We start from the raw sequence: 230686 nt of genomic DNA on the forward strand, positions 1-230686 counted from the left end.
GCCGCCGTGGCGGACGCCCGGCTCAGCGGGGTGGGTGGCCGGCGGTGTGGCGGGCATGGGCCGCCAGGGCCGGGACGACGAGTTGGACGGTCCCGCCGGCCAGCGGTTCCGGCAGCCGGTCGGCGGGGAACCAGCCCAGCGCCTCGGACTCGTCGCTGACCTGGGTGACCGCGCCCGGCGGGGCGAAGACCGCGAACCGGACGTCATGGTGCAGCGAGCCGCCCTGGCAGGCCACCGGATGGATGTCCACGTCGATCGGAACGGGGTCGATGACCAGCCCCTCGATGCCGGACTCCTCGGTGGCCTCGCGTAGCGCCGCCCCGGCCAGCGTGTCGTCACCCGGTTCGCAGTGCCCGCCGAGCTGCACCCAGCGGTGCAGCTTGCCGTGCAGGCAGAGCAGTACCCGCGTACCGGCGGCGTCGAGGATCAGGGCGCTCGCGGTGAGGTGGCCCGGCAGGTGCTGGCGGGTCAACGCGACCGGGCCGTCGGCGAGCAGGGCGAGGGTGCGGTCCCGGGCCTCGGCGGCGGCCGGTCCGGTGGGGGTCCAGCCGGTCAGCACCGCCACCGCGTCGGCGTACAGCGCCAGGTTCCCGTCGCCCGGCCCCGGCCCGATCCCGTTGACCGGCCCGACTCTATCGACCGGTTCGGCCCCGCCCACCGGCCCGGCCTCATCCACCGGCCCGGCGGTGCTGGTCGGGACGGCCGGGGCGGTCGGCTCGGGAGTGCCGGCGGGCTCGGCGTTGAGGAACCGGCTACTGGGGCGGGTGGCGGACGAGGCGTCGGACATCCCGCCACTCTACGAGCGTGCGCTCCGTACCCTGGCGCGGTGAGCCTGAGACTTCTGGAGTTCGTGGTGGCCGGCAACGAGGCCAGTGACCTGTTGCCGGTCCGGTCCCGGTCGCTGCTGCGGGCGCACGACGCCGTCCGTGGTTTCTGGACCGTGCTCGACGAGGGGCCGGTGGAGCAGTGCCTGGCGCTGCTGCTGGAGCGTGCCGACGGCGAGTGGGTGGCCCACCACGTGGCGGCGGACGCCGGGGTCGAGAACGGCCGGACCGAGGACGGCGAGGCGCTGGCCGGACACGACGGCTGGGTGTACGTCTTCGGATCGCACTTCGGGTCCAAGGCCGGTCCGCTGCGCCCCCGCCGCGCGTTCGTGGCCCGGTTCCGTGAGGACGACGCGGCCACCGGGACACTGCCGGTGCAGGTGGTCCGCAACCGGTTCCGGGTGCACCGGGCGATCAACGACGCGCTGGCGAAGGCGGCGTTCACCCCGTTGCCGCCGGGCGAGCGGGTGCGCCAGCGGTTCATCGGCGAGACGGTGTCCCGGGGTACGGCGCGGGCCAAGTCCTGGGTACGCCGGCTGGCCGAGGACGACCTGCCGTTGAACGTGGAGGCGGCGGCGTTCACCCCGCGGGGGACGGTGCTGCTCGGGCTCCGCTTCCCGGTGACCGTGGACGGGGAACCGGTCCTGGTGGAGCTGGCCGGGGTGCCGGAGATGTTCACCCGGGGCGCGGGGTGGCCCCGGGCCGACCGGGCGTACGCGTTGACCGGGGTGACGCCGCCCGGCGCGCTGGTGGGGTTCCGCGCGGTCACCCCGACCGCCGACGGCGGGTACGCGGCGGTGGTCGGGTCGATCGACGCGCTCGGCAAGGGATCGGTGCTGCTGGACGACCATCCGGCCGGCGGGGAGGTGACCTCGCGGCATGTCCGGTTCCGGTGGGAGCCGACCGACGACGGGCGGATCGCGGGCGAGTTGGTGGCCGACCTGACGCCGTTCCGGCACGTCGAGGGGGTGGCCGAGGTGGACGGACGCCGTTTCTACGTCACCGACGAGGACCATCGGGTGGCGCTCTGGATCGGCTGAGCCGAGCCGCTCTCGCGTGGACGGGTGGTGGACCCGGGTGACACCTCTGCGGAACCAGGGCCGCAGACCCTCGTGGTGCCTCCCGGGTGCCACGTCCCGCGGACCCCAGGTCACCCGGGCGGCGGCGGGGGCGACCCCAGGTGTCGTCCGGGCACTACGAGCATGTCAATCGGTGGAACTTGCGTCGAGGTCTTTCAGCTCAGACTTAAAAGTGGAGATAAGTGCCGCCCGGTACAGTTCATCAGGTCGACGGGAGTCCCCCAGTCCCGTCCCGGGAGCGCCCCATGCTGACCATCCACTTCTCGCAGCAGGACCTCCTCCGGACCCGGGTCGCGCCCGCCGCCGACCCGGTCTGGGAGCTGGTCCTGAGCCTGCACCTGCTCCAGGGCCGGACCCGCGATCCGCTGATGGCCGGCTGGCGACGGGGTGTCGCCGCCGGGCTGCGCCGGGACACCGCCGCCGACCAGTTCCGGCTGCTGTTCGCGCTGAACCCGCCACGCGGCTACTTCCCCGACTTCCTCACCCCCTACGAGAGCCTGGACGGCTTCGAGGCCGGGCTGGACGCCGTCCGGTCCACCCCGACCGAGCTGCTACGTCGGGACCTGGCCCTGCTGTCCGGCACGAACCCGCTGCCGTCGTCGGCCGCCGCGTTGGCCCGGGGCGAACCGGAGGTGCTCCGGCACCTGACGGAGGCGATGGCGCAGTACCGGTCGGTGGCGATCGACCCGTACTGGGGGCGGATCCGGGCCGCGGTGGAGGCCGACCGCGCGGTACGGGCCCGCGCCCTGCTCGACGGCGGCACCGAGGGGCTGCTGGCGAGCCTACGGCCGGGAATGCGCTGGGACTCCGGCGTACTCCGGGTGGTGGACTATCCCAACCGCCGGGAGTTGCACCTGGACGGTCGGGGGCTCCTGCTGGTGCCGTCGTTCTTCTGTGCGCGTACCCCGGTCGCCCTGCTCGACCCGGCGCTGCCGCCGGTGCTGGTCTACCCGGCGGACCGGCTCGGCGGGCTGGACCCGCCCCCCGGTGCGGGTGGTCGGCCGGCGGGCGACGGCGGCCGGGAGGCGCTGGCCGCGTTGCTCGGCCGGACCCGGGCGGCGGTTCTCGAGGTCAGCGACGACGGGGCGACCACCGGGGAGGTGGCGCGTCGCCTGCACATCTCGCCCGCCGCGGCCAGCCAGCACACCGCCGTGCTGCGTAACGCCGGGCTGCTGGTCAGCCGGCGGGACCGGAACACGGTGCTGCACACCCTGACCCCGCTCGGCCGGGCCATGCTCGACGCCTGACGCGCCGCGGGGCCTGACGCGCGCTCGCCGGCCTGACGCGCGCCTACCGGTCGTTCCGCCTGCCGGTCGTTCCGCCGGTCGGCGATGTCGCCGGCCGCCCCGACGGTGTGGGGAGCGGCCGGTCAGAGGGCCAGGCAGGCGCTGGCGATGCTGCCCGTCGGCGGCGGCAGCAGCGCGGATCCGATCCCCTCGGCGGCCAGCGCGATCCGCAGCCGGTGCAGGTCGGCGCCGAAGCGCACCAGGTCGGGCTGGTCGACGGGGGTGGGTGCCGCGCCGAGCACCAGGCCGGTCGCCCCGGCCGGCCAGCCGACGACGGTCGCCGCCAGACCGGCACGTACCTCGTCGTCGGTGATCTGGATGAAGCTGGTGCCGGGGGCGACCACGCCGGCCACCGCGGCGATGGCCCGGTCGACCGCCGCCGGGTCGGCCGTCGCCCCGCCGGGTGCGTCGGCCAGGATCGCGGCGGCGCGCAGCCCGGCCGCGGTCGCCTCGGCGGTGCCGAGGGAGAACAGGTCCAACGCGCTCTCCCGGACCAGGGCCGCCGCCCCGTCGCCGTCGGCGGCCGGGCGGAGCCGCGGGCCGTCGCCGGAGGGCGACCGGTCGTCCTCCCCACCGGCCGGCGCGGACGCCGGCAGGTAGCCACGGACCACCGCCACCGGCACCTGGTCGCACTTGCCCTTGATCAGCTCACCCGCGCCGGCCAACTCGTCGACCACCGCCATCTGGGTCAGGTGCAGCTCGTTGCCGTACGGGTCGACCTCGCCCCGGTGGTCCCGGATCGCGGCCATCCCGGCGACCCCGAGCGCCACGTCGGTCAGCCCGTTGCGCCACGGCCGACCCATCGTGTCGCTGATGATCACCGCGACGTCGATCCGGTAGCGGTCCCGCAGCGCGGCGCGCAGGGTCCGGGCCGACGCGTCCGGGTCCACCGGGAGCAGCACCAGTCGGGTCTTGTCGACGTTGGACGCGTCGATCCCGGCGGAGGCCATCACGAAGCCGTGGTGGGTCTGCACGATCCGGGTCTGCCCCCGGGTCGCCACCACCCGGGCGGTCTCGGCGGCCAGCACCTCGTCCCGGGCGGCGAGCCGTTCCGGCCCGTCGGCCGGCACGTCCACCAGCCGTCCCTCCGCCTTCGACACGATCTTGCTGGTCACCACCAGCACGTCGCCGTCACGCAGCCACGGCGCGGCCGTCCCGATCAGCACCGCCAGGTCGTCACCCTCGGTCACGTCGCCGATGCCCCGCACCGGCAGGATCTCCAGTCTCACACCAGCTCCATCGCGGCCCGCACCATCGCCGTCGTCGCCGCCTCGTCGGTCATCCGTAGCGGGACCGCCCGGACCGTCACCCCGGGCACCGCCACGCCGTCGTCCTCCGGCGCGACCAGCCAACCGTCGAGCAGGCCACCCTCGCTGCGCCCGCCGTAGAGCCGGCCCACCCCGGCCGCGCTGCACTCGACACCGAGGACCTCCAGGCACCGGTCGGCCATCCCGCGTACCGGTGCGCCGCCGATGATCGGCGACACCCCGACGACCCGGGCGGGGCCGGTGGCCACCGCGTCGCGCAGGCCGGGCACCGCCAGCACCGGGGCGATGCTCACCACCGGGTTGCTCGGCGCGACCAGCACCACGTCGGCGGCGGCCAGCGCCTCGGTCACCCCGGGGGCCGGTTTGGCGGTGTCCGCGCCGACGAAGACGAACCGGTCGGTGGGCACACCCGCCCGGTACCGGACCCACCACTCCTGGAAGTGGATGGCCCGCCGGTCGCCGTCCAGGTCGACCACCGCGTGCGTCTCCAGCCGGTCGTCGGTTGCCGGCAGCAGTCGTACGCCGGGCTGCCAGCGGGCGGCCAGCGCCTCGGTGACCTGCGACAGCGGATAGCCGGCAGTGATCATGGTGGTGCGCACCAGGTGGGTGGCGACGTCCTTGTCCCCGAGGTTGAACCAGCTCGGCTCGGCCCCGTACGCGGCCAGCTCCTGCCGGATCGTCCAGCTCTCGCCGACCCGTCCCCACCCGCGTTCCGGGTCGGCGCCCCCGCCCAGGGTGTACAGGACGCTGTCCAGATCGGGGCAGACCTTCAGGCCGTGCAGGTAGAGGTCGTCGCCGACGTTGACCACGGCGGTCACCTCGGCACCCACCTCGCGGGCGTACGCCCGGACACCGAGCAGGAATCGGGCACCCCCGATCCCGCCGGTCAGAACCACGATGCGCATGTCCCCCATCCTCCCGTACGGGAGGCGTACCGCCGGTGGGTGGCCCGAGAGACTAGGCTCACGTCGGCATCTGTCCGTTTCGCCCCGAGGGAGAGTTCGTGACCAGCCCCGCCGAGCCCGCGTCGCACGACGCGTCGCAGGCCCGCCAGATCACCGCACCCCTGCGCGAACTCGCCGCGCTCGTCCTGCTCGGCGCGAACGCCGTGCTGCTCTTCGTCGCCTTCGTCCGACTGCTCGTGCCGACGTCGGACTACAGCACCTTCTCGGGGCGGGCGGGGAGCGAGTTCTTCGCCTTCGTCGGCACCGAGTCGACGGTGCTGCCGCTGCTGGCCGTGCTGCTGGTCACCCACCTCGCGCCGGTGTCCGGCCGGGCGAAGCAGTTCACCCAGCTCGCCCTCGGCGAGTACGCCTTCGCCGCGCTGTTCGGCGTGTTGACCTTCCTGATCTGGCTGGTCGGCCGGCTGGCCGAGGCGGAGGTGCTGGACGCCCTGCTCGGCATGCTGACCCGGGCGGCCTGGCTGGCGATCTTCGGGCTGGCCGCGTACGTGGTGTTCCGGATCTGGCGCACCCTCTACCACGTGCCGAAGCCGCAGCTCCAGCCCGGCGTCTACGGTCAGCCGCAGCCCGGCTGGCCGCAGCAGGGCGGTTACCCGGGTGCCTACCCCGCCCCGGGCCAGCCCGGCACCGGGCAGTACGGCCAGTCCGGCTTCGCTCCGCCCCCGCAGTCCGCGCCCCCGTTCGGTGCTCCGCAGTCCGCGCCGCCGTTCGGTGCTCCGCAGTCCGCGCCGCCGTTCGGTGCTCCGCAGTCCGGGTCGACGGGCGGTGTCCCGTCGCAGCCGGCCCCGCCGTTCGGTGCTCCGCAGTCCGCGCCGCCGGCAGGTGGGCCGCCCGTCGCCCCGCCGTTCGGGCAGCCCCCGTCGGCCGACCCGACCCAGGCGATCCCGCGCCAGTCGGGGGAGCCGACCACCGGTACGGGTGACGCGGACGCCGACCGCACCCAGCCCTTCCGGCGCGACGACCCGAACACCCCGCACTGAGCCCACCCCCGGCCGGGCCGGTCGACGCCGCGACGTCGACCGGCCCGGCCGGGGCGTTGGTGCCGGACCCCGGCCCGGCCGGGGGTGCTGCCGGACCGGGGATGATGTCACACCCGGGTCGCGTACCTGCCGGACCGTTCAGATCAGCGCCTAGGCTGGGCAGATGGTTGACCGCACCGACCCCGGCCCGACCCCGGCGACCGTGCGCCGGGCGCTGCACCGGGCCGCCACCGGGCGTGCCCTCGACGTCGACGAGGCCGCCGCGCTGCTGGCCGCCCGGGGCGGCGAGCTGGACGAGCTGCTCCGCATCGCCGGGGAGGTCCGGGACGCCGGGTTGCGCGACGCCGGCCGACCGGGCGTGGTGACGTACTCGAAGAAGGTCTTCATCCCGTTGACCCGGCTCTGCCGGGACCGGTGCCACTACTGCACCTTCGCCACCGTGCCGCACCGGCTGCCGGCGGCCTTCCTGGAGACCGACGAGGTACTGGCGATCGCCCGGCAGGGCGCGGCGCTGGGCTGCAAGGAAGCCCTGTTCACCCTCGGTGACCGGCCGGAGGAACGCTGGCCGGCGGCCCGGTCCTGGCTCGACGAGCGGGGCTACGACTCCACAGTGGACTACCTGCGGGCCTGCGCGGTGGCGGTGCTGGAGGAGACCGGCCTGCTGCCGCACCTCAACCCGGGGGTGCTCTCCTGGTCGGAGCTGCAACGACTCAAGCCGGTCGCGCCGAGCATGGGGATGATGCTGGAGACCACCGCCACCCGGCTCTGGTCGGAGCCGGGCGGTCCGCACTTCGGCTCCCCGGACAAGGAGCCGGCGGTCCGGCTGCGGGTCCTCGACGACGCCGGCCGGGTCGGGGTGCCGTTCACCACCGGCATCCTGATCGGCATCGGTGAGACGCCGGCCGAACGGGTCGACGCGATTTTCGCGATCCGCCGGTCGCACCGGGAGTACGGCCACCTCCAGGAGGTGATCGTGCAGAACTTCCGCGCCAAGCCGGACACCGCGATGGGCGGCCTGCCCGACGCGGAGCTGCACGACCTGGCGGCCACCGTGGCGGTGGCCCGGCTGCTGCTCGGCCCGAAGGCCCGGATCCAGGCCCCGCCCAACCTGATCGAGGACGAGTACGACCTGCTGCTGCGGGCCGGCATCGACGACTGGGGCGGGGTGTCCCCGCTCACCCCGGACCACGTCAACCCGGAGCGGCCGTGGCCGCAGCTCGACGAGCTGGCCCGGCAGACCGAGAAGTCCGGCTTCATCCTGCGCGAACGGCTGACGGTCTATCCGGAGTACGTCCGGGCGGGCGATCCGTGGCTCGATCCCCGGTTGCTGCCGCACGTCACGGCGCTCGCCGACCCGACGACCGGACTGGCCGTCGAGGCGGCCCGGCCGGTGGGCCGCCCCTGGCAGGAGCCGGAGGAGGTGTTCGGCGGCGGTCGGGTCGACCTGCACGCCACCATCGACTCCACCGGCCGCACCGACGACCGGCGGGGCGACTTCGACAGCGTCTACGGCGACTGGGCGGAGGTCGCCGGCAAGGTGAGCCCCGCCGCGTCGGGCGGGCCGGTGCCGGCCGGCGACGGCGACCTGCGGGCGGGACTGCGGCTGGCGGCCGACGATCCGGCGGCGCTGCTGGAGCCCCGGCACGCCGATGCGGCGTTGGCGCTGTTCGGCGCGGACGGCCCCGCCCTGGACGAGCTGTGCCGGCTCGCCGACGACGTGCGGCGGGACATCGTCGGCGACGACGTGACCTACGTGGTCAACCGCAACATCAACTTCAGCAACGTCTGCTACGTGGGCTGCCGGTTCTGTGCGTTCGCCCAGCGGGAGCGGGACGCCGACGCGTTCCGGCTGTCGGTGGAGCAGGTGGCCGACCGGGCGGCGGAGGCGTGGGCGGCCGGGGCCGGCGAGGTCTGCCTCCAGGGTGGCATCGACCCGAAGCTGCCGGTGACCGGCTACGCCGACATCGTCCGGGCGATCAAGGCGCGGGTGCCCGGGATGCACGTGCACGCGTTCTCCCCGATGGAGATCGTCACCGCCGCCGCCAAGGCCGGCGTGCCGGTGCGGGACTGGCTGTCGATGCTGCGCGAAGCCGGCCTGGACACCATTCCCGGCACCGCCGCCGAGATCCTCGACGACGACGTGCGCTGGGTGCTCACCAAGGGCAAACTACCGGCCGCCGCCTGGGTCGAGGTGGTCTCCACGGCCCACGAGCTGGGCATCCGGTCCAGCTCCACGATGATGTACGGCCACGTCGACCACCCCGGGCAGTGGCTGGCGCACTTCCGGGTGCTGGCCGGGGTGCAGGACCGCACGGGTGGGTTCACCGAGTTCGTGGCGCTGCCGTTCGTGCACACCAACGCGCCGATCTACCTGGCCGGCATCGCCCGGCCCGGCCCGACCTGGCGGGAGAACCGGGTGGTGCACGCGATGGCCCGGCTGCTGCTGCACGGACGGATCGACAACATCCAGTGCTCCTGGGTGAAGCTCGGCGACGAGGGCACCGTGGCGATGCTCCGGGGCGGCTGCAACGACCTGGGCGGCACCCTGATGGAGGAGACCATCTCCCGGATGGCGGGGTCGGGCAACGGATCGGCGCGTACCGAGGAGCAGTTGCGGGCGATCGCCGCCGCCGCCGGACGGCCGGCGCGCAAGCGGACGACCGCGTACGGTCATCCGTCACGGTGAGATCGAACCTTTCGCGCGTGCGGGCCGTACCAGTGTTCGCCGGTGGCGGTTGAGGCGAGGGCCGCCGCCGGCGACCTCGCGCTCCACACCGCGGGCGCTCACGCGCCGCCGGAGGAAAGGTTCCCCATGACGAGCGAAGTGCGGAAGCGTTCCTGGCCGCGACTGACCCGCCGCCAGACACTGACCGCGGCGGCGAGCGCCACGCTGGGCGCGGCTGCCCTGACGGTGACCGGTGTGTCGGTGGCGCAGAACTCCCCGTCGACCACGAGCGCGGAGGGTCCGATCGTGGTCCACCTGCGCGACGCCAACTCCGGGACGTTGGACGTCTTCGTCGGCACGTCCCGGATCGAGGTGCGTGACCGAGGGCTGGCGGACCGGCTGCGCCGTGCCGCCGGTCGGAGCTGACCTGCCCGCTGCTACCGGGTGGTGCTGAGCCACCCGTCACCGCTGGGCGGCGCTGAGCCACCCGTCACCGCTGGGCGGCGCTGAGCCACCCGTCACCACCGGGCGGTGCTGAGCCGTCCGCGTCGCTTCCCCTACACCGCCAGGCGCAGGCTCCCGCGCCCGGTTCGTCATGCCCTGATTCCTCATGATTCCGCAAAGGCTGGTCCGCCATGTCGTCCCACCGCGAAGCGCCGGAAATAAGCAAGGACCCGGTCGCCGACAGCTCCGACCTCTACGCCTTCGTCAGCCCCGACCGGCCCGACTCGGTGACGCTGATCGCCAACTACGTGCCGTTGCAGCTCCCGGCGAGCGGCCCGAACTTCTTCGAGTTCGGCGACGACGTGCGGTACGAGATCCATATCGACAACGACGGTGACGGCCACCCCGACGTGACCTACCGGTTCGAATTCCGTACCGAGATCACGAACCAGAACAGTTTTCTCTACAACACCGGGCCGATCGAGTCGCTGGACAGCAAGAACTGGAACCGGCGGCAGTTCTACCGGCTGACCCGGATCACCGACGGCAAGGAGCACGTGCTCGCGCACAAGCTGCCCTGCCCGCCGTGCAACGTCGGGCCGCTGTCGATCCCCAAGTACAACGACCTGGTCCGGCAGGCGACGTTCAAGCTGTCGACGGGGGAGAAGGTGTTCGCCGGGCAGCGCGCGGACGGCTTCTTCGTCGACCTGGGCGCGATCTTCGACCTGGGTACGCTGCGGCCGTTCCAGCAGTTGCACGTGGCCGGCAAGAAGCTGTTCAAGACCGAGGGCGAGCCGGTCAACTCGGTGGACCGGATGAACGTGCACACCATCGCGGTGCAGGTGCCGCTGAGCAAGGTGCGCCGCAAGGCCAACCGGTACGGCGCGGGCGACCGGGCCTCGACCATCGGGGTGTGGACGACCGCCTCCCGCCAGCAGGTGCGGGTGCTCGGCGACAAGGTCGCCGCGGACTCCGCCGTCGGCCCGTGGACCCAGGTGTCCCGGTTGGGCAACCCGCTGTTCAACGAGGTCATCGTGCCGATGTCCAAGAAGGACCTGTGGAACACCCTGCCGCCGACTGAGGACAAGCGGTTCGCCCGGTTCGTCGAGCAGCCGGAGTTGGCGGCGCTGCTCCCGGTGCTCTACCCGGGTGTCTTCCCCAACCTGGACGCGCTGAACAAGTCCAAGAAGCCCCGGGCCGACCTGCTCGCCATCCTGCTCACCGGGATTCCGTCCGGGCTGATCGACGGCTTCACCAACCTCACCGGCGAGGTGCAGGCCGACATGCTGCGGCTGAACACCGCGATCAAGCCGAGCAGCCGGCCCAACCAGTTCGGTCTGCTCGGGGGCGACCTGGCCGGCTTCCCCAACGGTCGCCGGGTGGTCGACGACGTGGTGAGCATCGCGCTGCGGGCGGTGGCCGGGGTGACCGTGCCGCTGGTCGACAAGAAGTTCAAGCCGGACGCGGCGGCCGGCGCGGTGACCCCCGGGTTGAGCGCGGCCGACGTGACCGCGCCGTTCCTGCGGGACTTCCCCTTCCTCGGCACGCCGTACGACGGGTTCAACAACCCGGTCGCGGCGGACTCCTGACCGGACGGAGAGCGGCGTGAACGGACACCACCACCATCACCATCAGTACGGGCCGACGGAGAGCGGTACGGTGATGCTCGACATCGGCGGCGAGACCGGTGCCCTGATCATCTACACCGGACGTGACCTGCACGGCCGGGAGATCGAGATCAGCCGGGTCGACCAGGACGGCGTGGTGCGCACGCACTCGGCGGTGCGGGAGCGGATCGTCCGCGACGGGGTGTTCCACAGTGCCGTCTACCCGGATCTGCCGGCGGGCCTGTATACCGTCTGGTGGGACGAGGAGACGTCCGCCGGGACGATCTCCGTCACCGGTGGGGCGATTGCCGAATTCGTCTGGCCGAGCAGCCCACCACGGTCGAGCTGAGCCTCTCGACAGTTCCCCGACCCGAGCGCCCCGTCCACATTGTGGACGGGGCGCTGTCGGCATTTCCGGCTCGACGGGCGGTCCGCAGCCAACCGCGTTACCCTGTCCCCCACCATGCTCATGATCTTGGCGGGTCGGCTGCCCGGGATGCCCGTCGACGCGCTCCGGCGGGCGTCGGGGCGGCGACGCCACAGCAGAAATCTGGGGCAACTCGCCGGAGGGGGCGTTACTCGCCCGGGGGCTGAATCGATAGGGCAGGTTGCGAGGGCCGGATGGTCCGGGTGACCGTCCGGTGGCGTGTCGGGAGGGCGACTCCATTATCAAGTCCGGCTTGACGGCGCACGCATTACACGCGTGTAATTTCGATGGGGTTGTTCGCGCGGAACGCAACAAATAGGGACCGGACGGACAAGCACGCCTTTCGCGTGGGGGGTTGCAGCGGCGGTGACGTCGGTGCGCGACAAGGAGGCATCTGATGGACGGCCAGCTTGAGGTGGCCGACCTGCTCGGAAACGCGCCGGAGTGGCAGGAGCGGGCACTGTGCTCGCAGACCGACCCGGAAGCGTTCTTCCCCGAGAAGGGCGGCTCGACCCGCGAGGCGAAACGGATCTGTTCGCGGTGCGAGGTCAAGACGGAATGCCTCGAATACGCTCTCGGGCACGACGAGCGGTTCGGGATCTGGGGCGGGCTCTCCGAGCGGGAGCGGCGCAAGCTCAAGCGGCGGGCCGCCTGAGCTGAGGGGCCGAGCCGGGGCGGTGGGGGCCGCCCGGCTCACGCCCGACGGGTCGCGGAGGCGACCGACGTCAGGGCGGTGCGGTGGTCCGGTCGCGGGGGCGGTCGGCCGCAGCGGGCGGTGCCGGGTCGGGCGGGGCGGAGCCGACGGCCAGCGGTCGGGCGAGGGTCAGGCCAGTTCGTCCGGGTCGACCCCGAGCAGGTTCGCCACCTGCTCGATGATCACGTCATGGACCAGGTCGGCCAGATCCTCCCGGTCCATCGCGCGGAACTCCAACGGCCGACGGTAGAGCACGATCCGGGGTGGCACCTCCTGTCGACCCGGCCGGCCGGGCAGCAGCCGGGCCAGCGGCACCTCGCCGTCCTCCAGTACGTCGGAGTCGTAGACGTTCAGGTCCGGCGGGACGTCCTCGACGGCGAACTCGACCCCGGCCAGTTCCGTGGCGAACCGGCGCTCCAACGTCTCCACCGTGTCCAGCACGAGGTCGTCGAAGACCTCCGCCTTGGTCCGGGCCAGTGGCACCGTCGCCGGCACCAGCCGTCCGCGCAGGCCACGCCCGTGCCGGTCACGGTGGTTGCGCCGGCCGGGGCCGGGCCGGCGGTGTTCCGGACTCGTCATGAGGCAAAGGGTAGCCCTCGGCCCCGCCCGGCCCACCGCGGCGCGCGTCGACCGGCCCGGCCGGGGCACCAGGTGCGAATTGTGATCACCGTGATGGGCGTGTCGCAAAGCGAACCGGTGCGCCGGACCCGGTAATGGGGATACCCTGCCGCACGTGAGGTCACCACGGCGCTGCTCCCGTAACGGCTGCCCCCGGCAAGCGGTCGCCACATTGACCTATGTCTACAACGAGTCGACCGCTGTCGTGGGGCCGTTGGCGGCCTTCGCCGAGCCGCACACGTACGACCTGTGTGAGCAGCACGCCCGGAGCCTGACCGCGCCCCGGGGCTGGGACGTCGTCCGGCACGAGGGCGAGTTCGAGCCCCCGCCGCCCACCACCGACGACCTGGTGGCCCTGGCCGAGGCCGTCCGCGAGGCGGCCCGCCCGGTCGCCCCCCGCCCACCCCAGGACGACCACACCCCCCAGAACCAGAACCAGAACCAGAATCCCCCCACCGGCCGCCGGGGCCACCTCCGGGTGATCCCCCCCAACCACTGACCCCGCCGGACCCTGCGGGCCGACCCCTCCGCCCGGCCCTGCCCGGTCCACCCCCGGTGCCCGCGCCTCCGCACCCGCCCCGTCGGTCGGTCAGTGGCCCAGGAGGTGGGAGAACGCGGTGGCGCGGCGGGCGGGGCGGCCGGTGCGGTGTTCGGCTCCGTCCGCCGAGGACATCACCCGTAGGCCGGCGTTGATCGCCAACCAGCGCAAAGGTTCCGGCTCCCAGCGGGGAGAGCGGTGGCCGACCCAGGGGAGGGCGGTCAGCTCCGACTCCACACCCCGGATCAGGTCGGCCAGCGTACGGCCGGCGAGGTTGCTCGTCCCCACCCCGTCGCCGACGTAGCCGCCGGCCCAGCCCAGCCCGGACGACCGGTCCAGTCCGACCGAGGCGGACCAGTCCCGGGCCACCCCGAGCGGGCCGCCCCAGGCCCGCGCCACCGGCACGTCCGGCCCGAGCACCGGGAAGAGTTCCCCCAGCGTGCGGCGGAGGGCGGCGAAGACCCGTGGCTCCCGGTCGTGGTCGGGGGAGACCCGGGATCCGAAGTGGTACGGGGCACCGCGCCCGCCGAAGGCCAGTCTGCCGTCCGCCGTGCGCTGGCCGTACACGATGAGGTGCCGGTAGTCGGAGAAGGTCTCCCGGTCGGCCAGCCCGATCCGCTGCCAGGTCGCCTCGGACAGCGGCTCGGTGGCGACCATCAGCGAGTAGACCGGGACGACGGTCCGGCGGTGGCCGGGCAGCATCGGCGTGTACGCCTCGGTGGCCCGGACCACCACCGCCGCCCGTACCGTCCCGTGCGGGGTGACCGCCGCGCCGGGCCGGATCGCGGTGACCGGGGAGCGCTCGTACAGCGTCGCCCCGTGCCGTCGCACCGCGCGGGCCAGGCCACGGACCAGCTTCGCCGGGTGCACGGCGGCGCAGTGCGGGGTGTACGTGCCACCGCGTACCCCCTCGGCGGCGCACCGGGCGGCGGCCCCGGCGGCGTCGAGCAGGACCAGGTCGTCGGGGCCGAGGCCGTGGTCGCGGGCCTCGTCGACGGCGGCGCGGGCCCGCCCGAGCTGGACGTCGGTACGGGCCAGCAGCACCGTCCCGCCGTGCCGCCAGTCGCAGTCGATCCCCTCGGCGGCGGCCACCCGCCCCACCTCGGTCACCGTGTGCTGCATGGCCCGCTGCATCGCCAGCGCCTGCGGTCGGCCGTGCCGGCGGGCCAACGCCGGCAGCGAGGTGGGCAGTAGCGCCGAGCACCAGCCACCGTTGCGCCCGGACGCGCCGTACCCGGCGATCTCCGCCTCCAGCACGACGATCCGCAGCGTCGGATCGGCCACCGCGAGGTAGTACGCCGTCCACAGTCCGGTGTAGCCGGCACCGACGATCACCACGTCGGCGTCGGTGTCACCGGGCAGGGCCGGGAGCGGGGTCAACGGCTCGTCCATCGTGGACAGCCAGTGGGACAGCTCCTGGTAACGCATGGGGGCTCCGGGCGGTGCGGGTCTACAGGCGGGACCACGCCTCGGTGAGTACGGCGCGCAGGATCTGCTCCATCTCGTCGAACTGTTCCTGCCCGGCGATCAGCGGCGGGGCGAGCTGCACCACCGGGTCGCCCCGGTCGTCGGCCCGGCAGTAGAGCCCGGCGGCGAAGAGCGCCGACGACAGGAAACCGCGCAGCAGCCGTTCCGACTCGGCCTCGTCGAAGGTCGCCCGGGTGGTCTTGTCCTTGACCAGCTCGATGCCGTAGAAGTAGCCGTCGCCCCGGACGTCGCCGACGATCGGCAGGTCGGTGAGCTTCTCCAGGGTGGACCGGAAGGCGTCCTGATGGGCCCGGACGTGGCCGATCAGATCCTCCCGGGCGAACACCTCCAGGTTGGCCAGGGCCACCGCGCAGGAGACCGGGTGACCGCCGAAGGTCACCCCGTGGGCGAACATGCCGGTCTCGGTGAGGAACGGCTCCATCAGCCGGTCACTGGCGATCATCGCGCCGAGCGGGGCGTAGCCGGAGGTGATGCCCTTGGCGGTGGTGATGATGTCGGGCTGGTAGCCGTACCGGACGGCGCCGAAGTACTCGCCGAGCCGGCCCCACGAGCAGATCACCTCGTCGGAGACGAGCAGCACGTCGTACGCGTCGCAGATCTCGCGTACCCGCTGGAAGTAGCCGGGCGGGGGCGGGAAGCAGCCGCCGGAGTTCTGCAACGGCTCCAGGAACACCGCGGCGACCGTGTCCGGTCCCTCCCGCTCGATGGCCCGGCGGATCTCGTCGGCGGCCCAGCGGCCGAACGCCTCGGGGTCGTCGCCGTGCTCGGGAGCCCGGTAGAAGTTGGTGTTCGGCACCTTGATCCCGCCGGGCACCAACGGCTCGAAGTCGCTCTTGATGCCGGGCAGGCCGGTGATCGACAGGGCACCCATCGAGGTGCCGTGATAGGCGAGGTACCGGCTGATCACCTTGTGCTTGTTGGGCCTGCCGGTGCGCTTGAAGTAGGCACGGGCCAGCTTCCACGCCGTCTCGACGGCCTCTGAGCCGCCGGTGGTGAAGAAGACCCGGTTCAGGTCGCCGGGCGTCAGCGAGGCGATCCGCTCGGCCAGCTCGACGGCCTTGGGGTGGGCGTACGACCAGAGCGGGAAGTACGCCAGCTCGCCGGCCTGCTTCGCGGCGGCCTCGGCCAGCTCGGTGCGCCCGTGCCCGGCGTTGACGACGAACAACCCGGCGAGCCCGTCCAGGTAGCGGCGCCCCTGCGCGTCCCAGACGTAGGTGCCCTCACCGCGCACGATGGTGGGCACCTCGCTGGTGGCGTAGCTGGCCATCCGGGTGAAGTGCATCCAGAGGTGGTCGGTGGCGTCGGCCATGTCAGCCCCATCGGTCTCGGGCCGGTCAGGGGTGACACACCGGCCGCTCTGCCCACGGTTATCCCACAGTTCGACCGCGAAATGCAAGCCTCATTCCGGTTAGGCGCGACGGAATCAGCGTGACGTCCGGCAGAACGCAACGGAATCCGTATGCCTGGCGAGCTGCCCGGCTCGCCTCCCCGGCCCGATTGCGGGAGGGCGTGTGGGCGGCGGCCTGACGTCGAACGGCCGGAGGGTGCCGGGCGGGGCGTCCGGGGCACTTCCGGGGCACTTCGCGGACCTTCCGGGGCACCTTGCGGACCCTTGGCGCAGGTCCCGCCCCGACACGCCGAGGACGGGCGGACGCCGACACGCACTGTCGTTATGGTGCGCCGGAGCGTGTCGGTCGGGTGGAAGGGGCTGCCGGTGAACGAGGTGCTTCGGGTGGCGATGGCGGAGCGTGGGGAAACTGCGGAATCGCTGGCGCATCGGGTGGGGGTGGATCCGAAGACGGCCGGGCGGTGGCTCAGCTCGGGGAGGGTGCCGCATCCGCGTACCCGGGTGGCGGTCGCCGGAATTCTTGGCCGGGAGCCGGCCGAACTCTGGCCCGAGCCCTACCGCCGCCGCGACCTGCCCTGGTTCCGCCCGTGGGCGGAACTGGAACAGGAGGCCACCTCGATCCGCTCGTATCAGTCACTGCTCGTGCCGGGCCTGCTCCAGACCGAGGGGTACGCCCGAGCGGTGTTGGGGACCGGTGGCCTGCTCCCGTCTGACGAGGTTGCGCAACTGGTGGGCGGACGGTTGGAACGACAGGTCCTGCTCGACCGCGACCCTCCAGCCCAGTTGGTTTTCGTGATCGACGAGGCGGTGCTCCATCGACTGGTTGGTGATCGCATGACCATGGCCGGACAGGTGGCCCACTTGGCGGCCGTCGCCGACCGGGAACATGTGCAGGTGCGGGTAATTCCGCTCGGTGGACCCTGGCACACCGGTCTGGCCGGGCCGTTCATGCTGGCACGGCTGCCCGACGGCAGCGAGTTGGCCTATCTGGACAATCAACTCCGTGGTGAGCTGGTGACCGAGAGCACAGACGTTGCTAGCCTGGGCAGGAGATGGGAGAGCGTGGCCGGCGAGGCGCTGCCTGCTCGTCGATCGCACGAGCTGATCCGGGAAGCGGTGGAGAGATGGACGTGATCGAGCCCCGCTGGCGTACCGCCAGCCGCAGCAGCAACAACGGTGGTGACTGTGTCGAGGTGGCGGACAACCTGCCCGGCCGGGTGCTGGTGCGGGACAGCAAGGACCGGGCCGGCGGCACGCTGAGCTTCACTCCCGACGTGTGGCGCACCTTCATCGTCGCCACCTCCCGCTGAGTCCCGGGGTGTGGATCGGGCCTGAGCCCCGCGTGGTGGACCACGGCGGGTGGGCTCAGGCCGTACCCCAGGTGTAGGTCTGCTTGCGGAGCTTGAGATAGACGAACGCCTCGGTGGCGAGCACCCCGGGCACCGACCGTAGCCGTTGCAGGATCTCCAGCAGGTGGGCGTCGTTGCGGCAGACCACCTCGGCGAGCAGGTCGAACGAGCCGGCGGTGATCACCACGTAGTCGATCTCCTCGAATCCTGCCAGCCGGTCGGCGACGGCCTCCAGGTCGCCGTCGGTGCGCAGGCCGATCATGGCCTGGCGGGGGAAGCCGAGCTGGAGCGGGTCGGTCACCGCGACGATCTGCATCACCCCGGCGTCGAGCAGTCGCTGCACCCGCTGGCGGACGGCCGCCTCGGAGAGCCCGACCGCCTTGCCGATGGTCGCGTACGGCCGGCGGCCGTCCTCCTGTAGCTGCTCGATGATCTGTTTCGCCACGTCGTCCAACAGCGCGTGACTGGCACCGTCGCGCACCGCGACGCGCCGGCCGCCGGCACCGTTCTCCTGCTGTCGGATCGTCATCGACCGCTCCCCATGTCGGTTCCCCCAGCCGAGCCTAGTGCTATGGCGCAGTCTGGCGTAATTCGTCGTCAAAGGTTATTGCGGCAACGGAATCCCTTGTGGGGCTGGTCACCTCATGCCAGGATCGGTCGTCTCAGGCACCCGACCCCTCCCGCCGGCGCCGCACCCCCGTCCCCGCCGCCGACGGACGACCCCCTAGGAGTCGTCACATGCGTACTCCCCTCCGGCCCCTCACCCGGCGTGGACTGCTCACCGGCACCCTCGGATCGGCCGCCCTGCTCGCCGCGGGCGGCAGCCTCGCCGGCTGCGGCACCAAGGCCGCGACCCAGACCGAGGACGGCTGCAAGAGCGACGACCTGTCGGCCACGGAGAAGACCCTCGCCTTCTCCAACTGGCCGCAGTACATGGACGTGGACGACAAGGACGCCGCGAAGCGCCCCAGCCTCGACGCGTTCGTCGCCGCCAGCGGCATCAAGGTCACCTATACCGAGGACATCAACGACAACAACGAGTTCTTCGGCAAGGTACAGAACCAACTGGCCGGCTGTCAGAGCACCGGACGGGACATCATCGTCCTGACCGACTGGATGGCCGCCCGGATGATCCGGCTCGGCTGGATCCAGAAGCTCGACCCGGCCAAGCTGCCGAACGTGGCGGCCAACCTGCTGCCGTCACTGCGCGGGCGTTCCTTCGACCCGGAGGACCGGACCGCCGTGCCGTGGCAGTCCGGCCTCGCCGGGCTGGCCTACAACGGCAGCGTGACCGGGGAGATCCGGACCGTCGACGAGCTGCTCACCCGTGCCGACCTCAAGGGCAAGGTGACCGCCCTGTCGGAGATGCGGGACACCATGGGGCTGCTGCTCTCCTCGAACGGGCACGACCCGGCGAAGTTCACCCCCGCCCAGTTCGACGACGCGCTCACCAAGCTGCGCAAGGCCGTCGAGTCCAAGCAGATCCGCCGGTTCACCGGCAACGACTACGCCCCCGACCTGGCCAAGGGGGACATCGCCGCGTGCATCGGCTGGTCCGGCGATGTGATCCAGCTGGCCGGCGACAACCCCAAGGTCAGGTTCGTCGCCCCGGACTCCGGGGTGATGCTGTTCAGCGACAACATGCTGGTGCCGAACAAGGCCAGCCACCGGGCCAACGCCGAAGCGCTGATCGACTACTACTACCAGCCGGCGGTGGCCGCCAAGCTGGCCGCCTACGTCAACTACATCTGCCCGGTCAAGGGCGCCCAGGCCGAGATGGAGAAGATCGACCCGGAGCTGGCCGCCAACCCGTTGATCTTCCCGGACGACGCCCTGCTGGCGAAGTCGAAGGTCTTCATGGCCCTGGACGAGAAACAGGAGAAGGAATACGAGTCGAAGTTCCAGCAGGTCATCGGGGCGTGACCGGGATGGCGAACGAGGCACCGGGCGGTGACCTGCGGCTGGCCCACCTGACCAAGCGGTTCGGCGTCTTCACCGCCGTCGACGATCTCAGCCTGACCGTCCCGCAGGGCTCCTTCTTCGCCCTGCTCGGGGCGTCCGGCTGCGGCAAGACCACCACCCTTCGGATGATCGCCGGGCTGGAGGAGCCCACCGCCGGCCAGGTGCTCCTGGGCGACCGGGACATCGCCCGGCTGCGGCCGTACCAGCGACCGGTCAACACGGTCTTCCAGAGCTACGCGCTCTTTCCGCACCTGGACATCGCCGAGAACGTGGCCTTCGGGCTGCGGCGGCGCGGGATCCGCAGGGTCGGCGACCAGGTCCGCCGGATGCTGTCGCTGGTCCAGCTCGACGGCTACGAACGGCGTCGCCCGGCCCAGCTCTCCGGCGGCCAGCAGCAGCGGGTCGCGCTGGCCCGCGCCCTGATCAACCACCCGCAGGTGCTGCTGCTCGACGAGCCGCTCGGCGCGCTCGACCTGAAGCTGCGCCGGCAGATGCAGATCGAGCTGAAACGCATCCAGACCGAGGTCGGCATCACCTTCGTGCACGTCACCCACGACCAGGAGGAGGCCATGACGATGGCCGACACGGTCGCGGTGATGAACGCCGGCCGGATCGAGCAGCTCGGCGCACCGGCCGAACTCTACGAGTACCCGGCCACCGCGTTCGTGGCGAACTTCCTCGGCCAGTCCAACCTGCTCGCCGCCGACGCCGCCGGACCGGCCGGGTCCGAGGTGCCGGTCACCGCGCACGGCGTGCGCTTCTCGGTGCCCGTCGACCGTGCCCGCACCGACCGGGGTCCGGTCTACCTGGGGGTACGTCCCGAGAAGCTGCACCTGGTCGACACCGCCGACCAGGTGCCCACCGGCCACCAGCACGTCGAGGGGGTGGTCACCGACGCGGCGTACGTGGGGGTGAGCACCCAGTACCTGGTGCGTACCGGATGGGGCAGTGAACTGTCCGCGTTCACGGCGAACAGCGGGCTGGTCGGGCAGCGGCCGGTCGGCGCGTCCGTGGTGGCGCACTGGGATCCCCGGCACGCCTTCCTGCTGCCCCGCGAGCCGGGCCAGGACGACCGGACCACCCCGCTGCTCGACGCGCCGGTCGGGGCACCGTCGTGACCGCACTGGCGCAGTTGGGCGGTGGAACCCCGGTGACCGGAGGATCCCCGTCGACCCCGCCACCGGTCCGGGCCGGTCGGCACCGGCTGCTGCCGTACCTGCTGCTGGTGCCGGGGGCGGTCTGGCTGCTGGTGTTCTTCGCCGTGCCCCTGGTGCAGCTCGCCGCCGCCAGCCTCTACGACCCGGCCGGCTCGCTCTCCACCGGCTACACGTTGACCTGGGCGTTCGACAACTATCCGGAGGCGGTGCGGGCGTACTGGCCGCAGTTCGCCCGGTCGTTCGGCTACGCCGGGGCGGCGTTGCTGCTGGCGCTGCTGCTGGGCTACCCGCTGGCGTACGCGATCGCGCAGAAGGCCGGCCGGTGGAAGAACCTGCTGCTGGTCTGCGTGGTCGCCCCGATGTTCACCAGCTTCCTGGTGCGCACCCTGGCCTGGAAGACCATCCTGTCGGACAACGGCGCGCTGGTCGGGCTGCTGCGGGACGTGCACCTGCTCGGCCCGGACGGGCGGCTGCTCGCCACCCCGGTCGCGGTGGTGCTCGGGTTGACGTACAACTTCCTGCCGTTCCTGGTCCTGCCGTTGTACGCGAGCCTGGAGCGGCTCGACTACCGGCTGCTGGAGGCGGCCGGCGACCTGTACGCCAGCCCGCTGCACACCTTCCGGAAGGTCACCCTGCCGCTGTCCATGCCCGGCCTGACCGCCGGCACCCTGCTCTTCTTCATCCCGGCGACCGGCGACTACATCAACGCCGAACTGCTCGGCACCCCCAACGAGTACATGATCGGCAACGTCATCGACTCGGCGTTCCTGGTCCGGTTGGACTACCCGCAGGGTGCCGCCCTGTCGTTCCTGCTGATGGCCGCGATCCTCGCGGTCGTCTTCGTCTACCTACGCAGATCCGGCACGGAGGAGGTGCTGTGAGCGCGAGGAGCGCAGCGCAGCGGAGCCCCGCAGTCGCGAGCGGGAGGGCGGTCCGGTGAGCGCGAGGAGTGCAGCGCAGCGGAGCCCCGCAGTCGCGAGCGGGAGGGCGGTCCGGTGAGCGCGAGGAGTGCAGCGCAGCGGAGCCCCGCAGTCGCGAGCGGGAGGGCGGTCCGGTGAGCGCGAGGAGTGCAGCGCAGCGGAGCCCCGCAGTCGCGAGCGGAGGCAGGCTCCGATGAGGGTGTCGCGGTGGTTGGCCGACCGGTGGGTGATGATCGTCGCCCTGCTGGTGCTCGGCTACCTGTTCCTGCCGATCGCCGTGGTGGCCGGGCTGTCCCTCAACCGCCCGTCCAGCCGGCTGTCCTACGACTTCCACGAGTTCACCCTGGACAACTGGCGACAGCCCTGCGCCACCCCCGAGATGTGCGACGCGGTGGTCCGCAGCGTGCAGATCGGGTTCATCGCCACCGTCGGGGCCACCCTGATCGGCACTCTGATGGCGTTCGCCCTGGTCCGGCACCGGTTCCGGGGGCGCAGCGGGGTCAACCTGCTGATCTTCCTGCCGATGGCGACGCCGGAACTGGTGATGGGCACCTCGCTGCTCGCCCTGTTCGTCTCGGCCGGGGTGCCGCAGGGCTTCTGGACCATCGTCATCGCGCACGTGATGTTCTGCGTGTCGTTCGTGGTGGTGACGGTCAAGGCCCGGCTCGCCGGGATGGACCGGCGGCTGGAGGAGGCCGCGATGGACCTCTACGCCAGCGAGTGGCAGACGTTCCGCCGGATCACCCTGCCGCTGGTGCTGCCCGGCATCGTGGCCGCCGCGCTGCTGGCCTTCTCGCTGAGCTTCGACGACTTCATCGTGACGAACTTCAACGCCGGCACCACCGTCACCTTCCCGATGTACGTCTGGGGTGCCGCCCAGCGGGGCATCCCCCCACAGGTCAACGTGATCGGCACGGCGATGTTCGGGATCGCCCTGCTGCTCGTCGGGCTGAGCATGCTGCGCGGTCGACGGGCACGACGGGCCGCGCTCCCGGTCGCCGACGTGACCGGTCGACGGGCGACAGGCCCGTCGTGATCCTCCCGCATACCGGCCGGGCGCTCGTCGAGGCGACGCCCGGCCGGTTTGCGCACCACCACCCCGATCCTCCCCGTCCGGCCGCCGACATCCACCTCACCCGCTGGTCGCCGGCCCGCGCCGACGCGTACGCGCACGACGACCGGCGTCAGCACTGGTTCCGTACGCTCGATCGTCTTGGTTTGGGGTTCGATTCCTGATGCGTATCCTGCTCGTCGGTGCCGGTGGGGTCGGCTCCGCCGCCGTCGCCATCGCCGCCCGTCGGTCCTTCTTCGCCACCGTCGTCGTCGCCGACTACGACCTGACCCGGGCCGAGCGGGCCGTCGCCGGACACGGCGACCGGTTCGTCGCGGCCCGACTCGACGCCTCCTCGGCGGACGCGGTCGCCGCGCTCTGCCGGGAGCACCGGATCACCCACGTGCTCAACGCGGTCGACCCGCGCTTCGTCATGCCGATCTTCGACGGGGCGTTGGCCGCCGGGGTCGACTACCTCGACATGGCCATGTCGCTGTCCCACCCGCACCCGGCTCGGCCCTACACCCAGACCGGGGTGAAGCTCGGCGACGAGCAGTTCGCCGCCGCCTCCGCCTGGGCGGACGCCGGCCGGTTGGCGCTGTGCGGCATCGGTATCGAGCCGGGCCTGTCCGACGTGTTCGCCCGGTACGCCGCCGACGAGCTGTTCAGCGAGATCGACGAGATCGGCATCCGGGACGGCGCGAACCTCACCGTCGACGGGTACGACTTCGCCCCGTCGTTCTCCATCTGGACCACCATCGAGGAGTGCCTGAACCCGCCGGTCATCTGGGAGCGGGACCGGGGCTGGTACACCACCGAACCGTTCAGCGAACCGGAGGTGTTCGACTTCCCGGCGGGTATCGGCCCGGTGGAGTGCGTCAACGTCGAACACGAGGAGGTCCTGCTGATCCCGCGCTGGGTCAAGGCCAGGCGGGTCACCTTCAAGTACGGCCTCGGCGACGAGTTCATCGAGGTGCTGAGGGCGCTGCACAAGGTCGGTCTCGACTCGACCACCCCGGTGTCGGTGCGCGGCGTGCAGGTCTCACCCCGCGACGTGGTGGCGGCCAGCCTGCCCGACCCGGCCACCCTCGGCGACCGGATGCGCGGCAAGACCTGCGCCGGCACGTACGTCACCGGTACCGGACCCGACGGGCGGCCCCGCCGGGTCTACCTCTACCACGTGGTCGACAACGAGTGGTCGATGCGGGAGTACGGCCACCAGGCGGTGGTCTGGCAGACCGCGGTCAACCCGGTGGTGGCGCTGGAACTCCTCGCCACCGGCGGCTGGTCCGGCGTCGGCGTACTCGGCCCGGAGGCGCTGCCCCCGCGCCCCTTCCTCGACCTGCTCACCGACTACGGCTCCCCCTGGCGACTAGAAGAACGCTAACCCCCCACCCCACCCCCCACCCGCCCCGCCCCGCCCGCCCCCGCCCGCCCCGCCCCCGCCCGCCCTGCCCCCGCCCGCCCTGCTCGTCGATCATGGAGTTGTGGTGGGTGATTGGCGGGATTTCATGACTTTTGCGGGCCACCACAACTCCATGATCGAGAAGGGGAGTGGGGTGGGGGTGTGGATGAGGGTGGGGGTTGTCCACAGGGGGTGGCGGGGAGGTGGGGCGGTGGGCAGGGTGGGTGACTGTGGCGGAGCGGCTGTTTCGATACTCGGAGTTGTTGTCGGCTGGATGGAGTCGGGAGGGGATTCGGCGGGCGGTCGGGGAGGGGGGACTGCGCCGGTGGTCGCGGGGTGTCTACGGGCCGGGGAAGGTGGGTGGGCTGAGGGGTTTGGGTGGACCGGGGGAGCTAGGTGGGCCGGGGGGTTTCGGTGGGCCAGAGAGTGTCCGGTCAGCGGGGAGTGTCGGTTGGTCTGGGGGTTTTGGTGGGCCGGGGGGTGCCGGTGGGCCTGGGACTGCCGGTGGGCCCGGGTATGCCGGTCGACCTGGGACTGCCGGTGGGCCGGGGTATGCCGGCGGGCCTGGGAGTGCCGGCGGGCCTGGGAGTGCCGGTGGGCCTGGGGGCGCCGGTGGGCCGGGGAGTGGCTGGTCGGCGGGGAGTTCCTGGTCGGCGGGGGACAGTCGGCGTCCGAGGGGTGCGGGTGGGGTGGCGGGTGAGGAGGGTGCCCGATGGCAGGCGCTCCTGCACCGGCTTCCGGAGGGGACGGTCGTCGGCTTCCATTCGGGTGCTCGTCTGCACGGGTTCGGCACCGTACCCAGCGAGGATCTCCATGTGATCGTGCCCGGCGGTGGCCGCGTGCCGCAGATCCGGGGTGTCGTGGTGCATCAGGCGGTGCTTGCCGTACCTGATCCGGTCCTGCTGGCCGGCCTGCCGTGCGCACCGGCGGACCGGTGCGCGGTGGACCTGGCCCGGACGGTCGCCCGGTTGGACGCGCTGCCACTTCTCGACCTGTGCCTGCGGGTGGGTGCCTGTCGTCCCGGGGAGTTGACCGCCGAGCTTTCCCGACACGCGCGGTTGCGGGGTGTCGACCAGGCGCGGCAACTGGTGCGGCTCGCCGACCCCAGGTCGGAGTGCCGGCAGGAGAGCCAGCTCCGGCTCGTCCTGATCGACGGTGGGTTGCCGACACCGGAACCACAGATCTGGGTGTCGGATGACGAGGGCTTCCGGCGCTACCGGCTGGACCTCGGATACCGACGATCACGGGTCGGTATCGAATACGATGGATTGTCCCACTTTGACCGCGCCCGTATGAACCACGACCGTGCCCGGATGAACTGGCTGGCGGCTCGCGGCTGGCGCATGCGCCACTTCACCGCCCGGGACCTCTACCGCCGCCCCTCCCTCATCACCACCCAAATATCCGACCTTCTCCGCACCTGACACCGCCCCTGGCTGATCGATCATGGAGTTGTGGCGGGCGGGAATCAGCATCAAAGGGGCAGAAAGGCCACCATAACTCCTTGATCGACGGGGTGGAGTGGGGGTTGGGTTGAACGGGGGGCGGGTCGGGGCCGTATCAGGCGGTGCAGGCAACATCAGGCGGGGCAGTCAACGGCGACGACGGGAGACGTGGTGAAGGTGCAGCGCAAGCACGTACTGGCGGCGGGGGTGGCGGCGGTCGCCACGGCGGTCGTGGCGGTGGGGACCGGCTTCGGGTTCGCCGACACCACGTCCGCCCGGCCGAGCCTCTGCTCCGGGCCGGTCACCTTCTCCGCCGAGGGTGGGAAGCCCGCCGCGACGAGTGACCGGTTCCCGGTGGGGACACGGTTGCGGGTGACGAACCTGGACAACGGGAAGGTGACCACGGTGTCGGTGAGCGGGCCGTCGGGCAGTTGTGTGCTGCTCAACGCCGCCGCGATGGAGCTGGTCCGGGAGCCCGGCAAGAACGTGATCCGCCGCAACGTGGTCGAGCGGGTCGGCGTCGACGCGCCGGCGGCCCCCGCCCCCGGCGAGACCCGCCCCGGCGCGGCCCAGCCGCCGGTCACCCTGCGGCCGGTACCGTCGTCGACCGGCGCGGTCGTCCAGCCCGGCGGCGTGTGCAGCGGCTCGGTCACCTTCTCCGCCGAGGGTGGGAAGCCCGCCGCGACGAGTGACCGGTTCCCGGTGGGGACACGGTTGCGGGTGACGAACCTGGACAACGGGAAGGTGACCACGGTGTCGGTGAGCGGGCCGTCGGGCAGTTGCGTGTTGCTCAACGCCGCCGCGATGGAACTGCTGCGCGAGCCCGGCAAGAACGTGATCCGGCGCAACCTGGTCGAGCTGGTGCGCTGAGCGCGTCCCGGTCACCCCGGGGTGTGGACGTCAACCGAAGGCGGCCTCCAGGATGTCCATGCCCCGGGCCAACTCGTCGTCGGAGATGACCAGCGGCGGCAGGAACCGCAACACGTTGCCGTAGGTGCCGCAGGTGAGGGTGAGCAGGCCGGCGGCGTGACAGGCCGCCGAGACGGCGCTGGCGGCGGCCGGGTCCGGGACCAGGCTGCCCGGCCGGACCAGCTCTACGGCCAGCATCGCGCCCCGGCCGCGTACCTCGGCGATCCGGGGATCGCGGGCGGCGACGGCCCGCAACCGGTCGGCGAGGACCGCGCCGATCCGGCGGGCGGCGGCGGCCAGGTCCAGCTCCCGCATCGTGGCGATGCTGGCCAGGGCCGCCGCGCAGGCGATCGGGTTACCCCCGTAGGTGCCGCCGAGGCCGCCGACGTGCACCGCGTCCATCAGCTCCGCCCGGCCGGTCACCGCCGCCAGCGGCAACCCCCCGGCGATCCCCTTGGCCAGGGTGACCAGATCCGGGACCACACCCTCGTGGTCGCAGGCGAACCAGTCACCGGTACGGCAGAAGCCGGTCTGGATCTCGTCGGCGACGAACACCACCCCGGCCGCCGTCGCCCACTCCCGCAGCGCCGGCAGGAAACCCGTCGCCGGTACGACGAAACCGCCCTCGCCCTGGATCGGCTCGATCAGCAGCGCGGCCACGTTCTCCGCCCCGACCTGCTTCTCCACCAGGTCGATCGCCCGCGCCGCCGCCTGCGCCCCGGTCAGCCCGCCGTCGCGCAGCGGGTACGACACCGGCACCCGGTGGATCTCCCCGGCGAACGGCCCGAACCGGTGCTTGTACGGCATGTTCTTCGCGGTCAACGCCATGGTCAGGTTGGTCCGGCCGTGGTACGCGTGCTCGAAGACCACCAGCGCCTGCCGGCCGGTGGCGTGCCGGGCGATCTTCACCGCGTTCTCCACCGCCTCGGCACCCGAGTTGAACAGCGCCGACCGCTTCGCGAAGGTGCCCGGGGTCAGTGCGTTGAGCTGCTCGCAGACCGCCACGTACGACTCGTAGGGCGCAACCATGAAACAGGTGTGGGTGAACCGTTCGACCTGCGCCCGCACCGCCTCGACGACGCGCGGGGCGGCGTTGCCGACGCTGGTGACCGCGATGCCGGCCGCGAAGTCGATCCACTCCCGCCCCTCGACGTCGACGATGGTGCCGCCGCTGGCGGTGTCCACGTACGAGTCGATGACGCTGCCGACGCCACGGGCCACCGCAGCACCCCGCCGCCGGTGCAGCTCCGCGCTGGAGGCCGTCGGGCCGTCCGCTGTTCGCGGCTGCGGGGCTCGCAGGTTCGGCTCGTTCCTCGCGCTCGCTGGGTCGTCCGCTGTTCGCGGCTGCGGGGCTCGCAGGTTCGGCTCGTTCCTCGCGCTCGCTGGGTCGTCCGCTGTTCGCGGCTGCGGGGCTCGCAGGTTCGGCTCGCTCCTCGCGCTCACGGGTCAACCCCCGAAGTGGTGCATGACGTGCTTGACCCGGGTGTAGTCCTCCAGGCTGTAGACCGACAGGTCCTTGCCGTGCCCGGAGTGCTTGAAACCGCCGTGCGGCATCTCCGACACGAACGGGATGTGGGTGTTCACCCAGACACAGCCGAAGTCGAGCCGGCGGGTCATCCGCATCGCCCGGTCGTGGTCGCGTGTCCAGACCGAGGCGGACAGGCCGTAGTCGACGCCGTTGGCCCAGCGCACCGCCTCGTCCTCGTCGGTGAACCGCTGCACCGAGATGACCGGGCCGAACACCTCCTGCTGGACGATCTCGTCGGCCTGGCGTACCCCGGAGACCACGGTGGGGGAGTAGAAGTAGCCGCGCTCACCCACCCGCGCGCCACCGGTGTGCAGTTCGGCATGGTCGGGTAGCCGGTCGACGAAGCCGCCCACCCGGTCGAGCTGGTCGGCGTTGTTCAGCGGGCCGTAGAGCACGTCGGGGTCGTCGGGGCCGCCGGTGCGGGTGGTGCGGGCCTGCTCGGTGAGGGCCGCCACGAAATCGTCGTGCAGGCCGGGGCCGACCAGCACCCGGGTCGCGGCCGTGCAGTCCTGGCCGGCGTTGAAGTAGCCGCCCGTCGCGATCGCCTCGGCGGCCGCCGAGACGTCCGCGTCGTCGAAGACCACCACCGGGGCCTTGCCACCAAGCTCCAGGTGGGTGCGCTTGAGGTCCGGCGCGGCGGCGGCGGCGACCTCCATGCCGGCCCGGGTCGAGCCGGTGATCGACACCAGCTGCGGGGTCGGATGCGCCACCAGGGCGCGACCGGTGTCCCGGTCGCCACAGACCACGTTGAACACCCCCGGCGGGAAGAACTCGGCGGCGATCTCGGCCAGCAGCAGCGTCGACACCGGCGTGGTGTCCGACGGCTTCAACACCACCGTGTTGCCGGCCGCCAACGCCGGGGCGATCTTCCAGACCGCCATCATCAGCGGATAGTTCCACGGGGTGACCTGCGCGCACACGCCGATCGGCTCCCGCCGCACGTACGAGGTGTGCCCCGCCAGGTACTCCCCGGCAGAGCGGCCCTCCAGCATCCGGGCCGCCCCGGCGAAGAACCGCAACTGGTCCACCGCCGGCGGCAGCTCCTCCTCGGCGGTGAGCTGGCGCGGCTTGCCGGTGTTGCGTACCTCCGCGTCGACCAGCTCGTCGGCCCGGGCCTCCACCGCGTCGGCGAGCTTCAACATCGCCCGCTGCCGCTCCGCCGGGGTGGTGTCCCGCCAGGTCTCGAAGGCGGTGGCGGCGGCCCGCATCGCCGCGTCCACGTCCGCCGCGCCGGAGACGGGCGTCCGGGCGAACACCTCGCCGGTACAGGGGTCGATCAGATCGGCGTGACCGCCGTCCACCGGGTCGACGGAGGTCCCGTCGACGAAGTTGCGCAGCTGCTGGTCGCTCATGATGAGGTCGCTCCAGGGATGGCGGGGAGTCGGATCAGCGGAGGTAATCGCAGTCTGACTGCCATCTTGGCTACTGAATTCGCGGCAGACAAGGGCTTGAGCCACTGTTTCCGTGCGGCTGCGGGGCCTCCCGTGCCGTCGGTGCGCGGCCGGGAGCGTCCCGACGTCTCACCAGGTGCCGTCGTCGCGGACCCGGGGCGGCGCAAGGCCGAGGAGCAGGGTGGTCAGCGCGGCGTCGATGTCGTCCCCGAGGAACCATTCCCCGGCCTGGTCCAGCGCGAACACCCGGCCGCGCTCGTCGACGGCCAGGATGCCGTCCGGATGCTCCGCGCCGATCGGGAACAGGGGTACGCCGAGCACGGCACCGAAGTCCGCCAGGGTGTCGACGGTGTACGCGGCGTGTACCGGATCGACGGAGAACCGCGAGATCCACACCTGCCGCCCCGGACCACGCCGACTGCTCTCCAGCGAGGGAAAGCGGCTCAGGGCATCCAGCGCCGCTGGGAAATCAGAGTGCCCGTGCCGCATCTCCCGGGCTTCGAGGATCGCTGTTCTCGCCAGAGCCTCGTCGCCGACATCGGGTTCCCAGCCCCCTTCCACCAGCGCATGAGCAACCTCCGCGACGAACCGGTCAGGCACGGGGGCCGCTGCCGGCTCCGGTCGCCACTGCCGGGTGAACGCCAGTTCCGACCAGCCGAGGACCGCGAAGTGCACCAGGAACTCGAGGCAGGAGTCGCACGGGCGTTCCGCCGGGCCGCCCTGCGGGTCGCCGGGCTCGCGGACCAGGAAGACGTCCACTCCGGTCGCCAGGAGCAGCGACTGCGCCTCACGCATGGTCAGCGGGGGCTGGCCGGCGGTGGCACGGCGGTGGTCGTACTCGTGCAGGACGTCGGAGACGACGACCATCTCGGCGTGCCGGTCGCCTCCGCGTACCAGGTGCCCCGGGGGTAGCTGGTCCAGGTAGGCCTGGACCAGTGGGTGATGCCGCAGCGCCACCTCGCCCTTGACGCCGTGACCGAGGTAGGTGCGGCCCTCGACGGTCAGGTGCGCCACGGTGGCGGGCGTCGGCAGCCGACGGATCTCGCGCCGCAGCAGGCTGGCCGGGTCGACGGTCCGTGGGGCGGGCGGTCCGGCGGGACGGCTGCGGCGGTACATCTGCTGTACCACGGCGGCCGGCACCCGTGGCCAGGTGGTGACCTCGCCGGTCTCCTTGTCGACGACGGTGGTCGGCAGGTCGCCGGGATTCGTGTCCACCGCACGGTCGATGGTCGACCGGATCACGTATCCCAGGTCAAACTCGTCGAGCGTGGCCCGGCACTCGTGGCCGAGTCGCCGCGAGTCACGGCGTGCCCACACCTCGGCGAGCTGCTCGGCCTGTCGGCGATCGATCACGGTCCGAAACTACCGGACCCCACAGGATCGTGGCAGCCGGTATGGTTCGGCTGACTGACGGTGACCGGGGAGGGTGGCCTTGGCCGAGAGGGTGGACCGGGACGCGAACCATGCGCTCCGGGCGCGGTTCGACGAGGTTTACGGCCAGTACCGACGGTTGCGGTCCGGCATGGACGATCTTCGGTCCGCCCTGACCGAGTTGCGGGTCACCGAGCGTTCGGACGACGGCCAGGTCACCGCGACGGTGGGGGCGCGAGGTGAGCTGATCTCGGTGGAGCTGGCCGGCGAGGTCTATCACGACCGTGATCACCACGCGCTGGGCCGGAAGATCACCACGACGATACGCCGGGCCTGCGCCCGAGCGGCCACGGCCACCCAGGAACTGGTCTCCGCCCACCTGCCGGCCGGCTCGCCATCGGTGGAGTTCCTGCGTACGGGCGACGTCGACACCCTGTTCGGGCGAGCCGACACGGTGCTCCGGCGGGAGGACGAACGGCATGGGTGAGGGGCGACTCTGGCTCGACCCGGGCCGGGCCCGGCGGGGCGGCACCGACCTGCGCCTGGCCGGCGAGTCGGTGTCGGCCCGGCGGGCCGGCCTCGGCGGGGAGATCGCGGCGGCCAGCGCACCCCGACCGTGGGGCCGGGACGACATCGGCGCCGCCTTCGAGAAGAGCTACCGGTCCCACGAGGAGACCCTGCTGCGCGCCTGGGCCGGGCTCGGCCGGTCGCTGGAGGGGCTCGGCACCGACGTGGTGACCTCGGTCGACGCCAACGTGCGCACCGACGCGGCGACCGGCCGGCGCATCGACGGGGTGGCCGACCCGGGCCGTCGGCGCTGACCTGCGGGACATGCCGTGACCGTGCTGCCGAGTCCGATCCCGCACCCCCTCGATTTCAGCCCCTGGGAGCTGCCGGGCTGGATCTACGAGGCGCTCGACTGGGTGGTCGGTGTGGAGTGGCCGGAGGGGAACGAACGCGCCGTCTGGGACCTCGCCGACCAGTGGTACGCCGTGGCGGGCGCGCTGACCGGCCCGCGTGCCGACGCGATCGCCGCCGCCACCGAGGTACGCAGCGGATACGGCGGAACGGGGGCGGTCCCGGACGCGTTCGAGGTGGCCTGGCGACGGCTGGCCGAGGGCGACGACGCTCCACTGTCGGTGCTGCTCGCGGTCAGTACCGACCTGGGCCGCCTGGTCGAGGAGTGCGGCTGCGACATCGAGGCCGCCAAGATCGAGGTGTGGATCGAACTCGGCATCCTGGTCGTGGAGTTGCTCGCGCTGGCCGTCGCCGCCGCGCTCACCGCCGGGGTCGCGTCGCCGGCTGCCGGCGCGGCGGTCACCGCCAGTCGGCTGGTGATCCAGCAGATCTTCCGTCGGTTGACGGCGCAACTGGCCAAGAAGGCGCTCCGGCAGGGCCTCAGGGAAGCGGGTGAGCGGGCCGCCAGGGAGGTGGTCAAGGGTGGGATGCGCGGGCTCGGCAAGCGGGCGGTCCAGGGGGGTCTGTACGAGGCGGGGGAGGAGGCCGGCGTCAGCCTGGCGACGCAGGCGTACCAGAACTCGACCGGTCGCCGGCACGGCCTCGACCTGGCCGACCTGGGTGCGTCGGCGGTCGGTGGGTTGGCCGGTGGTGCGGTCGCACCGCTGGCCGGCCTGGGACGGCACGCCACCGGCCGGGGCGCCCGGGTCGGTGAGCACTTCGGCCGCGAGATGACCGGCGAGGTGCTCGCGGAGGGTGCGGCGGGACTGGCCACCGGCCAGGGTGTGCTGTCGCTGGAGGAGGCGAGCCGGGCTGCCGTCTCCGGGGTCGGCGGCGCGGCGACCGGCCAGGCGGACGCCGCGTTGCGTGCCCGGCTCGACGGTCGGCTGCACGCGTTGGCCGACGCGACCCCGGTGTCCACGGCCCTTCCCGGCCCACCGCCGTCGGTGCCGGCCGGCGGTGACCGGGCAGACCCGTCCGCTGATGCTCCGGTGCGGTCGTCCGTCGAGGCCGCCGCACCGACGTTGGCCAGGACCATCGATCCGACCCCGGTGGCCGACGTCTCGGGCACCGCTGTGGACGCACCGTCGCCCCGTCCGCAGGTGCCGGCCGAGCACGGTGTCGTCGGCCAGGAGGCCCGGCCGACGGGGGTGAAGCCGGAGACACCGGCGGCTCCGCCGGCCATCGACCAGCCCGCCGACGCTGCTCCGGCGTCGGTCGCCGCCGCTTCGACACCGAGCCCCACCCTGTCGTCGGTCGTGACCGACACGGCGACGTCCCCGCCGACGGCAGGCCGATCCGTCGAGACGGCGAACTCGGCGGTCGCCACTCCACCCGGTGCCGACGCCGCACAGGTCAACCCGGCCGCCAGTGCGACGACAGTGGGCGGACCATCGGTGGGAACCGCGTCGTCGCCCACAGCGGACGCCTCGTCGGGACGCACCGCCTCGGCCGTTCCCACGGCCGGAGTCCCGTTCGGGTCACCACCCGGTGTCGCGGTGGGGTCGGCACCGACGGCGGGTCCGCCGGCACAGGGCGGCGCACCACATGGAGCACCGCACGTCCCGCTCGTCGCCGGGAGCAGGCTTCCGGCCGCCGGGGCCGGGCCACCGGGCACCGAAGGCCACGGCGGGAGGCGGGGTGACTGGCGCTTTCCGCTGCTGGAGGCGCTGGCATCGGGGCCTGTGCGCCCACCCGCCACCGAGCCGGTCTCGCCGACGCCCCGGGCGGACGACGAGCCACCCCGCCCGAGGACACCGCAGTGGTACGCCGCCAGGTGGGCGGCCGAACGGGAGGCACTGGACCGGCGCCGCTACCAGGGCTACTTCGAGGCACAGCGACACTGGTTCGAGGACCGGCGACGAAGGGACGAGGCCGGCCGCTCGAAGAAGGTAGCCCGCAGGCGCGAGACGGTCGCCAGACGTGCTGCCCGCGAGGCGTTCGAACTTCAGCGTGAGGGCCGGTCGGCCCTGGCCACCTGGTTCCAGGGAATTGCCCGTCAGGCACAGCGTGACGCGAACGGCCACCAGGATCTCGCGGAAGCGATTCTTGCGGGCCGGGTGGCCCCGGACACGGTGTTCGTGGCGGACCCGGCCGACTTCTCCCGCATCAACGACGACGTGGCCGAGTTGGCGGTCGGTGGCGTCGAGACGGGCGACCGGTCGGCGCTGACCGGCGACGACGGTCCGCCGCCCATCGACCGTTCCCGCCGGTACGGGCAGGTCGGCGGGTTGCGGCCACCGCTGGCCCTGCACCAGACCGACCTCGAACGGCAGGTGCCTCGGCAGCCCGACGGCAGCGTGGTGCGGACCGCCGACCCCCGGCGGGGCGGGTGGTTCGCGCTGGCCAACGACGGCGGTCCGCAGGCCGACCCGACCCGGGGCATCAACTGCCTGGACTGCACCCTGTCCCTGTTCGAGACGTGGGTGCACGGTCGGCCGAGGGTCGCCGCGCCCCGGACCTTCGACGGCTACCTACAGGGTGACGTCCGGCGGCCGGTCAACGGTGAGGTCGACGGTCCCGGCCGGGTCGAGGAGGTCACCGGTGGACGGTTCCAGAAGCTCTTCGCCGTCGACGAGGGCGTCCCGCCGGGGCCGGCGGCGCTGCGCCGGTCCGTCGAGCGGGGCTACCGCAACCTGCATGACCAGCTCGTCCTGGGAGGCCACGGCAGCTACGCCTTCCTGATCACCGAGTGGGAGTACGGCGGTTCGCACGCCTGGGTGGCACTCAACCAGAACGGTGCGGTGCTCTACCTGGACCCGCAGGCGGGAACGGTTCACGAGCGCCCCCTCTACACCCACGCCGGGCGGCGACACCCCGACAACGTCGTCGGCATCGACGCGCTGATCCTCGGCGGGGACGCCCGGCCGATGCCGTTGGGCGGGCTGGCGCGGGGGCGGTTCAGTGTCCGTCCCGACCTGCCCGAGCATCCGCCGGCACCCGACGACGAGCAGGGGTACGGCGACCCGTACCTCAACCGTCTCCACCTGCTCGACGGACCCGGATCCGGCGAGTGGACGGGACCGGCGGGCGGGAATCCCGACCGGCGGCTTACACCGGCCGGCAGACCACCCGACGAGGAACCGCGGGGGGCATCGGATCAGTTGCCGCCGGAGCGCCCCGCCGGCCGGGTGCGGGAGTCGCTGGCGAGCGGCGTGGACCTCGACGGCGTTCTCCGTGCCGGACTGACGCCTGCGGAGATCGCCGCGTACGCCGATGCCTCGACGATCCGCCGGCTCGTCCCGCGGTTGGACGCGTCCGACGCGGCGGACGTGGCGAGCCTGCTCGGCGACCCGAGGGTCGTGCGGATGCTCGACGAAACCTGGCGTGATCCGCCCGACGGGCAACCGACCCTCGCCGACGCGTTGGTAAGACAGTTGGTGCAGCGTCCGGATCTGGCCCGCATGATCCTGGCAACGCCCGAACTGGCCAACTCCCTGACGGCGCGACCCCTGACTCTGCACCATCTCGCGGCCCACCCAGCAGCCCTCGACGCACTCGGATCGCTGCTCGACGAGGTGTCCGCACAGGGCGAGGACACGGTGCCGACTCCGCAACCACCGGTTCCCCTGCCGACACCGCTTTCTCCGGAACAGTTGCTGGTCAGCGCGAGGGTCGTGACCACCGGCGAGGATGTGAGACAGCCCGGGTTCGACCGTCGCCGCGCGGCAGACCCCGGCTACCGTGCGGCCTATCTCGATGCGTTGTACGCCGCTGCTGCCGTAGCGCAACGGGAGTTGAACAGAATCGCCGTCGACCTGGCACACGATGCGGGCAGAGCCGTCGGCTCAGCGGGCTGGCGGCGGAGCCCGAAGGACCGCCAGCGGGCCGAGGACAAGGTACGCAAGTACCGGGGTGACGTGTCGCGGCTGCGGGACCTTGCCGGTGCCAAGGTGGAGTTCGAGTCGCTGGACGATCTCTATCGGGGGCTCGACCGCCTACGCCGCTATCCCGGAATCCGGATTGTGCGCTGCGATGACAGGTTCGTCACCCCGCAGGAGAGCGGGTACCGGGACGTGCAGCTCGTTCTTGAGATGTCGAACGGCCACCTCGCTGAGTTTCGGCTGCACCTGGCGGCACTGGACGAGCTGGCTGTCTGGGAGCATGCCCTCTACGAGGTTCGTCGTGACCTGGACAGCCTTGCCCGGCAGGAAGGTCGAGCCCCTACCAGGGCGGAATGGGCACTCATGACCAGCATCCTGCGTCAGCAGCAGCGGTTGTTCTGGCGCGCGTTGATGTCGACGTTCGGGGAGAGGTGATGGTGGCACCGGGTACGGGCGCGACTCTGCCCAGCTATTACTCCTACTACGACTCTCCGGTGAAGGTCGTTTCAGCGGAGGACGGGACTCCACAGGTATGGCGCGTCGACATGGAGACGGGCGGTTGGCAGCGGGACGACAGCATCCTCGACGAACTCGTCTTCGCCGCCGCCGGTGAGGTCTCGAAGCGGTCTGCGGAGGAGTTCGTGCAGGATGTGGAGAGATACCGGTCTGACTACCTTGCCGGCGAGGGGCCGGTGTTCGCCCTGTACGAGACCGCAGCGGCGATTCTCGATACCGCACGGGGTGAGCGGCGTGAGCCCACCGCCCGGGAGCAGGCGATCGTGCGGGGTCTCAGACGGAAGACGTTCGTCATGTTCGAAGAGTCTCTCCGCTCCACCGGGGACCCGGCAGCCGATCCGGACGTGGGTACGTGAGTCGGGCGGCACTGCTGCTCTAGTGGCGAAACGGGTGCTTTGCGGTGCTCACATAGGGTGAAGCCATGGCTGACCCTGCTGCCGGTAGACGTCGTACCACCGCCTGGGTGTCGGGCCTGCTCGTGGGGATCGTCATCGGGTGGATCCTGTTCGAGGACGCCGTCGGCGTGGCGTTCGGGATCTCCATCGGCGTCGCCTTCGCGATCGCCTTCGGCGCCTTCGACACGAAGGCCGACCAGAAGGCCGCCGACGAGGAGGAGGACAAGGAGGCCGCCGGCAAGGAGGAGGACGGGAAGGCCGCCGGCAAGGAGGGCGACGGGCGTGACGGTGGATCGGGCTGAGCCGGCCGGGCAGCCGGAGCAGCACCGCGGCACCGGGCCGCAGGTGTCGACGGTCGCCGAGGCGATGGCCGTACAGGACCGGTTGCGGCCGTGCGTGGACCTGGTCGGGCCGGGTCCACGTCGGCCCGCCACGGTGGCCGGCCTCGATGTGGCGTACGCCGAGGACGGTGACCGGCTGGCCGCGGCCGTGACCGTCCTGGACGCCGCGACCCTGGAAGTGGTGGACCGGGCGGTCAGCGTCGGTCGGCCCGCCTTCGGGTACGTGCCGGGGCTGTTCGCCTTCCGGGAACTGCCGGCGCTGCTGGCCGCCCTGGACCGGCTGACCATCCGTCCCGAGCTGCTGGTCTGTGACGGGCACGGACTGGCCCATCCGCGCCGGTTCGGGCTGGCCTGCCACCTGGGCGTGGTGACCGGGCTCCCGGCGATCGGGGTGGGCAAGACCCCGCTGGTCGGCACGTGGAGCGGCCCCGGCCCGCGCCGGGGCGACAGCGCCCCGCTGGTGGACGCCGGTGAGGTGGTGGGGCGGGTGCTGCGTACCCGGGACGGGGTGAAACCGGTGTTCGTCAGTGTCGGGCATCGGATGGGACTGGACAACGCGGTCGACCAGGTGCTGACGCTGACTCCGCGCTTCCGGCTGCCGGAGACCACCCGTACCGCCGACGGGCTCTGCCGTGCCACGCTCGCGGCCGCCGCCGGCACCGGGTAACGCGGCCCACATGCGGGGTGCTCTGTCGCCGGGTGTCCGACTGAGCCGGTAGTAACCTGACCCGCGGCCCCCGCCGGGGCGGGAGGGTGAGGTGGGAGATGTCCGGGCGTCGGCAGGCGGCGCGGGTGATGACCGTCGGTGCGCTGCTCGGCGGGCTGGTGGCGGTCGGCGCGCTACCCGCGTACGCGGACTCGGACCGGGTGCGGGTGCGGGCCTCGGGCGGCTTCTCCGCCGGTGGTCCACCGGGCGGGGTCTCGATCGAGGTACGTAAGCGTACCGAGGGGTGCGTGCTGCTGCGCACCTCGCTGGGATTGAGCCTCGACGGGATTACCGCAGAGCAGGTGCGGGTAGAGGTGAGCGTCGGGGGGCGCTGGTCCGCCGTGCCGGTTTCCGGTGGCGGTGGCGTGGTGCGGGCTTCCCGTACCCCGTCGGCGGATCCGACGTTGTGCAAGGGGAAGAGCAGCATCGTCCGCTACCGGGTGGCGTTCCTCGCCGGAGCGCCGGCGGGTCGGCTGGGCGTCGTCGGTGAGGCGACGACCGCGGTCGGCCGGCTGATCGGCCGGGGCGCCGACACGTCCCGGGTCGGCGGGCGGGCCGCCGGCACCCCCACCCCGAGTCCGACCCCGACCAGGACACCCACGCCCACCCCCGACGCGACCACCCCCGCCTCCACGACGGAGCCGGTGGCCACCCAGGCCGTGCTCGCCGCCCCGCCGTCCGCCGGCCGGGCCGCCGCAGAGACCTCCGGAGGATCCATGATCATGCTCGCCGGCATCGCCCTGGTGGTCCTGGGTGCCGCGCTCATCGCCCTGCTGATCTTCCGGTCCCGCGCCGACCGGGCCGGTGCCGAGCCGGGCCGGGCCGCCGACCCGGGCGACTTCCCGGCCGTGCCGCAGCCCCGCAACCCGGTGCCGACCACCTACCGCTCCGGGGGCGCGGTGCCGGGTCCGCCCCCGCCGCCCAGCGGCCAGGTGTACGGGGGACAGCAGCCCGCCGGCCAGGTGTACGGCGGGCAGCAGTCCCCGTCTCCCGCCGGTCAGGTGTACGGCGGGCAGTCGTCGCCGTCCGTGCCCACCCGTACCGGCGGCCTGTACGGTGCGCCCGGCACCTACCCGGCGGTGACGCCCACCCCGCGCCCGGCCGGCGGCGTGTACGGTGCCCGCCCGGCCGCCGCCCCGGACCGCCCGGCCGCCGTCCCGCCCGTGCAGGGCCGGTCGGCCTCCGTTCCGCCCGCGGTTGCCCCGCCGGCCGCCGTTGCGCCGGTCCAGGAGCGACCGGCCGCTGTCCCGCCCGCGGTTGCCCCGCCGGTCGCGGACCGGCCGGCCGCCGTCCCGCCGGTCGCGGACCGGCCGGCCGCCGTCCCGCCGGTCGCGGACCGGCCGGCCGCCGTCCCGCCGGTCGCGGACCGGCCGGCCGCCGCCCCGCCGGTCGCGGACCGGCCGGCCGCCGCCCCGCCGGTCGCGGACCGGCCGGCGTCCGCTCCGCCTGCCGCCGTTGCGCCGGCCCCGGAGCGGTCGGCCTCCGTTCCACCGGCCGCCGAAGCGCCGGCTCCGGAGCGGCCCGTGTCCGTCCCGCCCGCTCCGGACCGGCCCGCCCCGACAACGATCATGCCCCAGCTCCCTGGCTAGCACGGGGCGGAGGCCAGCGCTCCGATACGCTCAGGGTCGTTGACGACCCCTGTCGAGGAGCTGAAACCGGTGTCTGACCTGTCCCAGATCGTGAAGGCGTACGACGTCCGTGGGACGGTGCCCGACCAGTGGGACGAACGGGTCGCGGAGGCGCTGGGCGCCGCCCTCACCCGGGTGCTCAACGAGTCCGGTGAACCCGGCGACGCCGTGCTGATCGCGCACGACATGCGGGCCACCGGTCCGGGGCTGGCGGCCGCCTTCGCCGCCGGTGTCCGGGCCGAGGGGCGGGCCGTGATCGAGCTGGGGCTGGCCTCCACCGACATGCTCTACTACGCCTCGGGGGCGCTGGGCCTGCCCGGGGCGATGTTCACCGCCAGTCACAACCCGGCGCAGTACAACGGCATCAAGATGTGCCGCTCCGGTGCCCGCCCGATCGGCCAGGACAGCGGGCTGGCCGACATCCGGGTCCGGGCGCAGGCGCTGCTGGACGGCGACGCCCGGCCGTCGGCCGGGTCGCCGGCCCCGGTCGACCGGCGCAACCTGCTGCCCGACTACGCGGCCCACCTGCGCAAGCTGGTCGACCTGTCGGCCATCCGTCCGCTCAAGGTGGTGGTCGACGCGGGCAACGGGATGGGCGGCTACACGGTGCCGAGTGTGCTCGGCGACGCGGTGCTGCCGGCGCTGCCGCTGGAGATCGTCCCGCTCTACTTCGAGTTGGACGGTACCTTCCCCAACCACGAGGCCAACCCGCTCGACCCGAAGAACCTGGTCGACCTCCAGCGGGCGGTGGTGGCGCACTCCGCGGACCTCGGCCTGGCCTTCGACGGGGACGCCGACCGCTGTTTCGTGATCGACGAGCGGGGCGAGCCGGTCTCCCCGTCGGCGATCACCGCCCTGGTCGCGGCCCGCGAGCTGGCCAAGCACCCGGGTTCCACGGTGATCCACAATTTGATCACCTCCCGGGCGGTGCCGGAGATCATCCGGGAGCACGGCGGTGAGCCGGTGGTGGCCCGGGTCGGCCACTCCTTCATCAAGGCCGAGATGGCCCGGACCAACGCGATCTTCGGTGGTGAGCACTCCGCGCACTACTACTTCCGGGACTTCTGGTTCGCCGACACCGGCATGCTCGCCGCCATGCACACCCTGGCCGCGCTGGGCGAGCAGTCCCAGCCGCTGTCCCTGCTCGCCAGCGTCTACGAGCGGTACGTCGCCTCTGGCGAGATCAACTCCACGGTGACCGACCAGGCCGCCCGGGTCGCCGAGGTGCGCGCCGCGTACCCGCAGGCGGAGGCGGACGAGCTGGACGGCCTCACCCTGCGCTTCCCCGACGGTGCCTGGTTCAACCTGCGCGCATCCAACACCGAACCGCTGCTGCGACTCAACGTGGAGGGACCGACCGAGGAGCGGATGACCTCGCTGCGCGACGAGGTGCTGGAGCGGGTTCGCCGATAAGATCCCCTCCGCCGGTCGGCACCGCCGACCGGCACAGACCACACACGTGGAAGGAGCCGCGCCGTGGCCCTGGACCCGCAGTTGCTCGAGATCCTCGCCTGCCCGGACACACACCACGCACCGCTGGACTACGACGCTCAGGCCCAGACCCTCACCTGCACGCAGTGCGGTCGCCTCTTCGAGGTGCGCGACGACGTGCCGGTGCTGCTGCTGGACGAGGCACGCGGTGGGCCGGAGGCGCAGCGGTGATGGACGGAACGGCCGGCGTCAGCGGCCGGCGGGTGGCCGACGAATCGATCCTGGACGACCCGGACGCGGTCGCCACCCAGGACCCGGGGGGCATGCTGCGCTTCACCGCCTCGGCCGGGGCGCAGGTGCGGGAGTCCGCCGCGCTGGCCGCCGAGGCCAACCTGGCGCTGCTGGAGGACGAGGGCCGCCCCCGGGCGGTCGTCATCGCCGGCATCGGCACCGCCGGGCGTACCGGGGACGTGCTCGCCACGGTCGCCGGGCCGCGCTGCCCGGTGCCGGTGATCCCGCACCGCAGCGCCGGGGTGCCCGGCTGGGTCGGCGCGGCCGACGTGGTGATCGCGGTCAGCGCGTCCGGCCGCAGCCCGGAGGCGCTGGGCGCCGCCGAGGCCGCGCACCGCCGGGGGGCCCGGCTGGTCGCGGTCGGCGCACCCGACTCGCAGTTGCAGTCGGTGGCCGAGCGGGCGCGGGCGCCGTTCATCCCGGTGCCCCGCCGTGCCCCGGCCCGTGCCAGTCTCTGGGCGCTCACCGTGCCGGTGCTGCTCGCCGCCCGTACGCTCGGCCTGGTGAAGGTGAACGAGGCGGACCTGGCCGAGACGGCGGCCCGGCTGGACGCCGACGCCGACCGGTGCCGGTCGACGGCCGAGTCCTTCGTCAACCCGGCGAAGTCGCTGGCGCTCGGCCTGGCCGGGTCGATCCCGATCGTCTGGGGTTCCTCCCCGCTGGCGACCGTGGCGGCCCGCCGGTTCGGCGACACGCTGTCGGCCAACGCCCGCTATCCGGTGGTCACCGGGGCGCTGGGGGAGGCCGGTCGGGGTCGGGTCGGCCTGCTCGACGGTGTCTTCGGCGGCCTGGTGGAGTCGACCCGGGACATCTTCGCCGACCCGGACGAGGTCGAGCCCGACCCGACCCGGTTGCGGCTGGTGCTGCTGCGGGACGGCGGCCTCAACGCCGAGGACGACACCGACGAGCCGCTCGCCGTCGAGGAACGTCGTGCCGACGCGGTGCAGACCCTCGCCGAGCGGCGCGGCGTGCGCTGTGACGTGGTCACTGCCGAGGGCGGGTCCGCGTTGGAACGGCTCGCCTCCCTGGTCGCGGTGCCCGACTTCGCGTCGATCTACCTGGCCCTGGCCCATGGGCTGGACCCGATGGCCGTGCCGGCCGTCACCGAGATGAAGGAGCTGTCGAACCAGTGAACGGACGCAGGAACGGTGCCGTCGGGCCCAGGAGCGGGGCGACGGCGTGAGCGCGAACGGTGGGACCAAGGCGATCATCGCCGCCCTGCTGGCGAACATCGGCATCGCGATCACGAAGTTCATCGCGTTCCTGCTGACCAGTTCGTCGTCCATGCTGGCGGAGTCGATCCACTCGGTGGCCGACTCGGGCAACCAGGCGCTGCTGCTGCTCGGCGGCAAGCGGGCCAAGCGGGCGGCCACCCCGCAACACCCCTTCGGGTACGGCCGGGAGCGCTACATCTACGCGTTCATCGTGTCGATCGTGCTGTTCAGCCTCGGTGGCCTCTTCGCGCTCTACGAGGCGTGGCACAAGGCGGCCGACCCGCACCCGATCACCGCGTGGCAGTGGGTGCCGGTGACGGTGCTGGTGGCCGCCATCGTGATGGAGGGCTTCTCCTTCCGGACCGCCATCAAGGAGTCGAACCACACCCGGGGCAGCCAGTCATGGGTGAACTTCATCCGTCGGGCCAAGGCGCCGGAGCTGCCGGTGGTGCTGCTGGAGGACTTCGGCGCGCTGGTCGGTCTGGTGCTCGCGTTGTTCGGCGTGGGGTTGACGCTGATCACCGGCAACGGCATGTGGGACGCCGCCGGCACCGCCATGATCGGCGTACTGCTGGTGATCATCGCGATCGTGCTGGCGATCGAGACGAAGAGTCTCCTGCTCGGTGAGGGCGCCGACCCCGGTGACCTGGCGACCATCGAGCGGGCGATCACCGATGGCCCGGAGGTCGAGCGGATCATCCACATGAAGACGCTCTACCTCGGCCCGGAGGAGCTGATGGTGGCCGCGAAGATCGGCGTTCCGGGGTGGGAGAGCGCCGAGGACCTGGCCCGGGGGATCAACACCGTCGAGGCGCGGATCCGGGCCGCCGTGCCGATCGCCCGGGTGATCTACCTGGAGCCGGACATCTACAGCGTCGCCGCCGAGCGGGCCGGCACCGGCACCGCCGCGCCGACGGCCGCCGCGCCGACCGCTGTCGTACCGTCGCCGAGCGAGTCGGGTGAGGTGGCCGGGCGGGCCGGAGGCTGAGCGTGGAGCTGCTGTACGGGTCGATCCGCGACTACGCCTGGGGATCCCGTTCGGCGATCGCCGAGTTGCAGGGACGCCCGGTGCCCAGTTCCGGCCCGGAGGCGGAGCTGTGGTTGGGCGCCCACCCGGACAGCCCGGCCACGGTCGACCGGGGCGGCGAGCGGGTGAGCCTGACCGACCTGCTGGTCGCCGAGCCGGGGCACTGGCTCGGCGACCGGCGGGCCGCCCGGTTCGGAACCCGACTGCCGTTCCTGGTGAAGGTGCTCGCCGCGGAGGCCCCGCTGAGCCTCCAGGCCCACCCGGACGCCGAGCAGGCCCGCGCCGGGTACGCCGCCGAGCAGGCCCGCGCCGGGTACGCCGCCGAGCAGGCCCGGGCGGGGTGTGCCGCCGGGCCGGACCGGGCCGGGCCGGCTCCGGCGGAGGGGCGGTGCAACTATGTCGACCCGTACCACAAGCCGGAACTGCTGGTCGCGTTGACGCCGTTCGACGCGCTCTGCGGGTTCCGGGATCCGCGGGAGTCGGCGACGGCGCTGGCCGGGTTCGGCGTGCCGGCGCTGTCGCCGGTGGTGGCGGCGCTGCGGTGCGGGCCGGCGGGGCTGCGTGAGGCCGTACGGGCGCTGCTGAACTGGCCGGAGGCGGACCGCGCCGGACTGGTCGAGTCGGTGCGCGGGGCGGACGTGGCCGGGCCGGACGCGGACCTGGCCCGCGACCTGGCCGCCCGCTATCCGGCCGATCCGGGGGTGTTGGTGGCATTGCTGCTGAACCACGTCCGGTTGACGCCGGGGGAGGCGATCTGGATGCCGGCCGGCAACCTGCACGCCTACCTCTGTGGCATGGGCGTGGAGATCATGGCGGCCAGCGACAACGTGCTGCGCGGCGGACTGACCCCGAAGCACGTGGACGTCAACGAGTTGGTGCGGGTGCTGCGCTTCGAGGTGCTGGACGATCCGGTGGTGGCCGCCCGTCCGGTGTCGCCCGGGGTGGTGTGCTGGCCGGTGCCGGTGGACGATTTCGCGCTGCACCGGGTGACCGTGGAGGCGGCCGGGCCGGAGGTGCGGTTGCCGCTGCCCGGGCCCCGGGTGGTGCTCTGCCACCACGGCAAGGTCGCGGTGGACGACGGGACCGGCGCGGTGACGCTCGGTCCGGGGCAGGCCGCCGTGGGTCCGGCCGGCGCGGAGACCCTGGTCGTCACCGGCACGGGTGTCGCGTTCGTCGCCACCTGCGGCGGCTAGGCGACACGCGGCAGGTCCGACTTTCCGGAATTGGCTTGACGATGAGGTTGCACAGTGTAACTTCATGTGTGCGCAGCGTTGTCACGACGAAGGTCCGGCAACGCGCGGGGGAACCAAACCGGGGGGATGCACGGGGCGGCCGGCGGCTGGGCGGGAGACCGTCCAGCGCCGACCGCCCCGTGCGCTGCTCAGGGACGGCCGGCTGCGCGCCGGGGGGATGCGGGCGTAAGGTTGACCGTCGCGCAGCCATCGTTCGACAGGAGCCTTCATGACCAGCACCCTCCCGGCGTCACACGACGACGCCCGGCCGAGCACCCTCGCCGAGGGCGACTACAAGGTGGCGGATCTGTCGCTCGCCGAGTTCGGGCGCAAGGAGATCCGCCTCGCCGAGCACGAGATGCCCGGCCTGATGGCGATCCGCCGTGAATTCGCCGACACCCAGCCGCTCGCCGGCGCCCGGATCACCGGTTCGCTGCACATGACCATCCAGACGGCCGTCCTGATCGAGACGCTGGTCGCCCTCGGCGCGCAGGTCCGGTGGGCGTCCTGCAACATCTTCTCCACCCAGGACCACGCCGCGGCGGCGATCGTGGTCGGCCCCGAGGGCACCCCCGAGGCGCCGAGCGGCGTCCCGGTCTACGCCTGGAAGGGCGAGAGCCTGGAAGAGTACTGGTGGTGCACCGAGCAGGTGCTCGCCTGGCCGGACGGTCAGGGGCCGAACATGATCCTCGACGACGGCGGTGACGCCACCCTGCTGGTCCACAAGGGCGTCGAGTTCGAGAAGGCCGGGGTCGTCCCGCCCGTCGAGTCCGCCGACTCCGAGGAGTACGCGGTCATCCTCCAGGTGCTGCACCGCAGCCTCGCCGAGGACGGCCAGCGCTGGACCCGGATCGCGTCCGGCATCAAGGGGGTCACCGAGGAGACCACCACCGGTGTGCACCGGCTCTACGAGATGCACCGGGCCGGCACCCTGCTCTTCCCGGCCATCAACGTCAACGACTCGGTGACCAAGAGCAAGTTCGACAACAAGTACGGCTGCCGGCACTCGCTGATCGACGGCATCAACCGGGCCACCGACGTGCTGATCGGCGGCAAGATGGCCGTCGTGCTCGGCTACGGCGACGTGGGCAAGGGCTGCGCCGAGTCGCTGCGCGGCCAGGGCGCCCGGGTCGTGGTGACCGAGGTCGACCCGATCTGCGCGCTCCAGGCGGCGATGGACGGCTACCAGGTCGCCACCCTGGAGGACGTGGTCGAGCAGGCCGACATCTTCATCACCGCGACCGGCTGCTTCGACGTCATCACCAACGAGCACATGGCCCGGATGAAGCACCAGGCCATCGTCGGCAACATCGGCCACTTCGACAACGAGATCGACATGGCCGGCCTGATGAAGCGCTCGGACGTCACCCGGGAGAACATCAAGCCGCAGGTCGACGTGTGGCGCTTCGACGACGGCCACGCCATCATCGTGCTGTCCGAGGGCCGTCTGCTGAACCTGGGCAACGCCACCGGGCACCCGAGCTTCGTGATGTCGAACTCGTTCGCCAACCAGACGATCGCCCAGATCGAGCTGTTCACCAAGACCGACGAGTACCCGACCGGCGTCTACGTGCTTCCCAAGCACCTGGACGAGAAGGTCGCCCGGCTGCACCTGGGCGCGCTCGGTGCCCGGCTGACCGAGCTGACCAAGGAGCAGGCCGCGTACCTCGGCGTCTCTCCGGCCGGTCCGTTCAAGCCGGAGCACTACCGCTACTGAGCACCGCACCTGACGATGGAGGGGGTCGGCCGCGACATGGCCGGCTCCCTCCCCCGTGTCGGGGTCAGGGTGCGTCGGGTCGGCGGCGGGCCGGGCGGACCCAGGTCCACACGCACCAGGCGAGCCAGGCCAGCGAGACGACCACGGCCAGCGGACGCAGCCGGAGCGCGTTGAGCACGATCACCAGCGCGAGTACGCCCAGCCACGGGCCGAAGCCCCTCACCGGTGCCGTCCCGGCCGGCGGGGGTGGGGCGCGTGGGGGTCGGAAGCCCCTGGTGGTGGGGTATGCGCGGGATGCAGGGTGGGGGTGCGGGGCGTGTCGGGCACGGGCCGTCCTGTCCTGGGGGTACCTCGGATCCTGCCATGCCGGACGGCCGGCGGGCACCCCCTGACCAGCAGGTCCGCCCGACCCTTCCGACCAGGGTGAACCCGGTCATGAACGACTTGACGGGACCATGGATCAGGAGGAAGGTATGGCTGCCCTAAGTTACCTGAGGCTTGCCTGACCACTACACGGAGCACCGATGTTCGCCACGTACCTGATCGGCCTGCGGGAGGGGCTGGAGGCCACGCTCGTCGTCAGCATCCTGGTCGCCTTCCTGGTCAAGTCGCAGCGTCGGGACCGGTTGCCCCAGGTGTGGGCCGGGGTCGGGCTGGCGGTGGCGCTCTCGGTCCTCTTCGGCTGGCTCATCGAGTACACCTCGACCGAGCTGCTCGCCCGCTCCGAGGACCGCGAGTTGTTCGAGGCCGTCACCTCGGTCGCCGCCGTGGTCTTCGTGACCTGGATGATCTTCTGGATGCGTCGGGCGGCCCGGACGATCGCCGGTGAGCTGCGCGGCAGACTGAGCGAGGCGCTCGCCGTCGGCTCCCTCGCGGTGGCCGGGATGGCCTTCCTCGCGGTGGTCCGCGAGGGTCTGGAGACCGCACTGATCTTCTACTCGGCGGCGCGGAGCGCGACCGGCGGCACCGGATCCGGGCCGCTGCTGGCCCTGGTCGGCGGCATCGCCACCGCCGTCGGGATCGGCTTCCTGCTCTACCGCAGCGCACTGCGGATCAACCTGTCGACGTTCTTCACCTGGACGGGCGCGCTGTTGATCCTGGTCGCCGCCGGCATCCTCAAGTACGGCGTGCACGACTTCCAGGAGGCCGGGGTGCTGCCCGGCCTGAACGACCTGGCCTTCGACATCACCGGTGTGCTCGATCCCAACACCTGGTACGCCACGCTGCTCGCCGGCATGTTCAACATCACCGCCGCCCCGAGCGTGCTGGAGACGGTCGCCTGGGTCGCCTACGCCCTACCGGTGCTGGTGCTGTTCCTGCGTCGTGGGGCGGCCCCCGCCGCGAAGCCCGTCCCCGCCGTGAAGGTCGCGCCGACCGGCGAACCGGCCGCCCCCGCCGCGAAGTCCGCCCCCGCCGCGAAGCCCGTGCCGACCGGCGAACCGGCCGTCCCCGGACGGGTCGCCGCCGCGGCCACCGACGATGCCGGGTCGACCGGCCCGACCGGCGACGGTTCCGATCCGGCCTCCACCGCCGACGGTCGCCCCACCACCCGGCCGGCCGTGTCGCGGCGTTCCTGAACCCGCCCTTTCCAAGGAGACAAGCAACGATGCGTACCACCCGTTTCCTGGCGCTCGCCGCCGTCGGCGCGCTCGCCGTCACCGGTGTCACCGCCTGCGGCGGCAAGGACGAGCGGCAGGACGCCGGGGCCGCCCACACGGTCAAGGTCAAGGCCACCGACAGCGTGTGCGAGGTCGACGTCACCGAGCTGGACGCCGGTCAGGCGACCTTCACGGTGACCAACACCGGCAGCAAGGTCAACGAGTTCTACGTCTACGCCGCCGGTGACCGGGTGATGGGCGAGGTGGAGAACATCGCCCCGGGGCTCAGCCGGGAGCTGCGGGTGGAACTGCCGGCGGGGACGTACGAGACGGCCTGCAAGCCCGGGATGAGCGGCCGGGGCATCCGGGGCGCGCTGAAGGTCAGCGGCACCGCCGCGACCGTCGCCCCGGACGCCGCGCTGACCGAGGCCACCGCCAGCTACCAGCGGTACGTGACCAGCCAGACCGCCGCCCTGCTGACGAAGACCGAGGAGTTCGTCACCGCCGTCAAGGCCGGCGACGTGCCGAAGGCCAAGGCCCTGTACCCGGTGGCGCGCACCTACTGGGAGCGGATCGAGCCGGTCGCGGAGAGCTTCGGTGACCTCGACCCCAAGATCGACGGTCGGGAGGAGGTCATCGAGGAGGGCATGGAGTTCACCGGCTTCCACCGGATCGAGAAGGACCTCTGGACCACCGGGGACATCAGTAAGGACGGCCCGATCGCCGACCGGCTGCTGGTCGACGTCAAGGAGATCGTGAGCCGGGCCAACGCCGAGAAGCTCACCCCGCTCCAGCTCGCCAACGGGGCCAAGGCCCTGCTCGACGAGGTGGCCAGCGGCAAGATCACCGGCGAGGAGGAACGGTACTCGCACACGGACCTCTGGGACTTCAACGCCAACCTGGAGGGCTCGAAGGCGGCCGTCGCCGCGCTGCGGCCCGCGCTGGAGCAGCGCGCCCCGGACCTGGTCGCCCAGCTCGACAAGGAGTTCGCCGCAGTGGAGGCGGCGCTCGGCAAGCACCGCGACGGCGACGGCTGGAAGCTGCACACCCAGCTCAGCAAGGCCGACCTCAAGGAGCTGTCGGACAGCATCAACGCTCTCGCCGAGCCGGTCAGCAAGGTCGCCGCCGCCGTCGCCCGGTGACGACGGGTCAGCACGGCCGTCACCGTACGGCGGCCGGTCCCTCCCAGGAGAGTCGATGAGCGAGCAGAGCAGCACCACCGGAAGAGGCCGCCGCCGGCTGTCCCGGCGGCGGGCGATCACCCTCGTCGGGGTCGGCGCCGCCGGGGTGGCCGGGGTGGCCGCCGGAGCGGGCGCGCTGACCCGCGACGGCGACCGGGCCGCCGCGAACGACGGGGCCGCCGGGGCGGTGCCGTTCTACGGCGAGCACCAGGCCGGGATCACCACCCCCGCCCAGGACCGGCTGCACTTCGTCGCCTTCGACGTGATCACCAAGGACCGGGACCGGCTGGTCGCGATGCTCCAGGAGTGGACCGCCGCCGCCGCCCGGATGACGAGCGGGAAGGACGCCGGGGTGATCGGTGCGGTCGGCGGCATGCCGGAGGCCCCGCCGGACGACACCGGCGAGGCGCTCGGCCTGCCCCCGTCGCAGCTCACCCTGACCGTCGGCTTCGGTGCCACGCTGTTCCGCGACGCGCAGGGCCGTGACCGGTTCGGGCTCGCCGGCCGCCGGCCCGCCGCCCTGGCCGACCTGCCGCACTTCGCCGGGGACGCGTTGCGCCCGGACATCTCCGGCGGTGACCTGTGCGTGCAGGCCTGCGCCAACGATCCGCAGGTGGCGGTGCACGCCATCCGGAACCTGGCCCGGATCGGCATGGGCGTGGTCAGCGTCCGCTGGTCCCAGCTCGGCTTCGGGCGTACCTCGTCGACGTCACGGGACCAGGCCACCCCGCGTAACCTCTTCGGCTTCAAGGACGGCACCGCCAACCTCAAGGCCGAGGACGCCGGGCTGCTGCGCGAGCAGCTCTGGGTCCAGCCCGACGACGGCACGGACTGGATGACCGGGGGTTCCTACCTGGTCACCCGCAAGATTCGGATGCAGATCGAGACCTGGGACCGCAGTTCGCTGGTCGAGCAGGAACAGATCGTCGGGCGGACCAAGGGCGGCGGCGCTCCACTGGGCCGCCGGGACGAGTTCGACGAGCCGGACTTCGCCGCGAAGGGCGACGACGGACAGCCGGTGATCGCCGAGGACTCGCACGTGCGGCTCGCCCACCCCAGCCAGAACGACGGCGCCCGGCTGCTGCGCCGGGGCTACAACTACGTCGACGGCTCGGACGGGCTGGGCCGGCTGGACGCCGGGCTGTTCTTCATGGCCTACCAGCGGGATCCGCGCCGGCAGTTCGTGCCGATCCAGACCCGGCTCGCCCGCAACGACGCGATGAACGAGTACCTGCGGCACGTCTCCAGTGGCCTGTTCGCCTGCCCGGCCGGGGTCCGCGACGCCGCCGACTGGTGGGGCCGCACCCTGTTCAGCTGAACGGCGACCCGGTAGCGCCCGGCCCTGCCCCGGTGGCCCGGCGGTCCGGCTCCCGTGGGGCCGGTGCGGAACCATCCGACGACGCCGGCCGGAGCACCGGCCCGGCCGGGGCCGGCAGGCCGGTCGCGATCGGTGGCGGGCCGACGGTGGCCGGTGGCGGGCCGACGGAAGCCGATGGCGGACTGGCAGTGGTCGGTGGCGGGCCGACGGTGGTCGGGTCGGGCCAGAGCATGGCGGTGACCGCCCGGTGGCGGCGCAGCCGCAACGCGCCCCGCCGGTTCCGTTCCGCCAGCACCGCGGCCAGCAGCAACGGCTCCGGTACGCCGGGCGGCGGCGCCGGGGAGGTCACCGCCCCCACCTCGCGCCACAACTGCCGGGCCAGCCGGCTCCGGTACGGCTCGACGAGCTGCGCACCCCGGGTCAGGTACTGCCGGACCGCCAGTGCCAGCGCGTCGTCGAGCCGGGTCAGGTCCAGGGTGACCGCCCAGCCGGCCAGCGGCGGGATGATCTGCGGAGCGGGTCGCCAGCTCTGTGCGGACCGGGTGTGCACCACCATGGTCCCGGCCACCAGGTCGCCCAGCCGTCGGCCACGCGGATCGGTCAGCATCACCGCCGCCCCGGCTGCCCAGCTCAGCAGGGGCAGTACCAACCCCGGCCACTCCACGGCCACCCCGACCAGCGCCCGGGTCAGCGACTGGCCCACCCCCACCGGCCCGCCGTCGGCGTCGACCACCCGCAGGCCGACCGCGAGCTTGCCCGGCGTCCGGCCGTGGTTGAGGCGTTCCCAGAGCACCGGGTAGCCCACCAGCACCAGCACCAGGCCGAGCGTCTCCAGCGCGCCGGTGAACGCCCGGTCCACCACCGGGTCGGGAAGCAGGATCAGCACCAGCGGGATCAGCGTCAGGGCCAGCAACGCCGCGCAGAGCAGTTGCCCGACGATGTCGATCAGCAGCGCCAGCACCCGGGATCCGAGCCGCGCGGCCCGGACGTCCAGCTCGACGGCCTCGCCGCTGACCAGCCCGGCGTCCGCCGTACGGCCCGCCGGGCCGCCGGCCGCCGCGCGGCCCGCCCACCGGTCGACCGGGCCGGGGCCGGCTGCTGCGGCGTCCGCCCCGTGACGGGTCGCGCCGACGCCGGCCGGCACCGCTGGTTGCGCGCTCACCCGGACAGTGAACACTATGGGCGCGGGACGGGGGAGGACCAGTGGATCTCGACGCGTACGTCGCCGAGCACGGCCACGAGTGGCGGCGGCTGGAGTTGTACTGCGAACGTCGCCGGCTCGACGTCGACGAGATCGACGACATGCTGGTGCTCTACCAGCGCACCGCCACCCACCTGTCCACGCTGCGCAGCCGGGCACCGGATCCGGCCCTGGTCAGCCGGCTGTCCCGGCTGGTCCTGCGGGCCCGTGCCCGGATCACCGGCCGTCGCCGGCTGTCCTGGGCGGCCGTCGGGCGGTTCGTCACCGTCGGGTTCCCCGGCGCGGTCTACCGGGCCTGGCCGTGGTGGTGCGCGGTGTCCACCGGGTTCAGCCTGCTCAGCGGCTTCCTCATCTGGTACGTCGCGGCCAATCCGGGCACCGCTGCCGCGTTCATCGGCCCGGACGCCGCCGCCGACCTGGTCGACTCCGGCTTCGCCGGCTACTACACCGAGTTCTCCGCGCCGACGTTCGCCTTCCACCTGTGGACGCACAACGCCTGGATCGCCGCCCAGTGCCTGGCCTCGGGGGTGCTCGTGGTGCCGGTGTGCTACCTGCTGTGGCAGAACGCGTTGAACGTCGGCGTGGTCGGCGGGGTGATGGTCTCCTACGGCCGGGCCGACGTCTTCTTCGGGCTGATCACCCCGCACGGGCTGTTGGAGCTGACCGGGGTCTTCGTCGCGGCCGGGGTGGGGCTGCGGACCGCCTGGGCCTGGATCTCGCCGCCGGAGCACCTGGGCCGGGGGCGGGCGGTGGCCGAGGCGGGCCGGTCGGCGATCCTGGTCGCCGTGGGCCTGGTCGGGCTCTTCGCGGTCTCCGCGCTGCTGGAGGCGTTCGTCACCCCGTCGCCGGTGCCGGTGGCGCTGCGGGTCGGCGTCGGCGCGTCGGTGTGGCTGGGCTTCCTGGCGTACGTGGTGCTGCTCGGTCGCCGGGCCCTCGCCGCCGACCGTCCACCGGCCGAGCGGACCGACCCGTGGCTGGCCGAACTCTGGCCCTCGACCGATCCCGCCCGCGCCTGGCACCCCACCCACCGCCCGCGCTGACCCGCCCACCGTCAGAGCTGGCCGAGGGCCTTGAGCCGGAGGTAGGTGTCGGCCAGGGCGGGGGCGAGCCGGGCCGCCGGGGCGTCCACCACGGTCACCCCGTACCGGGCGAGGGCGGTGCGGACCCGGTCCCGCTCGGCGAGCGCCCGCCAGCCGGCCGCGGCCGCGTAGACGTCCTCGCGGCGTACCGGCGGTGTGGTGGTCAGCGCGGTGAGCACCGGGTCGTGCACGGCCGCCACCACCACCCGGTGCCGGGCCGCCAGCCGGGGCAGCACCGGCAGCAGACCCTCGGCGAGCGCGCCCGCCTCCAGGGCGGTGCAGAGCACCACCAGGCTGCGCCGCCGGTGCCGGCGCAGGATCTCCGCGACGATCAGGTCGAAGTCGGTCTCGACCAGCGCCGGGTGCAGCGGCGCGAGCGCGTGCACCAGCCGGTGGAGCAGGGCGGTCTGGCCGCTGCCGGTGACCGTGGCCCGGATCTCGGTGTCGGCGGCGAGCAGGTCGACCCGGTCCCCGGCCCGGGAGGCGAGCGCGGCCAGCAGCAACGCCGCGTCGATGGCGGTGTCCAGCCGGGGTTCGTCGCCGACCCGGACCGCCGAGGTGCGGCCGGTGTCCAGCACGCAGACCAGTCGCCGGTCGCGCTCCGGCCGCCAGGTGCGCACCAGCACGTCCGACCGGCGGGCACTGGCCCGCCAGTCGATCGACCGGACGTCGTCGCCGACCACGTACTCGCGCAGGGTGTCGAACTCGGTGCCCTGGCCGCGTCCCCGGGTGACCTGGGTGCCGTCGATGACCCGCAGCCGGGACAGCTTCTCCGGCAGGTGCCGCCGGGAGTCGAACCGGGGCAGCACCCGCAGCGTCCAACCGGGGGCGGCGGGACGCCCGGCCCGCTGCCGGAACGCCAACCCGAGCGGCCCGAGCGAGCGCACCGCCACGGTCACCGCCGGCCGGTCGCCGCGCCGGGTGGGGGTGAGCCGGTTGGGCAGCACCAGCACCCCGCCGGGCTCGACCAGGCACACCCGGCCCGGCGGTACGTCCGGACGTGCCCCGGCGGACGGCACCCACCCGTCGCGTACCCGGACGCGCAGCGTACGCCCGGAGGTGTTGGCCAGGCGCAGGGTGACGGTCGCGCGGTGGCCGAGCCGGACGGCGCGGTCGCCCTCGCGGTCGACGGTGATCCCGTGCAGCGGGGCGGCGAGCGCCCAGTCCCCGGCGGCCAGCAGCAGCACCGCGGCGGTCATCACGGCCACCCCGAGCAGCGGATCCGGCCAGAACGGCAGGGTCGGCACCCCGGCCAGCAGCAGAACGGCCGCCCGCCAGGTCATCGCGGGGTCGGCACGGTGGCCAGCACCGTGTCCAGCACCGCGTCGACCCCGACCCCCTCCAGCTCCACCTCGGGGCGCAGCCGCAGCCGGTGCCGCAGCGTCGGGCGGGCGGTGGCCTTCACGTCGTCGGGGGTGACGTGGTCCCGACCGGCCAGCCAGGCCCACGCCTTGGCGGTGCCCAGCAGCCCGGTCGCGCCCCGGGGCGAGGCGCCGAGTTCCAGCGCCGGGGTGACCCGGGTGGCCCGGCACAGGTCCACGATGTAGCCGAGCACCGGCTCGGCCACGTGCACCCGGCCGACCGCCTCCCGGGCGGCGGCCAGGTCGGCGGCGGTGGCCACCGGGCGTACGCCGGCCGCGCCGAGGTCACGCGGGTCGAACCCGGCGTGGTGGGCACGCAGCACACCCAGCTCCTCGTCCCGGTTGGGCAGCGGCACGGTCAGCTTGAGCAGGAACCGGTCGAGCTGGGCCTCGGGCAGCGGGTAGGTGCCCTCGTACTCGACGGGGTTCTGGGTGGCGGCCACGATGAACGGGTCCGGCAGCGGCCGGCGGGCACCCTCCACCGACACCTGACGTTCCTCCATCACCTCCAGCAGCGCCGACTGGGTCTTCGGCGGCGTCCGGTTGATCTCGTCGGCGAGCAGCAGGTTGGTGAAGACCGGCCCCTCCCGGAAGGTGAACGCGGCGGTACGCGGGTCGAAGATCAGCGACCCGGTGACGTCGCCGGGCATCAGGTCGGGGGTGAACTGGACCCGCTTGGAGTCCAGGTCGAGGGCGGCGGCGACGGTGCGGATCAGCAGCGTCTTGGCCACCCCGGGCACCCCTTCCAGCAGCACGTGGCCCCGGCAGAGCAGCGCGATCACCAGGCCGGTGACCACGGCGTCCTGGCCGACGACCGCCTTGGCCACCTCGGCGCGCAGCCGGTGCAGGGCCGCCCGGGCGTCGTCCGGGCCGGCCGTGGGCTCGACGGTGCTGGCGGGTCGGGTCACCTGGGGTCTCCTTCGGTCGGACGGCCGGACGCTGCCGCCACGGTACGGGTCAGCCCGTCCAGCGACCGGGCCAGCGCCACCAGTTCGGCGTCGGTGTGCGGGGCTGCGCCGTAGAGCAGTTCGTGGATCTGCCCCGGGTCGCCGCCGACCCGCTCGGCGACCCGGGCGGCCAGCTCCGCGTGCCCGGTGGTGGCGGGCAGGTCGAGCCGGCCGCGCACCCGGTCCAGCGTGGCGGCACGCAGGGTGGCGGCGGTCGGACCCCGGGCGCGGGCCCGCTGGTAGAGCCGGGCCCGGCCGAGGACGGTCTCGGCGGAGCGGACCTCGACCGGCAGCGGCTCGCCGACCGGTGGCCCGAGCCGGCGGGCCCGCCAGAGCACGACCAGCAGGGCGACCAGGGCGAGCTGGAGCAGCAGCGCCCAGAACCAGGGCGGGAAGGCGTCCCGGAGCGGGTGGTCGTCCGGTGGGGGTGGGCCGCCCTGGTCGGGGGCGTCGCCCGGTCCGTCGTGCTCGTCGGCGGAGGTGCCGGGGCCGCCGGGCTGCCCCTGGCCCTCGCCGGTGCCGCCGCCGTCGTACCCGGTGCCGCCGCCGGGGGTGGGTGACCAGGCGGGTTCGCCGTCGCCGCCGGGGCGGCCGAAGGTGGGGGCCGGTGCCGGGCCGTCGAGGTCCAGCCAGATCACCCGGTCGTGCACGCCGAGCAGGCCGGTGCCGAGCGCCTCGTTGCCCCGTTCGGCGATCCGGTCGTTGCGGAACGGGTCACTGGCGCCGATCACCACCGTCTCGGCCCGGCCGGGCAGCCGGACCAGGCCGCCCGCGTAGCAGCGGTCGAGGGCGACCGGTACGTCGGGTGCGGCGGCGTACCGCTGGAGCTGGGCGGCGGCGACGCCGGCCCGGGTCGCCTCGGGCAGCGGGCAGGGCCGGCCGTCGGTTTCCGGGCCGACCGCCCGGGTGGCCCACCGGCGGTCGGTCGGTACCACCGGCAGGCCGGCCGATTCGAGCATCCGGCGGGCCGGGTCGACGAGGACCAGTCGACGTCCGGCGGGCAGCTCACCCAGCGCGACGAGGGTGTCCGGGTGCAGCAGTTCCGGTGCCGGGACGAAGAGGGTGGCCGGGGCGGCGTCGAGGGCGAGCAGCGCGGGCAGCAGGGCGGTCTCCCGGCGGACGGTGACGCCCCGGGCGCGCAGCGCGTCGGCGAGGCGGCTGCCACCGTCGTCGTCGGTGGCGACCGGGGAGAGGAAACCGGGGTCGGTGGGGTCGGGCTGGTCCAGCGCGTGGACGCCGATCGTGCCGGCGAGGAGCGCGGCGGCGAGCGCCAGCGGCACGATCACCCGGTGCCGGCGTCGCCGCCGCCGCGGTGCGACCGGTGCCGGCGGACCGGTCGTCGGCCGGGTCACGGGGTCCTCCCGTCCGGTGGTGGGGTGGCGAGCGCCCGGTCCAGGTCGTCGGTGAGTTCCCGCATCCGGCGGTCGTGGTCGGCGGCGGCCGGACGCTGGGCGTACCACAGCTCGGTGAAGATCGTCCCGGCGGCGCGCAACGGCGGGGCGACCGGGGGACGGGCCTGGACCGCCGCCTCGGTGAGTTCGGTGACGGTCATCCCGGGTCGGGGTGCGACCGCGCCGGCGGCGACCAGCCGGCGGACCATGTCGCGCAGCCGCTCCCGGACGGCTTCGGCGTACCGGCCCTCGGCGGCCAGCCGGTCGGCCAGGGAGGGTCCGGGGCCGCCGGCGACGGCGTCGTCGCCCGCCCGGGGGCGGGGCAGCACGGTGCCGGTGGTGCCGCCGGCAGACCGGTCCGTCCGGCGGCGTCGCCGCCAGCGGGGCAGCCGCCACCGGGGCAGTCGGAACCGGGGCAGCCGGAGCCGGAGCCGGGGCAGCCGGCGGGGCACCCAGGCCGGGTGGTGGTACCAGGCGAGCGCGGTCAGCCCGGCGAGCAGCACCAGCAGCAGCGCGGCCAGCGGCAGCGGCAGGACGTCGCCGAGCGCGGCGACGGTCTCCGTCCACCACCGGCTCACCGGTCGGCCGCCGGCGGGACGGCCGCGACGACCCCGGCGGGGGTACGGGCGAGCTGGATGTCCAGTCCCTCGGTGCGCATCCGGACGTCCAGGTGGATCACGGCGTCCAGGCAGGCCAGGGCGGGGTAGGCCACGCTGTTCACCGCCGCCCAGGCGGCCATCGCGGCGACCACGCGGACGGCCGGGTCGGTCAGGTCGAGCAGGTGCAGCGACTCGACGCCGAAGAAGAGGCCGAGGGCCAGGCCGACCCGCAGCACCCACCAGCCGAGGTAGCCGAGCACCCGAACGGCGGCGGCCCGGCCGCGCAGGGCGACCCGGGCGGCCCGCGCGATCACGGACGTCCCGGGCACCCGGTCCAGCACCACCGCCGCGGCGACCGGGCCGAGTAGCCCGTAGCCGATCAGCCAGGCCGGGCCGAGCAGGGCCGCGACCAGGGTCAGCAGGCCGACCACCGGGGCGAGCAACAGGGTGACCCCCCAGCGCGCACCGGCCGGGCGGAGCAGCTCCCCGGTGCCGGCCCGGCGGCCGAGCAGCGCTGCGCCGGCCGCCCGCGCGGCCGGGTTGCCGAGCAGCAGGATGATCACCGCTTCGCCGGCGGCGCCCACCGCGAGCAGCAGCCACCAGTACGGGAACGGCCCGCTCCCGGTCCACCACACCGGGGGTACGGCGTCGGCGAGCCGGCGTAGCGGGTACAACAGCACCTGCTCACCGGCGGCGAGCAGGACACCCAGCGGGATCAGCACCCGGCCCCGGGTGCGCAGCAGCAGCACGGCGGAGTCGAGCAGCTCGCCGACGGTGAGCGGACGCCGGGGGAGCACGGCGGTCGGACCGGGGTCGGGCACGCGTACTCCTGCGAATGGTGGCTGGCGGGCGGCGACCTGCCCGGGGATCATGGTGACACGGCCCGACCGGCCGGGTGGACCCGCCGTGTGGCCGCCGCGATGCGGCCATCGGGGGAGATATCGCGCGGGGGACGTGCGGGGACACCTGTTCCGGCAGTACCGTGCCATCCAGACGCCGATCCCACCAACTGAACGGGGATGGAAACATAAACCCCATGAGAGCCCGGGTACTGGTGGTCGACGACGACCCCGCGCTCGCCGAGATGCTCGGCATCGTCCTGCGCAGTGAGGGGTTCCTGCCCTCCTTCGTCGCCGACGGGGAGCGGGCGTTGGCCGCGTTCCGGGACAGTCGCCCCGACATCGTGCTACTTGACCTGATGTTGCCCGGAATGAGCGGTATAGACGTCGCGCGGGCGATCCGTGGCGAGTCGGGTGTGCCGATCGTCATGCTGACCGCCAAGAGCGACACCGTCGACGTGGTGCTCGGCCTGGAGTCCGGCGCCGACGACTACGTGGTCAAGCCGTTCAAGCCCAAGGAGCTGGTGGCCCGGATGCGGGCCCGGCTGCGCCGGGGCGAGGACGTCGCACCGGAGATGCTGACCATCGGCCCGCCCGGCAACCAGATCACCATCGACGTTCCGGCGCACACCGTCAGCCGGGACGGCGAGGAGGTGAAGCTGACGCCGCTGGAGTTCGACCTGCTGGTCGCGCTCGCCCGCAAGCCGCGTCAGGTCTTCACCCGGGAGGTCCTGCTGGAACAGGTCTGGGGTTACCGGCACGCGGCGGACACCCGGCTGGTCAACGTGCACGTGCAACGGCTGCGGGCCAAGATCGAGCCGGATCCGGAGCGGCCGGAAATCATCCTGACCGTCCGGGGCGTGGGCTACAAGGCGGGTACCGGATAGCCTGGTCTACACCGTGACCAGCGCACCGAGCCCCACCCCCGAGCACCCCGCCGGCTGGCGTCCCGCCGCGCGGGCGCTGCGTGGCGCGCTGGTGGGGCACGCCTCGCGGGTGACCGCCGGCCTGCGCCAGACCTGGCGGCGGTCGTTGCAGGTCCGGGTGGTGACCATCACGCTGGTGGTGTCCAGCCTGCTGGTCGGCGGTTTCGCCTACCTGATCGCCGACAAGATCACCAGCATCCTGCTGGAGAACGCCGAGACCGACGTGCTGCTGCGGCTGCGCAACGGCAGCGACTACTCGGCAAAGCAGTTCAACCTCTACAGCCAGCCGCAGGAGACGCAGCTCCAGGACACCATCGAGGGTACGGTCAACTACCTGGCCGGGGGTGACCCGCAGCAGACCAGCGGGGTGGTGGTGGCGATCACCGCCGACAACTACGCCGGCGTCATCGAGACCCGCACCTCCCCGGCGACGGATGTCCGGCCGCTGGTGAGCCGGGAGCTGCGGGCCGCCGTCGCCGACGGCAAGGTGGCCCACCAGATCCGCACCGGCCGGCTCACCGGCGAGCGGACCAAGTACCTGGTCTACGGCTCCCCGGTGCCGACCCGCTTCGGCCAGCTGGAGCTGTACTACCTCGTCCCGCTCAACCGGCAGGACGCCACCGCCGCCGACGCGCGGTCCACCGTGATCGCCACCGGGGTGGCCCTGGTGCTGCTGCTCGGCCTGCTCGCCGCCCTGGTCACCCGGCTGGTGGTGACCCCGGTCCGGGTGGCCGCGCGGACCGCCCAGCGGCTGTCCGCCGGCCTGCTCGACCAACGGATGGCCGTCAACGGCGAGGACGACCTCGCCCTGCTCGCCACCTCGTTCAACCAGATGGCGACCAACCTGCAACGGCAGATCCTGCGGTTGGAGGAGATGTCCCGCCTCCAGCGCCGGTTCACCTCCGACGTCTCGCACGAGCTGCGTACCCCGCTGACCACCGTCCGGATGGCCGCCGACCTGATCTTCGCCGAGCGCGACGAGTTCGACCCGGCGGTGGCCCGCAGCGCCGAACTGCTGCACGCGGAGCTGGACCGGTTCGAGGAACTGCTCACCGACCTGCTGGAGATCAGCCGTTTCGACGCCGGCTTCGCCATGCTCGACTCCGAGCCGACCGACCTGGTGCCGGTGGTGCACCGGGTCGCCGACCGCCTCGCCGGGCTGGCCGAGCGGGTCGGGGTCACCATCGAGCTGGCCGTGCCGACCACCCCGGTGATCGCCGAGGTGGACCCGCGTCGGGTCGAGCGGGTGCTGCGCAACCTGGTCGGCAACGCCGTGGAGCACGGTGAGGCGAAACCGGTGGTGATCACCCTGGGGGTCGACGAGACCGCCGTGGCGGTCACCGTGCGCGACCACGGTGTCGGGCTCAAGCCGGGCGAGGAGAAGCTGGTCTTCAACCGGTTCTGGCGGGCCGACCCGTCCCGGGCACGGCAGACCGGCGGGACGGGCCTGGGCCTGTCGATCAGCCTGGAGGACGCCCGGTTGCACGGTGGCTGGCTGGAGGCCTGGGGTGCCCCGGGGCAGGGTGCCCAGTTCCGCCTCACCCTGCCGGTCCGTTCCGGTGACCGGCTCACCAGCTCACCGCTGCGGCTGGTCCCGGCCGACGCCACCCTGCCCTTCGGCGGCCCCCGCGACGGCGAGCTGCTGGCCATCGGCCCCGGCGACGGAGGCGTCCTGGCCATCGGCCCGGGGCCGGCCGCCGACCGGGCGGAGGTCCGGTCGTGAACCGGCGTCGGGCGCTGCTGGGGCTGCTCTGCGCCGCGCTGCTGGCGTTCGTCGCCGCCGGCTGCGGCATCCCCGACCAGACCGACCTCCAGGTCGACGGCTCGGGGCCGGCGGTGTCGGCCGGCGCGTCCAGCTCGGGTAGCGGCGAACCGCCGACCCGCGCCGCCAGTGGCAACGACCGGGAGAGCTTCGTCGAGAACTTCCTCTCCGCCGCGGCCGGCGAACCGGAGCGGGCGTACGCGCGGGTCAAGCAGTTCATCGCCCGCGAGGACCGCGACCGGCTGGCCGAGAAGCAGGGCAGCGAGGTCGCGATCAACGTGGTCCGGCTGACCGAGAAGCCGGTGATCACCCAGAACGCCAGCGGGCTGCTGACCGTCCGGGTGCCGGTGCAGCAGGTGGGGGTGCTGCGGGCCAACGGGGTGCTCGGTCCGCCGGTGGCGACCGACACCGAGTACCGGTTCTCGTTGCGCGGCTCCGCCGAGCCGGGCCGGGAGGACGCGGAGGACGCCGGGTACTACGTCACCGATCCACCCCCCGTGCTGCTGCTGAACACGGTGGCGTTGCAGCAGTACTACCAGACCCGCACGGTCTACTTCTGGAACTCCGACGCCACCCGGCTGGTCGCCGACCAGCGTTACCTGCCGGTCGCCGTGCCGGCCGAGCGGCTGGTCAGCGAGGTGGTCAAGTGGCTGGTCGCCGGCCCGTCGGACTGGCTCCGGCAGGGGGTCAGCGGCCTGCCGGACCGGACCGCCCTGATCAACAACGCGGTCAAGACCGACGGCCGCTGGGAGGTCAACCTCGACCTGCCCGGGGACGACCGCCGCAAGCTGGAGAGGCTCGGCATCCAGCTCGCCTGGTCGCTGTCCGCCCTGAACGGGCCACTCCAGCTCACCACCCGCAACCAGTCCCGGGTGACCATCGACGACCTGGCCGCCCACCGCCTCGCCAACCCGGTCTATCCGCTCACCCAGGCGCCGCAGCGGTTCACCGTCTACGACGGGGCGATCCGTCCGCTCGCCTCCGAGGGCGAGGGCGTCGGCACCGTCCCGCTCCGCGCGGAGGACAACCACGACATCGTCTCGGCCGCCCTGCGGCGGGCCAACGACAAGATCCTCGCCGCCCTGGTGACCACCGCCCCCGGCGGTCGGCAGCGGCTGGTGGCCGGCTCGGGTGCCGCCCCGGTGCAGACGATGACCACGGGGACGCAGACGTTCGCGGCGATCGGGCGGCCGGTCTGGCTGCGCCCGCTCGCGGCGGCCCAGCCGTACGGGCTGGTGGTGGCCGACGGGAAGCTCTACCGGTTCGACGACCGGGCCCGGATGGTGCCGGTGCCGGTGGGCGCGGCGGGACGGGTGAGCGCGGTGGCCGCCGCGCTGGACGGCCACCGGATCGCCCTGATCGTCGGGGGCCGGCCCTATCTCAGCGCGGCGAGCCTGGACGGCGGGGTGGTCTCGCTCGGCCCGGTGCGGCCGGTCGCCACCACCCTGACCGACCTGTCGGCGGTGGACTGGGAGCAGGAGAACAAGCTGGCCCTGGCCGGCTCGACGGACCGCTCCGGGGTGTACGAGCTGTGGGTCGACGGTGCGCAGCAGTCCGCCCTGGTCACCGACGTCGGTGCCGGGGTGACCCACCTGGCGGTGTACCCGGTCAACCCGACGTACGTGCTGCCCTCGGTCATGATGATGTACGAGGCCAACGGGGTCGCCTACCGCTACCGGTCGTCGTCGGTCGAGACGATCCGGGCGGAACAGGTGCTGGACGTGCCGCCCCCGCCCACCGGTGCCCGGGCGAGCAGCCCGACCGCGCCGTTCTTCCTGTTCTGAGCCGGCCGTGCGGGACGTCGGCGGACTCTGGGCGGACCTGACCGATCTGGTCTTCCCGACCGGGTGCGCGGGCTGCGGGCAGCGGGACGCGACCCTGCGGCAGGGCTGCTGCCCGGACTGCGTACGCCAGCTCGCCGCCCTGCGTCCGGTGCCGGCCCGTCCCGTCCCCGCGCCGCCCGACCTGCCGCCCTGTCACGCCCTCGGCCCGTACGCGGGTCCGTTGCGGGAGGCGCTGCTGGCGTACAAGGAGCGGGGTCGGCACGGGCTGGCCCGGCCGTTGGGCGGGTTGCTGGCGGAGGTGGTGGCGGCGTCGGTGGGAACGGCCCGGCCGGTGCTGCTGGTGCCGGTGCCGGACCGCGCGGCGGCGGCCCGGGCACGCTACGGCGACCACCTGTGCCGGCTGGCCCGGCACGCGGCGGCCCGGTTGCGGCGGGCCGGCTGGGACGTACGGACGGCGGTCCCGGTGCGGGCGTCGCCGCGGCCGGATTCGGTGGCGCTGGACCGGGCCGGCCGGGCCGAGGCGGCGGCGTCGGCGTTCCGGCTGCGGGCCGGGTGGGCCGGTCGGGGCGCGGACGGCCGGACGGTGGTGGTGCTGGACGACATCCTGACCACCGGGTCCACCCTGGCCGCGCTGAGTCGGACTTTGCGAGCGGCGGGAATGACGCCATACGGCGCGGCGGTGTTGGGTGCAACGCAAAAGTGGCGGCACCGGTGACGCTTCGTGTTTCCGTTTCACCCCATGGTGTTGGTTGCTGTTAATTCTCTGAGGGTTTCCCGCAACCGGGGGTGACTGCCGGCCGAACAGGAGTTAGCGTTTTCGTGTCGGGGGTAGGAAGCGTTCCCCAGCCGCTCCCGACGGTGGAAGGAGGCGTAGCCGTACCTGACCGGTCGACGCTCCCAGGGGTCCTCCCGAGGTCGCTCGACCGGATTCGAAGATCAGCCGACCATCCGGAAAAGGGAGGTCACGTGGACATCGTGGTCAAGGGTCGAAACGTCGAAGTGCCGGACCATTACCGGGTACACGTAGCGGAGAAACTCGCGAAAATCGAGCGCTACGATCACAAGCTCATCCGGGTCGATGTGGAGTTGTTCCACGAACGGAATCCCCGGCAGTCCGACACCTGCCAGCGAGTGGAGATCACCTGTGTCTCCCGCGGGCCGGTGATCAGGGCTGAGGCCTGCACGAACGACTTCTACAGCGCGCTGGACGCGGCCATCGCCAAGCTGGACACCCGACTGCGCCGGGCGGCCGACCGCCGCCGCGTACACCGGGGCCGGCACGCGCCGATCTCCGTCGCCGCCGCCACCGCCGGCCTGCCGGTCGCCGGCCTGGACGACGTGGCGGTTCCCGCCGGTGGCACGGCCACCGCGACCGCCGTCGAGGAGCGCCCGGAGGAGCACGACGACCAGCCCTGGCACATCGCCCGGGCCAAGGTGCACCCGGCCGATCCGATGACCGTCGACGACGCCCTGTTCCAGATGGAACTCGTCGGCCACGACTTCTACCTGTTCCACGACAAGGAGTCCGGCCGCCCCAGCGTCGTCTACCGCCGCCACGCCTACGACTACGGCATCATCTCCCTCGACACCTGACCCACCCGACCCCCCTTCCCCCTCCCCGGCCCCATGACGGCGATCAGGAGGCCCACGTCGGGTACGCAGATCGAGCTGACGTGGACCTCCTGGTCAGCCGGGAAAAGGGAGGGGACGGGGGTCGGTGGGGAGGCGGGACCACAGGACGGTGTCGGGGCGGCCGGTGGCGTCGTGGGCGGGCAACCGGGCGCGCATCAGGCCCTCCCGGTGGAAACCGGCCCGCTCCATGACCCGCTGCGAGCCGACGTTCCAGGTCGCCGTGCCGGCCCAGAGCCGGGCCAGCCCGACCGGGCCGAACGCCCAGCCGGTCAGCAGCCGGACCGCACGGGTGGCCAGCCCCCGGCCGCGCGCCTCGGGCAGCAGGCTGTAGCCGATCATGGCCTGGCCGGTGGCCGGCTCGTCGTAGATCAGGGCGCAGCCGCCGGCCAGGGTGCCGGTCGCCGCATCGAGCAACGCGAAGTCCGCGGCCCGGCCGGTCAACCACTCGCTCTCGGCGACCGCGCAGCGCCGGGCGACGTCGGCCCGGGTCGGCGCGACCGGCCGGACCCGGGTCGCCACCACCTCCGGGCGGCTGTGCAGCCGGTACAGCGCCTCGGCGTCCGGCGGGGCGAGCCGGCGCAGTGTCACCACGTCGTCGGTGAGCCGGTCGGCGGGCAGGTCCGGTAACGGGCGCGGGGTCGGGCCGGGTGGGTCACCGGCGAGGCGTACCCAGGCGAGGAGGTCGTGCCGGCTGCCGTCACGGTCCCGGCCGGCGGCCCGGCGTACCCCCTCCGGTTGGAAACCGGCGGCCAGCGCGACCCGCTGGCTGGCCGGGTTCTCGGCGTGGATGAGCAGCTCCAGCCGGTTGAGGCCGGCCCGGAACGCGGTGCGCGCCAGCGCCCGGGTGGCGGCGGTGGCGATGCCGCGCCGCCGGGAGCCGGGCGACACCCAGTAGCCCAGCTCGGCCTGCCCCCGGGCCGGCACCACCTGGCTGAGCCCGCCCCCGCCGACCAGCCGGTCGGTGGCGGCGTCGACGATCGCGTACGCGGCCCCGCCGGCCCGCCACACCGCCGGGGCGCCCTCGGTGATCCACCGCCGTGCGTCGGTCAGCGTGTAGGGCCGTGGCATCGTCGGGTTGAACCGGAGGTTCACCGGGTCGTCGCAGCCGGCGGCGAGGTCGTCGGCGTCCTCGGGGCGGTACGGCCGCAGCCGGAACCGCCCGGCCTCGATGGTCTGCGGCGTCACGTCAGGTCCTCGGCGAGCAGCGCGCCGAGCCAGGCGTCCACCCGTTGCCCCCGCTGGGCCACCCCGTCCCGGACGGTGCCCTCGACGGTGAAGCCGGCCTTCTCGGCGACCCGGCGGGAGGCGGTGTTGCCGACATGGGCCTTCCACTCGATCCGGGCCAGGCCCAGCCCGGTGACGCCCCAGGCGGCGAGCGCGCCGAGGGCGGCCGGCATCCAGCCCCGCCCCCGGGCGTGCGGCGCGGTCATGAAACCGACCTCGGCCAGCAGCGGGTCGACGGGGTTCAACCGCAGGTCGACGGTGCCGGCGAAGGTGTCGTCCGGGTCGGCCAGCACGAAGCACGCGCTGCTGCCCCGCGCCCAGGTCAGCCCGCCGTAGGTCAGGTAGCTCTCCGCGTCGGTGTGCTGGTACGGGTGCGGCACGCTGGTCCACCGGACGGTGTCGGCGTCCCGGCAGGTGGCGACGACCCCGTCCAGGTCCCGGGCCTCCATCGGGCGCAGCCGCAGCTCGGTGTCCCTGGCGGTGGCGAACAGCACGGGCTGCGGTCGGCCGAACACGGCGGCCCGCCGGGCGTCCAGGGTGCCCGGCCCGGCTGGTCCGGTCGCGCCGACGGCGGGCACCTCCCCGGGCAGCAGCGACCCGATCCAGCCCTCGGCCCGGCCGCCCTCGCCGGGCCGGGCCAGCCGCAGCTCGCCGGAGACCTGGACGCCGGCCCGCAACGCGACCAGCCGGGAGGCGTGGTTGCCGACCTCGGCCTGCCAGACCAGCCGGCGCAGCGCCAGGGTGGCGAAGGCCCAGCGGGCGACCGCCCGGACGGCGCGGACGGTGACCCCGCGTCCCCTGGCCCAGGGGGCGGTCCAGTAGCCGATCTCGCCGGATTCGAGGATCCGGTCGATCGACACCAGGCCGCAGGAACCGAGGAGTTCGCCGGTGGCCGCGTCGCAGACCGCGAACGGTGCGCCGGTGCCGTCGGCCCAGGCGCGGGGCGCGATCCCGGTGACGAAACCGTGGGCGTGTTCAGGCCGGTACGGACGCGGTACGGTGGTCCAGCGCTGGATGTCCGGGTCCTGGCAAGCCCGGTGTACGTCGTCCGCGTCCGAGGCGAGCCACGGGCGCAGCAACAGGCCGTCCTCGGTGATCTCCACAGGCTCCATCCGAGTCATCGTGCCGGATCGTTCGCGGTGGGCGTAACCGGATAACCGCCGGGTGGCGGGCCGAGCCGAGCAATATGTCGGTTTAGTCGGTCCGGACCGCCGCCACCAGTGACCATCGCGCCGACGGAGCGCCTACGATGGTTCGAGACTGTCTAGGGGAGCGTTGATCCGTGTCGATTCTGGAAAGGGTCCTCCGCGCGGGCGAGGGCCGTATGGTGCGCCGGCTGAAGGCCATCGCCGCCGCCGTCAACTCGATCGAGGACGACTACGTCAACCTCACCGACGACGAGCTGCGGTCACTGACCGACCAGTACCGGGAGCGGCTCGCCGACGGTGAGACCCTCGACGACCTGCTGCCCGAGGCGTTCGCCACGGTGCGCGAGGCGGCTGCCCGGGTGCTCGGCCAGCGGCCGTACGACGTCCAGGTGATGGGTGGCGCGGCACTGCACTTCGGCAACATCGCCGAGATGAAGACCGGTGAGGGCAAGACGCTGACCTCGGTCATGGCGGTCTACCTCAACGCGCTCTCCGGCAAGGGCGTGCACGTGGTCACGGTCAACGACTACCTGGCCCAGCGCGACGCCGCCTGGATGGGGCAGGTGCACGAGTTCCTCGGCCTGACCGTCGGCGTGGTGCTGCCCAACCGGCCGGCCGCCGAGCACAAGGCCGCGTACGAGTGCGACATCACCTACGGCACCAACAACGAGTTCGGCTTCGACTACCTGCGCGACAACATGGCCTGGTCGCACGAGGAGCTGGTCCAGCGCGGGCACAACTTCGCCGTGGTCGACGAGGTCGACTCGATCCTGATCGACGAGGCCCGGACCCCGCTGATCATCTCCGGCCCGGCCGAGCACTCCGCCCGCTGGTACGGCGAGTTCGCGGGCGTGGTGGCCCGGCTCCAGGCCGGCAAGGACGGCGAGGGCGACTACGAGGTCGACTACGCCAAGCGCACCATCGCGGTCACCGAACGTGGCGTGGCCAAGGTGGAGGACCGGCTCGGCATCGACAACCTCTACGAGTCGGTGAACACCCCGCTGGTCGGCTACCTCAACAACGCGATCAAGGCCAAGGAACTCTACAAGCGCGACAAGGACTACATCGTCAGCGACGGCGAGGTGCTGATCGTCGACGAGTTCACCGGGCGCATCCTGCACGGCCGCCGCTACAACGAGGGCATGCACCAGGCGATCGAGGCCAAGGAGGGGGTGGAGATCAAGCAGGAGAACCAGACCCTGGCCACCATCACCCTCCAGAACTACTTCCGCCTCTACGAGAAGCTCTCCGGCATGACCGGTACCGCCCAGACCGAGGCGGGCGAGTTCAACAAGGTCTACAAGGTCGGCGTGGTGACCATCCCCACGCACCGGCCGATGGTCCGGATGGACAAGGCCGACGTCATCTACAAGACCGAGAAGGCCAAGTTCAACGCCGTCATCGAGGACATCGCCGAACGGCACCAGGCCGGTCAGCCGGTGCTGGTCGGCACGGTCTCGGTGGAGAACTCCGAGATCCTCTCCACGCTGCTGCGGCGTCGGGGCATCCCGCACTCGGTGCTGAACGCGAAGTTCCACGCCCGCGAGGCCGAGATCGTCGCCCAGGCCGGGCGGAAGGGTGCGGTCACCGTCGCCACCAACATGGCCGGCCGGGGCACCGACATCCTGCTCGGCGGCAACGCCGAGTTCCTCGCCGCCAGCGAGCTGCGCCAGCGCGGACTCGACCCGGTCGAGCAGGCGGACGAGTACGCCAAGGCGATGGAGGAGGTCCTGCCCACCTGGAAGCAGGCGTGCGAGACCGAGGCCGAGGAGGTCGCCGCGGCCGGCGGGCTCTACGTGCTCGGCACCGAGCGGCACGAGTCCCGCCGGATCGACAACCAGCTGCGCGGCCGGGCCGGCCGGCAGGGTGACCCGGGCGAGTCCCGCTTCTACCTGTCGCTCCAGGACGAGCTGATGAAGCGGTTCCGGGCCGGCGCGGTCGAGGCGGTGATGGAGCGGTTCAACATCCCGGAGGACGTGCCCATCGAGTCGAAGATGGTCACCCGGCAGATCAAGAACGCCCAGGCCCAGATCGAGGGCCAGAACGCCGAGATCCGCAAGAACGTCCTGAAGTACGACGAGGTGCTCAACAAGCAGCGCCAGGTGATCTACGCCGAGCGGCTGCGCGTGCTCAACGGTGAGGACCTCTCCGACCAGGTCCGCAACATGATCGACGACACCGTGGCCGCGTACGTGGTGGGGGCCACCACCGACGGCTACGCCGAGGACTGGGACCTCGACCAGCTCTGGACGAACCTCAAGCAGCTCTACCCGGTCGGCGTCACCATCGACGAGCTGGAGGAGGAGGTCGGTTCCCGGTCCGGTCTGGACCAGGACTTCCTGCTCGCCCGGCTCAAGGAGGACGCGAACGCCGCGTACGACCGGCGCGAGGAGAGCCTCGGCGAGGAGGCCACCCGCCAGCTCGAGCGGATGGTGCTGCTCCAGGTCATCGACCGCAAGTGGCGCGAGCACCTCTACGAGATGGACTACCTCCAGGAGGGCATCAGCCTGCGGGCGTACGCCCAGCGCGACCCGGTCATCGAGTACCAGCGCGAGGGCTTCGACATGTTCGCCTCCATGATGGAGGGCATCAAGGAGGAGACGGTCGGCTTCCTCTACAACCTGGAGGTGCAGGTTCAGGAGCCGGAGCCGGAGGCCGAGGAGGTCCAGCTGCTGGAGAAGCCGGTCGAGATCCGGGCCAAGGGCCTCAACCGCGCACCGCAGCAGCAGGGCCTGCAATACTCCGCCCCCACCATCGACGGTGAGGCGGGCGCGGGCGGCGTGGCGGTCGAGCGGCCCGAACCGGAACCGTCCGCACCGGCACTCGGTATCGGGGGCGGGCAGCAGCAGCCCCCGTCCCAGGCCCGGCCCGCCGCCGGTCCGCCGCGTCGCCCGGCTGCCGCGGGGGCGAGCGGCCAGGCCGCCGCAGCCGGCACCGCCCGCCGTAACACCGGCCCGGTCGACCGGGTCGAGGGTGGCCCGTCCCGTAACGCGCCCTGTCCGTGCGGCTCCGGGCGCAAGTACAAGCGCTGCCACGGGGCGCCCAACGGCGGCGCCTGATCCGACCAGCAGGACGCCCGCCCGCTCACCGAGTGGGCGGGCGTCCTGCTGTCCTGCCCGGCCCCGGCGCGGGTGGAGTGGGGTCAGATGACCTGGAGGGTGGTGCAGAGCCAGCTGCCGCGCCGGTGTTCCAGGCGCAGCGCCATGGCCCAGGTGCGACCACCGGCGGTGACCACCGCCGCCACCTCGACCGCAGCCGCGCGTGGCTCGCACACCCGCAGTCGACGCAGGTGGACGGCGGGCCGGGTGGAACGCCGACGCGTCGGCGGGGTACGTGACGCGGCGCGGGCGAGCTGTTCGGTCACCTCGACCGTGCGCCCCGGCTCGACCAGTGCCCGGATCTGGCCGGGCGGCCGGTAGCCGTTGAGGATCTCCAGGCAGGTGCCGACGAACCGGTGCGCCGCGCGGGCCGCCTCGGGAGTGGCGGTGGCGAGTGGGGGCGGGGGCGGGGCGACCGGGTGCCCGGGGCGGGGCCGGGGATCGGGCCGCCGACCGGTCGGGCGGCCGGGAGGTGACTGTCCCGTGCCGAACAGGTCGAGGGCGAGCTGGCCGGCTGGCCGGGGCCAGAGATCCGGCACCTCGTCGACGTAGGGCGGATCGGCGACCGGGGCCGGGCGCAGCCGGATCGGCGGTCGGGTCGGCCCCGGACGGCGGGAGTCGGCCATCGTTGCCCCCTCAATCCCTACGTTTGCCTTCGTTTGCTTCCGACACCGTTGATTCTCGGGCACGGCAACGCCCAGGGTCAATGGCTCAGCGGTATGGACCGGTCACTCCTGGTCGCGGTCGGTGAGCGGGTTGCCGCGTACCCACTCGGCGGTTTCGGCGTACTTGAGCTGGATGTACTCCTCCAGCCGGGCACGCTCCACCCGCCACTGACCCCGTCCACCGATCTTGATGGCGGGCAGCTCACCACTGCGGACCATGTGGTAGACCTGCGAGTCCGACACGTTCAGCTCGGCGGCAACGTCGGAGAGCAGGAGGAACCTCGGCTCCACGGAAACCCCTCGGCTTGGCGTCGTTCGGCTCAGTTTGCCACCGACAGCCTTCCCGGCCCAGCACCCGTCCGTCCCGACCGGCCGCGCCGCCCCTCCCGCCCCGGACCTGCGTCGACCGTCCCGCCCCGGAGCCGGGCTGTCCCGTTCCGGAACCCGAGCTGTCCGCCCCGCCCGGACTCGAGCTGTCCGCTCCGTTCCGGAGCCTGGGCTGCCTGTCCCGTTCCGGACCCGGGCTGTCCGTCCCGCTGGAGAGCCGGGCCGTCCGGCGGAGCGGTGTGCGGTGCACGACGGTCACGGCGTACGGCATGATCGGATCGGGCGGCCACCGGCCGTTCCGGTGGCGGCGGGACCGCGGGCGTGCGGTGGCCGCAGCCATGGACGGGCGTCGGCGGCGGGACCGCGGACGGGCAGGGGAGACGACGGTGGGCGACGAGCTGGTCCGGGTGTACGTGCCGGCGACCGTGCCGATGCTGGTCCTGCTGCGGGAGCAGGGTCTGCCGGCGAGCGGTGGGCACGCGGTCACCCCCATGCTGCGGGAGTGGTACGCCGAGGGCGACGAGGAGGAACTGGAGTACGTCGCCTTCACCCGGGCCGCCCAGGACGCCCTGCAACTGTTGCGGGAGGACGCCGACGCGCCCCGCCGCCGGGTGGTGGTCTCGGTGGACCTGCCCGCTCGCCTCGTCGGTCGGGGTGACGGCGAGCTGGGTTCGAGCGTGGTGGAACTCGACGGGCCGGTGCCGGCGTCGGCGGTGGCCGCGTTGCACGTGGACGGGGCCGAGGCGGTCGAGGACGTGGCCGCCGCCGTCGACGTGGTGGCCGAGGCGCTCGCCGGTGATCCGGACGCCCAGTTCACCGTCGACGGCACCGAGGACCACGAGCTGGAGTGGTACGACCCGTCCGAGTGGGAGCTGCTGCTGCGTACCGCCTCCTGACCGGGCGGCGTCGGGTCGTGCCGGATGGTCTCCGGCGGCGTCAGTCCGTCAGTCCGGGTCGGCGTCGGGCTCGTCGTCATGGCGGGCCGGGCCGAGGGTGCGGCCGAAGAGGATGACCGCCGTCAGCGCGCCGACGAAGAGCACCCAGATGCCGTTGTCGACCCGGGAGGTGCCCATGCTGGTCTGGGCCACCGCGTCCGCCTCGCTCAGCGCCCCGGCCAGGTCCAGCAGGGTCCGGCCGCCGATCCGGATGATCACCTCGGTGAGCAGCAGGAGCAGGCCGGGGCCGGCTCCGGCGACCAGGTAGGCGGGCCACCTCGGGGCCGGTGCGTCGGGAGCCCGGCGGCGGGTCCAGGTGAGGTAGCCGAAGGCGAGCAGCCCGGCGAGCAGCCCGGCGAGCAGTGACTCGGTACGGGAGACCCACTTCGCGGCGTTCACCAGCGACGCCTGGGAGTCGTCCGCCCCGAACAGGTCGAACAGCGGGTCGCGGGCCTGGCTGAAGGCCACCACGAAGAGCAGGGTGCCGAGCGCGGCGGTCACCACCGCGCCGACCGGTCCGGGGGTACGCGCTCCGGCGAGCGCCCCGCCGAGGATGGCCGCCGCCGCGCTGGTGCCGGCGATGGTGTTGGTGGTGGCGTTGTCGGCGTACGTCAGGTTGATGGCCAGGGCGGTGCCCAGCCCGAGCAGCATCCCGGCACCGAGCGCCGCCGCGAAGCGCAGGGCGGCGCGGTCGCCGAGCCGGCGGGCGGTCAGCTCGCTCGCGGCCAGCGCGACGGCCGCCCCGGCAACCAGCGCCGCGGAGATCACCCCGGGCAGGGCGAAGGCGGAGAGGGTGATCGCGGTGAGGCCGACCGCTGCCGAGTGGATCACCTCCCGGGTGGACCACAGCATCGCCGCCAGCCAGCCGACCGCCAGGACCGCCAGGACCGGCGTGCCCGGGGCGTAGCCCGTCCGCCCGGTCGTCGGGTCGGAGGGCGGCTCGACGGAGGCGGCCGTCGCACTGCCGGGCTGGTTGCTCATCGTCTCCCTCTCGCCGCCGCGCCGTCCCGGCGCCGGGACGGACCGCTCGCTCGGACCAGCGTACGCGGGGCGGACGGACCCGGCCGGGCTGGGCGCGGGGGCTCCCGGTCGCCCGGAGCGGCCTGCTTTTCTTCGGCGTATCGGGGGGAGTCTGGCGGGAATCGTCGCCGGATGGGCGATTGAACCTCGTGATCCACGGCGCGACGCGGGCGTGGCGTGAGCCCGCGCAGGCCGGCGTGGAAGAATCGTCGGAGGTCCCGTCGCCGCGTCCAGGTGCCTCGCGCGGTGTCCGGCGTCCGGCCGCCCGGTCGACGCCCGCGGGGCCGATTTCGCCGCCGCTGTCGAGATCGCCCAGGAGCCTGTGACATGGACGCCGTGTTCTCCGTACCCGAGCCGCACAACGAGCCGGTACGCACCTACGAGCCGGGCAGTGCCGACCGGGAGCGGCTCCAGCGGCGGCTGACCGAGCTGGCCGCCGAGCGGATCGACCTGCCGATGACCATCGCCGGCAGTCAGCGGATGGCCGGTGGCGCACCGGTCGACGTGGTGCAGCCGCACCGGCACGCGCACGTGCTCGGGGTCACCGGGCACGCCACGCACGACGACGCCCGTGCCGCGGTGCGGGCCGCCAAGGACGCGGCACCGGGGTGGCGGGCGCTGCCGTTCGAGGAGCGGGCCGCGGTCTTCCTGCGCGCCGCCGAGCTGCTCGCCGGCCCCTGGCGGGACACCCTCAACGCGGCCACCATGCTCGGCCAGTCCAAGACCGCCGTGCAGGCGGAGATCGATGCGGCCTGCGAGTTCATCGACTTCCTCCGGTTCAACGTGCACTTCGCCCGGGGACTGCTGGCGGCCCAGCCCAACTCGTCGCCGGGGGTGTGGAACCGGTTCGACCACCGCCCGCTGGAGGGCTTCGTCTACGCGGTGACCCCGTTCAACTTCACCGCCATCGCCGGCAACCTGCCCTCCGCGCCGGCCCTGCTGGGCAACACCGTGGTCTGGAAGCCGGGTCCGACCCAGCAGTTCGCGGCGCACTTCACCATGCGGCTGTTCGAGGCGGCCGGGCTGCCCCCCGGCGTGATCAACATGGTCACCGGGCGGGGCGAGGAGGTCTCCGACGTGGTGCTCGCCGACGCGGACCTGGCCGGCATCCACTTCACCGGCTCGACCAGGGTCTTCCAGCAGCTGTGGCGCACGGTCGGGGAGAACATCGCCTCCTACCGGGGTTACCCCCGGCTGGTCGGCGAGACCGGCGGCAAGGACTTCGTCGTCGCGCACCCCAGCGCCGACGTGGACGCCCTGCACACCGCGTTGATCCGGGGCGCGTACGAGTACCAGGGCCAGAAGTGCTCGGCCGCCTCGCGGGCGTACGTCCCCCGGTCGCTGTGGGCGGGCGGGCTGCGGGACCGGCTGGCCGCCACCGCCGACGCGCTGACCTACGGCGACGTGACCGACTTCGGCAACTTCGGCGGAGCGGTGATCGACGCCAGGGCGTACGCCCGGCACACCGCCGCGCTGGAGCTGATCGGCGGGGACGACAGTTGCCGGGTGCTGGCCGGGGGCACCGCCGACGACACGGTCGGCTGGTTCGTCCGGCCGACGCTGTTCGAGTGCGCCGACCCGGCCCACGAGACGTTCACCACCGAGTACTTCGGTCCGATCCTCGGCGTGCACGTCTTCGACGACGCCCGGTTCGACGACGTGGTCGCCCAGGCCGAGTCGATCGCCCCGTACGCGCTGACCGGGTCGGTCTTCGCCACCGACCGCCGGGTGATCGACGCGGTGGCCGACCGGATGCGGTACGCGGCCGGCAACTTCTACGTCAACGACAAGCCGACCGGGGCGGTGGTCGGGCAGCAGCCGTTCGGCGGCGCGCGGGCCAGCGGCACCAACGACAAGGCCGGCTCGTGGCACAACCTGGTCCGCTGGATGTCGCCCCGGACGATCAAGGAGACGTTCGTGCCGCCGACCGACCACACGTACCCGCACATGGGCTGAACCGGCGACGGTCGGCGGGGGCGGGCGGCCCGTCACCGCCGACCGGGCCGCCTCCCGGCGGGACGGCCGGGGTTACCCGGGGGTATTCTCGGCTGCCCGGCCGGTGCGGCCCAGGTCACCCTCGGTGGGACCGTCCGGGGGCGGTCGACGGGTGGTCCTGGGAGCACTGTCGTCGGCCGACAGTGCACATTGGAAATCCTCCCGGGTGGCAAATCCGGAAATCCTGGACGCCGGGACCGCAAAGTGGCAGCTTAGAGGGCATGGCGGATTCCGGAGTCAACCCCACTGCGGCGGCCCTGCTGGGGTTGTTGCATGAGGGCCCGATGACAGGCGGCCAACTGATGGCCGCCGCTGAGCGCCGACTGGCGCCGTACTGGTCGATGACACGCAGTCAGGTCTACCGTGAGTTGCCGGTGCTGGCGGAGCGTGGTTTCGTGCGGTTGGGCAAGCCCGGACCGCGGATGAGTCAACCCTACGCGATAACCGCGGCGGGGAAGCGGACCTTCTCCCGATGGCTGGCGGAGAACCCCGGTCGGGACACCATCCGAAACCCGATCGCGCTGCGCATCGCCTTCGGCAACCTGCACTCGGCCAGTCAGCTCAAGAACCTCTACACCTCGGCCAACGAATACCACACCGAAGCCCTCGCGTACGTCCGGGAGCAGGTCAAGACCGCCAAGAAGGAGGGCGACGAGTACGACGCCAGCGCGCTGGAGTTCGCCGTCGCCTACCACAAGGCCGCCCTGTCCTGGCTCAAGACGGCCCCGGTCGGCTGATCATCCGCCCTGGTAGGTGGTGTGCGGTGAGCGGACCGCCGCGCGCACAGTACGCTTGTCTGTCGTGACCGCTGCCGATTACGCCGAACAACTCAAGGAACTCGACGCGACCCTGCGCAACATCGAGTCGGTGCTCAACCTCGACCGCCTGCGGGAGGAGAAGGCCCGGCTGGAGGAGCAGGCGTCCGCGCCGGACCTCTGGGACGACCAGGCCCGGGCGCAGCAGGTGACCTCGCAGTTGTCGTACGTCAACGGCGAGATCAGCAAGCTGGGCAGCCTGCGGTCCCGGCTGGACGACGCCCGGGTGCTGCTGGAACTGGCCGAGGACGAGGCCGACTCCGGGGTGCTGGACGAGGTCGAGGCGGAGATCTCCGGGCTGACCCGGGCCATCCAGGAGATGGAGGTCCGCACCCTGCTCTCCGGCGAGTACGACTCCCGGGAGGCGCTGGTCGCCATCCGGGCGGGCGCCGGTGGGGTGGACGCGGCCGACTTCGCCGAGATGCTGCTACGGATGTACCTGCGCTGGGCCGAGCGGCACGGCTACCCGACGGAGGTCTACGAGACGTCGTACGCCGAGGAGGCCGGCCTCAAGTCGGCCACCTTCACCGTCAAGGTGCCGTACGCCTACGGCACGCTCAGCGTCGAGTCGGGCACCCACCGGCTGGTCCGGATCAGCCCGTTCGACAACCAGGGGCGGCGGCAGACCAGCTTCGCCGGGGTCGAGGTGCTGCCGGTCACCGAGCAGACCGACCACATCGACATCCCGGAGAACGAGGTGCGGGTGGACGTCTACCGCTCCTCCGGCCCGGGTGGGCAGAGCGTCAACACCACCGACTCGGCGGTGCGGCTCACCCACATCCCCACCGGCATCGTGGTGACCTGCCAGAACGAGAAGTCCCAGCTCCAGAACAAGGCCTCCGCGATGCGGGTGCTCCAGTCCCGGTTGCTGGAGCGCAAGCGGCAGGAGGAGGAGGCGAAGCTGGCCGGGCTGAAGACCGGCAGCACCAGCTCCTGGGGCGACCAGATGCGCTCGTACGTGCTGCACCCTTATCAGATGGTGAAGGATCTGCGAACCGAGCAGGAGACCGGCAATCCGTCCTCGGTCTTCGACGGCGAGTTGGACAGCTTCATCGAAGCCGGTATCCGGTGGCGCAAGCAGCAGCAGCTCGCCAACGACGCTGCGTGACCGGTCGTGGACGGGGCGCGTCATCGATCTCGGGCTGACCGGGTGAATCGATGACGCGCCTCGCATCGGCGGGGCGTGCCACTTGGCTCTGCGGTTACACCGCGTAGACTCACCACCCGTGATTCAGCTTGAGCAAGTGACGAAGACGTACCCGAAGGCGTCCCGGCCTTCGCTCGACAACGTGTCCGTCTCGATCGAGAAGGGCGAGTTCGTCTTCTTCATCGGGCCATCCGGCTCCGGTAAGTCCACGATCATCAAGATGCTGCTGCACGAGGTCGCCCCCAACAAGGGCCGCGTCGTCGTCAACGGCAAGGACGTCACCTCGATGCGGTCCTGGAAGCGACCCCACTTCCGGCGTTCCATCGGCTGTGTCTTCCAGGACTTCCGGCTGCTGCCGAACCGCACCGCCTACGAGAACGTGGCGTTCGCCCTGGAGGTGATCGGCAAGACCAAGGCGGTGGCCCGCCGGGTCGTGCCCGAGGTGCTGGAGTTGGTCGGTCTCGGTGGCAAGGAGCACCGGTACCCGCACGAGCTCTCCGGTGGTGAGCAGCAGCGGGTCGCGGTCGCGCGGGCGTTCGTGAACCGCCCGCTGATCCTGCTGGCGGACGAGCCGACCGGAAACCTGGACCCGGACACCTCGATCGAGATCATGCGCCTGCTGGACCGGATCAACCGCACCGGCACGACCGTCGTGATGGTCACGCACGACTCCAACATCGTGAACCAGATGCGCCGCCGGGTCGTCGAGATCGAGAGCGGCCGTATCGTGCGCGACCAGGCGCGCGGCGTCTACGGGTGAGCCGACGCTCCACCCCTGCCGTACGACCTGACGACGAACACCTCACGCCGGAGAGCCGGAGGAACACCCGATGCGGATGAAGTACGTCCTGTCCGAAGTGCTGGTCGGACTGTGGCGCAACGTGACCATGACCATCGCGATGATCATCACGATGGCGGTCTCGCTGACCATGCTCGGCGCCAGTGGCCTGATGTACAAGCAGGTCGGCGACATGAAGGACCTCTACTACAAGAACGTCGAAGTCTCGATCTTCCTGAAGACCGACGTCACCGAGCAGCAGCGCACCGACCTCGACGCCAAGTTGAAGAGCGACCCCCTGGTCAAGGAGGTCCTCTACGTCAACAAGGACGAGGCGTACAAGACCTTCAAGGAGATGTACCAGGACGCGCCCGACCTGGTGAACGCCGTGAAGCCGGACCTGCTGCCCGAGTCGTTCCGGCTGAAGCTGGTCAACCCGGAGCAGTACAAGAACATCTACGACCAGTACCAGGGCACCGAGGGGGTCGACGTGATCGTCGACCAGAGCCGGCTGCTGGACAAGATCTTCAACGTGCTCACCGCGATCCAGAACATCGCGCTGGCCGCCGCCGTGGTGATGGCGATCGCCGCGCTGCTGCTGGTGGCGAACACCATCCAGGTGGCCGCGTACAGCAAGCGGCGTGAGGTCGCGGTCATGAAGCTGGTCGGCGCGTCGAACTGGTTCATCCAGGCGCCGTTCGTGCTGGAGGCGGTGGTCGCCGGCCTGATCGGTTCGTTGCTGGGCCTGATCGCGCTGATCGGCGCCAAGCAGTTGCTGTTCAGCGGTTCGTTGAAGGCGCTGGAGGGGCTGCTCTCGCCGATCCAGTGGTCGGACATCTTCCTGATGTTCCCGCTGATGGCCGGGGTCGGTGGTCTGATCAGCGCCGCCACCGCCTGGGTCACGCTCCGCTTCTACCTGCGGGTCTAGTCACCCCGGGGCTCTCCGTGAGGACCCTCCCCGGCCGGGAAGAAACGGCGGGGGAGGGTCCTTGTCGTTCGGGTAGCATGATCCCCGCTCACCGGCCGGACGGTCGGTGCGCGTACCAGGAGGGAGGTGCGCCGGATGCCACGGGAAAAGGGCCGCAAGGTGGTCGCCTCCAACCGGAAGGCCCGCCACGACTACGCCATCCTCGACACCTACGAGGCGGGCATGGCGTTGACCGGCACCGAGGTCAAGTCGCTGCGCGCCGGGCGGGCCTCGCTGGTCGACGCCTTCGCCCAGGAGCGCGACGGTGAGCTGTACCTGCACGGCATGCACATCCCGGAGTACACCCAGGGCACGTGGACCAACCACGAGCCCCGGCGTACCCGCAAGCTGCTGCTGAAGCGGTTGGAGATCGACAAGCTGGTCGGCAAGACCCGCGAGGGCGGCCTCACCATGGTCCCGTTGCAGGTCTACTTCTCCGACGGCTGGGCCAAGGTGGAGATCGCCCTGGCCAAGGGCAAGAAGTCGTACGACAAGCGGCAGGACCTCGCCAAGCGGGACGCCGACCGGGAGATCGCCCGGGTGTCCGGTCGACGGGGCAAGGGGATGGACGACTGATAAGTGCCCTTATGTCCGGTCTGGCGCGTCGAGCCGGGCCTCGGGATGAAACCCGTTGCGGCAGGCGTTAGTCTAGTCGGAGCCACCACATCGGTGGCCCGTCGAGGGGGTGACTGGTTTCGACTTCGTACGCAGCGACAGGGGAAGCGAGCCGAGGAAGCCGACGTCGTCTCGAGAATCGGTCGTCGGAAACCAATAAGCGCCAAGCAAAATCGCGCTGACTTCGCTCTCGCCGCCTGAGGCGAGTAGTGAGTCTGTCGGCCTGGGAACGCCTTCGTCCCAGTCAGCCGGCATCAGCTAGGAGGCTGGCCAACCGGACCCGGTCGCGGGGTCCGTGCGGCGAGATCAATCAGCGACTGGGCCCGTCACACCAACTTGCTCGCGTGAGCGGTGGGGCCGAGTAGAGGCATAGCGAGCTGCGCTCGGAGAAGCCCTGACAAACCGGCGAAGGACCCGGGTTCGATTCCCGGCACCTCCACCAGACGATGCGCCCCGGTCCCCCGGACCGGGGCGCATCCGTGTCCCCACCCCTTCCTCCCGGAGGCGGTCCCCCTCCGGGCACTCGCCCTCGTCTCTCCGACCAAGAGAATCCGGTCAGATCGATCCCGGCGGTCGACCTGAACCTCTTGATCGACGAGGCGGGACCACGGCGGGCGAGAGGAGGGAGGGAACCGGTGGGGGTGGGTGGTCGTCTCAGGGGTATGCGGCGACTTGGGCTGGTGGGGCTGGGGCTCCTGGTGGGGGTGGCGGGGTGCGCGCCGGCGGGCTCCGTGCCGGGTGGATCGGGGGTGGACGGGGCCGTGGCGGGTGCGTCTGCGTCGGCCGGGGGAGCGAGCGGTGGTGACCCGGGGCGGCAGCGGGAGGCGTTCGACCGGCGGGCCACCGAGGTCGCCGGGGCGTGGCGGCCCGGCCCCGACTGGTCGACCGGGTACCTGCCGTTGCAGGACGCCACCGTGCTCACCGGGGATCCGGGCTTCGACGCCGACACCGAGGTGGCCTTCCGCTCCGGTTGGTACCGCGATCAGGTCGAACTCCCGACCGCCGTCCCCGCGGATGCCACGATCCGCTTTCCGGACGGTGCCCTGAGCGTCCCGCTGATCAGTGCGGCCGAGGCGTACCGGCAACTGGACCAGGGGGATCCGCCGCCGTGCGAGGGTCGGCCCCGGGTGCCCCGGGCTCCCTCCCCGACCGCCGCCGGCAGGCCGGATGATCCGGTCGCTACCGGCAGGCCGGATGACCCGGTCGCCACCCGGGCCGCCACCGCCTGTATCCCGCTCACGGTCACCGGGGTGACCCTGGGCACCGCCGAGGTGCGTACCAGCCGGGGGGTCGCGGCGGTGCCGGCCTGGTTGTTCACCGTCGCGGAGCTGACCACTGCGGTGGCCCGGCTCGCGGTGGCCCCCCGGGCGGTCACCGCCGTGCCCGAGCCGGTGGCCCCGCCCCGGCCCCTCCCGGGCGGCGTGGCCGGCGTCGACCGGCTCCGACGGGTCGACGGCGACCGCCTGACGTACGACGTCGCCCTGGGCGCCTGCGACAGCGGACCCGCCGCCGTGGTCCGGGAGGACGACGACGTGGTGGTGGTCGGCGGCGCGACGGTCCCGGGCACCGGGGAGTGCATCGATCTCGCGGTGCTCAAACCGGTCACGGTGACGCTGGCGGCACCGCTCGGTGCGCGCCCCGTGCTCGACGTCGCCACCGGCCGGGTACTCGTTCTCGGCCCCCGCTGAGGCTTTCGTCCCCCCGTGCGGCACCGGCGGTCATGACGGGCGCGGCCCTGTCGGCTCGCGGCGTCCGCCGTCGGCCGGGGCATCCGTCCCGCACGTCACCCACCCGCCGCGGCGGACCACCGGGGCGTCGACCACCGGGGCGTCGACCACCGGCACGACAGCGGGCCCGGTGAGCTGCGCGGCCGGCGGCGCGATCGGGTACGGCAGGAACGCCGGGCGACCACTCAGGGCAGCGGGAACGGGGTGCTGATGCCGTCCAGCGCGTGCCCGCACGGGCAGTCGCGGTCGGTCGGCAGGGCGGCCACCGCGTCCAACAGGATGCCGCGCAGCCGGTCGGTGTTCTCCCCGAAGACCCGGAAGACCTCCTCCTGGGTGACCGAGTCGCCCGCCTCCACCCCGGCGTCCAGGTCGGTGACCAGGGCGATGGAGGTGTAGCAGAGGGCGAGCTCGCGGGCGAGCACGGCCTCCGGGTGGCCGGTCATGTTGACCACCGCGCCGCCCATCGAGGCGTACCAGCGGGACTCCGCGCGGGTGGAGAAGCGGGGCCCCTCGACCACCACCACCGTGCCGCCGTCCACCGCCGGCACGTCCCGCCCGGCTGCCGCGTCGAGCAGCGCACGCCGTCCCACCGGGCAGTACGGGTCACCGAACGCCACGTGCACCGCGCCCTGGTCGTAGTAGGTCTGCACCCGGCCGCTGGTGCGGTCGACCAGCTGGTCGGGCACCACGAACGTGCCGGGGCCGAGGTCGGGGCGGAGCCCGCCGACGGCGCAGGGGGCGAGCACCTGGCGTACCCCCAGTGCCCGCAGCGCCCACAGGTTCGCCCGGTAGGGGATCCGGTGCGGTGGGTGGCGGTGGTCACGCCCGTGCCGGGGCAGGAAGGCCACCGGCCGACCGCCCACCGTGGCGATGGTGAGCACGTCCGAGGGGGCGCCGTACGGGGTCTCCACCTGGTGTTCGGTAGCGTCGTCGAGCAGCGCGTACAGCCCCGAACCGCCGATCACCGCGATGTCCGCCGTCGGAACCATCGACCCTCCCTCGACCACCCTCGATCACCTGTCGGTCAGACCTTAGCCACCGCACCGGGTGCAGGCTATGGTGCCAGGCATGGCGGTGACAGCACGGATGGTCGCTGGTGCCCGGTTGTCGGACCCGGTGCGCGGCTGACGATGTCCGAGACGCAGGGGGAGGGGCCGGCGATCAGCGGTCGTGCCGTGGAGTCGATGACCGGGCGGCTGCTGGTCGCGACACCGGCTCTCAAGGATCCGAACTTCGACCGCACGGTGGTGCTGCTGGTCGCCCACGAGGCCGGTGGGGCGCTCGGGGTGGTGCTCAACCGGGCCACCGAGGTCCCGGTCGCGGACGTCCTCGGTGAGTGGAGCGACCTGGCCCGGCACCCGGCGGTGCTCTTCGAGGGTGGTCCCGTGCAGCCGGAGTCGGCGATCTGCCTGGCCCGGATGCGGCACCCGATGCGGCGGCTGAAGGGCTTCCAGCCGATCTCCGGTGCGGTCGGCACCGTCGACCTGTCGGTCGATCCGGAACGGATGCGGGACAGCATCGGCGGCATCCGGGTCTTCGCCGGCTACTCCGGCTGGGGCTCCGGGCAGTTGGAGCAGGAGATCGAGGACGGCTCCTGGTTCGTGCTCGACGCGCTGCCCGGGGACGCCTTCGTCGACCGTCCGGACGACCTCTGGCCGATGGTGCTGCGCCGGCAGGGCGGCATGATGGCGGCGGTCGCGCACTTCCCTCCGGACGTGGCGCTGAACTGATCCACCGGGTGTCCCCGGGGGCGTCCGGGGGTACCCCCCGCGAGATGACCATGCGGCACGGCGTGTGTATAGTTCTCCCCGTGCCCGGGACACCGGGACGACCGCAAGGGGCCGTGGCGCAGCTGGTAGCGCACCACACTGGCAGTGTGGGGGTCAGGGGTTCGAGTCCCCTCGGCTCCACCTTGTGTTACTGCAGGTCAAGCGGCATTTCTCATGGAGAGGTGCCGCTTTTCTTGATCGTTTGGTCGCAGCCGCGGTCACGGCGGGTGCCGGTCACGAACACCTCGTAGCCCCGCCTCGGTGAGGTCCGCCGTCTCCTGGCACACCGGTTCGTCACCACCTACCCTTCGAGGGGACCTCAGTCGAGTTCGTCGAGGCGGGCGAGTGCGTCGGTCAGCCCGTGCTGATGAGCGTGTCGCCGCAACTCCTTGAGAGTCGGGGCCGGTACCTCGAGTCGTTCGGCCAACGAGGCCGTATGCGCGACGAGGTCGGCCCGGTCCCCGATCATGCCGTGGGACTTCGTCATCGACAGCACCCGCTCCATTGCGGCCCTACGCCGCAGCCCGGTGTCGTTGCTCCACAGTTGCAGGAAACAGCCCTTGCTCAGCCTGTACGAGCCGACCTGTGCCCTCGACAACCTGGGCGGGTCACCGAAGCTGTCCGTGGCGAGGGTGGCCCGCCAGGTCCCGTTCGGCAACTGTCGCAGGGTTCCCTTCAACTTGCTGTCTGCGAGCCACCGGGTCCAGATGGTCTGTGGATCCTCGGTACGCTCGGCGGCCACCAGGTGACCGATCATCGGTAGCTGGTTGCAGACCTGCTCGAGGAAGGTGTCCCGCTCGCCGGCCACCCCGCTGTATGCCAGCAGGCGCTGGTCGGCGCATGCGATCAGGTACGCCGGCAGGTAGGCGTCCTGCGCACCGAGCACCTGCAGGTCCCGCATCCGCTTGGGTAGGTTGAACTCGTGTCGGTCCGGTCGCTGGGCGAGCTGGGCGATGATATCCGGTTGGAACACCATCGGCGCGAAGAGCGGCTTGAATCTCAGCCGGTCACCGCCCTGCTCGGGCGGCACCCTGGGGGTGGTCAGCACGGTCAGTGAACCGTCGTAGTGGCGCCGGGGCAGTGGGCTGCTGGTGAACCGCTCCACCAGCAGCTTCTGTCGGCTCTCCTTGGTGACGTAGCGGATCCCGGCGCGAACGGAGTCCAGGCCGAGGGGGGTGAGCGTGACGACCTCATCGGCGACCACCACATGCCCGATCAGGAACAGGAACGCCAGGCACCGGTCCACCAGCGAACGGGGTAACCCGTAGAAGCGGCACAGCTCGGTGATCCTGGTGAACCCGCCCTCCATGAGGCCGCGGACCAGGAACCGGTCCAGCATCTCGTAGTCCTGCTCCTCCTGGATCTGTGCGGTCGTCTCCACCTGCCACAGGGGCCACAACACCGAGAAGATGCGGGACGGCCGTACCCCGGGAACGGCGGTAGCGTGCTCGACGGCCCGGACCGCCGGGTAGATGATCGAGGCCTCGCCGGACCGGTGTTGCCGGGACGCCTGACCAACCCGCTCAACCATTGAGCTTCTCCTCGATCTCGCGGGACGGACGGCGTTCCCCGAACGCGCCCAGGTGAACCACCAGGGAGTTCGCCAGGGCGGCGAAGCCGGGATCCCGGGCGTTGGTCAGGGTCGTCGTGTCGCCGACCAGGACGATCTGTCGGCGAGCCCGGGTGATGGCCACGTTCAGCCGCCGCAGTTCCTTCAAGAAGCCGATGTTCCCGTGCTGGTTGCTCCGGGTGAAGCCGTAGACGATCAGGTCGCGTTCGCCACCCTGGAAGGAGTCGACGGTACCGACGTTCTCCGCCACCGCGTTCGCACCCAACTCCTTGGTCAGCAGCTCGGCGAGCAGCTTCACCTGAGCCCGAAACGGCACGATGACCGCCCAACTGCCGTAGTGGTCAGCGTGCCGGGTCAGCAGGCGTACGATCAGCCGGGCCTCCAGCTCGTTGAGGTATCCGCCCTGTTCAAAGGCGTCGACGGCGGGCGGGGTCCGCTCCGCCCGTTCGCGCGCCGGCCGATCCGATGTGTCGATCATCGCCATCGGCGAGTGGAACAGCGGGTCCCGCCTCCCAGCGCGATGCTCGGTGCGCAGCACCCCGCCGTAGAACGAGGTCGAGACGAACCGCGCCAGCACCTCCGGCATCCGCCGCTGCACCGTCAGCATCACTCGGTTGGCGTCGCCGACACCCTGGTAGAGCCGCTCGAACGCGCTGCGCCGGAGGAGATCGCGGATCTGCCCGGCATTCGATGGCGCCGTGCCGCTCGGCAGGCTGTCGGCCCAGCTCGCCACCTCGTGATCAAGGAACGGCGGCAATTGGTGGTGGTCCCCGACCAGGACCGCCCGGCGGGCCCGGACCAGTGGAACCAACAGGTCCGGAGTGGAGATCTGGCCGGCCTCGTCGACGATCGCCAGGTCGAAGTCCAGCCCGGCGAGGAGGGCTGTGGTGGCGGTGCCGATGCAGGTGGCGGCCACCACGTCGGCGTACCGTAGCAGCTCTCGGTGCAGGTCCTGCTCTGCCTCGGTGACCTCGGCCCGCCACTGGTCGAGCAGCCGAGCCCGGGACCGGGCCAGGGCCAGGGCTGCGGTGAGCTTCTGATGCAGTGCCATCCACCCGGGCAGGTCGACCGGCGTACCGGTGGAGACCGGGACAACCGGGCGCAGTGTCGCCCGTACCATCTCGGCCGCCCGCGTCACCTCGGTCAGGAACTTGTCCCGCGCCTCGGCTGCGGCGTCCCGCGCCGCCGCCCGACTGCCGACCTCGGGGTCGGCGGCGGCGATCGCGTCGGCCTGGGCTCGGATCTCCGCGTACGCCTGCTCGGCCCGGCCGGCCTCCCGGACAGCCACGGCGAGCTGCTCCCGTACCGTGCTCAGGCGCCGCTCACGCCACCCCTGTTGCCAGCGGAAGAGGAAGGCCAGCGGCCCACCGGCCGCCCGTCGACGAACCTCGGCCAGCCGCTGCCGGGCACCATGCTCCCGCTCGCCCAGTTGCTCCAGCTCGGCCCGGGTCGTCCGATGCTCCTGTTCGGCGGTGGCCAGCTGAGTGGCGAGCGGGCGGACCGCCCGATCCATCGCGGCCGTCAGCTCGGCCGAGAGTGCCTGCACCTCGGTGTCGGCCAGCTGAGCCTCACCGAGCTGTGTGGTGAGGAAGCTCATCCACCGGCCGGCGGCGTCGTCGGCCGCAGTGAACGGAGTCAGCCGGGACATGCTCCCTTCGGTGGTCGCCAGGATCTCCCTGCGCAGCGTCTCGACCTGGACCTCGACCATCAGGCCCCGGGCGTGCGCGGTCATCGCGTCCTCGTTGCCGACCCGGACCGCCCGAACATACGCCGGTAGGCGTTCGAGCACGTTGTCGACCGCCCGGTTGGTGTGCGAGGTGACCAGGACCCGCTGGTGCCGGGCCGCACTGACGGCGACCATCTCGGTGATGGTGGTGGTCTTGCCGGTACCGGGCGGGCCGAGCACCAGTAGCAGATCCGGAACGGTCAGCGCACTCTGGAACGCCCGCAGCTGGTCGCCGTCGAGCGTGGCCCGCGGCTGGGCGGTGACATCCGGCCGGTACGGGGCCAGCTGGCGGTCGACCAGATGGGTGAGCAGGTGCGGGTTCGTCGCCTCCCGATCCCGCAGGGTCTGCACCGCTGCCAACCGCGCCCGGTGCACCCGGTCGCCGGGCAGCACCCCGAGGGCACCCTGTTGGGGCAGCCGGGCGAAGTCGACGACACCGTCGAAGCGGACCGTCACCTCCCGGTCCCGGTCCCGGACCCGCAGCACCCGGCCGCGCAGGTCCGGCTGATCGGTAACGTAGACCAGCGCACCCTGGGCAAGCGCGCAGGGGCGCAGAAGGTGAAAGACGTAGACGCCACGGGCGGAGCGGCGCTCCTCGCGCGCGCTGTCCACCCGCCGGTACGGCAGTGCCAGATCCTCCTGCTGCTTGGCGATCTCGATGTCCCGGACCGCCTCAATGACCTCGGTGAGCAGATCGAGGAATCCACCATGGTGAGCTGGCAGGGCCGGCACCGCGGACCCGGTGACGCCGAGCCGCTCCCAGGTATGGCAGAGCTCCGCCCAGGGCACCCGGTACGGGGAGCCGACGTCACGGACGTGCGGAAACGTGTGCCACCCGGGTGCGCAGCGGAGCAGCAACGCTCCCTTGAGCAACTGCTCCTGATCCTTGAAGGACAGCGGGGACACGTCCGCGAGCTTGAGCGCGGCGCGTTCCCTGCCGCTCAGGTAGAACCCGACCTTCCAGCGCTGGCTGTAGACCACCAACCGGTCGCGTTCGACCTCCATCCGTGCCGGTAGGGCACCGGCCGTCGCGAGCCGGCCCAGTTGGTCGACGAGGACGGCCGGGTCGTAGATGCCAGCCCTGGCGAGCTGCTCGGCAGCTTTGTCGGAGGGTATGACGGCCACCGGGTGGCGCAGGACGAACGGAAGAGCACTCACCGGGCACCATCCGTGGAGAGCTGCCGATGGCCGGATCGCAGGGCGGTCACCAACGCGCGGAGGTCGGACGGCCGGTTGTCCGCATCCGGGTCGAGGCAGTCGGCTAGCAGGTTGTCCAGTTCCTCGGGTAGCTCGGGCAGCGTCAGTCGGATCGGCGGCGAGCCGTAGGTCGACGGTGGATGCCCGGTCAGCGTCCAGTAGAGCAGCGCCGCCAGCTGGTAGAGGTCGGCCGGCCTGCCGACCGTGGTTGATCGGTGCTGCTCCGGTGCCTGGTGCCCGGGCGGCCCCTCCCCGGGCCGAGCCGTCATCCCGGCCAGGCCCGCGTCGACCAGTACCGCGCGCCGGGGCTTGTTCGCCAGCACCACCCCGTCCGGGCTCAGCGCCCGATGACTCTGCCCGGCGTCGTGCAACGCGGTAAGGGCGGTGGCGATCTCGACAGCTGCGCCGAGCGTCACGGCGGCGTTGAAGCGACCGATCGGTGCGCCGGCAGCGGCCGGACCGAGTCGCTGCCGCCAGGTCGGCCCGGCCGGCAGCACGCTGACCAGCGTCGTGCCGCCGGTCTCGTCGACTGTTTCCAGCAGCCTCGGCAGGCCCGCCCGGCCACCGATCCGGTGCCACAGGCGCCCCTGCCCGCGCAGCTCGTCGCGGAGCTGCTCGCCCGCTGCCGCCCTCCGAAGCAGCTGTACCTGCCGAAGCCGGATCCGATGCAGATCGGTCAGCCGGTCGGCGGTCGCCTCCCGCCAGACCCACGACTGGTCCGGGGCGATCTGGTTGACGGTCGGCTCGTGCAGCAGGTAGTCGACTCCGCCCAGCCGCCGCTGGTCGCCGCCCCGCCACGGCGTCCGTACGTCCGTCCTGACTGGTGACTCCGGTACGACGAGTTCGGGCCGCGCCGACGAGAGCCAGTCGGATTCGTCGGTGGGTGCTTCGCGGTAGGGGTGGTAAAACGCTCGTCGGATGTGTGCGGCTGCCGGCTTGTACAGCTCGTTGCGCAGCGCGGTCTCGTCCCACAGCGTCAGCCGAACCCCGGTGGCCCGTTCCTGCTCGCCTCGCCAGGCATCCCACCATCGGGTGAGTGCCGGGTCGAGGCTGGACGGCACACAGAGCACCCACTCCTCGACCTCGTAGCCCTTCTCGTCCGCGTTCCTCCAGGCCGAGTTGAAGGACTTCTCGATCTGCTCCCGGTGTCTGCCTTTCACGCCACCGATGAAGTATTTGGCTTGCCAGATAGTGACCCGCCCATGGAGCTCGCCGACCAGCGCGTCGATGCCCCAGTCGCCGGGGTTCGCGTACACCAGCCTGGCGTCACCGCGTACGGCGGTCACCAGGAGGGCGATCATCTGCTCGAAATCCTCGCGTGCGCCAGTCTCGCCGCCACGCGACTGGTGGGCGTAGAAGTGGATGGGTGGCTCACCCGACGCAGCACGCGTCACCGCCGATCACATCCCGGGGTCGTGTCAGATGCCGACCGAAGGGAGCATTCCAAAGACGGTCACCCATTGCAACGCGTGACTCACGTTGCGGGGAGGTTGATGATCCGCGCCGCCTGACAGCTCGTGGGCGATCGCCCGGCCGCACCTACGGCACCTGGCCGAGGGCTTGGTCGAGCCCTTCGGTCACCTCCACGTCGTGGTCGACTTCCACCAGTTCGAGCGCTACGACACCGGTACCGGCGTGCCCTCGGCGACGAGTATGGCCGTTCGTGTCCCGAGGTGGCGGGAGGGGTCGGGCTAGCCGATTCCGGCGAAGAGGCCGCCCCGGCGGGAGTCACCGGGGCGGCCCGGTGTCTCGCCGGCGGGCCGGTCGGGGCCGCCGACCGCCAGTTCCTCGCGGGCGGCCCGGTCGAGCGCGCCGACCGCCCACTCCTCCAGGCTGTGGCCGAGCTTCTCGGCCACCGCGCTGTACGACCGGATCTGCTCCGGCGACAACCGCACCTTGATGTGGGTGCTGTCGCCGGCCCGGTCCCGGTCGTCCAGGTGCGCCTCGTCGGGGCCCGGCGGGGTCGCCTCGGCGGATCGTTCCGCGATGCTGGCCCGGACCTCCTTGCGCAACCGGTTCCTCGACCACGAGAGCTTCTCGGCCTTGCGTAGCCAGAAATCCTGTTCGTGCTCGCTCAGCCGGGCGACCTCCGCGTGGTGGGCGAAGCTGAGCGCGTCGCGCCGCCGGGACAGCGGGAAGCGCCGGGCCACCCAGACGTAGTTGCGCAGGGTCTGGTAGTCGAGTGAGGTCTGCTCGATGGCGTCGCTGTAGCGCCCGCTGTACGCGGTTTCTCCGTAGAGCAGCCAGTCGCCCAGGCACCAGGCCGACCAGGTGCTGACCGCCGCCAGCCGCCGGCCGATGCCGAGCCACTTCTCGTACGGCAGGTGTTCGGGGAATTCGATCCCGGTGCGTGGTGTCGCGAGGATGTCGAACTGCACGTCGATCGACGCGGTCTTCGGTGGCCCGTTCCGGGTGTCCTGCGCCTGGGCGGAGGTGTGCACCGCCACGTCACCGCCTTCCCTCGTCGGGACCGTCGGCGTCATCCGCAGCCGTCCGGTAGGTCGTCGGTCGGACGGAGGGTCTGGTCGACCGCACGTCGGGTGGGGATTCCGGCGGGAGTCCGGCCCGGTGGCCGGTGCCCGTGTCCGGTGCAGCGTCGGAAGTCCATCCGGTATCACCGACCTCTACCGTTACCGTCGCTCGTGCCTGGCATCGGGTGGGCGCAGGGGGTCGGGGCACGTCGGCGTACCCCACTCTCCCGAACAAGATCGTCCATAGGCGAGAGATCCATTCTCGCCGGAAACCACCGGGGAAAGTCAAGAGCAACAAGCCGGGCGATGTGCCGCTGGCCTGCGGGAAAAGATCACCATGGGGGTGGACGCCCGGCGGTGTTCTGGCTGCTTTGCCGGATGCGACACCATTGATTCCGATCTTGGTTTGGCATGGATCAGCATGATTGCCTGAGCTGCCGGTGATCGATAGAGTCCCCCTCGTGGACCGGTGATACGAGAGGGATGCGCCACCGCTTCGATGATCGATATTGGTCAACTCGTCGAGGGGAGAGCAGTGGACACGTCCCGGTTCGTCACCGACGTCGCGATCATCGGCGGGTGCGGGCGCGTCGGTCTGCCGCTGGGGCTGGCCTTCGCGGCACGCGGCCTCTCGGTCGTCCTGTGCGATGTCAACGGCGTCGCGGTCGACCTGGTGAACTCGGGTCGGATGCCCTTCGCCGAGCCCGGCGCCGACGAGCTGCTGGCCTCCGTGCTCGCCTCCGGCGCGCTGCGGGCCACCGTCGACCCGTCCTGCGTGAGCGGGTCGGAGCACCTCGTCGTGGTGGTCGGCACGCCGGTGGACGAGCACCTCAGCCCCGACGTGACCGCCGTGTCGACGGCCCTGGAACGCTATGCCCCGTTCCTGCGCCCCGGCCACTTCGTCGCCCTGCGCTCGACCGTCTACCCGGGGGTCACCGCGATGGCCGAGCGGCTGATCGCGGGCCTGGGCCTGTCGGACGTGGACGTGGCCTTCTGCCCGGAACGCATCGCCGAGGGTCGGGCGCTGGTGGAACTCTTCGACCTCCCGCAGATCGTCGGCGGACGGACACCGCGGGCGTTCGAGCGGGCCGCGGCGCTGTTCCGCGTGCTGACCCCGGAGATCGTGCCGCTCACCCCGGAGGAGGCGGAGCTGGCCAAGCTGTTCACCAACAGCTGGCGCTACATCAAGTTCGCGGCGGCGAACCAGTTCTGGATGATCGCGAACGACTCGGGTCTCGACTTCGAGCGGGTCCGGCAGGCGATCCGGTACGACTACCCGCGGGCGGCCGACCTGCCCGGCCCGGGGTTCGCGGCCGGACCCTGCCTGTTCAAGGACACCATGCAGCTCGCGGCGTTCAACGGCAACAACTTCCCGCTCGGGCACTCCGCGATGCTGGTCAACGAGGGGCTGCCCAACTACGTGGTGGCCCGGCTGGAGGAGCGGTTCGACCTGGCCACCATGCGGGTCGGCATCCTGGGCATGGCCTTCAAGGGCGGCAGCGACGACCCCCGGGAGTCCCTGGCCTACCGGCTCCGCAAGATCCTGCTCCTCAAGGCGGCGGCGGTGCTGTGTGCCGACCCCTTCGTCGACGACCAACGGCTGGTGCCGCACGAGCGGGTGCTCGCCGACGCGGAACTGCTCGTCATCGCCGCCCCGCACGAGCAGTACCGCGACCTTCCCGCCACCACCCCGGTGATCGACATCTGGGGCCTGACCGGCCGGGGCGTACTGATCTGACCGCCGACGACGGCGCAGGGGACGCCGGTTTCCGGACCGGCTCGTAAACATCGATGGACGGAGGCGCGGCGGATGCCGAAGGTGCTGGTCAGCGGATCGGCCGGATTCATCGGTGGCTACCTGGTCGAGGAGTTGCTGAGCCGGGGACACGAGGTCGTCGGCATCGACAACTACTCGAAGTACGGCCGGGTCTCCCGCGGGTACGACCGCCACCCGTCGTACCGTTTCGTCGAGGGCGACGCCCGCGACACGGACCTGCTGTCGGAGCTGCTCACCGACTGTGACCACTTCATCGCCGGGGCGGCGATGATCGGGGGGATCTCCTACTTCCACCGGTACGCCTACGACCTGCTCGCCACCAACGAACGGATCATGGCGTCGTCCTGCGACGCCGCCATCCGGGCGCACCGGGAGGGCCGGTTGCGGAAGGTGACCTACCTGTCGTCGTCCATGGTGTTCGAGTCCACCGACCGGTGGCCGTCGCAGGAGGGTGACGAACGCCGCGTCCCCCCGCCGGTGTCGTCGTACGGCTTCCAGAAGCTGGCGGTCGAGTACTACGCCCGCGCGGCGCACCAACAGTACGGGCTGCCGTACACCATCGTGCGGCCGTTCAACTGCGTGGGCATCGGGGAGACCCGTGCCCTCGGGCACCACGACGTCCACTCGGGCAACGTCAAGCTCGCGATGTCCCACGTGGTGCCGGACCTGGTGCAGAAGGTCCTCAAGGGCCAGGATCCGTTGCACGTCCTCGGCGACGGCCGGCAGGTCAGGCACTACACCTACGGTGCCGATCTCGCCCGCGGCATCGTGGTCGCGATGGAACACCCGGCCGCGCTGAACGAGGACTTCAACCTCTCCACCGCCGAGTCCACCACGGTCGCCGAGCTGGCCGAGGCCATCTGGCGCAAGGTCAAGGGGCCGTCGGTGCCCCTCCGGCTGGTCCACGACACGCCCTTCGCGCACGACGTCCAGCTGCGGGTGCCGGACGTCGGCAAGGCGGCGAAGCTCCTCGGTTTCACCGCGACCACCAGTCTCGACGAGATGCTCGACGTGGTGATCCCGTGGATCGCCACGGCGGTCCGGGACGGCCGGATCTGACCGACCGGTCCCGCCAGCGGGACACACAACGATGGTGAGGACGGACGAGATGCGTGAATCCACAGGGGTCGGCCGATGAGGCTCGCCTTCTTCGACGACTACGGAGAGGTGCCGGGTCACCACCCGGACCACATCGTCGGCCTGGGCCGGGCGGCGCGGGCGCCCATCTACTGCCCGGACGGCTTCCTGGAGGGTCGACGGGAGCTGACCGAGCTGATCCACCACCCGGTGACCGGCGACGTGGACCGCACCCCGGGGCCGGCCCGGACCAACCTCGAGACGGCCTGCGCGGACGCGGTCCGGCGGGGAGCCGACGTCCTGGTCAACCTGTTCCTCGACGAGAACTGGGACGCCTTCCCGATCGCGCGGCACGGCATCCGGATGGCCCACACGCTGCACCGTCCGGGCGCGATCGAGGGCACCATGGGGGGCATCAACGCGGTCAAGCAGGGCGACGCGGTCGGCGTCCTGCGGCGGCTCGCGCCCACGGATCCGATCGTCGTGCACACCTCGGCCGGTCTCCGCCAGGCGTCCCGGTGGATACCGGCCGACCGGATCGTCCACCTGGGCTGGCCGGCGGCGACCGGGGAGGCGATCCGGCGTCGCTTCGCCGCCGCGGGGGCGGCGACCACCGACGACGAGCCGTACGTCCTGCTGATCGGACGGGGGAACCGGTACAAGGGCATCCGGGTGCTGCTCGAAGCGGTCGGCCCGGGCGACCACCGGCTGCGGATCGGCGGGAAGCTGGAGGTGCCCGGGGACGCGGACTGGCTGGCCGAGGAGTTCCCCCGGGCGCGGGTGTCGTGGGAACCCGGGTGGGTCGACGACCATCGGCTGGACCAGCTCATCGCCGGGGCGGCCGTCGTGGTGTTCCCCTACCTGTCCGGCTTCGAGGCGCACGGCGGCGTCTCGGGCGCGCTGGTCCACGCGCTGACCTTCGCCAAGCCGATCGTCGTGACCGAGGAGCTGCGCACGCAGCTGCCGGAGCTGGCCGCCAGCCTGGTGGTGCCGACCGGCGACGCCACCGCGTTGAAGGCCGCCCTGGACCGGGTGATGGCCGATCCGCGGCGCTTCGCTCAGCCGGCGGAACTCGAGAAGTACCTCGTCGACAACCACAGTTACGAACGGCACGTCGAACAAATGATAAACCGGTTCGCGGACCATTAGCCGGCGGAAGTGCGGACCCTTGCACCGGCAGTGGCCGAAGGGTAGTAAGGAGCAAGGCGGCGGGCGCCGCCGGTGAGGCTGGAATACATTGTCAGCTCGAAACGGATCCTGGCGAGAGAGTCTGCGATGCCAGATTGAGAACCTCCAGCACACGGCCGACAATCTCGACGAGTCCGAGGTCGACCGGGCCGTGGAAATGGTGCGGCGCTGCACCGGCCTGCTGATTTTCAGCGGCGTCGGGCAAAACCTGGTGCTGGCCGACAAGGTGGCCTCGACGTTCAGTTCGCTGTCCCTGCGGGCGGTCAGCGCCGACCCGATCGCGGCACTGCACGGTGGCATGGGCCTGTTTCGGCCGGAGGATCTGCTGATCCTCATCTCCAAGAGCGGTGAGACGCCGGAACTCCTGCGTTTCCTGGACGCGTGCCGGCAGGTCGGCCACTCCAACACGCTCGCCATCCACTCGGCGCCCGGCTCCACGCTGGCGTCCAGCTGCCGCGGTGCGGTCCACGTCCCGATGGTGAGCGAGGCGGACCACCTCGACCTGGCGCCGACCGCCTCCTCGGTCTGCTTCCTCGGCCTGCTCCAGTCGCTCGCCGCCGAGCTCGCCAGTGCGGCGGGCCTGTCGGAATCGGCCTTCCGCAGGACCCACCCGGGCGGCACCATCGGCCTCGGACCGGTGCGGGTCAGATGAGGCTGGACGAGATCCCCTCGGTGATCGTGCAGGCCGGTGGACGCGGCTCCCGGCTGGGCCGGCTCACGGCCAACAAGCCCAAGTGCCTGCTTTCGGTCGACGGCGAGCCGCTGCTGTACCGGCTCTTCCGCCAGCTGCCCCGGGCCCGGTTCGTCATCGTCGCGGACCACCACGCCGACGTGCTGGCGGCGTACCTGGCGACGGTTCCCCCGAAGGTCGACCACGTCGTCGTCCGGGCGACGGGCGAGGGCACCCTGGGCGGGCTGTCGACAGCGGTGTCCACCGTGGACGCGGACTCGGCCTTCCTGATCCTCTGGTGCGACCTGTTCTTCGCGGAGTTCCCCACCGCCGAACTGGGCGACCGGGTGCTGGTCGGCCTGAGCGACCGGTTCCGCTGCCGCTGGAGCGTCGACGACCGGGGCCGGCTGGTGGAGGTGCCGTCGGACCGCCGTGGGGTGGCCGGCCTGTTCGCGGTCCCGTCGGGGAGACACCTGCCCGACCTGCCGGAGCGGGGCGAGTTCGTCCGGCACCTACGGACGTCGTCGACCCCCGTCGACACCGTGGTGGTGCCCGGGATGCGGGAGTTCGGCACCCTGGAGGCGGTGCACGCGTACGCGCAGGAGCACGGCGGGCAGACGGCCCGCTTCTTCAACGAGGTGGAGATCAGGGACGAGGTGGTGGTCAAGGCGGCCCGGTTGCGGCAGTACGACCATCTCGTCGAGGCCGAGGCGCACTGGTACGAGACGGTCACCGGACTGGGGTTCCCGCACGTCCCGCGGCTGCGCGGCCGGTCGCCGCTGACCATCGAGCGCATCGACGGCGTCCACCCGTTCGACCTGGACCTGGCACCGGACGACCAGGCGCGGGTGGTCGACGACATCATGGACTGCTTCGCGCGGTTGCACGACCTCAGCCCGGCGTCACCCGATCCGGAGTCGGACCGGATGGTCTACCACGAGAAGACGGTCAGCCGGCTGTCCTCGGTCCGCCGCCTGCTGCCCAACGTCGACCGGCCCTCGCTGGTCATCAACGGGCGTACCTGCCGCAACCCGCTGCACCCCCGCCACGCGGACTGGTTCGCCGCCACGATGGACCGGTTGCCCGCGGTCGACCACGCGCTCATCCACGGCGATCCGACGTTCTCCAACACCCTCGTCGACCGGGCCGGCGGCATCTGGCTGATCGATCCACGGGGGACGTTCGGCCGGGCCACCTGCTACGGCGACCCCCGGTACGACTGGTCGAAGCTGCTGTACTCGGTCGAGGGGAACTACGACCAGTTCAACCGCCGCAACTTCGCGCTGACCGTCGCCGGTGAGGTCGTCACGCTGCGGATCGCCTCGAACGGGTGGGAACGGCAGGGTCCGCTGGTCCGGGAACGTACCGCCCGGTTCGGCTCCGACGTCGACGTCATCCACGCCCTCATCTGGCTGTCCCTGACCGGGTACGCGCTGGACGACGTGGATTCCGCCATGGGCGCCTTCTACCAGGGCGTCTATCTGCTGGAGAAGGCCGCGTGACAGTGCCCAGGCTGACGCTCAGCGAGCTTCCCAAGGTGTGGATCGTCGACCTCGACGGCGTGGTGTTCCGGCACAACGCCTACCTCGGCGGCGAGGACGAGGTCCTCGACGGCGCGGTCGGCTTCTGGGCGCAGATCGCCCCGGACGACGTCGTGGTGGTGATGACCGGTCGTCCGGAGAGCGAACGGGTGAGGACCCTGGACCTGCTGGCCCGTCTCGGCCTGCGGGTGGACCGGGCGATGTTCGGGCTGCCGCTGGGGGAGCGGGTGGTCGTCAACGACGCCAAGCCCTCGGGCCTGCCGACCGCGCACGCGGTGAACCTGCCGCGTGACCGGGGTCTGGGCGGGCTGCGGGTCGACATCGACCCGGCCCTCTGACGGCGGGTCGTCCCAGGGGAGGAGCATTCCATTGATCGGTCCAAATCCCGTAGGTAGGTTCGGAGACGTGGGGGACGACATCGCGCGCGCACCGGCCGATCCTGTCGCCGTGGCCATGGTCGGCAACGGCTTCATGGGCCGGGCGCACACGCTCGGTCTGGTGGTCGCGGGTCTGCTGGTGCCGGACCTGCCGCCGGTGGAGCTGCGGTCGATCTCGGGCCGTGACCCCGACCGGACCCGCCGGTCCGCCGCGCAGTACCGCTACCGGGAGGCGTTCACGGACTGGCGGGCGCAGCTCGACGGTCCGGGGCTGTCGGCCGTGGACGTGGTCCTGCCCACGGAGCTGCACCACGCCGCGACCATGGCCGCCATCGGGGCCGGTCACGCCGTGCTGTGCGAGAAGCCGCTGGCCGCGACGGCGGCCGACGCCTACGAGATGTGGCAGGCGGCGGAAGCGGCCGGGGTGGTGCACCAGTGCGGCTTCAACTTCCGCTTCGCGCCGGCCGTCCGGCTCGCGCACGATCTCGTCGCCGCCGGTGAGATCGGCCAGGTCGTCGCCTTCGACGGCTCCTTCCTGGAATCCATCGGCCTGCCGGAGCACGACGCCGACGACGTCGCGGTGTGGCCGCCCCCGCCGCAGGACGGCGCGCTGCTCGGTCTCGGACCGCACATCCTGGACCTGGCGCTGTGGTTCGCCGGTGAACCGACGACCGTGCAGGCGCAGCGGGGCAAGCTCAACCCGTCCCCGGCGGTGCTGGACGACTTCTTCAGCGGGACGTTGCAGTTCCGCTCCGGTGCGCACGGCACGGTGCGGGGCTCCCGGGTGGCCGGTGGGGTCACGAGCGAGTGCCGCTTCACCGTCACCGGCACCAAGGGCGCGCTGCGCTGGGAGTCACCGCGGCTGAACGAGCTGTGGAGCATCACCCCGGGGCACCGCGCGACGGTCATCGAGGTGACCCGGCCCACCGACCCCTTCATGGCGATGTGGTGGCCGGAGCCGGGCCATCCGGTCAGCTGGACCGAGACCTTCACCCATCAGGCCGCGCACTTCCTGCGCGCGGTGGCGGGCGGCACCTCGGTCCGGGAATCGGCCGCGGACTTCGCCGACGGGTACCGCTGCGCGCTGCTCGTCGAGGCCCTGTCGACCGCCGCCGACTCCGGTCGGCCGACGGCTTTCGCCCGGCCGGAGGGCTGACCACCGGGCAGCGGCACTGACGACGGTAGCGCCCATCCCAGTCGGATACCGGTGTGCGACTGGCCGTAGCCCAGAGGGAGGACAGCCGAAGTGCCGATTGCGACCGATGGCGACTGGATCACCGCCACGTCCGTGGCGGAGGGGCGGACCTGGCGGGTCCGGTTCGTCGACGACCTGCTCCGGGCCACCCCGGACGCCCTGCCCGACCTGTTCCGGCTCAGCGACCCGGTGTACGCCACGGCGAACGCGCCCGGCCGGCGCGCAGTGATCATCGACCGCACCGTCCGGAGCCTCTTCGGCAGCCGGTTCGCCGGCCTGTTCGAGCGGTTCGGCATCGACCCGGTCTGGATCGAGGCCGACGGCGGCGAGGGGTCCAAGAACCTCGCGCAGTACAACGAACTGGCCGCCCGGCTGCTCGCCCTGGACCTGGACCGGCGTGGTGAGCCGTTGATCCTCATCGGCGGCGGCACGATCACCGACATCGGCGGCTTGCTGGCGGCGACGCTCTACCGCGGCATGCCGGCGGTCCGGATCCCGACGACCCTGCTCGGCCTCTGCGACGCGGGCATCGCGGCCAAGGTGGGGGTCAACCACGCCGGGGTCAAGAACGCGCTGGGCACCTTCGCCCCGGCCCCGTTGGCGCTGCACTGCCTCGAACTCTGCGCCACCGAGAGCGAGCGGCACACGGCGGCGGGCCTGGCCGAGATCGCCAAGGTCGCGCTCACCGAGGACGTCGCGCTGTGGAACATGCTCATCTCCCACGGCCGGGAGCTGCGGGAACGACGCATGCAGCATCCGGTCGGCCGGGAGGTGCTCTGGCGGGCCATCCTGCCGATGCTCACCGAACTGGCCGACAACCTCCGCGAGGCCCGGTTGTGGCGGACGATGAACTTCGGGCACTCCGTCTCGCCGACCTTCGAGATGGCCCCGGGTGCCACCCTGTCGCACGGGGAGTGGGTCGCGATCGACATGGCGCTCTCGGTGGTCCTCTCCACGCAGCGGGGCAGCCTCGCACCCGACCTGTGCCGGGAGATCCTGTCGGTGCTGGGGCGCACGCTGGGGCTCCCGCTCTGGCACGACCTGCTGGCCGATCCGGGGCTGCTGCGGTCCGCCCTGCGGTCGACGACGGCGTTGCGCGGCGGGCGGCTGCGGCTGCCGGTGCTGCTCGACGTCGCGAAGGTCGAGTTCGTCGACGACGTCGACCTCGGCGACCTGGAACGCGCGGCCACGGAGCTGCGGTCGCGGTCCGCCGAACTCGGCTGTTGCGCCACCCGCGACGAGGAGGTGATCGGGTGAGGTACCGCACGATCGGCCGGGATCCGGCCACCCGACGGACGGTGAGCGTGCTCGGCCTGGGCGCGATCAAGTTCGGCAGCGCCGTCGACGAGCCGACCTCGTTCGCCATCCTGGACCGGTACGTGGCCGCCGGCGGAACCTTCGTCGACACGGCGAACAACTACGCGTTCTGGCTGACCGGCACCCGTGGCGGCGAGAGCGAGAGCGTGCTGGGCCGGTGGCGTCGGTCCCGGGGCATCGGCGACGAGATCACGATCGCCACCAAGGTCGGTGACCGGCCGGTGGCCGACGGGCTGAGCCTGGACGAGGTCGCCAAGCCGAGCAACGTCGAGGGTCTCGCGCCGGCGGTGATCCGCCAGGCCGCGCTGGACAGCATGGAGCGTCTCGGCACCGACCGGCTCGATCTGCTGTACGCGCACCAGGAGGACATGGCCGTCCCCCAGCGGGACGTGGTGGACGCCTTCGCGGGTCTGGTCGCGGACGGGCTGGTGGGCCTGCTCGGCGTGAGCAACCAGTGGGCGTGGCGGGTGGAGCGGGCCCGCGCGCTCGCCGCCGCGGCCGGTGTCCCCGGTTACGAGGTGCTCCAGTACCAGCACAGCTACCTGCGCAGGCGGTCGGACACGCCGGGGTTCCGGACGGTGGACGGCCGGCCCGGCAACGCCGGTGGGGACCTGCTGAGCTACGTCCGCGCGCACCCGGAGCTGACCCTGGTCGCCTACTCTGCGGTGCTCGGTGGCGCATACGCCCGGGGAGGACGGCCCACCGATCCCGACCTGGACCACGCGGGCACGCCGACACGACTGGCCGCCCTGCACCGGGTCGCCGAGGAGGTCGGGGCGACCGCGCACCAGGTGGCGCTCGCCTGGCTGATCGGCGGGGAGGTGCCGGTCATCCCGCTGGTCGGAGCGTCGTCGGTGGCCCAGCTCGACGAGAGCCTCGCCGCGGTCGACCTGGAACTGAGCCCCCGGCAGCGCGCGACGCTGGACGCTGCCCACTGACCGACGTACCGCACGCAGACGAGGTGGACTGATGCGCTACCGACAACTCGGTGGTTCCGGGGTCGAGGTCTCGGAGATCTCGCTGGGACTGGTGTACGCCCTCGGTGTGGACACCGAACTCATCCGTCGCTGCACCGAGGCGGCGTTCGACGTCGGCATCACCTTCTTCAACACCGCCAACGCGTACGGTCGGGGCGCGGCCGAAGCGGTCTGGGGGGACATCCTCACCCGGCACCCGCGGGACTCGTACGTCCTGGCGACGAAGGTCTGGGGCCAGATGTCCGACGACGAGTCGGACCGGGGCCTGTCGGCGGCCCAGATCGCCAAGCAGATCGACGCCTCCCTGCGCCGGCTGCGGGTCGACCACGTGGACCTGTACCAGGCGCACCGGTTCGACGTCACCGTTCCGCTCGAGGAGACCGTGGCGGCGTTGCAGGACGTGGTCCGGCAGGGGAAGGCGCGGTACCTCGGCTTCAGTGAGTGGACCACGGAGCAGGTCGAGGCGGCCGTCGAGATCGGCGGGCCGGACCTGTTCGTGTCGTCGCAACCGCAGTACTCGATGCTGTGGCGGGCACCGGAGGCCGAACTCTTCCCGCTGGGCGCCCGCCACGGCTTCTCGCACGTGGTGTGGTCGCCGCTCGCCGAGGGCGTCCTGACCGGCAAGTACCGTCCCGGGCAGCCGCCGCCGCAGGGCTCCCGGGCGGCGGGCGGGCTGCGGAGCGGTTCGATGGATCCGCTGCTGTCCGAGCGCACGCTCGCCGCCGTCGAGCGGCTGCGGCCGGTCGCCGACGCGGCCGGGCTGACCATGTCCCAGCTGGCCCTGGCCTGGGTCCTGCGCCGCGCCGAGGTGGCCTCGGCGATCACCGGCGCGAGCCGGCCCGAGCAGGTGCACGCCAACGCCGCCGCCTCGTCCGTCGTCCTCGGCGCGGACGTCCTCGCCGCGATCGACGAGGCCCTGGGGGACGTGCCGGTCACCGGGCCGGTGCTCGCGCCGCTGGCCGAGGCCGGTGTGCGGCGGCGCGGCCGGTAGCCGGCTCAGCCGCCGTCGGCCGGGCGGGCGAGGTACACCAGACCGCGCTCCTGGAGGTCGGCGACGACGCGTACGGCCTCGTCGGTCGTCCACCCCGGCTGTGCGGCGGCGATGTCGGCGATGCTCCGTCGGGTGTCCATCAGGGACAGCACCGCGTACTCCTCGGCGGAGAGCGCGGTGAGGTGGCCGGTCTTCTTCTGGCACTGGTAGCGGGGTCCGGTCGCCGCGCCCCCGTCGTTGCCGATGGTCGCCCGGATGGTCAGCGACGTGGCCAGCCTGGGGACCAGCCGTTCCGGGTGCTCCGCGGTGCGGGCGACGTACTTGGTGATCCGGTGGCCGTCGAGGTAGAGCACGTCGAGGTTGCAGCCGAGGAAGCACTCCAGGGCGTCGTCGGGCGTCTCCACCACGGGCTCGCCCCGGATGTTGAACGACGTGTTCAGCACCAACGGCAGGCCGGTCAGCGCGTGGAACCGTTCGATCAGCCGGCGGTAGCTGCCGGTGTGGTCCGGGTCGACGGTCTGGATGCGGCAGGTGCCGTCCACGTGGCAGACGCTGGCGATCACGTCGGCCTGCGACGGCCGGACCTGGACGACGGTCATCATGAAGGGATCGTCGTCGGGGGCCTCGAAGTACTCGCCGACGTGCTCGGACAGCACCGACGCGGCATAGGGGCGGAAGGGCTCCCGGAACTTGACCAGCGCGTTCAGTCGATCCCGCATCTCGGGCGGGCGTGGGTCGCAGAGGATGCTGCGGTGCCCGAGCGCCCGCGGGCCGAACTCGCTGCCACCCTCGAACCAGCCGACGAACCTGCCGTCGGCGATGTCCCGGGCGGCCTGCCCGGTGAGGTCGGTCACCGGCCGGGCGTCGACGAGGACGTCGCGGCTGGTGATCGCGCTCTGCATCTGCGCGGTCGTGTAGGAGTGCCCGTGGTAGTTGTCGTACGCCTTCCACCGCACCCGGCGTCCGGTGCGGCGGTGGTGACCGTAGAGGGCGGCCCCGATCGCCACCCCCGAGTCACCCGACGCCGGTGTCACGAAGAGGTGGTTGAACGGGGTCTCCCGCAGGATCATGCCGTTGGTCACGCTGTTCAGCCCGACGCCGCCGCTCACGCACAGCTCGTCGGTCCCGGTGAGCTCGTGCAGTTCGCGGCACAGGTACAGCACCGCGCGTTCGAGTTCGGCCTGCACCTTGGCGGCCATGTTCCGGCAGATGTCGTCGAGGTGCGCCGGTTCGGCCGAGCGGGGCGGCACCTTGGTGATCCACTCCGTGTCGATGACGAGCCCGTCCGGTGTGTACCCGATGATCGGGTCGGGGAAGCGGGACGCGTCGCCGTAGGGCGCCAGGCCCATCGTCTTCCCCGCGTGCATCATGTGCCCGAAGATGTACTCGGAGGCCACCGAGTACATGTGCCCGAGGCTCGGGAAGCGCAGGAACGGGTCGCTGGAGGCCCACAGTCCCCAGCGCTTGCGTACCAGCGTCAGCTCCTCGTCGTCCCGGACCACGTACATCGACTCGGACTCCTCCATCTCCGAGAACGGCGGCGGTGGACCCAGCAGCGGGCTCTGCCGGCGCTGGTACTCCCCGTAGTGGTAGCCCGCGCCGTCCAGGATCAGCACCGCCGGCCGGTGCAGGGGGGAGGCCATCCAGGCGTAGTAGGCGTGCAGCAGGTGGTGCGACGGGTTGACCACCAGGTCGCCGGTGAAGCCGGCCTGCCGGACGAGGAGGCCGGTGTCGTCCTTGACGTACTCGTTGATGACGACCGTGTCGACCGCGGTCAGGTCGGCCAGGCCGGCGGAGCGCAGGCAGTAGTCGACGGCGCGGTGCGGATAGCCCTCGTAGTGCTTGGTGCGGGCCAGGCGCTCCTCGGGGACGGCCACCGCGATCTCACCGTCGACGAGCAGGCAGGCGGCGGCGTCGTGCGCCGAGTTGATACCGAGAACGATCGTCCTGGACACGGGATACTCCCTCGCACTCGTGCTGACCCGGCGTCGGGGACCGGACGGCTTGACTGGGACGGTCACCGCGGATCCGGGCGGTGACCCACCGACGAGTCCGGCTCAGCTGCCGAACTCCGCACCGAAGCGCTCCCCCTTCCTGCGCACGACCTCCAGCGCGGAGGGGTCGGTGGCGAACGCCGCGATCACCCTGGCCAGCGCGGGTGACGGATCGGCGGTGAGGAAGCCGATGCCGGACGGGGTGGCGTGGAGCATGCGGCCCTGCCAGCCGGACTCCTCGACGATGGTGTCGAAGCCCGCCTGCAGCCCGGTGTACTGGACGTCGTGGAACAGGACCATCGCGTCCGGTGTCAGGAGCGGACGCAGCGCGCGGTACTCGGCGACGATCTGCTCGCTGGTGTGGTGGCCGTCCACGAAGGCGAGGTCCACCTGCCCGCCGAGGTGCTTCTCGACGGTGGCGGGAATGTCGACCGGTGACGTCCCCCGGACCGGGGACACCCGGTCGAGGCCGAGCCGACCGGCGATCCGGGCGGTCAACTCGAGCCCCTCCAGGGAGAACCGGTCGGCGGCCGAGTCCAGCCCGACCACCCGGGCCTGCGGCTGTGCCAGCGCGAGCGCGAGTGTGCTCCAGCCGAACGAGTTCCCGATCACCAGGATCGACTCGGCCGGTCGGACCGCGGCGAGGCACTCGAGCAGGTAGATCTCCGGCAGGGAGATCCCCAGTCCGTCCGCCACCTCGACGCCGTCGCGGATCAGCCAGGTGAACGGGACGCTGTGCAGATTGTGGAACGCGGTCGGGTTGAGGCCGGTCGAAACTGCGTAGCCCTCCGCTGCATAGGCGGCGACCAAATTGTCGAAGACTGGCATGTGCTGAGCTTAATCAATGTTTGACGACAAGCCCAGAGTCGGCGGGGCCGCCCTGGCGGGTGACGTCAGCGGCGCTGCTCACGCCGTCGGCTCAGTATGCTGACGAGGGGATTCGAGCCATTGTCCGACAGCGGCGAGCTCGGCCGACAGATCGGCGTCGGTGTCCAGTGAGTTCTCGCTTTCGCAGACGTTCACCCCGCCCATCGCCCGCAGCGAGTAACACTCCCGGACAGCCCGGCGCGAATAGGGATACCGGGTTCGCGGATACAGGACGTACTGGGGCAGCTCCGGGGTGCAGAAGGTGATGACGTCGGCGAGTCCGCTCCGGGCGCAGACCGCGCGCTCGCAGCTGCTCGCCAGGGCCACGACCTGGGCCAGCGGCAGGTGACCCACGGCGACGACCGATCCCGATCCGCCGCCGGTCGGCGGCGCCGCGCCGCCGTTCCAGAAGACCTGCCAACCGGCTCCGGCGAGACGCGCCGCGAGTTCGGTGAAGAAGCGCTCGCCGGTAGCGCCGAACTTCAGGGTGAAGGCTCCGGGCGCGATGAAGGCGGTCCGCCCCACGGCCCGCTGCCGGATCGGCCGGACGGCTTCCGCCGCCCCGGCCGGGACGGTGAGCCGGGGGAGCCGGCGCAGTGCCGGCGGGGTGCCGCTCAGCCGGTACTGGATGTCGAGCGAGTGGTAGCGGGACCAGAGGGCGTCGCACCAGGCACCGGGCTGGCACAGCACGACCGCGTCCATGGTCGGGGTCAACGCCTTCGCCGCGGCCAGTTGGTCCTGGTAGGTGAGGGCCCAGGGTGGCTTGTCGGTGTAGCCGTCGAGCAGGGCCACCGCGTCGTAGTCCGGGTTGAAGGCGACCGCCGAGGCGTACTTGCGGTCGGTGAGCAGCGTGATCTCCGACGGTCCGCCCCGCAGACGGATGGCCCTGGTGATCGCGGAGTTGATGGCGATGTCGCCGAGCGAGTCCGGGACGACGAGCGTGATCTTCTGCACCGCCTCCCGGCGGAAGGTGTGCACCGACCTCATCGACCCGGTCCGGTACCGGAGGTACTGGACCGACCGCTTGGCCGGGCCGGGGGTGTGGGGCAGGCGCACCGGCGCTCCCTACCTGGTGCCCGCGCGTCCTACGCCAACCCCAGCCAGGACCGGTCGGCGTTGGGGTAGCGACCGGTGTAGGCCTGCTTGATCTCGTCGGTCCAGTAGCGGTGGTCGGGGGCCGGGAAGCCGAGCATGTCCAACTGCCGCCGGCTCGCGTTCTCGACGAAGGAGATCCATTCCGCGTCCTCGGTGAGGATGCCCCGACCCGGTCCGGCGACCCAGTCCGCCTCCGCCCGGCGGAAGAACGACAGGAGCATGTACCGCGACGCGCCGTCCCGCTTGAGGTCGGTGGCACGGTGGAAGGTGTCGATGTCGAAGGCGATGACGGTGCCCCGGGGCCCCACGCCGGGGACCTCGGCCTCGTAGAACTCGGGGTGGGCGTCCCGGGGGGCCAGGTGGGGGTGCATCGGCACGCCCTCGGCGAGCCGGTTGTCCACGAACATGGGCGGGCCGTTCCCCTCGTCCACGTCCGACAGCAGGATGAAGTACTGGACGTGCGCGAACTCCGGATCCTGCGACGCGATGACGGGGGTGTGCCCCCGGTAGTCGCGGTGGTGGTCCTGGTCGTAGGACGCCCCGGCGTACTTCACCCAGGCGTGGCCGTTGTACATGCGGATGTCAGGGCTGCCGAGCAGGATCTCGGACAGCTCGATCAGCTTGGGGTGCACCGCGAACAGGCTGAGCTCGGTGCTGGGGTACGGCCAGTCGACCAGGCCGGCGCGGTAGTTCCGGCGGTGCGACTCCTGGAACTCCGCCGAACCCTTCACGAAGGCGTCCGGCTCCGGAAGCGTGTCGTGCAGCGTGCTCAGAACGGGGGCCAACTCCTCCTCGGTGAAGAATCCCGGAAGAATCGAATAGCCGAGCTTCGGATATTCGGCAATTGCTTTTGCAATGAGAGTAGAGTGATACTCACTGCTCATGGCGGCCCCCTGTGGTTATTTCGCGTCGGGTGCGGTGAGCCTACATTCTTACCAATGATGAGTCAAGCTTCCGGTGCGTTCACCGAAAGTCGCGGGTGAATATGTCGGGTGCAATCGCCGGGTGTCTCGCCGGCGGGACGGCCCGCGCGTCGTGCCGTCCGCGGGGCGGCCCGTGGCGGCCGTCCGGCCCGGGTGCGACGTCCGGCCGTCGCGATGTTGACCAGTGCTGGACGTGACCCTACTGTCGCCTCAGTAGCACCCGACGGTCCATCGCCGTGCCGCGAGGACGAGCTAAGGGGCGGCATGCAGGTTTCCTGTTCCACCATCGGGTTCGGCGCGCTCCCAGTCGAGGACGCTCTCGGCCGGATCGCCGCAATCGGGTTCACCGAGGTCGAGGTCGGCGTTCTCGGCGATTTCTGCCCGCATCTGGACCCATTGGCGTCCATCGTTGAAACGGTCGACCGGAGCGCGGCGCTGTTCGACCGCTACGGGCTGCGCCCGGTGGCGTTGAATTCGGCGCCCCGCATCTATTGCGACGACCCGGCCGACCCGGACCAACTGCTCCGGGTCGCCGCCCGCCTGCTGGAGCTGGCCGCCGGTCTGCGCTGCGACCTCATCCTGGACGTCGGCGAGCGGGAGGAGACCGACGCCGGACTGCGCCGGGCCGCCGCTGTCGCGGGCGAGGCGTTCCGCCGGGGCCGCGACCGGTACGGCGTCACCGTCAGCGTCGAGGCGCCGCACCGCGGGATGAACGCGCAGACCGTCCCGGAGGCCCTCCGGCTGCTGGAGCTCGCCGGCGAGGACGCCCTCGGCATCACCTACGACACCAGCCACGCCACCTGCGGTGGGGTGCCGGCGGCGGAGGGACTGCGGTTGATCGGTGACCGGATCGTCCGGGTCCAGGCCCGTGACCACCGGGGCGGCGACGTCCACCACACGCCGGGCGACGGCGAGTACGACTGGCCGGCGCTGGCCCGCTTCCTCACCGCGAACCCCCGACCGGTCTGCCTCGAGCTGGAGTTCGACGGTCGGCTCACCGCCGACGAGGTCGCTGCCGAGAGCGGTCGCGGCCGGGAGTTCCTGCACCGGCTGGTGCGGTCGTCGTGATGCGTGTCGGCGTCGTCGGCTGCGGCCGGCATGCGACCTCGGTGCTGCTCCCGGCCCTGGTCCAGCTCGGCTTGGACGTGGCCGCCGTCTGCGCCCGGCGGTTGTCCTCCGCGCAGGCAGCGGCGGCGAGGTTCGGCGCGCGTGCCGCCTACGCCGACCCGGCGGAGATGCTCCGGCGCGAAGGGGTGGAGGCCGTGGTCGCCTGCCTCCCACCGCAGGTGTACGGCGAGGTGGTCCGGGCGTGTGTCGACGCGCGGGTTCCCGTCTTCGCCGAGAAGCCGGGGGCCGGCGGATCGGCCGAGGCGGGCCGGCTGGCGGCGCTCAGCGCCGAGGCCGGTGTCCCGGTGATGGTCGGCTACATGAAGCGGTTCGCGCCGGCCTACCGGCAGGCCCGGACGGCCATCGCGGATCCGTCGTTCGGGGCACCCTCGCTGGCCACCTTCACGTTCGTGATGGGTGACATGGGGGTCGGTATCGACGGCTACCTGGTCGACAACCCGGTGCACCACCTCGACCTGGCCCGGTTCCTGCTCGGGGAACTCCACGACCTGCACGTGACCCGGGGACGCAGCGACGGCGGTCGGCACGCGCTGTCCGTCGCCGCCCGTGCCGAGTCCGGCGCGGTGGTCAGCCTGCAACTCGGCACCACCGGGAGCTGGCAGCATCACAACGAGTCGGTGGAGGTGTTCGGGTCGGGCAGCTCGGTCCTGGTCGACAACGTGGACACCTGCGTGCTGCGGCCCCCGGAGGGCCCCGAGCGGCGGTGGCGGCCGAACTACTCCATCCCCGACCAGGTGAACACGACGGTCGACACGATGGGGTTCGGCCCGGCGCTGCGGCACTTCCAGGACGTCGTCCGGGGCACGGCGAGCTGCGAGTCCGACCTGCGCAGCGCGGCCCGGACCCTGGCCCTGGTCGACGTGATCAGCGAACGGCTCGGTCTCGACCGGCCGGTCGGCTAGCAACCACCAGCGGGGAGGCGCTCGGATGAACACACGGGTGAGGCTCGGCCTGGTCGGCTGCGGCAGCCACGCGTGGATGGCGATCCTGCCGGCCCTCCGGTTCGCCCCCATCGACCTCGTCGCCGTCTGCGACACCGACCCGGCCCGCGCCGACCGGGTGGCGCGGGCCTACGGCGCGTCCGCCCGCTACACCCGCCACCAGGACCTGCTCGCCGCCGAGGAGGTCGACGTGGTGGCGGTCGTCGGCCCGCCGGGCCTGCACCACTCGGTGGGGTTGGACGTGCTCGCCGCGGGGCGTCACCTGTTCGTCGAGAAACCCCCGGCGATGAGCCACCGGGCGGCGTGCGAACTCGCCGCGGCGGCCGGTGACCGTCAGGTCATGGTCGGCTTCCAGAAGCGGTACGCCCGCGCGTACGCACTCGCCCGGCAGGCCGCCCTGGGCGCGGACTTCGGGCGGCCGTCGATGCTCCGCCTCAACTACTCCCACGTCCGGACGGCGCCCCTGCTCGACCACCTCGCCTTCATGAGCATCCACGCGCTCGACCTGGCCCGCTTCTTCATGGGCGACGTGGTCGCGGGCGCGGTCCACCTGTCGGTGCGCGACGGGCAGCACGTGATCGCGTTGACGCTGGAGCACTCGTCGGGTGCGGCCTCCATGCTGGCGCTCTCCGCCCTGGAGCCGCGCCTGCAGGAAACCCTCGAACTGGCCGGCGACTCGACCCTGCTCCGGGTCCGGGACCTCACCGAACTCACGGTCGAGCGCGCGGCCCCGGAATGGGCGGACGCCGACGGCACCACCCCGGCCATGATGGGGTCGTGGCGACCGGACTTCACCATCCCCACCGACCACAACAACAGCCTGGTCCTCCAGGGCTACGCCGGTGAGATGATCGAGCTGGCGGACGCCGTGCTCACCGGCCGTCCGGTCGGCGGCAACATCGACGACGCCGTCCAGGCGATGCGCCTGGTCGAGGCGTTGCGCCACGCGCCGCCCGGCTTCTCCCGGCTCGACCTCGGCTGACCGGACCCCGGCGGCCGTGCCGGGACGGCGGCGGGCCGCCGTACCACCGGCGGCGGGTCGGCGGGCACCCGCGCGGTCGGCGGCGGGTCGGTCACCTGCGGGCGTCGAGCGAGGCGAAGATGTCGAGCCACTCGGACGGGTGCACGAAGGCGACCACCCGGTCCCGCTCCACCCCGGCGGCGGCGAACGCCCTGGCGACCCGGGCGGCCGGGAACCGGCGGGCCAGCGAGGCGTACAGGCTGCCGCCGACGCCGGTGAAACCGAGTTCGACCATGCTGTCGTAGGCGCGCAACCTGCCGTGCGGCACCAACGGATCCCGTCGCTGGGTGAGCTGGAGGACCCCCGCGTCGACCTTCGGCACCGGGCGGAACTCGGTGCGGGGGATGCGGCCGCACAGCTCCCACGAGAACAGCGGCCAGGTGCGCACCGTCAGCAGGCTCCAGCGGCCGAAGTCACCGGTCCGCTTCCGTGCGTACTCGAGCTGGGTGATGAAGGTGGCGTTGTCGAGCGCCAGCGCGTCCAGGCACCAGTCGACCACCGGGGCGGTGATCGAGAACGGCACGTTGCCGATGACCTGGAACGGCTCGTCCGGCGGCCGGACGGAGAGGAAGTCGCGGCCGACGACGGTGACGTTGTCGTAGGCGGCGAGCGACCGCTCCAGCCGGGGCAGGAAGACCGGGTCGATCTCGAAGACGTCCAGCTCGCGGCAGCGCGGCGCGGCGGCGCGGCTGATGACGCCCTCGCCGCCCCCGACCTCCAGCACCAGACCGCGTGGATGCAGGTCCGCGAGGTCGACGAACCAGTCGGCGGTCGCCGTCGTACGCAGGAAGTTCTGGGACAGCTCGCGCCGTCTGCGGTCCCGGTCCCGGCGCGGCGGTACCCGGTCGTCCCTCACGTCGTCGATCTCCCCTCGGGTGGCTTCCGGAAGATCACACGATCTCGGGCAAGCAGCGCGCCGACCCGGTCCTGAGGTGGCCGAACGCCGCCCATTTTAGCGCGGCGGCACTCCCGGCCCCGGGGGAACCCCGACGACGGTGTGCCGCGCGTCGTCGAAAGAGGGAGCGATGCCCAGGGATTCGACCAGCGTCGATCGGACCTTGACCGGTAGCAGCTGTTGTGCCACGGTGGGTTGACAAGGCCGACAGCGCCGATCTGCCAGCGGGAACACCCACGCTGTCCGGCCCGGTCCGGTGTATTCCACGGCCTTCGGTCGTCACACCCGGTGCGGTGACACCGGCCGTTTCCCGGTACGGCTCCACCCACATACCACCCGGAGCACCGAGTCACAGTTCCAGACTGAGGAGACGTGGCCACATGGGACAGCCGTCATCGACCGGAAAAGCCAATGTCGTGCTGGTCTCGGCACCGTTCGGTCCACTCCTGCTGCCGTCACTCGGCCTCAGCCTGCTGAAATCCGCCCTCGTCCGGGACAACGACGACGTGAACGTCGACATCCTGTACCTGACGATCGAATTCGCCAAGCGGATCACCCCGCAGTTGTACAACCGCATCACCGACGGCGACTCGACCTGCAATCTCCTCGGTGAATGGGTGTTCGCCGACGCGCTGTTCCCCGGCCACGCCACCGCCCGGGACTACGTCGACAACGTCCTGAGCTTCGGCGAGACCTGGACGGTGCCCTCGGACAACGGCGGCCGGGTGCTGAACGAGGACCTGATCAGCGAGCTGGTGGCCGCCCGGGATCTGGCGGCGGACTTCGTCCGCGAGAGCGCCGCCCGCATCGTGTCGATGACGCCGGACGTCGTGTGCTTCACCACCGTGTTCGACCAGAACATCGCCGCCCTGGCCGTGGCCCGTGTGGTCCGGGAACTCAGTCCGCACACCCCGATCATCTTCGGCGGCGCGAACTGCGAGGGGGTGATGGGCCACCAGCTCGTCACCGAGTTCCCGTGGGTGGACGCCGCCGTGTCGGGCGAGGGTGAGGTCGTCTTTCCGCAGATCATCCGTCGGATTGTCGACGGCGAGCCGTTCGGGGACCTGCCCGGGGTGCGGCAGCGCAAGGCCTCCAACGGGCTGGCGCTCGCCGCCCAGTTCTCGGTCGCGCCCGGTGTCAAGATGATGGACGACCTGCCGGAGCCGAACTTCGACGACTACTTCGTGCAGTTCGCGGCCGCCGGGTTCGACGGGTCCGTGAAGCCCAGCCTGTTGTTCGAGACGTCCCGGGGATGCTGGTGGGGGCAGAAGCACCACTGCACGTTCTGTGGTCTCAACGGTGCGACGATGCGGTTCCGGAGCAAGTCGAGCAGCCGCGCGCTGCGGGAACTCGACACGCTCACCGACCGGCATCCCGGCCTCGCCGTCACGGTGGTCGACAACATTTTGGACTACGCCTACTTCCAGGACATGATTCCCGAGCTGGCCCGCAAGGCCAAGGGCCTCGACCTCTTCTACGAGGTCAAGGCAAACCTGCGTCGACCGCAGCTGGAGGCGCTCTACGAGGCCGGTATCCGGACGCTGCAACCCGGCATCGAGAGCCTCGCCGACGACGTGCTCACCCTGATGCGCAAGGGCGTCCGGGGTCTGCAGAACGTGCAGCTCCTCAAGTGGTGCAAGGAGCTGGGCATCACGGTCTTCTGGAACATCCTCTGGGGTATCCCCGACGAGTCGCCGGACGACTACACCACGATGGCCGAGATGATGCGCAAACTGAGTCATCTGCCGCCGCCCACCTCCGTGCGACCGGTGCTGCTCAACAGGTTCAGTCCGTTGTTCGAGCAGGCGGCGAGCTTCAAACTGGCGAACATCCGGCCGGTGCCCGCGTACCGGTACATCTACGCGCTCGACGACCGGGCCGTGTCCAACCTCGCCTACTTCTTCAACTGCGACTATCTCGACCGGCCGGGCAGCAGCAACTACGCCGCCGAGGTGATCGAGGTGGGCCAGAGCTGGACCGACGCCTACGAGGCCGGCAGCGACCTCTTCTACAGTCTGGTCGACGACCGGACGGTCGTCTGGGACCTGCGCCCGGAGGCGGTGCGGCCGCTGACCGTCCTCGACCGGCCGCTGGCCACCGCGGTGTTCCTGGCCTGTGACTCGTACCGCAGCCTGAGTTCGGTGCACAAGGCGGTGGTGGAGGAGCACCCCGGGGTCGGCGAGTCGGACGTCGAGGACGTCCTGACGCACCTGATCGACCGGCGGCTGGTGGTCACCGACGGCAAGGCGTACCTCGCGCTGCCCCTGCGGCTCGGGCCGTACACGCCCACCGAGCAGACCATGCGGCGGTTCCGGGAGGTGCTGCGCGGCCTGGCCGACGAGCAGGACGGCCGCTTCGTGCTCGGCCCCGACGTCGTCGACCGGGCGACCCTGCCGGGCGGACGCCTGCCCGCGATGACCGGGGTACGCGCACGGGAGGAGATCCATGCCTGATCCGCTGCTGTCGCCGACGGACTTCCGGTTCACCGCCGAGGGGGAACTCGTGGTCGGCGTGACGAACTGGCCGGCCACGCCGCCGGACGACCACCCCGACCAAGCCGCCGGAGCGGCCGGTCCGGCGACACGGACGTCGGCGGCCACGACGGGCGACGACGGGTAGCGCCGCCTCAGTCGAACCCGGCGACCAGGTCGGCCACCCGCCTCCGGTCGACCTTGCCGGTCGGGGTGACCGGAATCCGGTCGACCACCCGGACCCACTTCGGGGTCTTGAAGGCCGCGAGCCGCTCGCGGCAGAACGCGAGCACGGCGCGCTCGTCCAGCGTGACGCCGGGCCAGCAGGTGACGACGGCCACCGGACGCAGCCCCAGCCGGTCGTCGGCCACCCCGGTCACCGCGGCGTCCACGATGCCGGGACAACCGACGAGCACCGCCTCGACCTCGGCCGGATAGACGTTCTCGCCGGCCACGTTGATCATGTCGATCCGTCGTGGTTCGAGGTAGAGGTAGCCGTCCTCGTCCAGGGAACCGCGGTCGCCGACGCTGCGGAAACCGTCGGGAGACGTCGCCAGCCGGGCGTCGCCGCCGAGGTAGACGGTCGCGGGCGGCGCACCCAGACTGCGCAGGAACACCGTGCCGACGGTCCGCCGGGGCACCGGTCGCATGGCCTCGTCCAGGATCCGGATCCGGGTGTAGAAGCCCCGGCCCACCGTGCCCGGCCGGGCCAGCCACTCGGTGCCGGACGCGACGGTCAGGCCGAGCCCCTCGGTCGCCCCGTAGATCTCGAAGACGTGCTCCGCCCCGACCCAGTCGATCCACCGTCGTTTGACCGACGGCGGGCAGGACGCCGACATGTGCAGCACCGCGCGGAGGCTGCCCAGGTCGGCCGGATGCTCGTGCAGCCAGGCCGCCATGTGCTGGAGCTGGAACGGGGTGGCCTGCATCCACCGCACCCGTTGCTCCTCGATCAGGCGGACGGCGATCGACGACGCGTACCGGGACGGCACGACGAGCCGGTTGCCGTCGACGAGACCCCGCACGAAGAACGTCAGTGGGGCGGCGTGGTGCAGCCGCCCGGTGACCAGTTGGGTCTGGTCGGCCCGCCACGCCAACCTGCTGGTGACCTGGAGGTGCCGGTGGACGGGCGGCCGGCGCAGCGTGGTGTCCACCACCAGCTTGGGGCGTCCGGTGCTGCCGCCACTGGTGAGGACCAGCGCGTGCGGGGGCAGGGCGGCACGCCGCGCCGCTCCGGCCGGCGCCGGCAGGTACCCGGGCGGACGGCGTTCGTCGACCGTGCCGTCGCCGGCCGCCGGCACGACGAGGCCGACACCCGCGGCGCGGAGTCCCCGGCGCACCGCCGCGTGCTCCCGCCGGGGTGCGGAGGGGTCGACCAGCACGACCGGGAGCGCCGTCCGCAGGGCGGCGACCAGCCAGAGCAACGCGGCGACCGTCCGCCCGGCCGGCACCTCCACGGCACACGGTCCGCCGGCCCGGGTGGTGACGACCTCGTCGAGGCGCTGCGCGAGCCGGGCGGTGCGCCGGTCCAGATCCCGCCAGACGAGGGTGTTGCCGGTGGAACCCGGGTCGATCACCAACGCCTCGGCGGACGGCACGGTCAGGGCGGCGGCCCGCAGCGCGCGGTCGACGACGGACCCCCGGTCCGACGCCCCACCCACGGAGCCGGTCATGAGCGTCGCCGTCCCCACCCTGTCGCCACGGTCGTGCCTGCCGACCTGATCCCCCGACCCTATGCACCGGCCGGTCGACCGCCAAGACACGACGCCCGCCGGCCATCGACATCCGTCTCGCTGGCGGGACGCGCCGCCGCGTCTTCCCCGGACCCGGCGGAGCGCGCCGCTGCGGTAGTGTCCCGCGTGGACAGTGCGCCGGCCGGGACACCGCCGCCGGGCGCCGCCGATCCGATCACCGCACGACGATCCACACCGCACTTCTGGAGGACGGGTGCCGACAGCCGACCAGGTGGCGCGCGGCGAGGAGAAGACACGCCCGCCGTGGCGGGGATGGGGTCGGCGGGCCCGGCGACGCGTCGAGGCCGGCCGGCAGCTGGTGTACCTCAGCCGGTACGCCGGACGTCCGCTGGTCGCCGCGCTGCTGTCGGTGCACGTTGTCGCGGGACTGATGCCGATGACGTTCGGTGTCGGCGTCGGGTTGGCCCTGAGCAGTCTGGCCGGCGACCCCGACCGGTCGGCCGCCACCGGCTGGCTGGCCGTCGCCCTGGTCGCCTTCGTCGTCCAGCAACTGCTGGCACCGCTGCAACGTGCCCTGTCGCAGGTGGTCTCGCGCCGGATCGACAGCTACTGCATCGCCCGGTACACCGAGGACGCCGCGATCCGCGCGTCGCTGCCGACCCTGGAACGCGCCGACGTGGCCGACCTGCTGAGCCACGCGGAGGAGGAGTTCGACACCTGGATACTGACGCCCGGTGGAGCGACCGAGGGCGCGCTGGCGCTCGTCGCGCGGTACACCCAGCTGGTCAGCGCCGTCACCGTCGCGGCCGTCACCGCCGGTTGGCCGGTGGCGGTGGCCGCGGCGACGGTGGCCCTGGTCGTCCGCCGTGGCCACTCGAAGGCCTTCCACCGCTGGGGGCGGCTGATCGTCAGCTTCGAGCCGGTCCGGCGACGGTTGACGTACCTGCGCGAACTCGCGACCACCACGCGGGCGGCGAAGGAGATCCGTACCCTCGGGCTGCTCGACTGGCTGGACCAGCGCTACGCGGACGCGTCGCGCGACTACCTGGATCCGCTCTGGTCCTGGCGTCGCCGGGTCTACGGGGTGCCGTTCCTGGTGTACGCGGGCCTGGGGCTGATCGCGACGCTGGCGGCGTTCCTGCTGCTGGCCGGTTCCGTCGGCGCGGCCGGCGACGCCCCGGTGGCCGAGGTGGCCATCGGCGTGCAGGCGGTCGCCATCTGCGTCCGCTTCGGTCAGATGTTCCCCGAGTCGGACATGAAAATGGTGCACGGCCGCGCCGCCTGGGAGGCGATCCTCGCCTTCGAGCGGCTCTGCCGGGAGCACACCGCCGCCGACGACGCCGGGCGGACCCGGGTGGTCACCACGCCCCAGCGGCTGATCGCCCTGGAAGGGGTGACCTTCGGCTACCGACCGGACCGGCCGGTGCTGCGCGGGCTGGACCTCCGGCTGCCGGTCGGCACCTCGACCGCGCTGGTCGGGGTGAACGGCGCGGGTAAGACCACGCTGGTCAAGCTGCTGGCCGGTCTGTACCAGCCGGGCGGCGGCTCGGTCACCGTCGACGGGGTGGACCTGCGCCGGGTGGACCCCGAGGCGTGGCAACGGACGTTCGCGGTGGTGTTCCAGGACTACGTGCGCTACGAGGCCACCCTCCGGGAGAACGTGGCGATGGGCGCGGTGGAGCACCGTGACGACGACGAGGGCGTCACCGCCGAGCTGCGCCGGGTCGGGCTCGGCCACCTCCTCGACGAGCTGCCGCTCGGCCTGGAGACGCCGCTGACCCGGGCGCTGCCCGGCGGGCGGGACCTGTCCGGCGGGCAGTGGCAGCGGGTGGCGCTCGCCCGGGCGCTGTTCGCCGTGCGGCACGGGGCGAGCGTGCTCGTCCTCGACGAGCCGACCGCCCAGCTCGACGCGCGCGGCGAGGCGGAGTTCTACGACACCTTCCTCGACCTCACCCGGGGGGTGACCAGCCTGGTCATCTCGCACCGCTTCTCGTCGGTGCGGCAGGCCGACCGGATCGTGGTGCTCGCCGACGGGCGCATCGAGGAGGCCGGCAGCCACGACGAGCTGGTCGCCAGCGGTGGCCGGTACGCGGGGATGTTCGCCGTGCAGGCCAGTCGTTTCGTCGACGGTCCCGCGACGTCGACGCCGTCGGGAGGACCGGCATGACCACGTGGTTCGGGCTCCGGTGGCTGCTGCGCCTGGCGTGGCGGCTCGACCGACGGCGTTTCGTCATCGGGATGGGGCTGCTCCTGCCCGGCGCGCTGGCCACCCCGGCCGTCGCCCTCGCGCTCAAGAAGCTCGTCGACGCGGTCGTCGTCGACGCCCCCGGCGAGGCGGCGGCCTGGGGCGCGGTGGCCGCCGTGGTGCTGCTCTGCGAGCTGATGCTGGGACACTTCGCCCACCTCTACTACTTCGAGCTGGCCGAGATCACCGACCAGCGGTTGCACCGGGAGCTGCTGCGGGCCGCCAACGGGTCCAGCTGGCTGGAACTGGGCGACGACCCGTCCTTCGGCGACCGGGTCGACCTGGTGCGTCAGGATGTGCAACGGATGCGGGCCGGCATCATCGGTGGCCTGCCGATGGCGGCCCTGGCGGCCCAGCTGGCCGTCACGGCCGTGGTGCTCGGCGTCCTGTCGCCGCTGCTGTTGCTGCTGCCCGTCGTGGCCGTGCTGCCGGTGGTGTTCGGCCGGCGCGCGGAGCACCTGCTGGAGTCGGCGCGGGAGCGGACGGCACCGGTGACCCGGACCATCCGGCACTACCGGCGGCTCATGGTCGATCCGCGTTCCCAGCAGGAGATCCGGCTGATGGGCAACGCGCGGTACCTGCTCGGCAAGCAGGCCGAGCTGCTCGCCACCTACCAGCGGACGATGAACGCGGCGCAGTGGCGCAGCGCCGCGTTGCGGCTGGCCGGGCAGCTCGCGTTCGCCCTCGGGTATGTCGGCTCGGTGCTGTACGTCTACCAGCTCGCCCGGCGGGGTGAGGCCACCGTCGGTGACGTCATCCTGGTGGTCACGCTGGCCACCCAGATCGCCACCCAGATGGCGGCCGGGCTGGACCTGTTCGGTGACGTCTACGCCTCGGCCAGCGGGGTGCGTCGCCTGCTCCAGCTCCGGGACGAGTCGCGGCAGCGGTCGGGCGGCTCCGGCGCGACGCCGCTCGCCGTCGAACGGATGGCCGACGGCATCAGGTTCGACAACGTCAGCTTCGCCTACGCGGGCAGCGACCGGAACGCCCTGCGCGACGTCGACCTGCACCTGCCGGCGGGCACCTGTGTCGCGCTGGTGGGCGAGAACGGCGCCGGCAAGAGCACCCTCATCAAGGTGCTGACCGGCCTGTATCCACCGACCCGGGGGCGGGTGCTGGTCGACGGGGTGGACCTGGCGGGGACCGAGGTGACGTCCTGGCGGCGACGGACCGCCACCCTGTTCCAGGACTTCGCCCGGATCGACCTCACCCTGCAACACAGCGTGGGCATCGGGCACCTGCCGGACGTGGACTCCCGCGAGGCGGTCACGGCGGCGATGCACCGGGCGCGGGCGACGGCCCTGCTGGAGCGGATCGGCGACACCGGGGCGCTGATCGGCAGCGGCTACGGCGACGGTACCGAGCTGTCCGGCGGGCAGTGGCAGCGGGTCGGGTTCGCGCGGGCGGTGATGCGTACCGAGCCGATGCTGTTGTCGCTGGACGAGCCGGGGCACTCCCTCGACGCTCTCGCCGAGCAGCAGGTGTGTGACGCCTACCAGGCCACCGCGCGGGAGGTCGCCGCCCGCGTCGGCGGGGTCACCCTGTTCGTGACGCACCGCATGTCGACGGTCCGTCTCGCCGATCTCATCGTCGTCCTCGACGGCGGTCGGGTGGTCGAGCGGGGCACGCACGACGAACTCGTGGCCGCCGGTGGCCGGTACGCCGAGCTGTTCCACCTGCAGTCGCGGGCGTACACGGAATGAGCGGACCGCTGGCGACGGGGTGAGGACGTCGGCAAGAGTGAGCGGGACAACCGGCCCCGGGTCCGCCGACCGTGGCGGGTGCCCGGGGCCGGTCGCCCCGGCTAGGACCCGGTGGTCTGACCGACCGCGCCGGACAGCCGCAGCAGCCGCTCGGCGTCCGGGTCGTCGGGCGCGGCCTGCGCGAAGCGTTCCGCGTGCCACCGCGCCTCGTGCGCGCGGTCGTTGCGGATCAGCACCTCGGCGAACTCCCGGTGGAAGTCGGGGCCGCGGTCGATCGCCCGCGGGTACCGGTCGCCGTACCGCTTCCAGACGTCGTAGGCGGCGAGCAGGATCGGATCCTGCTCGCCGGTGAGCTGCGCCGCGGCCTCGCCACCCGGCTGGCACACCGCCCGGTACTCGGCCAGCGTCCGCGCGTTGCCGACGCTGCGGTGCCCGGCGGCCAGGAAGCGCCACATCAGCTCGGTGTCGTCGCCGACCCGGAACGTCTCGTCGAAGCGCAGCTCGCGCAGCACCCGGGCGCGGAAGACGCTGAAGCTGGGCAGGATGTACGACAGCTCGCACATCGCGTCGATGGTGTGCGGGAAGACCCAGTCCGTCTGGTCGAACAGGGGGACGGACTCCCCACCCGGGGTGTGGCACATGCCGTTGTCGAGGACCATGTCGGCCTCGGGGTGGCGCTCCAACACGTCGACCTGGCTGGCCAGATAATCGCGGTGCCAGATGTCGTCACTGTCGAGCAGCGCGATGTACGGCCCGGACGAGGCGTCGAGGCCGGTGTTGCGGGCGACGGGTGGACCGCCGTTCACCCGGCTGATGACCCGTAGCCGGCTGTCCTGCCCGAACCGTCGGGTCAGCTCGTCGGCGGTGCCGTCGGTCGAGCCGTCGTCGACGACGATCACCTCGATGTCCCGGAGGCTCTGACCGAGGACCGACTCGACGGCCTGCGGTACCACCGAGCGTCGGTTGTACGTGGTGATGACAACTGAGGCGCGCACGCGCAACCCCGCCCCCTCCGTGTCGGTGTCCTGTCCGGACGGTCGCGGAGGACGCCCAGCGCGTCCGCGCCGGTGACGCTCCGACGGGTGGACCATCCGCAATTTCATGATCAGCTTGCTGCGATCCGACCGTATCACACGGCATCGACCCCCGCGGATTACCGGATCGTGGGAAGGTCGGTGCGGCAGGGCGGGCCGGCGGGTCAGGCGGTTCCCGGCGTCCGACGCCCGTGGACGGGCCGCCCCGGGCCGGGACGCGACCCCGTCGGGGCGGGTGAGGAGGCGGCGTTGACCGAGATCCGCGACCTGCTGCTCGGTGGAACCGACGGCGACCCGGCCCTCGTCTCCGCGCACCGGACGATCACCTTCGGGGAACTGCGCGGACAGCTGGACAGGACCGCCGAGGCGTTGCGCACTCTCAACGGGAGTGGGGAAAAGGAGGTCATCTTCTGTTTCCTACAGAACTCGATCGAGTTGTCTCTTGTTTATCTGGGTGCCATTTCCGCCGGGCAGGCGGTGGCGTTGTTCCCGCCCGACACGCCGGTGCACCGGAAGCGACTTCTCGTCGCCACCTACCGACCCGGGCTCGTGTTCCAGCGACCCGGCGATACCGATTCGTACCTGCGGGAATGTGGATACCGGGCCGCCCCGCCGACGGCGACGGGCGGGCCGGGCGCGGCCTGGGTCGCCCCGGAACCGGCCGGTGGGGTCGGGGCCGAGCTGGCGCTGCTGCTGTCCACCTCCGGCTCCACCGGGTCGCCGAAGCTGGTGCGGATCGGCGCGGACGCCGTGCTGGCGAACGCCGCCGGCATCGGCCGGGCACTGGACCTGTCCGCCGCGCAGCGCGCCGTGACCAGCGTGCCGCTGTGCTACAGCTACGGGCTCTCGATCCTGACCAGCCATCTCGCGGCCGGGTCGGCGGTCGTGGTGACCGACCTGAGCCCGCTGGGCGTGGGCTTCTGGAAACTCGTGCACCGCACCGCCGTGACCACCGTCGGCGGCACCCCGCTGGTCCACGAGGCGCTGCTGGGTGGGCGGGGCGGCCGGCTGCCGCCGTCGGTGCGGGTGCTCACCCAGGCGGGCGGACGACTGCCGCACCGGCTGCTCCGCGCCGCCGTGGACTGGGCCGACCGTACCGGTGGGGCGTTCCACTGCATGTACGGCCAGACCGAGGCGACCTCCCGGATCACCTGCCTGGCCGCGCACCGCCTCGCCGACAAGACGGGCTCGGTCGGCACCCCGCTGCCCGGCGGTCGGGTGACGGTGCGGCCGACGCGCCCGGGACAGGCCGAGGGGCCGATCCGCTACACCGGACCCAACGTGATGCTGGGCTACGCCACCTGCCGCGCCGACCTGGCGCGCGGGCGGGAGGTCGACACGCTGGACACCGGTGATCTCGGCCGGCTCGACGACGAGGGTTTCCTCTACGTGACGGGCCGGTCGTCGCGGTTCGCCAAGGTGCTCGACCGCCGGGTGAGCCTCGACGACGTCGAGGAGTGGTGCGGGCCGGTGGGTCAGGTCGCCGCGGTCGCCACGGCGGGCGGGACACCGATCGTCGTCTTCACCACCCGGGAGCCGGACACCCTCGAACCGGTCCGGCGGGAGATCGCCGGTACCCTCGCCGTTCCGGCGGCCATGGTGGTGGTCAGACGGGTGGCCACGATGCCGCGCACCGCCGCCGGAAAGCTCGACTATTCCGCGCTCGACCAGATGGTGGACGCCGGGTCCGGCTGACCATTGTCGGGATAACGACTGCGCGGTCGCGACCGTTCAGCACCGCCGACGACACCCGCCAATCCGATGGCATCCTGACTGACGACTTAGGGCTAGACTACCGACCCACTGTCCAAGACCATCGTCTGCCGTCCAGGATGGAGAGACACCGGTGACTGCCAACAAGAGACTCCGTACTGCAGCGCTCGCGGTCACGCTGACGCTCGGCGTCTCACTCGCCGGCTGCGGCGACGGGGCCGAATCCTCCGGTGTCACCGAGATCCGCTACTCGGCCCGGTTGACGGGCGTCGGTGACGACGCCGACGCGGCGATCGTGGAGGCCTTCAACAAGAAGTTCGAGGGCCGGTACCGCGTCACCCGGACGGCGATCGACGACGAGACGTACAAGACGAAGCAGATCACCCAGCTGACCGGGGGCGACGCGCCGGACGTCTTCTACGCGTGGGCGGGCGGCCGGGCGAAGGACGTCATCGACGCCGGCTTCGCCGCTGAGCTCGACGGCTACTACGAGCAGTACGGATGGACCAAGCGGCTGAACACGCTCGGCCAGGCCCAGGCGACGTTCAACGGCAAGAAGTACTTCGCCCCGACGATGATGTCCTCCAGCGCCATCTGGTACCAGCCGGACATCTTCTCCAAGAAGGGCGTCACCGTCCCCACGACCATGCCCGAGCTGGAGGCCGCGGCGGCCAAGCTCAAGGCCGGCGGGGTGGCCCCCTTCCTCCTCTCCAACAAGGAGAAGTGGGAGGCGCAGTTCTACTGGACGCAGCTCGTCGTGGCGGAGAACGGGCCGGCGGTCTACAACGACCTGGTCGCCGGCAAGGGCAAGTGGACCGACGCGCCGTTCGTCGCGGCCTGGCAGAAGCTCGCCGACTGGAACGCGGCCGGCTACTACTACGGATCGCCGAACTCGATCGGCTACGCCGACTCGACCATCCCGTGGGTGAAGGGTGAGGGGGCGATGAACGTGCAGGGCAACTGGTACCCGAGCACCATCGCCGGGTCGGACAAGGCGGCGGCCGAGAAGATGGACTACTTTGTCTTCCCCGCCGCGGCGGGCAAGCAGAGCACGCTGGAGATCTACGCCGAGAACACCCTGATGATCAACGCGAAGTCGGACCAGCGTCGCCGGGACGCGGCCGCGGCCTTCGTCGACTACTACGTGGCCGCCGAGGCGCAGACGACGCTGGGCAAGGCCGGCCGGCTGTTCCCGGCCAACGTCGAGGTCGACCTGACGACGCTCGACCTGTCCAAGGTCATGCTCAAGCTCGCGGACGCCATGAAGTCGCAGACGAGCGACACCTTCCTGCACGTGGACCTCGCGTTCACCGCCGAGGTCGCGAACGAGTTCCTGGACGCCACCCAGGGCGTCGTCAACAAGACCGTGACGCCCGCCGAGGCGGCCAAGCGCGTGCAGGCCGTGGCCGACCGGCAGTAGTCGGGGCGGGACACCGGTCAACCTGGAGGCAGTGTGAACGGTCCGTGGCGCCCCGCGCCGGTGCGGCGACCCCCGGCGCGCGGGCGTCCGGCCCGTCCGGTGCGGACGTCCCGGGAAGGCCTGCTCTACCTGGTCGTTCCCGTGATCGCGTACGTCGCCGTCATCATCCTGCCGATCGTCATGACCGCCAGGTTGAGCCTCTACAAGTCCAACGGCTTCACCCCGCCGCGGTGGGTGGGCCTGGACAACTACACCCGGATGGCGCAGGACCCCGCCTTCCGGACGGCGCTGGTGAACACCCTCGTCTGGACCGCGGTGACGATGACCGTCCCGGTGGCGGTCGGCCTCGTATACGCCGCCGTGCTGAACTCGCGGCGGCTGCGCGGCACGGGTCTGCTGCGGGCGCTGGTCTTCCTGCCGAGCACGATGAGCCTGGTGACCCTGGGCATCATGTTCTCCCTGGTCTACAACTCGTCGTTCGGTGCCCTGAACGGGGTGCTCGACGCCGTCGGCCTCGGCTTCCTGGCCCAGGACTGGCTCGGCGATCCGGACCTGGTGCTGTACTCGCTCGTGGCGGTCTTCGCCTGGCAGTTCTCGGGCCTCAGCATGGCGCTGTTCAACGCCAGCATCAGACAGATCCCGGCGGAGCTCTACGAAGCCGCGCGGGTCGACGGGGCGAACGGGCTCCAGCGGTTCCGCTACGTCACGCTGCCCCGGGTCCGGCCGGTCATGGTGGTCGTCGTCGCGTTGACCGTGATCCAGTCACTCCGGTCGTTCGACCTCGTCTACGTGATGACCAAGGGCGGGCCGGACAACGCGAGCGCCCTGCTGGGCTACTACATGTACGTCCAGACGTTCGTGAACCGCAACCAGGGCTACGGTGCCGCGATCGCCGTGGTCATCCTGCTGCTCAGTCTCACCTTCGCGATCGTGTACGTGCGCCGGGTGGCGACGCGGGAGGCGTTCGATGAGTGACCCGTCCGAGGTCGTCGACGGCACCCGCCCCGCCGGGACCGTGCCGGTCGCCAAGCTGCCGGTCGGCAGGCGGCCCCTCGGCAAGCTGCCGGGCGGTGCGCGGGCCGCGCGACGGCGGCCCCGGCGACGCTACTCGGTCACCGCGTCGGTGGCCGCGGCCGTCGCGGTGGTGCTGTGGCTCTACCCCTTCTGGCTGTCGTTGCAGACGTCGCTCAAGTCGGACGCGGACATCCGCCAGAGCCCGTTCTCGCCGGCCGTGCCGCCCACCCTCGACGCGTACGTCCGGGCGTGGACGACCCTCGACATGCCGACCCTGCTGGGCAACAGCCTGGTGCTGGCGGTGGGCGGCGCGCTCATCAACGTCGTGGTCACCTTCCCGATCGCGTTCTTCATCGCCCGCCGCCTGATCCCGTTCGCCGACGTGCTCTTCGTCTTCCTCCTGGTCGGGCTGATGGTCCCGCAGCAGATGGTCGTCCTGCCGCTGTACCGGATCGCCGAGTCGCTCGGGCTCACCGGCTCGCTGACGGGCCTCGTCCTGATTCACGGGGTGTACGGGATCCCGTTCAGCCTGCTCATCTTCCGGGGCTTCTTCGCCGGCATCCCCCGGTCCCTCGACGACAGCGCCCGGTTGGACGGGTGCAGCGACTCGGGCGTGCTCCTGCGCATCCTCGCGCCGCTCAGCGGCCCGGCGCTGGCCACCGTCTTCGTGCTCCAGTTCATCAACATCTGGAACGAGTTCCTCTTCGCCGTCGTGCTGCTCAACAACTCCGCCACCTGGCCGGTCACGGTGGGCGTGCTGCCGGTGCAGCTGAGTCAGTACTTCGTGTCCTGGAACCTGCCGGCGGCGGCCCTGCTCATCGCCCAGCTCCCGACGCTCGTCCTGTACGTCGTGGCGCAGCGCTGGGTCGTGCGCGGCATGACCGCCGGGGCGATGAGCGGCTGACCGTCGCCGACGGATCGTCGCACCGGCCGGTCGGGCATCGACAATCTTCCCTCCCCTGTGGCGCTCCGGTATGGTCGGTGACCTGGCCGGGGCGCGGAGGAACCGTCCACGCCCCGCGGAAGGACACCGCCCGACCGTCCCGCCGAGAGCCGGCACGTCGAGATGGGGTCGCTATGCCCGCTGTGCGCAAGGACGTCGAGGCGACGCTGATCGACCGGCCCGACGTCGACGGCGCGTCCGTCATCGACTACGACGCGCCCGGCCCGGTGCTGGTCCTGGTGCGTCCCGACGGCTTCTGCAGCGGCCCCGAGCTGCGGGACGCCTGCGCCGAGGTGCTCGAAGCGGAGGCGTCACGGATCACCGTCGTCCTGGTCACGGAGCTGCCGGACCTGGCGGACGGCTTCCCCGACCCCGAGGCGCTGCTGGCGGAGTCGGTCTACGTCTACCGCTACGAACCCGCCGCGACCGGGACCGAGGAACGGGTCGTCGCGCTGTGGAACCGGATCCTGGACCGGCACCGGACGGGGGTGACCGACGACTTCCTCGACCTCGGTGGGGACTCGGTGAGCGCGGTGCGGGTCGTCGCCGGGATCAGGCAGGAGTTCGGCGTCGACGTCGACCTGATGCGGTTCTTCAACAATCCGTCGGTGCGGCACGTCGCGGCGCTGGTCGATGCCGGGCGGGACCGGGGAACGACCGGATGAGCCCGCGGGCGGGAGCCGCCGCCGACCTTCCCGACATCGAGACCCACCGCGCGTCACCGGCCGCGATGCTCGACGCCTTCGTGGCCGAGGGCCACTGTAGGAGCGGGCAGCTGGTCGTCCGGGTCGACGGCCGGCAGGTGCTCAGCCACGCGACCGGTGAGGCCCGGCCGGGCGTGCCGATGTCCGTCGGGACCAAGGTCAGGCTGGACTGCGCGATGAAGCCGGTGGTGGCCATGGGGATCCTGGCGCTGGCGGCCCGCGGGTTGCTCTCCGTCGACGAGCCGGTGAGCAGGTACGTCCCCGAGTTCGGCTGCGGCGGCAAGGAGACGATCACGGCGCACCACCTGCTCACCCACACGGCCGGACACTTCATGCCCAGGAACGCGTTCCCCTACATCTCGTCGCCGGCCGTGCTCAAGCAGCGGCTCTTCGCCGGCCGGATCGGCGACTGGACGCCCGGCACCGTCATCCGGTACGACAGCTGGGGGGGCTGGTGGACGTTGACCGAGATGATCGAGCGGGTGACGACCCTGCCCTGGGCCGACTTCCTCGCCGAGCACGTCCTGCGACCGGCGGGCGCCGGCGCGCTGGAACTGGTCCCCGTCCCCGGACCCGACCCGTCCCGGCTCGAACTGGCCTACTGGTCCCTCCGGTTCGGTGAACCGGTCTGCGAGCTGACCCGGCTGAACACCCCGCAGGCGCTCGCCTGGCCCAACCCGGCCTACGGTGGGTACGCGCCGATGGAGGCGCTGGCCGAGCTGTACACGGTGCTCAGCGAGCCGGATCGGTGCCGGGACCTCCTCGGCTTCGACCCGTCGCCGATGACCACCCCGCAGCAGCCGGCCGGACTGACCGAGGAACCCGCCGACCGGTTCGTCACCGGGTCCGAGGCGGACGAGGACACCGACCGGTCGTTCCGGGTGGAGAACGGCATGGGGTACGGCATGTTCCTCCGGCTGGACCGGTGCAACTTCTCCCGCGAGGTCTCGCCGGCCAGCTTCGGGCACCACAGCAACGCGGGGACGTGGGGCATGTGCGACCCCCGGGCCGGTCTGGTGATCGCGCTACGGATGAACGGCGTGCCCCGGGAGCTGATCGGCGACGGGAGCGCCTACCGCCGCACCCACGGCCATCCGGTCGTCGCCGCCGTGTACCGGGCGTTCCGCTGACCCCCGTGCCGGGGTCCGGCGGAGCCCCGCGCTGAGCGAGGCGGAGGAGCCGGCAGATGGCGGACGTCCGGGTGGGCCGGGTGCGGTTCGGGCACCTCCGTACCGCGCTGGGCGTCGGTGACCGCGCGCCGCGACTGTCCTGGCGCACCGAGTCCGCGCCGGACGGCTGGCGGCAGGCCGGCTACGAGGTCGAGGTGGACGCCGTCGGTCACCGGGTCGCCTCGCCGGACTCGGTGGGCGTGCCGTGGCCGGCGCCGGAGCTGCGCTCCCGGGACCGCCGTACGGTGCGGGTCCGGGTGACCGGCATGGACGGGGCGGTCTCCCGCTGGAGCGCACCGGCGACGGTGGAGGCGGGGCTGCTGGAGCCGTCGGACTGGACGGCGCGGCTGGTCGTCCCGCCGGACGGTCCGGCCCCCCTCGTGCGCCGGGGCTTCACCCTCGACGCGCCGGTCGCCTCGGCCCGGCTCTACGTCACCGCGCACGGCCTGTACCGGGCCGAGATCAACGGACGGCCGGTCGGTGCGGACGCCTTCGCGCCCGGCTGGACGAGCTACCACCACCGGCTGCGCTACCAGACCTACGAGGTGACCGACCTGCTGCGGCAGGGCGACAACGTGCTGGGGGCGCAGCTGGCGGACGGCTGGTTCCGGGGCCGGCTGACCTTCGCCACCCGTCGGCGGAACGTCTACGGCGACCGGTTGGCCCTGCTGGCGCAGTTGGAGGTCGTCCTGGTCGACGGCCGCACGGTGACCGTCGGCACCGACGCCCGCTGGCGGGCGGCCAACGGGCCGGTGACCTCCGCCGACCTCTACAACGGCGAGCACCACGACGCCCGGCTCGAACAGCCCGGCTGGTCCGCCCCCGGTTTCGACGACCGCGCCTGGCGGCCCTGCGCGGTGCGGGACGTCGATCCGGGCGTCCTGGTGGCACCCGACGGCCCGCCGGTCCGCCTGATCGAGCGGGTGCCGGTCCGCGCGGTGCTGACCTCGCCGTCCGGCCGGACGCTGCTGGACTTCGGGCAGAACCTGGTGGGCACCCTGGAGATCCGCCCGACGGGGCCGGCCGGCACGACGGTCACCCTGCGCCACGCCGAGGTGCTCGAACACGGCGAACTCGGCGTCCGGCCGCTGCGGACCGCCGCCGCCACCGACCGGTACACGCTGCGCGGCGACCCGGCGGGGGAACGGTGGCGACCCCACTTCACCTTCCACGGCTTCCGGTACGCGGAGGTGACCGGCTGGCCGGGCGAGCTGCGGGCCGAGGACGTGACCGCCCTCGTCCACCACTCCGATCTGGAGCGCACCGGGTGGTTCGCCTGCTCCGACCCGCTGCTGAACCGGCTGCACGGCAACGTCGTCTGGTCGATGCGCGGCAACTTCCTGGACGTCCCGACCGACTGCCCGCAGCGCGACGAGCGGCTGGGCTGGACCGGTGACATCCAGGTCTTCGCGCCGACCGCCAGCTACCTGTACGACTGCGCCGGGTTCCTGACCTCCTGGCTGAAGGACCTGGCCGCCGACCAGACGCCGGACGGCATCGTGCCGCTGTTCGTGCCCCGGGTCGACCTGGGCGGGCCGTTCGCCGAGCCGGTCGGGCACGCCGGGTGGGGCGACGCGGCGGTGCTGGTGCCGTGGGCCGTGTACCGGCACTTCGGCGACACCGGGATCCTGCGCCGCCAGTACCGGAGCATGTGCGCCTGGGTGGACGGGGTGACCGCCGCGCTCGGCGGGCGGCCGCTGTTCGACGAGCCGGAGCTGACGTACGGCGACTGGCTGGATCCCACCGCTCCGCCGGACCACCCGGCGGCGGCCGTCACCGACCCGGTCCTGGTCGGCACCGCCTACCGCGTGCACACCGCGCGGGTGCTGTCGCGGACCGCCCGGATCCTCGGCGAGGAGGCCGACGCGGTCAGGTTCGCCGAGCTGGCCGAGCGCTGCCGTCGGGCGTTCTGCGACGAGTACGTCAGCCCGAACGGTCGGGTCGTCGGCGACTCGCCGACCGGCTACGCGCTGGCCCTGGAGTTCGCGCTGCTCGACGACGACCGGCAGCGTGCGCGGGCGGCGCAACGGCTGGTCGAGGTGGTGCGCAGCCGGGGCCACCGGATCGCGACCGGCTTCCTCGGCACCCCGCTGATCTGCGACGCGCTGTGCACAGCCGGCGCGCTCGACGACGCCTACCAGCTCCTCACCCAGCGGGAGTGCCCCTCCTGGCTCTACCCGGTCACCATGGACGCCACCACCGTCTGGGAACGGTGGGACAGCATGCTGCCCGACGGGAGCATCAACCCGGGCGGGATGACGTCGTTCAACCACTACGCCCTCGGCGCGGTCGCGGACTGGATGCACCGGGTGCTCGGCGGCCTGGCGCCCGGTGCGCCGGGGTACCGGGTCCTCACCGTCGCCCCCCGCCCCGGTGGCGGCGTGGCCTGGGCCAGGACGGCGCACCTGACCCCGTACGGCCGGGCCGAGGTGTCCTGGCGGCGGGCGGACGGCATGCTCACCGTCGACGTGACCGTGCCCGTCGGGGTCACCGCCGTGGTGGTGCTGCCCGGCGGCGACCCCGTCGACGTCGGACCCGGCCGGCACCGGTTCAGCGCGGCCCACCGCGCGCCGGCCGACGACCCGGTCTGGCACCCGCCCCCCATCCCCACCGACTTCGACTGACGCGGGTGGTCGTCCCGCCGGCGGGACGACCACCCGGAGGTGGTGGAAGTGCCCTGGGCGGACGATAATGATCTCGGGTTTCGCATCGACTTATATCGACGTGCTGGTCGGTCGGCCGTGCGGTGGGGAAGCACTTCCGTGCCGGGTACGGATCGAAGGGGGGATGGGGAGCCGGGTCCGTCCGGACGCCGCGTCCCCGGACTATCAATGCCGAGTTACGAGCCAGTGGACCTCTCCGCGGTGTGCAACGCCGGTGTGGACGTGCTCGGCGATCCGCCGGGCCGGGCGCCGATCGGGCGGGTGGACCTGCGCGGCCTGCCGTTCCTGATCGGGTCGGAACCGCCGTCCGCGGCCCGCTGCTACCTGATGCCCACCGCCCCGGTGTCGGTCCCGATCGGCCGACCGGCGCCCCGGGTGATCATCGCGCACCGGTTGCTCGAACGGGACGCCCCGGTGGCCCACCCGGTCGGGCAGACCGTCGCCGAGTACGCGTTCCACCTGGCCGGCGGCCGGGTCGTCCGGGTGCCGGTCCGGGAGCGGTTCGAGATCGAGATCGTGCACCCGCCACTGTGGAGCCGACAGCCGTTCCTCGGCGTCACCGACACCGCCGACTACGAGCAGCCCCGCTTCGCGGGCGACGACTGGGGCGAGGCCGGCTTCCGGCTGACCGAGCACAGCCAGGAGGCGCCCATCGGGTACTACCTGTGGTGCTGGGAGAACCCCCACCCGCAGGTGCCGGTCGAACGGATCGAGTTCGTCCCGACGTCCGCCCGCCTCATTGTCGCCGGCATCACGACCAGCGACGTCGACGAGTACCCCTTCGTCCGTACCCCGGCCCGCCCGGTGCGGCTGACGCCGAAGGACGGGCGGGCCGGCCCCCTCGGGGTCGACGTCGACCGGGGGGTGGCCACCAGCCCGCAGCCGCTGCCCGGTGTCGAGGACGACCGGGTCGGCTGGGGCACCGCCGGGGGGACGTCCCGGTACGCCCTGGTCGCCGCCCTGCCGTCGGCCACCGTCACGGTCCGGCAGGGCGACGAGGAACTCGCGCGGCTGCGCTGGGCCGACGTCGAGCGGGGCCCGGTGGACACCGGCCGGGTGTCCGTGGAGGTGGTGGAGAGCGGCCGGAACTGGGTGCACGTCACCGTCGTCGACGACGCGACCGGCGCACCGGTGCCGTGCCGGGTCCACTTCAGCTCGCCCGCCGGGGTGCCCTACCAGCCGCACGGCCACCACCAGCACGTCGCGCAGAACCTGCGGAGCTGGCACTACGACGTGGGCGGCGACGTCCGGCTGGGGGAGCGCACCTACGCGTACATCGACGGCACCTGCCAGGGGTGGCTGCCGCGCGGCGACGTGATCATCGACGTCGCCCGCGGATTCGAGTACGAGCCGCTGCGGCAGACCGTGCGGATCGAGCCGGGTCAGCAGAACCTGGAGCTGCGGATCAGCCGGATCGCCGACCTGGCCGCGGAGGGATGGTGGTCGGGCGACTCGCACGTGCACTTCCTGTCGACCGCCGGCGCCCAGCTCGAACAGCTCGGTGAGGACCTGCGGGTGGTCAACCTGCTGCAGTCGCAGTGGGGCTCGCTGTTCACCAACATCGAGGACTTCTCCGGCCGGCCCGCCGTGATCGACGGTGGTGGCTACCTGACGTACGTCGGGCAGGAGAACCGGCAGCACACGCTCGGGCACGTGGTGCTCTGGGGCCTGACCAGGCCGGTCATGCCGTGGTGCAGCGACGGCCCCGGTGAGGCCGAACTCGGCGGCGCGCTGGACGCGACACTGAGCGACTGGGCCGACCGGACCCACGCCCAGGGCGGCACGGTCGTCGCGGCGCACTTCCCGAACCCCAACGGCGAACCGGCCGTGCTGGTGGCGACCGGGCGGGCGGACGCCGTCGAGATGGCGGCCTACTCGGACGGCGCGACCGAGGAGTACTACCACTATCTCAACAGCGGTTACCGGCTGCCGCTGGTCGGCGGCACCGACAAGATGTCCAGCGCCGTGCCGGTCGGCCTCTACCGGACGTACGCGCGGGTGGACGGCGAGTTCAGCTATGCGGCCTGGTGCCGGGCGGTACGGGCCGGGCGCACCTTCCTCTCCGGAGGGCCGCTGCTGACGCTCACCGTCGACGGTGACGGACCCGGCGACACCGTCCGCCTCGCCGGACCCGGGACGGTCCGGGTACACGCCACCGTGCGCAGCATCTTCCCGCTACGTTCCCTCGAGGTCGTGCTCAACGGCGAGGTCGTCGCCCGCGCCGAGAGCGACGGCGGCCGACAGGCCGAGATCACCACGGACCTGCCGATCGGCGCGCACTCGTGGATCGCCTGCCGGGCCTTCGGCACCGACTACCACCTCGACGAATGGGCCCGCCGGGTCTTCGCGCACACGTCCCCGGTCTACGTCGCCTGCGGCGGCGACTGGGCGATGGCCGATCCCGAGGGGATCCGGCGGATCCGGACGCTCATCGAGGGCGCCCGCGACTACGTCCGGCACACCGCGGCCCGCCGGCCCGACCACTCCACCACGCACCACCACGGCGAGGTCGACCACCTCGCCTGGCTGGAACGTCCGTTCATGGAGGCCCTGCGGGCACTGGACGAGCGCGGGAGCTGACAGACCTCACCGCCACGGTGACGAAGGAGACGAGATGGACATCGGGACCGCCCTGGGGGACCTCGGGGTAACTGACGACACCCTGTCCGAGGACGAGCGGGCACGGCTCGACACCGACGGGTTCCTGGTGCTGCCGGGCATCCTCGCCGCGCAGCAGTTGGAGACGATTCGCCGTCGTCTCGCCGAACTCTCCGCCGAGGAGGGCGACCGGGCCGGTACCGAGGTGCACCGGGAGGCCGGCACCGACCGGCTGGCCGATCTGGTCAACAAGGACCCGGTCTTCGACGTCTGCTTCACCCACCCCCGGGTCCTCGCCGGAATCGCCCATGTGCTGACCGACTTCACGCTCTCCTCCCTGAACAGCCGGGCCGCCCTGCCGGGCGGCGGCCACCAGGGACTGCACGCCGACTGGGGCAGGCCGTTCCGGCCCGGCGACTACCAGGTCTGCAACTCCGTCTGGATGATCGACGACTTCACCGGGGAGAACGGGGCCACCCGTGTCGTCCCCGGCAGCCACCGTCTCGGCCTGCGCCCGGCCCACGTCATGGACAACACCGAGGACCCGCACCCCGACGAGATCACCCTGCTCGGGGCGGCCGGCACCGTGGTCGTCGTCAACAGCCACCTGTGGCACGGCGGCACCACGAACCGGACCGACCGGCCGCGTCGCGCCCTGCACTCCTTCTTCTGCCGGCGCGGGCTCAAACAGCAGGTGGACCAGGCCGGCTACCTGCGGCCGGCGACCCGCGACCGGCTCACCCCCGCCGCCCGCCACATCCTCGGCGTCCCGTGACCGGGGAAAGCCGCTGACGAGAGGGCACTGGGGGTGTTCCTATGCCTCTCGTCAGGCACGGGGTATGGGTTGGTCAGTTGTCGGGTGAGGTCGTCGAGGCCGGCGGCCGGTTTCCGAGCATCGTCAGGGCGACGCGACGGCTCCGGCGGATCGACGTTCTGGGCGTCAAGGGTCGGCGCGCTCTACCCCCGGTGGCTCAGATGGATGCCGGGAAGTTGGCCTTGGCCGCGCGGCCCACCAGAGCGGTGAGGGCGGCATCCATCCCGGCACCGACGAGGCCCCCCGCGATCGGGATGCCCTTGGCCAGGGTGATGGCCGAACGCTGTGTCCCGTACTTGGCGAGAAGCATGAAGCCGACCTGCGCGTTGATCTTCCGAATGACGGCGATCGGGATCGCCTTGATCATGTGGGCGGTCAACTTCGCCCCGACCTTGACTCCCGCGGCCTGGAGCGAGCCCGCCAGCGTTCCGCCTGCCGTGGTGAGAACGATGAAGGTCTGGAAGTGCGGGTCCGAGATGTCGTAGCCCCGCAGGTACGCGATCGACCCGACGAGTCGTGCGTTGATCACCAGTGACCCGGCGATGTTCGCGGGAAGGGTGACGGGCATGGCCACGAAACCGCCCAGACCGGTGACGAACCCGTTGGTGGACGCCGCAGCCACCGACTCCTTGACCAGTCGATCGATCACCCGCTCGATCGCTTCCTTGCTCGCGTGGTCACGCAGGGGCACGCCGTCGGAGTCGATGATCGGAGCCCCTGCGGCCGACATGGCCTTGCTGAGGCGGGCCTCCGCGTAGGGGATGGACCCGGTGATCGGGCCGACGCCATCCTCGATGACCTTCACGGTCAGGTTCTGGAAGTGGCGGGCTATCGCGTTGGAAGGGGCGTCGCTGTGCTCGTCCGCGTCCATCGTTACTCCGTTCCTGGCCGTGCGGATCAGCCGACCGCTGACCAGGCGCGAGGCCGGACCGGTGCAGACGGACGGGGCGGTGCTGGTCGCCCCGCTGCGCCGCATGACGGCGACGACCCAGCGCCGGTTGCGTACCGCGTCGAGCGGCCCGGCATCGCAGGGCGTCGCTCGCGGGACGTACGTATGATCCACAAAGGGGATGCCAGATCGTCGGTTCGATCGGCTAGCCGACAGACCCGGTTCGGTGGTGCACGTACTGAGGGGAGGGATCCCGGCGGACCCCTCCCCTCAGCGTCGGGCCGTCACGACCTGATCAGGGTCACCTGCACCGTCTCGCCCGGGCTCTGCCCGGCCGTGTTGGCGAACCCGACGGTGAACGTCACGTCCAGTCGACCCGTCCTGACCAGGGTCTGCCGGTACGCGGGGGCGACCGTCACGGTCACCGTGACGGTGTTCGCCTTCGCCACCTGCCGGGTGACCCCCACCACCTTCTCCCCGGTGAGGGTGAGGGTGCCGGCGGTGTTCACCGTCGCGGTGAGCGTGGCCGTACCCGAGGTGGGGCTGGTCTCGACCGAGTCGATCCGTACGGTCGGAGCCGGGGTCGCCGGGTCGACCGTGCCGACGACCGGCTTGGACAGCGTCGACTGCCCGGACGAGTCGACCACCATCGCCTGGAACCTGACCTGCCTACCGGCGTCCTTCGCCGTCGGCGTCCAGTCGAACAGGTAGGGGGCGGTGGTGCTGGTGCCGACCAGGGTGCCGTTGACGAACAGGCTCGCCGAGGCGATGGCGAAGTCGTCGGTGCCCCGGACCAGCGGGTGCACCGTCGACCCGACCCGGAACACCGCGCCACGTCCCGGGTCGCCCAGCTCGGCCGAGGGGGCGGCGTCGGCGACCCGACCCACTGTGGTCGGCACCGCCGGTGGCGGGGTCGGGCGGCGCTTGGTGACGTTGACCGTGGCGTTGCCGGCGCCGTCGACGCCGGAGATGGCCTCGACGCCGGTGTCCGGGACCGCCGGGCCGCCCGGCACCGGTTGCCCGGTGCCCAGGTAACTGCCGGTCAACGCGAACGGTGCACCCTCGCGTACCGCGCTGTTGTCGGCGTTGGCGTTGTAGACGGCGAACCCGTTGCCGGTGAGCACGTTGCGGGTGCCGGTGAGCGCGCCGGCCGTCTCGGTGCCGGCGTCGGTCAGCAGGATGCCGTACGACCGGGACGGGGCGGGCCGGTAGTAGTTCCCGGTGACCCGGCTGGTGTTCACGAAACCGGTCGTCCCGCTGGTGTAGGCGATGCCGGTCTGCGGGAACCGGCTGTTCGGCTCGCCGGTGACCACGGTGTCGGTCACGTACCCGCGTTGGCGGACGCCGGAGCGGACGGTGGTGTCCGGGGTGCCGTCGCGGCCCCGCGCGCCGTCGAAGAGGATGCCGCCGGACTGGTAGCCCCGGACCACGCTGCCGGTCACGGTCACCTCGCTCTCGACGGTGCCGGTGCCCGCCCCCCGGATGATGCCGGTCTTGACGATGCCCCAGCCGTGCGGGTGGGCGGCGAGTTCCCCGTCGGTGGTCGCCGTCCGCAGCGGGCCGACGACGCTGTCCGCCACCCGGCCGGCCGCGCCGAAGAACGCGATGCCCGCCTCGGCCCAGACGTCACCGGAGGTGACCGTCACGCCGGAGAGGTCGAGGAACATCTCGTTGGTGTCGGTCGAGCCGAGCGACTGCCGGGACACGGTGATCACGTTGCCGCCGCCGTCGCGTAGGTACGGCTGGTCGCCGGCCAGGTCGCCCAGCGACGGGTCCGGCATGATGGTCACCTTGTCCGCACCGGCCCCCTTGATCTTCAGGGGCTTGGTGACGGTCAGGCCGTTGCGCGCCCCGGTCTGCACCGGGTTGGACGCATGGTTCACCGGCGTCGACGACTCCTGGTAGACACCCGCGCACACCACGATGGTGTCCCACGGCGAGGCGAAGTCGACGGCACGCTGGATCGAGGTGAAGTCGGCCGTCGGGCACTGCTTCCGGTCGTCGTCGACCGTCCAGGTGGTGTTGCCCTGCGGGTTCGCCACCGGGTCGACCAGCGCGACATTGCCCGGGGAGTTGTCGTACGAGGCGAGGTAGGTCGCCGGGTCGGGGCCGCCGAGGGCGGACGGGCCGTGACCCGCGCCGTCGGCCCGGTCGCCGTCGGACAACAGGGACGCCCCCGCGTCGGATTCCTGGAAGCGTACGTCGGCCAGCTCGATCGAACCGGACTTCGGCAGGTCGCCCACCCCGAACCGGAGTTCCAGCTTCGCCAGCGCGCCGATGTCGACGCCCTGCGCCGCGAACTCGGCCAGCGGAACCCGGATCTGGTCGAGGACGATGTGGGTGTTCGGGGTGTTCGTGCCGGTCGACATGTGCAGGGCGTTGCCCCAGCGGGGATCCCCGGCGTCGACGGTCCCCTCACGGCCGGTGGCGTCCCGCAGCGCGATGACGAACCGCTGGGTCGTCGAGGCCGGGTCGTACGACGTGGGCTTCTCGTTGGGCCACACCGGGTTGGTCGGGGTGCCCTCGACGGTGGTGTCCCGGGTGTTGTCGCCCCGGTTGTCGGCACCCGGGTTGCGGGTGTCGAAGAAGTTCACGGCGGCGCTGAGCGCCAACGCCTTCAGGTGCCGTACGTCACCGGACGCGGCCGGGATCGCGGCGGTCAGCGACGCGGCCGAGCCCGGCTCCCAGGCGAGGGTGAGCTGGCGACCGTAGGAGTGGTTGACCGGGCTGTTCTCCCGGGTGCCGTTCTGCCCGCCGAGCGCGCCGGCCGCCGGCAGCGGGCAGGGCTTGGCGGCGGTCGGCAGCCCGGTCTTCCCGAGCTGTGCCGGGGCGAAGTCCTGCGGCTCGGGGTTGCACCAGTCGTACCCGCCGGGGGTGCTCGCCGGTTTCGGGGTGACCCCGGCCGCCTGCGCGTACGGGTCGGCGAAGCCGCTGCCGGTCAGCGTGCCGCCGAGGGCGTTACGGGTGAGCGGGTTGTTCATCTCGGGCCGGATCACGTCCACCCGCTCCTGCGGGGCGGCGAAGTAGCTGGTGTTGACCCGCTCGTCGCACCCGATCGCGGTGCCGGACGGGCTGGTCGGGCAGGCCGACGCGGGGACCTGCAACCCGCCGGGGGTGTTCGCCAGCTCGCCGGTCAGGTAGGGCTGGAACGCGCCCTCGCCGCCGACGTAGCGGCGGAAGAAGGCGGCCATCGTCGCCAGCCCCAGCTTCTCCTGGTCGCCCATCCGGGCCGGGTCGCCGGAGAACTTGGTGTTCACGGCCGGGTTCAGCGGGTCGGAGTTGTCGATGGCGTAGTTGCGGGCCGGGTCGGTGGAGCTGGCCGCGCCGCTGAGCCGCAGGTTGTGCGGGTGGATGTTGTTGGTCGCGAACGGCGCGGAGTTGCCGCACGCCGCGTCGTTGTTGCCCTGGCCGTCCGCGCCGCCGTCGGCGTACCAGACGGTGTTGTACCAGTTGTGGATCGCGCCGAGGTGCTCGACCTGGATGCGGGGGAACGGGTCGCCCGGGTTGACGTACTGGCTGCGCTCGAAGAGCCGCGCGCCCTGGAGGTTGGAGACGTCGCCGTCGCACATCGGCAGGATGGACAGATACGGCATCCCGTACGGGGCCTTGCGCTCGTAGTCCACCGGGGCGAGCGAGATCACCCCGCGCAACGGGTACCGCGGGCCGTCGGTACGGATGCGGTTGTAGTCGATGAAGCTGGACACCGCGTCACCGCCGCGCGAGTGGCCCATCAGGCCGATGCGGGTGAGGTCGAGACGGCCGGCGAGGGTGGTGCCGACGGTGGTGTGCGGGTCGACCGGCAGCCCGCCGGGGCGGTTCGCCGCGCTGAGCGCGTCGAGGGTGGCGGCGATCAGCATCCGCCGGCTGTGCATGCCTTTGCCCTTGTTGCCGTCCTGCCGCATCATCAGCTGGTCCTGGGACACCGAGAAGGTGGTGTAACCCCAGGTGGCGAGGTTCTCCGCGAGGTAGGCGTAGCCGTTCTCGTTGTGCTTGAACTGGGCGCAGGTGAGCTGTGCGGTGTCCTGACCGGAGTCGCACGAGCCGTGGTTGCCGTGCACCAGCACGAGCACCGGCGACGGCGTGCTGCGCCGGGTGAAGTCCGGGGTGTGGAGCTGGCCCCGGATCTCGATCTGCTCCGGGGCCTGCGCGGTCCCGGCCGTCGGGTCGGCGCCGGAGGAGTTGGGCTCCTGGATGGCGGCGAGGCCGAACTTGGCCTCCTGGACGGCCCGGTGGCCGAAGGGTCCGCGGGCTGTCGGGTCGGGCAGGTCGGTCGCGGTCGCCGGGGGCGGCGCGACCGCGGTGGGCGGGGCCGCGGTGGCCGGCCCCGCCAGGGCCACCATGGCCGTCACCGCGACGATCACCGGGAGGAGCACACGCGTGCTCCTCGATGTTCGTACCGTCAAAGGAGTCTCCTCGGAGCGAGTTGAGCGTTCAACGGTCGCGAACGCTAACCAGCCCCGGTTTCTCCGAGGTTTCCGTTGACAGCCGTTTTCGGGCTGATCGAATACTGTCCTACCAGGGGAAATGCGCCCTGGACGGTAACCCGGCGGGTAATCGGACGGGTGCTGGAACCGTGAACGGCCGCCGGCCGGTCCGCAGCGCCGCGTCCACACCCGACGACGGTGGTCGACCCCGAGCTGCCGGGACCGCGCGACGAAGACCACCACCCCGTCGGCACCGCCGTGACGAGGACATCGAGCATCCGGACCGCTTGGTCGTACGGTGCCCGTCCGCGAGGTCCGGTCCTCCTGGGGACGGATGTCCTGCCCGGTCGGCCACGCCGGCTTCGTGTCGTGCGCCGACGGCGGCGGAACGGGGCGACGCCCAGCGTGGCCGGGTGAACCCGCCGGAGCCCGCGCAGGGTGTCCAGACCGCGCAACGACTGGCTCTTCGAAGTCACGTGTCGGTGGAAGCCAACGCTGCGTCCGGGCGCTGAAATCCGACACTCGGTGGACTTCCTGTCAGGATGACAATAAGTCTATGGTCGATCCATGCCTGACGATTACTGGGTTCCGCCGACCGTGCTCCTTGCGGTTGACCTCGTCATCCTCACCCTGCGGGACTCCTGCCTTCAGGTGCTCTTGATCGAGCGCGGGGTTGAGCCCTACCAGGGTGCCTTGGCCCTGCCTGGCGGCTTCCTCGGCCACGAGAAGGAAGACCTCGTGACGGCTGCCCATCGAGAGCTGGCCGAGGAGGCGGGCTTGGGACCGGATCAGTTGCACCTCGAACAACTCGGCATCTACGGTGCGCCGGATCGTGACCCCCGAGGACGGGTGGTCTCCGCGGCTTACCTGGCCATCGCCCCTCGACTACCCGAGCCGGTCGCCGGTACCGACGCATCGCGGGCATGCTGGACGTCGGTGGAGCAGGCGTTGTCCGGTGACGCGCAGCTCGCCTTCGATCATGAGCAGATCCTGACCGACGGGGTCGACCGGGCGCGGGAGAAATTGGAGCGCTCGGCGCTCGCCACCGCCTTTTGCGGTCCGACCTTCACGATCTCGGAACTTCAGGACGTCTACGAGGCGGTCTGGGGCGTGCCCCTCGATGCACGGAACTTCTACCGGAAAGTGCAGAGCGTGGCCGGCTTCATCGTCCCCGCCGGGTCGAGTCGCAAGACCGATGGTGGGCGTCCCGCTCGGCTGTTTCGTCCCGGGCACCGCACGACTCTTCACCCTCCGATGATCCGACCCCTCAGCCAGGCAGACAGGGAGACAGCGTGAGCACGAACAGCGGTCTCGTCGTGATCCTCACGGCTCTGGACCTCGAATACGCAGCGGTCCGCGGCCACCTGACCGACCTGCGGGTACGGCGGCACCCCGCCGGCACCCGCTTCGAGGTCGGCCGGATCGGCCACAGCGACTGCCGGGTCGCCCTGGGGCTGGTCGGTAAGGGCAATCATCCGGCCGCGGTGCTCGCCGAGCGGGCGATGGCCGAGTTCGCACCGGCCGCTGTGCTGTTCGTGGGAGTCGCCGGTGGTCTTTGGCCCAACATCCGACTCGGCGACGTCGTGGTCGCCAGCAAGATCTACGCCTACCACGGCGGCACCAGCGAGGACGACGGTTTGAAGGCCCGACCGAAGGCTTGGGAGATCCCTCACGAGGCCGACCAGATCGCCCACCACGTCGACCGGTCCGCCACGTGGCGTGGTGGTCTTCCCGGAGACGCGGCGCCCAGAGTCCACTTCGGCCCGATTGCCGCGGGGGAGGTGGTGCAGGACTCGGGAATCTCGGAACAGGCCCGCTGGATCCGCCAGCACTACAACGACGCGGTAGCGATCGAGATGGAAGCGGCCGGTGTAGCCCAGGCGGGCCATCTCAACCGTGCCCTGCCCGTGGTGGTCGTGCGCGGCATCAGCGACCACGCCGACGGCAGCAAGGCGGCCACGGACGGACAGGACTGGCAACCGAAGGCCGCACGTCACGCTGCCGCGTTCGCCACCGCGCTGGCGCGAGAACTGATCATCGATGGGCCGCCCGGCCGAGGCGGCGCGGACCGGAACGGGAGCCCCACGATGCGAATGACCAACCGCAACAGCGCCACCGGGTCCGCCCACGTCGGGGTGCAGGCCGGGCAGATCTACGGCAACGTCACCGTCGGCGCTGGCGGCGGTCAGCCGATCGACCTGGCAGCGAACATCGCGGACCTGCGAAACCACCTCAAGCAGGCCCGCCTCGACGGACAACTGGACGAAGAAACCTATGCCGCCGCGGAGGCGGAACTGGAAGCGGCAACGGCATGCGTCTCGGCGGGCGCGGCCGAGAAGAAGAGCGGCCTGATGGTCGCGCTCAAGCGGTTGCGGGGCCTGGTGGCCGACGTGTCCGAGCTGGCCGCGCGGCTCGCGGTGATCATTGCCGTGGTGCGGGACCTGTGATGACAACCCCAACCGCGACCAACGTCGCCCAGGGAGACGCCCACGTCGACGTTCAGGCGGGCGTGGTCCACGGTGACATCAACTTCTACCGACTGCCGCCGAACCCGAGCCCGGAGGAGCAGTTCGCCTTCGCGCTGAAGTATCTCGACGCACGAGTTCGCGATCAGGCGCGCGAGCTCATCGAGAAGGCCGTCGCCGCCGGGTACGTGACCACGGAGGTCCAGTTCTACCGGTTGATCGCCCTGTTGAGCGGACGCACCCTGCGTCAACTCGCCCCCGAGGAACTGGATCGCCTCAACGCCATCTGCGCCGGCCTGCCCCGTCTCGACGACCGTGACGAGTGGACTTCGGGATTGAGGGTGATCACCCGCCTGCTGGCTCCCGTGGGCACCGCCGAGACGGATCTCGTGGTCAAGGAGATCGACGCGCTGAACCGGCGTCAACGCGACGGGATCTACGGCCACCTCGAGGCGCTACTCGAAGGCGCGATGCAGGAGGAGATATGGCGGAAGTCCGTCGCCCTGGCGGACTCGCAGCGCACAGCGGACGACCGATTCAACCGAATCTGGAAGTTCTTCCACCCCAAACCCGCGCAACCCCGAACCCTGCCGGTGCAGCCTGCTGCTGTTACGTTGCGCGACTGGCTGCGCGCCGGAGCTGGCGCGGCCGTGTTCACGCTCGCCATGGCGCAGATGATCGTGCTGGTGACGGCCCGCGGCCCGCTCGATTCGTTTCTTGGTCTGCTCACGGCCCTGGTCGGACTGGTCGCGTTCTGCGTCGGCGGAGCGGACCGGCACTACCGGAGGAAACGGCTGCGCATCAAGGAGGCCCAGATCCGTCCACCCCGGCAGCGCCGACGAGATGCGCCGCCGGGAGGATTCGCCCGCAAGGTGGACCGACTCTTCGACCGCTACTTCCGCCTGTACGTGCCCGAAGGAACCGACCGGAACTACTGGCGCGACCAGACGGCGGGGATCCGGCGGCACCTCCGCGACGAGGTGGTCGAGCTCTACCGGGAACAGCGCATCGAGGCCGAACGGGTCGCCTGGCTCGTCCGGCACCTGGTGGCAGATGTCCAGGGGCAATGGAAACGAGACACGCTGACGGCATACCGCCAGCAGCTCCGTGATCCTGCCAGGACCACAGCCCTCCAGTTTGGGGGACTGGCCCTCCTTGCCGCAGGGAGTCTCTGGGCCGTTCCTGCCGTCGTGACCAGCGCCCCCCTGTCCGGCACATGCTGGTTCCTGCTCGCGGTGGCGTCCGCGGTGCCGGCGGTGCGCTCGTCGTTCCGGATTGCCGGCGAACGACGCAGGGTCGCCGACGACCAGGCGGAACGCAACGACAAGGAGACGGACCGCTGGGCGGCGTACCACCGGTGGTGCCGCAAGCTGGCCGACAAGCCGTCAGACACGGAGATGGCCACCTGGTTGGAAAGCGACCGCAAAGTCCTGGTCGACCAGGCCATGCGGCAGTACCGACTCCGTCCCAGCCAGGTGATCGCCCACGCCTTCATCGAGGCGCCGGCACCCTCATGCAAGAAGGCGCGCTACCCGCAAGGACCGTGGCGGTACTCGCGGTACCGCCTGCTGCTGTTTCTCCTCACCGACGACGGCGTTCGGCAGGTCAACATCGATCTCGACTTCGAAGCCTCCGCGAGCCGGACCACCCAACGGCTCAACTACCGTTTCGATGCCGTCGCCGCCGTACGGATCGACGGCATCGCCACCCGACAGCAGACCTTTGAGCTGACTCTGTTCAACGGAGAACCCATCTCAATCCGCGTGAGCGATCCCGACAACGGGACGCTCCAGCAGGACGAGAGCCCGACCAAGATTGCCGAGTTGTCGCTGGACGCTGCCGGGCTCAGTCACACCCTGCACGTCCTCGAAGGCGTCGCCGCCGAAGGCAAGGAATGGGTCAGACACCGACGCGACCGTGCCGACGAAAGGCTCGCCAACCTCGCGAGCGCCATCCCCGGGCTGGTCGATTAGGTCGCGGTATCGGATGTCCGGGCCGCACGTCGGGCGGGCTCGGTGGCGGCCCGCCGTGCCGCTGCCCGGTCCACCCGACGCAGCTGCCCGGCCGGTGTCGTCACCGGGCCGGGTAGCGGGCGGGGGTGGTCAGCGCGGGGTGCGGTTGGTCTTCGGCAGGTCGAACTGGTCGGCGGCCTTGCAGTCCTTCTGCCCGCCGATGGCGCGTGGACCCAGCCGGTCCAGCTCGGCGCGGGCCCGGGTACGGCCCAGGTTCCAGGCGTACCACGGATCCGGCTCGGCGAGGTCGTCGTCGATCCAGCTCAACGTGCAGCGGCGGACCCGGTCCGGCAGGTTGGCCAGCGCCGGGGTGGCGTCGGCGGAGAGCGCCCGCAGGTACCAGGCGTCGATCTTGCCGGTCTGCTCGTACCGGGCGACGTTGCGGCGGGCCGCGTAGTCCTCCGGGTTGAGCACGGCCAGGCTGAGCAGCATCACCACGGCCAGTCCGACGGTCGCGCCGGGGATCCAGCGCCCCCGCCACCGCACGCCCGCCGCCAGGATCATCAGGAAGACCGCGCCGAGCAGCAGCTCGAAGGCCATCACGAAGATCCGCTCCCCGGTGAAGCTGTAGACCTTCTGGTACGTGTACATCCGGGACAGCGCCGACACCACGATCACCACGCTGAGCACGCTGAGCAGCCCGAGCAGGACCCGCAGCAGGATCCGTTCGACCCGGGTCTCCCGCCGGGCCCACCGGCTCACCCCACCCAGCACCGCCACGGTCAGCAGGGTCACCACGGTCAGTTGCCAGAACCCGCTGCGGGCGTACTCGGCGTAGCTCAGGCCGGCGGTGCGCAGGACGTGCCGCTGACCGCCGAAGAGCACGGTGAACTGCACCGCGACGAAGCCGACGAAGAGCAGGGTCAGGGCCGCGATGGCCGGGAACCACTCCAGCGTCCCCCACCGGCGACGGCCCTCCCGGTCGACGGTCGACAGGTCCGGCGGGGCGGCCAGGGTGTAGGTGGCGGCGACCGCGATCAGCCCGCCCACGACCGCCAGGAAGATCCAGCGGACCACCGTACCGGCGTTGATCTCGGGCAGGACCGCACCGAGGACCTGGTCGAAGGCGGCATCGGCAGAGGAGAGGAGCAGCCCGAAGACGAGCAGCACCAGCACCGTGGCGACCACCGAGCCGACGACCCGACGCAGCACCTGGCCGGTGCCGGTCGCGGTGACGTGCCGGCGTACCCAGGGCAGCCCGCGTAGCGCCGCGAACGGGGCCGCGACCAGGCTGAACAGGATCGAACGGACCTGCCGGCCGCCCACGATGGCCAGTGTCGCGCAGCCCAGCGCCCCGAACACGCAGAAGGTCACCAGCCACCAGGCGTTGCGGAAGGCCAGCACGGCCAGCAGCGCCAGCGCGGCCACCGCCCAGCCGCCCCGGATCAGGCGGTCGGTGCGGGTCAGCGCCCCGGTGCTCTTCCGGACGGCGGCGACCACCCCGGCGGTGAGGATCAGCCAGCCGAGGAACCAGCCGATGCCGGTGCGGGTCAACGGGACGAAGAACGCCACCCCCAGCGCGCCGGCGAGCACCGCCGCCGGCACCGCCCATCCACTGCCCGGCCGGGGACCGGGCCACCGGATGCTGAGGAACGACGGCGGTGGCGGCTGCGGGATCCAGGGCGTCGGTGACCCACCCCGGTGCGGGACCGGCTGTCCACCGGCCGCTGCGGCGGCCTCGGTACGCGGTGCCGGAACGGTCGCCGCCCGGCCGGGGCCGGAGGCGGCCACCGTCGGACCGGCCGTCGTCGCCGGTGGGTCGGCGGGCACCGGCCCGCCCGGCGTGGCGACTCCGCCGGGCTGCTGGTCACCGGACACGGCACCCGTGCCTGTGGCGCTGCGGGCGGTCGGCACGGCCGGGGCCGAAGCCGCGCCAGCAGTGGCGGGGCCGAGGCCGGGCTGCGTGGTGGCGGCGGGCTGCGCGGGCACGGCGGTGGGTTCCGGGCCGTCACCGTCGCCCGCCGGGGTGCCGGTGGTCGCCGGCACCAGGGGCAGGAAGAGGGCGTAGCCGAGGGTGCCGTCCGGTACCTGGACCGGGATGGCCCACCCGGGCGCACCCTCCTGACCGGGCCACCTGATCGCCGGTGGCATCCCCTCCAGCGCGGGCAGCGCCAACAGATACGGCGATCCGGGCGGCGTCGGGCTGCCGCCGGGGGAGTCTGACGTCGGTTCCGGCTCGGACACACCTGCTCCTTGATGCGGGAAGTGCGGTCACTGTAAAGCCAACCGGGTCCGGGCTGCCGCCCCCCGCTCCCGGCACGCCGGGCCGGACCGTCGAACCTTTGCCCGCCCGCATCCGTACCAGTGGCGGGAGGTCGACCAGATGACCGTACGCCGAACGCTCGCCGCCCTCGCGGTCGTGGCGGTGACCGTGCTGCTCGACGCGGCTCCCGCCGCCGCGCACGGCGCACCCACCAGCCCCCTGAGCCGTTCGGCGGCCTGCGGCCCGCAGGGGCCGCACGTCTCGACGCCGGCCTGCCGGGCGGCGGTGTCGGCGGGTGCGGCGCTGCGGGAGTGGGACAACATCCGGGTGTACGGTGTCGCGGGCCGGGACCGGGAGCGCATCCCGGACGGCGAGCTGTGCAGCGGTGGGCTCTCCGCCTACCGGGGGTTGGACCTGGCCCGGGCGGACTGGCCGGCGACCGAGCTGACCGCCGGCGCGAAGTACGTCTTCCGCTACCGGGGCACCATCCCACACAAGGGCACCTTCCGGCTCTACACCACCCGTCCGGGGTACGACCCGCAGACCCGGCTCCGCTGGGCCGACCTCGACACCATCCCGTTCCTGTCGGTGACCGACCCGCCACTGCGGGACGGGTCGTACCAGATCCCGGGGCGGCTGCCCGCGGGGCTGACCGGCCGGCACCTGATCTACACGGTGTGGCAGAACTCCGACACCCCGGACACCTACTACTCCTGCTCGGACGTGCTGTTCCGGCCAGCGGCCGGGGTGCTGGCGGCCAGCCCGACCGACACCACGCCTACCGACGCCACGTCGACCGGCGTGGACCCGGCCCCGGCCACCTCCACCGGGGTCGCTCCGATCGTCGACGGGGACGCCGGCACCGGGGAGGCCGGCGTGCCGGTGGCGTCGGTGACCCGGGTCGGCGGCGGCAACCTGCGACTGGTGGTGGGCGCGGCGGTGGTGGTGACCGTGCTGCTGGGGGCGCTGGTGGCGACCCGGCTGCGCCGCCCGGCCCCCGTCCCGCCCGGCCGCCCCTGCGGCGTCCGCAACCACCGCGCGGGCCGCCGCCGCATCTGGTGAGGCCCGACCGGCCCGGACCGCCGCGCCTCAGGCCCGGGGCGGGGTGCCGCCGTTTCCGGCCCGGCCCGGACCGCTGCCGTGTCCGGCTCGGGGCGGGACCGCCCGTGTGTCCGGGCCGGGCCGCTGCCGTGTCCGCCCCGGAGCGACCGGACAGTCAGCCGAGGAGACGGTCGATCTCGGCCAGCTCGTCGGGGGTGGGGGCGGGCTGACGTGCGGCGGCGACGTTGCCCTCCAACTGGGCCACGCTGCTCGCCCCGATGATCAGACTGGTCATCCTCGGATCCCGCAGCGCCCAGGCGAGGGCGAGCTGGGCGAGCGTCTGCCCACGCCGCTCGGCCAGCCCGGCGAGACCCCGGATGGTGGCCAGCTTCTCGTCGGTGACGTCGGTCTCGTCGAGGAAGACGCTGGTGCGTGCCCGGGAGTCGGCGGGGATGCCGCCGAGGTACCGGTCGGTGAGCAGCCCCTGGGCCAGCGGGCTGTACGCGATGCAGCCCGCGCCGACCTCGGCCAGCGTGTCGAGCAGCCCGTCGTCCTCGGTCCACCGGTTGAACATCGAGTACGACGGCTGGTTGATCAGCAGCGGGGTGCCCAGGTCACGCAGGATCGCGGCGGCCCGTCGAGTCTGCTCCGAGTCGTAGTTGGAGACGCCGACGTAGAGCGCCCGACCGGACCGGACGATGGCGTCCAGCGCGCCCATCGTCTCCTCCAGCGGGGTGTCCGGGTCGAAGCGGTGCGAGTAGAAGACGTCCACGTAGTCCAGGCCCATCCGTCGCAGCGACTGGTCCAGCGACGAGATCAGGTTCTTGCGGGAGCCCCACTCACCGTACGGGCCGGGCCACATCAGGTAGCCCGCCTTGCTGGACACCACCAGCTCGTCGCGGTACGGCTTCAGGTCGGTGGCGAGCAGACGGCCGAACGCCTCCTCCGCCGCGCCGGGTGGCGGGCCGTAGTTGTTGGCCAGGTCGAAGTGGGTGACACCGAGGTCGAACGCACGTCGGACGATGTCCCGCTGCCGCTCGAACGGGCGGTCCGGCCCGAAGTTGTGCCACAGCCCGAGGGAGATCACCGGCAGGAGCAGGCCACTGCGCCCGCTGCGGCGGTAGGTCATCTGGTCGTAGCGGTCGTCCGCGGCGAGGTAGGTCACGCCGTCGACCCTAGCCCCGTCCGCCGACCGGACGGCGGCGGCGGACGCGGGACCGCGCTAGCGTGGGACGGTGACTGCGCCCAACCAGGCTCTCCCGGTCCCGCCCGCCGACCTGCCGGGCACCGTCGGCGCGCTGCGCGCCGCCGGACACCGGTACCAGACCGTCAAGCAGGAACTCCGCCACAACCTCCTGGCCCGGATGCGCTCCGGCGAGGACCGTTTCCCCGGCATCGTCGGCTACGACGACAGCGTGCTGCCCGAGGTCGAGCGGGCGCTGCTCGCCGGCCACGACATGGTGCTGCTCGGCGAGCGCGGCCAGGGGAAGACCCGACTGATCCGTTCGCTGGTGGCGCTGCTCGACGAGTGGACCCCGGTGCTCCCCGGCTCGGTGCTCAACGAGCACCCGTTGCACCCGCTCACCCCGGCCTCCCGCGCGCTGGTCGCCGAGGCCGGCGACGACCTGCCGATCGGCTGGTTGCACCGCTCGATGCGGTACGGCGAGAAGCTCGCCACCCCGGACACCAGCGTGGGTGACCTGATCGGCGACGTCGACCCGATCCGGCTCGCCCAGGGCCGCACCCTCGGCGACCCGGAGACCATCCACTTCGGGTTGGTGCCCCGGACCAACCGGGGGATCTTCGCCGTCAACGAGCTGCCCGACCTGGCCGAACGGATCCAGGTGGCGCTGCTCAACGTGCTGGAGGAGCGGGACATCCAGGTCCGTGGCTACCAGCTCCGGCTGCCGCTGGACCTGTTCCTGGTGGCCAGCGCCAACCCGGAGGACTACACCAACCGGGGTCGGATCATCACCCCGCTCAAGGACCGGTTCGGTGCGGAGGTGCGGACCCACTATCCGGTCGACCTGGACCTGGAACTGGCCCTGATCCGGCAGGAGGCCGACCTGGTCGCCGAGGTGCCGGAGCACGTGCTGGAGGTGCTGGCCCGGTTCGCCCGCGCGGTGCGCGAGTCGCCGTCGGTGGACCCGCGCTCCGGCGTCTCCGCCCGGTTCGCCATCGCCGCCGCCGAGACGGTCGCCGCCGCCGCGCTGCGCCGGGCCGGCCTGCTCGCCGGTCCCGCCGGCTCCCGGGCCGGGTCGCCCGCCGGCTCCGCGCCGGCCGTCGGCGACGGCACGGTACGCCCGGAGTCCCCGGTGGCCCGGGTCGGCGACGCGGTGTCGGTGACCTCGACGTTGCGGGGCAAGGTCGAGTTCGAGAGCGGCGAGGAGGGGCGGGAGACCGAGATCCTGGGCCACCTGCTGCGGACCGCGACCGCCGAGACGTTCCGGTCCCGGCTGGCCGGGCTGGACCTCTCCGGCTTCACCGCCCTGGTCGCCGAGGGGGCGGTGATCGAGACCGGGGAACTGGTCCCCTCGGCGGACCTGCTGCGCCAGGTCGGCACGGTGCCGGGGCTGGCCAAGGCGCTGGACCGGTTGGGGCTGGGCGACGCGCCCACCCCGGAGCAGGCCGCCGCCGGTGTCGAGTTCGTGCTGGAAGGGCTGCACCTGACCCGCCGGCTCGGCAAGGACGTCACCGAGTCGGGTCGTACCGTCTACGGCGGTCGGAGCTGAGGATGGCCGGCAACCGGTTCCGGTACGGCCAGTGGCAGGGCGGCCCCGACCCGCTCGCCCCGCCGTACGACGTGCGGGCCGCGGTGGACTCCGTGGGCGCGGAGGTGCTGGCCGGCGGCAGCCTCCGGGAGGCGCTGCGCGACCTGCTGCGCCGTGGCCCGCAGGGCCGGGGCGGCCTGGACGACCTGGCCGCCCGCGCCCGTCGGCTGCGCCGGGAGGCGCTGCGCCGGGGTGACCTGGACGGTGCGGTGACCCGGTCCCGGGCGCTGCTCGACCAGGCCCTCGCGGCGGAGAGGGACGCGTTGCGCGGGCGCACCGACGACGACGCCCGGTTCGCCGAGACGGTGCTGGACAACCTGCCCCGGTCCACCGCCCGCGCGGTGCAGGAGCTGGCCGGGTACCAATGGGCCAGCGACGAGGCCCGGCAGGCGTACCAGCGGATCCTGGACGGGCTGCGCGGGGAGGTGCTGGAGCAGCGGTTCGCCGGGCTGCGCGACGCCGCGCGGGCGGCCGGGGATCCGGCCGTGCAGGCGCAGCTCGCCGAGATGATGCGCGACCTCAACGACCTGCTGGCCCGGCACGCCCGCGCGGAGGACACCACCGACGCGTTCGCCGAGTTCATGCGCCGGCACGGCGAGTTCTTCCCGGAGCAGCCGCGCGACGTCGACGAACTGGTCGACGTGCTGGCCCGCCGGGCGGCGGCGGGGGAGCGGCTGATGCGGTCGCTGTCGGACCGGCAGCGCGAGGAGCTGGCCGGGCTGATGCGGCAGTCGCTCGGCGACCGGCTCGCCGGTGAGCTGTCCGCGCTCGACGCCCAACTGCGCGCGTTGCGCCCCGACCTGGACTGGCAGCGGGGCGAGCGGGTCCGGGGCGACCGGCCGCTCGGCTACGGCGAGGCGGCCGGGGCGCTGGACGAGATCGCCGAGCTGGACGACCTGCTCGACTCCCTCGACCAGGAACATCCCGGGGCCACCCTGGACGACGTGGACGTCGACGCGGTCGCCCGGACGCTGGGCCGCGACGCCGCCGACGACGTACGCCGGTTGCGGGAGCTGGAGCGGGAGCTGCGCCGGCAGGGCTGGGTGGGCCGGGACGCCGAGGGGCTGACGCTCAGCCCGAAGGCGCTGCGCCGGCTGGCGGGCACCGCGCTGCGCCGGGTCTTCGCCGACCTCACCGCCGGCCCACGCGGCCAGCACGACCTGCGTACGGCCGGGGCGGCCGGCGAGGTCAGCGGAGCCTCCCGGCAGTGGGAGTACGGCGACGAGCAGCCGTTGGACGTGGTGCGCACGCTCACCCGGGCGGTGCGCCGGGCCGGCCCCACCGTGCCGTTGCAACTCGCCGTCGAGGACTTCGAGGTGGTGGAGACCGAACGGCGGGCGTCGGCGGCGGTGGCGCTCTGCGTGGACCTGTCGTACTCGATGGTGTCGCAGGGGCGGTGGGGGCCGATGAAGCAGACGGCGCTGGCCCTGTCGCACCTGATGGCGACCCGGTTCCCGCAGGACGCTTTGCAGATCGTCGGCTTCGGCCTGGAGGCGGCGCCGTTGACCCAGCAGCAGCTGGTGGCGGTCGAGCCGGACATGCGGCAGGGCACCAACCTCCAGCACGCGCTGCGGCTGGCCGGTCGGCACCTGCGCCGCCATCCGGGGGCGGAGCCGGTGGTGCTGGTGGTCACCGACGGCGAGCCGACCGCGCACCTCGATCCGGACGACGGTGAGGCGTACTTCCACTGGCCGTCGCTGCCGGAGACGGTCGAGGCGACCATCCACGAGGTGGACCGGCTGGCCCGGGCCGGGGTCACCCTCAACCTCTTCCTGCTCGGTGAGGACCCGGGCCTGCGCCGGTTCATGGACGCGGTGGCCCGCCGTTCCCGGGGCCGCCTGTTCACCCCCGACCTCGGTGACCTGGGTGAGTACGTGGTCTCCGACTACCTGCGGTCCCGGGGCGCCGCCGGACGCTGACCCCGGTCGCGCCGGTCGCCGGGCCCGGGCCGCCCGTCCGGGTGACCCGGCCCGCACAACCCCCCGCCCGACGGGGTGCCGCGGGGTTGACTGGGTGGGTGGAGAGCGCGGGGCTGCGAGCGGCGTACCGGAGCGTGCTCGCCGAGGCGGAGGCGGGCGGCTTCGGCCCGGCGGGGCCGGGCGGGTGGGACGCGGCGCGGATCGTGGCGCACCTGGTCGCCAACGACGGGCTGATGAGCGAGGTGTCCGAGGCGGTGCTGGCCGGTGCGCCGTTCGCCTTCTACGACCTGGCCGGCGTCCACCGGCCGGAGCTGGACGCCCTGGTCGCCGAGTGCGGCGGGCTGCCCGGCCTGACCACCGTGCTGCGGGCCACCAGCCGGCGGCTCTGCGCGCTGGTGGACCGGCTCGGCCCGGCCGCCGACACCCCGGTCGAGACGCACCTGCGGGAGGGTTTCGAACTGGTCGTCGACGAACCGCTGCCCTGGTCGCGCACGCTCGACCTGCACGCCCGGGTGCACCTGCCCCGGCACCTGGCGCAGCTACGGATGCTCCGCGACCAGCCGCAACCCGCCTGAGCCCGGCGTCGGCCCGGGGACCGGGGCGGGCGGTGAGCCGTCGGGCCCGGTGCCGGGGCGGCGGAAGGTCCGGCGGTAGGCCGACGGGGAGACCCCGATCCGGGTGTGCAGCCGTTGGCGCAGCGCGGCGGTGGTGCCGAAGCCGGCCCGCCGGGCCACCTGTTCGACGCTCAGGTCGGTGGTCTCCAGGAGCAGCCGGGCGTGGTCGGTGCGCTGCTGGAGTAGCCACTGCGCCGGGCTCAGCCCGGTCTCCGAGCGGAAGTGCCGGGTGAAGGTGCGGACGCTCATCCGGGCGTGGGCGGCCAGTTCCCGCAGGGTGACCGGCTCGTGCAGCCGTTGCCGGGCCCACTCCCGGGTGGCCGAGGTGCCGCTGGCGGGGGTGCGGGGCACCGGCCGTTCGATGTACTGGGCCTGGCCGCCGTCGCGCCACGGCGGCACCACGCAGCGCCGGGCCGCCCGGTTGGCCACCGCGCTGCCGTGGTCGCGGCGGACGACGTGCAGACAGAGGTCGATCCCGGCGGCCACGCCGGCCGAGGTGAGCACCCGGCCGGTGTCGATGAAGAGCACGTCCGGGTCGAGGTCGACGGTCGGGTGGAGCCGGTGGAAGTGGTCCGCGTACGCCCAGTGGGTGGTCGCCGGCAGCCCGTCGAGCAGTCCGGCGGCGGCCAGCGCGAACGCGCCGGTGCAGATCGACATGATCCGCGCGCCCCGCCGGTGGGCGGCCCGCAGCGCCACGGTCACCGCCGGGTCGATCGTGCCGTCGGTCATCGGCGCGCTGCCGTGCAGGCCGGGCAGCACCACCGTGTCGACGGTGGCCAGCAGGTCGAGCCCGTGGTCGGGGAGGACCCGGAAACCGGCGGAGCTGCGCACCGGGTGGCCGCCGGGGGTGCAGGTGTCGACGGTGTAGAGCGGTCGCCGGTCGGCGTCGCGGGCCGCCCCGAAGACCTGTGCCGGGGTGCCCAGGTCGAGGCCGACCACCCCGTCGAGGGCGAGCACGCCGATCCGGTGCGGCACGGGGGTCATGGCCCGATTATTGCGCACGATGGCTTTCCGGCCACTCACCACCGGGTCGGGCCGCCGCCGAGACTCGGTACGTGACCCGACCCCGTCGTCTCCATCCGGCCTGGACCGTGGCCGCCGTCGCCTTCGTCGCGCTGGTCGGCGCGGCCGGCTTCCGCGCCACCCCGTCGGTGCTGCTGCACCCGCTGCACGCCGAGTTCCGCTGGCCGCTGGCCACCATCTCCGCCGCCGTCTCGGTCAACCTGCTGCTCTACGGGCTGACCGCGCCGTTCGCCGCCGCGTTGATGGACCGGTTCGGCATCCGGCGGGTGGTGGCCGGCGCGTTGGCGCTGGTGGCCCTGGGCAGCGGGCTGACCGTCTTCATGACCGCGAGCTGGCAGCTGATCCTCTGCTGGGGCGTGCTGGTCGGGCTGGGCACCGGTTCGATGGCGTTGGCCTTCGTCGCCACCGTCACCGGGCGCTGGTTCGTCCGCCGCCGGGGGCTGGTCACCGGGGTGCTCACCGCCGGTGGGACCGCCGGCCAACTGGTCTTCCTGCCGCTGCTCGCGGTGCTGGTCCGCGACCACGGCTGGCGTACGGCGGCACTGGTGGTGGCCGGGGCCGCGCTGGCGGTCGTACCCCTGGTGGTGTGGTGGTTGCGGGAACACCCGGCGGACCTCGGCCTGCCCGCCTACGGCGCGACCGAGGTGACGGCCCGGCCGCCGTCGGCCGGCGGGGCCGCCGCGCGGGCGGTGGCCGCGTTCACCGCCGCCGCCCGGACCCGCCCGTTCTGGCTGCTCGCGGGCGGCTTCGCGATCTGCGGGGCGACCACCAACGGCCTGGTCGGCACCCACTTCGTGCCGGCCGCGCACGACCACGGGGTGCCGCAGACCACGGCGGCGGGTCTGCTCGCCCTGGTCGGGCTCTTCGACATCGTCGGGGTCATCGCCTCGGGCTGGCTCACCGACCGGGTGGACAGCCGGCTGCTGCTCGCCGCCTACTACGCGCTGCGCGGGCTGTCGCTGCTGGTGCTACCCGGCCTGTTCACCGGCGGCACCGGGCCGAGCATGCTGGTCTTCGTCGTCTTCTACGGGCTGGACTGGGTGGCGACCGTGCCGCCGACGGTGGCGCTGTGCCGGGAGTACTTCGGCGACTCGGCGGCGGTGGTCTTCGGCTGGGTCTTCGCCGCACATCAGTTCGGGGCGGCTGTCGCGGCGACCGGCGCCGGTCTGGTCCGCGACCGGCTCGGCGACTACGCGCCGGCCTGGTACGTGGCCGGGGCGCTCTCGATCGGGGCCGGGGTGCTGTCGCTGCTGCTGCGACGCGGACGCCGGTCGGTGCCACCCCCGACGCTGCCGGTGCCGGTGCCCGCCGGGACCACCGGTGCCTGGAGCTACCGGGGCTGACCGGCGGAAGGGGAACCGCATGCCGACCCACCCGCGCCGGCCCGCCAGCCGAGGGTCCACCGCTGGCCGGCCGGTCAGCCGAGGGTCCACCGCTGGCCGGCCGGTCAGCCGAGGGTCCACCGCCGCGCCGGCCGGTCAGCCCACGGTCCACTGCTGGCCGACGGCGGCGGTGCAGGTGGCCTGCACCAGGTCGTCGCCGGGCGCGGTGCCGCCGTCGCGGACCTGTGCGCAGCGGCCGGACCCGACGCCGACCAGCAGGACCGGCCCGGTGCCGACCGGGGTCAGCCGCCACTGCTGGTTGACCTGCCCGTGGCAGCCGAACTGCAGGAGCCGCGCGCCGTCGTCCCGGCTGCCGCCCTCGACGTCGAGGCACTGCCCGTGGGCGGCGTTGGTGAGCGTCACCAGGTCCGGGGCGACCGGGTTGGCGACCCACCGCTGTTCCGGCCCGCCGGTGCAGGCGGCCAGCTCGGCGGTGGCCGTCTCGCCGCCGCCGTCGGTGCCGAGGCAGAGACCGGAGGTGACCGCGCGCAGCACGATCGGCCCGGAGACCGGGGCCGGGGTGGTGGGCGACGGGGTCGGGGTGGGCGACGGGGTCGGGGTGGGCGACGGTGGGCTGGTCGCCGGTGCCGCCTCGGCCGTCGTGCCGGGGGTGGGCGCGGCGGCGGGTACCACCGGTTGCCCACCCTCGCCGCCGCCCAGCACGCCGGTGGCGAAGAAGACCCCCACCAGGACGCCCGCCAGCCCGGTGACCAGCGCGAACCGCATCAGCGGATCACGGGGCGGGCCGGGCCGGGCAGCCGGTCGGCCGCCGTACACGGTGCCGGACGGGTCGCGGTGGGGATCGGGGACGGCCATGGCGGAATGGTGACCCACCGGCGGGGTCGACGGCCAGTCGGCCCACCGTACGGTGACCCGGTCGACGACCGGACACCCCGGGAGACGGTCGGTGCGGGGTGTCCCCCCGGAACACCGCTTCGCGCGTAAGGTGATCTCATGCGCGCACAGCGTGATCATGAGCTGGCGGTGGACGCGTTGCGGCGGTCGTACGCCGCCGTTCCTCCCGGGTACCCCGTACGGTTGGCCAAACGCACCTCCAACCTGTTCCGGCCCCGGTCGGCCACCGGCGCCCCCGGGCTCGACGTGAGCGGGTTGGGCGGCGTCCTGTCGGTCGACCCGGTCGCCCGGACCGCCGACGTCCAGGGCATGTGCACCTACGAGGACCTGGTCGACGCGACCCTCCCGCACGGGCTGATGCCCCTGGTGGTACCGCAGTTGCGGACGATCACCCTGGGTGGCGCGGTCACCGGGCTGGGCATCGAGTCGACGTCGTTCCGCAACGGGCTCCCGCACGAGTCGGTGCTCGACATGGACGTCCTCACCGGTGCCGGGGAGGTGGTCACCGCCCGCCCGGACGGGCCGCACGCCGACCTGTTCGCCGCGTTCCCCAACTCGCTGGGCAGCCTGGGGTACGCCACCCGGCTGCGCATCGAACTCCAGCCGGTGGGCCGGGCGGTGGCCCTGCGCAACGTCCGGTTCACCCGGCTGACGGAGCTGACCGACGCGATCGCCGACGTGGTCGCCAAGGGCGAGTGGGAGGGACGCCCGGTCGACGCGATGGACGGCGTGGTGTTCAGCCCCGGCGAGTCCTACCTGGTCCTCGGCTCCTTCACCGACGAACCGGAGCGGCCCAGCGACTACACCGGCCAGGACATCTACTACCGCTCGTTGCGCCGCCGGGTGCGGGACACCCTCAGCGGCCGCGACTACCTGTGGCGGTGGGACACCGACTGGTTCTGGTGCTCGGCGGCGTTCGGGGTCCAGCACCCGGTGGTGCGTCGGCTCTGGCCGGCCCGCTGGCGGCGCAGCGACGTCTACCACCGGCTGGTCCGGCTGGAGCACCGGCACCAGGTGGCGGCCCGGGTGGACCGGTGGCGGGGCCGACCGGCCCGGGAACGGGTCGTCCAGGACGTCGAGATCCCGCTGGATGCCACGGCCGAGTTCCTGCGCTGGTTCGACCGCGAGGTGGGGATGACCCCGGTGTGGCTCTGCCCGTTGCGGCTGCGGGAGCCCGCCGGCCCCGGCTCGGCCCGCGCCTGGCCGCTCTACCCGCTGCACCCCGGCCGGACGTACGTCAACGTCGGGTTCTGGGGCAGCGTGCCGATCGCGGCGGGTGCCGCCGACGGCGACGTGAACCGCTCGATCGAGCGGGCGGTGTCGGAGCTGGGCGGGCACAAGTCGCTCTACTCCGACGCGTACTACGACCGGGCGGCCTTCGACCGGCTCTACGGCGGGGAGACCTGGCGTGCCGTCAAGGACCGCTACGACCCGGACCACCGGCTCACCGGACTCTACGAGAAGGCGGTTGCACGAAGATGAGCCTGACCGACCGAGAACAGGGGGCGGCGGGCGCCCCGGCCAGCCCACCGGCGGGAGGTCGGCCCGGTCCGACCGTCGCCGACGTCGTCCGCGCGGTCACCACGGGGGACCTGCCGGTCCGCGTCACCGGCTACGACGGCAGCGCGATCGGCCCGGCCGACGCCGGGATCACCCTCGACGTCCGTTCCGAGCGGGGACTGTCCTACCTGCTCACCGCCCCGGGTGACCTGGGCATGGTACGCGCGTACGTCAGCGGTGACCTGGGACTGGGCGGGGTGCACCCCGGCGACCCGTACGAGGCCCTGAGCGTCCTGTCCGACCTGCGGTTGCGGATTCCGTCGGTGGCCGAGGGGCTGGCCCTGGCGCGCGGGCTCGGCTGGGAGCGGCTGCGGCCCCCGCCCACCCCGCCGCAGGAGGCGCTGCCCCGCTGGCGGCGGGTGATGGGCGGGCTGCGGCACTCCCGGGGCCGGGACAGCACGGCCATCTCGCACCACTACGACGTGTCGAACGCCTTCTACGAGAAGGTTCTCGGCGACTCGATGACGTACACCTGCGCGGTGTACCGCAGCCCGACCGACACCCTGGAGCAGGCCCAGGCGGCCAAGTACGACCTGGTCGCCGGCAAGCTGGCGCTCCGGCCGGGGATGCGCCTGCTCGACGTCGGCTGCGGCTGGGGCGGGATGGTCCGGCACGCGGCCCGCGAGTACGGCGTACGGGCGATCGGGGTGACCCTGTCCCGGGCGCAGGCGCAGTGGGCGCAGGCGGCCATCGAACGCGAGGGCCTGGCCGGGTTGGCCGAGGTGCGCCACCTCGACTACCGCGACGCCCCGCGGGAGCAGTTCGACGCGGTCTCCTCGATCGGGTTGACCGAGCACATCGGGGTTCGCAACTACCCGGCGTACTTCCGGGCGCTGCGGGACCGGCTACGGCCCGGTGGCCGGCTGCTCAACCACTGCATCACCCGGGCCGACAACCGCGCGCCGCACCGCTCGGGCGCGTTCATCGACCGGTACGTCTTCCCCGACGGCGAGCTGGCCGGGCCGGGCCGCCTGATCGGCGAGGTGCACGACGCCGGGTTCGAGGTGCACCACGAGGAGAACCTGCGGCAGCACTACGCGCTGACGCTGGCCGCCTGGTGCCGCAACCTCGTGGCGAACTGGGACTTCTGCGTCGACGAGGTGGGCCTGGGCACGGCCCGGGTCTGGGGCCTCTACATGGCCGGGTCGCGGTTGGCCTTCGAGCGCAACGGCATCCAGCTGCACCAGGTGCTGGCCACCCGCAACGGGCCGGCGGGCGGCAACGACTACCCGCTGCGCCCGGACTGGACGCCCTGACCGGGCCGGCGGCGTCGCCCGCCGGGGTGGTGCCCGCCGGTCCGGGCACCACCCCGGCGGGGAAATCCCCGCCCGGTGGTTCCCGGCGCACCGGGCTGGGTACTGCCCGACGATGCTCCTCATCTTCGGACTCCGTACCCGGGTCACCCGGGCGGGGGTGGTGACCGCCGTCTGCCGGCACTGCGGCAACCAGGCCGCGCAGGTGATCAGCCGCCGGGTCACGAAGTTCAGCCTCTTCTTCGTCCCGCTGATCCCCATCCGGACCCGGTACGCGCAGCAGTGCTCGTTCTGCGGCACCGAGTACGCCGTCAGCGCCGACGAGGCCCGCCGCCTCCCGGTCGGCTGACCGTGGCCCGCTTCCTGTGCTGGCTGATCGGCGGACCGCCGCCCGGGCCGGCGCCGACCGGCACCCGCCCGCCCTGCACCCCCGGCCGTCGCCGGTCGCGCCGTCGTCGCCGTCGGCTCGCCGGTGCCCACTCGCCCCGTTCGCCCTGGAACCGGTCCGCCGGCCGCTGAACCCGGTGCGCTCCCGGTCTGCCGGCGGCTGAACCCGGTGCGCTCCCGGTCCGCCGGCGGCTGAACCCGGTGCGCTCCCGGTCTGCCGGCACGACGCGGGCGTCGTCGGGCCGGGCCGGGTCGGCAGGGGCGGCTATCGTGGCCTGTCGTGACGAGCACCGCGCAACGCCTGGCCGCGATCCGGGGCGACGCGCCCCCGAAACGACACAACGCCCGGACCCTCGCCGCGCTCACCGGTAACCCCGGCTGCGCCCGGCGGGCGGTGCTGGACGGTGCCGGGGTGGACAAGACGGCGCTCGCCGGGCGGGTCGGCTTCCCGGCCCGGTTCGGCCAGTCCCGGTTCGCCATCACCCGGGGCAACGCGTTCGAGGCCCAGGTGAAGGCGGACGGTGGAGCGGAGCTGTTGCGGCTGGTCGCGCAGCGGTTGGGCGTACCGGTGCCGCCGCGGGCGAGCTGGACGGACCTGGGCGGGGCGGACGACCTGCCGGACCGGCGGGAACGGTCCCGTGCCGCATTGACCGCCACCGGGCCGGACGCCGCACTGTTCGACCACCCGCTGCTCGGGCTGGACGTCGCGGGTCAGCGGGTGCACCTGGAACCGGACCTGGTGGCCGCCCGGCTCGGTGGCCGGTTCCACGTCGTGGAGATCAAGTCGTTCCCGGTGATCGACGGGCAGGCCGACCCGGCGAAGGTGTCCGCCGCCGCCATCCAGTCGGCCGTCTACGTGCTGGCCCTACGCGACCTGCTGGCCGCCGGGGGACGGGATCCGGAGTCGGTGTCGCACGAGGTGGTGCTGGTCTGCCCGCAGGACTTCGCCAACCGGCCGGTGGCCAGCCTGATCGACGTCCGCAAGCAACTGCTGGTGCTGCGCCGCCAACTGGACCGGATGGCCCGGCTGGACGACCTGCTCGCCGCCGTGCCGGCCGACTTCACCGCCGACCCGGCGGCCGACCCGGCGACGCTGACCGCCGCGCTGCGGACCGTGCCGGCCCGCTACGCGCCGGACTGCCTGGCCGGTTGCGAGCTGGCGTACTTCTGCCGGGACGAGGCGCGCGGGCAGACCGGCGCGTTGGGTCGGCCGGTGCGCGAGGCGCTCGGTGGTATCGCCGAGGTGTCCGAGGTGCTGGCCCTGGCGGCCGGCGAGGCGACCGCCGGGGCGGAGCGGGAGGAGGCCGCCGCGCTGTTGCGGGCCGCCGCCCGGCTGCGCGCCGCCGCCCTCGCCGGCGACCCCGCATGAGTACGCTGCGGGCGCTGGCGAAGGCCCAGGCCGTCGCCGCCGGGGTGGCCCAGCCGGTCGCCACCGTCCGGCACCTGCACCTGGCGGAACGTCCGCTGGTGCTGGTGCCGCTGGCGATGGCCGGTGAGGCGCACGCCCCGCTGGCCGCGCTGGTGGGCACCGCCCCCGACGACGCCCGGCTGCTGATCGTGCCGCAGCCCCGTAACCGGGACCAGCGGTTCCGCTTCGTCACCGAGCTGGCCGCGCTCGTGCTGCCCTGGCTGGACGGCTTCCGAGGGGTCGCGGAGGCGGTGGCCGTGGACCGGGGCCGCGACGTCCGGTACCGGTACTCCGACGCCCCGCAGCTCTGGGTGCCGAATCCGGCCGGGATCACCTTCCTGCGGCTGCTGGGCCGGTCGACCCGGTTCCGCCGCCCGGACGGCGACCATCCGGTGCACCCGGTCGTGCCGCTGCTCGGCCGGTGGCTGACCTTCTTCGCCGAACGGGCCGAGCAGCCCGGCTCGTCGGCGTTGCTGGCGATGACCGACGCGCTTACCCTGCACTGGGCGACCGGGCAGAGCGCGGTGGAGGACCTGCACCTGCCGGCGCTGCTCGGCTGGATCGACCCGCCGGCCGGCTGGACCGGTGCCCGGGCCGCCGCGCTCGCCGAGGACCCGGGGGTGTGCCCGCCCGCCGGCCCGGCCACCGACCCGGAGTTCGACAACGTGCTGCTCGCCCCGGCGATGGCCGCCTGGGCGGCGGCCGACGACGACCCGGTCGCGCGCGACGAGGCGTACGCGGAGCTGGTGCGGCTGCTGCGCGGGCAGCTCGCGCCCACCTGGGAGCTGATGTGGCGTGGCCTGGGACTGCTCGGCGGGCTGCCGCCCGGGGCGCGGGTGGCCGGTCGCTGGGCCGGCGACCGGGACGCCTTCACCGGCTACGCCGAGCACCTCGACGCCGACGGCGGCCCGCAGCCCCGGCACGACGGGGCGGTCGCGGCGGCGGTCCGGCTGCACCGGCTGGAACGCGCGGCGAGCGTCTATCTGGTGCAGCGCGCCTATGACGACCCGCTGGTGATGGCCGAGCACCGGCTGACCGGGGAGGCGTTCGTCGCCGACGTGACGCTGGCCGACCCGGGGCGGGTGGACGACAGCGGGAAGCGGCCGGTGCTGCGGCCGAGGATCCAGGTGGTGACCACCGACCCGGTCCGGATGCCGGTCGGGGCGACCCTGTGGTCGACGACGCGGCCGGGCCAGAAGGCCAGGGTGGTGTTCGTGACCCCGGCGGCGGACGGCCGGACCGAGGTGGTGCTGGAACTGTCGGGCGGGATGGGCCGGGGACTGACCGCGCCGCCGGGCAGCGTGCCGCAGGTGGGGGAGCGGCTCTGCCTGACCACCCTGTCGGAGGCGTTCCTGCCGGCCGGGACGTTCCCCCCGGCCGAGGAGACACCGTGGACGCACGGGGGGCCGCCGAGCTACGACGTGGCCGACGCCCGCGGATCCGACCTGTCCCCAGTGGTCGGATAGCCGACCCGGTGGGTGTGGCGGCGATCCGTCCGGCTGGCTAGGCTTCGATGGTTCGCCGTCCGTGGGCCGTCCGCACGGTCGAGGTGCGCGTTGGAGAGAGAGCCGGAGCGATCACCGTGCTGCCCCAGGACGCCGTCTCCGGCGTACCGATCCGACCACTGACCCTCCCCCGGGTGGGGGCGGTCGTCGCCGCGGTGGCCGTCGTCCTGGAACTGGTCTGGCTGCTCGCCGCGTTACCCGGTGCGGCGCTGGTCAGTGACGTCACCGCCACCGCCGTGGCGGGTTGGGCGAGCTACGCCTGCGCCCGGACGATGCGGCGGCACCCTGCCCCGCTGCGCCGGTTCTGGGCGCTCCTCGCGCTCACCATGGCGCTGGCCGCCGGTGGCCGGCTGCTCTGGACGGTGGACCGGCTGCGCGCCGGGGAGCTGCCGCACACCCCGCTGATCGGGGCGGTCTTCACCGCCGGCATCGTCACCGGCACGGCCGCCCTGCTGGCCGCGCTGACCGCCCCGCGCAGCATGGTCGGCCGGGCCCGCACCGTGCTCGACGGGGTGATCGTCGGGCTGGCCCTGATCCCGATCGGCTGGGTGGTGGTGTTCCGCGACATCGCCGCCGCCGACCTCGACGATCCGCTGCGCACCTTCGGCCTGCTCTACCCGATGATCGACCTGATGCAGCTGACCATCCTGGTGGCGGTGGCCGGTCCGGCCCGGCCGGTGTGGCCACCGCTGACCCTGCTCGGGGCGAGCCTGGCGACCCGGGCCGCCGCCGACGCGGTCTACGTCTCGCTGGTCGCGCACGGCAGCTACGCCCCGGGCCACCCGATCGACGTCTGCTGGCCGCTGAGTTACCTGCTGATCGGCATCGCCACCACCCGGCCGCCACCACCGACCTGCGACGGCGCCGAGGAGATCGGCGAGTCCCCGCTCCCGTCCTGGTGGCGGGTGGCGCTGCCGTACCTGCCGGTGGGCGGGGCGATCATCGCGGTGGTGCTGGCCCGCCGACCCACCGGGCAGACCCCGACGCTGGTCTTCGTCGGCATGATGGCGCTGCTCGGGGTGCTCGCCCTGCGGCAGGGGCTGGCCGCCAACGAGAACCTGCGGCTGGTGGCCCGGCTGCGTCGGCTCGCCTACACCGACCAGCTCACCGGCCTGCCGAACCGGCTGATGTTCAACCGGCGGCTGCGCCAGGCGCTGCGCGAGGGGCCGCCGGTCGCCGTCCTGCTGCTCGACCTGGACGGCTTCAAACAGGTCAACGACCGGTTCGGGCACGCCACCGGCGACACCCTGCTGACCAGCATCGCGGGCCGGATGCGCACGGCCGTCGGTGACGACGGCACGATCGCCCGGCTCGGCGGCGACGAGTTCGCCGTGCTGGTCGACGGGGACCGCCCGGTCGCCCCGGAACGGCTGGCCGCCCGGCTGCTGGCCGCCCTGCAACCGTCCGCGGGGGAGGAGGACGTCGGGGTCCACCCGTCGGCGAGCATCGGCATCGCCGAGTTCGGCCCGCAGCACGCCACCCACACCGACCTGCTGCGCGACGCCGACATCGCGATGTACGCGGCGAAGGCCGCCGGGAAGTCCGCGTACCGCACCTGCACGCCGGCGCTGCGGGAGTCGGCGGTGACCCGGGCCGAGCTGATCGCCGACCTGCGTCGGGCCGTCGACGAGCGGCAGCTCCACCTGGAGTACCAACCGATCGTCGACCTGGCCACCGGCGCGGTCCGCAGCGCGGAGGCCCTGGTCCGCTGGCGGCATCCCCGGCTCGGCCTGCTCGCCCCGGCGGCGTTCCTGCCGTTGGCCGAGGAGACCGGGCTGATCGTGCCGATCGACCGGTGGGTGATCCACGAGGCGTGCCGGGCTGCGGCGACCTGGCGTGTCCGGGTGCCCGAGGCGACCGTGGCGGTCAACATCGCCGCCGCGCACCTGCGCCGTCCCGACCTGATCGCCACCGTCACGGCGGCCACCGCCACCGCCGGCCTCGCGCCCCGCGCGCTCACCCTGGAACTGACCGAGTCGGCGCTGATCGACGGCAGCGAGGCGGTGCTGGAACGGCTCGCCCAGCTCCGTGAGCTGGGCATCCGGATCGCCATCGACGATTTCGGCACCGGCTACTCGTCGTTGAGCTACCTGCACCGGATCCCGGCCACCGATCTCAAGATCGACCGCTCGTTCGTGGCCCGGCTCGACACCGACGCGCGGGCGTACGCCACGGTGGAGATGGTCACCCGGTTGGCCGGAGCGTTCGACCTGGCGGTGGTGGCCGAGGGGGTGGAGACCGAGGGGCAGCACGAGGCGGTGACCGCGATCGGCTGCCTGCACGGCCAGGGTTACCGGTACGGCCGGCCCGGCGGCCTGGCAGCCCTGGAGGCGACCCGCTGATCCCGCCCCGGAGCAGGATCGGGCTTGACCCTCACGTCACGGCAGGCTGCAACCTGGGTGCCGGAAGGGAGGAGACCATGGCGTACACGGTGGGTCAGGTGGCGAAGGCGGCCCGGGTGACGGTCCGGACGCTGCACCACTACCACGATATCGGGCTGCTCTCGCCGAGCGGCCGGACGCCGGCCGGCTACCGCCGCTACGACGACGCGGACCTGGAGCGGTTGCAGCACATCCGTTTCTACCGGGAGCTGGGGTTTCCGCTGGACGAGATCGCGGCGATCCTGGACGACCCGGCATCCGACCCGGCGGCGCACCTGCTCCGGCAGCACGACCTGCTGACCGGGCGGATCGGGAAGCTCCAGGAGATGGTCGCCGCGATCGAGATCGCGATGGAGGCGAGACGGATGGAGATCAACCTGACCCCGGAGGAGCGGTTCGAGGTCTTCGGGGACGTCGACCCGGAGGAGCACGCCGAGGAGGCGCGGCAGCGCTGGGGCGACACCGAGGCGTACCGGGTGTCGACCCGGCGGGCGGCGAGCTACACGAAGGACGACTGGCTGCGTATCAAGGGGGAACAGGAGGACTGGGGCCGGCGGATCGTGGCGGCGCTGACCGCCGGGACGCCCGCCGACTCGGCGGAGGCGATGGAACTGGCCGAGGAACACCGGCAGCTCATCGTCCGCTGGTTCTACGACTGCTCGTACGAGGTGCACACCGGGCTGGCCGACATGTACCTGGCCGATCCCCGGTTCACCGCCTACTACGAGAAGATCGCGCCGGGGCTGGCGGAGTACCTGGCCGAGGCGATCCACGCCAACGCGATCAGCCGAGCCTGACCGGAGGCCTCCGGTGGGTCGGGACGGGAGGCGTCCCGCCCGCCCGTCGGGGGTGGCCCGCGTTCATCGTCGCCGGGGCGGCCGTGGTGGCTGGGTGGGGCGGCCAGGGCGGCCGTGGTGGCCCGGGTGGGGCGGCCGGGGACGGGTGTGTGGCCCGGCTAGGCTGGCGCGACAGCTCTGTCACCAGCGTCGATCGGCTCGGCCGGCGGGCGCACCCCCGGGGGAGACCGCCGTGAAGCACCCGAAACTGGCCGCCGTCACCGTCGCCGCGCTGACCGCCCTGGCGACCCTGGCCGGCTGCGCCTCGGACGGCGGGGGCACCGGGCCGACCCCGGCCGCCGGGCCGTCCTCCAGCGGGGCGTCATCGGCCGGGTCGTCCGCCCCGGCCGGGCCGGCGGCCGTGCTGGCCGCCGCCGCGCAACGGGTCGACCAGGAGTCCTACCGGTTGACCCTCGGGGCCGGTGCGGGCGGGGACGGCACCGTGCTGCTCTGGGATCCGAAGGGCCGGCGCGGCCTGGAGACGACGACGCTGGTGGTGGCGAACGGCAAGGTGGTCGTCGAACGGCTCGCCACCGGCACCGACGTCTACGTCAAGGTGACCGCCCCGGACCGGCGGGTGCCGGTGTGGGACGGCCGCACCTGGTGGCACCTGGGCACCGCCGAGGCCGCCGCCGGGAAGCGGACCGGCGTGGACAACACCCGGTTGGCCGGCACGCTCGGTGCGGCCACCGAGGTGCGTGCCACCGGCGAACGCGCCTACGCCGGCACCCTGGACCTGCGTCGGAGCACCGAGGTGCTCGGCAGCGGGATGAGCGGGGTGCTCGGCGAGCGGGCCGCGGCGGTGCCGTTCACCGCGACCGTGGACGCGCAGGGCCGGCTGGTCCGCTACCGGATCGAGCTGTCCGACGAGCCGGGCAGGGCCTCGGCGCTCGACCTGACGTACGCCGACTTCGGCCTGCCTGTGTCGGCGGAGAAGCCGGCGGCGGGCCTGATCGGTGAGGATCCGCCGGCCAACATCCCCGGCGCCTGAGCCTGGCCGCCCCGCCGCCTGCCGCCCCGCCGCCTGCCGCCCGGCCGCCCGCCGCCCGGCCGCCTGCCGCCCCGCCGCCTGGTCGGCGGCGGGCCGCTACACCACCAGGTCGAGCAGGAGCACACCGGCGAAGCCGACCACCGAGATGATCGTCTCCAGCACCGACCAGCTCTTGATGGTCTGTCCGACGGTCAACCCGAAGTACTCCTTGACCAGCCAGAAGCCGGCGTCATTGACGTGCGAGAAGAACAGCGAGCCGCAGCCGACGGCCAGCGCCAGCAGCGCCACCTCCGGCCGGTCCAGGGTGGCCGCCAGCGGCGCGACGATGCCGGCGGCGGTGATCGTGGCGACGGTCGCGGAGCCGGTGGCGACCCGGATGCCGACGGCCACCAGCCAGCCCAGCAGCAGCGGGGAGAGGTCGGCGTCCTTGGCCGCGTCGGCGACCAGGTCGCCCACCCCGGCGTCCACCAGCACCTGCTTGAAGCCCCCACCGGCGGCGACGATCAGCAGGATGCCGGCGATCGGCGGCAGCGAGCCGCCGAGCACCGACGAGACCTGACCGCGGTGGAACCCGGCCTGGTAGCCGAGGGTGAACATGGCGACGAGCACGCCGGCCAGCAGCGCCACGATCGGTGCGCCGACGACGTCCAGGGCCTGCCGGGCGAAGGTCCCCTCGGCCATGGTCAGCTCGCCGACCGCGCGCAGCAGCATCAGCACCACCGGAAGCAGCACGGTGAGCACCGCCGGCCAGAAGCCGGGGGTACGCCGGGCGGTCTCGGTGCCGCTGTCGTCGACCGGGGCGCCCGGCCGGCCGGTGCCCGGGTTGACCAGGTCGTCGTCGGTGAGCAGGTCGCCGTCGACGTCGTCGCCGCCCCGTCCCCGCCCGGTGTCCGGGCCGGCGGATTCCCGGCCGCGTCCGGCGGCGGGGGCGGCCGGGCTGCCGGGGCTGCGTCGACCGCCGCCACCGGGGGCCGGCTGCCGGGTGGGCAGCAGCGCGGCCGGGGCGGTGGCCGGCACGTAGCGGGCGATGATGTTGCCGAACACCGGACCGGCGATGATCACGGTGGGGATCGCGATGATCAGACCCAGCCCGAGGGTGAGACCCAGGTCGGCGTCGAGCGAGGAGATCGCCACCAGCGGACCCGGGTGCGGCGGCACGAGGCCGTGCAGCACCGACAGGCCGGCCAGCGCCGGAATGCCGATCTTCATCAGCGGCACGTCGGTACGCAGGGAGACCAGCAGCACGATCGGCACCAGCAGCACCACGCCGACCTCGAAGAAGAGCGGCAGGCCGATCAGCGCCGCGACCCCGGCCATCGCCCAGGGCAGGGCGGAGCCGGAGACCCGCCCGACGACCCGGTTGACGATGCCGTCCGCCCCGCCGGACTCGGCGAGCAGACCGCCGATCATCGCGCCGAGGGCGATCAGCAGGCCCACCCCGCCGACGGTCGAGCCGACCCCGGCGCTGAACGACTCGATCATCGCGTCGGGGGACATGGCGGCCACCACGCCGAGCACCGCCGCACCGAGGATCAGCGACAGGAAGGGGTGCACCTTGCCCCAGGCGATGAGCAGCACCACCGCGGCGATGCCCAGCAGGGCGGCCACGACGAGCTGCGCGTCACCGGCGTTGGTGACCGGTTCGGCCGGTGCGGCGAGGAGAGTGGGCACGGCAATCACGACCTTCGGACGGCGTCCGACCCGGAGGGGCGGGCGATCACATGGGTGCGGGTGTGGGTGGCGGCTCCGCCGGCAGGCTGGGGGCCATTCGGCGCAGCGACGCGAAGGTGGGCACCAGCGCGTCGTACAGCTCGGCGTGCAGGGGGAGCAGGGCGGCGTAGGTGGCGGCGGAGGCCGGCTCGGGGCGTACCGTCTCGTCGATGCGCACCAGGTCGGCGGCGACGTCGACGGAGTCGATCAGGCCGAGCGCCTGCATCCCGAGCAGCGCCGCGCCGAAGCTGGAGCCCTCGTGGCCGGCGGGGAACCGCACCGGCATGCCGAGCGCGTCGGCGAGCATCTGCCGCCACAGGGGACTGCGGGCGAAGCCGCCGCTGGCCCGCACCTCGCGGACCTCGTTGCCGGCCGCCCGGACCGACGCCAGGACCAGGGCGAGCTGCTGGCAGACCCCCTCCAACGCGGCCCGGACGAGATGCTCGCGGCGGTGCCCGTGGGTCAGCCCGACGTACGCCCCGCGCGGCAGCGCGCTCCAGTGCGGGGCCCGCTCGCTGAGCAGGTACGGCAGCATGATCAACCCGCCGGAGCCGACCGGTGCGGTGGCGGCCAGCGCCAGCAGCTCCTCCTCGCCGTGCTCGCCGAACTCGGGGGCGAGCGCGTCACCGGCCCACTGGAGCACGATCCCGCCGTTGTTGATCGCGCCGCCGACCACCCAGCGGTCCTCGGTGAGCGCATAGCAGAACACCCCGCCGAGCGGGTCGACGGCGGGGTGTTCGACGGCCACCCGCATCGCCCCGGAGGTGCCGATGGAGCAGGCGACGACGCCGGGGCGTACCGCGCCGAGGCCGAGGTTGGCCAGCGGACCGTCGCCCGCGCCGACCACGATCGGGGTGTCGGCGGGCAGGCCGGTGGCGATGGCGGCGCGGGCGGTCAGCCCCGGCAGCACGGTGGTGGTGGGGACGAGCCGGGGGAGCTGTTCCTCGGTGATCTGGGCGATCCGCAGCGCCTGGGCGTCCCAGCCGAGTCGGTGGATGTCCAGCAGCCCGGTGGCCGACGCGACCGAATGGTCGGTGACCAGCGTGCCGGTCAGCCGCAGCAGCACGTAGTCCTTGATGCCGACCCAGTGGGCGACCCGGCCGTGCAGCGTCGGCTCCTGTTCGGCGTACCAGAGGATCTTCGGCAGTGGGGCCATCGGGTGCACGGGGGTGCCGGTGCGCCGGTGCAGGTCCAGCCCCCACGGCGCGGCGCGCAGCCGTTCGGCCTGGCTGCTGGCCCGGGAGTCGGCCCAGGTCACCGACGGGGTGAGCGGTACGCCCTCCGGGTCGAGGCCGATCAGGCTGTGCATCGCGGTGCTGAACGACAGGCCGGCGATCCCGTCGCCCAGCTCGGTGACGACGGTGCGGACGGTCTCCACCACCGCGTCGAAGATGAGCTGCGGGTCCTGTTCGGCGTAGCCGGGGTGCGGTTCGTCGAGGGGGTAGCCGACGGAGTGGCTGGCGAGCTGCCGGCCGTCGGTGTCGTACGCCACGGTCTTGGTGCTGGTGGTGCCGATGTCGACGCCGAGCACCAGGTGGCGCTGGTCCGGGCCGGTCACGGGGTACCCCCTTGGCGTCGGTGGTGCGGGCGCTGCGCTGCGGACCCGGCTGCGGCTGACGTTACCCATGGACCCACCGCCCCGCACGGCGTCGGACCGACGGTGGAGCGGCACGATGGGTGTCGCCTACGGCCGGATCCATCCCCCGATCGGGTGGTAAATCCGTAATTCCGGGCCGTCGGGCCGGTGGTTGCCGTTGAACCCGGTGAACACCCCGGTTGGTGGCTCGCGCGGCGGAGGGATCGGCGTGGCGATGACTGATTCGACGGGTTCGACCTGGCGGTACACCTGGGCACGCCAGCAGAACGAACGGCGACGGCGGGCCTTCCGCACCGACGAGCGGGCCTGGCGACGCCGCGACGACGAGCTGCGCCGGCTGCGTGCCCTCGCCGTCGGCCTGCGGGGCACGGCGGCCTCCGGGGTCGGCCTGCCGTTGGCGCTGAGCCCCGGCGAGGTCGTCCTGTGGACGATGCCCGGCGCGCAACTGGTGGAGGTCCGGCACACCAGCGTGCTACCCGCCCCCGAGCTGGTCGTCGAGCCGGACTGCGGCCGGTTGCGGCACCGGCTGCCCGACGGGGTCCGGGCCACCGACGCCGGCATCGCGGTCGTCACCAACCGTCGACTGGTCCTGGTCGGCGGGCGGGGCCGGCGCGACTGGGCGTACGGGAAGATGACCGGGCTGCTGCACGACCCGGCGGCGCCGGTCACCCTGGTCCAGGTCCTGGACCGGCGGCAGACCTCCGGCGTGCTGCTGCCGCCGGGCCGGGCGGCCGAGTTCCGCTTCGTGCTCACCCTGGCCTTCGCCGACGCCATCGAGCAGCGGGCCGCCGTCCTGGCCCAGCTCGACGAGCTGATCGCCGTGCACGCCGAGAGCACGCCGTTCCGGCCGGCGATCGCCACCCCCGCGCAGGCCCGGATCAGCGCCCGGATCCCCGGCGGTCGACGTACCGTCGCGGTGGCCGCCGCGCTGACCCTGGTGGTGCCGGCGGTGCTGGCCGAGTCGGATCCGCCGGTCACCCCGGAGGTGGCGGCGGCGGCCACCGCCGCCCCTGTCCCGTCCCGCCCCAGACCCCTGTCGCCCGCCCCGTCGCCGCCCGTGGTGCGGGAGCGGCGCTGCGGGGCGCCGGCCAACCCGATGGGGTACGACTACTGCGGCGGGGAACGAATCCGCCGGCCCGACCACCGGGTCTGCGACTGGTTCGACTGCGTGCCCGAGTTCTGGGCCGGACGCGGCTACCTGGTGCTCTGCCGCGACGGCTCGGTCAGCCTGACCGGCGGCCGGCCGAAGCCCTGCGCCGGGCACGACGGGGTACGCCGCACCGTCGACCGCTGACCCGGCCGCCCGCCGGCCCGTGCCCCCGTGCCGGTCGGAGCCGCGCCGCCGTCAATGTCCACCGTGGACGGTCAGGACGTCAGGTCGGGAACGGTGAGGCTGCCGTCCCCGGCGAGCGGGAAACCCGGATTCCAGGCGATCTCCCACAGGTGGCCGTCCGGGTCGGCGAAGCAGCCGGCGTACCCGCTGTAGAAGGTCTCCGCCGCCGGCCGGGTGATCCGCGCCCCGGCCCGGTCGGCGACGGCCAGGATGTCGTCCACCTCGGCGGGGGAGCGGACGTTGTGCGCCAGGGACATCGCCCCCGGACCGGTGTCGGCCACCCCGGCGTCGGCGGCCAGCGCGGCCCGGCCCCAGAGCACCACGGCCAGCCCGCCGGCCTGGAAGAAGACCGTCTCCTGCACCTCCTGGCCGCGCCAGCCGAGCTGCTCGTAGAAGGCGCGGGCCCGGGGCAGGTCGGCGACCCCGAGCGTGATCAGGCTGATCCGCTGGTCCATCCCCGGACCCTACCGGGGCACACCGTCGGTGGCGGTGGCGCGGCCGTCGCATCATGTACGGCGTGATCCATTTCAAGCGTAAGCAGCGCCGGAAGAAGCGCGACTGGTGCGACGCCGACTGCGACGTCTGCGACTGTGACGGTCTGCCCTGCTGCGACTTCGGCCTCTTCTCGTTCCTGCTCACCCTCGGTGCGACCACCGCCCGGGTCAGCCGCGCGCCGGCGGTGGACCGGGCCGGCCGGGCGGCGATCCTCGGTTACCGGCGGTGGTTGTCGCACCGCTGGCCGGGCCGGTGCCGCTACACCCCGACGTGCAGCGCGTACGGCCTGACCGCCGTCGAGCGGCACGGCCTGGCGGTCGGCGGCCGGATGGCGGCGGACCGGCTGCGCCGTTGCAAGCCGGGCGTCCCGCACGGCACCCACGACCCGGTCCGCTGACCGGTCGTCCGCCCGTCGTCCGTCCGCCCGGCGGCCAGCCGTTCGTGCCGGTGGGGGTCGACAGGTGCCCGGCCGGGCGGGGTCGGCCAGGCCGGACGCGTAACCGTGGCCTTCGGGGACTACGACGTCACGTCCCGGTAGACCTCGACGTCGTAGATGAGCCGGACCGGCTCGCCGTTCGTGGTGCCGACGAAGACGGGTTCGGCGGCGGGGGTGCGCCCGCGTCGCCACACCTCGGCGCGGGCGGCGTCCCGGGACTCGCGGTGGACCTTGCCGGCCCGGTGCAACTCCACCACCCGACGCGCGGTGTACCGGTCGCTGTCCAACTGGATCCGCATCAGCGGCACGGGTCGCCACCGTCCTTCCGGGGGAACGCCGCTGTTCACCGGGGCGGCCGGTGAGCTGAGCACGCGGTCGCCCGGACGGTGAACATCTAATCTAACAACGTTAAGTTAACCGACACGGTACTAGGCTGGCGCGGGTGGACGCGAGTGGATTGACCGGGGCACCCGCCGACCGGCCGGGTGGCGGCCCCGACGGCAGGGCCGGCACGGTGTGGCTGCGCGACGAGCCGGCCCGCAACCGCCGGGCCACCCCGCTGACCCGGGAGCGCATCGTGACGGCGGCCGTGGCCCTGCTCGACCGGCACGGTGTCGACGGGCTGACCATGCGCCGGCTGGCGGAACGTCTCGGGGTCACCCCGACGGCCCTCTACTGGCACGTGACCACGAAGGAGGACGTCCTCGACCTGGCCGTCGACCAGATCTTCGGCGAGGTGCCGCTGCCGACCGAGAACGCGGTGGTCACCGATAACCCGACCGAGCACGCGGTGGTCACCGACGACCCGGTCGGGGATCCCCTGGCCGCCGGCGGCGCCGACTGGCGCGACGACGTCCGCACGCTGACCGCCGGCTGGCGGGCGGCCATGCTCCGCCACCCCTGGGCGCCCAGCCTGATCGGTCGACCCATGCTCGGCCCGCACGTCCTCGCCCGTACGGAGTTCCTCCAGTCGGCGCTGGTCCGCGCCGGGTTCACCGGCGTCCACCTGGTCGTGATGACCCGGCTGGTGGCCAACTACGTCATCGGCGCGGCGCTCACCGAAGCCACCTGGCACCAGACGAACGACCCCCGGGTACGCGCCGAGGCCCGCCGGCACCTGGAGACGAACGCCGCCGCCTACCCCACCCTCACCGCCTCCGGCCACCTCGACGACGCACAGTGGAGCGACGACGACCTCTTCCTCCGGGGACTCGACGCCATCCTCGCCACCGGCCCGGTCCGCTGACTGCTACCGGCCGGGCGCGCTGGCCGCTACCGGCCCGGGCGCGCTGGCCGCTACCGGCCCGGGTCCGCTGGCCGCTACCGGCCCGGGTCCGCTGGCCGCTTCCGACCCGGCGCGCGGACCGCTTCCGCCGTCCCGGTGGTCGGCGCCTGGTTGTGTGGAGAGTTGTTGTCGTCCTGGCGACAACAACTCTCCACACAACTCACGGCCCGCCGTCGATGTCGAGGGTTGTCGTAGCGGTGGGTACGGCTGGTTCGCTCCGGTGCGCTAGTACGCTCGCCTGCCGCGGTGGTAATCGGCTCGCCCGGCGGGCGGGCGGTGGTTACCGTCCGGGCATGTCCCGCACCGTGAGCCTCGTCCTGGTCGACGCCACCGGCCGGACGCTGGGCGCGCTGCCCGACTTCACCGTGCCGGTGCCCTGGTGGCAGGACACGGTCGAGGTCGTCGCCGGCGCCCGCGTGGCCTACGGCACCGAGGTGGCCGTGTTGCGGCTGCTCCCCGGGCAGCGGGGTGGACCGCCCGGGGGTCACGTCGGCTACCTGGCCGAGGCTGTCGGGCCGGTGGGCGTACCGCTGCTGCCGGCGGAGGCGGTGGAGCCGGCGGCGCATCCGTTGCGGGCGCCCTACGCGCAGCCGGGCGGGCCGGCGGCGAGCCTGGCCTGGGCCGCCGGGCAGCTCGACCGGCTGGGTCGGCCGGCGGCCGAGGCGGCCCAGCAGCGCACCTGGAACCTGTCGGCGATCTGGCGGCTCGACGGGCCGCACGGCACCACCTGGCTCAAGCAGGTGCCGTCCTTCTTCCGGCACGAGGCGGCGGTGCTGCGGCTGCTGGCCGACGACCCGGACACGCCGACGCTGCTCGCCGCCGACGACGAGGGCCGGATGCTGCTCGACCATGTGCCGGGGGAGGACCGCTACGGCGCCGACGCCGCCGAACGTACCGCGATCGCCGCCGTCCACCATGCCCTCCAGCTACGCGCCGTGCCCATTGTCGACCGGCTGGCTGCCGCCGGGGTGCCGGACCTGCGCGGTGTCGCTTTGGCCCGGTGGCTCCGCACCATGCTCGCCCCGCACCCCGCCGCCGACCGGCAGCTCGCCGCCGTCGAGACGCGGCTCGCCGAGGTGTCCCGGTGCGGGCTGCCGGACACCCTCGTGCACGGCGACCTGCACCCCGGCAACGTCCGCGCCGACGGGCGGCGGCGGACCGTCATCGACTGGGGTGACTCGTTCGTCGGGCACCCGGCGTTCGACGTCCTCCGGCTGACCGAGCAGCTGCCCGCCGGGCCCGCCGCCGCCGTGCTCGCCGACTGGTGCGCACGCTGGCGCTCCGACGTGCCCGGCTGCCGACCGGAGCGGGCGGTGGCGCTGCTGCGGCCGGTGGCCTGGCTGCGGATGGCGGCCGTGTACGCGATGTTCCTCGCCGGGATCGAGCCGAGTGAACGGATCTACCACGCCAGGGACGTGCCGGCCAACCTGGCGCGGGCGGCGGCCGAGCCGGGGTGAAGAATGCCGACCGGAGGTCCCGTCCGGGAGGAATTCGCCGGTAGGGTGCCGGGGACCGCCACAGCCAGCAAAGGTGCCGCATGCTCTCCCGCGCCACGTCCGACACTGAAACGCCCGCGCTGATCCTGGCGCGCACCACCGCGCTGGTCGACTACCTGATGGCGGTCCGCGCCCAGCTGGAGAAGCCGGCCCGGACGGTGCCCACGACGGACGTGTTCTGGCAGCACGACCTGCCCGAACACCCCGACTGCCAGGTGGGCGTCTCGGCCGACGGGGTCAGCTGGTTGCGGGTCGGCCTCCCGGCGGCCCCCCGGCGGCTCAAGACCCCGGTCGAGTTCGTTGCGCACCTGGCGGACGCCCCGCCCTACCCGGCCGAGCCGGAGCTGACCGGTGACGAGGAGACGGTCGCCCGGCTACGCCCCCGCTTCGACCGGTGGCGGGAGCAGGACTGGCGGCCCTGGGCCGAGCAGGCCGCCCGCACCGACCGGGTACGCCAGCTGCACCGTGCCCTGTTCGACCTCATGCACCGGATCGACATGACCGCCGCCAGCCACGAACTCGTCTGGGGTCACGGCGTCGTCAGCACCGAGGTCGACGGGCACCGGGTGCGGTACCCGCTGGTGGTGACCCCGGTCGCCGTCGAGTTCGACCCCGACCGGTCGGTCGTGCGGGTCGTGCCGCAGGGGCCGGCCCGGTTGCAGACCGACCCGCTGACCGGCCTCGACGAGCGTTACCTGCGGCAGCTGCTCGACCTGTCCGGGGCGGGCGGGCAGCTCGACCTGGACGTCTGGGCGGCGGAGGACCGGCGGGACTTCCTCGCGCGGGCGCTGCGCCGGCTCGGCCACGACCCGGTGCTGCGCGACGCCGACGCCCCCGCCCCCGCCGGCCCGTACGTGCACGACACCGGGGTGCTGTTCGTCCGGCCCCGGCAACGGATGCTGCGCCGGTTCCTGGAGGAGCTGCGGTCCCGGCTGCTGGCCGGCGACACCACCGGCATCGGCGCGCTGGCCGCCGTCCTCGCCCACGAGCCGAGCCGGCTGGAGATGCCGCAGGACGAGCCGCAGCGCTGGCAGCCGCTGGGTGAGCGGCTGCTCATGCCGCTGCCCACCAACGAGGCGCAGGAGTCCATCGCCCGCCGGTTGGCCCAGCACCGCAACGTCGCCGTGCAGGGGCCGCCCGGGACCGGCAAGACGCACACCATCCGCAACCTCATCTGCCACCTGATGGCGCACGGCAAGCGGGTGCTGGTCGTCGCGCAGAAGGAGGACCCGCTGCGGGTGCTGCGCGACGGCCTGCCCGCCGAGATCCAGCCGCTCTGCCTGGCGGTGCTCGGCCGCTCCGCCGACCAGCTCGTGCAGCTCCAGCTCGCCGCCCGGGAACTCTCCGACCGGGGCGCCACCCTGGACCGCCGCGTCGAGCAGCAGAAGGTCGACCGGCTGCGCCGGCAACTGGAGGAGGCCGAGCGGGACCTCGGGCTAGCCCTGGCCGGGCTGCGGGCGTTGGCCGAACACGAGTCCGCCCGGTACGAGATCGACGGCATCCGGCTGTCCCCCGGCGACGTCGGGGCCTGGCTGCGTGAGCGGGCCGACCGGTACGGCGACATCCCCGACCCGCTCGCCCCCGACCTCGACGCCCCGCTGACCGGCGAGGAGTTCAGCGAACTGCTCGACATCGCCCGGCGTACCGGGCGGCGGGACCGTGCCCAGGCGTTGCGGCACCTGCCGACGGTGGCCGAGCTGCCCACCGCCGAGGCGGTCCGGGCCGACCGGCGCGAGCTGGCCGAGACGCGGCGCGAGCTGGACCGCCTCGCCGACGCCGGGATGCTGGTCGCCGAGGTCCGCGCCGTCGGGCAGCCCGCCCTGGAGGAGCTCGGCGGCCAGCTACGGGAGGCCCTCACCCAGCTCACCGGGCGGGAGGGGGCGTGGACCGACCGGCTCGGCACCCTGGTGCAGGCCGACGCCAACTGGCGGATCCGCTGGGAGGACCACGTCGCCGCCAGCGAGCAGGCGCTCGCCGACCTGGCCACCGCCGCCCGGGTCATCGCCGGGCACGAGGTCGCCGTCGCCGAGGCCCACCTGACCGAACCGCGCCGGCTGCTGGCGCTCCTCGACGAGCTGCGGCAACGCTTCGCCGCCGGTAAGGGCGTCAGCAAGCTCTTCCAGGGCACCCTGGCCCGGATCGCCACCGACTGCCGGATCGACGGCGAGATGCTGCGCAGCGCCGAGGACGTTGACATCGTCGTCGCGTACGTCACCCGGCGTCGGCTGCGGCAGGCGCTGGCCACCCGCTGGGCGGAGTGGCAGGCGACGCTCGGCCTGCCCGCCGAGGTCGGCGACGAGCCGGAGTACTGGACCGGCCAGCTGCTCACCGCCGCCGCCACCGCGCTGGACTGGGACCGGCGGCGCTGGCCGACCCTGCTGCGCACCGTCCGCCGGTTGCTGCCGCGCGCCGAGCACACCACCGACGTACGCCGGCTGACCGCGCTGATCGCCCTGCTCGGCCGGGGGACGGCGGTGTTCGCCCACGACGAGCTGGTGGCCGAGGAACACCGGCTCGACGCGCTGCTCCAGCGCGGCATGTCCGGCCCGGCCGCCAGCGACCTGTGGCGGCTGCTCGACCAGGCGTTCCAGGGTGACCTCGACGGCTGGGACGCCCTCCTCGACGAGGTACGCCGGCTCGCCGCGCTGCGCCCCGAGGCGCACCGCTTCGGCCAGCTCACCGACCGGCTGCGACCTGTCGCCCCGGACTGGACCGCCCAGCTCGAAGCCGGCACCGCCGCGGCCCTGCACGGCACCGGCGCGGACTGCCTCGACCGGTGGCGGTGGCGACGTGCGCAGACCTGGTTCGACCAGGTGGTCGGCAGCGTCGACCCGGTCGCCCTGGGCCGGCGCGTCGACCGCACCCGGGAACGGATCCGGCAGCTCACCCGGGAACTGGTGGTCGCGTCGGCCTGGTTGGAGGTGTCGCTGGCGCTGGACGACCGGCGGCGGGCCGCCCTCGCCGACTGGACCACCGCCCTCCGCAAGATCGGCAAGGGGACCGGGCGGAATGCCGCCCAGTGGCAGGCCCACGCCCAGCGGGCGATGGCCGCCGCCGTGGACGCGGTGCCGGTCTGGGTGATGTCCGTCGACCGGGCGATCGAGCAGTTCGCCGGTGGGGCACGGTTCGACGTGGTCATCGTGGACGAGGCGTCGCAGGCGGACCTGTTCGCGCTGCCGATCCTCAGCCTCGCCGAACGGGCCGTCGTGGTCGGCGACGACCAGCAGATCGGGCCGCAGCTCTCCTTCGTCGGCAGCGTCACCGGCCTGATCAACTCGCACCTGGTCGACGTTCCGTCGGCGGAGCACTTCGACCCGGAGAGCAGCCTCTACGACCACGCGGTCCGCCGCTCACCGGAGCGGATCCTGCTGACCGAGCACTTCCGGTCCGTACCGGCGATCATCGGGTTCTCCAGCGACACCTACTACGGCGGCGAGATCGAACCGCTGCGCACCGACCGGCCCGCCGGCATCGGCGACCCGGTGGTCGCCGTGCACGTGCCCGAGGGCGTCCGCCAGGACCTGCCCACGTACGGCAACGTCAACGTCGCCGAGGCCGAGGCGCTGGTCGCCCGGGTCGCCGCGATCGTCGCCGACCCGGCGTACGCGGGCCGCAGCGTCGGCGTGGTCAGCCTGCTCAGCACCAGCGGGCAGGCAATCTATCTGCTGTCCCGGCTGCGCGAGGAGATCGGCGCGGAGGAGATGGAACGCCGCCGGCTGCGCGTCGGCGACTCCTACACCTTCCAGGGCGACGAACGCGACGTGGTGCTGGTGTCCACCGTCGTCTCCCCGCTCAACGGGCCGGTCGCCGCCTTCACCAAGCGCGACCACCACCGCCGGGTCAACGTCGCCGCCTCCCGTGCCCGCGACCAGCTCTGGGTGTTCCACTCCGTGCAACCCGACGACCTGCGTCCCGACGACGCCCGGGGCCTGCTGCTGCGCTACTGCCAGAACGTCAACACCGCCGAGGAGGCGTACGACGACCTGGAGAAGCGGTGCGACAGCGACTTCGAACGCGAGGTGCTGCGCCGGATGCTGCGCCGGGGGTTCCGGCCGTTGCCGCAGTTCCGGATCGGCTCGTACCGGATCGACTTCGTGCTGCCCGCGCCGGACGGGCGGCGGCTGGCGATCGAGTGCGACGGGGACGCCTACCACGGGCCGGAGCAGTGGGAGAGCGACATGCGCCGGCAGGCGGTGCTGGAACGGGTCGGCAACTGCGTGTTCGTCCGCATCCGGGGCAGCGTGTTCAGCCGGGATCCGGAGGCGGCGCTGATGCCGCTGTGGCAACGGATCGAGGAGTTGGGCATCGAAAATATCCGGACTCCGGAACCCTCCACATTTGGGTAGCTGCCGGAATTGCTCGGTTCTGCCGCTGGGTGTCGGCCTGTCCCCGGGCCGCGGTCGTGGTTGAGTGATCGAGTACGTGATCAACCGGATTTCTGGAGAGGCGATGTCGACCCTGCTGCGCGAGATCGAGGTCAAGTACCGGGTGGCCGAACCGTCGGAGCTGGCTCGGACCCTGACCACCCGGGGTGCCGTGTTCTCCGAGCCGGTTCGTCAGGATGACCAGGCATATGCGGTCAACGGCTGGACCTATGGACAGAGCAAGGCGGGCGCGGCGTTTGCTCGTCTGCGTACCGAAAACGGCCGGCACACCTTCTGTGTGAAGAAACCTCTAGAAAACGAACTCGCCTGCGCGGAGCACGAAACGGAAGTCGTGGAACGGGAGTCGATGCATGCGGCGATCCTGGCGATGGGCTTCTATCCGACCACGCGCATCGTGAAGTCCAGGCGTACGGCCCGGATCGACGACATGCTGCTCTGCATCGACGAGGTTGACGGCCTGGGGGCGTTCTTCGAGATTGAGGTGCTGGTGGAGGACGACCGGTCGGCGGTCGAGGTCCAGCAGGAACTGGACCGGTTCGCCCGTACACTCGGCGTGGAGTTGGTACGCAGCACCGAAACCTATGACTCGCTGATGCGCGCGGCAGTGCCGGTCGGTGGCTGAGTACCCGGCATCGTGAGCAGTGACCTGACCCGTGGCAGCAGTGCGGCTGCCACCTCCCCGGGCGTCTGCTCGCCGATCTCGTGCCGGTGGACAGGGAAGCCTGCGCCTGCCAGTTCTCCTGCTACCTGCTCGTAGCGTTCCCGCTCCTGGCGCCCTGCCTCCGGACCGCCTCGGTGGAAGCGGCTGTGAATGCCGCGTGCGGCGGCTCTGGCGCGGGAACGGACCGGATCGCCGGAGAGGATGACGGTGAGATGGGGCCGATCAATGTGCTGATTGAGTGCCCAGATGAACGCGCCGTCCACACCGTCGAGGCGTTGCAGCACCAACGAGGTAGCGAGATACCGATCGCAGATGACCACCTTCCCGGCCGCGAGCGCCGGACGGATCTCGGTCTCCAGGTGGTGGTAGCGGTCAGCAGCCACCAGGCAGGCGAGCGTCAGACCGCGATATTCGTCCGTGCCGTGTCGTGCCGTCTCGCCCAGCGTGGTGTGGCTCGGTTCCTTGGTGCGGTGGACCTCCCATCCGTCCGCAGTCACCAGGTTGGCGAGCAGTGCGACAGTGGTCGTCTTGCCGACGCCGCTCGGGCCGTCAACGACGATGAACCGACCGCTCATCGGGTGGACGACCGCTCATGCTGGGCGCGCGCCAACTCGACCAGCCGGCGTCGTACCTGGGGCAACTCGACCTCCCCGAACTGAAGATTCACCGAGAAGTTGAATTCGTCGCGAGTACGCATCGCCTCGTCGAGTCCGTCGTCGGTGAGGTCAACAGCGGCATAGCCGAGGAGATCGGCCGGGTCGTACCTGCCGGTTGCTATCAGCCGCTGCCACTCGGGGGTGCCTGGATAGGGACGAAACTCGAAGACGCTGGCCCGGAAGCTGCCCGGCATGTGTTCGGTGAGGTCCCACAGTTCGTAGACGTGGCGGACCGTCGCTTCCAGCTCGGCAGATGTCTCGGTGGGAAGGCCGAGGATGAAGTAGCCCTTGACGCTGATGCCCAGCCGGGTCAGTCGCTGTACGACCGCCCGGGTGAGTTCCGGTCTGATCCGCTTGCCAATGTGGTCGAGTAGGCGCTCGCTGCCAGATTCGATGCCCAGCGCCACTTCACGACAGCCGTTGCTGGCGAGCGTCTCGAGCAGGGCGTCGCTGGTTCGGGCGAGGACGTTGATGCGCCCGGTGGCATCCCAGACGTACCGGTCGCCGATGCCTGCCTCGGAGAACGCTGCCATACATCGGCGGATGAAGCGCTCGTGGCCCAGGAAGAGGTCGTCCACGAATCGGAACGCCGTCACGCCGTAGCGGGCGTGCAGTTCATCCATCTCGGCGATGATGTTGGCCGGCTCGCGGGTGCGGATGGTGACGTCCGGGTTGGCGCTGACGGCCGCCCCGCAGAACGAACAGTCGTACGGGCAACCGCGCGCGCCCACCATGGCTGCCTCAAGCGGACCACCGGCCGGCCGGTACGGGTCGGCGGCGAAGAAGCGACGGTCGACGAACGGCAGGGCGTCGATGTCCGGAGCCAGGTGCCACGCCATACCGGGCATGCCGCCCGTGACCGGCGTCCGTAGTAGGGGATCCCGCCACATCACCCCGGGCAGCCTCACTCGATTACGGCGATCTTCGAGGAGCGCCGCCACCCGGGTCTCGCCCTCGCCGACGACCAGCGCCTCCAGCCGGCTGAACCGGGGGTCCTCAATCACGGCCTGCGGCATCGCCTTTGCTTGTGGCCGCCCACCATCAGCTGGATCGCCGGGTCCAGTCCTGCCGCGATACGGGCGCTCAGCTGGTAGGTCGGTGCCAGCAGATTGAAGCCCACCCAGCGGGGTGCCGCCTCGTTGACCATGGTTTGGATCTGAGTGATGCCGAGGCCCAAGGATTCACCGTCGAGAACGCCCACCGTGAAGCCCTGGGCGGTGGCATAGGTGGCGAGGTATCCCATCCCCAGTACGGGCAGAGTGAAGTCGTTGACCCGGGGGCGGAGGGCATAGTCCCGCAGCGGGGCATTGACCAGGAGAAGGTCGATCGGTGCGCCAGGCGCGACGCCGAGAATGGCAGAGTCAGACAGCTCCAGCCTGCTGGGTGCCGTAGGCGAGGGTAAGAAGGGTGTACGTGGCCAGGTGGTCACCGGTCACTCGCCGCCACTGCCGGCCGAAGGTCGGCTCGTCGATGGCCCAATGGTGATCCGGGTTCGCATGTCGTGCCCAGGTCCGGACCGCCAGGTCGGCGTAGGGGTAGAGACCCCAGTCGTTACTCCAGTCGGCGACGGCGGCTCCGGCGCTCCACGGACCGATACCGGAAACGGTCTGGAGTTCCTTAACCAGCACCGAGGGCGAGAGTTCGATCCAGGACCCGCCATGGGCGAGGAATGCCGTGGCGGCGTGCCGGAGCGGCCTGCGTTTGAACGACATGCCACTGATGGTGAAGTCTTCATCGCTCAGAGCTATCACACGCTCGGGTGATGGGAAAGCGTGGAGGTCCGTCTCATCGGATCGTGCGATCACGTCTCCGAAGCGGCGACAGAACTCCCGGTACAACTGGCGCGCCTGGCTCGCCCGGATCACCTGTCGGATGATCGCTGTCGCAAGTGCCTCCCAGAGATCGGGGCTGCGTAGGCGCGCTACCGATCCCATCTCGGCCAGGGGAGCGTGGACTGGCTCCGACTGCGGGCGGGGCACCTTCGGGGCCGAGAAAACGTCCAAGGGAGGAGGGGGGCGTTCGCCGCGTATCCGGGTCGTGGTGACCTGTTGACCCTGGACCCGGACGATCCACACAGACCTGGCGTCAAGGGCCAGTACGCGTACCCTGCCGGCACCTTCTGTCTGCCAGGCGGGATGGTCTGTCATGAGGAAATCGAAGCTCACGGAGGCCCCCGCCTGATCGCTCTTGGTCGATCCGGGGATTGTTGCACCGCGACCGTGGTGGCGCTGCCCGGCTCGCGGGTCGCACCCCGGGACGTCCGCCACTTTCACTGTGCCTGTCTGACTAGCTTGACGTGTCGCTCCCTCAGGCGGCGATGGTGCGGGCCGCCGCGTACAGGTCGGCGGGTAGCGGGGTCGCCAGCTCCCAGACGATCCGCATCGGCCGTTCGCCGCTGTGCCGCCGGTAGGTCATCGGCCCGGCGTACAGGTAGGCCGGTGCGCCCAGGTCCCGGTCCGGCACCCGGGTCTCCCGCACGAACAGGTGCACCGTCGAACCCCGTTCCGCGTGGTGGACGTACCGCTGCCCGGTCGCCGAGGCCTCCGAGGTGGTGCTCTGCGACTCCCACTGGAACAGCCGTTCGGTGATGGCCCGGTCGGCGTACATGGTGGTGGGGGAGTAGTGCTGCGCCGACTTGACCAGGGTGACGAAGAAGAGGTCCGCCTGCTCGGCCTCCAGCCACTTCACCCCTTCCCGTAGCGACCCGGGGTTGGCCATGCCGAACGCCGCGCACGCCTCGTTGCGGCTGTACCGGGCGTGCACCCGCAGCACGCCGACCGGCGCGGTGATGCGGTGGATACGGTCCCGCAGCACCTCGGTGAGCTGGCGCAACTCGGCGCAGCGGGCCGGCTCCGCCCACAGCCGGTTGAGCCGTTCCTCCCGGGCGGTCAGCGGCACCTGCGGCCCCCACAGGTCGAAGTGCAGCATGTCCCACAGCCGCCCGTCCGGAGGCGGTGCACCGGCGGCGACCCGGGCCAGCAGGTCGAGCCGGTCTGCGTCGTCCAGGTGCAGCATCCGGCCGATCGCCCGGCCCAACTCCCGGTCGGCCGGGCCGGGGGTCGAGGTGTCCAGGCCGGCGAGCCACCGCAGCCCCGTCCACCCGCCGATCGAGGCCGACCGGTAGACGTCCTCGACCTCCAGGCCGGTCTCCCGCAGGAACTCGGCGAGGCTGACGTTACCGAGCTGCCGCAGCTCGGCCACCAGTCCCCGCTTCGAGGTGGGCAGCGCGGTGCGCAGGTTGTTGAGCACGATCTCCTTGGCGACCCGGTCGAGCTGCACGTGGCAGCCGCTGGGCAGCGACGGGAAGTCCTGCTCGACGGCGGCGCCGACGGCCCGGCGGCTGACCCCGGTCAGCGCCCGCCAGCGCAGGTCGAACCGGAAGTTGGCGTGCTGCCCACCGATGAAGTCGAGCACGGTCAGGCACGGCTTGTCGTCGTCGAGGCGCAGCCCACGGCCGAGCTGCTGGAGGAAGATGGTGGCACTCTCGGTGGGCCGCAACATCAGGATCGTGTCGACCATCGGCAGGTCGACCCCCTCGTTGAACAGGTCGACGGTGAACAGCACCCGCAGCGTCCCGGCCCGGAACTCCCGCAGCAGCCGGTCGCGTTCCGCGCGGTCCGCCCGCGAGGTCACCGCCGCCGACGGTACGCCGTGCCGGGTGAACCGGTCGGCCATGAACTCGGCGTGCCCGATGCCCACGCAGAACCCGATCGCCCGCATCCGGCCGGTGTCCACGGTGTCCCGGACGGCCTTCAGGATGATCCGCGCCCGCGCGTCGTCACCGGTGTATACACGGTCGAGGTCGGCCAGGTCGTACCCCTGGCCGCGCCGCCAGCGCAGGTGCGACAGGTCCGTGTCGTCGTGGACCCCGAAGTACTGGAACGGCGCGAGCAGTTGCCGCTCCAACGCGTCCCACAGGTGCAGTTCCACGGCCGCGCGGCCGTCGAACCACCGCCGCACGTCGCCGCCGTCGGCCCGGTCGGGCGTCGCGGTGAGCCCCAGCAGTACGCGCGGTGCGAGCCGCTCCAACAACCGGGCGTACGTCGGCGCTTCCGCGTGGTGGAACTCGTCGACGATCACCATGTCGTACGCCTGCGGGTCGATCTCCCGCCTTTGCAGCGACTGGATGGAGGCGAAGACGTGCGTCCAGTGCGTCGGCACCTGCCCGCCCACCAGCGTCTCGCCGAAACTGCCGTCCCCCATGACCTGCCGGAACGTCGACAGGCTCTGCCGCAGGATCTGCTCCTGGTGGGCGACGAAGAGCAGCGAGTCGACGGTCTTGTTTCGGTGCAGCCGCCGGTAGTCCAGGGCGGCGACGACCGTCTTGCCGGTGCCGGTCGCCATCACCACCAGGTTGCGGTGCCGGCCGTGCACCTGCCGCTCGGCGTCCAGATCGGCCAGGATCTCCGCCTGGTACGGGTACGGCCGCACGTCCAGGTTGGCGATGGGTGTCGGTTCGTCGCCGGAGCGTTCCCCGCGCAATGCCTGGCGCAGCCTGGCGGCGTCCCGCCCGGGGTGGTATGCCTCGAACGCCGGATCGTTCCAGTAGTCCTCGAAGGTGGCGGTGAACGTGTCGATGACGTGCGGCTGCTCGACGTTCGAGATCCGGACGTTCCACTCCACCCCGTCGACCAGCGCCGTCTTCGACAGGTTGCTCGACTCGACGTACGCGGTGGTCAGGCCGTTGCCCCGGCGGAACAGCCATGCCTTGGCGTGTAGCCGGGTGGTACGCGTCTCGTAGGAGACCTTGATGTCGGCCCCCAACTCGGCGAGCCGGTCGAGGGCACGTTGGTCGGTCGCGCCCAGGTAGGTGGTGGTGATGACCCGCAGTGTGCCGCCGCGCCCGATCAGCTCGCGGAGGGCGGGCTCGATGATGCGCAGGCCGTGCCACTTGATGAACGCGCAGAGCAGGTCGACGTGCTGCGCCGAGGCTATCTCGTGGTTGACCTCGTGGCCGATGCGCGGCTGGTGCCTGCCGTTGACCAGTAGCGCGCCGGTGGAGAGCGGGGTGGTGGGGCGCTGCGGGAAGGTCGGCTGGGCCGGGGGTGTGGGTGGGGCGGCGATGGCGTGCAGGAGGTTGCGGGCGTCGGCAATCTGGTCGTGCCGGTCGGTCGCGGCGGGGCTGAGGGTGGCGATGGCCTCGGCGATCCGGTTGGTCAGCTCGACCTGGTGGCGGAGCTTGTCCTCGCCGTTGGGGACGGCTTGCAGGGCACGGCTGATCAGGGCGGCGAGGTGGCGGGTGAGGGGGTGGTGGGAGTCGGCGGGGTCCAGGGGATGGTGCTGGACCTGGGCCGGGTCGAGGTGGTGGAGATGGGTGGCGAGCTGGTGGGTGATCAGATGCTCGTAGATATCCCTCTCGGACCCGGTCATGAGGGTGAAGGTTAGCGTGTCCGTACGATGGGCAGTTGCGCCGAGAGTATTGCGCCTGCGCCCAAGACCTATAGGGGGCCGGGTTCAACGATCGGCGGTCGACCACCCTGCCTTCTTATCCGTAAAGTGGTGTTCACGCGGCTAGGTCAAAGGGGAACAGTCTTCCTGGGAAGCGCGAAGAGGGCGGGCGAGATGCGACGCGATGTGACGGAGGGTCAGGTAGTTCATGCCATCGTTAGGGCCGCCGAGGCGGTCCTTGACCGTAGCGGGTGGATGGAGATTGCGCTTCTTACCGGTTCTCTCGACTACGTTCAGGGTCATCCTCGACTTCTGCGGAGCCTCAGTTGGGGAGACGATGACTATTTTTCTTGCGTTAGCCAGGCTGTCCCGGTGCTATTAGGTCGGCCAGTCAAGAATGCCTACTCCATTTCGAGCTCGCGTATGCTGGATGAGAGCAGGCTCCCGAACTTGAGGATCGTTGAGGACTATTTGAGCCTTCCTGAGTGGCTTCAGGATAATGATCGAGAGCTCTATGCTGCGCTCTATGGCGGCGAGGATGCTGTCACACTCGACGAACTTCAGGCCGTAGGGGATTTCCTCAAGATCCAGGACGTCGATGAGCATGCTGCCCGAATACGTCGTGGACTACGAGATGATCCAGCGCAAGCCATTGGTTCATCAAAGGAACTTTTGGAGACCGTCTTTAAGGCAATCTTGGATTTGCGTGGGAATGGTTCGGAGACAAAGTTGGACATCCCTCAGCTGCTGCATGCGGCGAGCAGTAAGCTCGGGTTCAATGCCGGCGGGCACCGCGACGGTGGTCCGGGGGCTGACCAGCGGAGGAAGCTCTTTGGTGCGCTTGCCAATATTGTCAGTTTGACTGCCGAGTTGCGCAACTCTGGTTTTGGAACTGGGCATGGTGGTGCCCATCGCCCTCAGCTTGACGTTCCCACCGCGCGTCTCGTTGTTTCGGCGGCGGTGGCAGTGGCGACCTTTTACCTGGAGGCTTACTCCGTCGAATTTGAAGGTGATCCCGCTCATGATTCCTGACGACCTGCATAGCGTCGGATTCAAGTCATTGGATTCCTGTTGCAGCCTGAATTTGCATGCTTGATCTCAAGTGCCTGACGGTGCAGGGGGGGATTCGTTAGATGGTTTCACCAAATCGCCGCTGGCCGTCGCCGTGACCAACTCTTCATGACTCAATCGTCTTCCCAGTCCGCGTGGTCAGTCCGGCGAACGGTGTCCAGCGTGGCCTGTGATCGTCCTCGCGGACAGACCGGAGTCGTCGGTCGAACTCAGCGGCAACCTGTTCGGACGCGGCAAGAAGAGGCACGGCCGCGACGATCATCTTCAACTCGCGCGCCTCCCGCAGCAGAGGCCACCCGGGATCAGAGGTCACGTCGTGCCCGTAGGCAGCGGCTAACGCCTCGTGTGCTCCCGTGCGTCGGAACCGGTGCTCACCCACCGCGACCGCTGCCAGATCAACCCGCCATGGGCCAACGCAGGTGGCGTCGAAGTCGCACATCACCGTCCGGCCCGATGGCTCTTTGAGCAGGTTGCTGAGATGGGCGTCCCCGTGGATGAGTCCCTGCTCCGCACGCTGGTTCAGTGCAGTGAGCTGCGGCTCCAGGCGGTCGCACCACCGCACCAGGAAGTCGCGGTCAGTCCTGTTGAGGCCGTCGGCGTCGGCCAGTCGTCTGCGCGCATCACCTACCGGATCCCAGGCGGGGAGCGGGAACGGCGGCAGCCCGAGAGAGTGGAACTCCCGCAGGACGCGACCGAGGTCCTCCACCGTCGGTGTGGGCGGTTCGACCGGGAGGTATTCCCAGACGGATGCGGCCAGGGTGCCGACCTCGACCGGCTGCTCGACACCCGGCGCCAGGCGGATGGTCGGCGCGTCGATGTCGGCGAACCAGCGCGCGAGTCGGACCACCTTGGCCACCCGGTCACGGAGTTGGTGGGTACGTGCGATCCGGATGACGATGCCGGGCCTCGGCAGGGCGAAGACGGCGTTGTTGGTCAACCGCAGCAACTGCGCGTCCTCCGAGGAGACGCCCAGGCTGGCCGCGACTTCTCGCATCGCCTCCGTCATCGCCTGTTCGGAGAACCGCCGGCTCATACAACTGCCAGAGCACGGGCGGTGAGGGCGTGCTCGAACGCGGCCACCTCCGGGAGTTCCCGGTGACGTACCAGATCGCGGCGTAGGTTGACGACCCGATCGAGCACCCGTCGGGAACTGATCCCGCGCGCCTGTTCCATCACCCGGGCACCCACGACGAGGGCTCGCTCCGGCTCGTCGGCGAGGAAGAGCGCACTGCACAGGCCGACCTCGTTCAGCACCGTGCTCCGCACGTTGGCAGTGCCGAAGGAGGCGATAGCGGCCTCGACCCAGCGCACCGCCTCGGGCGCATGTCTGCTGTCCTGCCGCGCCCTGTCCCGGTAGACGCGGCCGTACTGGGCGAGCAGTTCCCCCCGGTCGTAGAACCCCATGCAGTCCGGCTCGCGCTCCTGGCTGATGTGGTCGAACTGATCGCTCGCGTCGCCCAGGGTCGACACTGCGGTCCGGTGGTCGCCGAGGGCTGCGGCCGAGGCGGCTTCCGCGCCCCAGAGGAGGGCTTTGACCGCCGGGGTGGCCTGCGCTCCGAGCTGGGCGTGTGCGAGCTGAAGCGTCGCCAGGGCGTCCCGGTTGTGTCGCAGGTGTTGAAGTTGCTTGGCCTGCGCATAGCGGATCATCGCCGCCAGTGGTGCGTCACCGGCGGCGAGCGCGGCCCGTTCACCGGCGACGAAGTGTCGTTGGGCGTCGTCGTGTCTGCCCGCATCGAAGGCTGTCCAGCCGGCCAACTGGCGCGCTGCCGCGACCGCTGCCACCAGGCGCGGGGCCAGCCCGGCCGGGTGCGTCCAGTCGAGCATGCGGTACACCGACTCGGCGAAGCGGGCCACCTCTCGGTACAGCAGGCCGCCTCCGCTCTCGCGGTCCACGGATCGGTAGAGGGCCAGGACAGCGTTCAGGCGTGCGACATCCGCAGCGCCGATGCGTCGGGGCTGGACGAGGCCCGTGCTGCCGATCAGACCGGCTCCCGCAGCTACGGCGGCGATGGCAGCCAACAGCGCTCGCCGGCTCTCGTCCGGTCCCGGGGATTGTGGCTCGCGTGCCACGACAGCACCCGTCATGTGGCTACGGCCTGGTGGGGTGAACCACAGGTAGGTCCCGGGGATTCCGAACAGCTCCGCCCAGTGCGCCAGCCGGTCCAGATGCACGAGCGGCGGGCCGTTCTCCACCCGGCTCAACTGCGCCTGGGTGGTTCCCATCCACCCCGCCACCACGGTCTGCGACAACGGGTGCCGACCGTGGTAGGGGTGGCACCGGTACGCCCTGATCACCTGCCCGAGGTGCCGTTCAGCTGGCGCCTGTCGTACCGGCGCGTGCTCCCAGAAGGAAGCCGGCACCTCGGGTTGCGCGCTGAGCCGGTCGCGCTCGGCGGCCTGGCAGGGTGCGCAGCGTCCGCTGCCGTTGTCGCGGGCGAGCCGTCCGCCACAGCGTGGGCAGTTCGCAGATGTCACCGGCAACCTCGCCAATCGCGGGCGGCTGAACCCGAAGTCGAGCGTATCCATTCAATCCGCTCCGTGCGGGATCGGTATACGCAGCGCGCACATCGAGGATGCTCACGCTCCTCAGCCCGCCGGGTTCCTCGCGTGCCGAAGGCAGTCGACCACGGTCGCCCAGCGGTCGGGCACCATCTCGTCGCCGGGACGCAGGAAATCGTCGTATCGGCTGGCTGAGTAGTCGGCTGGATGCGGAGCGCGCATGATGCTCCCGATCATTATGGCATAGCAGAGCCCCTGGTCAGCGGCGATGGTCGACCGCATGGCCCGGGGCGGGTGCCGGGCTCCGGGGCGTGTCGACCCGAACGACGCGACCTCGTCCCCGCCCGCCCCGGTGCCCGTCACCTTCCCGCCGACGTACAGGGGCCGCAGACACCATGAACGCCGCCGCAACGGATCTCCCCACACGGGCCACCGACGAGGAGGGGGCCGCGCACACGTCGTACCCGGGTCGGCTGTCCGATCGTGCGCGGACCACGCCCGAGGGCGGTGGGCAGGCATGACGCCGGAGGAGATCGTCCGCCGCTGGTTGCGGCTGGTGACGGCGGACGCGGAGCTGTCGCCGTACCTCGTGGGGGTGGATCGGGTCCGGCTGGCCGCGCACCTGACGGCGAGCGTGGCCGCCGCGCTCGCCGGGGAGTCGGCGGACGCCTGGGGTGGGCTCGGCCTGTCCGAGGAGCAGCATCGGCGCATCGGTGACTACCTGGTCGGGGTGTGCTGGGCGGCGGACCTGCCCGACGGACTGATCGCCCAGGTGCGCCGGGCGGTGGCCCGATGAGCGCCGCCGAGGTGGGGGCCGGTGCCGCCGTGCCGGCCAGGGTGATCGGCCACGACCGACCGTGCCCCGGCGTCGCCATCCTGACCCTGCGTCCCTGGTCGCGGCTGCCGCACCGCCCCGGCCAGGCCGTTCCCGTCGAGACCCCGCGCCACCCCGGCCGCTGGCGTTGGTACTCCCCGGCCAACGCACCCCGCCCCGACGGCACCGTCGAGCTGCACGTCCGCGCCGTGGCCGCCGGCACCGTCTCGGGCAGTCTCGTCCACGAGGTACGCCCCGGCGAGCTGCTGCGCCTCGGCCCGCCCCGCGACACCGGCCTGCGCCTGCGCGACGGCGACCTGTTGCTGGTGGCCGGCGGCACCGGGCTGGCCCCGCTGCGCGCCCTGGTCGAGCAGGTCGCCGCCGCCCCCGACGGCCGCCGGGTCACGCTGGTGGTCGGCGCCCGCACCTTCGTCGAGCTGTACGACGCCATCGCCCTCGACAGGCTCCAGTGCGCCCACGACTGGCTGACCATCGTGCCCGCCTTCTCCCACGACCCGCAGGCGGACCCGGCGGAGCGGGGTGACGCGCTCACGGTCGCCCTCGACCACCTGCGCCCCGACCAGGATGTCTACGTCTGCGGACCGCCGCCGATGCTGGCGGGCTCGCGGCTGCGGCTGCTCGCCGCCGGAGTGCCCGCCGACCGCATCCACCTTCCGCACCGCATCCGGCTTCAGACCCTGGAGCGGAAGGGGGTTCTCCGCAAACGGCTTCCTGACATTCCGGTCCTACGTTCCCCGTCATGACATCGAAGCCAATTTTCGGTCGGCGTCGTCGTGTCGGCGTCGCGGGCGCGGTCACCGCGCTGGTGACGGCGACCCTGGCCGGGGTCGCCCAGCAACCCGTGACCGCCGCGCCCGGCACGGTCGCCACCCACGTCGTGGCCGGCACCGCCGCCGAGCGGCAGGCGGTGCTGGCGTACTGGACGCCACAGCGGATCGCGGCGCTCAAGACCCCGTCGGCGCAGGTGCCGCCGGTGGCGAAGCCGGACGGCGCACCGTGGACCCGGGCGAACGCCGTGTCGCGTACCGTCGGCAGGCTCTTCTTCACCGACCACGGGGAGGACGCCAGCTGCACGGCGACCGTGCTGGACAGCGCCAACCGCAGCACCGTGGTGACCGCCGCGCACTGCGTCAACAACACCGACCTGATCGGTGAGGACAACCAGTGGTCGGCCAACGTGCTGTTCGTCCCCGGCTACACCGACGGCCGGGCACCGTACGGCAGGTTCGTCGGCCGGCTGTCGGTGGCCCCGCCGACGTGGCTGCTCAACGACCAGATCGAGAGCCTCTACGACTCGTACGACCAGGCGTTCGTGGTGCTCCACCCGAACGACGACGGACGCCGGGTGCAGGATGCCGTCGGCGCTGCCCAGCGGATCGGCTACGACGTGCCCGGCGCTCAGGTGGTGCACCAGTTCGGCTACCCCCGGGCCAGCTCGGACGAGGCCCGCGAGGGCCTGCTGGAGTACACCGGTGAGCGTCTCGCCTACTGCGCCGGCCGGGCGGTGGAGCAGCAGGCGACGGAGGACTGGCCGGAGCCGCCCGGCCAGTGGGGCACCGCGTGCGTGATGGGCGGCGGCTCCAGCGGCGGCCCGCGTTTCGTGGACTTCGACCGGCACACCGGGCTCGGTACCGTCGTCGGCGACAACTCCCACGGCTACATCCCGGGGAAGCGTTACCTGGTGGGGCCGCAGTTCAGCACGGCGATCACCCGCCCGCTCTTCCAACGGGCGCAACACGGCTGATCCCTGCCGGGGTGCCGTCAGCCCTCGCGCAGCGCCTCGCCGACCAGTGCCAGCACCTGCTCGGTAAGGCCGGGGGTGATGCCGAGGGTGACGGACGAGCCGGGGTGGTGGGCGCTGCCGTCGTGGTCGAGGACGACGGCGCCCGCCTCCCGCGCGATGGCCGTGCCGGCCGTCATGTCCCAGGGATAGTTGCACAGGGTGAGCGTCGCGTCGATCCGGCCCTCGGCCAGCCAGGCCAGGTCCAACGCGGCCGAGCCGACCATGCGGACCCGCTGCACCGCTTCGGCCAGCCGCGCGGTCAGGGCGAGTCGGGGCCGGTTCCGGGCGGCGGCGTCCGCCCCGACGGCATAGTCGCCGATCGCCACGATCGCGTCGCTCAGCCGGGTGGTGCCGCTGGCCCGGATGGGTCTCCCGTCGACCGTCGCGCCGTCGCCCCGGGTGGCGGCGTACCGGTTGCCCAGGAAGGGCGCCTCGATGACGCCCAGGACGGCCTCGTCGTCGTGCAACAGTCCCAGCGACACCGCGCACAGCGGGAGGCCGCGGACGAAGTTGGCCGTCCCGTCGATCGGATCGAGCACCCACTGCATGTCACCGGTGCCCCGGACCCCGTCCTCCTCGCCGAGGAAGCCGATCTCGGGCGTGGCGTCCCGGAGGAAGGCGCGGACCTCCCGCTCGATGGCGTAGTCGAGCTGGGAGGCGAAGTCGCGCTCGCCCTTGGCGGTGAGGGTGCCGGGGGAGCGGTGCCGCATCATCCCGGCGGCGTGTGCCACCGCCTTCTCCGCCACCGGCAGCAGGCGTCGGTACCCGCTCACCGAGGTGCCATGACGTCGCGGAGGGTCATGCGGAGCGACCCGCCCCGCCACCGCACGGTCGTCGTCACGCCGCCTCCACGTCGGGTCAGGTCGTCACGTGCACTGTATCGGCGGGGAGCGCGGCGCGGTCACCGTCAGCCCCTCAGGGCCGGTACGCCTGCCGGAGGGGCACCGGCATCCGTCCGTCGTTGGTCGCACAGGCGGCCCGGTAGGCGGGGTGGGCGTGCCTGAACCGGAGGGCGATCCCCTTGCCGGTCGCCCCCACGGTGTCGACGACGTCCTGTCGGCGCAGGCCGGTAGTGTGCCGGGAGCGCTGGGGAGGAGAGGTCGATGCTCGGGCTTGAGGTGCCGCCGGCCGTCGAGGCGGAACGGGTCGTCGCGGCCGTGCTGGCCGACCTGCGCTCCGGCGACCACCGGGGCGTCGTGGTCGACTCCCCGCCCGGGGCCGGGAAGTCGACCCTGGTGGTGCGGGCCGCCGTCGAGCTGGCCGCCGCCGGTGAGCCGCTGATGATCGTGGCGCAGACCAACGAGCAGGTCGACGACCTGATCGACCGGCTCGCCACCAAGGACCCGGAGCTGCCCATCGGCCGGCTGTCGGCGACCGACTACCGGCCGTCGGAGCGGGTCCGGGGCCACGACACGGTCCGGGTCGCCTCGAAGGTCGCCGACCTGGGCGACCCGGCCGTCACCATCGGTACGGCGGCCAAGTGGGCCACGGTCACCGAGGGCCGGTGGCCGTGGGCGATCGTCGACGAGGCGTACCAGATGCGCTCGGATGCCCTGCTGCGGGTGGCCGGGCGGTTCGAGCGGGCGCTGTTCGTGGGTGATCCCGGGCAGCTCGACCCGTTCTCCACCGTCGAGACGCTGCGCTGGACGGGCCTGAGCTGGGATCCGATGCAGGCGGCGGTGGCGGTGCTGCTGCGGCACAACCCGGAGTTGCCGGTGCACCGGCTGCCGGTGTCCTGGCGGCTGCCGGCGTCGGCGGCCCCGGTGGTGGCGGCGGCGTTCTACCCGTTCACCGGCTTCCGCGCCGGCACCGGCCCGGCCGACCGGGTGTTGACGCTGACCAGGCCGGGGCCGGGCGACGCGCTCGACGCGGCGGTCGAGCTGGCCGCCGGCACCGGCTGGGCGTTGCACGAGCTGCCGGCCCGGCACACCCTGCGTACCGACGCGGAGGCCGCCTCGGCGTGCGCCGCGCTCGCCCTGCGGGTGCTGGCCCGGGGCGCGGTCGCGATCGGCGAGCACGCGCCGGGCGGCACGCCGGTCACCGCCGACCGGATCGCCGTCGGCGCAGCGCACCGCGACCAGGTCGCCGCGATCCGCGCCCAGCTCGGCGTGGCGGGGGCGGGCATCACGGTGGACACCGCCAACCGGCTCCAGGGCCGCGAGTACGACGTGACGATCGTGCTGCACCCGCTCTCCGGCCGGCGGGACGCGACGAACTTCCACCTGGAGTCGGGGCGGCTGTGCGTGCTGACCTCCCGGCACCGGCACGCCTGCGTCGTGGTGGCCCGCGCCGGCATCGGTGAGCTGCTGGACGCCCACCCGTCCACGGAGTCCGTGCACCTGGACGTGCCGGTGAAGTTCCCCGACGGCTGGGCCGCCAACCAGACCACCATGACGTTCCTGGAGGACCACCGGGCGTCGGCCTGACCTGGATCTCGGGTGCGGCGGCGCACGTCCCGCCGGCTGACCTGGCTCCCGCCGCCCGGCACGGCCAGCCGGTCCGGCACCGCCGGTACCGCCGGTACCGCCCGCGATCGTCACCCACGGCGACGACGGGACCGACGTCGCCGGGCGACAAGGATGCCTGACGCGGGTATGCCCGTCGGGCATGAATATGACGGTCCGTCATACGCCGCAGCGGGAACACTGCTGCCACTCCGCCGGTGTTCCTGCCATCACCAGGTCGCCTGATGAACCGGGTGTACGCGGTGATCCGTCCGGACGGGTGTGCGGACGACGGGGTTGGTCACCTGCCCCCGGAACGCGTTCGATCGGCTCGGCCGGCCGGCGTACCGACGGTGGTGATCCCCGGGCTGCGCGTGAGGTCGGTCAGCCCCAGTTGTCGCCGTACTCGCGGACCCCGTCGACGTCGAGGGTGATCCGGCTGTTGGGGGTCCACCCGCCGGTGGCCGCCTGCCAGCTCGGGTCGTCGCGTTCGTCGATCGTCGTCCAGTTCGGCCGGTGCAGCCGGAGCTGGATCGGCCCGGAGGACGCCCCGGGGGCGAGGACGCCGGTGGTGAAGGTCAGCTCCACCCAGCCGGGGAAGGGCGTCCCGGGCACCGGGAAGACGGTCGGGGTCGGGGTGGGGCTGGGACCGGGCGGCGGCGCGGGCGGCGGAAAGTACTGGAGGGTACGCCGGATGGTGGCGCAGCCCAGCGTCGCCCAGTCGCACTCGCTGGTCAGCGAGGCGTTGCCGTTCTCGAAACGCAGGTGGTAGCGGACCCGCACGGTGGTCAGATCCAGCGGCGCGGTGCCGGTGTTGGTGACGTTGATCCGGAACTGGGCCTGGTTGTCGGTGGGCGCCCAGTCGAGGTTGAGGTAGTCGACCTTCGCCCGCCCGTACGCGGTGCGCACACTGGTGACCGCCGAGGTGTCGGAGTAGCCGCCGAGGGCGTACGCCTGGAGCGCGATCCGGTAGTCGGTGCCGGGGGCCAGGTCGGTCAGGGTGATGGCGTTGGTCTGCGTGCTGCCCAGGCCCCGGTAGGCGTTCGGCCCGATCGGCGAGCGCACGTCGTAGGTGATCGGGCCGCCGGGCTCGCCCTTCCAGGTCGACGGGGTCCAGGTCAGGCTGAGCCGGTGCGGCTCGTTGGCGACGACGACCGGGGCGCCGGGGGTGGTCAACGCCGGGGTGTCGTCGGCGTGGGCGACGCCGACCGCGACCAGGCTCACGAGCGCGGCGACGGCGACGGTGGCGGTGACACGACGGGCACGCATACCCCGGATGGTACGGATATCGATATGCGTGCATCAATGCTGGAGATGGTGCCGCTGATTCGCCGATGTCGTCAGCTCGACAGTGTCCGACCACCACCCGCCGTCCCGGTGGGGAGCGCCACCCGTGGACGGACGCGACGGAGCGGAACCCCGGCCCGGGTTCCGCTCCGCGGTCGCGCCGCGTCCGGGCGGCGGCGGTCGCTCAGTCGGGAATGTAGTCGAACTCGTCCGGGTTCGGCCCGGTCCGGCCCGGCTCGCCCCTGTCCAGCCCGCTGATCCGTTCCATCGCCGTGTCGTCCAGGGTGAAGTCGAAGATCCGGAAGTTCTCCTCGATCCGCTTCGGGGTGGTCGACTTGGGGAAGACGATGTCGCCGCGCTGCACGTGCCAGCGCAGCACCACCTGGGCGGGGGTGCGCCCGACCTGCTCGGCGATGTCGACGATCGTCGGGTCGTCGAGCACCCGGCCCTGGGCGATCGGGGACCACGCCTCGGTGGGGATCTCGTGCGCCTTGCCGTACGCGCGCACCTGCTCGTTGGTGAAGTAGGGGTGCACCTCGATCTGGTTGACCGCCGGCACCAGGTCCGCCTCGGCGGCCAGCCGCTCCAGGTGCGGCACCTGGAAGTTCGACACCCCGACTGAGCGCGCCCGGCCGTCGCGCTGGAACTCCTCCAGCGTCTTCCAGGTGGAGACGAAGTCGCCGTCGTACCGGGTCGGCAGCGGCCAGTGGATCAGGAACAGGTCGACGTAGTCGGTCTTCAGCGCGGCCAGCGTCGACTCGAACGCCCGGCGGGCCTCCCCGGGGCGGTGGAAGCCGTTGTTGAGCTTGCTGGTCACGAAGACCTCGCTGCGGTCCAGGCCGGAGGCGCGGATGCCCTCGCCCACCTCGGCCTCGTTGCCGTACATCTCGGCGGTGTCGATGTGCCGGTAGCCGATCTCCAGCGCCCGGCGCACCGCCTCGGCGGTGTCCTTCGGCTCGATCTGGAACACCCCGAAGCCGAGCTGTGGGATGGTGTTGCCGTCGTTGAGGCTGATGTCGGGAACGGTGTTGGCCATGTCGGGGGTGTACCCGGTCGGGCGGTGTCCTCACCGCCCGACCGGGGTGATCTGTGACAACCGACCCGTTCAGCCCCAGATCGCGGTGGCCCACTCCGGGTGGTCGACGAACGGGTTGCGGTTGCCCTGCCAGCGCTCGTAGATGCGCTGGTTGCGCCGCTGCTCGAAGGCGTCCGGCGGGTCCTGCCGGTGCCACTGGAGCAGCACCGGCAGCCGGCCCAGGTAGGGTGCGCTGCCGTTGCTGACGGAGTTGTTCATCTCCAGGTTCGGCCAGCCGTCGTCGCCCTCGTACCGGATCGCCATATACATGATCATGCGGGCGACGTCGCCCTTGACCGCGTTGCGCGGTTCGAACGAGTCGGCGTCGGTGTAGCTGCCCGGCGCCTCGGCGACCGCGCTGCCACCGGTGTCGAAGTCCTTGTTGCCGCGGGTGGAGTTGACCGTCACGTCCTCCGGGCGCAGGTGGTGCACGTCGGTGCCCGGCCCGGTCGAGGTGCCGAAGTCACCGTGCGACTTGGCCCAGACGTGTTCCCGGTTCCAGTCGTTGGCCCCGCCGCCGTTGCTGCTCTTGCTCTGCGAGCGTCCGCTGTAGAGCAGGATCACGTTGTTGGCGTTCGCCGGGTCCTGGTCGGTGTCCTTCAACGCCTCCCACGCCTGGTCGTAGCTGAGCTTCGTCTGGGTCCTGATGATGGTGTGCAGGGACGCGCGCAGCGCGCTGCCGGTCTTGCCCATCGCGTTCGCGTAGTACGTCGAGTCGTACGGCCCGGTGGAGCCGGTGGGCGCGGGGGTGGGGGAGGCGGTCGCGGTGGGCGGCGGGGTGCCACCACCCAGGCTCATCCCGGTCGGGCTCTTCAGCCCGCCGTGGCTGAAGTACGCGGTCAGCGTCCCGGTGGCGGTGACCTGCCGGCCGCGCAGTGACGGGTTGGACAACAGCCCGAAGGCGCTGCGGTAGTCGGTGGTGAGCTGGACGTAGAGCATCCGGCCGGTGCCGGTCTCGGTGGCCGTGTCGGCCAGGGCGATGGCGGTGTCGGCGGTGTAGCCGGAGGTGAGCACCGTGCTGGTGGCGGTCGGCTGGCCGATCACGTAGCCGGTGACCGTGGCGGTCCGGCCGTCCTGGGTGGCGAGGGCCTGCGCCACGGTCGACGTGGCCGCCGCGGACGCCGAGGTCGTGGCCACCACCGCCGGGACCGCCAGGGTGACGGCGGCGGCGAGCGCGGCGACCAGCCGCCCGGGTCGCGGGCGGGCACTGCTCTTCATATCCATGCCCGACGATGTTATCGGCCGGATCCCGACCGGCGGGAGGTCGGCGCGGTGAATTCCCGGCCACCGCGAACCGCCGCGCGACAGCATCCCGCTGCCCGCTGCCCGCTGCCCGCATCCCGCTGCCCGCTGTCGCTCAGCGGGCGCGGACGGCGGCGGAGGCGGCGCGGAAGCCGACCGTCCGGTCCACCAGCCGCTCCACCAGCTCCGCCTTGCGCAGGCCGGCCACCCCGCGCAGGCCGAGCCGGGCGGCCAACGCCCGCAGGTCCCGCAGCGGCCAGGGCGTCAGGTACGCGGTGCCGTCCCGGCGCTGCGCCATGGCGTCGAGCGCGGCCACTGCGGCGGTCAGGTCGACGCCCGACCGGCTCGGCGGCACCGGCGCGACCGGAGACACTGGCGCGACGGGCGAAACCGGCGGATCCCCGCCCGGTGCCACCGGGACGACGGCCAGCCGCATCCGGCCCTGCGCCAGCGCGGCCACCTCGGCGGCCGACAGCCCGGCCAACAGCTCACCCACCCGGGCCAGCACCCCGGCCGCGAGATCTCCGCCGGGAGCGCCGGTCACACCGTCACCTCGCGGGGTTGCAGGTGGCCGAGGAACTCGCTGGTGATCCGCCGCAGCTCCTCCTGGACGACCGGCGAGGTGACCCGGTGCCGCAGCACCACCGGCACCCCGCGCGGGGTGTTCCCGGCGAACAGGGTGACGTTCTCCCGCAGCGCGGTGGGGAAGACCGGCAACCCGAGCGCGCGTACCTGGTCCAGATAGCCCTGGTGGGCGGCGATCGGTCGGTGCGCGGTCAGCTGGATCATGGTGAAGACCACCCCGGCCACGTCCGGGGCGACCTTGTGGTGCCGGCGGCTGGTGGCGAACCGGCGGGCATCGGCGTTGTACCGGTCGACCAGCTCCCGGACGCTGCCGCAGAGGTGGTCGATGCCGAGGGTGGACAGGTAGTCCGCCTTCGCCGGGATGAGCAGGTGGTCGCTGGCGATGACGGCGGACTGGGTGACCACGTTGAAGTTCGGCGGACAGTCGATCAGCACCAGGTCGTAGCCGTCGAGCGCCGGATCGTGCAGTCCCTCGGCCAGTGAGCCACGGACCCGGAACAGCTCCCGGTCGTAGTCCTCCCCGTCGGCGACGCCCCGGGCCAGGGCCAGGTCGATGTCGGCCAGGCCGAGGTGGGAGGCGATCAGGTCGAGCCGCCCCGCTCCGGAGAGGTGGGCGTTGGCCGGGCCGGGGGAGACCACCAGCTCACCCAGGGTCACCGCCGGGGTGTCCCCGCGCAGGCCGTCGTACCAGCGTTTCACGGTACGACCGTCCCGCAGCCGTTCCCGCCAGTCATCCGGGTCGTAGAAGCTGAACGTCAGGCTGGTCTGCGGATCGAGGTCGATCAGCAGCACCTTCATCCCCCGGTTGGCCAGTTCGGCTCCGAGGTTGGCGGTCACGGTGGTCTTGCCCACCCCGCCCTTGTAGTTGATCACGGATACGACGTACACCGACGGCACCTCCCCAGACGGGGAACCGTAACCGGCCGGATGGCGTCTGACCATCCACGATGCCCACCCGGTCACGCTCCGCGACCGGGCGGTCGGCTCGCCGCCGCCTGACCCGCCGGCCCGGCGACGGGTCAGGAACCGGGGGACGCGGTGCCGTCCCGACGGGCCAGCGCCGAGCGCCGGTAACCGTAGAACGCGTAGACCAGCCCGCCGAGCAGGAACCAGACGGCGAACCGGAGCCAGGTCACGTGGTCGAGGAAGCTGATCAGCCAGACCGAGAAGACCACGCCGAGCGCCGGCACCACCGGCATGCCCGGCAGCCGGAACGTCCGTGGGGCGTCCGGGCTGCGGTAGCGCAGCACGATCACCGCCACGCAGACCACCACGAAGGCGAGCAGGATGCCGATGTTGGTCAGCTCGGCGGCCTGCCGGATCGGCAGGAAGCCGGCGATCACCGCCGAGCCGACGCCGACGATCCAGGTGACCCGGGTGGGCACCCGGCGTACCGGGTGCACCTTGGCGAACCAGGCCGGCAGCAGGCCGTCGCGGCTCATCGAGAACCACACCCGGGTCACCCCGAGCATGAAGGTGAACATCACCGTCAGGATGCCGACGATCGCCCCGACGGCGATGACGCTGGCCAGCCCGGAGAGCCCCACCGCGGCGAACGCCGAGGAGAAGCCGCTCTCCGGGTCGATGTCCCGGTAGTTCTGCATCCCGGTCAGCACCAGGGTGGCCAGCACGTACAGCACCATCGAGATGGCCAGCGACCAGACGATCGCCTTCGGCATGTGCCGGCGGGCGTCGGTGGACTCCTCGGCGGCGGTGCTCATCGCGTCGTAGCCGAAGACGGCGAAGAAGACGGTGGCCGCCCCGGTGAACGCCCCGCCCAGCCCGTACGGGAAGAACGGCGAGTAGTTGCCGGTGCGGACGTGGAAGAAGCCGACCACGATCACCAGCAGCACCACGGCCACCTTCACCCCGACCACGATCGTCTCGAACCGGGCGGCGGTCCTGATGCCCCGGGTCAGCAGGAAGGCGATCAGCAGGCAGAGCAGCACCGCGAACAGGTCCACCACGTGCCCGTCACCGGTGCCCGGGGCGCCCAGCATCCAGGCCGGCAGGTCGACGCCGAGCTGCCCGACGAGGAAGCCGAAGTAGCCGGAGATGCCGATCGCGACCACCGCCACGATGGCGGTGTACTCCAGCAGCAGGTCCCAGCCGATGAACCAGCCGACCGCCTCGCCGAGCACCGCGTACCCGTAGGTGTAGGCCGAGCCGGCCCGGGGGATCATGCCGGCGAACTCGGCGTACGACAGGGCCGCCGCCGCGCTGGCCAGCCCGGCGATCAGGAACGAGACCAGCACCGCCGGCCCGGCGGTCTGGTTGGCCACCGCCCCGGCCAGCGCGAAGATGCCCGCGCCGATGATGCCGCCGACCCCGATCGCGGTGAGCTGCCACAGCCCCAGCGAGCGGGACAGCCCTCCGGTGCTCTCGTCGGCGATCTCCTCGACCGGCTTGCGGCGGAAGATCCCGCCACGGTCGACTGTGGAGGCCATGGTCGTCCCCTTCCGCCGGGAGATATCCACCTTGGTTGATACTCCCTGTGCGGGGGATGCACAATCGGCGACGGTGCGGTCGCGCGCCGGGGGTCACTCGACGACCGGCAGCACCACCTCGTTGTGGCGCAGGAACCACGGCTTCCACGGCGGGTCGAACCGGGCGTACCGGATCGCCCCCGACGGGGTGAGGCCGGCGTCGGCGACCGCCCGACCCAGCGCGGTAGCCCGCTGCTCGAACGCCCGGTCGGTCCACCGTCCGGCGAACCGGACCGCCGCGGCGAGCTGCTCGGGGATCTCCCGGACGGTGATCCGCGGGTCCGCCGGCTCGGGCACGGTGGCCGGGGTGAGCCGTGCCGGCAGCACGAACCACACCCGCCAGTTCCCGGGCCGGTCGCCCTCCTCCTGGACCACCGGTGTGGTCATCGCGATCCGCTCGGAGCCCGCCTCCCGCAGCACCGGCCCGGCCGTCCCGGCCCGCCGCCGGGACCGGTTGGCCCCGGACAGGTAGGCCGCCAGCGGCCGGAACGCGGCACTGCCGGCGGCGGCGAACCCCCCGTCGATCCGCAGCTCGGCGACCAGGTGGGCCGGGTACCGGCGCAGCTCGAAGCCGGGGTGCCGGCCCAGCACCCGGTACGGCTGCTGCTCGGTCATGCGCGCTCCCGGTCCGCGAGGGATCCCCTCCACCGCAGACGCTACCGCCCGTGCGGGGTCTCCTTCCGGGGAAGCGCAACGGTCCGCCAGTACTGTCGCCTGCCCTCGTCCCGGACGACCACCCCGAGCCGGGCCAGCTCACCGCGCATCTCCCGGGCGTCACGCTGCCGGCCGGCCTCGACGGCCCGCTGCCGGGCGCGCAGCAGCGGATCCGACCCCGGTGGCAGGTCGGGCAGCCCCTCCACCCATCGCCGGTACGCCGCCCGGTGCGGATCGGCCTCCCGCCACGGCCAACCGTGCTCACCGAAGGCGTCCCGCAGCCGCCGCCGGCTCAGGTCGGACCGTTCCCGGGCCAGCTCCTCACCGGCCGGACCGAGCAGCACCAGCTCCCTGCGGTCGACGAAGACGGCGGTGACGCACCGGCGGACCAGGTCGCGGTCGACGCCGTCGCGGCGTAGCCGGACACCGCCCCGGTCCACCGTGACGATCAGCCGTTCCCGGGTGCCGACGTAGGCGACGAGCAGCCCGGCCAGCATCCCGAGCAGCATGCCCCCGAGCAGCGCCCGCCGGTACGGCAATCCGGCGACCAGTTCGAACCAGCCCTGCACCGGGGCCCAGGGCAACCCGGCCACCCAGTCGGCGACCATGGGCAGCCGCCCGCCCAGCGCGCCGCCCAGCAGCGGGAAGCCGAGCCACATGACCACCAGTTCCCCGACGTCACCCCCGACCGTGGTCGCGGCGCCCGGCTCCCGCGTCGACATGGTCAGTTCACCTCCCGCCGCAGGGTGCGCACCATCCCGGCGGCGAGCGGCGCGGCCACCCAGACCAGCAGGGACACCCCGAGCCGGCCCCACTGCCCGGCGGTCATGTCCGGGCCGAGCAACGGCTCCATGGTGACCGAGGTGTCCAGCCAGCGGGCCGGGCCGTGCAGCGCCGAGATCATCGCGGACAGGATGCTCCACACGGTCGGCAGCAGCAGCGAGGTGACGATCGCCAGTGGCGTGTTGAGCAGCAGCAACCCGAACCCCGCGCCGATCAGCACGTTGAGGGACTGGAACACGGCGGCGTGCCCGGCCCGCGTCCAGTCGAGGTCCCAGCTCCCCGCCCCGCCGGTGATCCCGGCCAGCAGGGTGCCGACGGCGGCGACGGCCAGGCTGACCAGCACCGACGCCAACGCGGCGAGCAGCACGGCGGCGAGCTTGGCGAGGATCACCCGTTCCCGGCGCGGTACCAGGGCGAACGTGGTCAGCGCGGTGCGCTGGGACCACTCCGCGGTGATCGACAGGATGCCCAGCACCGGCAGCAGCAGCGCCACCGGCGCCAGCGACGCGGTGAAGAAGTTGGTGAAGGTCTGCCCGGCGTCGTCGACGAAGCGCAGTTGCAGCGCGACGATCGCGGCGGCGATCAACCCGATCGAGGCGAGCAGCCAGCGGCCGGCCCGGGTGTCGCCGAGCTTGCGCAGCTCCACCCCGATCAGCCGGGCCAGGGACGGTCCGGACACGGACTGCCGGGCGGTGGCGGGGGGTGCGGTCGTCACGGTGCTCACTTCACGGCCTCCTTGGTGCTCGCGCCGGCGGTCAGGGTGAGGAAGAGCTGTTCCAGGCCACCGCCGCCGGCCGGGCGCAGCTCGGTCAGCACCAGCCCGGCGTCGGCGGCGGCCTGCCCGACGGCGTCGGGTTCGGCGCGGACCACACATCCACCGTCGGCGCCGGCGGTGGCGTCCAGCCCGGCCCGGTCGAGGGTGAGCCGCAGGGCGTGCGGGTCGCGGGCACGGACCAGGGTGCCGGCACCGGCCAGCAGCTCGTCCTTGCCACCCTGGGCGACCACCCGGCCGCCGCCGATCACCACCAGCCGGTCGGCGACCGCCTCCACCTCCCGCAGCAGGTGGGAGGAGAGCAGCACGGTGCCGCCCCGGTCGGCGAAGTCGCGCAGCAGCCCGCGCATCCAGAAGATCCCCTCCGGGTCCAGGCCGTTGGCCGGCTCGTCGAGGACCAGCACCCGGGGGTCGCCGAGCAGCGCCAGCGCCAGGCCGAGCCGCTGCCGCATCCCCAGCGAGTACGCCCCGACCCGCCGCTTCGCCGCCACCGGGTTCAGGCCCACCCGGTCCAGCACCGCGGGCACCCGGTCGGCGTCGACGCCCATGGTCCGGGCGGCCAGGGTGAGCGTCTCCCGTCCGCTGCGCCCGACGTGCTGCGCCGAGGCGTCCAGCAGCACGCCCACCTCGCGGCCCGGGTTGGGCAGCTCGCGGTAGGGCTGACCGGCCACCGTGGCGGTGCCGGAGGTCGGGCGGCTCAGCCCGCAGAGCATCCGCATGGTGGTGGACTTGCCGGCCCCGTTCGGGCCGAGGAAACCGGTCACGGTGCCGGGTTCGCAGCGGAACGAGACGTCGTCGACGGCGGCGTGCGGACCGTACCGTTTGGTGAGGTGGTCAACGGTGATCATGCCGTCGAGCCTGTCCCAGCCACCCGGCCGGGCGCTGCGGCCGACCGTCGAGAGCCGCCCCTACCTCGGTCTACCGGCAGACCTCGACTTTGGTTGGTGTCCGGCACGCCGTTCGGCTTTCTAGCATGGGTGGGTGAGTGCTGCCGTCGTACCTGATCATCCCTGGCTGTTGCCGGGGGCGCTGACGCCCGAGACGCGGGCACCCCGGCGCACGCCCCGGGACTGGCTGGTCGACACGGTGGCTTTCCTGCTCGCCGTCGGCTGGGCGCTGCTGGCGTTCGCCGACGCGCTGTCGCCCAACCCGCAGTTCGCCCACAACGCCGGGCCGCCCTGGCTGGTCCTGGTGGACCTGGCGGCGGGCCTGAGCTACTGCGCGGCGCTGTGGCTGCGCCGCCGCTGGCCGGTCGGGCTGGCCGTGGCCGGCCTGCCGCTGGCGCTGTTCTCGGTGACCGCCGGGGTGGCGATGCTGGTGGTGGTGTTCACCGTGCTGGTCCACCGGCCGCTGCCGATCGGCGCGGCGCTGGTCGGCTTCCACCTGGCGTCCATCCCGCTCTACACCGTCGTGCGCCCCGACCCGACGCTGCCCTACTGGGCGACGGTGGCCTGGACGATGATGTTCGTCGGGATCGTGGTGGCCTGGGCGCTGTTCGTCCGGGCCCGCCGGCAGCTGGTGCTGTCGCTGCGCGACCGCGCCCACCGGGCCGAGGCCGAGCAGCAGCTGCGCATCGACCAGGCCCGCCAGCTCGAACGCACCCGGATCGCCCGGGAGATGCACGACGTGCTGGCGCACCGGATCTCGCTGCTCAGCCTGCACGCCGGGGCGTTGGAGTTCCGCCCGGACGCGCCACCGCAGGAGGTGGCGCGGGCGGCCGGGGTGATCCGGGGCAGTGCGCACGCCGCGCTCCAGGACCTGCGCGAGGTGATCGGGGTGCTCCGGGCCGACACCTCCGGTGGCGACAGCGCGCCGGAACGCCCCCAGCCCACCCTCGCCGACGTGCCCGCGCTGGTCGCCGAGTCCCGGGCGGCCGGGGTGCGGGTCACCCTGGCCGACGAGGTGACCCGGCCGGCGGAGGTGCCGACGGCGGTGGGCCGCAGCGTGTACCGGATCGTGCAGGAGGGGCTGACCAACGCGCGCAAGCACGCCCCCGGCGCTTCGGTCGCCGTCCGGCTGGCCGGCGGGCCGGGGCGGGAGCTGGCGGTCCAGATCCACAACCCGTGGCCGGTGGGCGGCGCACCCGGGCCGGCGCTGCCGGGTGCCGGGACCGGGCTGGTCGGCATCGCCGAGCGGGTCACCCTGGCCGGTGGCCGGCTGACGTACGGTCGGGACGACGCCACCGGCGACTTCCAGCTGGCCGCCCGACTGCCGTGGCCGGCATGAGCGGCCCGGCCGGACCGGGCACCGCCGACCGGCGGGGGCGGGCCGGGTGGCCGGGATGAGCGGCGGCGACCCCGACACTCCGGTGCGGGTGCTGATCGTCGACGACGACGCTCTCGTCCGGGCCGGGCTGTCGATGATCCTGGGTGGGGTGCCGGACCTCCGGGTGGTGGGGGAGGCGACCGACGGTGACGAGGTGCCGGCCGCCGTCGCCGGGTGCACGCCGGACGTGGTGCTGATGGACATCCGGATGCCCCGGGTGGACGGGCTGACCGCCACCGAGGCGCTACGGGCGTCGCCGCACCCGCCGGAGGTGCTGGTGCTCACCACCTTCGACGCCGACGAGCAGGTGCTACGGGCGTTGCGGGCCGGGGCGGCCGGCTTCCTGCTCAAGGACACCCCGCCCGCGGAGATCGTCCGGGCGGTGCGGCGGGTGGCGGCCGGCGAGGCGACCCTGTCCCCGACGGTGACCCGGCAGCTGATCAGCCACCTGACCACCGGGTCGACGGCGGGTCCGGACCCGCGCCGGGACCGGGCGCTGCGGCTGCTGGCCGGGCTCACCGAGCGGGAACGGGAGGTGGCGGTGGCGCTCGGCCACGGCCGGACCAACGCGGAGATCTCGGCGGAGCTGTTCATGAGCGTGGCGACGGTGAAGGCGTACGTGTCGCGGCTGCTGACCAAGTTGGCGTTGAACAACCGGGTCCAGGTGGCGCTGCTGGTCCACGACGCGGGCCTGGTCTGAGGCGGGCGCCGCTGCCGACGGTCGTCCCGGCCGGCGCGGTGGTGGACGGCGGGCGGGTGCCGGGGCCGGGGGATCCGCGCACCGCCTGGGGGATTGAACCGCCGCCGGTCACCGCCCGTACCACTGGCCGAGGATGCGTTGCGGCGATTCGGCTGCAATCGCTGCCGAGCTGCGGGAGGCCTGCCGTGCGAGTTGGTGAGCAGTCGACGGACCCCATCGATCAGGTTCTGGGCGAGGTGCCGGTGCCCGCCTCGTTGACACCCGAGGACGTCCGGCTCGCGGTGCGAGCGGTCGTGGTGCACGCCGCCGAGGAGTGGCCCAATGGGCCGCTGTGCCGCAACGACGGGTCGTCGTACCCGTGCCGGTTGCACCGTTGGGGACGGCGGGTACTGGAGAACCACGGGTTGAACGACCGGCAGATCGACGCGCTGATCCGGCACGGCAACCCGTTCGTGCACGTGCCGTTCCCGTTCACCTACACCACCCCCCGGCCCGGTACGACGCCCGCCCGCCCCGCCCCGGCCACCGGCTACCCGGCACGGGGCCAGGTGGGTCGGCCCGGCACGTCCGGCGGGCGGCCCGCCGCCGCGGGGATGCGGCCCGGGGTGCGGGCCGGTGTGCCCGGCCGTCCGGTGGCGCCCCCCGCCGCCGCGCCGCGCTGGCCCCGGGCGAGCTGAGCGGGGGTACGCCCGCCGGCTCCCCGGCGCGACGCCGGCCCGGCCCCGATGATCCCGTGGGGCCGGGCCGGTGTCCGCGCCGGTCGGTCAGCGGCTGACGCCGCAGTCCGGAGCCGCCCAGCTGGTGCGGTTCGTCGACTTGTCGTAGTTGTTCTCCCGCCGGGAGTCCACGTGGACATGGTCGTCGTGGCCGGCGTAGCCGGGGCCGTAGATGCCGCTGAAGCCGTGGTCGCGGGAGGCGCGGGCGACCTCGCACAGTGACCTGCTCCCCGAGGTCAGGTCGGCGCCGTTGCCGTAGAGGTGCTGGCTGTCCGAGGCGCCGCCGACCTTCTTGTTGCAGCTGGAGTCGCGGAATCCGCTGGTGACGTTGAGCGGCTTGTCGCCCAGGCCGCGCCGGAGCGCCTCCAGTTTCCACATGGTGCGCACCGCGTTGGCCTTGGTGTCGGCGGCGGAGAGCGGGCCGCCGCTCCAGCCGCCCTTGCCGCAGCCGCCGTCCAGTTCCCGGTAGCTGAAGTGGGCCGGCGTGCAGTCGTTGTCCTGCAACTGGTAGAGCTTGTTGAAGGTCTGCTTGCCGGCGATGCCGTCGCTGCGCAGCCCGTACGCGCTCTGGAAGCGCTTGACCGCGGCGGCGGTCTCGGGGCCGAAGTCCCCGTCGATCCGGACGATCCCCCCGCGGCTGGTCCATCCGGCCACCCGGATCTGCAACTGGCGGACGTCGTTGCCGGAACGCCCCTGGTAGAGGTCGCGTTTCCAGGTGTAACAGCCGTCGGCGTGGGCCGCTGGCGCGGCGGCCACCGTGGCGATCGCGGCACCCGGCAGGGCCAGGGCGAACGCGACGAGTGCCCGCTTCACAGTGTTCCTGCGCACAGAAGTCCTCCCGATCGAGACGTGGATGGGGTGGTGACGCAGGGCATCGCCCGGGACGTCCTGCAACTTCCACCCTGACAGCTCGCCGAGGGATTCGCGGCAATAGAGAGGAATTGTCCGCACCGTCGGCGATAGCTGGATGTTGTCTGTGAATTGCTGGCAATGGTGATTCGGTCAGGCCGGGCCAGTAGTGACAAAGCGGGTCGGAATTCCCCGCCGACGGTCGCCCCGCTCGGGCGGACGCACCGGCCGCGAGGGTGCTGTGGGCCGCCGACCCGGACCCGGTAACGTCGTCCGGGCCGGCGGGGTGGGGGAGGTGGACGTGGCGCGGGGCGGGGTCTTCTGTGTCGAGGGGCAGTGGCACCGCGACCTCAACGAGCGAGGATCCGTGCTGCCCACCCTCGACCTGCTCGAACGGCTCGGCCGGATCCGCTACATCCACAAGGACGCCGCCACCCGCGACGAGCTGTTCTACTTCCTCGACCGCTGGCTGCTCAAGCAGTACGCCGACCACCGGGTCGGCTTCTTCGCCATGCACGGTGAGCCCAGCCGGCTCTGCCTCACCGACTGGGACTCCGTCGAGCTGGCCGACGTCGCCGAGCGGATGGCCGGCCGGGCCGACGGCCGACGGCTCTACTTCGGCAGCTGTTCGGTGCTCCGCGCCTCCGACACCACGCTGCGTGACTTCCTCGACGTCACCGGGGCCGCCCTGATCTGCGGTTTCACCCGCGAGGTCGACTGGGTCGAGTCGGCCGCCTTCGAGACGGTGCTGCTCGACGTGCTCGCCAACGGCCAGCGGCACAACGCCGCCGAGCTGCGGATGGGCTCGGCGCACTGGGCACCGCTCGCGGCGTACCTCGGCTTCCGGGTGATCTACGCCAACGGCCGCGCCTGGCGGCCCCCCGCCCGGCCCCGCGTGCCCGCGCAGCCCGCACCGGGCCGGGTCGGCGGCCGGTCGTCCGGCTGACGCCGGCCGCACTCGTTACCCGGTCGTCCGGGTGACGCCGCCGCACTCGTCGCCCGGTCGTCCGGGTGACGCCGGCCGTACCGCCGGCCGGCGGGCCTGGTAGAACCGGGGAATGGCACGCAGCGTCGCAACCAACACCCGGGTCGACCGGGACGCCCTGATCGAGTTCGTCCGCCCCCGGCACCGGATCCTGCTGATGACCACCCGGACCGACGGCCGTCCGCAGTCCTCGCCGGTCGCCGGTGGGGTCGACGCCGCCGGCCGGCTGGTGATCTCCACCTACCCGCAGCGGGCGAAGGTCGCCAACATCCGCCGTGACCCACGGGTCTCCGCCTGCGTGCTCTCCGACGACTGGGACGGCCCCTGGGTGCAGGTCGACGGGCTCGCCGAGGTGCTCGACCTGCCGGCCGCGCTGGAGCCGCTGGTGGAGTACTACCGCAGCATCGCCGGCGAGCACCCGGACTGGGACGAGTACCGGGCGGCGATGACGGCGCAGGGCAAGTCGCTGATCCGGATCACCGTCGAGGGCTGGGGACCGATCGCCACCGGCGGCTTCCCGGCCCGGCTGGTCGGCTGACGACCGGGGTACGGCCGGTCCGGCGGCCCCGGTCGTCCGGCGGCCCCGGTCGTCCGCCGGCCCCGGTCGTCCGGCGCGGCCCGGGGCGGACTCGGACTCAGCCGACCAGGGCGGCGTAGACGAGCTGCCGGAGCTGGGACCGCAGCGGGTAGGTGCTCGACGGCATGAGCTGGGTGAACAACAGGGCGGTGAGCTCCTCGGCCGGATCGACCCAGAACGCGGTGCTGGCCAGCCCGCCCCAGTAGTATTCGCCGACGCTGCTCGGCACCTTGGCCGGCACCGGGTCCTGCACCACGGCGAAGCCCAGCCCGAAACCGATGCCGTCCAGCACCGTCTCGGCGAACCCCCGCGGCTCCAGCGAGGCCAGGTCGCCGCCGCCGGGCAGGTGGTTGCGGGTCATGTAACGCACCGTGCGGGGGCTGAGCAGCCGTACCCCGTCCAGCTCCCCGCCACGCAGCAGCAACTGGGTGAACCGGTGGTAGTCGGCGGCCGTGGAGACCAGCCCACCGCCGCCGGAGAGGCACTGCGGGCGGACCGACGCGGCGGCCCCGAGCGCGTCGGCGCGGACCACCCGGCCGGTGCCGGGATGCGGGGTGTAGAGGGCGGCGAGTCGTCCGGCGTCCGCCGGGTCGACCCAGAAGCCGGTGTCGGTCATGCCCAGCGGGGTGAGGATCCGGTCGGCGAAGAACTCGGCCAGGGTCTGTCCGGAGACCACCTCCACGAGCCGGCCGAGCACGTCGGTGGAGACCCCGTAGTTCCAGCCGGTGCCGGGCTGGAACAGCAGCGGCAGCTCCGCCATCCCGGCGCTCGCGCCGGCCAGGTCCAGCCCCGGCGGGACACCGAGGTCGTAGCCGGCGGCCCGGTAGATCGCGTCCACCACCGAGGTGTGCGCGAAGCCGTAGGTCAGCCCGGAGGTGTGGGTGAGCAGGTGCCAGACCCGGATCGGCTCGACCGCCGGCACGGTGTACGCCTTGAGCGCCGAACCCTTGTCGAAGACCCGGACGTCGGCGAACTCCGGCAGCCAGCGGCTGATCGGGTCGGTCAGCTCGAACCGGCCCTCCTCCCACAGCATCATCGCCGCGACCGAGGTGACCGGCTTGGTCATCGAGTAGATCCGCCAGATGGTGTCCGGATCGACCGGGGTGCCCGCCTCCACGTCGCGCAGCCCGTACACCGAACAGTGGGCGATCTCGCCGCGCCGGGTGACCACCACCTGCCAGCCGGCCAGCCGCCCGTCGTCGACGTACCGGCCGAAGTGTTGGTCGATCCGGGCCAGTCGGGCCGGGTCGAAGCCGATACGGTCCGGGTCGGTGCTGCGTGCCACGCTCACGCCGCCGAACCTACTAGCCGGTACGCGCCGGGTGGAAGGTTCGGCGATGGTGTCGGTGCTCGCACCTATGGTGGACCGATGCCGCAGGTCACCGAGGACGAGACGTTCCGTCGCACCGACTGGTACGCCGAGGAGCTCATCGAGCGGCACTTCGTGCGCTGTGTCTTCGCCGACGTCGACCTGACCGAGGCGGTCAGCCGGGGCGCCTCGTTCACCGAGTGCTCCTTCGGTGGGGTGTCGCTCAACGCCTCCCGGCACACCGACTCGGCCTTCGTCCGCTGCGGGTTCCGCCGGTGCAACCTGTTCGACGCCGAGTTCACCGGCTGCAAGCTGGTCGGCAGCACCTTCGACCAGTGCGATTTGCGTCCGCTGCGGGTGTCGGGCGGGGACTGGTCGTTCGTCGCGCTACCCGGCGCCGACCTGCGCGGCGCGCGGTTCAGCGACGTACGGATGCGGGAGGCCGACCTGACCGGGGCCGACCTGACCGGCGCGACGTTGGCCCGGGTGGACCTCGCGGCCGCGCAGTGGCACGGCGCGCGGCTCGGCGGGACCGACCTGCGGGGCAGTGACCTCACCGCGTTGGATCCGACGGCGGTCGAGCGGGCCGGCGCGGTGATCGACCCGGCGCAGGCGATGACGCTGGCCCACGCGTTGGGGTTCGACATTCGCTGACCGGCCCGCAGACCTGGTTGATCTCCCTGGCATCATGGTCGTGAGCTGGGAATTCGACAATAGACAGGAAACTTTCCTTCGGCCCCAGTTGGTAACAAACTGGAAACGCCCACCCGCTGGCATATGGCGCAGCCCGGCCTTGAAATGAAAACGTGAGGACGCTCACGCCGCGACCGAACCCCTCCCCGACCGGTCGCGGGCGTCGGGCTGGGGAGTGGGACATACGTGGACGACCAAGAGACCTGGCGGATCGGGCCGGGCCCGACGACCCGCAGCGCGCAGCGGCGGGAGGCCCGCCGCCGGCAACGCCGCCGCTGGGCGACCGGGGCGGTGGCCGCCCTGGCCTGCCTCGCGGTGCTGGTGACCTACCTGGGGCCGGCGGCCGACCCGCCGGGGCAGGACGCGGGGGCGCCGGCCGGCACACCCACCCCGGCCGGGTATCCGACCGGGGTGGCGGGGCTGGGCGACCCGGCCGAGACCGGGATCGCCGCACCCGGGTTGCAGCCCCGGGAGCGGACCCCGTCGCCGAGCGCTCCGCCGTCGCCCACGGTCGCCCCGGCGGCGTCGTCGCCGGCCGCGCCGACGGTCAGCGTCTCCCGGGCCGAGGTGCCCGCCGAGGTGGACCTGACCGGGCTGGGCACCCGGGACTGGGTCCACTGGGGGCTCAACCGGCCGGAGACCCTGGTCCGCCGCAGCGGCGGCAGCGGGGAGATCCGGGACGAGGGCGGTCGCGGCGCACGCGACCGGTACGACACCAACCCCGAACTGTTCGGCTGGCGCAACGGCACCCCGGTGCCGGCCGTCGGCGCCACCGGCACCGGCGTGTTCGTCTGCGGCGTCGGCAACGGCTTCACGCTGGCCGTGACGGGCAGCGGCGAACCGCGCACGGTGCACCTCTTCGCCGGGCTCTGGATGGCCCGGGGCCGGCTGGACGTGCGGCTGTCCACCGGCGGGCCGACCCGCACCCTGCGGCTGGAGGATCCGCACACCACCCACACCACCCAGTTCGTCATCCGGTTCCGCGCCCCGCAGGGCGAGAAGCTGCTGATCCGCTGGACCGTCGAGGGGACCTTCAACAGCAGTTGCGGCAACGTCAACCTCCAGGCTGCCGCGGTCCGTTGAGGCGTTCCGCGCCGGGCGGGCCGACGCCGGGATAGCGTGGCCGGGTCGATGCCCACGACTAGCCGGAGGCGTAGATGCCGACCAACGAGCAGGTGCTGGACAGCCCCGAGGGCTGGGTCGCCGACCACATCCGCCGGTACGTCGCGACCGGCGGCGCCGAGGGACACGAGTGGCAGCCGGGTGTCTTCACGCTGCTGCTGACCACCCGGGGCCGACGCAGCGGCAAGCTGCGCCGCACCGCGCTCATCTACGGCCGCGACGGCGAGGACTACCTGGTGGTCGCCTCCCAGGGCGGTGCGCCGCAGCACCCCTCCTGGTACCTCAACCTGCTCGACGACCCCGAGGCGGAGGTGCAGGTCGGCGCGGAGACGTTCGCCGTCCGGGCCCGTACCGCCGAGCCGGCGCAACGGGCGACGATGTGGCCGACGATGACCGCCATCTGGCCCGCCTACGACGAGTACCAGAGCCGGACCGACCGGGAGATCCCGGTGGTGGTGCTGCACCGGCGGTGACCGGCGGTGGCCCGGGTGCCGGGCGGCTCAGCGCCCGGTGGTGGCCCGGGTGCCGGGCGGCTCAGCAGACGATCGGCTTGACCCAGGAACACTCCCCGCCCCCGGGCGCCGGTGGCGCCTCCGGGGCGGCCGGCGGCGTCACCCGGGCGGTGCCGTCGTCCGCCGCCCGGTGCGAGGCCAGGGCGATGGCGATCTGGTCCTCCAACTCCCGGACCGACGAGGTGAGCTGGTTGTTGAACACCACCGAGAAGGCCAGCACCCGGCCGTCGGCGTCGGTGGCGTAGCCGGAGAGCCCGGACACCCCGGTCAGGCTGCCGGTCTTGGCGTGCACGTTGTTCGCCGCCGCCGTGCCGCGCATCCGGCTGCGCAGAGTGCCACCGACCAGGCGGTCGGCGTTGCCGGCGATCGGCAGCGCCGCGTACCAGGTGTCGAACCAGGGTTCCCGGCGGACGGCGGCGAGCAGGGCGACGAACTCGCCGGCCGGGACCAGGTTGCGCCGGGACAGCCCGGAACCGTCGAGCTGGCGCAGCACGCCGGTGTCCACTCCGGTGTCGGCGACGTACTCGCTGATCGCCGTGAGCCCCGCCGGCCAGCTGCCGGTGCCGGAGACGACCCGCCCCATCTCCTTGGTCAGCACCTCGGCGTGGCCGTTGTTGGACAGCTTGAGGAAGGGCACCAGCAGCTCGGCCAGGGGCATCGAGTCGTGCCGGGCCACCGGTACGGCGTCCGCCGGGGTGGCCCGGCCGAGCACGGTCCGGCCGAGCACCCGGATCCCGTGCCGGCGCAGCGCGTCGCGGAAGACGGCGGCGGCGTACCCGGTGGGCTCCCAGACGGTCATCCAGTCGCTGGTCGGGGTGGCGTCGACCGCGATCCGACCGGTGACCACGATGGTGTTGCCGCCGTGCGTCCGGGTGAACGACAGCGTCGTCTCGCCGTCGGCGACCGTCTCGGCCCGGTTGTCGATCCGCAGGTAGCCGTTGGGCGGGGTCATGGTGACCACCGGCCGCGCCCCCACCGCGCCCGCCGGGGCGGCCCGCACGATGACGTTGCCCGCGTCGTAGTCGGTGTCCGGCGCCACGGTCAACGCGGAAACCTGCGCCGCGTAGTAGTACGACTCGTCGTCCCAGGCCCAGTCCGCGCCGAGCCGGCTGTCGTCGTACCGGGTGTCGTCGGCCACCAGGTGGCCGGTCACCACCCGTACCCCGTCGGCGGCGACCCGGGCGGCCAGCGCGTCGTAGTCGGCGGCCAGCATCGTCGGGTCGCCGCCGCCGCGCAGGTAGAGGTCGCCGGAGAGCAGCCCGGCCCGCCGCCGCCCGTCGGCGAGCACGTCGGTGCTGAACCGGTGCCCGGGGCCGAGCAGCGCCAGGGCCGCCGTGGAGGTCAGCAGCTTGGTGTTGGAGGCGGGGACCAGCCGACGGTCGCCGTTGCGGTCGTAGAGGGTCCGGCCGGTGGCGGTGTCCACCACGACCACCCCGGCCTGCGCGCCGTCGAGCCGGGGATCGGCGAGGACGGCGTCGATGGTGGCGCGCAACCGGGTGTCCGCCGGGGTGGGTGACTCGGCGGTGGCCGGGAGCGCACCGGCGGCGGCCACGGTGGCGACCAACGCCACCGACGCGAGCGTCCGGGGAAAGAGACGACGATGCATGCGCTGACGCTGCCACGAAGATTTCCGTCAGGCAAGCCTCGACGCCGTAGGTTTTCTTCCACCTCCGGTCGGCCCCGTCTGACCGGCCGGGTGCGGTCAGCCGGGGTTCGGCGCGGCCGTACCGGGTGCCTCGGGTCCGCGCCGCAGCCGCGGGCTCTGCCTGAGCACCAGCGGCGCGACCAGGGCGGCCAACGCCCCGCCGAGCAGCGGAAAGACGACGAACACCCACAGTTGCCGCAACGCCGTGCCGCCCTCGAACAGGGCCGGGCCGAACGACCGGGCCGGGTTGACCGAGGTGCCGTCCAGGGTGATCCCCACCAGGAGCACCGCCGTCAGCGCCAGGCCGATCGCGAGACCGGCGAAGCCGGCCTGCTCGCCCCGGCTCGTCACCACCAGCACCACCAGCACGAACAGGAAGGTCAGGATGGTCTCCAGCACCGCCGTGCCACCGCGGTTGATGTGCACGCCGTAGCCGTTGGTGCCCAGCGCCCCCGTCTGGTCGGCCACCCCGCCCCAGCGGACCAGCGCCCAGATGACGAAGCCGCCCGCCGCCGCCCCCACGAACTGCGCGACGGCGTACGCGACCGCGCCGACCACGGAGATCTTGCCGGAGAGCAGCACCCCCAGCGTCACCGCCGGGTTGAGGTGCGCGCCGGAGAGCGGTCCGATCGCGTACACCAGCGCCACCACGACGAGCCCGAAGGCCAGCGCCACGACCACCACGCCGCCCTCCACCCGGGCGAAGACCGCGCTGCCCACCCCGACGAAGACCAGCAGCAGGGTGCCGAGCAGTTCGGCGGCGTACCGTCGGGCAGCGTCCATGCGCCCAGGGTAGGAAGGATGAGCGGGCCGGGGAGCGGAAACGGGGATGTCGGCAGAGCCTTCCACAGACCCCGCTCTATTTGACGAACCCCCGGGCAGCGGGCACCGTGGGTGACGAGGGGCCGCGGGAAGCCGCCCCGGACCGCCCGGCGGGCACCGGTTCGCCGCAGGAGGCGCGCATCTGCCGCCGCGCGCGGTTTCGATCCCGAGAATCCCGAGGAGTCCCATCATGCTCACCATGACCGACAACGCCGTGCTCGTCATCCGTGACCTCGCCGCCCAGCAGGACGTCGCGCAGGACGGCGGGCTGCGGATCGCCGCCGACGTCGAGGCCGGGGCGCTCACCATCGAACTGGTGCCCGTGCCGGCGCAGGGCGACCAGGTCGTCGACACCGAGGGGGCGCGGATCTTCCTCGACGCCGAGGCCGCCGAACTGCTCAACGACACGTCCGTGGACGCCTCCGTCGACGACGAGGGTGTGGTGCAGTTCGGGTTCACCGAGCAGGCGTGACCTGGTCAGCGGGTCCACCGGTGCTCGCCGCCCCGGTGCGGGCGGGTGAAGCCGTCCTCGCCGCCCGGGGGCGGACCCGGACGACGCCGGTCGACCGGTCCGGTCAACGCCGCCAGGACGTGCGCCAGGTGGTGCGACGTGCTCCACGCCGTCCAGTTGACCGGTGATCCCGCGCCGGTCACCCGACGGGCACGGCGCAGCAACTCCTGGTCGCCCCAGGAGAAGCCCGCCCCGGTGGGCGGCCAGTGCGGCGCGGCGACCAGGGCGCGGCACAGGTCGGCGAAGCGTTCGTCGCCCCGGCCACCCCGCCGCGACCAGCGGTAGATCCACCACCCGTCGTCGGCGGTGTACCGCACCGTGGGCAGCCGGTCGCCCGGCTCCACGTCGCCGGGTGGGGCCGGGACCACCCCGTAGTCGCCGTAGCCCACGCCCAGGTCGGTCAGCCGACGCCAGAACAGCCAGTCCCACCGGTCCACCCGGACCGGTTCGTCGGTGCCCAGCCGGGACAGCGACGGAGGCATCCCGCCCGCCGCCACGGTCACCGTGCGCCAGGCGTGCCGGCAGGCCCAGTCCACCAGCCGGCGCACCCGGGGCTCGGCCATCCGTAGATCGGCCGCACAGCACACGTCACCGGCGTCGACCAGCAGGTCGCACTGTTCCGGGACCAGCCCGGTCCGCCGCCACACCCGCTCCACCGCCGAGGTGGTCGCGTCCGGCCCGGCCCGGTCCCGGCCGACCCGGAGCCGGACCACCGCTCCCCGGGCGTACCGGCGACACGCCGTGCCGTGCGCGGCCAACCGGCGGTCACCACAACTCAAGCCGATCACCGGCAGCACCGGTACGTCCCACCGGGCCAGCTCGCCGTCCGGCCCGTCGGGCAGCGCGCAGACGTCGACGGCCGGCACCAGACCGGCGGGCAGCCGGCTCAGCAGCTCGGGCAGGCCGCTGTCGGCCGGGGACACGTGCAGGACCGGTGTCACCAGGGGAGCCGCGGCGCTGTCCAGGTGCACCAGCGCCTCCAGCTCACCGCGTCTGCTGGTGAGGATGGGGCGGTAGACCGGTTCCGCCACCCGACCTCCGGGGGCGGGCACCATACCTCAATTTACCGATTCGACCGCCACCGGCACAGAGGTGAACGGAAATCGGTGGTGGTTCCCCCGGTTCAGCCGTCGGCCGGGTCGTCGCCCGCCCCGGGACGGTCGCCGCCGGGCGGGGCGAGCCGTACCCCGACCCCGCGCACGGTGTGCAGGTAGCGGGGTTGCTGGGCACTCTCCCCGAGCTTGCGGCGCAGCCAGGACAGGTGCACGTCGACGGTCTTGTCCGCGCCGCCGTAGGGGATCCGCCAGACCTCGGTGAGCAGCTCCCGCTTGGTCACCACCGTGCCGGGCCGGGTGGCGAGGTGGTGCAGCAGGTCGAACTCGCGCGGGGTCAGCTCCACCGGTACGTCGTCCAGGGTGACCTGCCGGGCGCGCGGGTCGATCCGCAGCCCGCCGACCACCAGCACCGGGTCGTCGTCGGGCCGGTCGGTTCCGCCCCGGCGCAGCACCGCCCGGACCCGGGCGTCGAGCTGGGCGGCGGTGAACGGCTTGACCACGTAGTCGTCCGCCCCGGCGTCGAGCAGCCGGACGATCTCCCGCTCGTCGTCGCGGGCGGTGGCCACGATCACCGGGACGGCGCTGACCGCGCGCAGCATCCGCAGCAGCTCACCGCCGTCCAGGTCGGGCAGGCCGAGGTCGAGCACGACGAGGTCGGGCCGCTCGTCGAGGGTGTGCCGTAACCCTTCCATGGCGGTCGACGCGGCCGCCACCGCGTGCCCCCGCTCGCGCAGCCCCCGGACCAGCGGGGTACGGATGGTCAGGTCGTCTTCGACGAGCAGCAGGCGGGCCACCCCCGCAGGGTAGTCCCGGGCGGGGGTCCGGCCCCGGACACGGGCGCACGGCGCCGCACGACCACCGGCCGTCCGTCGCCGCGCTCCGACCGTCTCCCACCACCGCAGCCATTCGGCGGTACGCCAGCGGGGACCTGGTTCGACCGGTGCGTCGCCGCCCCGGCCCGGAGTGGTCGTTGCCCGTTCCGGCGACGCGCAAACCCCGGCGGGGTGGGGAATTCCACTATCCGCACGACCCGGCGTGATCCGCTGCCGTTGCGGGTATGAGCGGGCCATGGAACATTTCACGATCGCGACGGTCGCCGAGAAGAGCCCGGACTTCCGCCGGGTGCTCTGGACCGGCGAGCAGACCCAATTGGTGATCATGACCATTCCGGCCGGTGGTGAGATCGGCGAGGAGGTCCACGAGGGAATCGACCAGATCCTGACCTTCGTCAGCGGCACCGGCGAGGCCCGGGTCGGCGGGGAGACCCGGGAGGTCGCCCAGGGTGACCTGGTGGTGGTGCCGGCGGGGACGAAGCACAACTTCGTCAACACCGGCCCCAACCCGTTGGTCCTCTACACCGTCTACGGTCCGCCGGAGCACGCCGACCAGGCGGTGCACCGGACCAAGGAGGAGGCCGACGCGGCGGAGGCCGCCGGCCGGGACGAACCGCCGACCTCCTGAACCCACCGTCGCTGCGGACGGCGGCCCCGGAGACCGACCCCTGTCCCACGCCTTACACGTGGGCGGGGGTCCTCCGGGCGGCCCGCGCACCGACCCGTCGGCGCAGCCCCGCGGCGGCGGTCGTCACGCCACCGGCACGCCGGAGACGTCCACCGTCTCCGGGTACTTCAGCCCCGACCCGGTGTTGAGCACCACCACCCGCTCGCCGGCCCGGATCCAGCCACCGGCGCGCAGGTGCCGGGCGGCGGTCAGGCAGGCCGCCCCCTCCGGGCAGAGCAGCAGCCCCTCCCGGGAGGCGAAGTCCCGCAGGTCGGCCAGGATCTCCGCGTCGTCGACGGCGAGCGCGGTCCCGCTGCTCTCCCGCAGCGCGGTCAGGATCAGCTCGTCACCCAGCGGGGCCGGCACGGTGATCCCGAACGCCACGGTGTGCGCGTCGGCCCACGGCTGGACGCGGTCCGCACCGGCGGCGAACGCCCGGACGACCGGCGCACAGCCGGTGGACTGCACGGCCACCAGCCGGGGCAGCCTGTCGTCCACCCAGCCCAGCGTCCGCAGCTCGTGCATCGCCTTGTGGATGCCGATCAGGCCGACCCCGCCACCGGTCGGATAGATGATCACGTCGGGCACCTGCCAACCGAGCTGCTCGACGATCTCGTACCCCATGGTCTTCTTGCCCTCCAGCCGGTACGGCTCGCGCAGCGTGCCGGCGTCGAAGACCGCGCCGTCCGAGCCGGCGACCAGGTCGGCCACCCAGCGCCCGGCGTCGCCGATCAGCCCGTCCACCAGGTGCAGGTCGGCCCCGGCGGCCACGCACTCCCGGCGGCAGATGGTCGGGGCGTCCAACGGCATCGCGATCGTCGAGGCCAGCCCGGCCCGGGTCGCGTACGTCGCCCAGGCGGCTCCGGCGTTGCCGTTGGTCGGCATGGCGATCCGCCGAACCCCCAGCTCCCGCGCCCGGCTCACCCCGACCGCCGCCCCCCGCGCCTTGAACGACCCGGTGGGGGTCAGCCCCTCGTCCTTGACGATCAGGTCGGCCACGCCGATCTCCCGGCCGTACGCCGACGCCCGCCACAGCGGCGTCCACCCTTCGCCCAACGTGGTGACGTGCCGCTCGTCGGCGACCGGCAGCACCTCCCGGTAGCGCCACAGGTCGGCCGGGCGCAGCCCGAACCGCTCGGGGGTCACCGCGGCGGCCACCGCCGTCAGGTCGTAGCGGGCCAGCAGCGGTGACCCGCAGTCGCAGAGGTTGGTGAGCCGGCCCGCGTCGTGTTCGCGGTCGCAGCGGGGGCACTCCAGATGGGTCAGGTACACGATGCTCCTCGCCGTCGGCCCGGTCGGTGCTCGGCACACCGGCATTCTCCGGCAATCCGCCCGGGTTCGCCGCTCGCCCGGCATGTCCGGTCCGATCACGGGTAGAACGGTCGGCATGGACCTCGACCAACCCACCGTCGGTCTCCCCGGCGGCGTCCGCATGCCGCTGCTCGGGTTCGGCACCTGGCAGGCGACCGGCCGGGCCGGCTACGACGCCGTGCTGGCCGCCCTGGACGCCGGCTACCGGCATATCGACACCGCCACCATGTACGGCAACGAGGAGGAGGTGGGCCGGGCGGTCAGGGAGAGCGGGCTGCGCCGGGAGGACGTCTTCATCACCACCAAGCTGCCGCCGGACCGGGTGGGCCGGGAGCGAGAGACGATCGAGGCGAGCCTGCGGGCGCTGGGCACCGACCACGTCGACCTCTGGCTGGTCCACTGGCCGCCGCCGTCGCCGGCGGACAGCATCCCGGTCTGGCGTGAGCTGCTGGCCGCCCGGGACGAGAACCTCACCCGGGCGGTGGGGGTGAGCAACTACTCCACCGCTCAGCTCGACGAGCTGATCCAGGCGAGCGGGGAGAGCCCGGCGGTCAACCAGATCCGGTGGAGCCCGTCGCTGTACGACCGGCGGCGGCACGTCGAGCACCGGGACCGGGGGATCGTGCTGGAGGGCTACAGCCCGTTCAAGGCCAGCGACCTGAGCGACCCGGTGCTGACCCGGATCGCCGCCGCTCACGACGTCTCCCCGGCGCAGGTGGTGCTGCGGTGGCACGTCGACCACGAGATCGTGGTGATCCCCAAGTCGGTCACTCCGGAGCGCATCAGTGCCAACGCCGACATCTGGGACTTCTCGCTGACCGCCGAGGAGATGCGGGACATCGACGCCCTGGGCGGCTGACCCTGCCGGGGTGCCGGGAGCGCGCTGACCGACCGGGGCCGCAGGGACGTGCTGATCCCCGGGACGCCGGGGGACGTGCTGACCGGCCGGGGCGGCAGGACGTCGACACGGGTGCGGGGGGCGTGACCGACAGGTCACGCCCCCCGCGTGGTGGTGGGTGGTGGGCTCAGGCGCGGGCGCAGGCGACGCCGTTGAGGGAGAAGCTGGTCGGTGCGGAGTACGTCCCGTTCAGGCTGCCCTGGTAGCCGAAGGTCGCGCTGCCGCCGGGGGAGAGGGTGCCGTTGTGGGAGACGTTGCGGGCGGTCACCGTGGACCCGCTCTGGGTGACGCTGGCGTTCCAGGAGCTGGTGACCTGCTGCCCGCTGGGCAGGTTGTAGGTCAGGGTCCAGCCGTTGATGGTGCCTGAGCCCCGGTTGGTGACCGTCACGTCGGCGGTGAAGCCGTTGTTCCACGAGTTCGACGTGTACTTCACCGCGCAGCCGCCGCCGGTGGGCGGGGGCGTGGTCGGCGGGGCGGTGGTGGGCGGCGGGGTGCCGCCGGTGTTGACGGTCTGGGAGAAGTTGGTGACGGCCAGCCCGGCGCCGCCCTGCCACGGCTCGAAGCCGGCCTGGATGCTGGTCAGGTACCAGTCGTTGGTGATCGCCCCGCGGTTACGGGTGTCGGCGATGAAGTCCAGCACGTTGAAGCTCATGCCCTGGATCGCCGACGGCGCGACGTACGAGATGACGTTGTTGCCGCCGTTGTTGCCGCGCCACACCTCCCAGCTGCGGCCCGCGATGTTCGCGTTGCCCACCGGCGAGCCGATCGGCTGGATGCTGCCCTGCCGGTTGAACCAGATCATGATCTCCATCGCGTTGACGCCGTCCCGCTTGGGCGACGGGTCGAGCCAGATGTCGTAGGCGGCGTCGTAGATCGCGCCGCCGACGTAGTTGAAGGAGATGCTGCCCGGGGCGCTGCTGATCGACTTCACCTGGGCCGGCAGGTTGGTGCCCGGCGAGCAGTTGGTGTAGTGGCAGCCGACGAAGATCGACGGGTACGACACCGGTGCGCCGTTGGTCGGCGCGGAGCCCTGCTGGCTGGTGATGCTGAAGCCGCTGCCGGTGACGTTGATGCACTGTTGGGCGGTGGTGCCCCAGCGGTTGTTCTGGACCACGTACCTGCCGCCGATGACGGTCGAGCCGTACTGCTCGCAGATCTGGGTGTCGGCGGAGGCGGTGCCGCCGAAGGCGACGGCGACGATCGAGCCGACGGCCAGGAGGCCGGCGGCGGCGAGTGCCCGCAATGGACGCTTCATGATGCTCCTTGGCTGCGGCGCGGGGGCGCCGGACCTGTCTCGGATGTGACCGGGAGCGCTCCCATGGTCCTTGTCACATTTACACACTTGAAACTGTGGCGCAACTGAACCGGTTAAGTGGCCGGGCGATCCTGTCCAGATACGTGAACCACGTTCTACAGGTTGAGCGACAGGAGGGCGCGGGCCGTGCGGACCTGGGTCGCCGCCTCCCGCAGCACCGCCGCCAGCCTGGTCCGCACCTCCGGCCCCAGCCGGGCCACCGGGGCGGCCACCGCGATCGCGTCCACCGCCGGCTCCCGCAGCGCCACCGCCACGGCCACCGCCGCCAGCCCGGGGCTGCACTCCTCCCACTCCTCGGCCCAACCCCGCCGCCGCACGGCGGCCAGCTCGGCGCGCAGCGCCTCCGGGGTGGTGACCGTCCGGCCGGTGGCCGCCGGCAGCGGCCACTGGAGCAGCCGGTCGACCTCCTCGTCGGTCCGGGCGGCGAGCAACGCCTTGCCGGCCGCGGTGGCGTGCGCGGGCAACCGTCGCCCCACCGCGCAGACCGGCCGGACGATGTGCGCCGAGTCCCGCCTGGCCAGCAGCACCACCGCGCCACCGTCGAGGCGGTAGAGCTGGACCGTCTCGCCGGAGTGCTCGGCCAGCCGGTCCAGGGTGACGTCGTACAGGGCGGCGGCGTCCGCGCCGACGAGGAACGCCGCACCGACCTCCAGCGCCCGCAGCCCCACGGAGAACCTGGTCCCGGTCGGGTCGACGGCCACCCAGTCGCGGTCCAGCAGGGTCCGCAGGATGGCGTGCAGGCTGCTCTTGGGAATGCCCAGCGCCCGGCTCAGCTCCACCGGCGACCGGGGCCCCTGCGGGGCGGCCAGCGCCTCCAGCACGTCCAGCGCCCGCCCCGCCGACTTGACCGACCGGTACGCCTCGTCCGTCGTCACGCCGTCACTGTAGTGAGACGGGCGGCGTCCGGCCGAGGAGCACACCTCCCGCGAACGGCGTTCCACCGCCTGGACGAGTTTCTGCCCCGCCCCGAACGCGCCGAAGGACGGGATCAACGCCTCTGGTGTGCTCCGATCGCGGGGAGTAGTGTCTTGCCTTCACCGCGTGCCGATCCCCTCCGGAGGCGTACACCACCATGGGTGGCTCTCCCCTGCGCATCCTCGTCGTCGGTGCGGGCATCGCCGGTCTGGCCGTCGCCCGGGCCCTGCGGCTGGCGGGCTTCCGGCCGGACGTGACCGAGAAGCTACCCCCGAACGAGCTGACCGACACCGGTCTCTACCTGCCCGGCAACGCCGCCCGGGCGTTGCGCGGCCTGGACCTCGACGGCCCGGTCCGTCCACTCGGGCAGGTGATCCGCCGCCAGCGCTTCCTCGACGCCGCCGGCGACCCGCTCTGCGAGGTGGACCTCGACGCGCTCTGGGCCGGGGTGGGCGAGTGCCGGGCGCTGCCCCGCCGCGACCTCTACCAGGTGCTGCTCAGCGGGGCGGGGGGCGCGGTCCTGCACGGCGCCGAGGTGGACACCGTCGAACTGCTGCCGACCGGGGTCGCGGTGAGCTTCACCGACGGCACCGGCGGCGAGTACGACCTGGTGATCGGTGCCGACGGTCCGCGCTCCGCGGTCCGCGCCCTGGCCGGGCTCGGCGGTCCGCCCCGCCCCGCCGGTCAGGTGGTCTACCGGGGGGTGGTGCGCGACGGCCCGGACGTCGCGGACTGGACGGCGCTGCTCGGGCGGCGGGCCGGCTTCCTGGTGGTGCCGCTCGGGGCGGGGCGGCTCTACTGCTACGCCGACGAGGCCGGCACCGTCGCTCCGGCCGACCCGGTCGCCCGGCTGCGTGAACTCTTCGGCGGCTACGGGGGACCGGTCCCGGCGGTGCTGGCCGCCTGGCACGACGTGCAGGTCGGGCTCACCGACGAGGTCGAGCTGGGACGCTGGCACCGGGGCCGGGTGCTGCTGGTCGGCGACGCCGCGCACGCCACCGCGCCGACGCTGTCCCAGGGGATCGCGATGGCGCTGGAGGACGCGGTGGTGCTCGCCGAATCGCTCCGTGCCGCCGGCGGTGTCGAGGCGGCCCTGGTCGCGTACGAGAGCCGACGTCGTCCGCGTACCCGATGGGTGCGGGACCGGACCCGGGACCGCAACCGCACCCGGGACGTGCCGCCGGCGCTGCGCGACCCGTTGCTGCGCGGGCGGGGCGGGCGGATCTTCGGCGAGCACTACCGACTCCTGGTCGGCCCGCTGTAGCCGCGACCGGCGGCCGGACACTGTAGCCGCGACCGGCGGCCGGACATGGTGCCAGAGCACCCCGAGCGGTGCTGCCACCTACCGGGGACTAACATCCTTTCGGATGACGGCCCGCAGCTGACGACGCGTGCCGAGCGGGACAACCGAGAACCGGAGGCCATTCGTGACCACCGTCGCACCCAAGCCGGTCGTGACCCGGCCATGGCCGGTCCGAGAGCCGGTCAAGGGGTCGGCCATCGCGCGGCTGCTACGCACCACGGACGCGAAGCAGATCGGGATCATGTACATGGTCACCGCGTTCGTGTTCTTCATGATCGGTGGCCTGATGGCCCTGATCATGCGAGCCGAGCTGGCGCGACCGGGCCTGCAGTTCCTGTCGCCGGAGCAGTACAACCAGCTGTTCACCATGCACGGCACGATCATGCTGCTGTTCTTCGCGACGCCGATCGTGTTCGCGTTCGCCAACTACGTCGTGCCGCTGCAGATCGGCGCCCCCGACGTCTCGTTCCCCCGGCTGAACGCCTTCGCCTACTGGCTGTACCTGTTCGGCGGCACCATGGCGACCGCCGGTTTCCTCAGCCCGGGAGGCGCGGCCGACTTCGGTTGGACCGCTTACACCCCGCTGAGCACCGTCGAGCACTCGCCGGGCGTCGGCGCGAACATGTGGGTCGTCGGCCTGGCCATCTCCGGCCTGGGCACCATCCTCGGTGCGGTCAACCTGATCACCACGATCCTGACCCTGCGCGCGCCCGGTATGACCATGTTCCGGATGCCGATCTTCACGTGGAACATGCTGGTCACCAGCCTGCTGGCGATCCTCGTCTTCCCGCTGCTGGCCGCCGCGCTCTTCGCGCTCGCGGCGGACCGGCTGCTCGGTGCCCACGTGTACGACCCGGCCACCGGCGGCCCGATGCTGTGGCAGCACCTGTTCTGGTTCTTCGGCCACCCCGAGGTCTACATCATCGCGCTGCCGTTCTTCGGCATCATCACCGAGGTCATCCCGGTCTTCTCCCGCAAGCCGATCTTCGGTTACAAGGGCCTCGTCGCCGCCACCATCGCCATCGCCGCGTTGTCGATGAGCGTCTGGGCGCACCACATGTTCGCCACCGGCCAGGTGCTGCTGCCGTTCTTCAGCTTCCTCAGCTACCTGATCGCCGTGCCGACGGGCATGAAGTTCTTCAACTGGATCGGCACCATGTGGCGGGGCCAGATCACCTTCGAGACGCCGATGCTGTTCGCCATCGGCTTCCTGGTGACCTTCCTCTTCGGTGGTCTGACCGGGGTGCTGCTGGCCAGCCCGCCGCTCGACTTCCACCTGCACGACTCGTACTTCGTGGTGGCGCACTTCCACTACGTGCTGTTCGGCACGATCGTGTTCGCGGTGTTCGCCGGCATCTACTTCTGGTTCCCGAAGATGTTCGGCCGGATGCTCGACGAGCGGCTGGGCAAGATCCACTTCTGGCTCACCATGATCGGCTTCCACACCACGTTCCTGGTGCAGCACTGGCTGGGCAACGAGGGCATGCCCCGGCGGTACGCCGACTACCTGCCCAGCGACGGCTTCACCACGCTCAACATGATCTCCACGATCGGCGCGTTCATCACCGGCATCTCGACCCTGCCGTTCATCTGGAACTGCTGGAAGTCGTACAAGACCGGGCCGGTCGTCGAGGTGGACGACCCGTGGGGCCACGGCAACTCGCTGGAGTGGGCGACCAGCTCCCCGCCGCCGCTGCGCAACTTCGACCGGATGCCCCGGATCCGTTCCGAGCGCCCGGCGTTCGACGCGAAGTTCCCCGAGCTGGCCGCCGGCCAGAGCCTCGCCGGCCCGCCGGAGGGTGGTGCCAAGCCGCTGACCAGCGAGGTCAACGGTGGCGCCAGCTACCAGGAGGACCGGAGCGGGAACCTCGACCAGCGCTGACGCCACACGTACACCGCCGACGGGCGTCGTACCCCACGCCGGGGTGCGACGCCCGTCGGCATTCCCGGACTGGGCTGTCGCCGGTGGTCGGTTGCCGGTCGCCCGTCGCCGATCGTCGGTGGCCGGTCGCCGATTGTCGGTCGCCGATTGTCGGTTGCCGGTTGCTGGTGATTGGTCCGCCGGTGATCGCTGATCGCTGATCGGCGATCGGTGGTCGGCGGTCGGTGGTTGCCGGTGTCCCGTCGGTCAGCCGGCCGGGTCCGGAACGTGGTGGTCGCCGGAGCGCAGTTTCTCGGAAGAGCGGTATGCCCCAGCGTCATTTAAATGACGCTGGGGCATACCGCCTCGTGTTTTGACCGTTGTGTGGGCAGGGTGGTCTGGCGGTGTGGTGTGGGTGTTCGTGGTGGTGTGGTGTGGGTGTTCGTGGTGGTGTGGGGGTGGGGTGTTATTTGCCCTTGTGGATGGCGTTGCGGCGGATGACGGGGTAGCGGGTTCGGCGTTTGCGGCGTTTTCCGGCGGGGCGTCCGGGTCCGGGGTGTCCGGGTTTCGGGTGGCCTGGTGGTTGCCAGGCGTTGCGGAGAGCGGGCGAAACCTGTCGGCGGGTCTGGCCGGGGGTGGGGGTTGTGGTGGTGGTGGGTTCCCAGGGCAGCCGGTGGTGGGTGAGGTGGGTGCGGGTGCAGAACAGGTGGAGGTAGGCGTAGGCGTGTAGGCGGAGCCAGGTGGTCAGGGTGTCGGGTTGGCGGGGGTGGAAGTCCGGGGCGTGGGCGGTGGTCTTCAGGTGGCGGAAGTAGTGCTCGATGTCGTAGCGGGTCAGGTAGGTCATGACAAGGGTGAGTAGGTCGCGGCGGGTGCCGGAGTACCAGAGTGCGAGGTCGCCGGCGCGGCGGCTGGGGCGTAGGTGCTGGACCCGGGCGAGGAGCACGGTGCCTTCCACGATCGGGAGGGTGGTCTGGCCGGTGAATCCGCGGCTGGCGCGGGTGAGTTTGGGGTGGACCTGGTGCCAGGCCCGGACGGTGACGGTGCCGTAGATGTCGAGTGGTCCGCTGACACCGGCGTCCGGGGTCAGGTCTGTCAACGACGGACTGGAACTGACCCCCTAACGACGGATTGGGATTGACCCCCCGGTGGTCGTTTCGTGTTACTTGTCGCGGTCCTTCGCGAGGAGTTCTCGGCGGGCTCTGGTGCGGTAGGACTCGCCTGCGAGGGTGAGGACTTCGGCGTGGTGCACGAGGCGGTCGATCATCGCGGCGGCGACGACTTCGTCGCCGAAGACCTCGCCCCACCGCCCGAAGGGCAGGTTCGAGGTGACGAGGATGGAGCCGGTCTCGTAGCGAGATGCGACGAGTTGGAAGAACAGGTTCGCTGCGTCGGTGTCGAAGGGGATGTAGCCGACTTCGTCGACGATGATGAGCTTGTAGCGGCGGATCTTCTTCAGCTCGGCTTCCAGGGCGCCGCGGTGGTGGGCGCGGGCGAGGCGGTCGATCCAGTTCGTCGCGGTGTCGAACAGGACCGAGTAGCCGGACTGGGTGGCCTTGATCCCGAGCCCGATCGCCAGGTGGGTCTTGCCCAGGCCGGGCGGGCCGAGCAGGATCACGTTCTCCGCCTTCGGGATGAACGTCGCCGTGGCCAGGTGCGCGAGGACGTCCTTGCGGAGGCTCGGCAGGTGGTCGAGGTTGAAGTCTTCCAGGGTCTTGATCGCTGGGAAGTGCGCAGTGCGGATCCGCATCGTCGTGCCGGCAGACTCGCGGTCGGCGACTTGCCGTTCCAACACGGCGGCGAGGTACTCCTCGTGCGACCAGTTCGCCTGTCTGGCCTGGTCGGCCAAGGTCTCCCAGGTCCGCCCGATGGTGGGCGTCTTGAGGACTCTGGTGAGGTAGGCGAGCTTGGATCCCAGCCCGTCCGGTGTCGGTCTGCTCTTCGTTGTCGTGGTCATCTACGTTCCTCCGGCTGCGCTTTCCTGGACCGCCTCAAGGTTGGGGCGGGGGTCGAAGTCCACACCGAACAGGGCGTCGTAGTCCGGCAAGGCCCGGATCGCCACGACGTGTCCATCGGCGTGCAAACGAGTCGAGGCCTGCCGCCGGCGGGCGGCCAAGTCCTGGCGCAGCAGCCGGGCGGTGGCCTGATGCTCGGGATCGGTGATCGTGCGGGCGTGACCCCAGTCGCGGTCGTGATCAGCCACGACCTGCCCGGCGCACGAGGCGACCATCCGGGAGGGGGTGGCGAGCACGTCGACGAACCTGCCGATGCACCGAGGGTCCACGGAGTAGTCGTTGCCGTCGATACGCACGTAGTAGTCCCGCCCCAGCCGCACCCGATGCGTGAGCCCGATCGCCGGCGCCACCGGCGGCAGAGCCACCATCGCGGCCCGGTCCGCCGCCCACCTGGCCGTGGGCGTCATCGAGCCGATCGCCCGCAGGACGCGCGTGTTCGCGCGCTGCACGAGCCAGTCGCTGATCTGGACGTTGAAGTCGAACGGCGAGGTGAACACGCGCCCAGGCAGGAATGAGGTCTCGAAGAACCCGTTGCGCCGCTCGACCAACCCCTTGAACTCCGGATCCCTGCGCGGGGCCAGGCGAATGCGCACCCCGATCGTCCCGGCGAACGACGCCGCCTCCGTCGTGAGCTTCCCGGTGCCGCCGATCGCGGCCTCCCGGTCCCAGACCAAGGTCCGTGGACAGGCGCCCCACCCGGCCACGATCTCCCACATCCCCGCCAGGATGTCTCCGGCCTTCCGACTGGGGATCATGACCGCGTCCGTGACTCGCGAGTACCCGCAGGTCATCGCGAGCACCGGCAGGATCCGCTCAGCCCCGCCGCCAACCGGGATCGGCTGGGGTGGGAACCACAGGTCGCACTGGGCGACCTCGCCCGGGTCGTACTCCACTCGGTCGGTCGGGTCCGGTGGAACGAACAACGGGCGCAGCTCCCGGACCCGGTCTTTCAGGATCGTCAGCGACTTCGTCCACCCGATCCGCTCAGCGATCACCGTCGCAGGCATCCGCGGGAACTCCGCGAGCAATGCCCGGATCTGCGGCTCGACGTCGTCCACCAACGAACCACGAGGGCCACGCTCACGCGACGGCGGCGCCTGTGCCCGAAGCGCTGAACGGACCGTGTTACGCGCCACACCCAACCGACGCGCGATCTCCTTGATCGGAACACCCTCAGCCCGATGCAACCGACGGATCTCAGCCCAGTCTTCCAATGCGATCACCCCTCCAGCCTCGGAGGGGTCAGTCCCAATCCGCCGCTAGAGGGTCAGTCTCAGCGCGTCGTCGACAAGGTCGGGTTCGCGCAGGGTCAGCCGGAATCCGTGTCGGCGGGGCCGGCCTCCGAGTGGGTGGGCGGCCCGGTGTTCGGGTCTGGTCCACATGGTCTGCGAGGTCGCGAGTCTGACCAGGACGTCCGCGGGAATCCTGCGTTCGCGGATCAGGTGGGTGATCCGGGCCGCGGGATAGCCGGAATCGAGGAGGAACAGCGACGGGTCGCCCGGGCGGGCGCCGTCGGCTGCGCAGATCTGTGCGATGTGGCCGACGGTGACCTCGACCAGGTCGTCGTCGGAGGTGATGCGGTCGGCCAGGACCGGCACGACCCACGAGTCCGGGGTCAGCGTCAACCGGACGACGTGCTGATACCGCCACCCGGTCTTGATCAGCGCCGCACCACGCGGGCCGCCTGGGGTGTACTGCGGTTGCCGGTCCGGGCTGGTGGCTGCGTTCGGCCGGGGCCACGCGGTGGTATCGACGGCATACACCCGGGGCAGACCGGACCGAGCGGCGATCCGGCACGCCGCCCGCAACGCCCGGCCGGTATCGATCTCGCCGTCGCGTAACGCCCGGTACGCCGCGGCGTGCCCGGTGACCGTGCCCAGCGACAGATGCGCCGGGCAGCCACACCGTCCCTGGTCCGCGGCCAGCTCATCGACCAGCGAGAACAACGTCCTCGACCGCGACACGAGGACACCCTCGTACAACTCCCGCCGCCACGCATCCAACAAGATCCGGCCCAGCTCGCTGTCACCGGCACCGGTAGCCGCTACGCTCCTCATCGAGAACCCTGCCCATTGATGATCTTTGTGTGAGAACTCAGATCATGGACAGGGTTCTCCCTGTTCCGCTAGACCTCGACCACCACAAATCCCCACGATGGTCAAAACACGAGGCGGTATGCCCCAGCGTCATTTAAATGACGCTGGGGCATACCGCTCGACGAGAGAAGTATGGTCCACCGTCGTGCCGTCGTGCCGTCGTGCCGTCGTGCCGTCGTGCCGTCGTGCCGTCGTGCCGTCGTGCCGTCGTGCCGTCGTGCCGTCGTGCCGGGTCAGGTGGCGGCGGGGGTCAGCTCGACGGTGGGTTCGGTGTCGGGCGTGCGGCGGTGGCGCAGCTCCACCGGGAGCACGACGAGGGTCACCAGCAGCCCCACTGCCCCCGTGACCGCGAAGCCCCACAGCGGCACCGAGGCGTCGATCACCGCGCCGGCCAGCGGAGCGCCGAGGGCGATGCCCACCGTGGTGGCGGAGCCGTGCAGGCCCATCGCCTCGCCGCGTACCCCGGCCGGGGCGAGCTGGCTGACCGCGTCCGCGGTGGCCGCGATCGTGGGGGCGCAGAGCGCGCCGGCCGGCAGCAGGGCCAGGCAGAGCAGCCACCAGTGTCCCCCGCCCAGCCCGACCGGGATGGTGCAGAGACTGAGCAGGGCGGCCAACGCCAGCGGGGAGAAGGACCGGCGGACGGCCCCGTACGCGAAGCCACCGACCAACGACGCGACCGCCCAGGCGGTGAGCACCGCACCGGTCCAGCCGACCTCGCCACCGGCCCGCAGCACGGCGACCACCGCCACGTCGGTGCCGCCGAGCACCAGGGTGGCGGCGGCGCTCACCGCGAACACGGCGAGCAGACGGCTGGTCAGCCACTGCCGCCGGGGAATCCGGGGCTGCGGACCGACCGGCTCGTCGGCGCTGCGGATCGGCGGGTCGAGCAGCCAGAGGAGGATGCCGGAGGAGACGATGCCCGCGCCGATCGCCCAGAGCGCGACCCGGGGCGACACGGCGGTGGCGAGCGCCACGGCCAGCGCCGGCCCGATCATGAAGGACAGCTCCATCGACATCGAGTCCAGCGCGTACGCGGGGCGCCGGCGCTGCGCCGGGACCAGCGCGGCGATCGACTGCCGGACCACCGAGAAGACCGGCAGCGCGAACAACCCGGCCACGAACGCGGCGGGCAACAGCAGCGGCAGGCGCAACGTCGGGGCGCTCGCCCAGAAGACCGCCTCGACGGCGGTGGTCGTCGCGATCACCGGCCGCAGGCCGCGTCGGTCCACCAGCCGGCCGAGCAGGGGTGAGCCGATCGCCGCGCCGGTGACCGACGCGGCACCGACCAGGCCGGCGGCCCCGTAACCCCGGCCCAGCTCCAGCACCACGAAGAAGGTGAGGGCCACCCCGGTCGCGGTGAGCGGAATACGGGCCAGCACCGCCACCAGCAGCAGGGACCGCAGGCCGGGCTGGGCCAGGGCCTTCCGGTAAGGCGTCAACGTCATGATGCTCCGTACCTCCGGCGGTCATCCTCGACCGGAGGTACGACAACGGCAAGCGATTACCGGCTCATGCGGCGCTGATCACCGGCTCACCGTGCAGGGTCACCCCGGCACCGTCCATCGCCCGCAGCGCCACGTCCAGCGTCGGCGGCGCGACCGCCGCCGTCAGGTCGAGCAGCACGGTGGTGGCGAAGCCCTCCCGCGCGGCGTCCAGGGCGGTGGCCCGGACGCAGTGGTCGGTGGCGATGCCGACCACGTCGACCCGGTCCACGTCGTGCCGGCGCAGCCAGTCGGCCAGGCCCTCACCGTCGGCGGCGTGCCCCTCGAAGCCGGAGTACGCGGCGGCGTGCTCACCCTTGTGGAAGACCGCCTCGACCCGGTCGGTCACCAGGTCGGGGTGGAACTCGCTGCCCGGGGTGCCGACCACGCAGTGCCGGGGCCAGGAATCGACGTAGTCCGGCGGGTCGCCGAAGTGCGCCCCCGGGTCGACGTGGTAGTCCTTGGTGGCGATCACGTGGTCCCACCGCCGCGGTTCGGCCGCCAGCAACCCGGAGATGCCGGCGGCGACCCCCGCGCCCCCGGCGACGGCGAGCGAACCGCCCTCACAGAAGTCGTTCTGCACGTCCACGATGATCAGCGCGTTGGCCATCGGCGCTTCCCTCCTCTCCGCTCACCGCCGGTGACCCCACCTGCGGCACGACCCAGTCTGCCCCGACGACTCAACCGGCCGGTACGACCGTGACCGGGATCGCCGGATCACCTGCGGAGAGCTTCAGCCCCTCCCACGGGATGGAGATCAGGCACTGGCGCAGGTGCTCGCGGGACTGCTCGATGCCGGGCAGGTCGACCGGCTCGCCGTCGACCACGAACGAGCGCTGGAGCAGCCGGTCGTTGGCCTGCCGGTCCGGTACGCCCTGCGAGACGATGATCTCCTCAGTGGCCGTGCCGGTGGGCTTGTGCCGGCGTACCGCGACCTTCCGGCCCCCGATGGTGCCCTTGTTCTCGGAACGCTTGACCACCGGCCGCCCGTCCACCTCGACGAGCTTGTAGACCAGGCTGGCGGTGGGCGCCCCGGACCCGGTGACCACGGCGGTGCCCGCGCCGTACATGTCGACCGGTTCGGCGGCGAGGGCGGCGATGGCGTACTCGTCGAGGTCACCCGAAACGATGATCTTGGTCTCGGTGGCGCCGAGCGAGTCGAGCAGTTCCCGGGACTGCTGGGCGATGACCGCCAGATCGCCGGAGTCGATCCGGACTGCCCGCAGCTCCGGCCCGGCCACCTCGATGGCGGTCCGGATGCCCTGGCTGATGTCGTACGTGTCGACCAGCAGCGTGGTGTCCCGGCCCAACGTGGCGACCTGCGACGCGAACGCCGTCCGCTCGTCGTCGTGCAGCAGGGTGAACGCGTGCGCGGCGGTCCCGGCGGTGGGGATGCTGTAGCGCTGGCCGGCGGCGAGGTTGGAGGTGAACCGGAAACCGGCCAGGTACGCCGCCCGCGCGGCGGCCACCGCCGCCTCCTCGTGCGCCCGCCGGGAACCCATCTCGATCAGTGCCCGGCCCCGGGCCGCGGTGACCATCCGGGCGGCTGCCGCGGCCACCGCGCAGTCGTGGTTGAGCACCGACAGCACCAGCGTCTCCAGCACCACGCACTCGGCGAAGCCGCCGGAGATGGTGAGGATGGGGGAGCCGGGGAAGAACAGCTCACCCTCGGCGTACCCGTCGATGTCGCCGGTGAACCGGTAGCCGGCCAGCCACCGGGCGGCCGGCTCGTCGACCACCCCGGTCCGCAGCAGGAAGTCGACCTCCTCCGGGGCGAACCGGAACTCCCTGACCATGTCGATCAGGCGGCCGGTCCCGGCGACCACGCCGTACCGACGTCCGGTGGGCAGGCGTCGGCTGAACACCTCGAAGGTGCAGCGGCGGTCGGCGGTGCCGTCCCGCAGGGCGGCACTGACCATGGTCAGCTCGTAGTGGTCGGTCAGCAGCGCGGGACGAAGACGGTTCACCAGCCCAGCCTAGAGTTCACCCGGCCGCGCCGCCGTCGTGCCCCGGGACCGACCGCAGCGCCGTACCCAGCTGGGCACGGCTGGTGATACCGAGCTTGCCGTAGACCCGCTGGAGGTGGTTCTCCACCGTCCGGGTCGACAGGAACAGCCGGCCCGCGATGACCCGGCTCGTCGCTCCGGCGGCGGCGAGGCCGGCGACCTCCAGCTCCCGGGCGCTCAGCGAGGGACGGAGCGCGTCCAGCGCCGGGGTCCGGATCCGGTCGCAGCGGGCGAGCAGGGCGGCGAGCCGTTCGTGCGCGGTCGCGGCCGACGTCGACCGCTCCCGCCGCCACCCGCGCAACGCGGTCGCGGTGGCGTCGACCGCCCAGAGCGTCAGGTGCAGCCCGGCGAAGTCGTCGGCCGCCGCCAGCAGGGCGGACCCGT

General features: G+C 72.5%; 195 protein-coding genes, 1 tRNA gene, 1 other RNA gene and 2 pseudogenes (1 of these 199 running past the window's edge). 120 read left to right on the top strand and 79 right to left on the bottom strand.

The genetic code is table 11. The features are described from left to right. Nucleotides 1-22 precede the first annotated feature (22 nt). On the bottom strand, nucleotides 23-613 hold the full coding sequence (locus O7612_RS05880) for an NUDIX domain-containing protein (RefSeq protein ID WP_282273817.1): 591 nt from the start codon (nucleotides 611-613) through the stop codon (nucleotides 23-25). A 213-nt stretch (nucleotides 614-826) separates the two neighbouring features. On the opposite strand from O7612_RS05880, the gene O7612_RS05885 reads away from it, so the two are divergent. Next, nucleotides 827-1864 carry a hypothetical protein gene (locus O7612_RS05885; protein ID WP_282271158.1) on the top strand — a complete coding sequence of 346 codons (1038 nt, stop codon included), beginning with the start codon at nucleotides 827-829 and terminating at the stop codon, nucleotides 1862-1864. A gap of 284 nt (nucleotides 1865-2148) precedes the next feature. Next, nucleotides 2149-3150 carry a helix-turn-helix domain-containing protein gene (locus tag O7612_RS05890; RefSeq protein ID WP_282271160.1) on the top strand — a complete coding sequence of 334 codons (1002 nt, stop codon included), beginning with the start codon at nucleotides 2149-2151 and terminating at the stop codon, nucleotides 3148-3150. A gap of 122 nt (nucleotides 3151-3272) precedes the next feature. Here the strand turns inward: O7612_RS05890 and O7612_RS05895 are convergent, their stop codons facing one another. Next, a complete protein-coding gene (locus tag O7612_RS05895) occupies nucleotides 3273-4418 on the bottom strand; it encodes a coenzyme F420-0:L-glutamate ligase (protein WP_282271161.1) in 1146 nt (381 codons plus the stop codon). Beyond that, complete coding sequence (gene cofD, locus O7612_RS05900; protein ID WP_282271163.1) at nucleotides 4415-5362, bottom strand: 2-phospho-L-lactate transferase; 948 nt, start codon at nucleotides 5360-5362, stop codon at nucleotides 4415-4417. Before cofD ends, O7612_RS05895 begins: the two co-directional genes overlap by 4 nt. Before the next feature lie 98 nt (nucleotides 5363-5460). Between cofD and O7612_RS05905 the strand changes: the two genes are divergently transcribed. The 6 genes from O7612_RS05905 to O7612_RS05930 all read left to right on the top strand — a co-directional run bounded on the left by O7612_RS05905 (nucleotide 5461) and on the right by O7612_RS05930 (nucleotide 12197). Then, the gene (locus O7612_RS05905) at nucleotides 5461-6399 is read left to right on the top strand and encodes a hypothetical protein (RefSeq protein ID WP_282271165.1); all 939 of its coding nucleotides are present in this window, start codon (nucleotides 5461-5463) and stop codon (nucleotides 6397-6399) included. A 163-nt stretch (nucleotides 6400-6562) separates the two neighbouring features. Then, nucleotides 6563-9085, top strand: a complete 2523-nt coding sequence (locus O7612_RS05910) for a bifunctional FO biosynthesis protein CofGH (protein WP_282271166.1) — start codon at nucleotides 6563-6565, stop codon at nucleotides 9083-9085. A 126-nt stretch (nucleotides 9086-9211) separates the two neighbouring features. Continuing rightward, on the top strand, nucleotides 9212-9490 hold the full coding sequence (locus tag O7612_RS05915) for a hypothetical protein (RefSeq protein ID WP_067315160.1): 279 nt from the start codon (nucleotides 9212-9214) through the stop codon (nucleotides 9488-9490). Nucleotides 9491-9699: 209 nt separating this feature from the next. Continuing rightward, nucleotides 9700-11097, top strand: a complete 1398-nt coding sequence (locus tag O7612_RS05920; protein ID WP_282271170.1) for a DUF4331 domain-containing protein — start codon at nucleotides 9700-9702, stop codon at nucleotides 11095-11097. A gap of 73 nt (nucleotides 11098-11170) precedes the next feature. Next, nucleotides 11171-11464, top strand: a complete 294-nt coding sequence (locus tag O7612_RS05925; protein WP_282273818.1) for a phospholipase — start codon at nucleotides 11171-11173, stop codon at nucleotides 11462-11464. A 475-nt stretch (nucleotides 11465-11939) separates the two neighbouring features. Then, nucleotides 11940-12197 (top strand): WhiB family transcriptional regulator, encoded by a 258-nt coding sequence (locus O7612_RS05930; protein ID WP_007455784.1) that lies wholly within the window; start codon nucleotides 11940-11942, stop codon nucleotides 12195-12197. Nucleotides 12198-12365: 168 nt separating this feature from the next. Here O7612_RS05930 and O7612_RS05935 read toward each other — a convergent pair whose 3' ends face one another. Beyond that, nucleotides 12366-12815 (bottom strand): metallopeptidase family protein, encoded by a 450-nt coding sequence (locus tag O7612_RS05935; RefSeq protein ID WP_282271172.1) that lies wholly within the window; start codon nucleotides 12813-12815, stop codon nucleotides 12366-12368. A 154-nt stretch (nucleotides 12816-12969) separates the two neighbouring features. Here O7612_RS05935 and O7612_RS05940 point away from each other — a divergent pair, with 154 nt between their 5' ends. Continuing rightward, a complete protein-coding gene (locus O7612_RS05940; RefSeq protein WP_282271173.1) occupies nucleotides 12970-13353 on the top strand; it encodes a DUF3499 domain-containing protein in 384 nt (127 codons plus the stop codon). A gap of 90 nt (nucleotides 13354-13443) precedes the next feature. Here the strand turns inward: O7612_RS05940 and O7612_RS05945 are convergent, their stop codons facing one another. Both O7612_RS05945 and O7612_RS05950 read right to left on the bottom strand, forming a co-directional pair. Beyond that, the gene (locus O7612_RS05945) at nucleotides 13444-14820 is read right to left on the bottom strand and encodes an FAD-dependent oxidoreductase (RefSeq protein WP_282271174.1); all 1377 of its coding nucleotides are present in this window, start codon (nucleotides 14818-14820) and stop codon (nucleotides 13444-13446) included. A 22-nt stretch (nucleotides 14821-14842) separates the two neighbouring features. After that, a complete protein-coding gene (locus O7612_RS05950; RefSeq protein ID WP_282271175.1) occupies nucleotides 14843-16189 on the bottom strand; it encodes an aspartate aminotransferase family protein in 1347 nt (448 codons plus the stop codon). A gap of 405 nt (nucleotides 16190-16594) precedes the next feature. Between O7612_RS05950 and O7612_RS05955 the strand changes: the two genes are divergently transcribed. Together O7612_RS05955 and O7612_RS05960 are read left to right on the top strand one after the other, a co-directional pair. Beyond that, nucleotides 16595-17362, top strand: coding sequence for a helix-turn-helix transcriptional regulator (locus O7612_RS05955; RefSeq protein ID WP_282273819.1), 768 nt, complete (start codon nucleotides 16595-16597; stop codon nucleotides 17360-17362). After that, entirely contained in the window at nucleotides 17353-17538 is a 186-nt protein-coding gene (locus O7612_RS05960) for a DUF397 domain-containing protein (protein ID WP_282271176.1), read from the top strand. The genes O7612_RS05955 and O7612_RS05960 overlap by 10 nt, the downstream gene beginning before the upstream one ends. Before the next feature lie 55 nt (nucleotides 17539-17593). Here O7612_RS05960 and O7612_RS05965 read toward each other — a convergent pair whose 3' ends face one another. After that, complete coding sequence (locus O7612_RS05965) at nucleotides 17594-18106, bottom strand: Lrp/AsnC family transcriptional regulator (RefSeq protein WP_282271177.1); 513 nt, start codon at nucleotides 18104-18106, stop codon at nucleotides 17594-17596. A gap of 209 nt (nucleotides 18107-18315) precedes the next feature. Here O7612_RS05965 and O7612_RS05970 point away from each other — a divergent pair, with 209 nt between their 5' ends. The 8 genes from O7612_RS05970 to O7612_RS06005 all read left to right on the top strand — a co-directional run bounded on the left by O7612_RS05970 (nucleotide 18316) and on the right by O7612_RS06005 (nucleotide 26387). Next, on the top strand, nucleotides 18316-19500 hold the full coding sequence (locus O7612_RS05970; protein ID WP_282271178.1) for a spermidine/putrescine ABC transporter substrate-binding protein: 1185 nt from the start codon (nucleotides 18316-18318) through the stop codon (nucleotides 19498-19500). A gap of 5 nt (nucleotides 19501-19505) precedes the next feature. Next, on the top strand, nucleotides 19506-20657 hold the full coding sequence (locus O7612_RS05975; RefSeq protein ID WP_282271179.1) for an ABC transporter ATP-binding protein: 1152 nt from the start codon (nucleotides 19506-19508) through the stop codon (nucleotides 20655-20657). Continuing rightward, the gene (locus O7612_RS05980) at nucleotides 20654-21577 is read left to right on the top strand and encodes an ABC transporter permease (RefSeq protein WP_348774273.1); all 924 of its coding nucleotides are present in this window, start codon (nucleotides 20654-20656) and stop codon (nucleotides 21575-21577) included. Before O7612_RS05975 ends, O7612_RS05980 begins: the two co-directional genes overlap by 4 nt. A gap of 232 nt (nucleotides 21578-21809) precedes the next feature. Beyond that, nucleotides 21810-22652, top strand: coding sequence for an ABC transporter permease (locus O7612_RS05985; RefSeq protein ID WP_282271182.1), 843 nt, complete (start codon nucleotides 21810-21812; stop codon nucleotides 22650-22652). Beyond that, entirely contained in the window at nucleotides 22649-22852 is a 204-nt protein-coding gene (locus O7612_RS05990; protein WP_282271183.1) for a hypothetical protein, read from the top strand. The genes O7612_RS05985 and O7612_RS05990 overlap by 4 nt, the downstream gene beginning before the upstream one ends. Beyond that, nucleotides 22852-24054: a saccharopine dehydrogenase C-terminal domain-containing protein gene (locus O7612_RS05995; RefSeq protein WP_282271184.1), complete on the top strand. Its 1203-nt coding sequence runs from the start codon at nucleotides 22852-22854 to the stop codon at nucleotides 24052-24054. Before O7612_RS05990 ends, O7612_RS05995 begins: the two co-directional genes overlap by 1 nt. Before the next feature lie 707 nt (nucleotides 24055-24761). Further along, nucleotides 24762-25496 (top strand): DUF559 domain-containing protein, encoded by a 735-nt coding sequence (locus tag O7612_RS06000; protein ID WP_282271185.1) that lies wholly within the window; start codon nucleotides 24762-24764, stop codon nucleotides 25494-25496. A 192-nt stretch (nucleotides 25497-25688) separates the two neighbouring features. Beyond that, nucleotides 25689-26387, top strand: coding sequence for a hypothetical protein (locus O7612_RS06005; protein WP_282271186.1), 699 nt, complete (start codon nucleotides 25689-25691; stop codon nucleotides 26385-26387). 30 nt (nucleotides 26388-26417) lie between these two features. On the opposite strand, the gene gabT is transcribed toward O7612_RS06005, so the two are convergent. The 3 genes from gabT to O7612_RS06020 all read right to left on the bottom strand — a co-directional run bounded on the left by gabT (nucleotide 26418) and on the right by O7612_RS06020 (nucleotide 30698). After that, complete coding sequence (gabT, locus tag O7612_RS06010) at nucleotides 26418-27725, bottom strand: 4-aminobutyrate--2-oxoglutarate transaminase (RefSeq protein ID WP_282273820.1); 1308 nt, start codon at nucleotides 27723-27725, stop codon at nucleotides 26418-26420. A gap of 147 nt (nucleotides 27726-27872) precedes the next feature. Further along, nucleotides 27873-29306 (bottom strand): gamma-aminobutyraldehyde dehydrogenase, encoded by a 1434-nt coding sequence (locus tag O7612_RS06015; protein ID WP_282271187.1) that lies wholly within the window; start codon nucleotides 29304-29306, stop codon nucleotides 27873-27875. 168 nt (nucleotides 29307-29474) lie between these two features. Beyond that, a complete protein-coding gene (locus O7612_RS06020) occupies nucleotides 29475-30698 on the bottom strand; it encodes an SUKH-3 domain-containing protein (RefSeq protein ID WP_282271188.1) in 1224 nt (407 codons plus the stop codon). A gap of 73 nt (nucleotides 30699-30771) precedes the next feature. On the opposite strand from O7612_RS06020, the gene O7612_RS06025 reads away from it, so the two are divergent. The 13 genes from O7612_RS06025 (at nucleotide 30772) to ahcY (ending at nucleotide 45995) form a co-directional block, all read left to right on the top strand. Then, complete coding sequence (locus tag O7612_RS06025) at nucleotides 30772-31203, top strand: YbaB/EbfC family nucleoid-associated protein (protein WP_282271189.1); 432 nt, start codon at nucleotides 30772-30774, stop codon at nucleotides 31201-31203. Then, nucleotides 31196-31537, top strand: a complete 342-nt coding sequence (locus O7612_RS06030) for a hypothetical protein (RefSeq protein WP_282271190.1) — start codon at nucleotides 31196-31198, stop codon at nucleotides 31535-31537. The genes O7612_RS06025 and O7612_RS06030 overlap by 8 nt, the downstream gene beginning before the upstream one ends. Before the next feature lie 15 nt (nucleotides 31538-31552). Further along, nucleotides 31553-35932, top strand: coding sequence for a toxin glutamine deamidase domain-containing protein (locus O7612_RS06035; protein ID WP_282271191.1), 4380 nt, complete (start codon nucleotides 31553-31555; stop codon nucleotides 35930-35932). Next, nucleotides 35932-36369, top strand: a complete 438-nt coding sequence (locus tag O7612_RS06040; RefSeq protein ID WP_282271192.1) for a hypothetical protein — start codon at nucleotides 35932-35934, stop codon at nucleotides 36367-36369. The genes O7612_RS06035 and O7612_RS06040 overlap by 1 nt, the downstream gene beginning before the upstream one ends. 65 nt (nucleotides 36370-36434) lie before the next feature. Beyond that, nucleotides 36435-36710 (top strand): hypothetical protein, encoded by a 276-nt coding sequence (locus O7612_RS06045; protein WP_282271193.1) that lies wholly within the window; start codon nucleotides 36435-36437, stop codon nucleotides 36708-36710. Nucleotides 36711-36774: 64 nt separating this feature from the next. Next, complete coding sequence (locus tag O7612_RS06050) at nucleotides 36775-37416, top strand: endonuclease V (protein WP_282273821.1); 642 nt, start codon at nucleotides 36775-36777, stop codon at nucleotides 37414-37416. Nucleotides 37417-37514: 98 nt separating this feature from the next. Beyond that, nucleotides 37515-39044 carry a hypothetical protein gene (locus O7612_RS06055; RefSeq protein ID WP_282271194.1) on the top strand — a complete coding sequence of 510 codons (1530 nt, stop codon included), beginning with the start codon at nucleotides 37515-37517 and terminating at the stop codon, nucleotides 39042-39044. Between the two features lie 69 nt (nucleotides 39045-39113). Further along, nucleotides 39114-40496, top strand: a complete 1383-nt coding sequence (locus O7612_RS06060) for a phosphomannomutase/phosphoglucomutase (protein WP_282271195.1) — start codon at nucleotides 39114-39116, stop codon at nucleotides 40494-40496. Between the two features lie 63 nt (nucleotides 40497-40559). After that, nucleotides 40560-40745 (top strand): Trm112 family protein, encoded by a 186-nt coding sequence (locus tag O7612_RS06065; protein ID WP_282271196.1) that lies wholly within the window; start codon nucleotides 40560-40562, stop codon nucleotides 40743-40745. Beyond that, nucleotides 40742-41938 carry an SIS domain-containing protein gene (locus O7612_RS06070; protein ID WP_282271198.1) on the top strand — a complete coding sequence of 399 codons (1197 nt, stop codon included), beginning with the start codon at nucleotides 40742-40744 and terminating at the stop codon, nucleotides 41936-41938. The genes O7612_RS06065 and O7612_RS06070 overlap by 4 nt, the downstream gene beginning before the upstream one ends. A 46-nt stretch (nucleotides 41939-41984) precedes the next feature. Then, nucleotides 41985-43007 carry a cation diffusion facilitator family transporter gene (locus O7612_RS06075; RefSeq protein ID WP_282271200.1) on the top strand — a complete coding sequence of 341 codons (1023 nt, stop codon included), beginning with the start codon at nucleotides 41985-41987 and terminating at the stop codon, nucleotides 43005-43007. Nucleotides 43008-43009: 2 nt separating this feature from the next. Beyond that, a complete protein-coding gene (manA, locus tag O7612_RS06080; RefSeq protein WP_282271202.1) occupies nucleotides 43010-44239 on the top strand; it encodes a mannose-6-phosphate isomerase, class I in 1230 nt (409 codons plus the stop codon). A gap of 268 nt (nucleotides 44240-44507) precedes the next feature. Continuing rightward, a complete protein-coding gene (gene ahcY, locus O7612_RS06085; RefSeq protein ID WP_282271204.1) occupies nucleotides 44508-45995 on the top strand; it encodes an adenosylhomocysteinase in 1488 nt (495 codons plus the stop codon). Nucleotides 45996-46059: 64 nt separating this feature from the next. Here the strand turns inward: ahcY and O7612_RS06090 are convergent, their stop codons facing one another. Beyond that, nucleotides 46060-46218, bottom strand: a complete 159-nt coding sequence (locus O7612_RS06090; RefSeq protein WP_282271206.1) for a hypothetical protein — start codon at nucleotides 46216-46218, stop codon at nucleotides 46060-46062. A gap of 301 nt (nucleotides 46219-46519) precedes the next feature. Between O7612_RS06090 and efeU the strand changes: the two are divergent. The 3 genes and pseudogenes from efeU to efeB all read left to right on the top strand — a co-directional run. After that, nucleotides 46520-47347 (top strand): annotated as a pseudogene (efeU, locus tag O7612_RS06095) (iron uptake transporter permease EfeU); the annotation flags it as partial. Nucleotides 47348-47601: 254 nt separating this feature from the next. Next, the gene (gene efeO, locus O7612_RS06100) at nucleotides 47602-48735 is read left to right on the top strand and encodes an iron uptake system protein EfeO (RefSeq protein ID WP_282271207.1); all 1134 of its coding nucleotides are present in this window, start codon (nucleotides 47602-47604) and stop codon (nucleotides 48733-48735) included. 55 nt (nucleotides 48736-48790) lie between these two features. Then, on the top strand, nucleotides 48791-50092 hold the full coding sequence (efeB, locus tag O7612_RS06105) for an iron uptake transporter deferrochelatase/peroxidase subunit (RefSeq protein ID WP_282271209.1): 1302 nt from the start codon (nucleotides 48791-48793) through the stop codon (nucleotides 50090-50092). Here efeB and O7612_RS06110 read toward each other — a convergent pair. Beyond that, nucleotides 50085-51254, bottom strand: coding sequence for an RDD family protein (locus O7612_RS06110; protein WP_282271211.1), 1170 nt, complete (start codon nucleotides 51252-51254; stop codon nucleotides 50085-50087). The two genes, efeB and O7612_RS06110, sit on opposite strands and share 8 nt — an antisense overlap. 41 nt (nucleotides 51255-51295) lie before the next feature. On the opposite strand from O7612_RS06110, the gene O7612_RS06115 reads away from it, so the two are divergent. Beyond that, nucleotides 51296-52333, top strand: a complete 1038-nt coding sequence (locus O7612_RS06115) for a stage II sporulation protein M (RefSeq protein ID WP_282271212.1) — start codon at nucleotides 51296-51298, stop codon at nucleotides 52331-52333. Between the two features lie 11 nt (nucleotides 52334-52344). Here the strand turns inward: O7612_RS06115 and O7612_RS06120 are convergent, their stop codons facing one another. Genes O7612_RS06120 through O7612_RS06140 form a run of 5 tightly spaced genes read right to left on the bottom strand, consistent with a single transcriptional unit; the run spans nucleotide 52345 to nucleotide 57491 of the window. Continuing rightward, the gene (locus O7612_RS06120; RefSeq protein ID WP_282271214.1) at nucleotides 52345-53655 is read right to left on the bottom strand and encodes a DUF58 domain-containing protein; all 1311 of its coding nucleotides are present in this window, start codon (nucleotides 53653-53655) and stop codon (nucleotides 52345-52347) included. Continuing rightward, nucleotides 53652-54641: a MoxR family ATPase gene (locus tag O7612_RS06125; RefSeq protein ID WP_282271216.1), complete on the bottom strand. Its 990-nt coding sequence runs from the start codon at nucleotides 54639-54641 to the stop codon at nucleotides 53652-53654. The genes O7612_RS06120 and O7612_RS06125 overlap by 4 nt, the downstream gene beginning before the upstream one ends. Next, on the bottom strand, nucleotides 54638-56032 hold the full coding sequence (locus O7612_RS06130) for a DUF4350 domain-containing protein (protein ID WP_282271218.1): 1395 nt from the start codon (nucleotides 56030-56032) through the stop codon (nucleotides 54638-54640). Before O7612_RS06130 ends, O7612_RS06125 begins: the two co-directional genes overlap by 4 nt. Continuing rightward, a complete protein-coding gene (locus O7612_RS06135) occupies nucleotides 56029-56649 on the bottom strand; it encodes a DUF4129 domain-containing protein (protein WP_282271220.1) in 621 nt (206 codons plus the stop codon). The genes O7612_RS06130 and O7612_RS06135 overlap by 4 nt, the downstream gene beginning before the upstream one ends. Next, on the bottom strand, nucleotides 56646-57491 hold the full coding sequence (locus O7612_RS06140) for a hypothetical protein (protein ID WP_282271222.1): 846 nt from the start codon (nucleotides 57489-57491) through the stop codon (nucleotides 56646-56648). The genes O7612_RS06135 and O7612_RS06140 overlap by 4 nt, the downstream gene beginning before the upstream one ends. Nucleotides 57492-57706: 215 nt before the next feature. Between O7612_RS06140 and mtrA the strand changes: the two genes are divergently transcribed. The 5 genes from mtrA (at nucleotide 57707) to raiA (ending at nucleotide 63574) form a co-directional block, all read left to right on the top strand. Beyond that, nucleotides 57707-58396, top strand: a complete 690-nt coding sequence (gene mtrA / locus O7612_RS06145; RefSeq protein WP_067306208.1) for an MtrAB system response regulator MtrA — start codon at nucleotides 57707-57709, stop codon at nucleotides 58394-58396. An 88-nt stretch (nucleotides 58397-58484) separates the two neighbouring features. Next, nucleotides 58485-60158, top strand: a complete 1674-nt coding sequence (gene mtrB, locus O7612_RS06150; RefSeq protein ID WP_282273822.1) for an MtrAB system histidine kinase MtrB — start codon at nucleotides 58485-58487, stop codon at nucleotides 60156-60158. Then, nucleotides 60155-61981 (top strand): LpqB family beta-propeller domain-containing protein, encoded by a 1827-nt coding sequence (locus O7612_RS06155; RefSeq protein WP_282271224.1) that lies wholly within the window; start codon nucleotides 60155-60157, stop codon nucleotides 61979-61981. The genes mtrB and O7612_RS06155 overlap by 4 nt, the downstream gene beginning before the upstream one ends. Before the next feature lie 7 nt (nucleotides 61982-61988). Then, nucleotides 61989-62696, top strand: a complete 708-nt coding sequence (locus O7612_RS06160) for a phosphoribosyltransferase family protein (RefSeq protein ID WP_282271226.1) — start codon at nucleotides 61989-61991, stop codon at nucleotides 62694-62696. 251 nt (nucleotides 62697-62947) lie between these two features. After that, on the top strand, nucleotides 62948-63574 hold the full coding sequence (gene raiA, locus O7612_RS06165) for a ribosome-associated translation inhibitor RaiA (protein ID WP_067306200.1): 627 nt from the start codon (nucleotides 62948-62950) through the stop codon (nucleotides 63572-63574). Between the two features lie 93 nt (nucleotides 63575-63667). On the opposite strand, the gene O7612_RS06170 is transcribed toward raiA, so the two are convergent. Together O7612_RS06170 and O7612_RS06175 are read right to left on the bottom strand one after the other, a co-directional pair. After that, nucleotides 63668-64798 (bottom strand): GNAT family N-acetyltransferase, encoded by a 1131-nt coding sequence (locus O7612_RS06170; protein ID WP_282271228.1) that lies wholly within the window; start codon nucleotides 64796-64798, stop codon nucleotides 63668-63670. Continuing rightward, a complete protein-coding gene (locus O7612_RS06175; protein WP_282271229.1) occupies nucleotides 64795-65949 on the bottom strand; it encodes a GNAT family N-acetyltransferase in 1155 nt (384 codons plus the stop codon). The genes O7612_RS06170 and O7612_RS06175 overlap by 4 nt, the downstream gene beginning before the upstream one ends. Nucleotides 65950-66119: 170 nt before the next feature. Here O7612_RS06175 and secA point away from each other — a divergent pair, with 170 nt between their 5' ends. Next, the gene (secA, locus tag O7612_RS06180) at nucleotides 66120-69044 is read left to right on the top strand and encodes a preprotein translocase subunit SecA (RefSeq protein ID WP_282271230.1); all 2925 of its coding nucleotides are present in this window, start codon (nucleotides 66120-66122) and stop codon (nucleotides 69042-69044) included. Nucleotides 69045-69127: 83 nt separating this feature from the next. Here the strand turns inward: secA and O7612_RS06185 are convergent, their stop codons facing one another. Further along, nucleotides 69128-69709, bottom strand: a complete 582-nt coding sequence (locus O7612_RS06185; RefSeq protein ID WP_282271231.1) for an Rv3235 family protein — start codon at nucleotides 69707-69709, stop codon at nucleotides 69128-69130. A gap of 102 nt (nucleotides 69710-69811) precedes the next feature. Next, nucleotides 69812-70039 carry a helix-turn-helix domain-containing protein gene (locus O7612_RS06190; RefSeq protein ID WP_282271233.1) on the bottom strand — a complete coding sequence of 76 codons (228 nt, stop codon included), beginning with the start codon at nucleotides 70037-70039 and terminating at the stop codon, nucleotides 69812-69814. A 422-nt stretch (nucleotides 70040-70461) separates the two neighbouring features. On the opposite strand from O7612_RS06190, the gene O7612_RS06195 reads away from it, so the two are divergent. Next, nucleotides 70462-70971: a hypothetical protein gene (locus O7612_RS06195; RefSeq protein ID WP_282271235.1), complete on the top strand. Its 510-nt coding sequence runs from the start codon at nucleotides 70462-70464 to the stop codon at nucleotides 70969-70971. 48 nt (nucleotides 70972-71019) lie between these two features. On the opposite strand, the gene O7612_RS06200 is transcribed toward O7612_RS06195, so the two are convergent. Further along, nucleotides 71020-71991: a hypothetical protein gene (locus O7612_RS06200; RefSeq protein ID WP_282271237.1), complete on the bottom strand. Its 972-nt coding sequence runs from the start codon at nucleotides 71989-71991 to the stop codon at nucleotides 71020-71022. Nucleotides 71992-72357: 366 nt separating this feature from the next. Here O7612_RS06200 and pruA point away from each other — a divergent pair, with 366 nt between their 5' ends. The 8 genes from pruA (at nucleotide 72358) to O7612_RS06240 (ending at nucleotide 80035) form a co-directional block, all read left to right on the top strand. Then, entirely contained in the window at nucleotides 72358-73986 is a 1629-nt protein-coding gene (gene pruA / locus O7612_RS06205; protein ID WP_282271239.1) for an L-glutamate gamma-semialdehyde dehydrogenase, read from the top strand. Between the two features lie 260 nt (nucleotides 73987-74246). Continuing rightward, a complete protein-coding gene (locus tag O7612_RS06210) occupies nucleotides 74247-74762 on the top strand; it encodes a PadR family transcriptional regulator (RefSeq protein WP_145918036.1) in 516 nt (171 codons plus the stop codon). A 64-nt stretch (nucleotides 74763-74826) separates the two neighbouring features. After that, nucleotides 74827-75948, top strand: a complete 1122-nt coding sequence (prfB, locus tag O7612_RS06215) for a peptide chain release factor 2 (protein WP_282271241.1) — start codon at nucleotides 74827-74829, stop codon at nucleotides 75946-75948. A gap of 118 nt (nucleotides 75949-76066) precedes the next feature. After that, nucleotides 76067-76747, top strand: coding sequence for a cell division ATP-binding protein FtsE (gene ftsE / locus O7612_RS06220; protein WP_030331491.1), 681 nt, complete (start codon nucleotides 76067-76069; stop codon nucleotides 76745-76747). A gap of 70 nt (nucleotides 76748-76817) precedes the next feature. After that, nucleotides 76818-77693: a permease-like cell division protein FtsX gene (ftsX, locus tag O7612_RS06225; RefSeq protein WP_067306172.1), complete on the top strand. Its 876-nt coding sequence runs from the start codon at nucleotides 76818-76820 to the stop codon at nucleotides 77691-77693. A 135-nt stretch (nucleotides 77694-77828) separates the two neighbouring features. Further along, a complete protein-coding gene (gene smpB / locus O7612_RS06230) occupies nucleotides 77829-78308 on the top strand; it encodes an SsrA-binding protein SmpB (protein WP_282271245.1) in 480 nt (159 codons plus the stop codon). Between the two features lie 105 nt (nucleotides 78309-78413). Then, nucleotides 78414-78789, top strand: a transfer-messenger RNA (tmRNA) gene (gene ssrA, locus O7612_RS06235). Between the two features lie 220 nt (nucleotides 78790-79009). Beyond that, entirely contained in the window at nucleotides 79010-80035 is a 1026-nt protein-coding gene (locus O7612_RS06240; protein WP_282271247.1) for a hypothetical protein, read from the top strand. A gap of 224 nt (nucleotides 80036-80259) precedes the next feature. Here the strand turns inward: O7612_RS06240 and O7612_RS06245 are convergent, their stop codons facing one another. Then, complete coding sequence (locus O7612_RS06245) at nucleotides 80260-81063, bottom strand: S-methyl-5'-thioadenosine phosphorylase (protein WP_282271250.1); 804 nt, start codon at nucleotides 81061-81063, stop codon at nucleotides 80260-80262. Nucleotides 81064-81204: 141 nt separating this feature from the next. Between O7612_RS06245 and O7612_RS06250 the strand changes: the two genes are divergently transcribed. Both O7612_RS06250 and O7612_RS06255 read left to right on the top strand, forming a co-directional pair. Beyond that, a complete protein-coding gene (locus O7612_RS06250; RefSeq protein WP_282271252.1) occupies nucleotides 81205-81804 on the top strand; it encodes a YqgE/AlgH family protein in 600 nt (199 codons plus the stop codon). Between the two features lie 107 nt (nucleotides 81805-81911). Further along, nucleotides 81912-81984, top strand: a tRNA-Ala gene (locus O7612_RS06255). Nucleotides 81985-82162: 178 nt separating this feature from the next. On the opposite strand, the gene O7612_RS06260 is transcribed toward O7612_RS06255, so the two are convergent. The 4 genes from O7612_RS06260 to O7612_RS06275 all read right to left on the bottom strand — a co-directional run bounded on the left by O7612_RS06260 (nucleotide 82163) and on the right by O7612_RS06275 (nucleotide 88783). Continuing rightward, entirely contained in the window at nucleotides 82163-83374 is a 1212-nt protein-coding gene (locus O7612_RS06260) for a hypothetical protein (RefSeq protein ID WP_282271254.1), read from the bottom strand. Next, a complete protein-coding gene (locus O7612_RS06265; protein ID WP_282271256.1) occupies nucleotides 83367-86297 on the bottom strand; it encodes an AAA domain-containing protein in 2931 nt (976 codons plus the stop codon). The genes O7612_RS06260 and O7612_RS06265 overlap by 8 nt, the downstream gene beginning before the upstream one ends. After that, on the bottom strand, nucleotides 86294-87730 hold the full coding sequence (locus O7612_RS06270; protein ID WP_282271258.1) for a serine/threonine protein kinase: 1437 nt from the start codon (nucleotides 87728-87730) through the stop codon (nucleotides 86294-86296). Before O7612_RS06270 ends, O7612_RS06265 begins: the two co-directional genes overlap by 4 nt. 297 nt (nucleotides 87731-88027) lie before the next feature. After that, nucleotides 88028-88783, bottom strand: a complete 756-nt coding sequence (locus O7612_RS06275; protein ID WP_282271260.1) for an LmbU family transcriptional regulator — start codon at nucleotides 88781-88783, stop codon at nucleotides 88028-88030. A gap of 559 nt (nucleotides 88784-89342) precedes the next feature. Here O7612_RS06275 and O7612_RS06280 point away from each other — a divergent pair. The 10 genes from O7612_RS06280 (at nucleotide 89343) to O7612_RS06325 (ending at nucleotide 99917) form a co-directional block, all read left to right on the top strand. Beyond that, a complete protein-coding gene (locus tag O7612_RS06280) occupies nucleotides 89343-90545 on the top strand; it encodes a nucleotide sugar dehydrogenase (protein ID WP_282271262.1) in 1203 nt (400 codons plus the stop codon). Between the two features lie 72 nt (nucleotides 90546-90617). Then, a complete protein-coding gene (locus O7612_RS06285) occupies nucleotides 90618-91643 on the top strand; it encodes an NAD-dependent epimerase/dehydratase family protein (RefSeq protein WP_282271266.1) in 1026 nt (341 codons plus the stop codon). Between the two features lie 75 nt (nucleotides 91644-91718). Next, the gene (locus O7612_RS06290) at nucleotides 91719-92810 is read left to right on the top strand and encodes a glycosyltransferase family 4 protein (RefSeq protein WP_282271268.1); all 1092 of its coding nucleotides are present in this window, start codon (nucleotides 91719-91721) and stop codon (nucleotides 92808-92810) included. 196 nt (nucleotides 92811-93006) lie between these two features. After that, nucleotides 93007-93501: an SIS domain-containing protein gene (locus O7612_RS06295; protein WP_282273823.1), complete on the top strand. Its 495-nt coding sequence runs from the start codon at nucleotides 93007-93009 to the stop codon at nucleotides 93499-93501. After that, nucleotides 93498-95021 carry an NTP transferase domain-containing protein gene (locus tag O7612_RS06300; RefSeq protein ID WP_282271270.1) on the top strand — a complete coding sequence of 508 codons (1524 nt, stop codon included), beginning with the start codon at nucleotides 93498-93500 and terminating at the stop codon, nucleotides 95019-95021. The genes O7612_RS06295 and O7612_RS06300 overlap by 4 nt, the downstream gene beginning before the upstream one ends. Beyond that, nucleotides 95018-95398, top strand: coding sequence for a hypothetical protein (locus O7612_RS06305; RefSeq protein WP_282271272.1), 381 nt, complete (start codon nucleotides 95018-95020; stop codon nucleotides 95396-95398). Before O7612_RS06300 ends, O7612_RS06305 begins: the two co-directional genes overlap by 4 nt. A 67-nt stretch (nucleotides 95399-95465) precedes the next feature. Then, complete coding sequence (locus O7612_RS06310) at nucleotides 95466-96593, top strand: Gfo/Idh/MocA family oxidoreductase (protein ID WP_282271274.1); 1128 nt, start codon at nucleotides 95466-95468, stop codon at nucleotides 96591-96593. Nucleotides 96594-96683: 90 nt separating this feature from the next. Then, nucleotides 96684-97889, top strand: a complete 1206-nt coding sequence (locus O7612_RS06315; RefSeq protein WP_282271276.1) for a 2-epi-5-epi-valiolone synthase — start codon at nucleotides 96684-96686, stop codon at nucleotides 97887-97889. Then, nucleotides 97886-98887, top strand: a complete 1002-nt coding sequence (locus O7612_RS06320) for an aldo/keto reductase (RefSeq protein ID WP_282271278.1) — start codon at nucleotides 97886-97888, stop codon at nucleotides 98885-98887. The genes O7612_RS06315 and O7612_RS06320 overlap by 4 nt, the downstream gene beginning before the upstream one ends. A gap of 31 nt (nucleotides 98888-98918) precedes the next feature. After that, nucleotides 98919-99917 carry an aldo/keto reductase gene (locus O7612_RS06325; RefSeq protein WP_282271280.1) on the top strand — a complete coding sequence of 333 codons (999 nt, stop codon included), beginning with the start codon at nucleotides 98919-98921 and terminating at the stop codon, nucleotides 99915-99917. A 5-nt stretch (nucleotides 99918-99922) separates the two neighbouring features. On the opposite strand, the gene O7612_RS06330 is transcribed toward O7612_RS06325, so the two are convergent. From O7612_RS06330 to O7612_RS06345, 4 genes are all read right to left on the bottom strand, one after another. Beyond that, nucleotides 99923-101872 carry a carbamoyltransferase C-terminal domain-containing protein gene (locus O7612_RS06330; RefSeq protein ID WP_282271281.1) on the bottom strand — a complete coding sequence of 650 codons (1950 nt, stop codon included), beginning with the start codon at nucleotides 101870-101872 and terminating at the stop codon, nucleotides 99923-99925. A 102-nt stretch (nucleotides 101873-101974) separates the two neighbouring features. Further along, nucleotides 101975-102739: a class I SAM-dependent methyltransferase gene (locus tag O7612_RS06335; protein WP_282271282.1), complete on the bottom strand. Its 765-nt coding sequence runs from the start codon at nucleotides 102737-102739 to the stop codon at nucleotides 101975-101977. A 78-nt stretch (nucleotides 102740-102817) separates the two neighbouring features. Next, nucleotides 102818-103834, bottom strand: a complete 1017-nt coding sequence (locus O7612_RS06340) for a hypothetical protein (protein ID WP_282271283.1) — start codon at nucleotides 103832-103834, stop codon at nucleotides 102818-102820. A gap of 29 nt (nucleotides 103835-103863) precedes the next feature. Beyond that, complete coding sequence (locus O7612_RS06345; RefSeq protein WP_282271284.1) at nucleotides 103864-104757, bottom strand: phytanoyl-CoA dioxygenase family protein; 894 nt, start codon at nucleotides 104755-104757, stop codon at nucleotides 103864-103866. 303 nt (nucleotides 104758-105060) lie between these two features. Between O7612_RS06345 and O7612_RS06350 the strand changes: the two genes are divergently transcribed. From O7612_RS06350 to O7612_RS06360, 3 genes are read left to right on the top strand one after another with little or no spacing between them, the layout of a single operon-like run. Beyond that, entirely contained in the window at nucleotides 105061-105864 is an 804-nt protein-coding gene (locus tag O7612_RS06350) for a sugar phosphate isomerase/epimerase (protein ID WP_282271285.1), read from the top strand. Further along, nucleotides 105864-106826: a Gfo/Idh/MocA family oxidoreductase gene (locus tag O7612_RS06355; protein ID WP_282271286.1), complete on the top strand. Its 963-nt coding sequence runs from the start codon at nucleotides 105864-105866 to the stop codon at nucleotides 106824-106826. Before O7612_RS06350 ends, O7612_RS06355 begins: the two co-directional genes overlap by 1 nt. Nucleotides 106827-106851: 25 nt before the next feature. After that, entirely contained in the window at nucleotides 106852-107847 is a 996-nt protein-coding gene (locus tag O7612_RS06360; protein ID WP_282271287.1) for a Gfo/Idh/MocA family oxidoreductase, read from the top strand. Between the two features lie 91 nt (nucleotides 107848-107938). Here the strand turns inward: O7612_RS06360 and erm are convergent, their stop codons facing one another. Further along, nucleotides 107939-108742: an ErmE/ErmH/ErmO/ErmR family 23S rRNA (adenine(2058)-N(6))-methyltransferase gene (erm, locus tag O7612_RS06365; protein ID WP_282271288.1), complete on the bottom strand. Its 804-nt coding sequence runs from the start codon at nucleotides 108740-108742 to the stop codon at nucleotides 107939-107941. A gap of 419 nt (nucleotides 108743-109161) precedes the next feature. On the opposite strand from erm, the gene O7612_RS06370 reads away from it, so the two are divergent. Then, the gene (locus tag O7612_RS06370) at nucleotides 109162-111234 is read left to right on the top strand and encodes a RiPP maturation radical SAM C-methyltransferase (protein WP_282271289.1); all 2073 of its coding nucleotides are present in this window, start codon (nucleotides 109162-109164) and stop codon (nucleotides 111232-111234) included. Then, nucleotides 111227-111400: a hypothetical protein gene (locus tag O7612_RS06375; RefSeq protein WP_282271290.1), complete on the top strand. Its 174-nt coding sequence runs from the start codon at nucleotides 111227-111229 to the stop codon at nucleotides 111398-111400. Before O7612_RS06370 ends, O7612_RS06375 begins: the two co-directional genes overlap by 8 nt. A 7-nt stretch (nucleotides 111401-111407) precedes the next feature. On the opposite strand, the gene O7612_RS06380 is transcribed toward O7612_RS06375, so the two are convergent. After that, nucleotides 111408-112925 carry an AMP-binding protein gene (locus O7612_RS06380; protein WP_282271291.1) on the bottom strand — a complete coding sequence of 506 codons (1518 nt, stop codon included), beginning with the start codon at nucleotides 112923-112925 and terminating at the stop codon, nucleotides 111408-111410. 274 nt (nucleotides 112926-113199) lie between these two features. Here O7612_RS06380 and O7612_RS06385 point away from each other — a divergent pair, with 274 nt between their 5' ends. Both O7612_RS06385 and O7612_RS06390 read left to right on the top strand, forming a co-directional pair. Then, entirely contained in the window at nucleotides 113200-115113 is a 1914-nt protein-coding gene (locus O7612_RS06385; protein WP_282271292.1) for an ABC transporter ATP-binding protein, read from the top strand. Further along, on the top strand, nucleotides 115110-116894 hold the full coding sequence (locus O7612_RS06390) for an ABC transporter ATP-binding protein (protein ID WP_282271293.1): 1785 nt from the start codon (nucleotides 115110-115112) through the stop codon (nucleotides 116892-116894). The genes O7612_RS06385 and O7612_RS06390 overlap by 4 nt, the downstream gene beginning before the upstream one ends. A 101-nt stretch (nucleotides 116895-116995) precedes the next feature. Here O7612_RS06390 and O7612_RS06395 read toward each other — a convergent pair whose 3' ends face one another. After that, nucleotides 116996-117889 carry a glycosyltransferase family 2 protein gene (locus O7612_RS06395; RefSeq protein WP_282271295.1) on the bottom strand — a complete coding sequence of 298 codons (894 nt, stop codon included), beginning with the start codon at nucleotides 117887-117889 and terminating at the stop codon, nucleotides 116996-116998. Nucleotides 117890-118177: 288 nt separating this feature from the next. Between O7612_RS06395 and O7612_RS06400 the strand changes: the two genes are divergently transcribed. From O7612_RS06400 to O7612_RS06440, 9 genes are all read left to right on the top strand, one after another. Then, on the top strand, nucleotides 118178-119623 hold the full coding sequence (locus O7612_RS06400) for an AMP-binding protein (RefSeq protein WP_282271297.1): 1446 nt from the start codon (nucleotides 118178-118180) through the stop codon (nucleotides 119621-119623). A 151-nt stretch (nucleotides 119624-119774) separates the two neighbouring features. Beyond that, complete coding sequence (locus O7612_RS06405) at nucleotides 119775-121061, top strand: extracellular solute-binding protein (RefSeq protein WP_282271299.1); 1287 nt, start codon at nucleotides 119775-119777, stop codon at nucleotides 121059-121061. 99 nt (nucleotides 121062-121160) lie between these two features. After that, nucleotides 121161-122036 carry a sugar ABC transporter permease gene (locus O7612_RS06410; RefSeq protein WP_282271301.1) on the top strand — a complete coding sequence of 292 codons (876 nt, stop codon included), beginning with the start codon at nucleotides 121161-121163 and terminating at the stop codon, nucleotides 122034-122036. Next, the gene (locus O7612_RS06415) at nucleotides 122029-122979 is read left to right on the top strand and encodes a carbohydrate ABC transporter permease (RefSeq protein WP_282271303.1); all 951 of its coding nucleotides are present in this window, start codon (nucleotides 122029-122031) and stop codon (nucleotides 122977-122979) included. Before O7612_RS06410 ends, O7612_RS06415 begins: the two co-directional genes overlap by 8 nt. A gap of 173 nt (nucleotides 122980-123152) precedes the next feature. After that, nucleotides 123153-123683, top strand: coding sequence for a phosphopantetheine-binding protein (locus O7612_RS06420; RefSeq protein WP_282271305.1), 531 nt, complete (start codon nucleotides 123153-123155; stop codon nucleotides 123681-123683). After that, entirely contained in the window at nucleotides 123680-124852 is a 1173-nt protein-coding gene (locus tag O7612_RS06425) for a serine hydrolase domain-containing protein (RefSeq protein WP_282271307.1), read from the top strand. The genes O7612_RS06420 and O7612_RS06425 overlap by 4 nt, the downstream gene beginning before the upstream one ends. Nucleotides 124853-124908: 56 nt before the next feature. Further along, nucleotides 124909-127515, top strand: coding sequence for an alpha-L-rhamnosidase (locus tag O7612_RS06430; RefSeq protein ID WP_282271309.1), 2607 nt, complete (start codon nucleotides 124909-124911; stop codon nucleotides 127513-127515). Between the two features lie 207 nt (nucleotides 127516-127722). Beyond that, nucleotides 127723-130134, top strand: a complete 2412-nt coding sequence (locus O7612_RS06435; protein ID WP_282271312.1) for a CehA/McbA family metallohydrolase — start codon at nucleotides 127723-127725, stop codon at nucleotides 130132-130134. Nucleotides 130135-130168: 34 nt separating this feature from the next. Further along, nucleotides 130169-130927 (top strand): phytanoyl-CoA dioxygenase family protein, encoded by a 759-nt coding sequence (locus O7612_RS06440; protein ID WP_282271314.1) that lies wholly within the window; start codon nucleotides 130169-130171, stop codon nucleotides 130925-130927. Between the two features lie 196 nt (nucleotides 130928-131123). Here O7612_RS06440 and O7612_RS06445 read toward each other — a convergent pair whose 3' ends face one another. Next, nucleotides 131124-131837, bottom strand: coding sequence for an EcsC family protein (locus O7612_RS06445; protein ID WP_282271316.1), 714 nt, complete (start codon nucleotides 131835-131837; stop codon nucleotides 131124-131126). 19 nt (nucleotides 131838-131856) lie between these two features. Between O7612_RS06445 and O7612_RS06450 the strand changes: the two genes are divergently transcribed. Further along, nucleotides 131857-132024 (top strand): hypothetical protein, encoded by a 168-nt coding sequence (locus tag O7612_RS06450; protein WP_282271318.1) that lies wholly within the window; start codon nucleotides 131857-131859, stop codon nucleotides 132022-132024. Between the two features lie 115 nt (nucleotides 132025-132139). On the opposite strand, the gene O7612_RS06455 is transcribed toward O7612_RS06450, so the two are convergent. Beyond that, nucleotides 132140-136228 carry an Ig-like domain-containing protein gene (locus tag O7612_RS06455; RefSeq protein ID WP_282271319.1) on the bottom strand — a complete coding sequence of 1363 codons (4089 nt, stop codon included), beginning with the start codon at nucleotides 136226-136228 and terminating at the stop codon, nucleotides 132140-132142. A 618-nt stretch (nucleotides 136229-136846) separates the two neighbouring features. Here O7612_RS06455 and O7612_RS06460 point away from each other — a divergent pair. From O7612_RS06460 to O7612_RS06470, 3 genes are read left to right on the top strand one after another with little or no spacing between them, the layout of a single operon-like run. After that, nucleotides 136847-137575 (top strand): NUDIX domain-containing protein, encoded by a 729-nt coding sequence (locus O7612_RS06460; RefSeq protein WP_282271321.1) that lies wholly within the window; start codon nucleotides 136847-136849, stop codon nucleotides 137573-137575. Next, nucleotides 137572-138726, top strand: coding sequence for a 5'-methylthioadenosine/S-adenosylhomocysteine nucleosidase (locus tag O7612_RS06465; protein ID WP_282271323.1), 1155 nt, complete (start codon nucleotides 137572-137574; stop codon nucleotides 138724-138726). Before O7612_RS06460 ends, O7612_RS06465 begins: the two co-directional genes overlap by 4 nt. After that, on the top strand, nucleotides 138726-140717 hold the full coding sequence (locus O7612_RS06470) for a hypothetical protein (protein WP_282271325.1): 1992 nt from the start codon (nucleotides 138726-138728) through the stop codon (nucleotides 140715-140717). The genes O7612_RS06465 and O7612_RS06470 overlap by 1 nt, the downstream gene beginning before the upstream one ends. Before the next feature lie 129 nt (nucleotides 140718-140846). Here the strand turns inward: O7612_RS06470 and O7612_RS06475 are convergent, their stop codons facing one another. Next, nucleotides 140847-142940, bottom strand: coding sequence for a DUF4153 domain-containing protein (locus O7612_RS06475; protein WP_282271327.1), 2094 nt, complete (start codon nucleotides 142938-142940; stop codon nucleotides 140847-140849). 139 nt (nucleotides 142941-143079) lie between these two features. Between O7612_RS06475 and O7612_RS06480 the strand changes: the two genes are divergently transcribed. Then, complete coding sequence (locus O7612_RS06480) at nucleotides 143080-144021, top strand: lytic polysaccharide monooxygenase (RefSeq protein WP_282271329.1); 942 nt, start codon at nucleotides 143080-143082, stop codon at nucleotides 144019-144021. A gap of 154 nt (nucleotides 144022-144175) precedes the next feature. Here O7612_RS06480 and O7612_RS06485 read toward each other — a convergent pair whose 3' ends face one another. Further along, nucleotides 144176-145165 (bottom strand): aldo/keto reductase, encoded by a 990-nt coding sequence (locus O7612_RS06485; protein WP_282271331.1) that lies wholly within the window; start codon nucleotides 145163-145165, stop codon nucleotides 144176-144178. Between the two features lie 70 nt (nucleotides 145166-145235). Here O7612_RS06485 and O7612_RS06490 point away from each other — a divergent pair, with 70 nt between their 5' ends. The 3 genes from O7612_RS06490 (at nucleotide 145236) to O7612_RS06500 (ending at nucleotide 149265) form a co-directional block, all read left to right on the top strand. After that, entirely contained in the window at nucleotides 145236-146732 is a 1497-nt protein-coding gene (locus O7612_RS06490) for a magnesium chelatase (protein ID WP_282271333.1), read from the top strand. A gap of 2 nt (nucleotides 146733-146734) precedes the next feature. Then, nucleotides 146735-148690 carry a VWA domain-containing protein gene (locus O7612_RS06495; protein ID WP_282271335.1) on the top strand — a complete coding sequence of 652 codons (1956 nt, stop codon included), beginning with the start codon at nucleotides 146735-146737 and terminating at the stop codon, nucleotides 148688-148690. 98 nt (nucleotides 148691-148788) lie between these two features. Beyond that, nucleotides 148789-149265 (top strand): hypothetical protein, encoded by a 477-nt coding sequence (locus O7612_RS06500; RefSeq protein WP_282273824.1) that lies wholly within the window; start codon nucleotides 148789-148791, stop codon nucleotides 149263-149265. Here O7612_RS06500 and O7612_RS06505 read toward each other — a convergent pair. Further along, nucleotides 149230-150288 carry a helix-turn-helix domain-containing protein gene (locus O7612_RS06505; protein WP_282271336.1) on the bottom strand — a complete coding sequence of 353 codons (1059 nt, stop codon included), beginning with the start codon at nucleotides 150286-150288 and terminating at the stop codon, nucleotides 149230-149232. The two genes, O7612_RS06500 and O7612_RS06505, sit on opposite strands and share 36 nt — an antisense overlap. A gap of 71 nt (nucleotides 150289-150359) precedes the next feature. Here O7612_RS06505 and O7612_RS06510 point away from each other — a divergent pair, with 71 nt between their 5' ends. Further along, complete coding sequence (locus O7612_RS06510; protein WP_282271337.1) at nucleotides 150360-151670, top strand: MFS transporter; 1311 nt, start codon at nucleotides 150360-150362, stop codon at nucleotides 151668-151670. Nucleotides 151671-151805: 135 nt separating this feature from the next. Here O7612_RS06510 and O7612_RS06515 read toward each other — a convergent pair whose 3' ends face one another. Continuing rightward, nucleotides 151806-152525: an RICIN domain-containing protein gene (locus O7612_RS06515; RefSeq protein ID WP_282271338.1), complete on the bottom strand. Its 720-nt coding sequence runs from the start codon at nucleotides 152523-152525 to the stop codon at nucleotides 151806-151808. A 138-nt stretch (nucleotides 152526-152663) separates the two neighbouring features. On the opposite strand from O7612_RS06515, the gene O7612_RS06520 reads away from it, so the two are divergent. The 8 genes from O7612_RS06520 to O7612_RS06555 all read left to right on the top strand — a co-directional run bounded on the left by O7612_RS06520 (nucleotide 152664) and on the right by O7612_RS06555 (nucleotide 162885). Next, the gene (locus O7612_RS06520) at nucleotides 152664-154046 is read left to right on the top strand and encodes an FAD-binding oxidoreductase (RefSeq protein ID WP_282271339.1); all 1383 of its coding nucleotides are present in this window, start codon (nucleotides 152664-152666) and stop codon (nucleotides 154044-154046) included. Continuing rightward, nucleotides 154043-155380, top strand: a complete 1338-nt coding sequence (locus O7612_RS06525) for a class I SAM-dependent methyltransferase (RefSeq protein WP_282271340.1) — start codon at nucleotides 154043-154045, stop codon at nucleotides 155378-155380. The genes O7612_RS06520 and O7612_RS06525 overlap by 4 nt, the downstream gene beginning before the upstream one ends. 112 nt (nucleotides 155381-155492) lie before the next feature. Beyond that, a complete protein-coding gene (locus O7612_RS06530) occupies nucleotides 155493-155726 on the top strand; it encodes a zinc-ribbon domain-containing protein (protein ID WP_282271341.1) in 234 nt (77 codons plus the stop codon). 318 nt (nucleotides 155727-156044) lie between these two features. Continuing rightward, nucleotides 156045-157133: a hypothetical protein gene (locus O7612_RS06535; RefSeq protein WP_282271343.1), complete on the top strand. Its 1089-nt coding sequence runs from the start codon at nucleotides 156045-156047 to the stop codon at nucleotides 157131-157133. Then, nucleotides 157130-158638 carry a hypothetical protein gene (locus O7612_RS06540; protein WP_282271345.1) on the top strand — a complete coding sequence of 503 codons (1509 nt, stop codon included), beginning with the start codon at nucleotides 157130-157132 and terminating at the stop codon, nucleotides 158636-158638. The genes O7612_RS06535 and O7612_RS06540 overlap by 4 nt, the downstream gene beginning before the upstream one ends. Before the next feature lie 83 nt (nucleotides 158639-158721). Further along, nucleotides 158722-161019 (top strand): EAL domain-containing protein, encoded by a 2298-nt coding sequence (locus O7612_RS06545; protein WP_282271347.1) that lies wholly within the window; start codon nucleotides 158722-158724, stop codon nucleotides 161017-161019. A gap of 77 nt (nucleotides 161020-161096) precedes the next feature. Next, entirely contained in the window at nucleotides 161097-161855 is a 759-nt protein-coding gene (locus O7612_RS06550; protein ID WP_282271349.1) for a MerR family transcriptional regulator, read from the top strand. 232 nt (nucleotides 161856-162087) lie between these two features. Next, entirely contained in the window at nucleotides 162088-162885 is a 798-nt protein-coding gene (locus tag O7612_RS06555) for a hypothetical protein (protein WP_282271351.1), read from the top strand. A 96-nt stretch (nucleotides 162886-162981) separates the two neighbouring features. Here the strand turns inward: O7612_RS06555 and O7612_RS06560 are convergent, their stop codons facing one another. Together O7612_RS06560 and O7612_RS06565 are read right to left on the bottom strand one after the other, a co-directional pair. Beyond that, nucleotides 162982-164556, bottom strand: coding sequence for an SLC13 family permease (locus O7612_RS06560; RefSeq protein WP_282271353.1), 1575 nt, complete (start codon nucleotides 164554-164556; stop codon nucleotides 162982-162984). A gap of 46 nt (nucleotides 164557-164602) precedes the next feature. Further along, nucleotides 164603-166153, bottom strand: coding sequence for a gluconokinase (locus O7612_RS06565; RefSeq protein WP_282271355.1), 1551 nt, complete (start codon nucleotides 166151-166153; stop codon nucleotides 164603-164605). Nucleotides 166154-166400: 247 nt separating this feature from the next. Here O7612_RS06565 and O7612_RS06570 point away from each other — a divergent pair, with 247 nt between their 5' ends. Beyond that, nucleotides 166401-167486, top strand: a complete 1086-nt coding sequence (locus O7612_RS06570; protein WP_282271357.1) for a hypothetical protein — start codon at nucleotides 166401-166403, stop codon at nucleotides 167484-167486. Nucleotides 167487-167557: 71 nt separating this feature from the next. Here O7612_RS06570 and O7612_RS06575 read toward each other — a convergent pair whose 3' ends face one another. Further along, complete coding sequence (locus O7612_RS06575; RefSeq protein ID WP_282271359.1) at nucleotides 167558-167980, bottom strand: VOC family protein; 423 nt, start codon at nucleotides 167978-167980, stop codon at nucleotides 167558-167560. A gap of 224 nt (nucleotides 167981-168204) precedes the next feature. On the opposite strand from O7612_RS06575, the gene yidD reads away from it, so the two are divergent. Further along, complete coding sequence (gene yidD / locus O7612_RS06580) at nucleotides 168205-168417, top strand: membrane protein insertion efficiency factor YidD (protein WP_282273825.1); 213 nt, start codon at nucleotides 168205-168207, stop codon at nucleotides 168415-168417. A 119-nt stretch (nucleotides 168418-168536) separates the two neighbouring features. On the opposite strand, the gene O7612_RS06585 is transcribed toward yidD, so the two are convergent. Further along, nucleotides 168537-168755 (bottom strand): hypothetical protein, encoded by a 219-nt coding sequence (locus O7612_RS06585; protein WP_231932830.1) that lies wholly within the window; start codon nucleotides 168753-168755, stop codon nucleotides 168537-168539. 143 nt (nucleotides 168756-168898) lie between these two features. Between O7612_RS06585 and O7612_RS06590 the strand changes: the two genes are divergently transcribed. The 4 genes from O7612_RS06590 to O7612_RS06605 all read left to right on the top strand — a co-directional run bounded on the left by O7612_RS06590 (nucleotide 168899) and on the right by O7612_RS06605 (nucleotide 176244). Continuing rightward, nucleotides 168899-169702, top strand: a complete 804-nt coding sequence (locus O7612_RS06590) for a TetR/AcrR family transcriptional regulator (RefSeq protein ID WP_282271361.1) — start codon at nucleotides 168899-168901, stop codon at nucleotides 169700-169702. A 332-nt stretch (nucleotides 169703-170034) separates the two neighbouring features. Then, nucleotides 170035-171198, top strand: coding sequence for a phosphotransferase (locus O7612_RS06595; RefSeq protein ID WP_282271363.1), 1164 nt, complete (start codon nucleotides 170035-170037; stop codon nucleotides 171196-171198). Nucleotides 171199-171278: 80 nt separating this feature from the next. Further along, nucleotides 171279-175583 carry an AAA domain-containing protein gene (locus O7612_RS06600; RefSeq protein ID WP_282271364.1) on the top strand — a complete coding sequence of 1435 codons (4305 nt, stop codon included), beginning with the start codon at nucleotides 171279-171281 and terminating at the stop codon, nucleotides 175581-175583. 64 nt (nucleotides 175584-175647) lie between these two features. Next, nucleotides 175648-176244, top strand: a complete 597-nt coding sequence (locus O7612_RS06605) for a CYTH domain-containing protein (RefSeq protein ID WP_282271366.1) — start codon at nucleotides 175648-175650, stop codon at nucleotides 176242-176244. Here O7612_RS06605 and tmk read toward each other — a convergent pair. The 5 genes from tmk to O7612_RS06630 form a co-directional block, all read right to left on the bottom strand. Beyond that, nucleotides 176202-176858 (bottom strand): dTMP kinase, encoded by a 657-nt coding sequence (tmk, locus tag O7612_RS06610; RefSeq protein WP_282271368.1) that lies wholly within the window; start codon nucleotides 176856-176858, stop codon nucleotides 176202-176204. The genes O7612_RS06605 and tmk overlap by 43 nt on opposite strands. Next, nucleotides 176855-177955 carry a radical SAM protein gene (locus tag O7612_RS06615; RefSeq protein ID WP_282271370.1) on the bottom strand — a complete coding sequence of 367 codons (1101 nt, stop codon included), beginning with the start codon at nucleotides 177953-177955 and terminating at the stop codon, nucleotides 176855-176857. The genes tmk and O7612_RS06615 overlap by 4 nt, the downstream gene beginning before the upstream one ends. Next, nucleotides 177940-178182 carry a hypothetical protein gene (locus O7612_RS06620; protein WP_282271372.1) on the bottom strand — a complete coding sequence of 81 codons (243 nt, stop codon included), beginning with the start codon at nucleotides 178180-178182 and terminating at the stop codon, nucleotides 177940-177942. The genes O7612_RS06615 and O7612_RS06620 overlap by 16 nt, the downstream gene beginning before the upstream one ends. Before the next feature lie 118 nt (nucleotides 178183-178300). Continuing rightward, on the bottom strand, nucleotides 178301-178804 hold the full coding sequence (locus tag O7612_RS06625; protein WP_282271374.1) for a hypothetical protein: 504 nt from the start codon (nucleotides 178802-178804) through the stop codon (nucleotides 178301-178303). 442 nt (nucleotides 178805-179246) lie between these two features. Continuing rightward, nucleotides 179247-182309 carry a DUF3427 domain-containing protein gene (locus O7612_RS06630; protein WP_282271375.1) on the bottom strand — a complete coding sequence of 1021 codons (3063 nt, stop codon included), beginning with the start codon at nucleotides 182307-182309 and terminating at the stop codon, nucleotides 179247-179249. Nucleotides 182310-182777: 468 nt separating this feature from the next. Here O7612_RS06630 and O7612_RS06635 point away from each other — a divergent pair, with 468 nt between their 5' ends. Then, nucleotides 182778-183359 (top strand): abortive infection family protein, encoded by a 582-nt coding sequence (locus tag O7612_RS06635; RefSeq protein WP_282271377.1) that lies wholly within the window; start codon nucleotides 182778-182780, stop codon nucleotides 183357-183359. Nucleotides 183360-183504: 145 nt separating this feature from the next. Here the strand turns inward: O7612_RS06635 and O7612_RS06640 are convergent, their stop codons facing one another. Together O7612_RS06640 and O7612_RS06645 are read right to left on the bottom strand one after the other, a co-directional pair. Further along, entirely contained in the window at nucleotides 183505-184431 is a 927-nt protein-coding gene (locus O7612_RS06640; protein ID WP_282271379.1) for an aminoglycoside phosphotransferase family protein, read from the bottom strand. Next, the gene (locus O7612_RS06645; protein ID WP_282271381.1) at nucleotides 184428-185924 is read right to left on the bottom strand and encodes an XRE family transcriptional regulator; all 1497 of its coding nucleotides are present in this window, start codon (nucleotides 185922-185924) and stop codon (nucleotides 184428-184430) included. Before O7612_RS06645 ends, O7612_RS06640 begins: the two co-directional genes overlap by 4 nt. 490 nt (nucleotides 185925-186414) lie before the next feature. On the opposite strand from O7612_RS06645, the gene O7612_RS06650 reads away from it, so the two are divergent. From O7612_RS06650 to O7612_RS06660, 3 genes are read left to right on the top strand one after another with little or no spacing between them, the layout of a single operon-like run. After that, nucleotides 186415-186693 carry a hypothetical protein gene (locus tag O7612_RS06650; protein ID WP_282271383.1) on the top strand — a complete coding sequence of 93 codons (279 nt, stop codon included), beginning with the start codon at nucleotides 186415-186417 and terminating at the stop codon, nucleotides 186691-186693. Beyond that, nucleotides 186690-187475, top strand: a complete 786-nt coding sequence (locus tag O7612_RS06655; RefSeq protein WP_282271384.1) for an FAD-binding oxidoreductase — start codon at nucleotides 186690-186692, stop codon at nucleotides 187473-187475. Before O7612_RS06650 ends, O7612_RS06655 begins: the two co-directional genes overlap by 4 nt. Next, nucleotides 187472-188476, top strand: coding sequence for a hypothetical protein (locus O7612_RS06660; protein WP_282271386.1), 1005 nt, complete (start codon nucleotides 187472-187474; stop codon nucleotides 188474-188476). The genes O7612_RS06655 and O7612_RS06660 overlap by 4 nt, the downstream gene beginning before the upstream one ends. 17 nt (nucleotides 188477-188493) lie before the next feature. On the opposite strand, the gene O7612_RS06665 is transcribed toward O7612_RS06660, so the two are convergent. After that, nucleotides 188494-189288: an inositol monophosphatase family protein gene (locus O7612_RS06665; protein WP_282271388.1), complete on the bottom strand. Its 795-nt coding sequence runs from the start codon at nucleotides 189286-189288 to the stop codon at nucleotides 188494-188496. Nucleotides 189289-189618: 330 nt separating this feature from the next. Between O7612_RS06665 and O7612_RS06670 the strand changes: the two genes are divergently transcribed. Beyond that, nucleotides 189619-190941 carry an AAA family ATPase gene (locus tag O7612_RS06670; protein WP_282271389.1) on the top strand — a complete coding sequence of 441 codons (1323 nt, stop codon included), beginning with the start codon at nucleotides 189619-189621 and terminating at the stop codon, nucleotides 190939-190941. A gap of 402 nt (nucleotides 190942-191343) precedes the next feature. On the opposite strand, the gene O7612_RS06675 is transcribed toward O7612_RS06670, so the two are convergent. The 10 genes from O7612_RS06675 to O7612_RS06720 form a co-directional block, all read right to left on the bottom strand. Beyond that, nucleotides 191344-192228, bottom strand: a complete 885-nt coding sequence (locus O7612_RS06675; protein ID WP_282271390.1) for a cellulose binding domain-containing protein — start codon at nucleotides 192226-192228, stop codon at nucleotides 191344-191346. A 202-nt stretch (nucleotides 192229-192430) separates the two neighbouring features. Beyond that, nucleotides 192431-193282: an aldo/keto reductase gene (locus tag O7612_RS06680; protein WP_282271391.1), complete on the bottom strand. Its 852-nt coding sequence runs from the start codon at nucleotides 193280-193282 to the stop codon at nucleotides 192431-192433. Between the two features lie 69 nt (nucleotides 193283-193351). Continuing rightward, nucleotides 193352-194545 (bottom strand): endonuclease, encoded by a 1194-nt coding sequence (locus O7612_RS06685; RefSeq protein WP_282271392.1) that lies wholly within the window; start codon nucleotides 194543-194545, stop codon nucleotides 193352-193354. Nucleotides 194546-194678: 133 nt separating this feature from the next. Further along, a complete protein-coding gene (locus tag O7612_RS06690; protein WP_282271393.1) occupies nucleotides 194679-195107 on the bottom strand; it encodes a Rho termination factor N-terminal domain-containing protein in 429 nt (142 codons plus the stop codon). Continuing rightward, nucleotides 195104-196036 (bottom strand): AAA family ATPase, encoded by a 933-nt coding sequence (locus O7612_RS06695; protein ID WP_282271394.1) that lies wholly within the window; start codon nucleotides 196034-196036, stop codon nucleotides 195104-195106. The genes O7612_RS06690 and O7612_RS06695 overlap by 4 nt, the downstream gene beginning before the upstream one ends. Before the next feature lie 131 nt (nucleotides 196037-196167). Then, nucleotides 196168-197595, bottom strand: coding sequence for an amino acid permease (locus O7612_RS06700; RefSeq protein WP_282271395.1), 1428 nt, complete (start codon nucleotides 197593-197595; stop codon nucleotides 196168-196170). 93 nt (nucleotides 197596-197688) lie between these two features. Continuing rightward, nucleotides 197689-198249: a heme-binding protein gene (locus tag O7612_RS06705; protein WP_282271396.1), complete on the bottom strand. Its 561-nt coding sequence runs from the start codon at nucleotides 198247-198249 to the stop codon at nucleotides 197689-197691. Nucleotides 198250-198290: 41 nt separating this feature from the next. Further along, a complete protein-coding gene (locus O7612_RS06710) occupies nucleotides 198291-199010 on the bottom strand; it encodes a hypothetical protein (RefSeq protein WP_282271397.1) in 720 nt (239 codons plus the stop codon). A 2-nt stretch (nucleotides 199011-199012) separates the two neighbouring features. After that, the gene (locus tag O7612_RS06715; protein ID WP_282271398.1) at nucleotides 199013-199795 is read right to left on the bottom strand and encodes an ABC transporter permease; all 783 of its coding nucleotides are present in this window, start codon (nucleotides 199793-199795) and stop codon (nucleotides 199013-199015) included. Further along, nucleotides 199792-200691 (bottom strand): ATP-binding cassette domain-containing protein, encoded by a 900-nt coding sequence (locus O7612_RS06720; protein WP_282271399.1) that lies wholly within the window; start codon nucleotides 200689-200691, stop codon nucleotides 199792-199794. The genes O7612_RS06715 and O7612_RS06720 overlap by 4 nt, the downstream gene beginning before the upstream one ends. A gap of 133 nt (nucleotides 200692-200824) precedes the next feature. Here O7612_RS06720 and O7612_RS06725 point away from each other — a divergent pair, with 133 nt between their 5' ends. The 3 genes and pseudogenes from O7612_RS06725 to O7612_RS06735 all read left to right on the top strand — a co-directional run bounded on the left by O7612_RS06725 (nucleotide 200825) and on the right by O7612_RS06735 (nucleotide 203485). Beyond that, nucleotides 200825-202069: a histidine kinase gene (locus O7612_RS06725; protein ID WP_282271400.1), complete on the top strand. Its 1245-nt coding sequence runs from the start codon at nucleotides 200825-200827 to the stop codon at nucleotides 202067-202069. After that, nucleotides 202066-202808, top strand: a pseudogene (locus tag O7612_RS06730) (response regulator transcription factor). The gene O7612_RS06725 and the pseudogene O7612_RS06730 overlap by 4 nt, the downstream one beginning before the upstream one ends. Before the next feature lie 185 nt (nucleotides 202809-202993). Beyond that, nucleotides 202994-203485 (top strand): hypothetical protein, encoded by a 492-nt coding sequence (locus O7612_RS06735; protein ID WP_282271402.1) that lies wholly within the window; start codon nucleotides 202994-202996, stop codon nucleotides 203483-203485. A gap of 87 nt (nucleotides 203486-203572) precedes the next feature. On the opposite strand, the gene O7612_RS06740 is transcribed toward O7612_RS06735, so the two are convergent. Continuing rightward, complete coding sequence (locus O7612_RS06740) at nucleotides 203573-204352, bottom strand: D-Ala-D-Ala carboxypeptidase family metallohydrolase (RefSeq protein ID WP_282271403.1); 780 nt, start codon at nucleotides 204350-204352, stop codon at nucleotides 203573-203575. Nucleotides 204353-204674: 322 nt separating this feature from the next. Between O7612_RS06740 and O7612_RS06745 the strand changes: the two genes are divergently transcribed. Together O7612_RS06745 and O7612_RS06750 are read left to right on the top strand one after the other, a co-directional pair. Next, nucleotides 204675-205319, top strand: a complete 645-nt coding sequence (locus O7612_RS06745) for a hypothetical protein (RefSeq protein ID WP_282273826.1) — start codon at nucleotides 204675-204677, stop codon at nucleotides 205317-205319. A gap of 112 nt (nucleotides 205320-205431) precedes the next feature. Next, nucleotides 205432-205896, top strand: a complete 465-nt coding sequence (locus tag O7612_RS06750) for a PPOX class F420-dependent oxidoreductase (protein WP_282271405.1) — start codon at nucleotides 205432-205434, stop codon at nucleotides 205894-205896. A gap of 97 nt (nucleotides 205897-205993) precedes the next feature. Here the strand turns inward: O7612_RS06750 and O7612_RS06755 are convergent, their stop codons facing one another. Further along, nucleotides 205994-207226 (bottom strand): serine hydrolase domain-containing protein, encoded by a 1233-nt coding sequence (locus O7612_RS06755; RefSeq protein ID WP_282271407.1) that lies wholly within the window; start codon nucleotides 207224-207226, stop codon nucleotides 205994-205996. 78 nt (nucleotides 207227-207304) lie between these two features. Here O7612_RS06755 and O7612_RS06760 point away from each other — a divergent pair, with 78 nt between their 5' ends. The 3 genes from O7612_RS06760 to O7612_RS06770 all read left to right on the top strand — a co-directional run bounded on the left by O7612_RS06760 (nucleotide 207305) and on the right by O7612_RS06770 (nucleotide 209532). After that, nucleotides 207305-207898 (top strand): pentapeptide repeat-containing protein, encoded by a 594-nt coding sequence (locus O7612_RS06760; RefSeq protein WP_282271409.1) that lies wholly within the window; start codon nucleotides 207305-207307, stop codon nucleotides 207896-207898. A gap of 225 nt (nucleotides 207899-208123) precedes the next feature. Continuing rightward, complete coding sequence (locus O7612_RS06765; RefSeq protein ID WP_282271411.1) at nucleotides 208124-209020, top strand: hypothetical protein; 897 nt, start codon at nucleotides 208124-208126, stop codon at nucleotides 209018-209020. Between the two features lie 74 nt (nucleotides 209021-209094). Then, nucleotides 209095-209532, top strand: a complete 438-nt coding sequence (locus O7612_RS06770) for a nitroreductase family deazaflavin-dependent oxidoreductase (protein ID WP_282271413.1) — start codon at nucleotides 209095-209097, stop codon at nucleotides 209530-209532. 61 nt (nucleotides 209533-209593) lie between these two features. Here O7612_RS06770 and dacB read toward each other — a convergent pair whose 3' ends face one another. Together dacB and O7612_RS06780 are read right to left on the bottom strand one after the other, a co-directional pair. Beyond that, on the bottom strand, nucleotides 209594-211177 hold the full coding sequence (gene dacB, locus O7612_RS06775) for a D-alanyl-D-alanine carboxypeptidase/D-alanyl-D-alanine-endopeptidase (RefSeq protein ID WP_282271415.1): 1584 nt from the start codon (nucleotides 211175-211177) through the stop codon (nucleotides 209594-209596). 96 nt (nucleotides 211178-211273) lie between these two features. Further along, complete coding sequence (locus O7612_RS06780) at nucleotides 211274-211999, bottom strand: aquaporin (RefSeq protein ID WP_282271416.1); 726 nt, start codon at nucleotides 211997-211999, stop codon at nucleotides 211274-211276. A gap of 229 nt (nucleotides 212000-212228) precedes the next feature. On the opposite strand from O7612_RS06780, the gene O7612_RS06785 reads away from it, so the two are divergent. Continuing rightward, nucleotides 212229-212510 (top strand): adhesin, encoded by a 282-nt coding sequence (locus O7612_RS06785; RefSeq protein ID WP_282271418.1) that lies wholly within the window; start codon nucleotides 212229-212231, stop codon nucleotides 212508-212510. A gap of 5 nt (nucleotides 212511-212515) precedes the next feature. Here O7612_RS06785 and O7612_RS06790 read toward each other — a convergent pair whose 3' ends face one another. Together O7612_RS06790 and O7612_RS06795 are read right to left on the bottom strand one after the other, a co-directional pair. Then, nucleotides 212516-213604, bottom strand: a complete 1089-nt coding sequence (locus O7612_RS06790) for a beta family protein (RefSeq protein WP_282271420.1) — start codon at nucleotides 213602-213604, stop codon at nucleotides 212516-212518. 68 nt (nucleotides 213605-213672) lie between these two features. Further along, nucleotides 213673-214398, bottom strand: a complete 726-nt coding sequence (locus O7612_RS06795) for a response regulator transcription factor (protein ID WP_282271422.1) — start codon at nucleotides 214396-214398, stop codon at nucleotides 213673-213675. A 274-nt stretch (nucleotides 214399-214672) separates the two neighbouring features. Here O7612_RS06795 and O7612_RS06800 point away from each other — a divergent pair, with 274 nt between their 5' ends. After that, a complete protein-coding gene (locus tag O7612_RS06800) occupies nucleotides 214673-215065 on the top strand; it encodes a cupin domain-containing protein (RefSeq protein ID WP_282271424.1) in 393 nt (130 codons plus the stop codon). A gap of 123 nt (nucleotides 215066-215188) precedes the next feature. On the opposite strand, the gene O7612_RS06805 is transcribed toward O7612_RS06800, so the two are convergent. Next, a complete protein-coding gene (locus O7612_RS06805; RefSeq protein ID WP_282271425.1) occupies nucleotides 215189-216376 on the bottom strand; it encodes a threonine synthase in 1188 nt (395 codons plus the stop codon). Nucleotides 216377-216491: 115 nt separating this feature from the next. Here O7612_RS06805 and O7612_RS06810 point away from each other — a divergent pair, with 115 nt between their 5' ends. Beyond that, a complete protein-coding gene (locus O7612_RS06810; protein ID WP_282271427.1) occupies nucleotides 216492-217274 on the top strand; it encodes an aldo/keto reductase in 783 nt (260 codons plus the stop codon). 166 nt (nucleotides 217275-217440) lie between these two features. Here the strand turns inward: O7612_RS06810 and O7612_RS06815 are convergent, their stop codons facing one another. Then, a complete protein-coding gene (locus tag O7612_RS06815; RefSeq protein ID WP_282271429.1) occupies nucleotides 217441-218568 on the bottom strand; it encodes a cellulose binding domain-containing protein in 1128 nt (375 codons plus the stop codon). A gap of 155 nt (nucleotides 218569-218723) precedes the next feature. Beyond that, nucleotides 218724-219503 (bottom strand): IclR family transcriptional regulator, encoded by a 780-nt coding sequence (locus O7612_RS06820; RefSeq protein ID WP_282271431.1) that lies wholly within the window; start codon nucleotides 219501-219503, stop codon nucleotides 218724-218726. 197 nt (nucleotides 219504-219700) lie between these two features. Here O7612_RS06820 and O7612_RS06825 point away from each other — a divergent pair, with 197 nt between their 5' ends. Together O7612_RS06825 and ctaD are read left to right on the top strand one after the other, a co-directional pair. Further along, nucleotides 219701-220807, top strand: a complete 1107-nt coding sequence (locus O7612_RS06825; protein ID WP_282271433.1) for an FAD-dependent monooxygenase — start codon at nucleotides 219701-219703, stop codon at nucleotides 220805-220807. Nucleotides 220808-220970: 163 nt separating this feature from the next. Continuing rightward, nucleotides 220971-222728: a cytochrome c oxidase subunit I gene (gene ctaD / locus O7612_RS06830; RefSeq protein ID WP_282271435.1), complete on the top strand. Its 1758-nt coding sequence runs from the start codon at nucleotides 220971-220973 to the stop codon at nucleotides 222726-222728. Nucleotides 222729-223173: 445 nt separating this feature from the next. Here the strand turns inward: ctaD and O7612_RS06835 are convergent, their stop codons facing one another. From O7612_RS06835 to O7612_RS06870, 8 genes are all read right to left on the bottom strand, one after another. Continuing rightward, on the bottom strand, nucleotides 223174-223803 hold the full coding sequence (locus tag O7612_RS06835; protein WP_282271437.1) for a hypothetical protein: 630 nt from the start codon (nucleotides 223801-223803) through the stop codon (nucleotides 223174-223176). Between the two features lie 63 nt (nucleotides 223804-223866). After that, nucleotides 223867-224661, bottom strand: a complete 795-nt coding sequence (gene istB / locus O7612_RS06840) for an IS21-like element helper ATPase IstB (RefSeq protein WP_208567359.1) — start codon at nucleotides 224659-224661, stop codon at nucleotides 223867-223869. Continuing rightward, nucleotides 224662-225942: an IS21 family transposase gene (gene istA / locus O7612_RS06845; protein ID WP_282266195.1), complete on the bottom strand. Its 1281-nt coding sequence runs from the start codon at nucleotides 225940-225942 to the stop codon at nucleotides 224662-224664. 36 nt (nucleotides 225943-225978) lie between these two features. Then, nucleotides 225979-226776, bottom strand: coding sequence for a transposase (locus O7612_RS06850; RefSeq protein WP_282271439.1), 798 nt, complete (start codon nucleotides 226774-226776; stop codon nucleotides 225979-225981). A gap of 272 nt (nucleotides 226777-227048) precedes the next feature. Next, nucleotides 227049-228260 (bottom strand): MFS transporter, encoded by a 1212-nt coding sequence (locus O7612_RS06855; RefSeq protein WP_282271441.1) that lies wholly within the window; start codon nucleotides 228258-228260, stop codon nucleotides 227049-227051. 64 nt (nucleotides 228261-228324) lie between these two features. Next, nucleotides 228325-228906, bottom strand: coding sequence for an isochorismatase family protein (locus tag O7612_RS06860; protein ID WP_282271443.1), 582 nt, complete (start codon nucleotides 228904-228906; stop codon nucleotides 228325-228327). A gap of 70 nt (nucleotides 228907-228976) precedes the next feature. Beyond that, the gene (locus tag O7612_RS06865; RefSeq protein ID WP_282271445.1) at nucleotides 228977-230263 is read right to left on the bottom strand and encodes a nicotinate phosphoribosyltransferase; all 1287 of its coding nucleotides are present in this window, start codon (nucleotides 230261-230263) and stop codon (nucleotides 228977-228979) included. Nucleotides 230264-230279: 16 nt separating this feature from the next. Then, on the bottom strand, nucleotides 230280-230686 hold the 3' end of the coding sequence (locus tag O7612_RS06870) for a LuxR family transcriptional regulator (RefSeq protein ID WP_282271447.1). 2272 nt of this gene lie beyond the right edge of the window; only the last 407 of its 2679 coding nucleotides appear in the window; its start codon lies beyond the right edge, outside the window — the gene reads right to left on this strand; its stop codon occupies nucleotides 230280-230282.

The sequence above is a fragment of the Micromonospora sp. WMMD987 genome, from assembly GCF_029581435.1.
Lineage (GTDB): Bacteria > Actinomycetota > Actinomycetes > Mycobacteriales > Micromonosporaceae > Micromonospora > Micromonospora rifamycinica.

Excerpts from the sequence above, each read along its gene's own strand:
- O7612_RS06790 (WP_282271420.1), bottom strand. The coding sequence starts at position 213,604 with ATGGTGCCCGCCCCCGGAGGTCGGGTGGCGGAACCGGTCTACCGCCCC.
- O7612_RS06260 (WP_282271254.1), bottom strand. The coding sequence starts at position 83,374 with ATGGTTGAGCGGGTTGGTCAGGCGTCCCGGCAACACCGGTCCGGCGAG.
- O7612_RS06390 (WP_282271293.1), top strand. The coding sequence starts at position 115,110 with ATGACCACGTGGTTCGGGCTCCGGTGGCTGCTGCGCCTGGCGTGGCGG.
- O7612_RS06705 (WP_282271396.1), bottom strand. The coding sequence starts at position 198,249 with ATGACCGAGCAGCAGCCGTACCGGGTGCTGGGCCGGCACCCCGGCTTC.
- O7612_RS06435 (WP_282271312.1), top strand. The coding sequence starts at position 127,723 with ATGCCGAGTTACGAGCCAGTGGACCTCTCCGCGGTGTGCAACGCCGGT.
- O7612_RS06460 (WP_282271321.1), top strand. The coding sequence starts at position 136,847 with ATGCCTGACGATTACTGGGTTCCGCCGACCGTGCTCCTTGCGGTTGAC.
- O7612_RS06680 (WP_282271391.1), bottom strand. The coding sequence starts at position 193,282 with ATGGCCAACACCGTTCCCGACATCAGCCTCAACGACGGCAACACCATC.
- O7612_RS05985 (WP_282271182.1), top strand. The coding sequence starts at position 21,810 with ATGAGGGTGTCGCGGTGGTTGGCCGACCGGTGGGTGATGATCGTCGCC.
- O7612_RS06655 (WP_282271384.1), top strand. The coding sequence starts at position 186,690 with ATGAGCGCCGCCGAGGTGGGGGCCGGTGCCGCCGTGCCGGCCAGGGTG.
- tmk (WP_282271368.1), bottom strand. The coding sequence starts at position 176,858 with ATGAGCGGTCGGTTCATCGTCGTTGACGGCCCGAGCGGCGTCGGCAAG.
- O7612_RS05970 (WP_282271178.1), top strand. The coding sequence starts at position 18,316 with ATGCGTACTCCCCTCCGGCCCCTCACCCGGCGTGGACTGCTCACCGGC.
- O7612_RS06615 (WP_282271370.1), bottom strand. The coding sequence starts at position 177,955 with ATGCCGCAGGCCGTGATTGAGGACCCCCGGTTCAGCCGGCTGGAGGCG.
- O7612_RS06770 (WP_282271413.1), top strand. The coding sequence starts at position 209,095 with ATGCCGACCAACGAGCAGGTGCTGGACAGCCCCGAGGGCTGGGTCGCC.
- O7612_RS06520 (WP_282271339.1), top strand. The coding sequence starts at position 152,664 with ATGCGCGCACAGCGTGATCATGAGCTGGCGGTGGACGCGTTGCGGCGG.
- O7612_RS06645 (WP_282271381.1), bottom strand. The coding sequence starts at position 185,924 with ATGGATACGCTCGACTTCGGGTTCAGCCGCCCGCGATTGGCGAGGTTG.
- O7612_RS06650 (WP_282271383.1), top strand. The coding sequence starts at position 186,415 with ATGACGCCGGAGGAGATCGTCCGCCGCTGGTTGCGGCTGGTGACGGCG.
- O7612_RS06585 (WP_231932830.1), bottom strand. The coding sequence starts at position 168,755 with ATGCGGATCCAGTTGGACAGCGACCGGTACACCGCGCGTCGGGTGGTG.
- smpB (WP_282271245.1), top strand. The coding sequence starts at position 77,829 with ATGCCACGGGAAAAGGGCCGCAAGGTGGTCGCCTCCAACCGGAAGGCC.
- efeO (WP_282271207.1), top strand. The coding sequence starts at position 47,602 with ATGCGTACCACCCGTTTCCTGGCGCTCGCCGCCGTCGGCGCGCTCGCC.
- cofD (WP_282271163.1), bottom strand. The coding sequence starts at position 5,362 with ATGCGCATCGTGGTTCTGACCGGCGGGATCGGGGGTGCCCGATTCCTG.
- O7612_RS06425 (WP_282271307.1), top strand. The coding sequence starts at position 123,680 with ATGAGCCCGCGGGCGGGAGCCGCCGCCGACCTTCCCGACATCGAGACC.
- O7612_RS06430 (WP_282271309.1), top strand. The coding sequence starts at position 124,909 with ATGGCGGACGTCCGGGTGGGCCGGGTGCGGTTCGGGCACCTCCGTACC.
- O7612_RS05935 (WP_282271172.1), bottom strand. The coding sequence starts at position 12,815 with ATGACGAGTCCGGAACACCGCCGGCCCGGCCCCGGCCGGCGCAACCAC.
- O7612_RS05965 (WP_282271177.1), bottom strand. The coding sequence starts at position 18,106 with ATGACGATCCGACAGCAGGAGAACGGTGCCGGCGGCCGGCGCGTCGCG.
- dacB (WP_282271415.1), bottom strand. The coding sequence starts at position 211,177 with ATGCATCGTCGTCTCTTTCCCCGGACGCTCGCGTCGGTGGCGTTGGTC.
- O7612_RS05910 (WP_282271166.1), top strand. The coding sequence starts at position 6,563 with ATGGTTGACCGCACCGACCCCGGCCCGACCCCGGCGACCGTGCGCCGG.
- O7612_RS06175 (WP_282271229.1), bottom strand. The coding sequence starts at position 65,949 with ATGGAGCCTGTGGAGATCACCGAGGACGGCCTGTTGCTGCGCCCGTGG.
- O7612_RS06850 (WP_282271439.1), bottom strand. The coding sequence starts at position 226,776 with ATGAGGAGCGTAGCGGCTACCGGTGCCGGTGACAGCGAGCTGGGCCGG.
- efeB (WP_282271209.1), top strand. The coding sequence starts at position 48,791 with ATGAGCGAGCAGAGCAGCACCACCGGAAGAGGCCGCCGCCGGCTGTCC.
- O7612_RS06825 (WP_282271433.1), top strand. The coding sequence starts at position 219,701 with ATGGGTGGCTCTCCCCTGCGCATCCTCGTCGTCGGTGCGGGCATCGCC.
- O7612_RS06525 (WP_282271340.1), top strand. The coding sequence starts at position 154,043 with ATGAGCCTGACCGACCGAGAACAGGGGGCGGCGGGCGCCCCGGCCAGC.
- O7612_RS06505 (WP_282271336.1), bottom strand. The coding sequence starts at position 150,288 with ATGACCCCCGTGCCGCACCGGATCGGCGTGCTCGCCCTCGACGGGGTG.
- O7612_RS06015 (WP_282271187.1), bottom strand. The coding sequence starts at position 29,306 with ATGAGCGACCAGCAGCTGCGCAACTTCGTCGACGGGACCTCCGTCGAC.
- O7612_RS06345 (WP_282271284.1), bottom strand. The coding sequence starts at position 104,757 with ATGAGCAGTGAGTATCACTCTACTCTCATTGCAAAAGCAATTGCCGAA.
- O7612_RS06420 (WP_282271305.1), top strand. The coding sequence starts at position 123,153 with ATGCCCGCTGTGCGCAAGGACGTCGAGGCGACGCTGATCGACCGGCCC.
- istB (WP_208567359.1), bottom strand. The coding sequence starts at position 224,661 with ATGACCACGACAACGAAGAGCAGACCGACACCGGACGGGCTGGGATCC.
- O7612_RS06575 (WP_282271359.1), bottom strand. The coding sequence starts at position 167,980 with ATGGACCAGCGGATCAGCCTGATCACGCTCGGGGTCGCCGACCTGCCC.
- O7612_RS06295 (WP_282273823.1), top strand. The coding sequence starts at position 93,007 with ATGGTGCGGCGCTGCACCGGCCTGCTGATTTTCAGCGGCGTCGGGCAA.
- O7612_RS06630 (WP_282271375.1), bottom strand. The coding sequence starts at position 182,309 with ATGACCGGGTCCGAGAGGGATATCTACGAGCATCTGATCACCCACCAG.
- O7612_RS06780 (WP_282271416.1), bottom strand. The coding sequence starts at position 211,999 with ATGGACGCTGCCCGACGGTACGCCGCCGAACTGCTCGGCACCCTGCTG.
- O7612_RS06760 (WP_282271409.1), top strand. The coding sequence starts at position 207,305 with ATGCCGCAGGTCACCGAGGACGAGACGTTCCGTCGCACCGACTGGTAC.
- O7612_RS06785 (WP_282271418.1), top strand. The coding sequence starts at position 212,229 with ATGCTCACCATGACCGACAACGCCGTGCTCGTCATCCGTGACCTCGCC.
- O7612_RS05950 (WP_282271175.1), bottom strand. The coding sequence starts at position 16,189 with ATGGCCGACGCCACCGACCACCTCTGGATGCACTTCACCCGGATGGCC.
- O7612_RS06800 (WP_282271424.1), top strand. The coding sequence starts at position 214,673 with ATGGAACATTTCACGATCGCGACGGTCGCCGAGAAGAGCCCGGACTTC.
- O7612_RS06720 (WP_282271399.1), bottom strand. The coding sequence starts at position 200,691 with ATGATCACCGTTGACCACCTCACCAAACGGTACGGTCCGCACGCCGCC.
- O7612_RS06380 (WP_282271291.1), bottom strand. The coding sequence starts at position 112,925 with ATGACCGGCTCCGTGGGTGGGGCGTCGGACCGGGGGTCCGTCGTCGAC.
- O7612_RS06700 (WP_282271395.1), bottom strand. The coding sequence starts at position 197,595 with ATGGCCTCCACAGTCGACCGTGGCGGGATCTTCCGCCGCAAGCCGGTC.
- O7612_RS06440 (WP_282271314.1), top strand. The coding sequence starts at position 130,169 with ATGGACATCGGGACCGCCCTGGGGGACCTCGGGGTAACTGACGACACC.
- O7612_RS05945 (WP_282271174.1), bottom strand. The coding sequence starts at position 14,820 with ATGCGTTACCAGGAGCTGTCCCACTGGCTGTCCACGATGGACGAGCCG.
- O7612_RS05915 (WP_067315160.1), top strand. The coding sequence starts at position 9,212 with ATGACGAGCGAAGTGCGGAAGCGTTCCTGGCCGCGACTGACCCGCCGC.
- O7612_RS05925 (WP_282273818.1), top strand. The coding sequence starts at position 11,171 with ATGCTCGACATCGGCGGCGAGACCGGTGCCCTGATCATCTACACCGGA.
- O7612_RS06030 (WP_282271190.1), top strand. The coding sequence starts at position 31,196 with ATGGGTGAGGGGCGACTCTGGCTCGACCCGGGCCGGGCCCGGCGGGGC.
- O7612_RS06120 (WP_282271214.1), bottom strand. The coding sequence starts at position 53,655 with ATGACCTGGCGGGCGGCCGTTCTGCTGCTGGCCGGGGTGCCGACCCTG.
- O7612_RS06540 (WP_282271345.1), top strand. The coding sequence starts at position 157,130 with ATGAGTACGCTGCGGGCGCTGGCGAAGGCCCAGGCCGTCGCCGCCGGG.
- O7612_RS06855 (WP_282271441.1), bottom strand. The coding sequence starts at position 228,260 with ATGACGTTGACGCCTTACCGGAAGGCCCTGGCCCAGCCCGGCCTGCGG.
- O7612_RS06200 (WP_282271237.1), bottom strand. The coding sequence starts at position 71,991 with ATGAGCAACCAGCCCGGCAGTGCGACGGCCGCCTCCGTCGAGCCGCCC.
- O7612_RS06620 (WP_282271372.1), bottom strand. The coding sequence starts at position 178,182 with ATGGGATACCTCGCCACCTATGCCACCGCCCAGGGCTTCACGGTGGGC.
- O7612_RS06670 (WP_282271389.1), top strand. The coding sequence starts at position 189,619 with ATGCTCGGGCTTGAGGTGCCGCCGGCCGTCGAGGCGGAACGGGTCGTC.
- O7612_RS06860 (WP_282271443.1), bottom strand. The coding sequence starts at position 228,906 with ATGGCCAACGCGCTGATCATCGTGGACGTGCAGAACGACTTCTGTGAG.
- O7612_RS06815 (WP_282271429.1), bottom strand. The coding sequence starts at position 218,568 with ATGAAGCGTCCATTGCGGGCACTCGCCGCCGCCGGCCTCCTGGCCGTC.
- ahcY (WP_282271204.1), top strand. The coding sequence starts at position 44,508 with ATGACCAGCACCCTCCCGGCGTCACACGACGACGCCCGGCCGAGCACC.
- O7612_RS06300 (WP_282271270.1), top strand. The coding sequence starts at position 93,498 with ATGAGGCTGGACGAGATCCCCTCGGTGATCGTGCAGGCCGGTGGACGC.
- O7612_RS06045 (WP_282271193.1), top strand. The coding sequence starts at position 36,435 with ATGGCTGACCCTGCTGCCGGTAGACGTCGTACCACCGCCTGGGTGTCG.
- O7612_RS06810 (WP_282271427.1), top strand. The coding sequence starts at position 216,492 with ATGGACCTCGACCAACCCACCGTCGGTCTCCCCGGCGGCGTCCGCATG.
- O7612_RS06355 (WP_282271286.1), top strand. The coding sequence starts at position 105,864 with ATGCGTGTCGGCGTCGTCGGCTGCGGCCGGCATGCGACCTCGGTGCTG.
- pruA (WP_282271239.1), top strand. The coding sequence starts at position 72,358 with ATGGACGCCGTGTTCTCCGTACCCGAGCCGCACAACGAGCCGGTACGC.
- O7612_RS06350 (WP_282271285.1), top strand. The coding sequence starts at position 105,061 with ATGCAGGTTTCCTGTTCCACCATCGGGTTCGGCGCGCTCCCAGTCGAG.
- O7612_RS06290 (WP_282271268.1), top strand. The coding sequence starts at position 91,719 with ATGAGGCTCGCCTTCTTCGACGACTACGGAGAGGTGCCGGGTCACCAC.
- O7612_RS06040 (WP_282271192.1), top strand. The coding sequence starts at position 35,932 with ATGGTGGCACCGGGTACGGGCGCGACTCTGCCCAGCTATTACTCCTAC.
- O7612_RS06515 (WP_282271338.1), bottom strand. The coding sequence starts at position 152,525 with ATGGCCGTCCCCGATCCCCACCGCGACCCGTCCGGCACCGTGTACGGC.
- O7612_RS06550 (WP_282271349.1), top strand. The coding sequence starts at position 161,097 with ATGGCGTACACGGTGGGTCAGGTGGCGAAGGCGGCCCGGGTGACGGTC.
- O7612_RS05960 (WP_282271176.1), top strand. The coding sequence starts at position 17,353 with ATGGACGTGATCGAGCCCCGCTGGCGTACCGCCAGCCGCAGCAGCAAC.
- mtrA (WP_067306208.1), top strand. The coding sequence starts at position 57,707 with ATGAGAGCCCGGGTACTGGTGGTCGACGACGACCCCGCGCTCGCCGAG.
- O7612_RS05995 (WP_282271184.1), top strand. The coding sequence starts at position 22,852 with ATGCGTATCCTGCTCGTCGGTGCCGGTGGGGTCGGCTCCGCCGCCGTC.
- O7612_RS06445 (WP_282271316.1), bottom strand. The coding sequence starts at position 131,837 with ATGGACGCGGACGAGCACAGCGACGCCCCTTCCAACGCGATAGCCCGC.
- O7612_RS06600 (WP_282271364.1), top strand. The coding sequence starts at position 171,279 with ATGCTCTCCCGCGCCACGTCCGACACTGAAACGCCCGCGCTGATCCTG.
- O7612_RS06245 (WP_282271250.1), bottom strand. The coding sequence starts at position 81,063 with ATGGTTCCGACGGCGGACATCGCGGTGATCGGCGGTTCGGGGCTGTAC.
- O7612_RS05930 (WP_007455784.1), top strand. The coding sequence starts at position 11,940 with ATGGACGGCCAGCTTGAGGTGGCCGACCTGCTCGGAAACGCGCCGGAG.
- O7612_RS06050 (WP_282273821.1), top strand. The coding sequence starts at position 36,775 with ATGGCCGTACAGGACCGGTTGCGGCCGTGCGTGGACCTGGTCGGGCCG.
- O7612_RS06710 (WP_282271397.1), bottom strand. The coding sequence starts at position 199,010 with ATGTCGACGCGGGAGCCGGGCGCCGCGACCACGGTCGGGGGTGACGTC.
- O7612_RS05890 (WP_282271160.1), top strand. The coding sequence starts at position 2,149 with ATGCTGACCATCCACTTCTCGCAGCAGGACCTCCTCCGGACCCGGGTC.
- O7612_RS06530 (WP_282271341.1), top strand. The coding sequence starts at position 155,493 with ATGCTCCTCATCTTCGGACTCCGTACCCGGGTCACCCGGGCGGGGGTG.
- O7612_RS05975 (WP_282271179.1), top strand. The coding sequence starts at position 19,506 with ATGGCGAACGAGGCACCGGGCGGTGACCTGCGGCTGGCCCACCTGACC.
- O7612_RS06250 (WP_282271252.1), top strand. The coding sequence starts at position 81,205 with ATGTCCGAGACGCAGGGGGAGGGGCCGGCGATCAGCGGTCGTGCCGTG.
- O7612_RS06240 (WP_282271247.1), top strand. The coding sequence starts at position 79,010 with ATGCGGCGACTTGGGCTGGTGGGGCTGGGGCTCCTGGTGGGGGTGGCG.
- O7612_RS06685 (WP_282271392.1), bottom strand. The coding sequence starts at position 194,545 with ATGGATATGAAGAGCAGTGCCCGCCCGCGACCCGGGCGGCTGGTCGCC.
- O7612_RS06480 (WP_282271329.1), top strand. The coding sequence starts at position 143,080 with ATGACCGTACGCCGAACGCTCGCCGCCCTCGCGGTCGTGGCGGTGACC.
- O7612_RS06370 (WP_282271289.1), top strand. The coding sequence starts at position 109,162 with ATGGGACAGCCGTCATCGACCGGAAAAGCCAATGTCGTGCTGGTCTCG.
- O7612_RS06470 (WP_282271325.1), top strand. The coding sequence starts at position 138,726 with ATGACAACCCCAACCGCGACCAACGTCGCCCAGGGAGACGCCCACGTC.
- O7612_RS06285 (WP_282271266.1), top strand. The coding sequence starts at position 90,618 with ATGCCGAAGGTGCTGGTCAGCGGATCGGCCGGATTCATCGGTGGCTAC.
- O7612_RS06325 (WP_282271280.1), top strand. The coding sequence starts at position 98,919 with ATGCGCTACCGACAACTCGGTGGTTCCGGGGTCGAGGTCTCGGAGATC.
- O7612_RS06185 (WP_282271231.1), bottom strand. The coding sequence starts at position 69,709 with ATGGCCGACTCCCGCCGTCCGGGGCCGACCCGACCGCCGATCCGGCTG.
- O7612_RS06210 (WP_145918036.1), top strand. The coding sequence starts at position 74,247 with ATGGCGGATTCCGGAGTCAACCCCACTGCGGCGGCCCTGCTGGGGTTG.
- ftsX (WP_067306172.1), top strand. The coding sequence starts at position 76,818 with ATGCGGATGAAGTACGTCCTGTCCGAAGTGCTGGTCGGACTGTGGCGC.
- O7612_RS06675 (WP_282271390.1), bottom strand. The coding sequence starts at position 192,228 with ATGCGTGCCCGTCGTGTCACCGCCACCGTCGCCGTCGCCGCGCTCGTG.
- O7612_RS06415 (WP_282271303.1), top strand. The coding sequence starts at position 122,029 with ATGAGTGACCCGTCCGAGGTCGTCGACGGCACCCGCCCCGCCGGGACC.
- O7612_RS06360 (WP_282271287.1), top strand. The coding sequence starts at position 106,852 with ATGAACACACGGGTGAGGCTCGGCCTGGTCGGCTGCGGCAGCCACGCG.
- O7612_RS06595 (WP_282271363.1), top strand. The coding sequence starts at position 170,035 with ATGTCCCGCACCGTGAGCCTCGTCCTGGTCGACGCCACCGGCCGGACG.
- O7612_RS06335 (WP_282271282.1), bottom strand. The coding sequence starts at position 102,739 with ATGCCAGTCTTCGACAATTTGGTCGCCGCCTATGCAGCGGAGGGCTAC.
- O7612_RS06660 (WP_282271386.1), top strand. The coding sequence starts at position 187,472 with ATGACATCGAAGCCAATTTTCGGTCGGCGTCGTCGTGTCGGCGTCGCG.
- O7612_RS06495 (WP_282271335.1), top strand. The coding sequence starts at position 146,735 with ATGGCCGGCAACCGGTTCCGGTACGGCCAGTGGCAGGGCGGCCCCGAC.
- O7612_RS06375 (WP_282271290.1), top strand. The coding sequence starts at position 111,227 with ATGCCTGATCCGCTGCTGTCGCCGACGGACTTCCGGTTCACCGCCGAG.
- O7612_RS06640 (WP_282271379.1), bottom strand. The coding sequence starts at position 184,431 with ATGAGCCGGCGGTTCTCCGAACAGGCGATGACGGAGGCGATGCGAGAA.
- O7612_RS06055 (WP_282271194.1), top strand. The coding sequence starts at position 37,515 with ATGTCCGGGCGTCGGCAGGCGGCGCGGGTGATGACCGTCGGTGCGCTG.
- O7612_RS06750 (WP_282271405.1), top strand. The coding sequence starts at position 205,432 with ATGGCACGCAGCGTCGCAACCAACACCCGGGTCGACCGGGACGCCCTG.
- O7612_RS05920 (WP_282271170.1), top strand. The coding sequence starts at position 9,700 with ATGTCGTCCCACCGCGAAGCGCCGGAAATAAGCAAGGACCCGGTCGCC.